Source organism: Rhodococcus sp. IEGM 1406 (assembly GCF_030056745.1).
GTDB classification, from domain to species: domain Bacteria; phylum Actinomycetota; class Actinomycetes; order Mycobacteriales; family Mycobacteriaceae; genus Rhodococcus_F; species Rhodococcus_F erythropolis.
Window position 1 is genome coordinate 56,616 of sequence record NZ_JASHKO010000007.1, and the last position, 230,686, is coordinate 287,301.

A 230,686-nucleotide genomic window follows, 5' to 3' on the forward strand; every position below is an offset into this window, starting at 1 on the left:
AAGCCGCACCTAGCCCGAGGTGTGGGCGCATGGCATGAGCGGCGTCGCCGATCAACGCAACTTTGCCGCGTGTCAACAACTTCGGGGTCCGAATCTCGAGTAACTCGTTCACAATGATGCGAGCTGGGTCAGCGTTCGCGACCAGTTGCGACACCGGTTCGGGCCAGTCAGCAAAATGCTCGAGGCTCTCGACGCCGCGTCGCGCACCCGCGAAGGCATAGGTGCGGTTGTCCGCCAACGGAAGAATCCCGAACTCACCTCGAATCCCCCACACCTGTCCGACAAAATCCGACGGTGGACCATCGATGATCCAGCGCCAAGCGGACACGCCGGTCCGTTCCACGGTTCCCTCGTCGGGCCAGATCTGCTGTCGCACAACACTGTGCACACCGTCCGCGGCAACGACAAGGTCGTATCGAGCGGTATCACCATCGGTGACGATCTCGCCGCGGCCATGATCTCCGCAGCCCACGCCCGTCACCCTGGTTCCGGTGCGTAGGCACTCGGCGGGGATTGCGCGAACCAATACCTCGATCAGATCGGCACGGTGGATTGTCACCAGATCGCGGCCGCCGGCGAGATCACCAATTCTGCGCGTCACCAGATTTTGACCGCGCAGATTCCTGATCGCGCCCGAACTGTACGGAAGCGACTTCGCCCTGATCTGGGGGCCTACACCGATTTCGTCCAGTGCTGCCAGCGCGTTGGGAAACAACACGACGGCGGCGCCCACCTCCGTGAACTCGGATGCACGCTCGTACACGGTGACATCCCAGCCTGCTTTGCGGAGCGCGATGGCAGCCGTCAGCCCACCAATTCCCCCGCCGACGATTCCCGCGCACTGTCCTTCCGGCACAGGTCAGATCCTCTCCGGAACCGTGACAGCCGTCAACCCGCTGGTTTTATCGGTCCAGTGAATGGCACGATCCACGAGCATCACCGGCGTCCACAACCTGTAGGTCTTCACCTGATGGTGATGACGACACAGGCATTGGAGGTTGCTCGCAATGGTCCACCCACCGCGTCTCGGATCGGAAGGATCGAATTCGGTGATGTGGTCGAGTTGGCACCTGCTCGCGGGCACCGAACAACCAGGGAACCGGCAGTGACCGTCGACGGCCCGTACAAGCGCGGCCAGTGCCGCTCCCGGAGCATAGGTCAGCGCGCCGGGAGGTGGATCGGGCTGGGCGCCATGCCCATCCGATCTTCGAACTATGTCCGGGGCCCGCGCGACCAACCGTTGCATCGCCCGAATCCGATCTCCGCAGCCTTTCGGTTCGCGACTCAGGCGATCACGTCGGGTGACAAGCGGCAGGACAGTCGGAGCATGTTGCCGACGCGGTCGATTCCCGGCGGCCTGAGAGCGTAAGTCGACAAACAGTGCCTGCCAAGTGGAATCGGCGGCAAGCTCGCGAGCAAAGTCGGGATCGATTGGCCCGTACCCGTCGATACTCGCGGGATCTGACGTCAACCCGAGGAGCGTCGGCAGATCGCACACGATGTGCAGCAACGGCTTCCGACGCGAGGGCGCAGTTGATCGACTTGCTGGGGATACTGCCTCGCACGTTTCGCTGCCACACTGGCAAGTCAGCCCGTTCTCACCGTGCAGGAGAGCAACCAGCGCGTCGGCCCGGCGCGTCGAGGCATTTCGTGGATCGTGGTTGCAGACGCTTCCGGCGGCCTCGTTGATCAGGCCAAGCGCTTCGACAGCCTCGTTCGCGCTGAGTGTTGCCTGCAACTGGGCGAGTCCGTGACGGTCTGCACGCGTGCGAACATCGCGGTGTTCCAGCATTTTCCGGCGACGTTCGGCGGCAGCGTCCGGATCGTAGGCAAAGAGCTGACGTTCGATGTCGCGCTCGAGTTGCCCGGGCGGAAGACGGTGCGCCGAGGCAAGTACCCGGCGCTCGAGTGCTGCGATCGCCTCGGGGTCGACCCCGGTGAGTCCGTCGACAATCTTGCGCACGCGCGCATAGTCCAGCTCGCCGGCAGCAAATGCAGCCTTGGTGAGCGGAAGGAACTCGCGCAAGGCGTCACCGATCTCGATGTGAACTTCGGCTGTGCGCCGCGAACACGTGAGCATGACCGCGATCTCGTTGCACGCGATCCGCCACGCCTTGTCGACATCACCGGACACGTCGAGTTCCGCATTGAATCTCGACTCCGACAACATGGATGCACCGAGCACCTTCTGTGCGGCCAGCATGTTCTCGCTCTGCGCCGTTGCAAAGAGCATGTCCGGCAGCACGAGTGGATCGGCGACAGGACGGCCGTCATCTACGACTGCCCCCACACCGCCCGTCGATCCATTATCGAACATACATTCGACACTAGACCTGCCCACCGACAAGAAAGCTAGAGTGCCGGTTTGTATCCCTTACCCTGCATCCAGGCGAGCACATCCAGCACCCGGATCGCCGGAATGGCATCGTCCAGTCCGGCCCGAACTCGCAAGTCGAGCAATCGCACGTGTAATTCTCCGTCGTGCAAGGCCTCTCGTACCGGTTCCAGATGGGCAGCCTTCGTTCCCAACTCCCGCCCGATGACGTCGTCGTAGATCGGGTAGAGCCGCGGACGCTTGCGTGCGATCAGTTTGGACGCCATGGTTCGCCCGACGCCGTGAATCTCTCGAAGCGCCGTCTCCAACCGCCACACCGGAGATTCCGGAGTGAAGGGATCGGGTTCGTTCGACAGATCGCGATCGGGGCCCACGTCGGCCAGGAGTCGGTTCAGTTCGGCATTGTTCTCCCCGAGTAGGAAGAAGGCCCCTTGCGCCGGAACCTGAACCGACAGAAGCGTCACCGCAACAAGATCTTCCGCGGTAAAGATGTTCGCATCACGATCGCGGTTGCCACTGGGATCCCAGGAATCCCACAGCGCACCGGTACGGAGATAGCCCGTCTTTCGGAGCGGCCTCGTGAAGTATTCCTGCAGCACGTCGACCGCGCCGGCATCGTCCCCGTCTCGCAGCACACGCGGGAGGCGGATGGGCAACTGATCAACCATGGTCGAGCGACCTTTCCAGTACGTATTTGGCGAATCCGGAGTTGTGATACTGCCGAAATGGGCCCTTGCCCTTGGCAACAAGATGCTCCGCGAGCGGACGAACCGTCGTCATGTCGACGGGCAGTTGAGCAAACTGTTCCAACGCATCCGAGTCCTCGAGACTGCAGTCGATCACGGTCCCGTCGCCGTCGGCGGACGCCAACTCGGTGCGTCTGATGGCGACCAGATCGTGCTTGTCATCGAGTTCTTCGATGCTGCAGCCGGTTCGCGATTCCAGTGCCGAACTGGATACGTACACGGACATGACGTGCTCGATCGGCTTACCGCCGACCAGATGGCACTCGACGCTCAGAATCTCCATCGGACCGATGTTGAGTGTGAACAAGCGATGGCGCTCCGCCGATCGATTTGTCGACGGCAGGCAACTGATCGTCCACTGTTCGATCTCGACGGCGGCCGGAGCGTCGAACGCGTAGGAGAGAACCTCGGCAATCAGCTCGGCAAGATCTTCGAAGAGCGGGTCGCGCTGCAACCGCTCGAAATTCTCGACAGAAGCGGCGGGACGCACAGGCGCCTTGCTCACGCAGGTCCCCTCTCGTCCGGTGCTTTGCTCTCAGACCTCGCGTCCAAGGTACCCAGCCCTACGCGGGTCTCGCGCGTTCGCCCTCACATACACCCTCGCGTTATGGTTCTCGACACGCACCACCGCCTTACCGATCGCTAACTCGAGGAGCACACGAAGTGGAAATCAAGGGAACCGCAGCACTGGTCACCGGAGCGGCATCAGGCCTCGGCGCCGCAACAGCCAAGCGCCTCGCCGACGCCGGTGCTACCGTCTTCGGCCTGGATCTGCCCGCGTCGATCGAGCGCGCAGGCGACAACGTCCCCGCCGGCGTCACTCTCATCCCCACCGACGTGACCAGCGGCGAAGAGGTCGAGGCAGCGATCAACCAGATCGTCGAGTCGGGCTCCCCGCTGCGCATCGTCGTCAACTGTGCCGGTGTCGGCTGGGCGGGACGCATCCTGTCCAAGAAGGGTCCGCACGACCTCGAGCTGTTCCGCACGGTCATCACCGTCAACCTGCTCGGCACCTTCAACGTCATGCGCCTGGCCGCCGACGCCATCTCCAAGACCGAGGCCGTCGACGAGTCCGGCCAGCGTGGCGTCGTCATCAACACCGCTTCCGTTGCTGCCTTCGAAGGACAGATCGGCCAGATCGCGTACTCCGCTTCCAAGGGCGGCGTGCACGGCATGACTGTTCCGGCTGCCCGTGACCTCGCGCAGTTCGGCATCCGCGTCAACACCATCGCCCCCGGCATCATCGACACCCCGATGCTCGCAGGCGTCACCGACGAGTACCGCAAGGGCCTCGAGGCCGGCGTTCCGTTCCCGTCCCGCCTGGGCCAGCCGTCCGAGTACGCGCAGCTCGCGCAGATGATCGTCGAGCACGACTACCTCAACGGCGAGACCATCCGCATGGACGGCGCTCTCCGCATGGCGCCGCGCTAACTTCCCTGCTGTGCGCCTTTATTAACCGCCCGCGGTTAATAAAGGCGCACGGTTGTCAGAACGAATGAAAATACCCACCGCTGGATTGGGCAGTTGCGCTGAGGTACTCGGCCACTTCCGTCGCCGGCATCGGTCGGCTGACGTAGTAACCCTGAACCAATTCGCAACCCGCGGTGAGCAAGAGCCTCAGCTGGTCGGCCGTCTCCACGCCTTCCGCCAATGACTGCATACCGAGCGCCTTCGCCACCTCGACCACCGAAGTGACAACTGCCGAATCACCCTCGCTCAGTTCGGTGATGAACGACCGGTCGATCTTGAGAATGTCCAACGGCAGTTTCTTCAAACTCTCGAAAGACGAATAGCCAGTTCCGAAGTCGTCCAGGGCAATCGCAATTCCGGTGGCACGCAGGCGATCCAGCTCGGCGACGGCAAGCTCCTCTACCGCTCCCGTCTCTGTGATTTCCAGCTGAAGCCGTTTGCTGGACAGACCGGATGCCTCCAGCGCATCGTTGACTGCTGATCCGAAGCCGGACGACATCAGTTGCACCGGAGAGACGTTCACCGTCACATAGGTGTCATCGGGCCAGGTCGTCGCTTCGGCGCAGGCCATGTGTAAAACCTGAAGCCCCAGCGGGACAATCAAACCCGTCTCTTCCGCGACATCGATGAAAATGCGCGGCGCAAGCACTCCCCGCACCGGATGGTTCCAGCGCAGCAGTGCCTCGAAACCCTCGACGCGGCCGGTGTCCGCACGAACCTGCGGTTGGTAGTACAGCTCGAACTGCCGAGACTCGATCGCGAGCCCAAGCTCTTGCAGGGCCGATGCTCGTTCCCTGGCCCGCGCGCGCAGCACCGGCGAGTATCTTCCGACCCGGTTCTTGCCGGCGGATTTTGCGGCATACAGCGCCAGGTCGGCGGACATGACAAGCGTGTCCGCGTCTTCGGAATCTGCCGGTGAGCTGGCATAACCGATCGATGCACGAACCTCGATGCGATTCCCCCGCACGAAAAACGGCTCACGCAGTGCGCCCAGATAGCGAGCAAACACCTCGCCGCCGTCCCCTGTTCCCCGCAGGACGACGCCGAATTCGTCGCCCCCGATTCGCGCACACATGGCGCCACTGACCACTCGATTGAGCCGTGCAGCAACGGAAATCAGCAATTTGTCGCCGACGGGGTGTCCTAACGTGTCGTTCACCGACTTGAAATTGTCCAGGTCGAGGATGCCGACAAGAACCTGCTCGCCGGTCCGGACAGCGCCGAGCGCGTCGGACAGCTCCGTGCCGAACGTCCGGCGATTCGGGAGCCCGGTCAGTCCGTCGGTTGCAGCAAGCCAAAGGATTCGCCGCTCGTAGTTGTACTTCTCGGTGACGTCCGAGCCCACGCCTCGCCAACCCACGAACTCCATGGCCTCGGAAAGCCTGGGATGACCCGACAGAGACCACCATCGGTCGACGCCGCCGACACGAACGGGAATGACGACCTCTCGAAACGGCATGAGGCGGTCGAGGTGATCTCCGATGACGTGGACCGCGGCTCGACCACTCTTCGTCGAACCGACGTCGAGCCGATCCAACAATCCGCGCAGCGACAGGGTTCGCAGGTCGGAGACGGAGACTCCCGAGATCTGCGACAGCCGAGCGGAGGTGTGCGACAACGTCCCGGTGGTGTCGACTTCCCACAGCCAGTCGCGTGACCCGCCCTCGAAATCGTCGAGAAGCAAACTGACCGTCTGGCGCTCGGCAGCAGCCTCGAACTCGGCAAGACAACGACTTCGGAACGACGCCCACAGATAGACAACGCCGACGCACAGAATACTGATGTAGACAACGAGTTGAAACGAAAGGACGAAGTACTCGGCCGTCGCCCCGGCAAGCATGACGAATAACAATCCCAGGCCGTGCACCAGAATCCAGGCCAAACCCAGCGACCGAACAGTCGACAGCGCAACTGCACCGGCACCCACCACGCCGGCGATGGTCGCGATCAGAACCAGCTTTCGTGAACCGTCTATCACCGGAAGCATCTCGGCCGCGAGGATCGTGTACAAAACACCCAGCAGTACCACTTCGAGCATGAGCGCCCAGTAGTCGTACCGGGTCGTGTGCTTGGGCGAATACCTCTCTCCCTGAATGGCCCTCGGCAGCCACACACGCACCGAATTGAGGATGACTGCGAGCGCTGCCGCTCCCCAGATCAGGCGGAACTCTTCGTGTGCCGGCGGCACGACATAGGCCAACAAAGCGCACGCACTGAAGAAATTCGCGACGTTGGCCAGCGGAGCTACCGTTGTCACTTGACGGACCTGGCGTGCGAAGAGGTCGCGCCGCTCGACGTCAGACAGTTCGGCGTCGCTCCCACTCGAAGTCAGCCTGCTCAGCATGCAACACCCTCCATCGTGGAGCCGACCAGATGAAGGTAGCGCGGATGCGGGCTCGGGACACACGATGACGAGAAACTACGAATTGAAACACACTGTTAAATAGGATGTTTCAGACAATAGCGACAGAACGGATCGGCGCTACAACTCGGAAGCCAGCGGAATTTCCTTCTCCGCGCGGTCCGTCATCCACTCACGCAGAACCTTGGTGGCAATGACGTCGTCCTCGTTGTATTGCAGGATGCGTGTCCGCTGCGTCTCGTCCGGCTCACCGTCGTAGCCGACCGCCTCGCGGTACCACGCCATCGACGCTTCACCACCGGCTTCGGCGTCACGCCAGTTGAACCCGGCGACGGGGGCAATCTTCTTGAGTCCCTTGCCGTTCGGGCAGATGAACTGATCACTCACCGCTTGATAGATGTCGACCCACTGCGGACTGTCGATGAACTCGCGGATCTCGTCCTTGCTCGGAATCCCGGGCTCACCGGCAAACCTGCGCGCCGAGTCCAACAACCACTTGTCCTCGGCCGAACGCGAATAGCAGTACGCGGCAAAGGTTTTACCCGAAGCAGCGGCTGCGGCACGCTCCGCCATCAGCCAGCCCCAGAACTCCGCGAACGACCGCGCCTCGTCACGCGTCGGCAGCGGATCCCACGTCGCAAATCCTCGATACATCGAGAAGCCACCGACATTGAGCAGCGTTCCCCACAGGTAGGCCCCGTGCTCCTGATAGCTCTCCATGTCGACGTCGATCTCGATGTCCGCCCGAGTCACCGAGATCTTCTCGAACCGCCGGACCAACGGAGCATCTGCCAACCACGCCTTGGCGATCACTACTGCGTCGTCGAAATTTCCGTGCGGCCAATCTTCGAGCGGCTCGCCGTCCCAGGCGGCCAGCTGATCGATCGTGTTGCAGCCGACGTCGCGCAGAAGCTCGGCCCGCGATCCGACAGCGACGAGGCTGACGTCGCGGTTGCGGACCAACTCCTGCTTGCATTCGGTCCACCACGGGCACGACTTGCACTCGCTCACCTGTGAAGGAGACGTCAGCACCTCACCGCGGGCAACAGCGATACGGTCGGCGAAACGCTCGTCGTAGTCGTCGAGAATCGCACTGAGGTCGTGGACGAGGACGCAGTCTCCGTTGTATCCGATCGCGCCTGCCGTGAGCGACGGGCTCGCCAGCCCACGACGCTCGAGCATCCGATAGACCTGCGCGACGCGCATCTGATCGCGGACCTGACTGCGGACCTTGCGCTTGGGATCGACCGCGGGCTCCCATTCGAAGAGCCCCGAGGTGATCGCGCCCTGGCCGGGATCGGTCACCTTGTGATTGACGACAATGACGGGGATGTACCCGCCGCCCTCGTCGTCACGGATGAGCATTTCGCAGCGGCCCTTGCGTCCGGTGTCGCGCTCGACCGGCAAGACCGCGCCCCAGATCCGGTCCGCGCCGGCCTCACAGGCAGCAAGAGTGTCGCGAGCCTGAGCCGACGCCGATTGATCAGGGTTGATCTTCACCCAACGCTCGGGAGCAGCGCCGATCACGAGTTCGGCGATCTCCGCGCGCTTCGCGATCGCGGCATCCTGGCGCTGCTTGACGCCGGTGTCGACGGGTTCCGAAGCCGATTTCCCGGGAAACAACCCGTCCAGACGCACCCGATGACGGCATCGGGTCAACGCCCCCGAATCGATGATCGGGAGCTGGGGCGCGGGGTTGTTAACGGAACACACGATGACGAAGATTATGTGCTCCCCTAGGCTGAAGCCGAAGCGCAGGTACCTGGCAACACACAAACACCTGGAAACGGGGTCCTTTTCGATGGGGTTGTTCAAGAAGCGAAAGTCTCGTGCCACCCGCAAGGCGGAGGCAAAGGCTCTCAAGCACAAGGCTGAGGTCGAGGCGAAGCTCAACGCCAAGAGCCAGCGTAAGCGCGACAAGGTCGAGACCAAGTCGCTCAAGAAGCTGGAGAAAGCCGAGATCGAGTCACAGCACAAGATCGAAAAGGCGCAGATCGCGACCCTGAAGGCGCAGGAGAAAGCCGCTGCGAATCAGGGCCTGACTGTCGCCAAGGTGCGTAAGTACCTTGGTGTGGCACGTCTGCTTGCCCCCGTTCTCCTGCCGATCGCCTACCGCGCTGCCACGGCTGTGCGCGCCCAGCTCGACACCACGCGCGCGCAGAAGATGGGCATCGCCGTCGACCAGCTCGGTGACTACACCGGTCACGGCGCGAAGTTGAGCGCTCGTATCGCCGGCGCCGAGAGCTCGGTCACCGAGATCCTCAGCCGCAAGCCCGACGATGCGGAGACGCAGCGTTTTGCCGCCGCCATCCGTGAGCGCCTCGGCGATCTCAGCACGGCAGTTCGCGCTGCCGAGCAGATGCCGCAGGCTCGCCGTAAGGCAGCTCACCAGGCCATTTCTACCGAACTCGACGGCGTCGAAGCAGATCTGCTCGCACGTCTCGGCGTGCGCTAGACCTGAGAACGCCAGTGAGAGCAGCCGAGCAGACCGCGACCCTCCGGGGGATATCTGTCGGTTCCGCTTCGGCTGCTCTCGCTGTCGCTGCGCACGGAATCGGTGGAGGTGAGCTGCCACAGTCGTCTTCGCTGACCCTGCTGCTCGCAGTCTGCGCAACCGTCGGCGCCGTGACGGCCACCCTTCCCGCCCTCTCCCGGGGGCCCGGTGCCCTGATCGTGGCTCTTGGCCTGGGTCAGCTTGCCGCCCACACCACCATGACGCTCTCCGAGCACGCTCATTCGCCCGCTCCGGGATTGGTGATGCTCGGTGCTCACGCCGGTGCCACCGTCGCCTGTGCGGTGGCGGTCCTGGCCGCCGAGCGCCTCTACCGCGTTGTCACCCACGCTCTCCACGTCGTCCTGGCGTCCCTGGCTCCCGCCGCCGTCACTTCCCGCGGCCACACCGTCTCGACCGGAATCCATCACGGACCCGTCGACGCCCTTCTTCGCGCCAGCATCTCGCGGCGCGGTCCTCCTGCCCTGGTCTGAAGATTCGTAGAACTCCCCACCCCTTCACCAGACCAAGAGGACACTTCCCGACATGAAGAACACCCTGATTTCGCGTGCGGTTGTCACGACCGTCGCTACCGGCAGCGCTGTGCTGCTGGCCGCCGGAATTGCTTCAGCACACGTCAGCGTCGTCGCACCAGGAGCTACGCAGGGCGGATACTCCGTTCTCACGTTCCGCGTGCCCACCGAATCCGACACCGCTTCGACCACCAAGCTGACGGTGGCCCTCCCCGACCTCAAGTCGGCACGCACCGAACCGATGCCCGGTTGGACCGCCGTCGTCGAGAAGGACCCCACCTCACTGGTCGCGAAGTCCGTGACGTGGACGGCCGACCCCGGCGTCGGAATCGCCCCCGGCCAGTTCCAGCAGTTCGTTCTTTCCGCCGGCCCGCTGCCGGAGCAGGAAGAGGTCGAGTTCAAGGCCGTCCAGACGTACAGCGACGGCAACGTCGTCAACTGGGATCAGGAAGAACTTGCCGACGGCAGCGAGCCGGACAAGCCCGCGCCGACGCTGACTCTCGCCGCATCCACCGGCGATGCTCACGGAGCGCCTGCTGCCGATAACACTGCCGAGACGTCCGCTGCATCCGAATCTTCTTCGTCAGACAACACCGCGCGCTGGCTCGGCGGCGTCGGCCTGGTGCTCGGCGCCTTGGGCGCTGCACTCGGCCTCGGCGCACTGGTCAGGAGCAAGCGCTGATGAGTACCCGGATCAAGGTCATCGCCGTCGGCATGCTCGCGATGCTGGCCACGATGCTCGGAATGGGCACGGCCAGTGCGCACTCCGCGGTTGTCGGCTCCAACCCGGAAAACGGCGCGTCCATTCAGGTTGCGCCTGACAAGGTTTCGGTCACGTTCAACGAGGCTCTGCAGGCACAGTTCGCGGCGCTGACGGTCACCGGCCCGGACGGCAACCTCTGGACCAAGAGCGATCCGTCCGTCGAAGGACCCACTGTCAGTGCAGACCTCGGCGATCTCGGGCCGACCGGCGTCTACACCATCGCGTACCGAGTCACTTCCGCCGACGGCCACCCTGTCAACGGAACCCTGACCTTCACCCTCACCGAGGCGGGGTCAGGCACTCCCGGCGCTGCCGCTGCGTCGAGTACGGGTGAGTCGGAGTCCGGCAGCATGCCGGTGTGGATCTTCATCGTCGCCGGCGTCGTCGTGTTCGGCGGTGCGCTGTTCTTCGTGCTGCGTAAGCCGAAGTCGAGCTGATCGCGTGACGGGTACGGCAAACAGGTGGTGGTTGCTGTTTGCCGTACCCACAGCTCTGCTGGGAGTCCTCATCGCCTGGGGCCTCGCGAGCCCGTCGGGACCCGAATCATCTAGCACTGTCCGCGTTCTCGCGATCGGATGCGGCTCGTTGACGCTCGGCATCGCGACGCTTGCCTGGATGGGCCGCAGTGAACGCCGCCCGGCAACAACCCCCGCCGTCATGTGGACTCAGCTCACCGCGGCGGCAGCGGTTTGGCTAGTCGCCGAGATCACGCTCCTCGTGCTCAATGCCGCAGCGGCAGACGGCGCCCCGGTCACCTCACTGACCATCGGGCACTTCGGCGCATTCGTCTCCGAGGTGAACGTCGGCCGCGTCGGTGTCGCGATCATCGCGTGCGCGTTTGCCGTGGTCTGTTACGGCATCTACGGGTTCACCAATCCCGAGGCGGTGCCCGTCGCACCGGCATTGGTCGTCTCCGCGTTGGCACTCGCTGCCCGCCCGATCACCGGGCACATGGCGCAGCAGAGCTTCGGATCGATCCTCGACGCCGTTCACGTCCTCGCTGCGGCCTTGTGGTTCGGCGTGCTGGCCGCACTCGCGCTTGCCGTACCGTCGCGCGGTGCCTGGGCGATCTGGTTGCCCAGGTACTCCGCCCTCGCCTGGCGATGTGTCCTCGCGTTGGTCGTCACCGGTATCGTCAACGCCGTCGTGCGACTCGACTCGCTCTCCGCCTTCTACGACACCGCTTACGGCCGGGTGATCCTCGCCAAGATCGTGGCGATCGCAATGCTCGTCGCACTGGGATGGTGGTGGCGCCGGACATGGGTGGTCGCAAGTGCTGCACACCGCATGAGTTCGGACGGATCTCTGCGCCGCGCCATCGGTGAAGTTGTCTTCATGGCCATCGCATTCGGGCTCGCCGCGGCCCTTGCGACAACTGCGTAAGACGTGCCTCAGCACAAGATTTCGTGACCCGCACATTTAACGTTTCACGTCGAGATTTAACCTCTACGTGAGTTTATTTTCCCAGCTTGCGGCGGTTTCCGGCCACCCTTAGCGTTGCTCGCATGACGGAGGCCCAACGCTCGTTTCTCGTCTGCGCTTCGCAGCGCAGTGGCAGTACTTTGCTGGTCGAATCCCTGCGAGCAACAGGGGTCGCGGGTGAGCCGGAAGAGTTCTTCCAGTACCTCCCCGAGACCTCGCGTTCGCCGCAACCGAGGCAGTGGTTCGAAGACGTCACGGACGAGTCCGTCTTGGGTCTGCTCGCCCCGTTCCACCCGGGAACGCCGGACACTCGCACCTCCGAGCAGTGGCGCACACAACTTCTCGAACTCGGCCGAACACCCAACGGAGTCTGGGGCGGCAAGCTGATGTGGAATCAGACACCGCTCCTGCTCGATCGCGCAGCCGGATTGCCGTGGCGCAGTGGGACGGATCTACGTTCTGCACTCCACGACACCCTCGACCACGACCTGCAGTTCATCCACGTCTATCGAGAAGATGTTGTCGCTCAGGCTGTATCGATGTGGCGAGCCGTGCAGACGCAGGTCTGGCGCGACGACGCGACCCCACCGAATCTCTCGGACGGTGCGCAGTACAACGCGCTCGGAATCGCACACCTGGTGACGATTCTCGGTGAGCAGGAACGACAGTGGAAGCGCTGGTTCGAGGAAGAGGACATCTCCCCCATCGAGATCGGGTTCCGCGATCTCACCGAAGACCCGCAGTCCGTGGTCGCAAAAACCCTCATTTCCCTCGGTCTCGACGGACAACTGGCCCCACCACCGCCGCTGCGTCGTCAGAGCGACGGACGCTCCCGCGAATGGGTGCAGCGCTACCGCATCGACGCCGAACAGAACGGATACCCCGTCACATGAGCACCGTCACCGATGTCGTCGACGAACTCCGAGTTCTCGAATCCGAAGCGGTTCACATCATTCGAGAGGTGGTGGCAGAACTCGAAAGACCGGTACTGCTCTTCTCGGCCGGCAAGGACTCGATAGTCCTGCTTCGACTCGCCGAAAAGGCGTTTCGACCCTCCCCACTCCCTTTCCCGGTCCTGCACGTCGACACCGGTCACAATTTCGAGGAAGTCATCGAATTTCGCGACCGCCGAATCAAGGAGGGCGGGCACACACTTCTGGTTGCTTCCGTTCAGGATTCGATCGACCAGGGTCGAGTGCAGGAGTCGACCGAGACCAGCGGATCGCGAAACCGCCTGCAGACCAGAACTCTGCTCGACGCTCTCGAAGGCGGGCGATTCGACGCCGCATTCGGCGGCGCCCGCCGGGACGAGGAACGCGCGCGAGCCAAGGAACGGGTCCTGAGCTTCCGTGACGAGTTCGGCCAGTGGGACCCTCGGGCGCAACGGGCCGAACCGTGGTCGCTCTACAACGGTCGGATCAGACGCGGAGAGTCCGTTCGTGTCTTCCCGCTGAGCAACTGGACAGAACTCGACATCTGGCGCTACATAGCCCAGGAGGAACTGGAACTGCCGCCCATCTATTTCGCGCACGAACGGCGGGTATTCGAGCGCGACGGAATGCTCCTCGCTGCTTCGGAATTCAGCACCGACGCCGAGAACGCCGCGGCAACGACCGAGTGGGTGCGATATCGAACCGTCGGCGATCTGACCATCACCGGCGCCGTTCGATCGCACGCCACCACCATCGACGACGTCGTCACCGAGATCTCGGCCGCGACGGTTTCCGAACGAGGCGAGACTCGCGCAGACGACCGAACCTCGGTCGCCGCGATGGAAGACCGAAAGCGTGAGGGCTACTTCTGATGACCACCACCATCACTCGCCAACTCCTGCGGCTGGCCACGGCGGGTAGCGTCGACGACGGCAAGAGCACGCTGATCGGCCGACTGTTGCACGACACCGACAGTCTGCCTACCGATCACCTCGATTCCGTGACCGACGAGCACGGTGTCGCCGACCTGGCTGCACTCTCCGACGGATTGCGCGCCGAGCGTGAACAGGGCATCACGATCGACGTCGCGTACCGATTCTTCTCCACTCCGACCAGAAGTTACGTACTCGCCGACACCCCGGGACACGAGCGCTACACGCGCAACATGTTCACCGGCGCGTCCAACGCCCACGTAGCGGTCCTGCTGGTCGACGCGAGAACCGGCGTGCTGCGTCAGACGCGTCGACACGCCAGAATCGCAGCGCTACTGGGTGTTCCGAACCTTGTGGCCGTGGTGAACAAGATCGATCTGGTGGACTTCGACGAAGCGAGATTCGCGCAGGTACAGGAAGAATTGCGAGTATTGGCACGCCAGCTCGGGCGAGGCGACGTACTTGCCATCCCCGTCTCCGCGAAAGCCGGCGACAATGTCGTGACCCGCTCGGAGAACACCGAGTGGTACAACGGGCCGACACTTCTCGAATATCTCGAAGGCGTCGAACTCCATGCGCCCGCGACCCACATCGAGGAACTTCGGCTTCCCGTGCAGTGGGTTTCGCGCCCCGATCCGCAGAATCGGCGCCGGTACACCGGCCGAATTTCGGCGGGCACACTGAGCGTCGGGGACGAGGTAGTGGTACTGCCGTCCGGATCGAAGAGCACCGTGATCAGTCTGGACACTCTCGACGACAACCGCAGTACTGCCGTTGCACCACTGTCGGTTTCGGTGGAACTGGCCGATGACATCGACGTCGGACGTGGCGACGTTCTGGTCAGTGGCGGTGCGCAGACCCATTTGCCGGTTCTGGCCCGAGAACTCGAAGCCACGATCTGCTGGTTGTCGAACACTCCATTGCGCGCGGGCGATCGGATAGCGCTCAAACACACGTCCCGGACCGTGCGAGCGACCGTTCAAGAACTGCACACCCGACTCGACCCCGAGACGCTCGACGAGCAGGACAGCCCAGTCGAACTGGGGCTCAACGACATCGGAACGGTCACGCTCCGAACCAGTTCCGTGGTGGTCGCCGACACCTACGACCACAATCGGGACTCCGGCGCCTTCATCCTGATCGACGAGCAGAGCAACGACACCGTCGGCGCCGGCACCATTCTCGAGCCACGCGTCGTCGTTCCCGGTGAGCAGACCCGCAACGACATCAAGTGGCATCCGTCTTCACTCGAACGTCAGCGGCGGTGGGCGTCGACGACCCAGAAGGGCGCGACGATCTGGTTGACCGGCCTGCCTGCCTCCGGAAAATCCACCGTCGCCGTGGCTGTCGAACGTGCGCTGGTCGACGCGGGACGCACCGCGTATCTCCTGGACGGTGACAACGTCCGCCACGGTATCTCCGACGATCTCGGGTTCTCGCCGGGAGACCGGGCCGAGAACATCCGGCGCGTCGGGCATCTCACTCGGCTGTTCGCCGATGCCGGCGTCGTGGCCATCGCGTCGATGGTCTCACCGCTGCGTTCGGATCGAGCAATTGCGCGTGCTCTCAACGAAGCTGCCGGGCTCACCTTCCTCGAAGTTGCCGTCACCACTCCCGTCGAAGAATGCGAACGCCGAGATCCCAAGGGCCTGTACGCGCGTGCGCGGGCCGGTGAACTGAAGGGGCTCACCGGAATCGACGCACCGTACGAGACTCCGGAGGACCCGGACCTGGCTTTCGACACGACAGGCGCTGACATCAACGAACTGGTCGGGCGGGTCATCGCATTGTTGGAGGAGCGCGAAACCGCTAGGCCCTAGGGGTTTTCGGTGTCCGACTCGAGGTAACCGCGGTCCGCACTGTAGGCGGACCGCACGTTGGGTCGGACACCGATCTTCTCGAGGTACGCCGCCATGCGATGCACCGCCATCGCGCTTCCCAATGCCTCGTCCGGGAGACGATCATCCGTTTCGGCGCGCCACGTGTGAAGCTGCGAGGACAATTCCGCCTGTATTGCCGAGACTTCCGGTCGATCGATCAGATTGATCTTCTCGTCGGGGTCGGCACGAAGGTCGTACAGCTCCCGGGGCGCGCGTACCGCCAGATGCTCGGTGCCGAGCGCCTTTCCGGAGAGACTGTCCTCGATGTCGAGCGGTAGATCCAGAGCGGGGCGGACGGCGTAGTTCTCGATGTAGCTGTAGTCCTTGGTGCGCACCGCGCGAATGGGATCGAAACTGTCGTGAAAGGTCTTCTCCGTGAACAAGGAGGTTCGGACGGGTTCGGACGGCGCGGTTCCACGATCGACGAGGGCATCGGCGTGCGAGCGCCCTTCCACCTCGGTGGGGACATCGATACCGAGGAGATCGAGAATGGTCGGAACAAGATCCACACCGCTGAACAGTGTCTCGTATTCCTTTCCGCCACTGCGATACCGAGCCGGAGGCCGAGCGATCAACGCAATGCCGGTGCCGGGGGCGTAGAGCGTCGACTTGGCACGTGGGAACGCGGCGCCGTGATCGGTGAGGAAGAAGACCCACGTGTTCTCGTCGAGCCCCTCTTCCTCGAGCGTCCCGAGCAGATCACCCACCGCGGCGTCGGCTACCTCTACGCTGCCGTGGAATTCGGCCAGGTCCTCGCGAACCTGCGGCACGTCGGGAAGATATCCGGGCACCTCCAGCGCTGCGGTGTCCGCCGGGGTATAGCGATCGGCCGGGTACGGCCGATGCGTTTCGAAGAACCCCGTGGTGAGAAGGAAAGGCTCGGGCGGGAAGCGTCGTAGCCAGTTCTGGGCACGCGGAACCACGTAGTCGCAGAACGAGTTCGTGACGTCGTACTCGTGATAGCCGAGTCGCTTCGGGTACGCAGTCTCGTGCTGCATGCCGAAGAGCGAGGTGTACCAACCGTTGTCGGAGAGGATCTGCGGAAGCGTCTGCACCTCAGCGTGGTACTCCCAGCCGTGGTGCGCCAACCCGATCAGACCGTTGTTGTGCGGATACCTGCCCGAGAAGAGAGAACCGCGCGAAGGTGAGCACAGCGGCGCCGTCGCGTGTGCATCGGTGAACCGGATGCCCTCTGCCGCCAGCCGGTCCAGGTTGGGGCTGTTGACCCCGGCGACACCGTAACTCGCGAGGTGTCGGCCCAGGTCGTGCCAATGAATGATCAGGACGTTATCTCGCGCAGCCGACACGTGGGCAAGGCTAGTTGCCCTGCCCACGTGCGGCAACAGCTCGAATCAGCAGGATCTCAACTGTTTCTGCCGAGCTGCCTGATCCAGGCGCGGGTGTCGGCGGGATCGATGACATCGTCCAGTTCGAACGTGGTCGCCGCCATCAGCGCCTTGCCCTGTGCGTAGGCCAGTTCCACGAACTGACCGAACAGAGTTTCCCGAGCCTCCGGGTCTTCGACGGATTCGAGTTCCTTACGGAAACCGAGGCGCACGGCACCTTCCAGACCCATCGGCCCGATCTCGCCGGTCGGCCACGCCACCGTGAACTCGGGTGCGTGGAAGGAACCACCGGCCATCGCCATGGCGCCCAACCCGTAGCCCTTGCGCAGGATGATCGTTCCGAACGGCACCGTGAGGCGAGCACCGGCAACGAAGAATCTGCCGAACCTTCGGACCGTCGCCTCCTCCTCGGAGTCCGGGCCCACCATGAATCCCGGTGTGTCGCAGAGGGTCACCAGAGGGATGCGGTGCGCTTCGAGCAGTTCCAGGAAATCCGAAGCCTTGTCGGAGGCTTCCGCGTCTATCGCTCCGCCGAGATGCTCGCTGCTGTTCGCCAGCACACCGTACGGAACTCCTTCGACACGAACGAGTGCCGTCACTACACCGCGACCGTAATCTCGACGCAGTTCCAGGACGCTGTCGACGTCCGCGATCGCCTCGATCGCTCCACGAACGTCGTACGAGCGCAGGCGATTCTCCGGGACCACGTGCCGGGAGAGCCGCGGATCCGGAGCCGTCCACTCTCCGCTCGCACCCTGGAAATAATCGAGGTACTGCTTGGCCAGCGCCACCGCATGAGCGTCGTCGTCAGCCACCAGGTGTACGACGCCGTTACGGCGCTGCACGTCGATGGGGCCGATGTCCTCGGGGCGGAAGTTTCCGAGCCCGCCGCCCTCGACCATGGCAGGGCCGCCCATGCCGATGTTGGCGTCGGGCGTCGCGATCAGTACGTCGCAGGCGCCGGCCAGGGCCGCGTTGCCCGCGAAGCAGCGGCCGGACACGACAGCGACCATGGGTACGCGGCCGCTCAGCGCCGCCATGGCACGGAAGGTTCCCAGTTCCAGGCCCGCTCCTGCCCCTGCATCGGTGTCACCGGGGCGACCACCGCCGCCTTCCGCGAACAGCACTACCGGAACTCGCTTGCGATCGGCGATCTCGAGCAGGCGGTCGGTCTTGGCGTGATTGCGCATGCCCTGGGTACCGGCGAGCACCGAGTAGTCGTACGAGATCACGACGCTCTCGCCGCCGCTGATGGTCGCTACTCCGCCGATCAGACCGTCAGCAGGAGTGTTGGCGATCAAGTCTTCCTCGCTTCGCCGACTGCGCTGCGCAGCCAGTGCGAGAGCGCCGTACTCGACCAGGCTGTCGTCGTCGACCAGGTCGTAGACGTTCTCGCGAGCAGTCCGCCGCCCCAGCTTGTGGCGCTTGGCCACTGCCGCGGGCCGCGCCGCGTCCAGGGTCACCTCGTGGCGAGCGATGATCTCCGCCAGATCGGGACGTACGTCGTCGAGGTCCACCTCGTCGACCTCGGCGAGCTTCGATCCCGCGCTTGCGCTACGGACGACGAGCAACGGTTCGCCCGCACTCACCGATCTCCCCGGTGACGACAGGATCCGGACCACTTCGAGGTCACCGGGCGCCGAGAGAACATGCTGCATTTTCATCGCTTCGAGGACGGCGACCTGGCCACCCGCATGGACGCCGTCACCGACTGCGGCAAGTTCGACGACGATTCCCGCCATCTGTGCACGGACCACGTCCTCGTCCGGCGCGATGTCCACACTCGCGGAGGGTGTTTGTGGGCCCGCTTCGGGAACGAGGTCCGCCAATCGAGAACCCAACCAGTCGACGTCGACCAGGCCGTTGCGGAAGTCCTTGTCCGACAGTATTGCCTGCAGGAATTCGAGGTTGGTCGCCACGCCGTCGATGGTGAACTCACTCAGAGCAGCAGTCGACTTGCGCACAGCGGCAGGAAAATCCGATCGACGCGTGTGGGTGACGACCTTCGCCAGCAGCGAATCGTAACGCGCACTCGGCGAGAGTCCGACCGTACCGAAGGTGTCCACTCGCACGCCGGGTCCGCCAGGAGGAGTGAAGTTGTCGAGCGTGCCAGAGGACGGTAGCGCATTGCCGTCCGGCGTCATGGTTTCCATGTTGACGCGGGCCTGTATCGCGATCCCCGACGCCGACGCCACGGATCCGACTGTCTCCGATACCTTCTCGACAGCAGTGATTCCGGTTGGCAGGTCCAGGTCCTCGAACTGAACCCCGTCCGCGATAGCGAGTTGCACGGCGACGAGGTCGATTCCGGTGACCTCTTCGGTCACCGTGTGCTCCACCTGAATTCGGGGATTGACTTCGAGGAAGACGAATCCGCGTTCCTCGACCAGGAACTCGACCGTCGCGATGCCTCGGTAGCCGACCTCGGCGCACAGCCTTGCGGCCGCAGCGTGAAGACGCTCGCGCAGGGCCCCCGACAGCCCCTGCGCGGGCGCAACCTCGATCAACTTCTGATGCCGACGTTGGACGCTGCAATCACGGTCACCCAGAGCGATCACGTGGGTTCCGCCTTGCCCCGGCGCCGCCACGATCTGCACTTCGATGTGCCGAGCGTGCTCACTGAGTACCTCGGCGAACAGTGCCGAACTGCCGAATCCCGACTGGGCTTCGGCCGCACACACACGGTACGCGTCGTCGAGCGCTTTCGGGTCGCGCACCGCGCGCATGCCGCGGCCACCGCCGCCGCTGAGCGCCTTGATCATGATGCCGCGGGAGTTGCGCTCGAAGAATTCACGCACCTCGTCGAGGTCGGCGTTCGCCGATGTCGACGGCAGGACCGGTACGCCGGAGTCGACCGCCGCAGTGCGGGCGCTGGCCTTGTCGCCGAAAGTCCGGAGAACCTGGGCGTCCGGGCCGACGAAGACGATGCCCGCCTCGGTACACGCCTGCGCGAATTCGGCATTCTCACTGAGGAATCCGTAGCCCGGGTGCACGTGCGTGGCGCCCGTTTCGGCCGCGATCTTCAGCAGTGCGCTCTGATCGAGATACGCGGATGCGCCCGAGGCTCCGAGCGGCACCGACTCCGTGGCCGCCGCGACGTGCGGACTGGACGCGTCGTCCTCGGCGTACACCGACACCGTCTCGATCCCGAGTTCGCGGGCAGTTCGAATGATCCGCAGCGCAATCTCGCCGCGGTTCGCAATCAGCAGTCTCACTTTTCCCCCTGAGTGCGCTCGAACAGATCGCCCTTGCGCACCTTTCCTGTTGCAGTCATCGGAAGCGCCTCGAGCACTTCCACTTCGGGCACCTTGTACGTAGCCATGTTCTCCTTGGCCCACGAGACGATCTCATCGGCCGCGGTGTCGGAACCCTCGACCAGCTGGACAAACGCAAAAGCCACCTGCCCCTTGTCCGGGTCCGGTTTCGGTACCACCGCAGCCTTTTCGATCGCGGGATGCAGCATCAGCAGCGCTTCCACCTCGGAGGGGAAAACACTCATGCCGTTGGTCTTGATCATTTCCTTGTTTCGCGCCAGGTAGTGCAAACCACCACGCTCACTGAACTTTCCGACATCGCCGGTCTGCAACCAGCCGTCACGGATGGCGTCGGCGGTGGCAGCCTCGTTGCGGTAGTACGCGGAAAGGATCGACGGACTGCGCACGATGATCTGTCCGTGCTCACCGACGGGAACTGGCCTGCCGTCGTGATCGACGATCAGAACGTCGGTACCGGGCACCGGAATTCCGCAGAACACCGGCTCGCTTTTCAGGTCGTAGTCGCCGTCCTGGAAACCGAGAGTGATCGTGTCCGCGGTGTGGGTTTCGGTCATGCCGTAGCTCGCTTCGCGCAGAACACCGCCGGTAGCCTCGCGCCACCGCTGGCGCGTGGCCGGATCGAGTTTGAGAACAAACGAGACTGCCATGGCGTTCTGGAGTGTCGAGAGATTTCGCTCCGAGAACCCTGATGTGTCCATCAGTTCGACGTAATTGTCGACGGTTCCGACCAGCGAGGTCACACCGTAGGTCTCGACCGCGTCGAGCGTGGTCTCCGCATCCCAACGATTCAGCAGGACAACGGTTCCGCCGTTGACGAGCGGAACCAGAATGCCGAAGTCCTCACCCGCGATCCAGAAGATCGGCAGAAACACCAGAGATACCGGCGGATTGGCGCCCACCTGGTCACCACCGGCAAGCGTCGCGGTGGCCGCGGTGTAAACCATGTGGCGCTGAGTGTGCTCACAGCCCTTGGGCATTCCCGTCGTTCCGCCCGTGTAGTTCAGGGCGGCGAGGGAATCGAGTTCGGTGGCAACGGGAGTCGCCCGCTCACTGGTGATGATCGACTGCCAGTCGCTCAGGCGCGGATCGTCGACCTCGAAGGGCAGTTCGACGGTGGGGATCGCAGTCAGCATGTCCGATACTGCGGTCTTCGCGACGTGTTCGAGTGAAGTCTGTGAGCGAACCTTCTTCACCAGCTTCGAGAAAGTGTTCTGCGTCAGTAGGACCTTGACGCCGGCATCGTTGAGTTCGTGAATCAATTCGTGTTCACGGAAGAGCGGATTGATGGGCACGTGAACCGCACCGACCTTGAGAATGCCGAGCATCGCGATGTGGAACTGCGGGCAGTTGACCAGGTGAACGCCGACACGATCACCTCGTTCGACTCCGAGTGAAAGCAGCCATCCGGCAAAACGATCCGAAAGCTCGTCGTACTCGGCGTACGTGATGACGCGGCCGTAAAAGACGATTGCGGGAGTATCCGGCCGCTCGAGCGCCCAATGCCGCAAGTAGTCGACAAGTCCCCCGCCTTCGAGCGGATACTCGACGGAGCGGGGAATCCCGGCGGGCCAATGCGCCTGCTGCAGCGCAGAGATTTCCGCCAGAGCCGCTTCGAGCACGTCTTGTTCTGCCACCGATCACTCCATTCGTAAAAGAAATCTATTTCGACTCTTCGAACCCGATCAACCGTTCGGACATCGTCGTCATATCTGCAATGAACTGGTTCTGCTCTTCGACACTCGCCTTACTCAGTCGTGCTCCACCGGCCATCTGTGCGTCCGAGATCATCTGAACGAGCACCGGGGGCGAAACGCAGGGATCTACATCGTGAACCTGTCGAATACGTTCGACGAAGCGTACGTAGCGGCTCACGAGCTTTTCGCGAACTGCTGACCAACTGCGCTCGACCTCGGAATCCACCCGCGCCCGGTGCTCGATCACCGCGAGCAGGTCCCCGTAGGTGTACACGGCCGTGATGAACGCCGACGTGGTCGTTCTGAGAACTTCGCGTAGATCCTCGGCCGCTGGCCCCTCCATGTGCTGGGCGTCGAGAAACCGTCGGCACATCATTTCGGCGACGGCACGAAAGACCTCGTCCTTCGACGAGAAGTACGCGTAGAAGGTCGCTCGGGACACATCGGCCCTGGTGGTGATGGTCTCGACGGTCACGGCGTCGTATCCGAGTTCGCCGAAACAGAGGGCAGCGGTGTCGAGCAGGCCCGCCCGACGTGGACCGTCCCCGAGCTTGCGGGCTGTCCGCGCTCGCTCCTGCGTTTCGCTGGTGGTCACCGTCACAGTGTGTGTTGACGTTGACGTCAATGTCAAGAATTGCGGCATCCTCGCCGCCGTTCTCGTCGGCTCAGTCGCGAAGATGGGCGAGAAGAAAATCGTCTCCCGGATCACCCGTGGGGCCGGCGACATGGTCGGCCCGGCGATCGTCGTCGTGGTGATCGGTGCGGCAGCGGTATTCGAGTAGTTCAGGCGTGGTGGGCCTCGCGTGCCGCCGTCTCCAGACGGTCGTTGTACTCGGCCCACCACGCCTCATCACCGGGAGCCAGATTGTTGTCGCCCGCCTTCATCCCAGCAGCTCCGTCGATCAGCTCCCGCACGATGTCCGCGTGGCCGGCGTGCCGATGGATCTCGGTGACAACGTGAACGAGTATCCGGTGCAATGTGACGTCGCGACGATCCTCCGGCCAGTGCTTCACGAAGCCGGGGGCGTCCAGATCGTGCTGCTCGATCGTGGCGTCAGCGAAAGCCCAGGTGCGGCGATAGGTTTCGACGATGTCGGCACTGGACTCATCGGCGCGGGCCCACATGTCGACGTTGAGTTCCTCCGAACGCAACCACGCCGGTAGATCGGGAACCCGACGGCCGAACGTCGGACCGAAATACCCGAGCTCGACGCCGATCATGTGTTTGACCAGTCCCAACAAGTTGGTCCCTGTCCGGGTCATCGGACGCCGAATGTCATACTCCGACAGCCCGTCGAGCTTCCAGACGAGCGCGTCACGTGCTGCCTGCAGGTACCGCTGGAGATCTTCCTTTTCCGAGTTGGTGGTCATGAAACCAACCTAAACCGAGTGGAGCAGACATTGACAGCGGTGGAGGATCTGACCGAGGTTGCCTCCCGGGCCGTCGCCGCCGAGCGTGACGCCCGGTCGGTGCGCTGGCACAACCCGGCAGCCGTCCGCAAGGCCGCCGCGTCCGTGCGTGATTCGCTCGACGACGAACGATCAGCGCTGAGCCGACCGTCGTACAGCGGTTTGTCGCCGTCGCCGCACATGGCTCGCCAACTCGAACTGATCACGACGTTGCAGCCGCCGCTGCCCGCCGACGCCGGCATCAGCACCGCCGCGCAGGCCGAGGCCGACGCCGTCGCCGCGGTGACCACCGCGCGGATAGCCTTGCGCGCCGCCCACCTTGCGGTTCTCGAAGCACGCGTCGCCGCGCTCGATGCCGGAGATACCGATACCGTCGCCGCCGCGATCCGCGGTTACGTCCCGCTGAACTCGGGCAACCCCGTCGTCCGGCACGTGCAGGGTCTCGGCTCCCGGATCCGTGAGGAAGCACGGCACGTCGTGAGTGGCAAGCCTCGGTCGATCGCTTTTCGACTGGGGCTGAGCCTCGGAATGGGCTTGGCGTACCTGGCATTCATTCGCCTCTTCCAGTGGGACGCCAAGGAAGATCGACTGCCTTACCTTGCGCTGTACGCACTCTCGGGTGTGGTCGGAAGCGTCGTGTGCACCAATGCGCTCAGCTTCGACGCCGGCCGCGTCCGTGCTGCTTTGTCCGGCGGAACCAGGCTCTGGCACGTCCTCGTCGCGAAGAATACGATGATGCTGCTTCTCGTCGGCAGCGCCGGGTTCCTGCTCAGTGCCATCCTCGCGTGGCGCTCCGGAAGCAGTGCTGATCTGGTGAAGGCGTGCGGTCAGGTACTGACCATGATCCTGCTGTGGCTCGGCGTCGCCAACGTGATGTCCGTGGCCTTGCCGCTGCGGGCCGAACCGATGACGGCGAGGCGCCACGACGGCACATGGAAGCAGTTCCTGCTGTCCTTCGTCATCTCGTACGGTGTCGGACTGATCGTCAATCTGATGCTCTACTGGCGAGTCTGGGCGAAGACGACGCTGCTCGAGCAGATGGGCGGTCCGTGGATTCCGGTCCTGTTGCTCCTCGCGAGCGCGGCCGCGACGTGGCTGTTGCTGACCGTCCTGGCCGTACTCCTGGCCGAGCAACCACGCTTCCGGCGCGCCTTGCAACGGGAGATGGTGGTCTACCGCGAAGAAACCAACCACTTGCAGGCGACCATTCAGCACAATTCCGGCTAATGTAACCGTGCGTGGCTGATCCGGGCACGCCGCGAGTACACGCAGTGTCGAGGAAGGCGTGACCCATGATGTCCGTAAAGCCTGGCGCAGCCGATACGTCGGCCGCCGTAACCACCGCCTCCTGGCTACCACTGATCGTGGTGGTCCTCACGCAGATTCAGGCGTCGTTCGCCGTCAATGCGCTGACCGTCTCGATGGCCGGCATCACCACCGATCTCGACACTCCTGCAACAAGTGTCGGCACCGCGATCACCGCAGGCACCTTTGCCATGGCTGCCTTCATTCTGCTGGGCGCCAAGATCGGCGCCCGCTACGGGACGCGTTTGGTCTTCCAGATTGCCGTCGCGATTCACGGTCTCGCGATGGCTGCGGTCGCTCTGAGCCAGAGCCCGGCAATGCTGTTCGTGGCGCAAGCCGCGTCCGGCGCCGTGATCGCTCTCATCGCCCCCGCGTTGACGGTTTTCATCGCCACGAACTTCAATGGCGATCAGCAGGCAAAGGCCATCGGTTACCTGGCAGCAGCAATCCCCGCAGCCGGTGTGCTGGCACTACTCATCGCCGGTTCCTTCGCGACGACCATCGGGTGGCGCTACTCCTTCGCCCTCGTCGTGGCGCTCGCCGTGGTCAACCTGGTCCTGAGTTTCCGTGTCAAACCTGTTCCCCCGCAGAAGGACATCACCATCGATTGGGCCGGCGCCGCACTGGCTGCCGTTGCCGTCATCCTGCTCAGCTTCGGTTTCAGCGGCCTGAACTCGTGGGGCGTCATCCTGGCCACCGACGCTGCGCCGTTCTCGGTCATCGGTGTTTCACCCGCGGCCATCCTGATCGTCCTCGGCACCATCTGCGCGCAGGGATTCTTCCAGTGGACGCGAAGCCGCAAGGCGCAGAACAAGCCTCAGCTCTTCAACCTCGACGTCCTCAAGACCGGCGCCGAGCGCGCCACCACGATTTGCATGGCGACGATGATGTTCGTGGGAACCGCGGCCAACTTCCTCATTCCGCTGTACATGCAGATCATCCAGGGCCGCAGCAGCTTGCAGACGTCGTTCTCGATCATCCCGTACACACTCTCGATCTTCATCGCGAGCACCGTCGTCGCGCGCCTGTACAAGACGTACTCCCCGCGTCTGATCGCACGAGCCGGGTTCGTCGTTGTTGCCGCTGGACTCATCCTGTTGGCCTTCACCATTCGTGGTGACTGGCATCAGATCTTTGTTGTCATCGGCCTGATCACCCTCGGCCTCGGGCAGGGCGCCATCGTTGCGCTGGTGTTCAACACCCTCCTCACCGCAGCTCCCAAGGAACTGGCCGGTGACGTCGGCGCCTGGCGAGGACTGGTACACAACATGTCCGGGAGCGTCGGCATCGCGGTGGCCAGCGTGTTCGCCGTCGGAATCCTGGGTACCCTCGTCAGCTCGCAGCTGATCGACAACCCCACCATCCCGGCATCGCTCAAGGTCGAGTCAGGGATCAATCTCGACCAGGTCAACTTCGTCCCCAACGATCAACTCGTCGTGACGCTCGAAAACACCTCCGCGACACAGGCACAGATCGACGAAGCCATCCGGATCAACACCGAAGCGCGCCTGCGCGCACTGCGAACCTCGCTGCTCGTACTCGCCGGGCTCTCTCTGCTCGCCATCATTCCGGCCGGGCGCATGCCCAACGAAGTACCTGCTCTGGAAGAACCGCAACCCACGAAGGGCAAGAAGTAACCGATGTCCAACCAAGACCAATTCGGTCCGATCGAATACGTTGCCGTCGAGTTTCCCAGCGGTGCACCGACCTCCGCGGGATTCGAGCAGCTGCTCACTCTCGTCGACTCCGGAGTGATCCGCATCCTCGACCTCGAGTTCGTCGCCAAAGCCGCCGACGGAACGGTATCCGTCGTACCCGCGTCCACCTTCGAACTCGCAGATTTCGATTTGGCGCAGTTCGACGGCGCTGCCTCCGGACTGCTCGACGCCGGCGACATCGCTGCCGTTGGTGAAGAGTTGGCTGCCGGAAGTGTTGCCGCCGTACTCGTCTACGAGGAACTGGCAATACTGCCGGTCATCGAGGCCTGGACCCGCAGCGGCGCAAAGGTTGTCACCGAAGGTCACCTGAGCGTGGACGAACTGGCTGCTGCACTGGACAACACCGCACCGGATACCACGGAGAAGGACGCATGAGTTTCTTGAGGCGAGCCGGCCAGGTAGCCGTCGCAAGCTCCATTCACGGCAATGTTCAGCGCCGTCAGCGGACCCGTTGGGCTGCCGAAGATCAGGCCCGCGCAGCGCAGGTCCAGCCGGTGCCGCCGATTCCCGATCTACCGCCCCTCCCGCCGCAGGCAGCTCCGGCAGAATCGGAAATGTCGATGGACGCGAAGCTCGAACAGCTCACCAAGCTGGGCGAACTCAAGAATGCCGGCGTATTGACGGAGGCCGAGTTCGAGACCCAGAAGGCGCGCATCCTCGCCTGAACTAGCTGGGCCGCCCGAGTGCAAAAGCCATGACGGGAAGCTGCGTCGTCGCGAGATTCAACAGAGATGCCACTCGGGCATCCGTGAATCCTGCGATGGCGCAGCCCACAAGTCCCATCGCCTCGGTCACAAGGTACAGATTCTGAACCAGCACACCGGCATCCACGTGCATCGTGCGGTAGTGCCGCATTGCGTACTTCTCGAGCGGCCCTTCCACGTCGGCGACCACAAACAGAAGAACCGGGAACACGTCGACGAACTCGGGCTGGAGAAGGCTCGCTCGAAGGTTTCCTTTTACGTCACCCGGCCGAACGGCCTCAGCACGGCCTTCCTGGATGTACCGGTACACCCCGGCTCCAAGCGAGTGTCCGGGTTGGCTGACAACAAACGACAGCGTCAGTTCGCGCATCCCACCGGCCGTCGGGCTGCTGACCAGACTGTGGTGCAGCACATTTGAAAGTTCATCGATTCCCAAAGCATCTTGCGCTGGGTTGTAGTGGCTCCGTCGTGCCTGCAAGATATCCGGAAAGTCCTGGGCCGGCAGTTGCGTCGGCGCCGGTAATTCAACGAACTCAGACGTCACCGGGGGCAGTGCGCCCTCGTCGAACGGTAGCTCCGACGGAGCCACCGTCCGGTCAAGCGCAGCATGCAGCGATACGACGGCCTCGACCCGCTCGAGGGCGGTCAAGACCTCACGAACCCGGGTGCAGCAGGCGAGATACCTCGGCAGCTCCGTCGATCGACACCAACTCACCGGCGAACCACGCCTCCGGGACGGCAAAGATCGCATTCGACGTCGCGGCAGGCGTCCCGGCAAATGCGGTGCGAGCAGCGTCGAGTGTGGATTCCCGAGCCGACTCGGTGGAGTAAACGACAAGAATTGCCTGCGGCGACTTCGCGAGTATCGATTCGGTGGCTACCTGGCCGAAGTACTTCCCATCCGGAAGGTCGCTCTCGTAGAGGTTCTTTCCCCCGGCCGCCTCGAGCACGCTGCTGTAGAGGCCCCTCGCCAGAGCGTAGGACTGCCCCTCCGAAACCTGAACCATCACAGTGGGAACCGGCTCCTTCCCGGCCACGGACGCCTCGGTTTCTGCGAGCGACTTCTTGCCATCTGCCAGGAGAGTTGCTGCTTCGTCACTTGTTCCGGTCAGGGCACCGAGACCGTCGATGTCGGACCAGACGTCGTCGATCCGCCCCTCGGTGACCGCCTTGTGGCAGTAGCCGCTGTTCACGAAGATCGGGATGCCAAGGTCACGCAATTCGTCCATGCTCTGCAGTCGGTCACCGTCGAACCAATACTCCCCGTCGGAGACGATCAGATCCGGACGGGCGTCGAGCAATGCTTCTTTCGCGGGAACTCCGGTGCTCAGTACCGGCACGGCCGCGAACTGATCCGCGAGTTCGGGACTGGGAGGAGAGAGGTCGGTATTCGATTGTCCGACAATGCGGTCGGCGGCACCGAGTTGAATCAGAAGCTCCGTCATCGACGGATACAGCGAGACAATCCGCTCCGCCGTCTTGGGCAACGTGACCTCGCGATCACAATTGGTGACGGAAATCTTCTCGGACGACGACGCCGCCGAATCCGCCGTGGAGTTTCCGCATGCGGTCAGTACTGCAGTGGCGGTAACGGCCGAGCACAACAGCGCGGCAGTACGTATCGAGGATTTCAAGACACTGCTTCTTTCGTGTGTAGGAGCGGAGGGGCGAACGAGAGCAAGGGACGCCCGGTCAACGGATGAGTGCCGAGATGCACCTGAACCCCGAATACTTCGGACAGCAGGTCCTCGGTGAGGACCTCGGCCGTTGGTCCTGTCGCGACAACTACCCCGCCGGAGAGCAGACAGACGTAGTCGCAATACGCTGCGGCCAAAGCGAGTTCATGGATCGCGACAATCGTCGTAGTACCGAGTTCGGCGACCAATTCCATCAGTTCGAGTTGAGCTCGGATGTCGAGGTGGTTGGTGGGCTCGTCCAAGACCAGCACCGAAGGTTGTTGAGCGATCGCCCGGGCCAACATCACACGCTGCTTTTCTCCGCCGGACAGTTCGGCGAAGAGTCGTGATCCGAAGCCGTGCATACCGGTTCGCGCCAGTGCGGCACTGACGATGTCCCGGTCGATTTCACCGAGTCGAGAGAATGCGCTGTGATGCGGCGTCCGGCCCGTCGCCACCACCTCGCGGACGCTGAACGAGAAGTCGGATGAATGCTCCTGCCCCACAACACCGATGATGCGTGCTGCGGATCGTGGCGAGAGATCGTCCCACACGTTCACCTCGTCCACCTTCACGATTCCGCTTCGCGGCTTCATCGAGCGATACAACGCGCGAAGGAGCGAGGACTTTCCACTACCGTTCGGCCCGACGAGCCCGACCACGCTTCCCTCGGGCGCTTCGAGGTCTACACCCGAAACCACGAGGCGTCCGCCCCGAACGACGTGAATTCCGCTGGCCGACAATCTCATGACTGCGCACCGCCGTCCCGTCGAAGCAACCAGAGGAAGAACGGTGCACCCAATCCGGCGGTGATGATCCCGAGTGGTAATTCGTTGGGCGCATCCAACATCCGAGCCGCAAGATCGACGATCACCAGGAAGGTGGCACCAACCAACGCGGTCGCGGGGAGTAGCTTGCCGTGATCGGAACCGACCAGAAGTCGTACGGCGTGCGGCACGAGCAGCCCCACGAAACCGATTCCCCCGGCGACGGATACGACAACCGCGGTCAGCAACGACGCGATCACCAGTAGTAGCAACCTGGTACGGCGCACGTCCACGCCGACCGATTGCGCGCTCTCGTCTCCCATGGCCAACGCGTTGAGTTGGCGCGATTGTGTCAACAGAATTGCCGCACAGACGGTGATCACCGCGGCGGGCACACCGAGATCCGACCAACTGGCCCCGCTCACCGAGCCCAGCAACCAGAAGAGCACTCCCGAAAGCTGACTCGGATCGGCGCGCAACTGCACAAAACTTGTTGCAGCCGAGAGCAGATAGCCGATGGCAACTCCGGCCAGGACCATGCGCAGCGGGACGAGCATTCCCTCTCGCCGACCCAGTACGAGAACCGCGATCAGGGAGACCATGGCCCCCAGGAAGGCTGCCACCGGGACACCGATCGACAGGCCGGTGCCGATGCCGGTCGTCATGATCAGTACTGCACCGAAGGATGCTCCGGAACCCACGCCCAGAATGTACGGATCGGCAATCGGGTTGCGCACCAACGCTTGCAGCACGGCGCCGGCCAACGACAATCCGGCGCCCGCCAATGCCGCAATCAGAATGCGCGGTACCCGCAATCCCCACACGATCCGATCGAGCAGCGGGTCGACCGGCGGACCGCCGACGTGCGCGTACAACACCGCGAACACGTCGGCAAAGGACACCGACGCGGCACCCGACCACACCGCGACGGTGGAGACCGCGACAAGCACAACCGCCGTGGCCAACAGAAACGGGACGTACCCGCGCTCGCCGACGGGATGTGGACGCGACGGCACTCGTCGTGCTGCCTCGCTGGTCAGCGTCATCGCACTCCTGAGTAGGTGGGGTTCGCAGTCATGAACAGGTGGATCTAACCATAACGACAGTCGTTTTCATTAATAGTCACATGCTCATCTGTGCGGGTAAGGGTCGGTCCGCAGCGCGCTCGCCCACGCGAAGAGCGCCCCGACCAGCGCAAAGATGCACGCAACGAGGTAGGCAGTGCCGATGTCCCAGCGTCCTGCGATTGCCCCGGCAATCAAGGCGCCGACCGGCGAACCACCCCAGGCGACCATCCTCGCCGTGGTGTTCACGCGCCCCTGCAGACGATCCGGAGTCAGGCGCTGACGTGCACCGATGCCATTGAGGATGGTGACGGTCGCACAGCCGGAGTAGACGACGAGCGCCGTGATCGCGGCGCCGGTATTGCCGGTTGTCGCAACGACGAACAGCACCACCGGGCCGATGGTCAGCGCCCCGACCGTGATCGCCCCGACCGGCCACCGCGCCGGTAGCCGTGGAAGCACGAGTGCGCCGACCACTCCACCCACGGAGACGGCCGTCCACACGGCACCGATCATCGGACTCGACGTCGCAATCCCCAGCCTCTCGGACGCGTACACGACGAGGAGAGCCGTAACCGCACCCTGCGTCAGCGAATTGACGAAGCCGACGCCGGTCAAGGCCCGCAGAAGCGGCGACTGCCAGAGGAAGTTGAGGCCTTCGCGTATGTCACGCGCAATTCCGGTTCCCGACTTCTTCGGCGCCGCAGGAGTAATCGAAAACGAGGCTCCGATCGAGGCCATGGCCAGCCCGGCCAGTACGTAAGCCAGTGCATCAGCACCCAATGCGTAGGCCGGGCCGATCGAGGCCACGAGCACGCCGGCTATCGCCGGAAAGACAACATCGATCAGCGTGCTGGACGTCCACAGCGCGCTGTTGGCCGCCGGTATCCTCTGCCGACCGACCAGAGCAGGCAGCGCTCCGAAAGCAGCGGCGTCGAACCACACGAAACACGTTCCGATGCACATCGATACGCCGACGGCATGCCACGCCGTCAATACGCCGAGTGCCTGCGCTGCCGGAATACTCGCCAAGGCAAGTGCAGCAACGGCCTGCGCACACAGGATGACCGTCCGTCGGTTGACTCGGTCTGCCACGGCGCCGGCGAACAAGCCGAACACGAGATACGGCAGAACCGTCCCCGCAGCCGCGAGCGAGGTGAGAAACGGAGACCGGCTGATGTCGAACACCAGGATCGGCATGGCCACTCCGGTGACCGCCGCACCGGCTACGGCAATCGTACGAGCCGTGAAGAACAATCGAAACGATCTGTCCCGAAAGACATGTGGTTGCGCTTCGACGGATCCCGTCGTCGGGGTCTCGCTCATGTATGCACTCTCTTGTACCTGTTGCTCTCCGTGGCGATCTTTCGTACGGTGGCATCGTAATGGAAATGGTTTCCATTACGGAAGGGATGACAATGAGCAACATTTCGTTCGACAGCGTCTCCAACTCGGCTCCGGCCAATGCACTCCAGGGCGTCGGCACCAACGCTCTCGTCGACAACCCGTTCACCTTCGAGCCGGTTGCCGAGGCAACGTCCGCACACGCCCTGCAGGGTGTGGGCACCAACGCCCTCGTCGACAACCCGTTCAGCTTCCAGAGCTGAAACCTCCCCTGATCCAGACTGTTTCGACAGTCTGATCTGCCGATGACCCCGCCCGCATCCGACTCGTCGGGTGCGGGCACCGACAAGGAGATCCGTGTACGCCCTCGCCGACGGACACCAGCTGTATCCGACCCCGGACGGCACTTGGCATTACCTGACACCGGACGAGAACGCGGTCACGATCGGCGCGCCGGCCGAAGACCTCGCGGAACTCGACAACTTTCTCAGGCGCTCTGGTTCGGTGCTCGGCCCGGGAGCTATCGAGATCGCCGACGCCCTCGTCTCTCGCGGCGTGCTGGTTGTTCCGGGTCAAGCGCCGGAGATTCCGCGCCCACAGCGTGTGCTGATGGACGGGATCGGGCCCGTTGCCGATGCTTGCATCGCCCTGCTCTCCAAGGCTCTTCCGCATCTCGAGGTCGTATCCACTACTGCGCCAATCGAAGACGACGTTGCGTCGTCGGACCTCGTACTGTCGGTTGCCGGGGCTCCTCCTCACGACGAGTGGTCGGAACTCGATACCTGGTGCCGCCGAAACCAAACACCGTGGCAAACCGTCCACGCGGAGCTGGGTGAGATCTGCATCGGACCCTTCTTCGACGGTATCGGCAGCGCAAGCTACCGGGACGTCTGCGGTCGACGGCTTGCCGCGTCGCGCGTCCCGAATCATCTGCAGGCACTGTGGAATCACCTCGCCGGCAGCGAACCTCGCCCGCTCGAACTTGAACCCACCGCAGCCGCAATGGCCAGTGCGCTTGCATGTTCGGACGTCGTGGCTGGTGTACATGGCGCACCGCCATCACACCTTCACCACCAGATCCGGATGAATCCGCGAACCCTCATGATGACTCGCCATCCCGTGCTACCACTGCCCGGCGGCGTTCTCGAACCCGCGCCGACGCTCCGGTGATCTCACTCGGAGTGAAGATCCCGGCGGCAGACGGTTCTTCGTTGGCTACGGATGTGCTTCTCCCACCGGATTCTTCACCGCGGGGACTGATCGTGATCCGCACCCCGTACGGGCGTGGATGGCATCTGGCGGAGGGGCTCGAATGGCGATCACGAGGAATTGCCTTCATCTGTCAGGACGTACGTGGACGGCACGATTCCACCGGATCTTGGGTACCGTACGTCCACGAGCGCGAGGACAGCGCCGCCCTGGCCGAGTGGCTGCAGGATCAGCCGTGGACACCGGAGTGCGTCATCGCAAGCGGGGCTTCGTATGCGGCCGGAACCGCCTGGGCATTTGCTGCCGAGACCAACAGCGCCGATCGGTCATTTCGTGTAGACGGCGTCGTCTCCAAGGTGCCGACCATCGGAAGCGACCGCGTCAAACGTGATCCCTCGGGGATACTTCTCCTCGCCGAGCATCTGGCGTGGTGGGGCGAGCACGGAGATTCGTCTTCCTCTCGTGAGGGTTTCATCCCTGAACTGATGCGTTCGGATTCGTCTTTGCTGGAACATCTCCCGGTGCAGTCGATGATCGAGGAGGTCGGCCTGACCTCCGATTCACCGGGCTGGTTGACGCCGATCCTTCGCGCTTGTAAACGCGAAGACTTCGGTGGCGATGATCTGGTGTCCGCGGACGAACTCTCCGAACTCGACATCGCCGGGCTGCACATCGGCGGTTGGGACGATGCGATGATTCGGGAGACACTGCGGCACTTCACGTCCGTTGGGCGCGGGCCGCAGAGTTTGATCGTGGGCCCCTGGGCGCACGACCTCCGCCCTGGAAGGGTCGGCGAGACAAGTTTCGGCCGCCTTCAGGTCGAGTGGATGGAATCGATATTCTCGGCGCGGCCCGTGACCATCAATCGGGTGTTCGACCGGGGTGCAGGCGATTGGTCGACCGAACCGTATGTCACGGGTGCGAATCGCGTTCGTCTCGAACCAGACCCGAGGACGGCGCCTTTCAACTTCACGCACCACGCAGACGAGGGCCGAAACGACTGTGTTGTCTGGACTTTCGACATGGAGGTCGAGTGTGTGCTGTCGGGAATGCCTTCGGTGGAGCTGAAAGTACATTCACCCCAGGGCGAAGCTGACTGGATCGTCGAGCTGAGCATCGTCGATAGCGCCGGAGTCACCAGATCGATCGCTCGTGGGGCCGGCGTCAGCCTTTGCTCCGGCACGTTGACCATAGATCTCGATCCCGTGTTGCACACTGTGCGCGCGGGTGATGTCTTGACACTGCGGATCGCCGGCTCGGACTTCCCACGGCTCGCACGCAATCTCGGAGACGGTGATCGCTATCGAGGAACACGCAGTACCGCACTGCACCAATCATTTTCCGGGTCGTTGACCCTGCCGATACTCGGAGGAACTGCCGGTGGATGACTTGCTGGTCGACGCCCGAAGCGGCGTGCTGACCTCACTGGAACCACACATTCGCTCGGACATGCCGACGGGCTGGGTCGGTTGGGCCGCGAGGGTGGCCGACACCAGAAACTTCGGCGGCAGCGGTTCACTGTTTCGCGCGGACCCTTACGGATTCGGGGCTTCGATACGCGACGACGCAGCAGCTCGCGGGGCTGCAACCGGTGAGGCAGTCGAAAGATATTGCGGCAACGTGGTCCCCGAAGATCTGATCCGCAGTAGTGCGTCAGCGCTGGAACTGGCAGGCTCACGGGTCGTCGATCCGGCGAAATTTGCGTTGTACAGCGAGGATCAGTACCGCCTTCCCGGATTCCCCTTTGTTCCCTTCACATCGGCTCTGGAAATCCGCTGGGCGCTGGGTCACACCATGGACGAAAAAGTGCCCACCTATGTGCCGGCCGCCCTGACCTATCTCGGGTACTACACCGGCACCCGTCGCGGCGAACCACCGATCGCGTCGTTGCAGTACGCCGGAATCGCCGCGGGACGCTCACGCGACGAGGCCGAGATGTCAGCTCTGCTGGAACTTCTCGAACGCGATGCCACCGCACTGTGGTGGTGCGGGGACCGGTCACAGCCGGCAATCGAACTCGCCGACTGGGAGCGGTTACCTGTGCACCGCCAACTCGGGGATCTGGAGAGCGACACTCGGAGCGTTCGAGTGCTTCTGCTTCCCTCCCCCTTCGGCATTCCCGTTGCCGCAGTGTGGATCCGGGATGACCGACGTGGATTGGTCGCGCTGGGCACAGCTTGTCGACCAACGGTGGAGGCGGCAGTCTCGAAGGCGCTTGTCGAGGCGTACGCCGTACTTGCCATCACGATCGATCTCGCCGACCCCGACGGGCCGACCTGGCGCAGCGTGGCGGACGGAACGCTGCCGGCGCACCTGTACAAACCCTTTCGGGCCGACCGTCGTTACCAAGACGAATTCGATGCGCAGTGGAAGGACGTCGTCGATCTGCCGACCGTCGCCCAGCTGTATCTCGACCCCGTGATGGCGCACCTTGCGGAAGAGCACCTCTTCGACTACACCGAAACACGCTCGGTATCAGAGATTCCCGACGAAGATCCTGTGAATCTTGCTTCTCTGGTAGCCCTTCTGACGTCTCGAGGGCACCAACCGATTTCCGTCGATCTCACCACCCGCGACATCTCGATTGCCGGGTTGCACGTCGTCCGCGTCCTGTCTCCCGGCCTCTACAACAATGCGCCGGCAGCTTTTCCCCTTCTTGGAGGTAGCAGATTGACCAGCGCATCGACCACCCATCTGCATCTGCCGGTCCCTCTCGCATGAGGTCTTTGCTCGTCGACCGCCGAACTGGGATCATTCGAGAGTTGGTCGACGCCGTTGTTCCCCCGCACTTTCCGCCGGAGTTCAAGCTGATTCACTCGTATGTCTGCGATTCGGCACGCTTTTCACCCTGGTCCAGCGACTCGGCGGGTGCCGGATACTGCTTCGATCTAGGTGAGCGTGCGCGGCCTACCGCTGCCGCGATAGGTGAAGCAGTGGAACGATATTGCGGGAACATCGTCGCCAAACCGATCGTCCGCGGGTCGGCCGATGCGTTGATCGGAGCAAGCATCGACCTGTCACAACTCGCGCGTTTCGACGCCGCCCAGTACGCGCAGCCACAGTTCCCGTTCGTCGAACCAACCGACGATCTCGAATTGGACTGGACTCTCGGAGTCGACCTGATCACGGGTTCGGATATCTGGGTACCGGCCGAACTCGTCTGGGGTTCGTATCCTCATTTCGTCGCCCGGACGGGTCCGGCGATCTCTCCAGTAGCTCAGGCGGGTCTCGCCGCCGGTCCCACGACGGAATTCGCGATACGGAATGCAGTGCGCGAGATAGTCGAGCGCGACGCGATGACGCTTTCCTGGACTGGAAGACGCGGCGTTCGGATAGTCACCGGCATCCCCGAGGTGCTTCGCCGCTTGGGCAATCACGGCAGCCTCTCGACCAGGTGGTTGTCATTCGACAGCGATTTCGGCATCCCGGTGCTCGGCGCCCTCGTCCACGACCGACTCACCGGATACTCGACCATGGGTACCGCCTGCCACGAAGAAGCGCAGACGGCTGCTTTCAAGTCGCTCGGCGAAGCGCTTCAGCTGCAACTGCTTTCCGCCGACTACGACGACCCGGAGAGCGGCATCGGTCTAGCCGCTGCCTCCCCGACCAGCCCGCTTGCGCCGTGGCGAGCCGACCGACGCTACGCGGACGTCTACCGATCGGACTTTGCCGACGTCATGGACTACGGATGCCACTTGCAGCTCCACCTGGACCCGGAGATCCAAGCACGATTCGAGAGTGAGCTGGCAGGTGCCGTTGTCGGCGAGGTGGAACTCGACTCTCTGACGTCACCCATCGACACCGAAAGCGCACTGACAGGCTCGGGTTTCAGGCCGGCATGGGTCGACCTCACCACTACTGATGTTCTCCGTACTGGCCTGCATGTCGTCCGCGTCGTCGTACCCGGTTGTCTCACCAATGCGGCCGCCGGATTGCCGTTTCTCGGCTCGCCCCGACTAGTCGACGGTCTTGCCGGACGTCCGCCTCGTACCATCCCATTGCCGCACTGACAGTTCCGGAACTGCCAGTTGTAACGACTCTGCGGTCTCCACCGCGTGAAACCAAGTCGGCTTCGAGATTGCACTGTCTCGAATCACCTGCACGGCACGCGCGGCGATGGTTGCCGTCGCGGCCGACTGGCTACGCCCCGAAACCCACAGCGCCGGGCCGGTATCCGTTCGTGCCATCGCAACCCAACGATCCGAGCCCCACAGCTTCTTCGGCACTACCTTCTGGAGGGCGGGCGCCCACGTCATGGCCGCAAGCCCGAGCGTCGCGGTGGACGTGTCCAATCGCAGGTACGTTCTGACCGGAACACCAAGGTCGCGCGTCAACGCATGTTGGTCCGAAAAGTCTGCCCGCACAGCAGGACCGGATCGGTACCCGGTCGCGTCCGCCGGCATCCGAAACGTCTTCATCCCGGTGTAGTTCCGGATCGATCGCCCGTCGGGATCGGGAAACCTCGTTCCCAACATCCCGTACGTCCACGCCGTCGCGGCCGGTCCGTGTAGTTCTCCGCCGCCGAGGCCGATCACGATGTCCACGGGTCCCCCGCCGAGTCGATGCGCCTCGGCGGCAAGGACACTGGTCAATCCCGGTGCCAATCCGACGCCCATCAGGACGGGTCCGTCGACCGCTTCCAATTCTTCGCAGTAGTTCGAGGTTGCCGTGACGTCGACGAATGCCGCCCCACTGCGTACCGCTTCTTCTGCCAGGCGAACATCCTCGAAACCCGAGGCATTCACCACCACATCGAAGTCTCGAACCGCAGCCGAATACGCGCCTGGTTCTTTAAGATCAACGACGACGTCAGCGCGAGCACGATCACGCCCGGCAGAGTACGCGGAGATTTCGGGGACCTTCGCGAGTTGTTTCATCAAGGGAATCCCGACGGCACCGTAGCCGCCGAGTACAAGAACCTTCGTCATTATTTCGCCTCCCGAGTCGCTAGAGTTCGACTCTAGAGTTAAACTCTAATCATGACTGAGGTTCTTCGGGAAGACACGTCGGCGCGGCGCAAGATCATCGAGGCAGCGCGGGAAGTTTTTGTCGATCCCGGCTACGCGGCCGCCACGATCAAACAGCTTGCCGCGGCGGCGGGCGTGTCGGTGCAGAGTGTCTATTTTGTGTTCGGCAACAAGCCGAGCGTGCTGTCAGCACTGCTCGACGTGGCCGTTGCGGGCGACGAGGAAAAGACGGCAACTCTCGACCGTCCGTGGGTGGCGGCAGCACTGGGCGCCCCACATCCACTCGGGCAACTCCGGATTCAGGTTCACCACGGACGGCTCATTCTGGAGCGCACCGCAGACATCCTGTTGGCACTGCGGGCTGCCGCTTCCGCCGACGAGGACGCCGCCCGCCTGTGGCAAATCAACCGCACTCAGCGACGCACGGTGCAGGAACATCTGATGGTCGGCATCGTCGAAAAAGCGCCAGCCGTCGACCTCGAAACAGCCGTGAACGTCGCACTCACGCTGCTCAGCCCCGAGACGTACACAGACCTCGTGGTCGGCGCGGGTTGGACCGGCCAAAAGTACGAAGAATGGGTGGTCAACACCCTTGCCGCCACCCTGGGCCTGGACCGAACCGTCAAATCCCGGAAGTAGCTGGGACTACTTGGTGGGCTTGTCGTCGATGTGCCGTGGGTTGTTCCACAGGCGTTCCGTCAGATCGTGAAGGACGGCGAGGGTGATCGTGTCGTCGTCTCGTCGGAGCAGAGACTGACTGACCGTCGCGCGCACCAATGTGCTGTCCGAGTGCACGAACTCCTTGACCGAGCCCGGCTCGGAACTCAGTTCACGATGAGCCTGCTCGGCACTCACGTCGTCGGCATCCTTGTCGTAGAGAATGTCCTGCAAACGCAACGCCGAGACGGCCTTCTTGGGATATCCCAGCATGTCAGCGAAGGACGGATTGGCAAAAACGATGCTGCCGTCGCGGTGAACGGCCATGACCGGCACCGGAAGCCTGTCGAGGAGAATCAGAGCAGGCATCTGCTCCAGATCCGCAATCGGCGATTGTGGCGGCTGCGCAACATTGCGGCGGCGTTCCATAACACGTCCTCTCAAGTTGCCCGAGTCGACAACAGTCTAACTGCCCAGCAAATCGCGGGTTGACTTCCCGCCCGGATGCAGTGACGAATGCCCGAATCGTGCCCGCCTGAGTTACGCCGCGAGCGCCTCCTGGTCCTCCGCCAAGGAACCGTCAACAACACGATAGACAGTATCCATCCGAGACAGGTGACTTCGGTCGTGTGTCACGAGAAGGGTTGCCGCCTCGTGTTCCCGCACCACCCCGATGATCAGATCCATGACAGCGGCACCGCGCTCCTGATCGAGCGCGCTGGTGGGCTCGTCGACCACCAGAAGCTGCGGATCGTTCATCAATGCTCGCGCGAGATTGACGCGCTGTCGCTGCCCGCCCGACAGCTGAGACGGCCGTTTTCCGCTCTGATCCGCGAGCCCGACAGCGTCCAGCAAATCCATCGCTTTTGATTTCACGGCCTTGCGACGGGTCCGTGACGTGAAAACGGACTGCCCCAGATGCGCCATCACCTCGAGCTGCTCCAGTGCAGTCAACGACGACACGAGGTTGGACTGTTGGAAGACGATCCCGATCGACGAGCGTCGCAGCTCCGACGCCGCCCGCCGGCTCAGCGCCGCGATGTCGGTGCTGCCTTCCGGCGTCCGGAGATAGACGTGCCCGGAATCCGGACGGATCAGGGTCGACGCCACCGCCAACAGGCTGGACTTGCCTGAACCCGAAGGTCCGGTGATTGCGGCGATCTCGCCGCGGTGCAGTCGCAGAGACACGTCGTCCAGCGCCGTCACCCGCGATTGCCCGTCGGGAAACGTCAGATCGACGTTCTGGATGTCGAGAACTGTGGTGCCGGTTGTCATGGTCATCGTGCGCTCCCCAATGCTGTGAGTGGATCGGTGGTCGAGAGGAATCGAAGTGCAAAGGCCGCGCCGAGCAGGCCGAGTCCGATCAATGCCACGGCAGGTACGACGGTGGTCGATGCGTCCAGGACAAACGGCATGGCGTCACCGATCAGCGAGCCGGCCACGGCCGTCAGCCCGATTCCGACGGTGACGCCGGCAATCAGGACGATGAGGGCCTGACCCAGTGCGTCGCGCACCAGAGAACCGGTGGTTGCGCCGAGCGCTTTCAACGTCGCGATGTCCGGGGTTCGCTGGATCGTCCACACCGTGAAGAACGCACCGATCACCAGGGCCGAGATCGCGAACAACATGAGCGTCATCAGCGTCAACGACCCGTTTTCCGACTTGTACGAACCGATCGCGTCGAGCGAACCGCTGACCGTCGTCGACGTCGTCGCGGCTGACTTGTCCGTTGCGGAAGCGTCAGAGGCTCCGGTGACAGCCAGTACTGTCGCAACTCCGCCGCGTGGATTGGCCGCCTGCCAGTCACCGAGCGTCATCCAGACGACGGGCGAATGGCTGTACCAGTCGTCACCGCGAACGTCGCTGACGGTGAACTGCTGCGTACCGACGCTCACCTGATCGCCGGCGCCCGCCCCCAGATCGCGGGCGGCACCTTCGCTCAACACCACCGTGCCTGACGCCGACGGCGTCACGTCACCGAAACCGCCGTCAGCACCGAACAGGGCCACCGACTTCTGATTTCCGTCGGCCAATCCTGCCTTCCCGCGGCCGATTCCGATGGGATCGACATCCTTCGCGGCCCCGGCCCAGGCGTTGACCTGGTCCTGTGTGAGCGCCGACTCGTCGAACGACGCCCCAGCTCCGGTGTCTGCAAACACCACCGTGTCGGCATTCATGGCCTCGATGGCCGACACGTTCTGATGGCGAAGTCCTGCAGTCAACCCGCTGAGAAAACTGACCAGAAGTGCAACCAACAGAACCACGACGGAGATCAGCGCGAAACGACCTCGCGCTGCCCGTAAGTCCCTCATTGCGACAAACACTGTGAATTCCTTTCCTGTGCTTGCCTCTACGCTCTCGCGGATGCAGACTCTTTCCATCGCACCTCGGATCGACATTCCAGCGCTCGAAAGAACCATCCCGGTTTACAACTTTTGATGGATGAACCAGGCCCGAACCTCGCTAAGCTGGGCGAGATGCACCGATCTCCGCTCACGCCTGTCTTCGCCGGCCTACAACTGGGCCTGCATGTCCTTGTCATGGCGCTGGCCGGTGTGGTGTTTCTTCGAGCGCTGATCGACGAATCCGACCTGACCGCAACAATCATCGCGTTGGCCGTGATCTTTGTTGCCGTCTATCTTTTCGGGGTTGCCAAAAGGCTGCGCGGCAACGCTGCCCGCTGGTGGCTGGCCGTGCTGACCCTCGTCTGGATCGCGACGATGGCGGTATCCGCCGACGCCGCCTACCTCGCGTTCGGACTCTTCTTCCTCTATCTCCATATTCTGCGGCGCCCGTGGAGCCTGCTGGCCGTCACCGCGGCAACGGCTGTCGCCGTGATCGGCACCGGATTGCATCGCGGGTGGACAGTGGCCGGCGCCGTCGGCCCGATCATCGGCGCCGCCGTAGCCGTTGCTATCGGTCTCGGATATCAAGCGCTGTACCGCGAGGCAGCCGAGCGCGGACGTCTCATCGACGAATTGATGAACACCCGTGAAGAATTGGCGTCGACGTCTCGCGATGCCGGAAAATTCGCCGAACGTGAAAGGCTCGCAGCCGAGATCCACGACACCGTGGCCCAAGGACTTTCGAGCATCCAGATGCTCCTTCACGCTGCCGAACGCGCCGATCCGGAGAGCCCGGCCATCCGGCAGATCAGCCTCGCACGGGAAACTGCAGCGGACAGTCTTGCCGAAACCCGCCAACTCATCGCCGAATTGACACCGGCGGCCCTGGACGGTCAGTCGCTCGCCGATGCGCTTCGTCGAATCTGTGAACGCGCGAGCAGTCCTGAACTGGAAGCGCGATCCGTGGTCGAAGGTGAGGCAATCCGGCTGCCGATGCCTCTCGAAGCAACACTGGTGCGCATCGCCCAGGGTGCGGTGTCCAATGTTCTCCGCCACGCGGATGCAACCAGAATGGCTGTGACACTGACGTATTCCGACAACACCGTCAGCCTCGACGTGGTCGACAACGGCCGCGGCTTCGACGTGGCAGTTCTCGAACGTGGACCGGCGGAATCTTTTGGCCTCAATGCAATTCGACGACGCGTCGAACTGCAGGGCGGAACGTTCTCAATCGAGTCGGAGCCGGGACACACGGCCGTCGCGGTGACGTTTCCCCTCGATGTCGGTGAACAGTGATCCGCCTGCTGCTCGCCGACGATCACGCGATCGTGCGCGCCGGGCTGCGAGCGCTGCTCGAAAGCGAATCCGACATCGAGGTGGTCGGCGAAGCAGGGACCGCCGAGGAAGCCATAGCCTTCTGCGCCACCACGCCGGTCGACCTCGTGCTCATGGACCTGCGGTTCGGGCCAGGCAAGACCGGGGTCGACGCCACCCGCGCGGTATGCGCGCTGCCGAATCCGCCGCACGTACTCGTTGTGACCAACTACGACACGGACGCGGATATCTTGAGCGCCGTCGAAGCCGGAGCCAGCGGCTATCTACTCAAGGACACACCCCCGGTCGAGTTGCTGTCGGCCGTCCGCGCCGCTGCAAGCGGGGACAGCGTTCTCTCCCCTGCCATCGCGTCGAAGCTCATGACTCGGGTACGCAAACCCGAAACCAGCCTCAGCCCAAGGGAAATCGAAGTGCTGAAGTTGGTGGCGGCGGGTCGATCCAACCGAGAGATCGGTAAAGAACTTTTCCTGAGCGAGACCACGGTCAAATCGCATCTGGTCCACATCTTCGGCAAGTTGGGCGTGAAGTCGCGGACGTCGGCGGTAGCTCGTGCGCGGGAGCTGGGTTCGATCTGACGTTTGTCCGAATTGTCGAAAGTAGCTGGACAGCAGTAATTTTCGCTTGTAATTCTCTTGTTTTCGAAACTCTGTTCGAATATGATTGCTTCATGAACAGTCGGGATGCGTGGCAACTGGATGGTGAGGACCTCAAGAGTGAGGTTCTCGATCTGGTTCGTGCCCGGCACGAGTTGCAGTCGCGGATGGTGTTGTTGATCGTTGAAATGTTTTCCCGTGAGGTTCTCGGGGGGAAGGGATTTCGGGCGATCGCTCAGTGGTTGCATGGTTCGACGAATTTGGAGATCGGTGAGTGCAGTCTGCTGGTCGGGTTGGCGCGGTTGCTGATGCTCGAACCTGTGGTGGGCGATGCGTTTCACCGTGGTGACGTGGATGCGTTGAAAGCCCGTCAGGTGGCGTCGTTCTGTCAGCATCCACCGAAGAACATGACCCCGGCGGATGTGGACAAGGCCCGCGGGATTCTGTTGGGGTTGGCGTCGAAGAACATCGCGGATTGTGATGCGGTGCGGGCGGCGATCCGGCGGATCGAGAAGCAGTACGGCAAGCGTGAGGACGGTGTTCCGGTCGGCGAGGATTCCGAACGTAACGAGTTCTACGCCTCGAAAGGCCTGTACGGCAGAGTAACTGTGAAGGGTGATCTGGATGCGGTCAACGGGGCCCGTCTGATCACGCTGCTGTCGAGCCTGTCGGCTCCGACACCAGAGAAGGACGGCGTGAAGGACACCCGCACGCCGGCATTACGGCGGGCGGACGGGTTTTGCGAACTACTACGCCGGTACGAGCGGGCGGGGTTGGGTCCGGTCGAGGGCGGGGTGAAACCACACATCACGGTGACCGCATCGGCGAAAGACATGACGGATCTGCAAGCGTTGAAGGACTTGCTGCCGTCGACGGAGGAACTCGGGTTCGCGTGGACGGATTGGGTGGGTCCGATCAGTATCGATACCGCACGGATGTTGGCGTGCGACTGCACCGTCACCCGGATCCTGTTGGACGAGAATGGTGTTCCGCTCGAGTGCGGTAAGGAAGCGAGAACGGCGACGGTGCCGCAGCGGCGGGCGTTGGCGGTTCGTGATGGTGGGTGTGCGTTTCCGGGGTGTGGGACTCCGTCGGGGTGGTGCGATGCTCATCATATTGTTCACTGGAATGATGGTGGCCCAACAGATCTCGACAATCTGATCTTGTTGTGCGGTCATCACCACCGGACGATGCACCACACCGAATGGCGGGTGGAGATCGGGCCGGATCGGAAAACAGTGTTCTATCCACCGATGTCGATCGATCCGTATCAACAGCCGATCGGTGGGAACAGCCCACCGACAGCGGCGTGAACCGACATAACTGAAAAGGCCAGCGTGTGCACCGGGGAAGAATCATGCCCCGGGGCATACGCTGGCCTTTTCGGCTGCGCTCGATGTCCGTCTTGCGACAGCATCTGTCTCCACTTCGACACGCCGGACCCATAGGGTCGAGGCATGTCTTTCTGCGAACCCGCCCGCGTTGTCACCGTCACGTCCCTGACCCCGCACATGCGGCGAATCAGCATCGAGGCAGAAGGCGACTGGCACTGGCCGACCGGCGGACAAGGCGACGAGCGCATCGACCTCGCATTCCCGAAACCCGGTGAAACAGAAGCAGAATACGACTACTTCAACAATCCCGACTACGGCAAGGCCGATCTCGGAACCGAGCCACCGTGGCGGCACTACACCGTGCGCAAGGTGCACGACGGCGGCCGACGTCTGGACATCGACTTCGTCGTGCACCCTGGCGGTATTGCAGCGGATTGGGCCCTGCGGGCCGAACCAGGTCACCTACTAGGCGTCTTCTGGTCGGACAGTTCGCGGTCCCACTACCAAGCACCGGCGGGTCCTCGCTGGCAGCTGCTGGTCGCAGACGCCACGGGTCTCCCCGGACTGGGCAGGATTGTCGAAGAACTTCGAGAGGGCGATGTCGCACAGGCGATCATCGAGGTCGAAACCGAAGAGGATCGACAGGAATTTGTCACTCGCGGCGACGTCACGTACACGTGGCTCGTGGGGAGTGGCCTCGGAAAGGCGCCGAGCGCGCTGTTCGAAGCTGTGGAGAAGGTCGAGTTTCCCGAATCCGAATCGGCCGACGTCTACGCGTGGGTGGCGTGCGAAAGCGCAACCAGCCGTCGTATTCGTAAGCATCTGAGGGAAGTTCGAGGAATTGCTCGCGACAAGCACAATGTTGTCGGGTACTGGCGAGAGGGCGCCGACGGCCACGTTTCCGGCATGAACAGCGAGGAAGTCACCGTCGGCGCCTGAGCGCCGTGATCACTCTGCCGGCAGTGTGTCGGTAGATTCTGCGTGAGCCTGCTGCACGTCAGCCGGCTTTTCCGCCAGCATCTCGAACAGTGCACGGCGCGCCTCGGCAAGAATTGCCTCTGCCTTGGCGACCTGCTCAGCGGTCCCACCTGCGGCTACCGCAACAGCGGCACCTCGGAGTAGACCCATCGCGGGACGGAGCGCTGCGCCGGCTTCACCAAAGCCCGGCCGACCGTGTCCACGCTGGTCGGGACGACCAAATCCGCGCTGGTCAGGACGACCAAATTCGCGCTGACCTTCGCGACCGCGTCGGCCTTCGGGGCGTCCTTCTGCTCGGTCTTCGAAGCGACCCTCGGGGCGCTCGCCCTCGAATCCTCGACGGAAACCGTGTCCACGATGCGGGCCTCGGCGGCCATGCTCGCGACGTTCTTGCATTTCTGGGTTGTTGTGTGGGGCGTACATGTTGTCCTCCTGGACTGTCTGTGTTTGTTTGACGTATCGACGATATATCGACAATAGATCGAACGCAAGGGTCTGGAGAATAATTCCCGCACCCTCGTCCGGATACGCTGAAGCCGTGAACACGGATCTACAAGCCCAGGCCGCAGACGTCCTACGCCGCCTCGCACTCGACGAATCCCTGAAAGAACGCACCATGGCGGACGCTGCGACTGCAGCACTCGCACGGAAAGTCGCCGCTCGCTACATCGGCGGCGAAACCATCGACGACGCTTTCGACCGCCTCCCCTCGATCTTCGCGCGAGGACACAAGGCGAGCATCGAATACACCGGGGAAAGCGTCCGGGATCCCGAGCTCGCGAACGCCGAAACCGATGTTTTCGTGGAACTCGCGGAACGAATCGGCACGTCGGGTGTCGAGAGCACCGTGTCGTTCGACCTCTCGCACATCGGCTTGGTGATCGATCCGGAGCAGTGCTTTCGCAATGTCGTGCGCCTGGCCGAGGCCACGGAACGCGCCGGTGCCGAGCTGATCATCTCCGCCGAAGCGTCCGATCGCACCGACCTGGTCCTCGACATGCACGCGCGACTGGCCGAGCGCTTCACTCACGTGGGGATCACCGTTCAGGCCCGACTGCACCGCACGGCAAAGGATCTCGCCGCTCTGCTGGACCGACCCGGTCGCATCCGTCTCGTGAAGGGCGCCTTCCTCGAAGCCGAGTCCGTCGCCTACCCACGCGGTAGTGCCGAACTGCGCAGCGCGTATCTCGACTACGCAGCCCGGATCGTCGACTCGGGTCACCAGGTCTCCATCGCGACACATGACCGCGACATCCTCGAAGCACTACGCGCCGAGCATGATTCGAAGCTCAGAGGCGAGCACGTCGAGTTCGAGATGCTGCTCGGCCTCGGCACCGAGCAACTGGACGCACTCCGAGGAGCGGGCTTCACCACACGCGAATACGTCATCTTCGGAACACAGTGGTGGCTGTACGTACTCAATCGCATCGCCGAAGAGCCGGAGCGTGTCTACACCGCGCTGATCGACGCGGCTTCTACAGAACCTCGGATGGTCGTCGGATCGATGGAACCTCGATGAGCTCGACAATCGCGCCGACCGAATCCTGAGTGTCGTAGTACGCAAAACCTCCGTCCCCGTTCGCCCCATAGCCGTACCCCGACTGAATCAAATCGAGGTCGTGTTCCGCCATTTCGATCATCGCGTCCTTGATCGACGGGACGACAAAACCCAGATGGTGCAATCCGAAACCGTGACGCGAATGCCATTCGTGGTACGAGCTGGGGCCCTCGAGGAGTTCGATCAGCTCGATTTGGGGACCGACACCGACAAAAGCCAAGCGCATGCCGAACCGTCCTTCCTCACCTCGGTAGCTCAACTCCGGAACGTTGTCGGGCCCATACGTGTAGATCGACCAATCGTCTCGGCCGAGAATGCCGCTCCACAGTGCAACGGCCGATTCCAGATCAGGCACAATCATGGCGATCTGTGCCACCGGGTTTCCCCGCAGGGGCTCAGGGAGCGAGTCTGCCTTGACGCCTATCACTTGCCACTCCTCGTTCGGTTCGGTTATCGGACCAATTCAACAGCAGTCCGTTCACAGATTGATCATGTGTCCGGCAAGCCCGTGGAAAGCCTCCTGCAGCGCCTCACTCAGTGTCGGGTGAGCGTGAACGTTGCGTACGAGGTCTTCAACTGTCAGTTCGAATTTCTGAGCGAGCGTCAACTCTGGCAACAACTCGGTCACTTCCGGTCCGATCAGATGTCCACCGAGCAACTCACCGTACGTATCGTCGCTGATCAGCTTCACGAACCCGACAGCGTCCCCTAGACCATGCGCCTTGCCGTTGGCACTGAACGGAAAGGTAGCCACCTTGACATCCCAGCCCATGGTGCCGGCCTTGTCCCTCGCTTGCTGCTCCGTCCATCCGAAGCTGGCAACTTGGGGTTGGCAGAAAGTTGCGCGGGGAATCATCGGGTAGTCGACAGGGACGGTGTCTACGCAGGCAATCGTCTCAGCCGCGACCACGCCCTGGGCCTCTGCGACGTGAGCGAGCATCAACTGTGCGGTGACGTCGCCGATTGCGAAGATTCCGGGCACTGAAGTACGCATGTACTCGTCGACCATCACGGCTCCTCGCTCGGTCAGTTCGACGCCTGTCGTCTCGAGGCCGTAGCCGTCGGTCCGCGGAACAAATCCGATCGCTTGGATCACCTTGTCCGTGAGCAGCGTTCGCGCCTCGCCACCCTGCCTCACTACTACCTTGACCTGTCCACCCGAATCGACGATCTCCTCCACCGAAGTGGAAACCAGAATCGTGATCCCGGATTTCTTGTATCGCTTCGACAGTTCGGCAGATACATCCGCATCTTCCAGCGGAAGGATCCGCTCTGCGTACTCGACCAGCGTGACGTCAACTCCGAAACTGTTCAGGACATAGGCGAATTCCACACCGATCGCTCCTGCACCGGCGATGACCACGCTCTTCGGCAGCTCGCGAGTGAGAATCTGCTCCTCATACGTGACTACATTGTCGCTGCGAGTCGTGCCTGGAAGTAGCCGTGGCTCTGCTCCACTGGCGATAATCACGTTGTCGAAAGTTATCGTCGCGGAATCGCCACCCGATACCTCGAGGGTATTCGGTCCACGGAATACGCCGCGACCGTTGTACTGCCGAATACCGTTCTTCTTCATCAGGTAATTGACGCCCTTGGTTCGGCCGTCCGCAACAGATCGACTGCGGTCGAACGCAACCCCGAAGTCAACCGAAGTGACACCTTCGATTCCGAACATCGAGGCTCCGTCGGTCACCAGGTGCGCAATCTCCGCGTGCCGTAGCAGTGCCTTCGACGGAATGCATCCGACGTTCAGACATACGCCACCCCAGTACTTTTCCTCGACCACAGCAGTGGAGAGCCCCAGGTGCGCGGCCCTGATGGCCGCAACGTAGCCACCGGGCCCAGCTCCGAGTACGACCACGTCGTAGTGTGAATTCATACCTGTGCCTCCCACTTTCTCGCGATGTCTGCTCAGCCGAAGATCTGGATCGGGTTCTCGAGGACTGTGGTGAAATGCTTCATCCACTTCGCGGCGATCGCCCCGTCGATCGGACGATGATCAACCGAGAGAATCACTCGCAGGACCGTCCCGACCTCCAGCCGTCCCGCCACGACAACGGGCTGCTCGGTCGCTGCTCCAATTGCAAGAATCGACGATTGAGGAGGGTTGATTATGGCCGAAAATTCCTCGACCCCGAACATCCCGAGGTTCGAGATCGTCGTCGACCCACCTTCGAGTTCGTCCTGCCGAATCTTCCCTGCGCCTGCTCTCGCTACTAAATCTTTTGTAGCGCTGGCAATTTCGGAAATGGACATGGCGTCGACCCCGCGCAGAACGGGAGTAAGCAACCCGCGATCGGAATCTATCGCGATCGAAATATCCACCTCGGCAAAGGTTCTCACTGCGTCTTCGACCCAGATCGAGTTCATCTCCGGCACAAGCGTATGCGCCTTCGCCATCGCTTTGATCAACAGATCGTTGACCGACACCTTGGAAGCGCTGACTTCGTTGAGCTGCCTGCGCGCCTCCAGCAACGCATCGACCCGCGCAGAACCAGAGATGTAGAAATGGGGCTGTGTCTGCTTACTCGATGTCAGCCGAGCAGCAATTGCACGACGAAGTCTCGTGTGCGGTGTGTCCGTGAAGGCAGAGCCATGGCCTTTGACACCAGCGCCCTTCACACCAGCATCTTTCACTGCGACGGCCTGTGCCGAAGCGGTCTTTGCTGCTATTGCGGCATCGACATCGTTACGTACGACGCGTCCGTTCGGGCCCGATCCCACGATGTCACCGAGGTTCAGCCCTGCCGATTCCGCTAGGCGTCGCGCCAAGGGACTCGCGAAAATTCGCGGCGCCCCCTCATCGGCCACTTTCTCGCCCAGCACGGTCGGATACGACGAACCGTCGGGTTCGTCTACAGCAGTGGATGTTTCAGGCTTGGCAGAGCGCCCATGGGCATCACGGACCCCGAACTCGGCCAGCAATGCCGCAATATCCTTCACGACTTCGCCCCGATCAGCGAGGACGGCGATCGGTGCACCGACCTCGACGGATGTCCCTGGTTCGACGAATGTGTGTACAAGTACACCCGCGGACTCGGCCTCGATCTCAACCGTCGCTTTGTCCGTTTCGAGAACGGCCAACGGTTCGTCGACATCGAATTCCGAATCGACAGCAAGCGGCCACTCGGAGAGGATTACGGTGGTAGCTCCGGCTGCCACCTCTGGCATGCGCAGTAATGTCGCCATGGCGGTTGATTGCTCCTAGAGAATTTCTGCCGATGAGGGTGAGTGGGTTCGGTTCGGTCGCTTCACGATCGAGTGATCCTCTTCAACGCTTCGACCACTTCATCCGTCTGTGCAATTGCCGCACGTTCGAGCACTTTGCTGATGCTCGGCGATGCCTCAGACCCCGTCACTCGCTGGATGGGCTGATCAAGCCAATCGAAGAATCGGCGCTGGATTTCATCACTGAGCCAGCCGCCGTACGACGTTCCGTATGCTCCTTGCTCAGCGATGACCACGTTGTTGGTCTTTCTGATGCTTTCGCCAATGGTGTCCCAGTCGATACTCGCTTGGTCGAGCCAACGGAGATCGATGACCTCGGCATCGACTGTCCCGATTTCATCCACTGCCTCGAGGCAATGCCCCACCATCGACAGGTAGGAAATGATCGTGAGATCGCTTCCGCGCCGACGCACTGCGGCCTTCCCGACCGGCAGGAAGTAGTCGTAGTCATCGGTCGGCGCCTGGCCGCTCGTGCCATATAGGTCTACGTGCTCGATGACCACCACCGGGTCGTTGCATTGCAAAGCGCTGTTCATCAAGCCGATGTAGTCGTACGGCGTGGACGGTGCGACGATGCGCCATCCCGGGGCAGTTGCAAACACGCCGGCAGGGTCCATGGAATGTTGCGAGCCGTAGCCGGTCCCCATAGCGACCTTGCTGCGCAATACGAAGGGCACGTTGCTGTCCCCTCCGAACATATGTCGCGCCTTGCCGATCTGATTGAAGATCTGGTCGGCTGCCACCCACATGAAATCGGCGTACATGAATTCGACGACTGGTTTGTACCGTCCGTCCAATGCGATTCCGCCACCGAGGCCTGCGAACGCATTCTCACTGATCGGAGTGCCGAGCACTCTGCCCGGGTATCGATCAGCCAATCCTTTTGTAGCGCCGTTCGTTCCGCCCTTCAAGCGATGGATGTCCTCACCCATCACGACGATGGAGCTGTCGGCGTCCATGCGACGGTCCATCACCTCCGCCACGACGTCGATGAACTTCCGATCGGCCATCTCGCCGCCGAACTCCTCTGGCTCGACGAATCGGACACCCTCGAACTCACTGAGATCACCACGTATCCCGACATCGACGAAGTTCACGTCCGGCCATTCCGATGTCTTGATTCTGACCTCGCCAGGCTTGCCCCCTGGCACTGTTTCCAGCAGCTCGCCACCGATCTCCTGCATTACTCGGGAGGCTTGCGCGACCGCCTCGGCTACGTCGGCTTCGGTCAGCAGCTTCCGACGGACCACTTGATCGGTGAGCAGGCGAAGCGGATCGCGCTTTTTCCAGGCCTTTTCTTCGTCCTTCGTGCGATAGCCGAAAGCGCTGCCCGGGAATGGGCCGTTCTGGTGAAAGAAGCGATAGACATCCGCTTCGATGATCGTGGGGCCCTTACCCGAACGCATGTGGGTGAGGGCCTCCTGCATCGCGAGGTGGACCGCAAGCGGGTCCATACCGTCAACCTTCCAACTAGGAATGTTGAACCCGAGCCCGCGTGCCGACAATCGCGGTTCACCGGTCGCTTCCGCGACATGCGTGGAGACCGCATATTGGTTGTTCTCGATGAAGAAGCAGATCGGAAGATCCCATGCTGCTGCCAGATTGAACGATTCGAGTACCGAACCGATGTTGACCGCGCCATCACCGAAGTAGGTAACTGCGACCGCATCGGTTCCAGCCTGACGGTGCGCCCAGGCGAAACCTGCAGCTTGCGGTACCCCGCCTCCGACGATCGCATTCGTACCCATCGCGCCGGCTTCTTTCCACTGCAGGTGCATGGACCCGCCACGACCACGGCAGTAGCCGCGCGACAGACCACAGATCTCTGCGAGGCTGCGGGTCAGTACGGTTCGGACCTCTGGCGAAAGTGCAGCGGTCGGATCCAAACCGTCGACAGCCACGTGGGCCAGCGCCTTGGCAAGGAACTGATGATGTCCGCGGTGGGAACCGTTGATGGAGTCAGCGGATGTGAGGCCGAGGATCGACCCCACAGCCCCACCCTCTTGTCCGATGCTGGAGTGGGCTGGACCGTGAATCAGTCCCTTCCCCGCCAACTCCAGGACGTATTCCTCGAAGGATCGGATCAAGATTGTCTGAGCCAGCATCGTGGCAAGAAGCGACGGAGTGGCGGCATCCCAGTCCTTGTTCGATGTTGCCAGTTCCACCCATGGTGATGCTGCGGTGAGTTTCTTGTGCGTGGTCATAGTCAGTCTCCGGATCAGGCCTTTGGACGGCCAAGCTTTGGCAGCACGTCTGGACAGCGCGGAGGGACTCGCGCAGGGCGGTCCACTTTCCGTGTTGGGCCTCACATTGCCATCGAATGGATCCATTCGCAAACCTGCCCAAGTCTCGATCGACCACAAATGTGGCTTGTCCCACTTGACGAACAGGGCCAACACCCCGCAACATACGTGCTGAGACTTTTGTCCGGCATGAAAAATAGAGTGATTGGATCCAAAACGGTGAAGCATTCAGGCCAGATCGCAACCGCGGTCAACCATGCGAACAGGCACAATTGGATCCAATTCGCGACACGGATCATCCCGAGCACCGTCACGCATGTCCGCAGTGAACAATGAACTCCGGCACCCGCTCGATCCGTGGCCGAGCTGAACTGCGCCCGTCCCCCACCTCGAGGAGCACCGTTGTCCGAAGCCGATTCTGCGAACGGCCCCACCACGGTCGCGAGCCACCGCATCGCTGCCCATATCCGCGAAGACATACTTTCCGGACGCCTACTCCCTGGAGTTCGAATCCGCCAGGAAGAGATAGCCGAACGACTCGGCGCGAGTCGACTACCGGTGCGAGAAGCGCTGCGCATGCTCGAATCCGAAGGCCTGGTCGAATTGAAGGCGAACAGTGGCGCGTGGGTGTCCTCGATGGATATGCAGGAATGCGATTTCGTATATCGCATTCGCGAACGTATCGAGCCCATGGCGCTGGCGGAGAGCATCCCGCATCTGAACAGCAGTGTGCATGATCGACTCTGGAGTATCCAGGACGAGATCGAAGCCAACGAGGACGTAGACCGATTCCTGGTACTGGACCGGGAGTTGCATCTACTCACTTACAGCGGTTGCGAAATTCCTCAGTTGATAACTATGGTGACGCGGTTTTGGAATACGACTCAGCATTACCGTCGGGCATATGCCCGTCTGACGGGTCCCGATCGAACCTGGGTCATCAACTACGAACATCGCTTACTGATCGAAGCCATCGTGCGCAAAGACGAGGTCGATGCCGAACGGTGCCTGACCGGCCACATACGAAGAACCAGAACCGAATTAACAAAGCACCCCGAACTTTTCGACAGCACCAATCCTGATTCTTCGCGGGGAGGTTCGTCGAAAGTGCGCTGATCAAAGGAAAGCGACTTGTACGACTTCACCGATCGCACCATTGCAATATCCGGAGCCGCAGGCGGAATCGCCAGGCAGGTATCGGAGCAGATGTACGCAGCAGGGGCGAATCTGGTACTCGGCGACCTGGATACACAAGCACTCTCCGCGATCAGAGCTTCCCTGGATCCAGACGGAAATCGTATAGCAACAACCGAACTCGATGCTGCTTCACCTGAAAGCAATGATCACTTCATTGCGGTTGCGCAAAGGCATTTCGGGGGGATCGACCACCTGATCGTCGCTGCGGGGATCTATCCCGAACAGTCGGTGGAGTTGATGACCGATCAGCAATGGCGGACGGTCATGTCCATCAACCTCGACGGGGCAATGTATTTGACACGCGCCGCCATTCCGGTGATGCGTGACGGCGGCTCGATCGTCAATCTGACGTCCATGGCAGGCCATCGCGGCAGTCGAAATCACGCTCACTACGCGGCGTCAAAAGGCGGACTACTCGCTTTCACTCGCAGTCTCGCTTGGGAACTGGGCGGATCGATCCGAGTCAATGCAGTATCGCCCGGCATCATCGAAACACCGATGACTGCAAATTTGGTCAACAGCCAAAACGACCACCTCATCCGTTCGACGCCGATGGGTCGATTCGGCCGCGCCGCCGAGGTTGCTTCCGTGGTCGGATTCTTGTGCAGTCCAGCCGCGAGTTTCGTGCACGGCGAAGTGATTCATGTGAACGGCGGACTCCATATGGGCTGAACGCCCATATCCAGCGAACTTGTTGAACGACAAACATACTGACATCTCGAGAAGGCTCACATGAACAGCTCTGCACCTCCTGAACAAACCCCCGAACTAGATCGCGCCCGTTCGCTCCGGGCAGCCGTGTCCGGAAACATCCTCGAATGGTTCGATTGGACTCTGTACGCAATCTTCTCGACATACCTGGCGTCGAACTTCTTCGATGACAGCGATCCCACTTCTGCCCTGCTGTCGACACTGGCGGTGTTCGCAGTCGGATTCGTGGCGCGGCCGTTCGGTGGCCTTGTCTTCGGGCGCCTGGCGGACCGCAAGGGTCGAAAATTCACGATGGTGCTCACGATGTGCCTGATGGCCGTGGCAAGCCTGGCAATTGCATTGATCCCGAGCTACGAGAGCATTGGGGTGTGGGCGTCGTTCGCGCTCTTGATTGCACGACTGACGCAGGGCCTCGCCCATGGAGGGGAGGCCGGCGTGTCCTACACCTACGTCGGTGAGATCTCGCCTCGAGATCGCCGAGGGCTCTGGGGCAGTTCGGTATTCACAGCTGTCACCTTCGGAGTAATGCTGGCGACTCTCGTCGCAGCGTTGCTGACGGGGATCCTCGGAAAAGACGACATGAGCAGATACGGATGGCGAATTGCTTTCGCCATCGGGGCCGTACTCGGCTTGTACGCATTGTTCTTGCGTCGTGCGGCATCGGAATCGCCTCACTTCGAGGAGAATTCGGATTCTGCAGCTTCGGCACCTCCGATCGCACGAAAGGACATTGTCAAGATCGGCGTGCTGATCCTCATGTTGTCTGCTGGGCAGAACGCGGCCTACTACACTTGGGCCACCTTCGCGTCAGCGTACGCAATTTCAGCCAAGGGAATGGATCCCAACGGAGCCTTCATTGCAAGCTTGCTTGCCCAACTCGTTGTGCTGGCACTGCTTCCACTCTCGGGCCATCTCTCGGACAAGTACGGTCGGCGTACCATGGCGGCAGCCTTCGGCATTTCCGGCGCCGTGCTCGTACTACCGATCGCGGCTATCCTGACCGCCCAGCCGTGGACCTTGTTCGTGACGCAGGCGATGGGATTGGCGGTGTGGTGCTGCGCGTCCGCGATGTATCCGGCGCTCATGTCCGAACTCGTCCCGACCCGTGCACGTGCGATGGGAGTCGGCTTCGCCACCTCGCTGTCCGTTGCGATCTTCGGCGGTACGGCGCCATACCTGAACACCTGGTTGACCTCGCGAGATCTCGGATGGGTGTTCTCGGTATACGTAGGAGCGCTGTGCCTGCTCTCCCTCGTTGCCGCACTGATCATGAAGGAGACCAAGGGAATCGACCTCAGTACGGTCGGAATGCCTTTCCGCAATGCCGGCAAGAGCGAGAATCGGGTGTCGACTTCCGACATCGGCGAGCTGTCGAACCGATAGAGACAAAGAAGTGGGGCTGCACTCGAATCGAGTGCAGCCCCACTTGTGTAAGTTTCTAGCTCTCCAGAAACGCCTTGATGCGCGCCAGAGTAGTTTCCATTCCGGTCTGCATCAGCTGATCTCGACCCCGACCGAGTAGGCCGCTACCCGACATCATGCGCACGTAAAGCGCTGGCGTCGCATAGATCTCACGAGTCTCGGTAAGCACGGTGCCTGTTCCCGAAGGCTCGAGCACAAAGGTCCACCGCGCTTTCGGCTCGTCCGATTCGAAGGAGAACCTCCGGCAGTCGACCACGTCGACCACCGTGCAGTGCGTGCTCCACCGAATCAGACCATGCTTGTTGGTGCCCTTGAACTTTGCACCCACAGTGCCCGGAGTTCCGGAAGTCCATGTTCCACCGGTATTTTCAGGACTGAAGCGACCCATACCTTCGATGTCGCTGACAACCTTCCACACCGATACCGGCGTTGCCTCGATGTACGCGCTGGCGGTTTCCACCCGTTACCGGCCCGGAACCCAGGACATGATCTTGATGGCGTGAGGCATGAGCTTTGCCCACACCTTGGCCGGAAGTCCGCGCGGTCCGCCGAGATTCATGACGCGGGTGGTGGCAACGGTCTGCGGCTCGGTGTACTTGATCAGCCCCTCGGCGCCGTGACGACGACCGACGCCCGAGACACCCATGCCGCCCATCGGTGCTGCGGTGCTGCCCCAGGTGGGTGCGTAACCCTCGTCGACGTTGACGGTGCCGGCGTGGATGCGCGCTGCGATGGCTTCGCCGGCAGCCTTGCTTCCCGCCCACACACTGGCGTTGAGGCCGTACTCGGTGTCGTTGGCCGCAGCGATGGCCTCTTCGACGTCCTTGACGGGGTAGATCGAGACGAGCGGCCCGAAGGTCTCGTCGCGGTAGCACTCGGCGTCTTCGGGAACCCCGGTGAGCAGCGTGGGCTCGTAGAACAGCGGTCCGATGTCCGGGCGGGCCTTGCCGCCGGCAATGACGGTGGCGCCCTTGACCACTGCGTCGTCGACATGCGCGGAGATTGCCTTGACCTGGGCCTCGGAGACCAGGCTGCCCATCTCGATTCCGAATTCGTAACCAGCGGCGAGGTTCATCTTCTTGACGCGGTCACCGAACATACGGATGAACTCGGGTGCGATGGACTCTTCGACGTAGATGCGCTCGATGGAGATGCACAGCTGACCGGAGTTGGAGAAGCACGCACGCACAGCGGCGTCGGTGACCTCGCGCAGGTCTGCGCCGGCCGCGACGATCATCGGGTTCTTGCCACCGAGTTCGGCGGAGAAGCCGATCAGTCGACGGCCGGCCTGCTCGGCGAGGAGCTGACCGGTCGCGGTGGAACCGGTGAACATGAGGTAGTCGGTGTTCTCGACCAACGCGGTGCCCACGACGGAGCCCGGTCCGGGAACCACGGCGAAGAGGTCGCGGGGCAGTCCCGCCTTGTAGAGCAGCTCGACGCAGGCGAGCGCGCAGTACGGCGTCTGGCTGTCCGGCTTGAGGACAACGGCATTGCCCGCGAGCAGCGCGGCGATGGCGTCGGACACGGCCAGCGTCATCGGGTAGTTCCACGGCGAGATGACGCCGACGACACCCTTGGGCTGGTAGCGGACGACGGTTTTCGTCAGACCCGGAAGCATGCCGGAGACGCGACGCGGACGCAGCAGCTTCGGAGCCACACGTGCGTAGTGACGCGACGTCATCGAGATGTCGAGGACTTCTTCCTGAGCTGCGGTACGCGACTTTCCGGTCTCGGCCTGAGCCATGTCCATGAGGGCGTCGCGGTTCTCGAGGATGAGGTCGCGGTAGCGGTGGAAGACGGCAGCGCGGTCGAGGACGGAGCGCTTGGCCCATTCCTTCTGGGCGACGCGGGCACGGGCGATGGCCGCAAGTGCGTCGTCGGCGGTGCCAACGGGGATGGTCGCCAGCTCCTTGCCGGTGAACACCTCGGTGATGGACTTCGTCGGGCGATCGGCAACATTGTCGATGGCGATCAGATCGGCGAGCCGCGAGAAGGTCGCAGCGGACGGAGCAGGCATTTCAGTACCCCTACTGGTGAGTAGTTCTTGGAGTTACACACAACTTACCCCGTCGGTGGTACCGATCACAGTGCCGAATCAGACAGAGTCAACCAATACTGCCTCTTTCGGACGTTTTGCGATCAACAACGACATGACTGCAGCGATCGCGCAGAGCGCGCCGGCCACCAAGAATGCAGCGTCGTACGAGCCGATCTGATCACGAACGAGGCCGGCCAAGAATGCCACCAAACCCGCGCCGATCTGATGAGATGCCAGCACCCAACCGAACACGATGGGAGCGTCGGCGCCGAAGTGCTGACGGCACAGCGCGACGGTCGGCGGAACCGTCGCCACCCAGTCGAGCCCGTAGAAGATGACAAACGCGATCATCGGCGGATTCACGGTGTTGGCGAGCAGCAGCGGCAGGAAGAGCAGCGAGATTCCGCGGAAGAGGTAGTAGATGCCGAGAAGTTTTCGCGAGTCCATCCGGTCGGTGAACCAACCCGAAGCAATGGTGCCGACCATGTCGAGGATTCCGATCAACGCCAACAGGGACGCGGCCGTCGTGATCGGCATTCCGTGATCGTGCGACGCCGGGACGAAGTGCGTTCCGATCAGGCCGTTGGTGCTCGCGCCGCAAATCGCGAAGGTACCGGCGAGAAGCCAGAACACCTTGGTCTTCGACGCCATCACCAGCACCGAGATCGCCCGGCCTCCGGCGCCGCCGCGCTGGTAGACAGGCTTGGCGGGTGGGGCGTAACCGGCGGGCGCGCCGTACGGCGTCGTTCCCACGTCTGACGGATAGTTACGCAGGAACAGCAGAACGAACGGTACGACGGCCAGTGCGGCAAACGAAACTGTGAAGGCGACGCTCTTCCAGTCGTACGTTTCCGCGAGCTTCGCCAGGACGGGCAGGAACACCAGCTGACCGGCAGCACCACCGGCCGTCAGGATGCCGGTCACGAGACCACGCTTTTCGACGAACCAGCGATCGACGACGGTGGCGACAAACGCCAGCGCCATCGAACCCGTACCGAGGCCGACGAACACACCCCACAGCAGAATGAGCTGCCAACTCGAGGTCATGAAGATCGTGAGACCACTGCCGAGCGAGATGAGCGCCAACGCCGAAGTGACGACCACCCGGATACCAAACCTTTCCATCAGGGCAGCGGCGAACGGCGAGGTCAGCCCGTACAGGATCAGGTTGACCGAGACGGCGGCCGAGATGCTGGCGCGCGACCACCCGAAATCCTCGTGCAGCGGATCGATCAGCACCGATGGGGCAGCGCGGAAGCTCGCCGCACCGACCAATGCCAGGAATGCCACGATCGCGACGGACCACGCGCGGTGAAAGCGCGGGGGGCTCACCTGCTGCGGGCCCGATTCGGGGAGAGCGGTCTCAGAAGTCACAGAGAGAATTCTGCAGTTCGGATTCGATCGAGAACAGTGGCCAGATTGCCAATATATGAAAGAATCGAGCCATGTCTGGTCCGCATCGCGTCGTTGTACTGGCTCTGAACGGAGTCATTCCCTTCGAACTCGGGATCCCCGCGCGTATCTTCGGGCGTGCCCTCGACGTCGAGGATCGGCCGCTGTACGAGATCCTGACGTGCACAATCGACGGCAATCCCGTGCGGACCGACGCTGACTTCAGCATTTCGGTCGACCATGGGAGCGAGTTGCTCGCCACCGCCGACACCGTCGTCATCCCCGCGTCGTACGAATTGGGCCCGGCCTTCGACGAGGGTTATCTCTCCCCCGAATTGGCCGCAGCATTCGAACACATCCGCCCGGGGACCCGGCTGGTCTCGATCTGCACCGGTTCGTACATCCTCGCCGCGGCCGGTTTGCTCGACGGACTCCGCGCCACGACGCATTGGCGCAACACCGACCATTTCCAGCGTGTCTATCCCAAGGTGAACGTGGATCCCGACGTGCTGTTCGTCGACGAAGGCCACATCCTGACCTCGGCCGGCGTGGCGTCAGGCGTCGATCTCTGTCTGCACATCGTCAGGCGCGACCACGGCATGGAAGTGGCGAACACCGTCGCGAGGCGTTGCGTCGTACCGCCGTGGCGCGACGGTGGCCAAGCGCAGTACATCCGCCGCCCACTGGCCGACAAGCCTTCGGAATCGACTGCCGACGCTCGGCACTGGGCCCTCGAACATCTCGGCGATCCGATCACGCTGGCAGACCTGGCGACGCGTGCCAACATGAGCGTCCGCACCTTCAGCCGTCGATTCCGCGACGAAGTCGGAACCACACCGAACCGCTGGCTGACCAGCAGACGCGTCGATCGGGCACGCGAGCTGCTGGAGGAATCCGATCTGTCGATCGATGCAATTGCAGCTCGAACCGGCTTCGGGACTGCGACATCGATGCGTCAACACATGAACGAAGCGCTCGGCGTTTCACCGAGCGCCTACCGACGCACGTTCAAGGCACCGGCGTAAGCGGCAGTACCAGGCACTATCCTGGAGGCCATGGCCGAACAGACTCGCCCGAACTTTCCCCAGTACTGCGGATACCTCCTGGGGAAGACGCTCCCCGACCGGTACCAGGACTGGGTGCGGAACGATCTGGTCGGACCGGGTGCACAGGCTCGCTACATCATTCGTTTCACCGTGCCGGCGACGCTGATTCTTCTGCTGTTCCTGTTGATTCCGGGACCGATCTGGATTCCCTTGGCCATGATGGCCTTGTTGCTCATCCCGCTCGCGTACTTCGTCGTGGCGCTCGGGACCATCTACCGCCGTCACCGCCTGCTGAGCCACGGACTCGATCCCGAATTGCTCGACGAGAAGGCCCAGCGCCGTGCCGATCGCACTCGCGAGGACTACGAGAAGCGGCACGGTCGCTGAGCACCCCTCAGCGGAACATCGTCACTGCGGCCTTGGCGAGGACCTTCGGATCCTTCTCGTAGTGATGCATCTTGGTGAGCTTGTCTTCCGGAATCCCCAGGAACTTGTAGACGGCCACCTGAGCGCAGCGCACCGAGTACTGCTCGGTGAACACCATGTCGAACGGCAACTCCGCGAACTGACTGATGAAGGCCAGGTTCTTGGAGTGCTTCGGCACCACCAGCGGCCGGTCGCCGACGGCTCGCCGATTGAACAGCGCACTGGCGTAAGGCATGTGGCTGGGAATCGAATTCACGACGCTGTCCATAATCTCTTGTCGGCGCGCGGCGAGCGCACCGCTCTCGTCGAGTGCCTCGAGATGCCCGAGAGTCTCTTCCAGCATTTCCCGGCCGGTCATCTCGATGAACGGCTTCTTCACGTAGTCGCCGTCCTTGCGCGGGAACAGACAGTAACCCCAGAAGACTCCTTCGTTCTCCTTCTGCGCGTGGTAGTGCGGCTGATGGTGAACCACGATCGACAGAAGCACGTTCGAGTCCACGAACGTGTTGAGTGCATTTCCGGGGAGCTGCTTGATGATTCGGGAAATCTCGTTGATGAGCTCGTGTGACGAAGTGGTGACGGTGAAGCTGGTCCACTCACTCTGCGCCCGGTCCCCGAAGAACTTGTCGGGATTCCCAAGATCGTAGAAATGCTCGGTGGCCTGCTTCCACAGCAGCGCACTCGGTGCGTATCTCATGTCTTCGACGATCGGGGTGTCGAGATCGCCGATCGACGAACTGTCGGTGATGCTGCCGTTGGTGTCGAAGACGAAATCGCCTTCCGCCACGTCGATTCGGCCCTTCTCGCCGGTGCGGACGTTCTCGTAATCGAGTCCCGTCACGATGATCTCGTCTCGAAGCGGGGTGTCCTTGAACACGAACTCCGTGATCTTCAGTTCGTTGACGAACTTCACGCCCTTACCTTCGAGGAAGGTCCGCATCGGCAAGATGATGCTCTCGTACTGGTTGTACGGGGACCTGGTGACACCCGCAAGCGTCTGAATGCGGCTGAACTCGAGAATCATTCGGTTCATGTACCGGCGAAGCTCCATCGCCGAACTCACCCGCTTGAAAGCGAAAGTGGTCTCCCACATGTACCAGAAGTTGGTGGTGAAGAAGTGCGGAGTGTCCTCGAACCACTGCTCGATGCTGATGTCGTCGAGTTTTGCCTCGTCCGACTCCGGCATCGTCATCAGCTTCGTCAACAAGTACCGGTCCTTGTTGTCGAATTGCATGTGCTTGTAATCGTTCTCGCCCTTGTTGCGAATACCGTCTCGGTCGATCAACCGTGCGACGTCATGCGTGGGGTGCGCGTGGTCGAAGTCGAGAATGTCATCCGTCACCGACTTTCCCGGGTTGTCCAGCGACGGAACCGCACTCAGTATGTCCCAGAGGTTCTCGTAGGTTTCCTCGTTGAGCATGCGGCCGCCGCGGTTGATGAAACCCGCGTCGTTACCGAGTTCGCGATGGCCGTACTGGTGCTGAAACGTAGCGGCGGATTCGCCGTCGTTCGCTCCGTGCATGTCCAGGCCCATGATGGTGATGTCCTCACCGTTCCACTCACCGTCTCGAATCAGATAGACGGCAGCCGAGAGGTTTCCGATGCCGGCACCGATCATGTAGGCCTTGTGAGACAGATTGGAAGACATTGGGTTTCGTTCCTTACTCGAGTCGCGGTACGGATACCTTCCAAGCATGGACCCGTTTGCCCGCAGGCGCATCACCCGAACCGGATGACGTCCGTCACGGTCGCTGAAGGCGCACCAGATCGAGCGCAAAACGCACGTAGTCACGTGCAATTTCCTCGGGCGTTTGCGGCCCACTCGGCCGATACCATTGCGCGACAGAGACACACATCACGACAATCGCACGTGCGGCCTGTCGCGGCCGATCCGTCTCGAACACACCGGCGGCGATTCCGTCGTCCACTTGCTTCGTCATCAACCATTGCTGGTAGTTGCGTGATTCCGTGATGCGCAACCTGTTTTCGGCTGTGAGACTGCGCATTTCGCTGGCGCCGAGGAATCCTTGATCACGCCGATAGATATGGAACAAGGTCACACATTCGACAAGGAAAGCCAATCTTTCGTCGGGACTTTCGCCCTCTTCGATAGCCGCCAACGATCTCGTGTTGAGTTCAGCCATGGTGAGGTCGAGAATTTCGGCCAACATCTGTTGCTTGCTGGAATAGTGGTGATACAGACCCGGAACACTCATCTGCGCACGTTTGGCGATCTCACGCATCGCAGCGCCGTGATATCCGGTCTTCACCATCTCCGCGAGCGCGGCAGCCAACACCGGATCGAACGAACTCGGACCGAACCTTCGCCACTCGTTCGGGCGAAAATGTGCGTCCGGGTCGGCGTCGTCGCCTCCCCATCGCGGCTGTTCCGGCGGACGCACTATCGCAGCCGGGAGCAGAGCGTCGAAACGCACTCCGAGAATCCCGCCGATTGCCGCCAACCGGTCGACGCTGACTCTGGTCTTTCCGGTCTCGACAGCGCTGAGGGTAGCCGGGCTGACATCGAGACGCCTGGCCAATTCACGCAGCGAGAGCCCGCTGTGACGCCGCGCTTGCCGGATCGACGCCCCGATCAGGACAGCATTCTCAAATTCGGTCACAGTGTTCAGTATTGCCGAACATAGGATTTCCAACAATGCGATGACCACGGAAATCTATGAACGTGTTGACTACTAGTTATCGGCCTGAACATGATGTGGATCACAAAGACCCAGGTCCGCCCGAGCGATCGTTCGGTGTCGGTAGCGAGAGGATCGAATCACCATGACCGAGGCGCCATATCTTGGAGAACTCCTGCGCGACGCACCCAGCAACTGGGGCAAGTGGGGAGAGTCCGACGAGGTCGGTTCACTGAACTACCTCGACGCCGGACAGGTGCTTCGTGGCGTCGGAACCATCAAGCAGGGTTCCGTGTTCACACTCCAACGTCTTATCGGCGATCCCAAGGGTGATCCGGTCTGGCCGGGACGGAGCCCCGCCGAGCGCACACAGATCTTCGACGAGAGCAGCTGGGACGGCGACGACGCCCCCAACTTCCCCGGCGGCCTGCATTACGCGGACGACAAGATCGACGCGTTCCTGCAGGGCTCGACGCAGTACGACGCACTCGGCCACGTCTGGTACGACGGCGCCCTGTGGAACGGATACTCGGCTGATACCACTGTCGGCGGCCTGGAGAAGGCCAGCGTCGAACCGATTGCCGACCGCGGCGTCGTCGGACGCGCAGTACTTCTCGACATGGCGAAGTTCCGCGGCAAGGAAAACCTCGACAAGGCCGAAACCTTCACGCACCATGATCTTTTGGCCTGTGCCGAAGCGCAGGGCGTCACCATCGAGAAGCGTGACATTCTCGTCATCCGCACCAACTTCCTCAAGCTGTTCTTCGACCAGGGCGAAGCCTTCTACGAGGGCTTCTGCGAGCCCGGCTTGATCTACAGCCCCGAACTCGTCCAGTGGTTCCAGGACATGGAGATTCCGAACCTCGTCACCGACACCATTGCCAACGAGGTCACCACCGACCCCGAAAACGGTGTGGCACTGGTGCTTCACAACGCTCTGATGCGCAACCTCGGTGTGGTGTTCACCGAGATCTGCGATCTGGAGAAGCTGGCCGCGGACTGTGCGTCCGACGGCCAGTACACGTTCTTGTACGTCGCCGCACCGCTCAAGGTTGCCAAGGCCAGCGGCTCTCCCGTGAATCCGGTTGCCATCAAATGACATACGAAGATCGCCCTTGGTTGGCGTTGTACCGCAACGACGTTCCCCCCGACATCGACGTCGAACAGCCCACAATGCTCGAAATGTTGGCGGCGACGGTTCGCTCTGATCCGGACGCCACGGCTGTGAAGTACTTCGACGGTCAACTCAGTTTCGCTGAACTGGATCAGCAGAGTGACGCCCTGGCCCGCGCACTACGAGCAGGTGGTCTGGCGAAGGGAGACCGTGTCGCACTCTTCCTGCAGAACGTTCCGCAATTCGTGCTCGCCCTCGCCGGAATCTGGAAAGCCGGCGGCGTCGCAGTCTCGATCAATCCCATGAGCCGTGAACGAGAACTGGGATACCAACTCGAAGATTCCGGAGCAGCGGTTCTGATCGCTCTCGAGGGGCTCTACGAGTCCGTCGGCCGCAACGTCGTCTCCGACTCGCCGGTCAGGCGAGTAATCACCACCTCGGAACTCGAGTACCAAAGCCGCAACGATCCAAGGGTTTTCGACGGAATCGTGAAGAAGGACCTCGGTACCGACGATCTCGCGACGCTGATCGACCAGCATCGTCTCGGCGATCCGATCACTACCGACGCTGCACCGGAAGACATTGCGGTACTGACCTATACGTCGGGAACCACAGGTCCGCCGAAGGGAGCGATGACCTCTCACGCGAACATGACCTTCAACGCCCAGGTCTACCGTGACTGGCTGGGGCTCACCCCGAAAGACACGGTTCTCGGCGTAGCACCGCTCTTCCACATCACGGGGTTGATCGGTCACATCGCGGTGTCCGTCTTGGCGAGAATGCCGCTGGTGCTGGCCTATCGCTTCCAGCCCGAGGTGATGCTCGACGCGATTCGTGAGCACCGCCCGACATTCACAGTCGGCGCCATCACTGCATTCACCGCACTGCTCAACACTCCGGGTTGCGCGCCCGAAGACTTCACCTCCATGCGGTTGCTGTATTCCGGCGGCGCACCCATCTCGCCGACAGCCGCCGAGGCAGTCCGCGCCATGACCGGTGCTGCGCTGCACAATATCTACGGGCTGACCGAGACCACGTCGCCCACTCACGCCGTTCCCGTCGGGGCAGACACGCCCGTCGACCCCACGTCCGGGGCACTGTCCGTCGGCGTTCCAGTACCCAACACCGTGGTCCGCATCGAAGACGAGGGCGGTGCGGTCCTGCCGATCGGAGAGATCGGCGAATTGGTCGTCCGTGGTCCACAGGTGGTGCGCGGTTACTGGAACAAGCCGGAGGAGAGTGCGTCGGCCATTCGCGACGGGTGGTTCCACACCGGCGACGTCGGTTTCATGGACGAAGCCGGCTGGTTCTACGTCGTCGACCGTAAGAAGGACATGATCATCGCGTCCGGCTACAAGGTGTGGCCACGCGAGGTCGAGGACGTTCTTGCCGAGCACCCCGCAGTCCGTGAGGCGGCAGTCGTCGGGATCGCCGACGAATACCGCGGTGAGACGGTGAAGGCGTTTGTCAGCCTCGTCGCGGGGGCGTCCGTCACCCCGGAAGACCTGATCGATCACTGCAAGCAGCGGATGGCGGCGTACAAGTACCCACGCTCCGTGGTGCTGGTGGAGGAACTGCCCAAGACCGTCACGGGCAAGATCTTGCGACGGGAGCTGCGCACGACCTCCTGATCACAGGGCAGCGGGCGGACTTCAGGTCCGCCTGCTGTCTGATCGCGCACAGTTTTAGGTCGACCACGCAATCGGGGTAATGGAACAGTAATATGTGCTGAGTACCCACGGACAAACGGGAGACATCAGTGAGCAAGTTCGGACGTAAGAAGCAGCCCACGCCCAAGAGCTACCAGTGGCTGGCCATGACCCTCATCGCGTTGTCGCTCTCCGTGTCGATCGGGATTGCCGCCAAACCCTCCTGAGCTCCGCGAATCCGAAACTTGTAACCCCGCGTCCATCTGCACATGGGCAAATAGGTGCGATTCGGACGCTTAGCTGTTCTAACTTTCCTTCCGTCGTGTCACCTCGGCACCGACGGAGAGGATCAACTCACCATGCGAAGCTCACGCTTCGGCGTGCTGGCCGCTGCCGGCGCTGTCGGACTCGTGCTTGTCACCAGCAGCGTTCAGTCCATCGCCACGGCGTCACCGTTCGGTTCGCTCGACGCCGGTTCGAGTTCCGGTTCGACAGAGACACCGACCGTCAGCAACGGCGGTTTCACCTCCAAGACGCCCTACACTCCCGGTCAGCGCATCGCCGACTATCAGGCGCCGCCGACCGGATACATCCCGGTGTACACGGAAAGCGTTGCGCGCCATGGCTCCAGAGCACTGTCGAGCCTGAAGTACGACGACCTGAGCCTGCAGCTGTGGGAAATCGCCGAAGCCGAGAACGCATTGACTCCCGTCGGCAAGGAGTTCGGCCCGGCGCTTCGTGATCTCATGGCAGCCAACAAGAAGCTGGGGTACGGCAACCTCAGCGGACTCGGGGTCACCGAACATCGGCAGCTCGGAGCGCGCGTCACCGAGCGCCTCCCGCAATTGTTCGACGCCATCGCAGCGCAACAGGGCACCATCACTTTGACTTCGTCGGGCGTCGACCGTGCCGTGGACAGCGCCGAGAACTTCGCTCAGGGCCTGACCGGTGCGTTTCCGGCCGTCGCCGGCGATGTTGCGCCGGTGACCACGGATGCCGACCTTCTCTACTTCCACGACTCGGATGCAAACGCCGACTACAAGGACTACGAAGAGTCCGATCCTCGACTGAAAGCCGTCGACGACCAGATCGCCGATCTTCCCCGCACCCGCGAGGTCTCGCGGCACATGATGCTCAGGCTCTACTCGGAGGACTTCGTGAACCGGCTGAGTGCGGGCGAGTTCTCACTCGTCGACCGTGGCAAGGGTTCCAGCACGATCGACAACGAGGTCGACGCCGCGTACATGCTGTACAACACGTACATCATCACTCCGGGCATGGCCGAAGAAGGCAAGTGGAATTTCGAGCGGTTCATCGACTCCGACGACGCTCAGTGGCTCGCGTACACGAACGACGCCGAGGACTTCTACGCCAAGGGCCCTGGCTTCACCGGTGAAGACGTCACCTACCGGATGGCAACCGTCCTGCGCGACGAGTTCCTGCGCGGGTTGCAGGAACACACCGGCGACGCCGCCGTGCCGGGAGCGGACTTCCGATTTGCACACGCAGAAACGATCATCCCCTTCGCTGCGCTCCTGAAACTGCCGGGAAGCACCGCCTCGCAGGCCGAGGGCGATCTCTACACCTACGCGAACAACCCCTGGCGCGGAGCGAATGTCAGCCCGATGGCCGCCAACGTGCAGTGGGACGTCTACGCCGGACCGGACGGTGAGCGGCTGGTCCGAATGCTCTACAACGAGCGCGAGACAGCATTTGCTGCCCCGTGCGCTCCGGTGAGCGCCGGGAGTTTCTTCTACACGCCGGCCGAACTGGCCCGCTGCCTACCGGAGATTTCACCGGCGGCCTGAGGTCCGACAACTCGGGATCCAGCCAGCGGTCGACGAGGGCGCGCCCATGCCTGGTGCAACGCCAGCATGCGCGCCTTCTCGTCGTCTTCCATCAACAAGGCGTCGCAGATACGTACGATGACCGGAGCCGAAACACCAACGGACGTACCCTGTTCCAGCCGCTGATAGTGATTGAAACTGATGTCGGCTATCTGCGCGACATCACGCCGACTGAGGCCGTGCATGCGGCGAGCACCCTCGCAGCGCATGCCGACCTTTTCGGGCGCAAGACTGTTTCGTTTCTCGACGAGCATCTGGCTCATCAACTGACGCGCGCTCGACCCGTTCACGTCGCCACCTTTTCCATCCCTGAAATATGCTTTCAACTAACACGTTTCAGAATATGGGATGGGACGGGCACGGCGGTATCTCCGAGATGACAGATAATCACGCGATACCGCCAACCCTGTGCCCGTTCAGGCTGTGACGATCAGGGGCCGAAGATCAGGCTATGAACCTGCCGATCGTCGGATTCGACTGGCAGATGGGACTACTGCCCCAATTGATCGAACCGAACGCCGTCGCAACGACATTGCCGACGCCAGTATTCACCGTCGCAGAGAGATACGGGTACGCCCCTACCAGGTCGACGATTCCGGACTTACCCGTGTCGGTGTTGACCCACGCAACGGTCACCTGACCCGCCGCCGGAATGGGCGCGGCTGCCGGGAACGAATCGAAGCGAATATCACCCTTGGCGATGGGCGGATTGGACTCTGGTCCGGACTGGCCGGTGAGCCCGGTCAACGAGGCCAGTGACCCCTGATTCGGGCACCCGATGGTGACGGCGGCGCCGCCGAAAGGGTGGGGCGGATCAGCCGAGGCGACTCCGGCGAACATGACGCTCGCGGCAATCGGTAATCCGATGGCCGCAAAAACCCCGGCCGTGCGTGTGACGCTCATAGCTGCTCCTCGGGTCGACAACACTTTCCGGATACCCCTGGTACAACGCCCGAAACGATGGAAAGTCGACTATTCACACCCCTAGACAACGCGTGTTGTCAGAACTACAGTCGGTGGTGCAGCTCACACCTACCTCTGCAGCGCGCAGACCAGTCCCAGGGAGTGTTCAGATGAAGCGCTACGACCTCCGCAGTCGCACGGATCGACTCGATCCCGAAACCGATTACGAAGAGATGTCGCGCATTCTCGCGGCGCAAGAGTTTCCCTGGGACATCAATCAGGCGCTCAGCTTCGCCCTTTTTCGCACGTACGCCGTTCCCTCGATCGGCAAACTTCTCTTCTCCACCGGGGAGTTCACCGACAAGGTTCAAAAGCGCTACGACGACACCAGCCTGATCCTCGACGCCATCCTCGAGCACGGCCTCAGCAGCACCGAAGGCCGCAAGAGCGTGCGTCGTATGAATCAGATGCACGGTTCGTACGACATCTCCAACGACGACATGCTCTACGTACTGGCAACCTTCGTCGTCACCCCGGTCAGATGGCTCGACGAGTACGGCTGGCGGAAGATGACCGAGAACGAGATCGTCGGGTCGACGAACTACTACCGCCACTTGGGCAGGTACATGAACATCAAGGACACGCCGGACACCTACGAGGGGTTCGTCAGACTTCTCGACGACTATGAGCGCGAACACTTTTCATTCGACTCCGGAGCGCGTGCCGTCGCCGATTCCACCCTCGACCTGATGTGCACCTTCCCGCCCAACAACCTGGCGCCGAAGGCTCTGGTCAAGGGATTCGCGTTCGCCCTCATGGACGATCACCTACTCGACGCCTTCCACTACAAGCACCCGAGCACCGCGATGCGCGTCGTCTCACGCGGCGCGCTGAAAATCCGTGCGCGTCTGCTGCGGTTCTTCCCGGTGCGCACGAAGCGGAAATTCGCCCGCGAGCTGCCCAACATCCGCAGCTACCCGAACGGTTACAAGGTCGAAGACCTCGGCACCTTTCCCACGGGATGCCCGGTCAAGCACCTGCAGGCAGACCAGCAGGCCCAAGCGTAGGTGCGTTGGGATACATCAGATTCACGGACGAGTTTGTCTGCGGGACGTTCAGGAGGCGATGGTCATGATTCCGATACCGCCGTACGGACTCGGTGACAGTTGGAAGATCTGGACTCCCTGGCTGGTTCCCATCGTGGAGTGGTGGAACTCCTGGCACCCTGCGCTGGGCTGAATCGCCTTTCTCAGGCCTGAATGAGGGAGGAGTCGCGACCAGTACGACGCAGAGTGATCAATTCATGGTTTGTCTCGACGTCGAGTCGACGCCCCTCTTCTTCGAACTCCATCAGCGCATAGAACCTGCGTGCGCGATCGTTGAGTGTGTAAACCTCGAGTGTCACCTCGCCGTGCATGGTTGTGGCGTGTTCGACCAACGCCCGACCGACACCCAACCCTTGCGACGCCGGCGCGACGAACAGTCCCCCGATCTCGGAGCCGATCATTCCCAACAGGCCAACAACTTCGGAGTTGTGCTCAGCCACCCAATTATCGGCCTGGATCAGATAGACCTCTCGCATCTTCTGCTCCCGTTCGCCCGTTCCCTCGCCTGCAAGGAATGGATGGGCTTCGCGGGCAGCGCGCGACCACAGGTCGACGACCACATCCTCATCCGAGGGTATGTAGCGGCGAATGATCAGATCCTGGTTCACAATCCGACCATACCCTCCGGCATCAGAGAGATAGCCGGCGCTGAAAGTGACCAATTCTCGGTTCAACGCACGACGGCCTCGACGTAAACCAGTGGCAACAATTCCATTCGTTGCCACCCCACAATTACTGCCTTGTGCAAGGGTGATCCGATGACTGACGGTGATCCGACAACTGAGCGCGGAGGCCCGGCATCGTGGTGGAAGGTGACAGCGATTGTCATCGCAGTGCTTGTCGCTCTCACATGCGGCGTCATCGTGTGGTCCTTTATGCCGCCGGTTGTGTACTTTCCATTCTTTGCGCTCGCCGCCTCGGTATTACTCGGTTTGGGTGGAGTGTGGTTGATACTCAGCCTGATTGGCTGGATGAAGTACAAAACGCTCCGTTTGAGCACGATCGCGCCGGTGGTAGTCCTCGTCACCGGCGCGCTCGTGACCTTGTCCGTCCCTTCGCGTGTTGCGTTTGCATTGTCGAAAGATTCGCTCGAAGCAGTGGCGGCGGATTGCCAGAAGTCGTTGGACAACCGAACAATTGGCGTCTACCGGGTCCTGCAGGTCTGGCCCGTCGGCAACGGGTGCCGCTTCCACATCGAGGGCGGTCTGATCGATTCGATCGGACTGGCGTACTTACCCGACGGCGCACCATATCTCGGCAAGCCCCGCCGCGACGGCGAGATCGGATACCAGGAGTTCGACGGCGACTGGTACTCGTTCGTTCAAGCGTTTTAGCGGCGCGCAACTAGTCGACGAGCTTGGCCTTCAGAAGTGCGATCGTGTCCGCAGTGAGTCCGAGACCTTCGGTGAGATAACCGTCGACGGTTCCGTAATCGCTGGCTATCTGCGCGAGTCCAGCTTCCAGGTATGACGCATCGACACCGAGGGCTGGCTCGAGATTGGTCGCTACTTGCGGGCTCAGGGCCTGAGAGATCTGCGCAAGGATCTTCTCGTTGGTCGCCTGAAGGTAGGTGTTGCTCAACAGATAGTCGTCCATGATCGTCTGGGCGGGGACACCAGCGATGGTCTGCAGCAACATCGCGGTCCAACCCGTGCGGTCCTTGCCTGAAGTGCAATGGAACAACTGCACCCCGTCACCAGCAGCGATGTCCGAGAGAACCTGCTTGAAGCCGGCGCGGCGCACAGGGTCGGTGACAAAACTGCGGTTGGTGTCGACCAAGAACTGCTTGGCCTCTTCCGGCGACTTGATCGTTGTGGCGAGCTGAGTGAGATCCTTGAACTCGATGGGGATGTTCGTGTACGTCACACCGTCCGGGAGCTTGTCCGCGCCACCGATGAACGGGTTGGAGATCTCGGTTGAACCGCGCAGGTCATAGGCGTCGGCAAGTCCGAGGCCGGTGAGCGTCGCCTTGTCTGCGTCGCTGGTCGCGGTCAGCGCATTGGACCGGTAGATGACGCCGCGCTTGAGGTGCGAGCCGTCGACGGTGGCGTATCCCCTACCGTCATTGCCGGCGACGTCGCGAAAGTTGGCCACGGAGGCCAAGTTCGGTGTCGGCGCGAGCACAGGATCGAGCGAGCCGAGATCGACCGATCCCGTGTTGAGAGAGCCCAAGTCGAGCGGGATGGCCGTGGCGGGAGCGGCAAACAACAGGCCTCCGGTGACAACAAGTGCGGCGGCCTTCGCAGTGCGAGCGAACAACATTCGTGAGCGTGTGGACATGTGGCAGTGTCTCTCTCTGTGGTTTGGGATTTGCGGTTTGGTGAGCTGGAGTTACGGTGCGACGTCACCGATTCCGGTGAACCCGTATCGCTGATGGGGTCCGATGACTGCTACTTCGAACAGGCCTGTCCCGGTGCGAGTTACGCCGTCTTCTACAAGGATGAACCGGGCCAAGTTGTCGACCGGGCACAGCATCTTCTTCCACGGTTCGATGTCCGAAACCTTCTCTCGCAGGCCCTGAACCACCAGTTCTCCCTGCCACATCCCGTGGCGCCAATCCTGCTCGAGTCCGTAGCCCGTACCGACACCGATGTAGTTGGGCAGAATCGGTTCGCAGGTTATCTCCAGGATGTGGTCGGATTCTCCTGGTGCACCGGGACGCCGGAAGTACAGAGTTCCGCTCTTCACCTCGCGGGTGCCGGAAATGAAGGTGAGCTGGTGGTCCGGTCGACCCAACCACTCCGACTCCCGCGAGCGGTCCGCCCAGACGCGCGTCGCATCCTCCAGAATGCGGCGTCCCTGCGGATCTTCTTGAACGACCGTGACGACGGTGAAGTCCCCGAATTGCATGATCGAGTAGATCCAGAAGAAGTTCTGACTGCCGGCGATCGACGGATCTGCCTTGCGTCCAGGAGGTTCCGCCTCGCCGACCGGTCGAACACCCCAGGATCGATCGCGATTACCCCGCCACGTCTCCGGGGTGACCGGGATGACGTCGCCGTCGACGGTCAGGGATCCGGACCATGTTCCGGTCTGCACGAATCGTTGCGTGTCGAAGGTGACTCGTTCGAGCTGGCGATGGAAATGTCTGGCCTCGAGATTGGCGGGGCCGTCGGACTCGAAGGTGAGGTCGAAGCTCAGGTCCGGCGCTTCGGGACTCGGGTCCAACACCACCCGCAGACGGTGCAGACCCTCGATGATCTCGATCCTCAACGGGCCTACTGAAAGGTCCATACGATCGTCACCCAAGGCGCGGGATGCCCGGAAGACGATATGGTCGTCGCCGCGCCGAAGAACCGCAAAGCCGTCGCACACACCAAGATTGGGGTACTGACCGAGACCGATGATGAGAAACAGCGGCTCGCTGTCGCCGTCGACGCCAGCATGGCAGTTGAAGTAGTAACGGTCGTAGAAGTTTCGATCCGAGGTGCCCACGTGGCGGATGGTCTCGGCGATCTGATGTACCGGGTAGTCGTCGAGCGGGGACAGTGTCATCGTGCATCTCCTGTTGCGGCCGACGCTGTTGTGAGCGTGGCTGTAGCGAGCGATTCCCAATAGGTGCCGTCGAGCATGGCTTCGAGTGTCTTGTGGTGCAGGATCATCTCGTCCGGGTTGGCGGGGAATTCCGCCTGACCGAAAGCCACTGCGCGACTTTGGACTCGGAACATGATCACCGCATGCCGCAACGCGGCGTACACGATGTAGAAATCTAGATCCGCAACCTGGTGGCCGGAAAGCGAGCCGTAGGCCTCTGCCACGTCCTCGCGACGAAGGAAATCCGGCATTCCGGGGAGTCCGGCCATGGCAGCGAGATCCTCGAAGAACCTGTGCTGGAAGATCATCCAGCCGAGGTCCAGCTCACGCGGCCCCAGTGTGGCCATCTCCCAGTCGAGGACCGCCGCCGGTTCGAAGTCGCGGTAGATGACGTTTCCGATCCGCGAGTCACCCCAGCAGAGCACTGCGGAACCGGCATCGGCGGGAAAATTCGCTTCGATCCAGTCGAAGCCGCGCTCGATCAACGGAGATCCCGGTCCGTCGGCTGTTGCCCACTCGTAGTAGCGTCGCTGGTCCTCGATGTGCGAGCGAAGTGCTTCTGCCCCAGTCGGTTCGGCACCATCGCGGCACAACTCGGGGAGAGCGAGGTGTGGATCGGCCATAGCGTGCAACTCCGCCAGCACTCGGACCGAGGACTGCTGGAGCCGAGAACAGTCGGCCGCTGAAGCCTCCGAGAGCCAGGATCCGAACGTGTACGGCATGACGTCTGGCGGGATTTCGCCGTCGCGCCGTTCCATCACGAAGAACTCGCCGCCGAGCGCGTCCGGGTTGCTCTCGGACCAGTACACGCGCGGGATCGGCACCGACGTATGAGCTGCGACGGCGCTCATGACCCGAAACTGCTGGTCCAGGTTGTACGACGGGAAGATCGGCACCGCACTGTCTCGCGGGGCGATGCGGGCGACCAGGCGATGCTCGGCTCGAACCCCGTCCTCGATCCACGTCGCATCGAACAGCACGGTCTCGTTGGACATGCCGTTCGCAGCTGGCACCTCGACCGAGGTCACGGAAGGTTTCGAGCCTCGCCACAGCACGCTCGCGAGCCAGCCTTCGAGGCTGCGTCGCATCTCTGCCGGGTCATTGCGGGATTCGCCGGGCCTGGCGAATTCGGCGTAGTCGGGATCTCCGCCTGAGGTTTCTGTTTCGGTTCGAAGGTTCATCACCACTCCTCGTGGTTCGGTGGCGCCGATGCGCACGTGCCGATAGTCGATACAATATGTATCGACTAAAGCCGTGACAGAATGTAACGGCCATCACAGCGATACCGCAAGGGATTTGCCCAAAATGTCCAAAGATTCCGAAACTCAGCACCGCCTGGGCCCTCAGCGAAACCCTGCAATCGACGACGCAGTACTGGACGCGACCAGGCAACTGTTGGAAGAAAAGGGGTACGCCGGCACATCCATCGACGCCATCGCCACGCGTGCCGGAGTGGGGCGTCCAGCCATCTACCGTCGGTGGCCGTCGAAGGCACACATCGTCAACGACGCGATCTATCCGGTACTCGACGTCGAACAGGGCGCGGACATCGACACCGAACTCGGCGCCGAGGGCACGATCGCGGATCAGATTCGCGCGCTTGTGCAGGGCGCGGTGGCACTGTTCGCCGCTCCCGCCACCCGAGCCGCGGCGCCCGGACTGATGAGCGAAGTGCGCACAAACGCGGAATTACGCGACGTTCTCGTGGTGCGGCAACTGGCCGGAGTCCGCGTCGAGCTGAACCGTCGACTGGAAGCGGCGAGGGAGCACGGCGACATCCGAAGTGGCGTCGACGCCGACGCTCTCCTCGACATCATGGCGGGCGCGGCCATCTTCGCGCTGTCGGTTCGTGACGTCTCGGACCCGGGACCGTTTGCCGATTCTCTCGCCGACATAGTGCTGAACGGCATACTTCCCAGCACCTAACCTGCTGGCGCCGTGCGGGTTTGGTCTAACCAGTCGAGGGACTGCCCATGGCCACCAGCTAGCCCGCGGGGTGTGCCGTCAAGAGAGACAACAAATTTGCCACGGCGCGACTCTGGTGATGCCGTCAACTTGGCATCGACTTCGGGCAGAACCCCAAGACCTTCGTTGGCTATCCAGTGGCATGGCAAAGCACGAACAGTTTCTGCGAATTCCTCTCTGGCAGTGAGGGTCAGATAGTTGAGGACTGCACTGTGATAGACCACGACCGTTGTGTTCTGTGGCGCACGCCGGACCAGATCGGCAACAGCCGACGTGAGATCTCCGCGAACCAGATGAGGCGGATCCACACGAGCGAGTGCCGCTGCGTCGCGCAATCGCCGCCGGCGGTGGTCCTGTTCCGGCCACACAAGACTCTCCAACCATCTCATGTCGTCGGTGTCGCCTACATCGAGTGGGTTCAGGTCGATGCCCGCCCGGTACACCACGTCTGGGACTCTCTCCGGAATTGGTGGACTGCCGGTCGTCGCACACTCCAGCAGAACGGTGGACGGACCATCGACTGGATGCAGATACTTTGTGCCGTCGTAGAGAAAGCTGTAGCGGTCAGGGTAAAGGCACAGGCCCGCCGAAGCACCGACTTCGATGAGGGAGAGCGGGCCCTTCAACAACCCGAGAACGGGAAGCAACACAGCAGCGCGGCCTGCTTCATTGGTCTGGGTAGTCCGGATCCGCGCAAGTTGTTCAACCGCAGACCAGTTCTCCCTCAGCCACCGGCGAAACGACGCATACGGCGCGACCGGTGCACCGAGGTGACGGCTCGCCCCGAATATCAGGTTGGGTTGCCTGCGGGGTTCTGGAAGTCGATCGATCAGAGCGAGGACTGCTGGATCCTCCGATACGCCGTTGCCCCATTCCTCGTAGACCTCGGAGTTCCCTCGGGCTTCCACTTCCGCGAACGATCGGTACCAGCGCGATGTGTCCACCGTCGATGTCTACCGGATGCGGCATAGGTCTGGGAACCCGTGGTCAACTCTCTGCCGACTATCCTGTGGGGCATGACCGAGCCTGTAGCGACCGCTGACCTTGCCGACGAGATCGGACCCGACATCCGTAGCTGCGACACGCAGTTCACCCAGTTCGGTGGACGTGAAGTGTTTGCCGGCCCCATCACCACCATCAAGTGCTTCCAGGACAACCTGCTCGTGAAGCAGACCCTCAGCGAACCGGGCAACGGCGGAGTCCTCGTGGTCGACGGTGACGCGAGCATCCACACCGCCCTGGTCGGCGACATCATCGCCGGCCGCGGCGTCGACAACGGCTGGGCCGGAGTCATCGTCAACGGAGCTGTCCGCGACTCGGCGATCCTGCGCACCCTCGACATCGGCGTCAAGGCACTGGGTACCAACCCGCGCAAGAGCACTCAGACCGGTTCGGGCGAGAAGAACGTGCCGATCGAAATCGGCGGAGTCACCTTCAACCCCGGCGAGATCGTCTACAGCGACCAGGACGGCGTCGTCGTTCGCGAAAGCTAGTCAGAAGTCGCGGGATCAGGCGGGGGCTTCCACTTTGGCGGCCATCCCGCCGATCTCGACGACATCGCCGTCACGAAGCTGGCGGCCCCGACGATCTTCGACCTCACCGTTGACCGAAACCATGCCGTCGGCGATCACTTCCTTGGCCTCCGCGCCCGATTCGATGAGGTTCGCGAGCTTGAGAAACTGACCGAGCCGAATCATTTCGTCGCGGATGGGTACTGCTGGAATGTTGTCGGTCATGTCAATCATCTTCCTCCTCCCACAAAACTGGACACGACAGACCACACTTAGCGTGAGGATCTGATCGACCGGTAGGAGAGGAAGCTCGATGGCACCATTGACCGAGGTATCGGACACCACTGCAGAGCTGGTGGAATCGCCACCCGAAAATCCGCGCCAGGCGCGGCGATTCCGCAAAGGGCGGTTCAGCCAGGTTCCCCATATCTCGGGATTGATCCTCGGAGTTTTCTCCGTACTGGTGTTCCTGTGGAGCATCTCGCCGGTTCTGCGGCACATCCTCCGCGTCCCACGCGAATACATCGACAGCTACTACTTCGACGCACCGGATACGAGCCTGTCGTGGGCGCTCGTCGTCGCCCTGCTCGCCGCGGCCCTCGCGAGTCGCAAGCGCATCGCCTGGTGGCTGCTGACGATCTACCTCGCGCTGATCACCCTCACCAACATCGCCTCCACGATCGTCGACAAGAACCCGAACAACGCCGTCGCCGCTGTCGTTCTGCTTGTCGTGATCGGAATCCTCATCGCCGCGAGGCCCGAGTTCTACACACGCGTACGACGCGGCGCCGGTTGGAAAGCGCTCGGCGTACTGATCGGCGGCATGGCTGTCGCGACCGTGATCGGTTGGGGCCTTGTCGAACTCTTCCCGGGCGACCTGCCGCAGAACCAACGATTCCTGTGGGCCCTGAACCGCGTCACCGCGGCGGCTTCGGTCGACAACGAGGTATTCGACGGCCATCCACGCGTCTTCGTCAACACGGTCCTCGGTCTCCTCGGCGCCATCGCACTACTCGCCGCAGTTATGACGCTCTTCCGCGCGCAACGCTCCAACAACGCCCTCACCGGCAACGACGAGTCCGCGATCCGCGGGTTGATCCAGAACTTCGGCGCCGACGACTCCCTCGCTTACTTCGCCACCCGCCGCGACAAGGCCGTCATCTTCGCGCCGAGCGGCAAGGCCGCGATCACGTACCGCGTCGAGATCGGCGTCTGCCTCGCCAGTGGTGATCCCATCGGCGATCCCGAGGCGTGGCCGCACGCCATCGAAGCGTGGCAGGACCTGGCCTCGCAGTACGGCTGGGCGACAGCCGTCATGGGCGCCAGCGAAACCGGGGCGACGGCGTACAAGAAGGCAGGCTTGAGCGTCCTGCAACTCGGCGACGAAGCGATCCTGCGCACCCGCGAGTTCAACCTCAACGGACGCGACATGCGCCCGGTACGCCAGGCCGTCACCCGCGTCAGGCGCCACGGCGTCACCGTGCGGATGCGACGCCATCGCGACATCCCGCCCGAGGACATGGCGGCCGTCATCATCCGCGCGGACGACTGGCGTGACACCGACACCGAGCGCGGCTTCTCCATGGCGCTCGGCCGACTGGGCGATCACCTCGACGGCGACTGCCTCCTCGTCGAAGCCGTCATGGGCGAAGGCACGGAGGACGAAAGCGTCGTCGGCATGCTTTCGCTCGTGCCGTGGGGACCGAACGGCGTTTCGCTCGACCTGATGCGCCGTAAGCCGACGGCGCCCAACGGTGTCGTCGAATTGATGGTCTCGGAGTTGGCCACACGTTCGGACGAGATCGGCGTCGTGCGGGTCTCGCTCAACTTCGCCGTCTTCCGCTCGGTGTTCGAGGAAGGTTCGCGCATCGGCGCCGGCCCGATCCTCCGCATCTGGCGCTCGGTGCTCGTCTTCTTCTCCCGCTGGTGGCAGCTCGAAGCGCTGTACCGCTCGAACGTGAAGTACCAGCCGGATTGGGAGCCGCGTTTTCTCTGCTTCGAGGACAACCGTGAGCTTCCACGCGTCGGATTCGCGTCGGCCATCGCCGAAGGCTTTGTGGTGCTGCCCAGTTTCGGCCGCAAGTCGAGCCAGGTCGTCAAGCACACCGGAACACATGCGGCGGTGCCGGCAGCTCTGGTGACTTCCGAAGGACTGCACGCCGACGGCAGCCCGCCGGACTCGGCGCCGTCGTTCACGACCAACGGTCCGCGTCGACCCGAGCAGGTCCGGGTGCGCATGAACAAACTTGCGCAACTGGCCGACGAAGGAATCGCCGCCTACCCCGTCGCCTATCCGCCGACGCATACGATCGCGGCCGCAGCGAAGTCGCCGGAGGGCACCCGCGTACGCATCGCGGGACGCCTGCTGAGGGTTCGCGACTACGGCGGAGTCGTGTTCACGGACGTGCGCGACTGGTCCGGCGACATCCAGGTTCTGGTCGACCAGGACAACGTCGGCCGCGAGAAGTTGGCGGAGTTCGCTGCCGAATTCGATCTCGGTGACCTGATCGAAGTGAGCGGAACCATCGGGCGCAGCCGCAAGGGCGAGCTGTCGCTCATCGCCGTCGAGTGGCGCATGAACGGCAAGTGCCTGCACCCGCTGCCGGACAAGTGGAAGGGCCTCTCGGATCCCGAGACCCGAGTCCGCCAGCGGTACCTCGACATCGCCCTCAACCCGAAGGCCCGCGAACTGCTCGAGGCCCGAAGCGCCGTCGTGAAGTCGCTGCGCGATTCACTCGGTGGTCGCGGATACCTCGAAGTCGAGACCCCGATCCTGCAGCAGGTGCACGGCGGCGCGAACGCCGCTCCGTTCCTGACGCACATCAACGCGTACAACCTCGACCTCTATCTCCGGATCGCACCCGAGCTGTACCTGAAGCGCTTGTGCGTCGCGGGTATGGAGAAGGTGTTCGAGATCGGCCGTGTGTTCCGTAACGAGGGCGTCGACTTCAAACACAATCCCGAGTTCACGATCCTCGAGGCCTACGAGGCGCACAGCGACTACGAGGGCATGATGCGGATGTGCCGCGAGCTCATCCAGGCGGCGGCCGTCGCAGCCTTCGGGCGCGAAATCATCATGCGACCCGGCCCGGACGGCGAATTGGTCGAGGTCGACATCTCCGGCGAGTGGCCGGTGAAGACGATGCACGGCGCCGTCGCCGAAAAGCTTGGTGTCGACGTCTCCCCCGAGACGAGTCTCGAAGACCTGCAGAAGCTGTGCGACGCCAACGAGATCCCGTACCAGTCCAGCTGGGATACCGGCGCCATCGCGCAGGAGATGTACGAGCACCTGGTCGAGGACTACACGGAGTTCCCGACGTTCTACACCAACTTCCCCACCTCGATGTCTCCGCTCACCCGGCCGCATCGCAGCATCCCCGGCGTTGCCGAGAAGTGGGACCTCGTCGCATGGGGTGTCGAACTGGGAACCGCGTACAGCGAGTTGACCGACCCCGTGGATCAGCGCAACCGGCTCACCGAGCAGTCGATGCTCGCGGCCGGCGGTGATCCAGAAGCGATGGAATTGGACGAGGACTTCCTTCAGGCCCTCGAACACGCGATGCCGCCGACGGGTGGTCTCGGGATGGGCGTCGACCGAATCGTCATGCTGATCACGGGTGGCAGCATCCGCGAGACGCTGGCCTTCCCCCTCGCGAAACCGCGTCAGTAGTCCGGATTCTCGCGTGCCGGAATTGTTCCACGTGAAACCACCGGGCGAGATCTTGCAGGTCGGCGAGGGCCGACTTCATGTTCTTGCCGAGGGCGACGGCCCCGTCGTCGTCCTGTGCGGCGGACTGGCGGGCAACTGGTTCGACTGGGATGACTGCGCGCGTCATCTCCAGTCGGACCACACCGTCGTCCGCTTCGATCGCCCGGGCTTCGGACTCAGCGAGCCGTCTTCCGACGTGCCGACCGTCCGCGGCGAAGCTCAGCGGATCCGCGACGTGCTCGACACTCTGGGACTGACTGGTCCGGCCGTCGTCGTCGGCCACTCCATCGCCGGCTTCTACGCCGAAGGCTTCGCGCGACTGTTCCCCGATCGGGTGGCGGGGATGCTGCTCCTCGATTCCAGTGCCGAGAAAGAACCGAAACGTCTTTTCCCCCGTGACCTGCTGCTGATCGCCTCCCGGGCCGCCGCGGCTTCGTTCAGCACAACCGGGCTCCAACGACTCCTCGGCACCACGACGCGCAAGATCCTCAACCAGTCCGTGCCGCCGAGCGGGTCGTCCGAAGCCACCCTCGAATGGGTCAGGAAGATCTACCGCGAGCCTCATTATCTGGAGGCGGCGATGATCGAATACGTCGCATACACCGATATGGCGCTGGAGCTCACCGCTTTACGACGCTCGAGCAAGCATCCACTGCCCGACATCGACCTCAGCGTCGTCGCCGCACACACTGGCCACACCACTCCCTGGTCCATCGCCTGGATGGCAAAGCAGCAGAAACTCGCCACCTACCTCGGCGGGAGTTTTCACGTCCTGCGCCCGGCGCATCACCACGCGATGATCGATCAGCCCGAGGAGTTGGCGAACTTGATTCGGCGCCTCACGCAGCCGAACCCTCGGGAATGACACTTCAACGTACAACTCGGACAGTAGCCGGATCATTGCTAGGCTCGGACAGCTTCTGCTTTCTACGACAGGCTGACCATGGATCGTTCGACAACCCGGGTGCGCTCGTCGCTGATCTTCGTCGCCATACTCGTTGTCGCACTCGCCGGCATCGCCGCCCGTCCGCCCGGGTTTCTGTCGACCTTCTGGCCCGCCAACGCGATCCTTCTGGGCATTCTCCTTCGTAACCCGCGCTCGTTTGCGCCGATCGGACTCGCTGTCGGCGGCGCTGCGCTGCTGACGGCGGATCTTGCGACCGGAAGTCCCGTGCAGAGGGCCTTCGAACTGAATGCGATCAATCTGGTCGGCGTCACGACAGGATTGATCGCCGCGAACTTGCTCGGCTGTTTTCCGCGGCGGATCTCCGAGACGAAGTACACGACCAGAATCTTCGTCGTCTCGGTTCTGGCGTCGTTCACGGCTGGGTCCGCCAGCGCACTGCGCACTCAACTCCACGAAGGAAGCGGTGCGGGAACGGAATTGGTGGGTTGGTTCTTCGCCGACCTGTGCACCTATCTGATCGTGCTGCCGATCCTTCTTTCCGCACCTCCGTTCGACCACGTCCGTCGTACGTTCGGGCCGTCCGTGCGGCAGAATCTGCGACTTCGACGGGTCGCCCAGATCCTTCTGCCGCTGGCAGCGCTCCTCGCCTGCCTCCCGCTGGCCCTCGAAGTGCAGGGAGCCCTCGCATTGCTGCTTCCGATGCCGGCGCTCTTGTGGTGCGCGATGCGCGTCTCGCTGTTCAGCACTTCGCTCCTCGCGGCTGGGTGGAGCGCGTGGGCGCTGATCATGGCGGGCCAGGGGCGGTTGGCCCTGGCCGATCCGGTTCATCTGCTCAGCGAAGGTGTAACCACCAGAATCTCCGTCATCTTGATGGCGCTCTCCCCCATCGCCGTAGCCGTCGCCACGGGCGCACAGCGACGCGCTGAACGTGAACTCCAACGCATCGCCGAATGCGACGCCCTGACCGGAACGCTGAGCCGACATGCGTTCTGGACCCAGTCGCAGGAACTCCTCGACACCCAACACACAGCGCGAAAATCGATCGCCGTCATGATGCTCGATCTCGACCACTTCAAATCGATCAACGACAACCTCGGCCACCTCACCGGAGATTCGGTCCTCGAACAGTTCGGAAACACCCTCCTCGCCACTACCGAAGGACTGGGACTGTCCGGTCGCCTTGGCGGTGAGGAATTTGCCGTCGCCGCCGCCGACTGCACATTCGAGGAAGCAATTGCCCTGGCAGAACGCATCAGACAGAGGCAGGAGGCGCACTCCCGATCCATCCGCGGCTTCGCCGGAACGGTCAGTATCGGAGTCGCCTGGGTAGATCAGGCAATGGCCGAGATGGACGCTCTGCTCGACATCGCCGACACCGCCATGTACCAGGCGAAACGCGAAGGCCGAAACCTCGTGGTGGCCGTCGATCTGTACATGGCAAGGTGACGTGGGTGCAACTACTCCTGATCCGACACGCGCTCCCCGAACTCGCCGAGGTCACCGAAGGCTTCGCCGATCCCTCACTGACCGACGCCGGTCGCGTGCAGGCACTTCGGCTGCCTGCGGCATTGGCCCCCTACCGGATCACCGGGCTCTTCAGTAGCCCGCAGAAGCGCGCACTCGAGACCGCGGACCCGGTAGCGCAGGCATTGGATCTTCCGGTCACCCAGCTCGAGGGTCTGGCGGAGTACGACTACGAGCAGCCCCACTACATCCCGATGCACGAGGTCTTGGAACGCGCACCGGAAACGTATGCGCGCATCAAGGCCGGATGGCTACCCGAGTCGGTGGACGGCGACGCTTTTCGTGCGCGAGTCCTCGGTGCGATCGACGACGTCGTCGCCGCAACCGACAACAACGCCACCGTGGCGATCTTCTGCCACGGCGGCGTCATCAATATCGTTCTGCAGGAACTACTCGGGCTGGAGCGTCCGTTGACCTTCCCGATCGAGTACGTGTCCGTCACGCGAATTCTTGTTTCCCGGGACGGAAGCCGCAGGGTCGGGTCGATCAACGAAACCGGTCACGTACGCAACATGCTTCGCGTGTAGTCACACGTTGTGGCACGCCACCTGATGACCGCCCTGGACGAGACGAAGTTCGGGAACTTCCTCGGCGCAGAGATCCGTGGCCAGCGGGCACCGAGTACGGAACCGGCAGCCACTGGGCGGATTGAGCGGCGACGGCAGCTCGATGACCTTCTGCTCGACGTTCTGCGCTGCGGTGACGGTGGCATCAGGATCGGGAATCGACGACAGCAGTAGCTGCGTGTACGGGTGCAGCGCGCGGTTCTGCATGTCTTCTGCGGGAACGATTTCGCAGACGCGGCCCAAGTACATGATCATCACGCGGTCGCTGATGTTCTTCACGACGGCCATGTTGTGCGCGATGAACAGCAAAGACAGCCCGTGACGCTTCTTCGCATCCTCGAGCAGGTTCAGAATCTGCGCCTGCACGGAGACGTCGAGGCTCGAGACCGGCTCGTCACAGATCAGGACCTTGGGGTCCAGCATCAACGCGCGGGCGATGCACACACGCTGGCACTGACCACCCGAGAGTTCCCGCGGGGTCCGGTCCCACACCATGTCCGGGTCCAACCCGACCTCGGCAAGAACCTCGCGTGCCCGAGCTTCGATGGCGGCCTTGTCTTTTCCGCCCCAGATCGACGGACCCTCGGTGATGAGAGCCTTGACCTTGCGACGAGGGTTCAGGGAGGAGATCGGGTCCTGGAAGATCATCTGCAACTGAGTGCGACTGCGACGCAGTTCTTCCGCGCCCAGTGCCGTCATTTCCGTCTCTCCGAGGCGAATGGAGCCCGACGTCGGTGAGGGCAACTGCATGATCGCCCGGCCCGCCGTGGACTTGCCACAGCCGGATTCACCGACAACGCCCAAGGTTTCACCCGGAGCGACGGTGAAGCTGATCCCGGACACGGCGTGAACGGTCTGCCCCTTGCCGACGTTGAATTCGACGACCAGATCCTCGACCGTCAGGGCCGCGTCCACCGTCTCGGGCTTCCTGGTATCGGTTGCTGCAGTCATCAGACCATCTCCTTCACCGCGAGCGTCAGGCCCGCTGCGGTAGTGCCGGCCTTCTCGTTGGCGACCAATGCCGTTGTGCCTTCAGGGGTGTCGACCGGGTAGTGGCACGCGAACGTGTGGCTTTCGGTTGTGTTGTCTCCCAGGCCGCCGGGAGCCAGAGCCGGTTCGCCGGTCAGGCAGTCGTCCTGGGCATACCGGCAGCGAGCGGCGAAGCGGCAACCGGTGATCGGCTTCGTCATGTCCGGCAGTCCACCCGGAATTGTCTGCAGCACTGTGTGCGTCGGCGATTCGAGTCGCGGAATCGCGGCCATAAGCGCTTCGGTGTACGGGTGGCGCGGACGAGTGAACAACTCCTCGGTGGCCGACGTTTCCACGACGGACCCGGCGTACATGACGGCGACGCGATCCGATCGTCCCGAGACCACACCGAGGTCGTGGCTGATCAGGATGACGGCCATGTTGAGCTTGTCGTTGAGCGAGGCGAGCAGGTCGAGGATCTGCTTCTGCACGGTCACGTCGAGAGCTGTGGTCGGCTCGTCCGCGATCAGCAGTTTCGGCTCGCAGGCCAGGGCCATCGCGATGACCACACGCTGACGCATACCGCCCGAAAGTTCGTGGGGGTACTGATCGAGCCGACGCTTGGGCTCGGGAATACCCACCATCGACAGGAGTTCCGCAGCGCGATCGCGGGCCGCGTCCTTCTTCAGACCCAGGTGGAACTTCAAGGATTCGGTGATGTGGGTGCCGATGCGCTTGAACGGATTGAGCGAGGTCATCGGATCCTGGAAGACCATGGCGATCTCGGGTCCCCAGAAGTGCTTCATCTCCGACTTCTTCATGGTCGACATGTCGCGGCCGGCAAACGTCACCGTCCCGCTGATGTCCAGAGCCGGACCCTTCTGCAGCAGACCCATGATGGTGCGTCCGAGAACCGACTTGCCGGAACCGGATTCACCCACGATACCGAGAGTTTCACCGGCGGAAACGTGGATCGAGACACCGTCGACTGCTCGCAACTGGCCACGCGGAGTGGCGAATACGGTCCTGATGTTGTCCGCCTGCAGTAGCGGAACGCCGTTCTGAACTGAAGTGGTCACAGCTTACTCCGATACTTCTCGCCGATGAGGTTGAAGGAGAACACCGTCAGGAAGAGGAAGACGCCGGGAACCAGAACGATGAACGGATGCTTCTCCACGATCCCGCCCTGGCCTTCCGCAATCATGTTGCCCCAGGTCGGATCAGGTTGTGCGATACCGAGTCCGAGGAAGCTGAGTGATGCTTCCGCGACAATCAGGCCGGAGACGGCCACCAGGCCGAGCGCGGCGACCGGAACGAGGACGTTGGGAACCAACTCGCGCCAGATGACGCGCCATTTGGTGGCGCCCATGGCCCGCGCGGCAAGCACGAACTCCCGTTGGGCGACGACGATGGTGTTGGCCCTGGCGATTCGAACCATGCTGGGAATGCAGAGAATCGAGAGTGCGAGGGTGATGTTGCGCAGGTTCGACGTGAGCACCGCGGCCAGTGCGATCAACAGCACCAGAGAAGGAATGGCCAGCAGCGAGTTGGTCAGGATTCCGACGACTGCGTCGACCTTGCCGCGGAAGTAACCGGCCATGACGCCGATGGTGCCGCCGATGATCATGCCGATCAGTACGGCGCAGATGGCCACGGTCAAGGATGCCCTGGCACCGAACAAAGCGCGGGCAAGCAGGTCGAGACCGAAGTTGTTGGTACCCAGCGGGTGATCGGAGAGCAGGCTCGGCGAGGCGAAGCCCGGCTCGGCCAAGGTCTTGACCGTGTCCTTGTACTCACCGAGCGGCAGCAGCGGTGCGAAGATCGCGGCCAGGATCAGCGCGGCCAGCCAGATGCACGCCAACCAGTACGAGAGATCGAACTGACTGCCCCACTTGGACGTACCGAGTTTGCCGAGACCCTTGAAGAGGAAAACCAGGGCAACGAGCGCGAGCACGATGCGGACGGTCATCATGATGGCCGAACCGAAGAGTGCGGTGCCGAGCAGCGCAACGCCGATCACCGTGAGAATCGATCCGATCAGGACCAGATTCTTGGGCTGTTCCAACGTCTCGACGGGACCGGGAGCCAGCAGGACTGTCTGCTGCCGGTATGTCATCACCTCGGACGGGGCCGGCGACGGGGCCGCTCCGTCTGGCGTCACTTCAGACATGGACACGACGACTCCTCGGGTCAAGATAGGTGTACAGAACATCGATCGCACTGTTGACGAGGACGTAGATGACCGCGATCACGACCACCGCGCCAAGCAGCATCGGCGAATCACCTTGCTGCGCTGCGCGGACGATGAGCGTGCCCATTCCGGGCAACGAGAACAGCGTCTCGACGATCACGGTGCTGCCGATCATGCCGCCGAGAGCCAGACCCATCATCGTGATGAGCGAGAACGACGACGGTCTGAGCGCGTCACTGAAAAGCACTCGCAGCGTGGGCATTCCCTTCGCCTTCGAAGCGAGGATGTAATCCTCACGGAGCGTCGTCACCAGATCGGATCGGAGAACGCGAGTGAACATCGCCATCTCGAGGAGGCTGATGGTGATAGCCGGGAGTATTGCGTGTGAGAGGTTTCCGGAGAGGCTGTCCCCGATGCGCACCCACTGTGATCGCGGGAACCAGCCGAGCCAATTGACGGTGACCATGATCAGCAACAGACCGGCGAGGAAGCTCGGGACGGAAAGAACACCGAACGTCGCGGCGCTGATGACGCGGTCGATGACGCCGCCTTCGTGGTGCGCCGACCAGAGTGCGAGCGGCACGGCGACGACGAGTGCGATGACCAGACCCATCACGGCCAACTGAACGCTGACGGGCAGTGCCGAGCCGATCGCAGTCAGAACGTCCTGCTGCGGGGGAACAAGCGAATTACCGAGGTCGCCCTGGAGAGCGCTGGTCAGCCAGTCCCAATAGCGAACCAGGAGTGGATCGTTGAGCCCGAGCTGCTGCCGAACTTCCTCGTACTCGGCGGGCGTTCGGCCTTCACCTAGAACGGAGACAGCAGGATCGCCGGGGATCAGTGATGCCAGCACGAAGGTTCCGAAGCTGACGATCAGGATCACAATGACGAGCTGGCCCAATTTCTTACCTATTGCGCCGATGTTCATCGATTTCGTCTCCTTCGGACAGCGAGCTCGCAATACACAGCAGTTCCTCTGATTTCAGGTCTTGGTTCAAGCTCTCCAGGACTTCAGGCTCTCTAGGACTTCCAAGCTCCGTCGAAGAGCACGATTCCGTCGAGACTCTGCTCGAGACCGTGAACGTTCTGGTTCCAGACGTCGAGTGCGGCGACGTTGCCCCACACCTGCCACGGGACGGTCTCGTTGGCGCGTTCCTGAATCTGTGCCAGGACTGCCTTCTTGTCGTCGTCGGTGGTTGCGACGCCCAACTTGTCCAGGAGAGCGTCCATTTCGGCGTCGGAGTAGCCGGTGGCGTTGTTACGGCCGCCGGACTTGATGCCCGTGTACAGACGCTCGTAGGGATCGGCCTCGGCGAGGCTCAGTGCTGCGGTGCTCATGTCGTAGTCGTGATCGGCATACATCCGCTTGACCAGATCACCTGCACCGGTGACGTATTCGATCTGAGCGTCGAATCCGACAGCGTTGAGCATTGCCTGGATGGCCAGAGCCGTTGCCTGGGCGGACGGTTCCTGGATGGAGAGGAAGGTGATCTTTCCGTCGTAGCCGTCGGCCTTGGCCTGATCGAGCAGTTCCTTCGCCTTGGCGGGATCGACGCCGATCGGTGCGACGTCGTTGTGCCAGCGCGAGGTGTCCTGGAAGATCTCCTGGCCGGGCAGTCCCTTGCCGTTGTTGACGCGGGTGTTGAGCGTCTCCGGATCGACGGCAAGCGCCATCGCCTGGCGGACACGAACATCCGAGCCCGGGCGACCCGGGGCCATGTTCACGTTCGCGATGTAACCGAGCGACGGGATGTCGACGAAGCCGGGGTAACCCGACTCGATCAGATCCAGGATCGGGGTGAGCGTACGCATGTACGCGGCGTCGATGCCGCCCGTCTTGAGGGCTTCAGCGGTGGGCTGAGCGCCGACGATGCTGATCAGCTTGAGCTTGTCGATGTTCGGTGCGCCGTCGTAGTAGTCGGGGCGAGCAGCCAAGAGCAGTTCCTCGTTGGGAGCGAACTTCTCGAGAGTGAACGCGCCCGCACCGATCGGGGTGAACTGGTCACCCTGCTGCGCGCTCGGGGCGACGATCATGCCGGGTCCGGTAGCGAGCATCGACTGGATGCCCGTCCACGGATCAACGAGGTTGAAGACGACAGTCGTCGCGTCGGGGGTGTCGATCGAGGCAACCTTGGAAGCCCACAGGCTCGACTGCGGTCCCTTGTTGGTGACGTAGCGGTTGATGCTGTCCGCCACTGCCTTGGAATCGAAAGCTGTTCCGTCGCTGAATTTCACACCGTCGCGGAGCTTCAGCGTCCAGGTCTTGCTGTCCGAACTCGCTTCGAGCGACTGGGCGAGCTTGGGCTCGAACTTCTGCCCGATGGGGTCGTAGCGCATGAGCACGTCGTAGATGGCGCTGAGCTCGCTGCCGCCGGTGGCGCCGGCAACCTGAGCCTTCGCGGGATCGAGAGTCGTGACCGCCGAGTAGCCGCTGAACGTCAGCGTGCCGCCCTTGGTGGGAGTGCCGGGGTCGGCCTGCTCGTTGACCATGCCGATCTTCAGCGAGGAACCGGAATCAGCGGATTCGCCGCCGCCATTGCTCGAGCCGTTGTCGGCGCACGACGCCAGGAACATACTTGCGGTGATCGCCAGCGCAGCCGCAGCCAATCTGCGACTTCCGCGGCGGGAACTACGACTCATTCGAATGCCTCCAAGGCGGGGTAAGACCGTGACGTGATGTTGAACACGAAACAGTCTGTGACGGGAGGCACAGAAAATTGGATCGAGTCTCGCTCAGTGGAATCGGTTAAGTTGCAGGCCTCAACGGCCAGGTAAACCGACCCTGGCCAGCGATTACCCTCACCGACATCAGACCAGCCGGTCTAGTCCCGGTCGAGCGTGGCTTCCTCGAGATCGAGCTCTCGAAGTACCTTGCGGAGAACCTCGTCGTCGATCCGGCCGGCATCGCGCTCGGCGATGAACACACCTCGCTCGGCATCGATCATCTCGAGGCGCAGCGAGCGGAAGGCGTTCGACGGGCTCTCCCCCAGATCCTCGTCGCTGCGTCCCAGTCGCTCCCACGCCGAGTTCGCGCGGTGGGTGTTCCAGCTCCGCAAAATGTCTGCGGCACGATTCCGAACCTGAGGGACGTCGTCGGCGTCTGCTCCGACCAATTCGTCCAGACGCGCTGCAGCGGCGCGCGCAGCCTTGTCCTGAGCCGCCGCCTCGGCGCGTGCGTCGGACTGCTCCTCGTCTCCTTGCACACCGAGGACACGGATGACCCACGGCAACGTCAGGCCGTGCAGCAGCAGCGTGCCGACCACGACGACAAACGTCAGGAACAGGATCAGCGAACGGCCCGGGAAGTCTTCACCACTGTTGACCGTCAACGGAATGGCGAAGGCAGCAGCCAGCGACACGACCCCTCGCATACCGGCCCACGACACGACGAACACTGCCCGCGCCGAAATCTCCGGCTCCCTCGCTCGGATACGGGGCGACAGCCAACGCGGTACGTACGTGAACGGGAACACCCAGGCGATCCGCACCACCACGACGGTCACGAGCACGGCAATCGACGCCCAGACGACGATCGAGGTGCTGTACCCCTGCAATCCGTTGACAACACTGGGCAATTGGAGCCCGATCAACAGGAAGACGAAGGACTCCAGGATCAGGTCGACGGCCTTCCACACTGCCGTGTCCTGCAAGCGCGTCGCATAACTCGCGCGCGTGGAGCGCTGGCCGAGGAACAATCCGGCTACGACGACCGCGATGACGCCCGACGCGTGGACCTCTTCTGCAGCCAGGTAGGTGAAGAACGGCACCACCAATCCGATTCCACTCTCCATCACCGGATCCTGCAGTTTGCCGCGAACCTTCGAGATGACAAAGCCCACCGCGAGGCCGATCACCGTTCCACCGACCGCTGCGACGAGGAAGGTCTCGAAGCCGCCGATCAGTGTCGCACCGGTACCCACCGCCGCGGCGAGAGCAACCTTGTAGGCCGTCAGAGCGGTGGCGTCGTTGAGCAGGCTCTCCCCGCCCAGCAGGGTCATGATTCGGCGCGGCAGACCGAGCTTGCGTCCGATTGCGCTCGCGGACACCGCGTCCGGCGGCGCCACGATGGCGCCGAGAACCAGTGCGGCCGCAATCGAGAACTCCGGGACGATCAGGTAGGCGACAAAGCCCACCGCTGCCGTCGTCGCCAGGGGAAGCCCCACTGCGAGAAATCCGATCGGACGCAGATTGGACCGCAGTGCCAGGTATGAACTGTCCAGCGCCGCCGAGTACAGAAGTGGAGGCAACACGACGAACAGGACGAGGTCCGGATCGAGCTCCAACTCCGGAACACCGGGTATCTGGCAGGCGATCAAACCGACCAGGACAAGGATCAGCGGCGAAGACAATCCGAACCTTCGCGCGACCGCCGCCACCAGCAACGCCGCTACTACAACCCCCAGTAATATGCCGTTCACTCTGGCAGCATGCAGTATGGAAGGCGATGAAGAAAATCCTGAAGCGAGCAGCAGCTCGCACACAGCAGCCCGCACCCGCTCCGACCGGTTGCGAGGAACTAACCAATGCGCCCGAAACGGACCCGGCGGCGCTGACGCCCGGCGTCTGCCAGGAGTGCGCCGAGTTGGGCGAGGATAACTGGTCTCACCTGCGCATGTGCCTGTCCTGCGGCCACGTCGGGTGCTGCGATTCCAGCCCCCATCAGCACGCGACCAACCACTATCGCGACACCGCGCACCCGGTCATGCGCTCGCACGAGCCCGGCGAATCCTGGCGCTGGTGCTACGTTCACGATCTGATGGATTGAACGCGCACGACTCGCAGTGCACTGCGCATAGTGCCCACCTCGCACGGCGCACAGGCCTCGGTGTTGCGCACATTGCTCAATCCACTGGGTAGCTATTGCCCAATCTGTATGCCGATGATGGACTTTGACGCAGAATCTGCACAACAGATCGACAGGTGCGGCTGAACTTTGCCGCACCGAACGGTTCGGCCTCAGGAAGTCCTGCCAAACATCACAACCACATCGTCGGCCCCACGATCTGGGGTACAGGCGGTGCGGTGATCGATGTCCACTACTGAAGGCAGGACCGGCCATGAACAGCCCCAACATCGACCAGAACGCTCCCGAGTCACTGGCGGAGATCGAGAAGCGCGTTCTGTGGTTGTCGACCGCGATGATCCATCACGCCAACCGTGTCCGTCCGAATCCCAGCGGGCTCAAGGTCGGCGGCCATCAGGCCTCATGCGCGTCGATGGTTTCGATCATGACGTCGCTGTGGTTCGGCCAACTTCGTTCCGGCGACCGGGTTTCCGTCAAGCCGCATGCGGCGCCGGTGCTCCACGGCATCAACTATCTGCTCGGTGAACTCGACGAGTCCTACCTGACGACTCTGCGCGAATTCGGGGGCCTGCAGAGCTACCCGAGTCGATCAAAAGATCCTGATCCGGTGGATTATTCGACCGGTTCGGTGGGCATCGGCGCGACGGCTCCCATCTGGGGCGCCATCGCTCGCCGATACGTCGACGCCTCCCTCGGCGGCGCCGGAACCGGGCGTCAGTACTCCCTGGTCGGTGACGCCGAACTCGACGAGGGCGCTGTGTGGGAAGCAGTTCTCGATCATTCGGTTGCCGAACTGGGTGAGATCGTGTGGATAGTCGACCTCAACCGCCAATCACTCGACCGGGTGGTGCCGAACATCGCGGCAACCCGCCTGGAGCGCATGTTCTCGGGTGCGGGCTGGCAGGTCATCACCGTGAAGTTCGGTGCGCTGCTGGAATCACTGTTCACCCGGCCGGGCGGCAGCGCGTTGCGCGAACGAATCCTGGACATGCCGAATCCGGAGTACCAGCGCCTGCTGCGATGCACGGCCGACGAAGTACGTCTGAGACTGCCCGGCAACGCGGCGGACGCCGACGCGATCACGGCGCTGATCAACGACCTCGACGACGCCACGGTGCTCGAGGCCATCCGCAATCTGGGTGGCCACGACCTCGACGCTCTGCGAGAGGCGTACGCGCAGATCGACGACACCCGTCCCACCGTGATCATCGCGTACACGATCAAGGGTCGGGGCCTGCCGACGCAGGGCCATCCGCAGAACCACTCGTCGCTGCTCACCACCGAGCAGTACGAGATTCTGGCGGCGGAACTCGGCATGGATCCGTCGAAGCCCTGGGAACGGTTCGAGGCGGACGGCCCGTCTGGCCGCATCTGCGCCGAAACCGCTGAGCGCCTGGCTCGCCCGAAGGTGGAGCATCTGATGCCCCCGGCAGTTCCGGCGGACATCGGCCGTACCCCCTCCGGCACATCCACCACTCAGGCAGCTCTCGGCCGGGTGCTACTCGACCTCAGCCGAGAGGCGCCGGACGCCGCGAAACGTGTTGTCACACTGAGCCCGGACGTCAGTTCCACCACCAACCTGGCAGGGTGGCTGAACAAGGTCGGGGTCTGGTCCCCCAACGAGCGGCACAACTGGTTTGCCGACGACGCCGAAACGATCATGCACTGGCGTGAGAAGCCCACCGGTCAGCACATGGAACTCGGTATCGCCGAGACCAACCTGGTCGGGCTGATGGGCGAACTCGGTGCAACCTGGAGTCGCTGGGGCCAGCCGCTCTTCCCGATCGGCGTGATGTACGACCCCTTCATCGAGCGGGCTCTCGAACCGTGGTCGTACGGCATCTACGCCGGTGGACAGTCGATCATGGTCGGCACTCCGTCGGGCGTCACCCTGGCAGCCGAAGGCGGTGCGCACCAGTCGATCAAGACCCCGTCCATCGGACTCGAACAGCCGGGATGCGTCAGTTTCGAACCGGCATTCGCCGTCGACGTGGAGTGGACGCTCCTCGACAGCATCGGACGCCTCGGCCGACCAGACGGCAGCTCGTCGTATCTGCGTCTGTCGACCCGTCCGGTCGATCAGGCCTTGGCCGCGGTGCCGACCGATCCGGCTGCGCGAGAACGCCGCCGACGTCAGGTGGTGGCCGGCGCGTACACGCTGCGGCACAACCCTGATCCGGCCATCACCCTGGTCGGCATGGGTGCCACCGTCACCGAAACACTTGTCGCCGCCGAAAGACTGGGCGAGCAAGGCATTTCCGCCGACGTCGTGTGCGTGACCAGCCCCGGATTGCTCTTCGAAGCACTCCAGTCTCGGCGCGGTCTCGCGGACGGTCCGTCGTGGATCCTGGATCAGGTCTTTCCGAGCAGCCGGTCAGCGCCGATGGTGACCGTTCTCGACGGGCACCCGCACACCCTCGCGTTCCTGACGGGAATCAACAATGTCCCGGGTGCTGCGCTCGGAGTGAGCCGGTTCGGTCAGGTCGGTTCACTCGAAGACGTCTACCGGTACCACGGCCTCGACTCCGACAGCATCGTTCGCGCCGCCCTCGATCTCACTTCTTGATCGGCCACACTCTCTGATGCCGAGAAGCGTCCCCGCGGGGACGCTTCTCGGGTCTGATCAGTTCTTTAGTTCTTCAGAGGCCTTCAGTTCTTCCAGGCCTTGTCGAAGAACATGATTCCGTCCAGGCTCTGCTGAATGCCGTGGACGTTCTGCCCCCACACACCGAGCCACGGGGTATTGCCGTAAACCTGCCACGGCACAACCTCATTGGCGCGCTCCTGGATCTTGGCGAGCACCTCGATCTTCGCGTCGTTCGACGTCGCTACACCCAGCTGGTCGAGCAGCGTATCCATCTCGGGGTCGGAGAAACTCGCGGCGTTGTTTCGCCCACCGGTCTTGAGGTTCGAGTACAGACGCTCGAACGGATCGGCTTCCGCGAGGTTGGCGGAACCTGTTGCCATGTCGAAGTCGCGGTCGGCGTACAAACGCTTGACGACGTCGGCAACCGAGTTGACGTACTCGATCTGGAAATCGAAACCGACGGCGTTGGCCATCGACTGCAACGCCAGAGCCATCGCCTGCGCCGAATTCTCCTGCAGCGTCAGGTATGTGATCTTGCCGTCGAAACCGTCGGCCTTGGCCTCGTCGAGAAGCTGCTTCGCCTTGGCGGTGTCTACGCCGATCGGAGCGACGTCGTTGTGCCAGCGAGAGGTGTCCTGGAAGATGACCTGGCCGGGTAGACCCTTACCTTCGTTGAGTCGGTTGTCGAGAGCGACGGGATCGGTCGCGAGCGCCAATGCCTGACGCACCCGCACGTCGGCACCGGGACGACCGGGAGCCGTGTTGACGAGCGAGAGGTACGACAGCGACGGAATGTCGACGAAGCCCGGGTAGCCGGAGTCGATCAGATCCAGGACGTTCGGAAGCGAACGCATGTACGCGACGTCGGTGCCGCCGCTCTTGAGGGATTCGGTGGTGGACTGTGAACCGACGATGCTGATCAACCGCAGCTTGTCCACGTTCGGGGCACCGTCGAAGTAGTCTTCCCGAGCGTCGAGGATCAATTCCTCGTTGGGAGCGAACTTCTCGAGGGTGAACGCGCCCGCGCCGATCGGGGTGAACTGATCGCCCTGCTGGGCGCTCGGCGCGACGATCATGCCGGGTCCGGTGGAGAGCAGTGACTCGATACCGGTCCACGGGTCGACAAGATTGAAGACGACCGTCGACGCGTCCGGGGTGTCGACCGACGCAATCTTCGACGCGTACAGGCTCGACTGCGGCCCCTTGTTGGTGACGTAGCGATTGAGGCTCGCCGAAACGGCCGCCGAATCCACCGGAGTGCCGTCGCTGAACTTCACGCCGTCGCGCAGTTCGAGAGTCCACGTCTTGAAGTCGGAACTCGGTTCCATCGACTCCGCGAGTTTCGGAACAAATTCCTTCGACGCCGGGTCGTAGCGCAGCAGGGTGTCGTAGATGGCGCCCAGCTCCGAACCGGCGACCGAACCGGCGATCTGCGTCTTCGCAGGGTCGAGATTCGTGACAGCGGAGTACCCGCTGAACGTGAGCGTGCCGCCCTTGACCGCGTCACCCTCGCCGGACTGCTCGTTGACCGGGCCGATGGACAACCCTGAACCGGAATCCGGTGCGTCGCCGCTCCCACCTCCGTTCCCGCTGTCAGCGCACGACGAGACGAACAGGCCGGCGGAGACAGCCAGCGCGACGGCGGCAACCTTGCGGTGACCGCGCCGAGAACTGCGACTCATTCAAAACCTCCAGGTCAGAAACTGTGATGTGAAGCATTGTCGAGACAGTTTGTGATGTAAGGCACAGGTATTAGTCGCAGGTCCCGCTCAGTGGAATGCAGCGAGAAGATTGTTCAGTTTTCGAGCGACATTTGCAGGTCAGGCCGTTAGCGAAGGTCAGGAATTCATTCCGATTCGAGTGTCCTCAACGGGTGAATCGCCGGAGCAGCGTCGAGGAGTGGGCAGCCGCTGCCAGTGCAGCCTGCAGATGTGCGGACTCGAACGACTCGTACGACACGAAGCCCCCTCATCGGATACCTTTCGCAGAGGGGAAGTCAGCTAGAGACACACGCCGCAAACGTACACACGAAAAGGGCAACCAATGGGGCTACTGAAGGACGTCACCGGCTGGCGACGCGGCACGAAGTTGCAGCGTCGACTACGCGACCTCACCGGCACGCTCGTAGTTGTCACCGGTGCAGGCAGCGGCATCGGGCGTGAAACGGCCCTCGCCTTCGCGGCCCAGGGAGCTATCGTCGTCGTCTCCGACATCAACCTCGAAAGCGCGCAGGACACTGCGGCACTCATCAACACACCCACTCAGGCCAGCGGAGCCGAAGCGGTTTTCGGTGGCGGTTCGCACGCCTACCAGGTCGACGTGTCCGACGAACAGGCCGTGATCCGATTCGCGGAGACAGTCGCGGCGCATCACGGCGTGCCGGACATCGTCGTCAACAACGCTGGAATCGGGTTCTCCGGCACATTCGCCGACACCGAGCAGCGCCAGTTCGAGCGCGTCATGGACATCAACTTCTGGGGAGTTGTCTACGGCTGCCGGGCATTCACCCCGATGATGATCGACCGGGGAACCGGCGGACACGTCGTCAACCTGTCCTCGGCCGCCGCCTACACACCCCAGAAGGCCCTCACCGCGTATTCGACAAGCAAGGCAGCGGTATTCATGCTCTCGGATTGCCTACGGGCAGAGCTGCTTCCACACGGCATCGGCGTCAGCACCATCTGCCCCGGCCTCGTGCACACGAACATCCTCAAGACCACCGAGTTCGCCGGGACCACCGCCGAGGAACAACTCGAGAATCAGACCAAGGTCGACAACTTCTACCGCAAGCGCAACTTCACCCCCGACCGGGTGGCCAGTGCCATCGTGAAAGCAGTTCGCACGAACAAGGCCGTGGTGCCCGTGACCGTCGAAGCCAAGCTCGGACGCACGATCAGCCGGTTGTCTCCCGGGTCGATGCGCGTCGGAGCTCGGTTCGAGATCTAGGTCAGCTTCCGAAACTCAAGCTGCCCGTGAAACCCTGTTGCACATCGGCTTCCGAACGGGGAAGAACCTCGTAGGTGCTGGCGTACTGGCCGCTGAAGCCGGTGACGGTGATCGGGCGTCCGACGGCGACGGCATCGACGTCGATTCCGGTCTGGGTGTTGACGAAGATGACGGTGTTTCCTTCGACGCCGGACACCAGGATCTTGTGACCGTACGGCAGATCGTCGACGACGGGTCCGCTCACGATCCCGGACACCGTCACGAGACGACCTTCGCTGCCCTCACCGATTGCATTGAGGGGCAATCGCGCCGGGCTGATCTGGGTGGTCGTGCCGATTACCTCGACGGCAGTCGGGCGGACGACGAGCAGGCCTTCCTGATCCGCGAGGACTCCGGTGACCTGAACCTGATCGCCGAGAGCAATCCCGGAGTTGTTCGGATCGCTGATGTAAATGCCCGAATTGCCGCTCTGGAGACCAAAGCCCTTGTCGTAGAAGCTGGATTCGAACACTCCGGACGGCGTAGTCGCGGTTCCCGCGACGGTGACCGTCGTTCCGATGGCCTGCGCACGGGCTGCCGCGATGGAGTCCGCGGACACCTCACCGACAACTGCTGCCGGCTCCGCCGTTGCTGCGGTGCCGACAAACATGGTGGCCGCGGCCGCAACTGCCAGCGCCGTCACACCTCGACGCAGGACCGAACCGGCAAGAACGCTGTCTCGAAACATGTTTGAGGACTCCCCTGTGATTTCGTGGCCGCGCAGGTTCTCCTGATGGAGTGCCGCCTTCGCCCACCCTGAGGCACAGGTTATTACAGGTCGGACACCGCAGCGGTGGTGACATTCCGTCACCACCGCTGCGTCTAGGCATCCGAGTTTCTAGGAACCGGAGCTTCCGGACGAACCGCTCGAGCCACTGGAACCACTGGATCCTGTTCCGCCACCGAGATCGTCGAGAGGATCGCTACCGGTGAGCCCGCCCGGATACAGGTAGGCGTCGGAGATCGTGCTGAGCGAGGTTCCGGAAGTGGCCGGCACCTTTGCTCGCCAGTTGACGATCGGATTCAGCACTCCGAACGGTCCGCAACCACTGGCAGCGGGCAGCGCGAAGCCGGTGGCCTCGTTCCCGACCGGGCTCACCTTCAGCGCAGTCGACGGAAGCACCGTGTAGGTCGGTACCACCGACGGGTCAGGCGCGAGACGAAGATTCACCGGCGCCGCCGCGGAACCCAGGTAGCAGTTGTCACCGAGGAACGCGTTGTTGATCTTCATCCGCACCGGGATGCTCAGATCCATGTCGGTGATGATTCCGTTGAGAGTCGGCGCAGCCGTTGCCTCCACCTCGGCCGTTACTGCGGCCAGGCCGAAGAGATTGCCGAACGGAAGATCGATTCCGAGAACGCCGCCGGGAACCGTCAGCGGCTTGGAGTAGACACCGTTGTGTCCGTCGTCGCGCGGGAGAAGAACGGTGGACTCACCTTCACCGGAGCCGGCCTCGGCGGCAATGATCATGTCGCCTTTTCCGATCGGGAGGTTGAAGCCGTTGTTGTCGAAGGTTCCGCTCTGAACCACTACCGACACACAGGATTCGGCAGTAGCCGGACACACTGCGGCACCGGGTACCGAATTGTCGACCGGGTCCTGAGCCGAGGCCATCGGCGCTGCAAAAGCCAGCACTGCACCTGCGGTACCTGCAATAACGGCCACGCGCGTGCCGAGACGTCTGTTGCCGTTCTTGTGAGATTTCTGCACTGATTTCTCCCTGCCGTTTATGTGATGGGGGACGAAACTCGCAGTCATTGCTTGTGTTTCGACCGCCGCCGACAAGGTCTTGCGGTGTGCTCCTACTCACAAGTAACAACTGAACAGATGTATATCACAGGACTTCGACTTAAAAACAGGGCAAAAGGGAGTTTCCTTAAAACGGACAAACTAAGCGGTACGGTGTGTAACACTCACGGGTGATGAACACGAACAGACTGGTCCTCTGCGTCGCGGCAGCGGGCCTACTCCTCAGCGGCTGCAGCAGCCAATCCGACAGCAACGCAGCGGAATCCACTTCTGCTGCCACCAGCACGTCGATCGCGGCAACGTCGAGTTCAGCTGCCCCCGAGTCCCTGTCGGCGCTGCCGACCAGCCCGCTTGCCGCAACTCCGGAAGCCGCGCCGAGCGTCGTCGAATCGACGCCCCCGCAGGTGTCGCTGCCGGTAGCGCCACAGGTAGCGCCACCGGCAAACTCACCGATCGACGCCCGGTCACCGGACGAGATCGTCGCGAACGCAGGCGAGAAGGGACAGCGGTACATCGCTGCACTACGTCTGGCCGGGATCCCGCCCGCCGGAATGGATTCCGCAGAGATCCTCTACGCCGACGGCACTTGCAAGGCGCTGGCCGACGGCATGCCGCGGTCCGAGGTGCTGGCGGAGTTCAACTCCGTCGGCGAGGTGTACTCACAGATCACGCCGATGTCTTCGCAGCGGATCGCCGAGATCTACGTCGACACCGCGGAGCAGACGTACTGCTGATCAGGCTTTGCCGGCCAACCAGTTGTGCAGCCAGGATGTGGCCGAATTGCCTGCGCCGTCAACGACGTAACGCGTGTAGTCGGTGTGAACCTGCGAGCCGTAGAAGGCGACCAGTTGATCGACGCGCCGCGAGTTCGCGCCTGGATCGAGCTGAGCCATCAGTGCGGGGAGTCCGCCTGCGGTGACCAGATCGTTGACGATCACGGCGGCCTCGTCGCGCAGCGAGAGAGCGTTTGCGGGAGTGGGGTCGGAAACCTGAGCCATGAATCCGGCCAGACGCATCACGAAATCGTCCTTGGGCGTCGAGCAGTACAGATCACCGACGGCGCACAGCGTCACCGTTTTGCCTGACAGCCAACCGAATCCACCGATGCGAGCGCCGCTGGCTCCGTTGCCTCCGACAGCGGGTCCGATCAGGACGTCTGACTCGGAGCGGCGGGGATCGGACAGGAGGCCGACGCCCTCGACGCGAGTCGGGGGAACAACGCCGATGCCGGTTCCGATCTCGGCTGCGAGATCGCCTGCCGCGTCGGCGCCCTGGCTGTATCCGACGATCGCGAAGCGGGTGTCACCGCACGAGGCGGCCATCGCGGCGATCATGCCGCGGGCGTTGTCGACGGCCTGCTGCTTCGACTTGGCGTAGACGTTGGACTCCCACGGGAAGGCCGTTGCCGAGTACGTGACGTAATCGGTGCGTACGGAACCGGGAAGGCCGTTGGTGACCGGGGCAAGCATGCCGGCACCGGGAGAAGTACCAGAAGGCTCCCAGGTTCCCGGAATGGCCACGACGTACAGACCGGGGCAGGGATCAGCCGACGCCACGGGAGAACTGACAACCGGTACCACTACTGCCGCAGCTAGTGCCGACAACACCGCAACGAGACGCCTCGCACGCATGAAACTCCCCTGATTTAACTTAAGCAACCCATACACCACTATCGATGCTCCGGAATCATACTGTCTGGGCGTTGTGTCTGTCCGATGCACGATTGATGAAGGTTTGTTACAGATCGTGCGAACTACTTGCAGAAACAAAGCCGCACCCCACCGAATGCGATGGGGTGCGGCTTTGTAAGAGCCTCTAGCGCTGCGGAGCCGCTGTCGGGTGGATCGGTGACGGAAGGGCGGTGACACCCTCGAGGTAGGTGTCCACAGCGGCTGCTGCGGAACGTCCCTCGGCGATGGCCCAGACGATCAGGGACTGACCGCGGCCCATGTCGCCGGCCACAAACACGCCGTCGACGTTGGTGTTCCACTTCGACGTGCGGGCGACGTTGCCGCGCTCGTTCAAGTCGACACCGAGATCGGTGAGCAGACCCGGCTTCTCGGGACCGACGAAGCCCATTGCCAGGAGCACGAGATCGGCTTCGAGCTCGAAGTCCGAGCCCTCGACCTTCTCGAAACGACCCGACTTCATCTCGACCTCGTGAGCCTTGAGTCCGGTGACCTTGCCGTTTTCACCGACGAAGTTCTCGGTGTTGACGGAGAACAGACGCTCGCCGCCCTCCTCGTGAGCCGAAGCCACGCGGAACATGAGCGGGTACGTCGGCCACGGAGTCTGCTCGGCGCGAGTCTCCGGCGGACGCGGCATGATCTCGAACTGGTGGACGCTGGCTGCGCCCTGACGGTGCGAGGTGCCGAGGCAGTCCGCTCCGGTGTCGCCGCCGCCGATGATGACAACCTTCTTGCCCTCAGCGGTGATGGTGGGAGCGTCGAGGTCACCCAACTGCACGCGGTTGGCGATCGGCAGGAACTCCATCGCCTGGTGGATGCCGTCCAGTTCGCGGCCCGGGATCGGCAGATCGCGAGCTGCGGTGGCGCCGCCGGCCAGAACCACTGCGTCGAACTGCTCGCGCAACTCGTCCGCGGTGATGTCCACGCCGACATTGACGTTGGTCTTGAAGACGGTGCCTTCGGCTTCCATCTGCTCGAGACGGCGGTCGATGTGCCGCTTCTCCATCTTGAACTCGGGGATGCCGTAGCGCAGCAGGCCGCCGATGCGGTCTGCCCGCTCGAAGACCGTCACTGCGTGACCGGCGCGGGTCAGCTGCTGCGCTGCAGCCAGACCGGCCGGACCACTGCCGACAACTGCGACCCTCTTGTTGGTGGCGTGCGCGGCGCGAACCGGCTTTACCCACCCTTCGTCGAAGGCCTTGTCGATGATCTCGACCTCGACCTGCTTGATGGTGACCGGATCCTGGTTGATGCCCAGGACACAGGACGCCTCACAGGGCGCGGGGCACAGACGACCGGTGAACTCCGGGAAGTTGTTGGTCGCGTGCAGACGCTCGATGGCGTCGTGCCAGTGGTCCTTGAAGACCAGGTCGTTCCACTCGGGAATCAAGTTTCCGAGAGGGCAACCGTTGTGGCAGAAAGGAATTCCGCAGTCCATGCAACGGCTGGCCTGGGTCTGGAGGGTTTCCTTCGGGAACTCCTCGTAGACCTCTTTCCAGTCGAGCAGGCGCAACGGCACCGGCCGGCGAACCGGAAGTTCGCGCGACGTGTGCTTCAGGAAGCCGCTTGGATCACCCACGAGCTGCCTCCATAACTGCCTCGTCCACGTTCTTGCCATCCTTCTCTGCGGCCGCGATGGCCAAAAGAACCTTCTTGTAGTCGCGGGGCATCACCTTTGCGAAGTGACCCACCTGCTGCGACCAGTCGCCGAGGATGCGCGTGGCAACCTCGGAGCCGGTTTCGTCGCGATGACGTTCGATGACGCTCTTCAACCAGGTGAAGTCGTCGCCCGAAAGATCCTCGAGGTCCACCAGTTCGGTGTTGAGGTTCTTCTCGAATGCCTTGTCGGGGTTGTAGATGTACGCGACGCCACCGGACATGCCGGCGCCGAAGTTACGTCCGGTGGCTCCGAGGATGACCACCTTTCCACCCGTCATGTACTCGCAACCATGATCGCCCACACCCTCGACGACGGCAGTGGCGCCGGAGTTACGGACTGCGAAGCGTTCGCCGACGACACCGCGAAGCAGAGCCTCGCCGCTGGTGGCGCCGAACAGGATGACGTTGCCACCGATGATGTTGTCCTCGGCGACAAAGCCTTCCGCTGCATCGAGCGGCGGGCGTACGACGATGCGTCCACCCGAGAGGCCCTTGCCGACGAAGTCGTTGGCGTCGCCGTGCAGGCGCAGGGTCATACCGCTGGGCACGAAAGCACCGAAGCTGTTACCGGCGGAACCGGTGAACGTGATGTCGATGGTGCCCTCGGGCAAGCCCTCTCCACCGAACGCCTTGGTGACCTCGTGGCCGAGCATGGTGCCGACCGTGCGGTTGACGTTGGTGATCGCGGACTCGAACGAGACCGCCTCACCCTTGTCGAGTGCGTTGCGGGCCGAGACGATCAACTGCTGATCGAGCGCCTTGTCGAGACCGTGATCCTGCGTACCGGTGCAGTGGACGTCCTGGTCCATGAACGCGGACTCGACCTGGGTCAGGATCGGCGACAGATCGAGATTGCCTGCCTTGCTTCCCTTCCAGTGATCGAGAGCGCGCGTGGTGTCCAGCATGTCGACCTGGCCGACTGCTTCGAGCAGCGTGCGGAAACCGAGTTCCGCGAGAAGCTCGCGAACCTCTTCGGCGATGAACATGAAGAAGTTCTCGACGAATTCCGGCTTGCCACTGAAACGCTGACGCAGCAACGGGTTCTGCGTCGCGACACCGACGGGGCAGGTGTCGAGATGGCAGACGCGCATCATGATGCAGCCCGAGACCACCAGCGGTGCGGTGGCGAAACCGAACTCCTCGCCACCGAGCAGGGCAGCAACGACGACGTCGCGACCCGTCTTGAGCTGGCCGTCGACCTGCACGACGATGCGGTCACGAAGACCGTTGAGCAGCAACGTCTGCTGGGTCTCGGCGAGGCCGAGCTCCCACGGTGCGCCCGCGTGCTTGACGGAGGTCAGCGGGGTGGCACCGGTGCCACCGTCGTGACCGGAGATCAGAACGACGTCGGCATGTGCCTTGGAGACACCGGCCGCGACGGTTCCGACGCCGACCTCGGAGACCAGCTTCACGTGGATGCGGGCCTGCGGGTTGGCGTTCTTCAGGTCGTGGATCAGCTGAGCGAGATCCTCGATCGAGTAGATGTCGTGGTGCGGCGGCGGCGAAATCAGGCCGACGCCAGGCGTGGAGTGCCGAACCTCGGCCACCCACGGGTACACCTTGTGAGCCGGAAGCTGGCCGCCCTCACCGGGCTTGGCTCCCTGCGCCATCTTGATCTGGATGTCGGTGCAGTTGCTCAGGTAGTGCGAGGTGACGCCGAAGCGTCCCGACGCGACCTGCTTGATGGCACTGCGACGCAGATCGCCGTTCTCGTCCGGCGTGAAGCGCGACGGATGTTCGCCGCCCTCACCGGAATTGGAGCGGGCGCCCAGACGGTTCATCGCGATGGCGAGAGTCTCGTGAGCCTCGGCGGAGATGGAGCCGTAGCTCATCGCACCCGTCGAGAAACGCTTGACGATCTCGCTGGCCGGCTCGACCTCGTCGATCGAGATCGACGGCCGCTTGCCGATGTTGAAGTCGAACAGACCACGCAGAGCGGCAAGGCGCTCCGACTGGTCGTTGACCATTGTCGTGTACTCCTTGAACACCTCGTACTGACCTGTGCGAGTTGCGTGCTGGAGCTTGAAGACCGTGTCCGGGTTGAACAGGTGGTACTCGCCTTCACGACGCCACTGGTACTCGCCGCCGACCTCGAGCTCGCGGTGAGCGCGCTCTTCGGGGCGATCGAGGTACGCAATGCGGTGACGCGCTTCGACGTCGGCTGCGATCTGGTCGAGGCCGATGCCACCGAGCTGCGACTGCAGACCGGTGAAGTACTCGTCCGTCAGCTCCTGCGAGAGGCCGATGACCTGGAACAGCTGAGCACCGGTGTACGACGCGAGCGTCGAGATGCCCATCTTGGACATCACCTTCAGGACACCCTTGCCGGCTGCCTTGATGTAGTTCGCGATGCCCTTCTCGAGGGTCAGGCCCTCGAGTTCCTTGTTCTGCAGGAACTCGTCGATGGTCTCGAAAGCCATGTACGGGTTGACCGCTGCGGCACCGAAGCCGATGAGGAGCGCCATGTGGTGCACCTCGCGGGCGTCGCCGGCCTCGACGATGAGGCCGACCTTGGTGCGCGACTTCTCACGAACCAGATGGTGGTGCACCGCCGAGGTGAGGAGCAGCGACGGGATCGGCGCGTAATCCTCGGTGGACTCGCGGTCCGAGAGCACGACGATGCGTGCGCCACCCTCGATTGCCTGCGAGACCTGGTACTTGATGCCCTCGAGCGCACGACGGATACCGTCGCCGCCTTCCTTGACGGGGTACAGGCCGCGGATCACGACGCTGCGGAAGCCCGGGAATTCGCCGTCGTCGTTGACGTGAACGAGCTTCGACAGATCGTCGTTGTGCAGGATCGGCTGCGGGAGCGCAATCTGCTTGCAGGAGTCCGCATTCGGGTGCAGCAGGTCGCCCTCGGGGCCGATGGTCGCGCCGAGGCTGGTGACAACCTCTTCACGAATCGCGTCGAGAGGCGGGTTGGTGACCTGAGCGAAGAGCTGCGAGAAGTAGTCGAACAGCATCCGCGGACGTGACGAGAGCACGGCGATCGGAGTGTCTGTACCCATCGAGCCCAGTGCCTCGGCACCGGAGAGAGCCATCGGCTTGACCAGCAGGTTGACCTCTTCGCTGGTGAAACCGAAGAGCTGCTGACGCAGCACGACGCGCTCGTGCGACATGTACGTGTACGGGCGGTCCGGCAGGTCGTCCATGTGGATCAGACCTTCGTCGATCCACTGCTGGTACGGGTGCTCGGCAGCGAGTTCGGACTTGAGTTCGTCGTCGCTGATGACCCGGCCCTGCGCGGTGTCCACGAGGAACATGCGGCCGGGCTGGAGGCGGACCTTGCGGACCACGGTGGACGGATCGATCGGCAGAACGCCGACCTCCGACGCCATGACGACGAGGCCGTCTTCGGTGATCCACAGACGCGACGGACGCAGACCGTTGCGGTCCAGCACGGCGCCGATGACGGTGCCGTCGGTGAAGCACACCGACGCCGGTCCGTCCCAGGGCTCCATGAGAGCCGAGTGGTACTCGTAGAACGCCCGACGAGCCGGGTCCATGCTCTCGTGCTTCTCCCAGGCTTCCGGGATCATCATGAGAACTGCGTGCGGCAGGCTGCGGCCGGCGAGGTGCAGCATCTCGAGCACCTCGTCGAAACGAGCGGTGTCACTGGCGCCCTGGGTGCAGATCGGGAAGATCTTGTCCAGGTTCTCGCGGCCACCGAAGACTTCACTGTCAATCAGGGACTCGCGAGCGCGCATCCAGTTCTCGTTGCCGGTGACGGTGTTGATCTCACCGTTGTGAGCGACCCGGCGGAACGGGTGCGCCAGCGGCCACGACGGGAACGTGTTGGTGGAGAAGCGCGAGTGGACCAGGCCCAGTGCGCTCTCGACACGATCGTCCTGCAGATCGAGGTAGAAACCCTTGAGCTGCGGGGTGGTGAGCATGCCCTTGTAGACGAACGTCTGGCCGGACAGGCTGGGGAAGTACACGGTCTCGCTACCCGGGCCACCCTTGCCGGCGCCTTCGGAGCCGAGTTCGTGCTCGGTGCGCTTACGCACCACGTATGCACGACGCTCGAGATCCATGCCGGTGTACTTGTCACCCTCAGAGCCGATGAAGATCTGGCGGAACGTCGGCATCGCGTCGCGCGCCAATGCGCCCAGCGAGGAGTCGTCGGTTCCGACCTCGCGCCAGCCGAGAACCTTCAGGCCCTCTTCGACGACGATCTTCTCGACTGCAGCAGCAGCCTCGTGTGCATCGGCATCGCCCTGCGGGAGGAATGCGATACCGGTTGCGTACGCGCCTTCGGCGGGCAGCGCGAAGTCCACGACAGCTCGGAAGAACTTGTCGGGAACCTGCAGCAGAATGCCCGCACCGTCACCCGTGTTGGGTTCTGATCCGGCAGCGCCGCGATGCTCGAGGTTGACCAGAGCGGTGATCGCCTTTTCGACGATGTCCCTGCTGCGGCGACCATGCATGTCGACAACAAATGCGACTCCACAGGAGTCGTGCTCATTGGACGGGTGATAGAGGCCCTGGGGGCCTGGAAGTTGCTTCATACCCAGCCTTCGTATGCCATAAAGATGCACCGACGACCAGCAGCGCTGATGGCCATCAACTTGCAATGCAAGTCCTTCAAAGCACCGACACGACGATGTGTTCGGTACCACCGAAGTAGCCGCCCTGCGCAGACGCGATGGTGTGCGTTCTGGCACCCGGCGACGTGAGTCTTCGGTCGGTTGAAACTTTTGTGAGTCAACCGTGTAACGAAAACGATAATTCAGAACCCCGGCACGGGCGCAACTAAGGTAGCCCTATAATTGCTCTGAACTGCGGCGATGCAGGGAGCCAGAAGGCCCCTCGACAGATTTCGGAGCTGCGTCTGTGCAGAGAAGTTCCGATTCACAGGATACCGAATCCGCAGGAAACAGGCGCGATGGGCGATGAATGCAACAACTGGCCGCAGCGATAAGAATCAGCTGCGGCCAGTGCGCCTCGAACTGTAACAAAAGTTGATCGATCAACCAAGGTCTAGGCCTGAATTGTTTGCTCGCAGAATGCCATCGCTGTAATTTCCGTAGGCTCACACCTGAGAAGACGGGTGGCGAAGAGCAAATGACAACAGCAGTAGTGGTGGGCAGTGGTCCCAACGGTCTCGCGGCGGCGATCGAACTCGCCCGCGCCGGAATCGACGTCCATGTCATCGAGGGTGCGGACAAGATCGGCGGCGGTACCCGCAGTAGCGAATACATAGTCGACGGACTCGTCCACGACGATTGCTCCGCCTTCCATCCCACCGCTTTGGCTTCTCCTTACTTCAAGGAACTCGACCGCGAATTCGGACTCGCCAAGCATGGCCTGACGTGGCGGTGGCCCGAGATCGATCTGGTCCATCCACTCGACGACGGCACCGCCGGGGTTCTCTGGCGCGACATCAACCGGACCGCTGAGGGACTGGGTGTCGACGGTAAGAGGTGGCTCGACGTCTTCGGATACCTCTCCGAGAACTTCGACGAGTTGGTGCAGGACGTCTTCAAGCCGATCGTGCACGTTCCGAAGCACCCGCTGATGCTCGCCCGTTTCGGGACGGGCGCTCTGCTTCCCGCGACGGGTTTCGCGCGGATGTTCAAGACCCCACAAGCGCGGGCGCTGTTCGGTGGCGTCGCGGCGCACATGTTCGGGACGCTCACCCTTCCCCTGTCCAGCGCTGTCGGCTCGATGCTCACTGCTGGAGCCCATGCTCACGGTTGGCCTGTGGCACAAGGTGGTTCGGGCTCAATTGCAGCCGCCCTCGCGTCGATCCTGCGCAGCCTCGGTGGCACTATCGAAACCGGGAACTGGGTCACCAACTACTCCCAGATCGCCGACTACGACATCGTCATGCTCGACATCGCCCCCGATGCGGCCGGTCGTCTGCTCGACGGCCGGCAGCCCGACCGCATTGCCCGGGCCTACCGCAAATTCCGCTACGGCACCGCCGCGTACAAGGTCGATTACGCCGTGCGTGGCGACTCCGACGGAAGCGTCGTGCCGTGGACGAATCCGCATGCCCGCAAGGCCGGCACCCTGCATCTGTCCGGCACGATTTCGGAAACTGCTGCCGTGGAACGCCAGACCGTTCGGGGTCAGATGCCGGACAAGCCCTTCATTCTGTTGGGCCAGCAGTTCTTGGCCGACCCCTCCCGATCCGTCGGAGATATCCATCCCGTGTGGGCGTATGCGCATGTGCCGCACGGCTATCCGGGTGACGCTACCGATGCGGTGACGCGTCAGATCGAGCGCTTTGCGCCGGGGTTCCGGGACCGGATCGTGGGCGTCCACGTGCGCAATGTGCCGCAGATGCAGGCCTACAACCCCAACTATGTGGGCGGCGACATCTCCGCGGGGGCGAACACTGCGCGCCAAATCATCGCGCGCCCCCGGTTCGGGCTGGACCCCTATGCCACCGGGGTTCCGGGCGTCTACCTCTGCTCGTCCGCGACTCCCCCGGGCGGCGGGGTCCACGGGATGGGTGGGTTCAATGCCGCGCGTGCGGCGCTGAAGGCGCGGGGTTGAGGCGTCCCCGATGGGGACGACATTTCGGACAAGGCCTCCGGAGGAGTCCCTGACCCAGCCGGCCAACACGGACGAGGCGGAGATGCCCGGCCCAGTGGCCGAAGCGAACCCGCGACAGAGCAACTATTGGCATGAGACGCAGAACACATGGCGCATCCAGCACCGGCAACAATGGTTGCTATGGACGAGGATCTGCAGAATCTGGCCCGAGATGTGGACCGAAAGTGCCGGCTGACGGGTCAGTTCACTCTTCGCTCCGGCATCACCGCATCCGAGTACTTCGACAAGTACTTATTCGAAACCGACCCGGATCTCCTGCGTCGCATCGCCGACCGCATGGTCCCCTTGGTTCCAGAGGACACCGAAATACTCGGCGGACTGGAAATGGGCGGCATCCCGATCGTCACCATGCTCAGCCAAGCAACCGGTATACCGGCGGTCTTCATCCGTAAGGAACCAAAGCAGTACGGGATGAACAAACTCGCAGAGGGAATCGACGTCGGAGGAAAGGCTGTCACCCTGGTCGAAGACGTCATCACCACTGGCGGCGCGGTCAGGAACGCAGCTCTCGCCCTTCGTGCGCTGGGCGCTGATGTTTCGGTAGTTCTGTGTGCGATCGACAGATCGAGTTCTCAGGGCATTGCACTCGCCGATACCGACGTGAGCATTCGATCGGTATTCACCAAAGAGTTCTTGGACTCAACACTCGCCGGCTAGTGACAGGAAACAGCGGCAGGCGATGAGTTACCTACGCGGCCGATGCGATACTCGGTCCCGGTTGATATGTGGCGTTGTCGCGGAGCATCGCCCACAACACGTTCAGTCTCCGTCTCGCCAACGCGAGAACTGCCTGTGTATGGCGTTTTCCCTCGGCTCGCTTGCGATTGTAGAAGAGCTGCGACTGCGCACTGTGCCGAATACTGAGCTGCGCCGACAGATAGAACGCACGCAACAGCCTGCGGTCGTATCTGCGCGGCCGGCGCAGATTCCCACTGACCCGACCAGAATCACGCGGCACCGGCGCTAGACCGGAGATGCCCGCCAATCTGTCGGCGCTACCGAACGCGGACACATCACCACCCGTGGCGGCGAGAAATTCGGCACCGAGTAAGGGTCCGAAGCCTGGCATAGATTCGATCACCTCCGCGTGCCGGTGACGACGGAACCGCTCCTCGATCAAGGAATCCAACTCCCGCAATTCACCATTCAGACTCAGGATCTGGCGCGCCAGCTTACCGACAGACGCCGCGGCGACATCTTGCCCAGCCACCCGCACCAATTGCCCATGTGCAGCCCCGATCGCAACATCCGCCAGTCGAGAGGCGTTGTATGCCTTCCTTTTCCGCAACCACCTTTCCAACTTCGTCCGGCCGAGCTTCCGAAGTCCGTCAGGCGATTGATATCCGGTCAACAAGATCAACCCACCCGCAGAGTTGCGCACATCCAATGCTCGTTCAAGTGCCGGGAAATATCCGGTGAGCAACGCTCGGAGCCGGTTGATTGCTCGGGTCCGATCTCGCATCAGATCCGTGCGACGCGAGGTCAGGATCTTCAACTCCACGCTGATCTCGTCGTCCACTCGCATCGGATGCAGATCGCGGCGCATCCGGGCCTGATCAGCAATGATCGCCGCGTCCTTCGCATCGGTCTTGCTGTCACCGCGATAACCAGCAGCAGCGTGATAGACGATCCTGCCTGGCAGGTACAACAACATCTGCTCTCGGTCCGCGAGCAACCCACGTCACGACACCACCACCAGACAGTTCGAGAACGGTGTCGACGAGCGTCGTCAGATCTGCTTCGTCGTTGGCGACCCGACGAGACAGCAATCGCGTTCCCTCACTGTCGATCACCACACAGTGATGAGGAGCTTTACCTGCATCTATACCTGCCCATAGCGACTTCACGCGCTCCCCTTCGATCGGTCCTCGAGTCGGCTGAAAACCTGGTGGACGACCTCTCCGACGTGTCCTTACACAGCGATATCGTTCGCGTCTCTCAATGAGCGGTCGAGTCGTCGAGAACACCGGGCGGCCATTCTCCTTCAGCCATGCGCACAGCAGAAACAAAAAGAGCCATACCCGGCGTCCCCAGGCAGCTCCGAACCTACAAATGTTCGGCCAGTACCGCCCGGCAAAAACGGTAAGGAAACAAATAAGACGCTTTTCCGGAACGGAGCGCAGCGGAGTTCTCTTCGGGGGACACCGCAGGTGGCCGGGCCGCCGGGCAGGCGGATGGAGTAGATAGTCCGACCGACCGGGTTGACTGCCAGAAATTCACTCACGGGGAGCGAAAGCGGCAAGCGGCCCGTTTCCGTGTGCACATTCCCCGGCCTGCAACCACCGTTTCACCTAGTCGTAAAGTATGAGCGGCGCAAATGCCGGACTACCAGCCCCTCGACCACGTGACCGAGGTCATCTTGTCGCAAATGTTCGGCTACTCAATTTTGCGATACCGTCAGTTACATCAAAGTGGGTTGCGGCCGATGCAGCCTTCGCGTCGTAGGAGGTTTCCATGTCCCGTTCACGTATGGCCGTAGCTGCGCTGTTGGTCCCGGTCGCTGCCGGTGCTGTCGCCCTCCTCAGCGCGGGTGTCGCATCTGCCGCAACCCCGTACTCCGGCAACGGGTATGTCGGCATTCGATTCGATCCGAACGAAACTCAATTCATTGCCGACACCAATGCCGCGGATTTCCTTGAGGTTGTTCCGAACGACTACTGGAGCATCGCCCTCGGCGAAGGCTCGATCTACAAGGGCGACGGCCAGCATGTCTACGCCAGCATCGATCAGTTGGTCGAGGAAACAGCGTCCCACCGAGGTGAGATCTCCTTCTCGCTCACCGATCCTGCGATCTGGAACAACAACATCTACATCCTCCAGAACTGGTGACATAGGTCGAGTTCGTACGCATGGGGCCGGTGAGCGCATTGCTCACCGGCCCTTTCTATGTGTCCGTTACTGCCCGGCTCAAGTGGTGGCCGGCACTTCGGTGATAGCGTCATCATGGCCGCCGTAGAATTTCTACTCGCAGAGCCTGATGCCTACCTCTACCGGCGTCGCTACCTCGACCTCATCACCCACTCCCTTGGCCCGGACGGCACCACCGTCACCGGCTACACCACCGCCGACAGATGCACAAGGGCAATACAACGTACGACCGACCTCTATGCAGTGCCGACAAGACAACCCGGAAACGACGCATCCAGGTAGGCGCAACGCGCTCCCCCCACCAGGCAGCGAATTGAACAAGCCAACGGTGAGCCCACAAACCTGGAAATGATCTGTGCCCTGACCGTCACCTGCTCCGGACGCTCGATCCGGACTGTTGTCCGGCCCCACGAACCCCAAGCCACGGCGCCGAACCTCATCCAATGCACTCTCCGGAGTATGAGCACCGGGGAGTCGCACCCCGCCGATATAGGCCGCGCAGTCGATCACAGCAGGGCAGCACTCGATGCTGATTGTCGATCCACGTCCGCAGCTCATCGTCCCCGTACCTTGCTGCCCGTGGATCGAGCGGCTGACCGCGCACTTAGCGCGACCCCAGTCGTCTGCAGCGCCAATGCCCAACTCTGTCGGATGGCGCAGATAACGTGTGCACATGGCACACAATCACCAGCACCCACAGGACATCCACATCTTGGCCGACGGCTCGGAAGAGCACCGCGAACCATGGGTGGTTACCGACAACGAAGTGCTCGCCACGGCCCACTCAGGCGGTGTCTGTGTCCACGAGGGCGCAAGGTTTGAACTCGCCGGCCGAGGTCAACTCTCCGGATCACTCAAGCTTCAGTCCGGTAGCTCTGCGCGCATCGTCGGCCAGCACTCGGGTTCGCTGCACGTAGCGTCAGGTTCCGTGGCCGACATTGTAGGCAGCCAGAGCGGGTCCGTGCACGTCGAGCGCGGAGGGTTGGTGAGAGTGCACCCTGGCGGCAAGATGGCAGGGTCTCTACACGTCGCAGGCCTGATCGAGAACCGTGGAAGTCGGGCCGGTTCAGAACACATTAGCGGCGGCACGATTCAGGATCTCGAAGGTGGATCCGTGAAACAGCCGATACGACGGGGCGATAGGAATTACTACAGCTTGTGAATGGGTTATTCGAGCAGAGGCCCGTCAGGCGAGTACCGACGTGCCAGCGCATTCTGCAACTCGAATTACTGCGGTAGCACCAATTCGACCCAGGTCGTCTGATTGCCATCGATTACACCGAACGGGTTCGCGCAACCACCACGGCGCCGTGGATGCCCACTGGCGGATTCCGCACGGCGGAGGCATGGCCGACGCCATCGACAGCGGCGCGATCGACATCATCGGACTGGCCGGCCCCCCTCGCCCTCGAACCCAACCTGCCCGCCCTACTTCTTACCGGCACTGCTAAAGCCAGTACTGCCGATCTAGACGTGCCGGAATCCGAGTCATCGACGGCACCGCTGAAATAAGCTGGTACAGGCAACAACCGCGCCGTATGGGGTCGGACAAAGATCCTGACCCGCACCTTCGTCCACCCGTCTCACTCACCCGCTACGGCACGTCCGTTGGTGCGGACGTCGTGCGCCGCACCCTTCGCCGACACCACAGGCCTCAATGTCGACTCCATTCAATGTCTGCGGCATGACCGATATTGAGACGTGTCCGCCCGCTGCCCTCAGAGCCGCCGAACAACTCCTCGGCGCGTCGACGGGTAAGGAAACGTGCCGACCAGCTGCCACAGTCCATCGGCATATACAGGAGCTTCCGGACCGACCAACCGGAGAAGAACCACGAATGCCTCGTCGTCGTCGATTGCTGCGTGGGCGAGTCCCGAGGCTTACTCGGCGGCGACTGCGCCCGAGATGGCCTGTCGAAATGCGGGAACGCGTCTCAGTGGCTTACTTCGGGCTGTCTCAGTGGCTTACTTCGGGCTAAGGTGTGAATTTCGACCATCATCCATGGAGTCACGAACCTCCTGCGTAAGTCGCTTGAGCCCTTCTTTGAGAGATCCACCTTCTCGGGTTCCATACAACGCAGAGTCACAAATTGTAAGGAAGTGCCCGCGAATGGCAAAAAACCTCAGTTCGATCCTGGCGTCGGCGATCGACGAGACCACGGAGGTGTTGAAGAAGAATCCTCCCATCAAAGATGTAGAGCCCGAGGATTTAGACGCAGACAGCCTCCCCGATGCGAACGCAACTACTTGGTTCAGGCTGAAGAACGTCGTCACCGTCTTTGCGGACCTGAAGAGCTCGACGCAGTTGAGTGTCGGCAAACATCCTGCCAGCACAGCCGCCATCTATCGAGCCGCAACAGGCAATGTGGCCCAAATTATGAATGGTCTCGACGCAGATTTTATTCAGATCCAAGGTGACGGTGTCTTCGGCCTATATTGGGGCGACAAGGCGTACGAACGCGCCGTATGTGCTGGTATCACGGTCAAGACATTCAGCGAAAAGACGTTGCAGCCGAAACTTGAAGGTCGCTGGCCAGATGCACCTCAGACTGGCTTCAAGGTGGGGATTGCATCAGGGCGTGTCCTGGTCAAGAACGTCGGTACGCCGCGAAATGTGAATCAGCAAGAACCCATCTGGGCGGGAAAGCCGGTCAACTATGCAGCGAAGGCCGCCCAGCAAGCCGACCGTAACCAACTCATCGTCACCGGAACCGTGTGGCTCGCGATCGAGAACAACGACTATCTGACTGTCTCTTGCGCCCACGGCGAGGACGATTCGGCCCCGTCACCTGCAACTTTATGGTCAGACGTCGAGATCGAGAAACTGGGGCATGATGTCGACGACTCGGCCGGCAGGCTTCTCGAAGCGTGCTGGTGCGACCAATGCGGACCTGAGTTCATGCAGGCCGTTCTGAACGGGGAGACTACTCGTGACGAGACTAATGAAGTTACTGAGTCGGAGTCGGCGAGTGAGAGTTCGGCACAGTTCGACCTGAAGCGTGCAAACCTCGCTCGACTCGCCCATGAGCGAGGCATGAAAGTCATCCGAAAGTCCCGACGACGGAAGTAGAGGCGTAGATGAGCAACCCTGGTTCTGGCAAGGAAGATGCCGGTCGCACTGCCACCGACGACGCCTGGAAAGTGTTTAGCCTCGTCAATGACTGGATCCGTCACGCAGACAACAAAGTTGGTGTCACACTCGCCGCATCAGCAGCTGTAGGAGTGATGCTGTACAACTTGGTTAGAGCGCTCCCGAGGGGCGTCTCTGGGTGCACCTATATCGCGCCAGCGGTGTGCGGGGTGTTGCTCGTCCTTACTGTCGTTTTTTGCACCTTTGCACTCAATCCTCGGATTAAGGCTGCAGACTCCGTTGATGATCCCCGTACATTGACTACTCCGAACCACCTGTACTTCGGTACAATTGTCACGTGGAGTCGTGAAAAATATGTCGCTGAATTTGTCGAGCTAACAGCCGATCCAGAAGCCCTAGCTCGGGAAATTGCAGGTCAGGTGCACGTGAATGCCAAAATTGCGACCGAAAAGATGACTGCTACAAAGCGGGCTGTATACGCATTAAGCAGTGCAGTCGCTGCCTTGGCTGTTACTGCTGTTGTCGTAATTTTTCACGTGTGACGAAGGAGTCCGCGAGAATGATGAAGGTGTCGACGCCGCGACCGGCAGATGCCTTCCGGCGCACAGATGCGAGCCTGTCCTCAATCGAGCGGTCCCACTTCGACGTCCGGGCTCTCGAGCAGTGGCAATCATGTCTTTGAAGGCGGAACTTTCGTCGGGCGCAGACCCTTTATACGCCTTAGCCATGTTGTGCTCATTGTCAAACGTCGCTATCCAGGAAAACATGTGCTCCACATTTCCGAAGGGGTGAGCGCGACTGAACCAACCAGTTTCGCGCTCGTGCCTTCTTATTTAGAAGACGGGAACTGAAAAGAGTCACTTAGACAGAATCATGCGTGTTCTCGCTGCGCGAGATTCCAACCCCCACTGAAACGAGTGCTCCGACTGCGGCCCCGAAAATGGGTCCGCCAATGATCAGCCCCACTATGAATCGGTAAACCGAGACCTTGTCGATCCGTATCGACCGGAAGTCATTTGGCTGGTAACTGGCCGTATAGATCGTGAACGGTTGAGAGTAGTACCACCACAACACCGCAGCACCTATGAGTCCACATGTTAGGTCGAAACCGGCAAAGACCAGCACCGTCACGGCCACCGACCGGGGTGGCGCTTTCACAACTTCTCTTCCAGAGTCACATACGCACGCTACCCAACCAGAATCTCAACCATCACCTTCTCATCCAAACCCGCTGAGCGCCCTCCTGCGGGTTTGGGTGTGCGTTTTGACCATCGCCAAAACAGACGATTTCAGGCGGTGGTTCGATTCCTCGGCAACTTCCAGTTAGGCCGCGGGAAGTGGCAAGTATAGCCATCCGGGTAATGCTGCAGATAGTCCTGATGCTCGGCTTCCGCCTCCCAGAACGTGCCCGCAGGCGTCAACTCTGTGACTACCTTGCCGGGCCACAGACGTGAGTCCTCGACATCGAGGATGGTGCCCAGCGCGACCCTCTTCTGATCGTCGTCGAGATAGAAGATCGCAGACCTATAACTGGATCCGAAGTCTCGGCCCTGGTAGTTCAGTGTCGTCGGATCGTGAATCTGGAAGAAGAACTCCAATAGCGCCCGAAAGTCCGGTTGCGCGGGGTCGTAGACGATCTCGACGGCCTCAGCGTGACCCGGATGGTTGCGATAGGTCGGCCGATCATTTTGCCCTCCGGTATAGCCAACTCGCGTCGAGAGCACTCCAGGCTGCTGGCGAATCAGGTCCTCCATACCCCAGAAACATCCGCCTGCCAGTATCGCCTTACGGGTGTCAGTCATTCCGCCCCTCACTATCAGTCATATCTTGACGCAGCATTCCCCCTCGACGCTACCTGTCGAGATTCAGACAATCCCCCGGCACTCAACGACTCATTCATGATTTGTACGCGGCCTTCTCTAAGGGTCGCCCTCTCGGAATCGCAAAGCTTGCCGATTCGATTCAAAAACTGGCTGAGCGTCCTCCTGCGGGTTTCGGTGTGCGTTTTGACCTTCGTCATACCGGACGATCACAAACGCGCTTCTGTGTGAAATTGACGTGGGGAAATTCTCGCGATTTCGTCCGGTATATGTGTCCGTTGGATTCGTCCGTTATGCCATAGTTTCTAGCGGACAGTTTGTGTCCGGGACGTCTGAACGGCGAAAATCGGGAGTGCAATGAAGATCGGCTAGGCGCGTGTGAGTACGACGGCTCAGGATTCGTGGATTCAGGTCGGGCTTCTTGCCAAGGAGGGTGTCGATCGCGACCGGGTGTATGTCGATCACGGAATCAGTGGCCGGCAGACTCGGCGGCCCGGACTCGACAATGCGATCAACGCGGCCCGCGAAGGCGACGTGTTCTGTGTGACGAAACTCGACCGGCTCTCTCGGTCAGCGGGGGATCTTCACGAGACGGTGAAGCGACTCGCTGCCAAAGGTGTGGCGTTGTCGATCGACGGGAAGATTTACGATCCGACCGATCCGATGGGCAAGATGTTCATCGGTGTCCTCGGGTTGATGGCCGAATTCGAGTCCGACCTGATCCGGAGTCGGACCAGGGATGCTGTTGGGGCGGCTGCGGCGGCCGGCAAGATGAAGGGCCGTCAGCACAAGCTAACACCGGAAGAGCGCGCGTACCTGCTGCAAACGTACGAGACTGGGCAGTTCAAATTGAAACACTGCGCAGGAAAACAGGTTTGAAGCGGTCGGCGCTGTACGCGAACATCGAGTTGGCCCGCACCGAACGGGAAGCTCGAGCGCTCCCGGCACCCTGAAACTAGCCGGAAGTCAGTCCGTCACGTCAACGCTCGGCAGATGTCGTCGCGTTCTCCGTGCCAAATAATTCGGAGAAAACGTGCCAAATAATTCCGAAAGTCACAGCGAAGTCTTCCCGGAATAGTGGAATAGACCGCCTCCCTGAACAACACATGTTCGCGGCTACTCCGTGAGATCACCGCGCCTACGATGCTCCCGCTTGAACTGGTCGGTCGTGAGCTTGATTCGGTCGGGTCGCGTCACTCGTATCGGCTCGCCGGTCTCAGGATCAACCGGAATGTAGTCGCCGTACACCCCTGAGTCGTGCCCGGACGAGAACGCGCGATTTTCCCGTTCCGCTTTCTGGTCGGCAAGCAGTCTTTCGTTCCTGGCACGGCGCTCGCGAATCATCTTGGACGTAGCCCACTTTTCATAGCCGAAGGCAAAAATCAAGAAAAAACGAGACCGCCGAATACGAGGGCAACTATCCAGAAAAGGTGCACGGCAGAGATTTCACACGTAGCGGTAGTGCGTTGTCAAGATGCTTGGGCTGCAGTAGTTTTCGGATGTGAGAGGGCGCGCCTCGACGTGTCGCACTGAGGATCTCAATGCGGGAAGCAAGGTCCGCTGTGTAGCGACGGATGTGCCAGCATTCGACAACCTGCGATCGCTTCCATGCGTGGCGAATTTGGATTCGCGCCGTTGCGAAGCACATGCCGCTTCCGCGCTTAGTCGCGAGGATCGGTAGTGAGAAGGGTAAAAATTACCGGGTGCGCGACAACTGAACTCCGCTGCGCCAGACAACGAACCCGGTGAGCGCTCCGACCGCAGCGCTGGCCAGTGGCCCGACGATGAGATACAGCGTCGGGCTCTCATCACTGCCAGGGCAGAGGGAGATCGTAGGTAAGTTGGTCGGATCCGTGATCTGCGATGTCAGAGGTGCGTACGAAGAGCAATGGGTCGGTTGTCCGAGCCACCAAAGTACGAAGCCAACGCAGATAAGACCGCCAATCAAGAAGGTTGCAGCCCCCGCTGCGATCAACGTACGCATCTCAGCATCCTTTCATGGTCGCGGCCACGTTCAGTTCGGCGGACAGCGTCGTCACCATAGAATTGCAACGCCGGATTGAATTGAAACGCCGGATTTGACAGAGACCAGGAGAAGTTCAGTGACCATCGTTTCATCGGAGTGGCCTGACGGCGACGCCGTCGGCGAATTCACCTGGCGCATCAGCGTCTTCACGGCAGACAATCGTCCGGTGCCTCTGGCTGGGCGCTCGCAGACCCACGAGGCCGCCCTGCATGACATGGTCGTCAAAGCCCGGGCCTACATGGCCCAAGAGCCGGGCCCGTTCATCGACCGCACCACACTCCACGTGAACCGAAACTATGTCCAGCTCCAGGGAATCATCGACCCGGAACTCAGCGTCGACGATATCGTCGCTCGAATCACTGCCGCCTACGATGCCGAAGCCGCTGCCGATGCGGAACGTGAGCGCCGTCGACGCGAGATCGACGCCATTCCGAGACTGAGCCCGACGCCCGCCGGCTCGGTACGCGAGGCGTGGCACGACATCGAAGCTTGGCTGACAGTCAACACGGACTACGCGGCTGACAATCGTGTGCCGACACAGGAGTTGACGGGCACCGACGGTTGGCCGGATGAGCTCGTCGAGTTTCTGACGCTGTATTCCGGTGCGCCCTATCGGCTACTGCCGCTAAACGCATTGCTGACCGTCGAACAGATCCACGATGCACGCCGATCGATGGTCAAGGTCTGGGCGGGCTTGGCAGCCGAAGATCCTGAGATGGTCGATGCGAATGCGTCAGTGCAACCCGCGGGAACACCTGCCTACTCCTTCATCGACGAGTACATTCCGTTCGCTGGATTGGATGGATACTTCTGGTTCGTCGACACCCGCCCGGGTCCGATGAACGGGTGCGTTACCGAATACCGCCGGGACTCGAGCGACGAGGACGCACCGAAGTGGGTGTCTATCAGTGCCATGCTGACGGACCTCGCCGACAGCCTGGCAGGTGAGACCGTCTTCGATCGCATGTGGCTGTCGTCTGTCACCGATGGCGAAATCGACTGGCGGATAAGACGTTAGCTGCGGCCGCCGAAGACTGTTCGAGTGGTTTCCTAGAGTGGCGGGTGTCGTCGACGAGGAAGGGTCTCTTCCTATTTGCCGACGGTTTCGGTCACTCGAAGCGAGGTTGCAGAAGCCAGTGCCCCGCGAGAACGGTGACCAGCTGACCGAATGCCCAACCTGCACCCACTCATGCGGCTACCAGTGCAGAGCCGGCGGTGGTGTGGACAGGCTGCGGATGTGCCGGTCGCGGTAACGGTCGTTCCCGGCGAGCTAGCCCGTCATCTTAGGATCACGGCGTGAACTTGATGCTGTAGCCGGCCAGGCCATCGATCTTCACGCGGTACTCGACACCTTCAAGCGTTGTCATGGTCCAGCCGTCCTTGACGCTTATCGACTCGCCCACAGGCATCCCCGCGACACCGGCGACCGCGAGTCCCTCGATGTCGCCGTCACTCACAAACTTGATGTCGGTTTCGCCCTGTTCAGCGTTGGTGGCCTGGCCGAAGATCGTGCCCACTGCCAACTCCGGCGATGTGTTCTTGACGGTGACCGGGAAATAGACGCTCACTGGCTCCAACGGCCGGTCATACAGGGTGCTCGCGTCCTCACTCGGCGTGAACTCGACCGGTGCGCCCACGGTGATCTCCAGCTTCACCTCGCCCGACCGCACCGTGTCGCTGTAGATCGCGGTCTGGCCGAACTTGCATGGAATTCCGCCCAGTTTCCCGTCGCAGATCATCGGGTCGGCCGACGAGGAGGGTTCCGCTTCCCTTTCCGGAGCAGACTGCGGGGAGGACTGCTCGGCACTCGAGGCTGCCACGGTGTCTGTCGTGGACGCGTTGCTGTCGTCTTCCAATAGCACTCCGGCGGTGAGGATACCCGCCAGGATGACACTGGCGGCGCCAACTGCGGCCCATAATCGCCAAGGGGGCTTAGGCTTTGGCCGACGGAAGGTCATGGTGGTTCGCAGGCGGCCCTCCTGTTGGGTGACCAACTCCCAGCCTTGCTGCTGCTTGCTTGTGATCGTTTTCGACTCAGTGCCGCGGATCGCCTTTATCTCAGTGAACTCGTACCATGTTTCCTCGCCGGTCATGTCTCTTTCCGTCCTTCGATAGCGGTAATTGCGGGTGAACCCGTAACCAAGGACGGGGAAATAAGGTGCACGATGCAGTGTGCACTATCCGGTGGCATCCATGGACGTCATCCAAAGGAAACTCGTTCGCGAACTGCCTCATCCGACCTTCTGGAATGAGGTAGGTCATTCGTCAGGACTGCCGATACGTGCAAGAAGCATCATCCCCGGTGTTGTCGAACTAGAAACAGGTCGCCACACAGTTGCCGATCCGAGGGTTCCCTACAGATCGGGACCGTCGAGTGATCGTCGGTCTGGCAGGTGTGGCGACCTGCTTCTCGTCGCATCGTGATCCTGTCGGAATATCTCGGTGAGGTCTGGTAGATGCTCGATCTCCGCGAAGGTCAAGTAGATGGGTAGCCCAGGTAGGGGCTCTGTGAGGTGTACTCGCGTGTCGGTCAAGCGCAGATCCTCCAATGATGTCCTGGCAGTCAGTCTTTCAAGTAGAGACGGCTGGCTTCGTCAAGGACGCGCCTGTAGGCGGCGTCGGTTGCCTTGAGCGCGGTGTCAACGAGGTCGAGTTCGCGGAGTACGGCTTCGCAAGTCTCGGACCCTGTGGTGGCGTCGCCGAGGGTGTCTGCTTCGCGGGTTTCAGGGTCGTACAGCTTGTAATCGGCGGCGCTGGCGGCGACTCGGTGAAGCAGATCGTTGATTACTCCGAGCTGGCCGTGCAGTTGCAGATAGAGGTCGCTGGGTGCAATGCGGTCAGGCATGAAGTCTCCCTAAGTGTTTCGCTGTTTCCGGTGCTCAGGGGAAGAGTCTCTGGCTGCTAAGAACGACGAAGCACTTCGTGCCGAACCACCCCGCCATGGGGTGAATGTCCGTTATCTTCCTCGATAGTGGTTGCAATCTCCTGGCTGCTTGGCATCCCACGCACGGATGCTGTCACCACGAAAGGGAGCACATCTGTGAATGGACTCGAAACGCCTACTCGTTTGTCCCGGACCACCGCGGCCCTCGGTGTCGGCGCGCTCGCTGCCGCGATCACCTTGGGCAGTACAGTTGGTACTGCATCAGCCGACACCCCGGTCGCCGACTTCGGCAGTATCTCGTTCGCGGTGACCAACGGTCCCGACAACACCATCTACGACATCAACGCCATCATCAATCTCCCACCCGGCACACTGCCGCCAGGGATGATGAACCCTCAGATCACTGCGCCCGCCGCGGCCACTCAACCCGTCAACGACTCGTTTGCAGGCACCGCACTGGACTTCGTTCTGAGCTTCATTCAGGCTGCGGCCAGATAGCCGACAACAAAAACGAGGCTACGAACTCGCTAGAGTTTGTAGCCTCGTCTTGTGGTGGGCGAAGGGGGACTTGAACCCCCACGTCCCTAAGGACACTGGCACCTGAAGCCAGCGCGTCTGCCATTCCGCCACTCGCCCGAGCAACGCCGAAACATTATCACGACAAACTTTGAAAGTTCTATTCGTGCAGTTCAGGGCACGAATCGATGAACACCGAGCACTCAAAAGCCCAGAACCGATACCATGCTGAAACAGCGGCCAGGTACTGCCGAAGCGACATTTGACAGTACCGTGGAACCTGTACAGCAGTTTGGACGACACGCGACAAGGCGGTGCCGGCGCTACTTGCCGAGCATTTTGCCGTCGTAGATGCGAGGCGAGAGGAGGGCCCGATGGGCATCGTGCAGCGTTTCGAACGAAAGCTCCAAGGAGCTGTCGGCGACGCATTCGCGCGGGTCTTCGGTGGTGGTGTTGTGCCGCAGGAAGTAGAGGCGGCGCTCCAGCAGGAGGCACGTGACCGCGTCGAGCACCTCGGCGGCGGAATCCTTCTCGCCCCCAACAACTACGTGATCACCATCAACAACTCCGATCACGAAGAGTTGGCAGCTGATCGCGAACTGACGACCAAAGCTTTCAGCCGACACCTGCAGGATTTCATCCGCGATCAGGGTTGGCAGACGTACGGCGACATCTCGGTCACCTTCGAGCCTTCGCCTACGCTCCACACCGGTCAGTTCCGCACCCGCGGAACCGTCGACCCGGATGGTGACGCCGAGCAGGCATCGCCGCCGTCGCATGTTCCGCAGGTTTCGTCGCGGCCTCCACAACGGCCGCCTCAGCGACCCGCACCGATTGTTCCCCCTGTTTCCAATCCAGTCCCGTCACAACCAGGAGCCGGCCCCATGACGCAGAACTCAGGCTACGAACCAAGCCGCGAACCGGCGGGTCGCCAGCCCGAACCGCAGCAGCCGGCACGGAACGGGTACTCCCACGACGACGGCGGTTACGCCGCTCCGCAGGGCCAGGAAGCGCCGTACCAGAACGGTTACGACCGCGGCGACGGTTACCGCACGGGCGACGACCAGCAGGGCTACAACCAGCAGCAGGGTGGCTACGACCAGCAGGCGTACCCGAACCAGCAGCAGCCGTACGAGCAGGCCGGCTACGACCAGCAGAGCTATGACCAGCAGGGCGGCGGCTACGACCAGCAGGGTTACCAGCAGCAGCCGTACGACCAGCAGGGCTACGGCCAGCAGGCGTACCAGGGTGGGTACGACCAGCAGGGCTACCAGCAGGGCGGCTACGACCAGCAGGGTTACCAGCAGCCCTACAACGGCCAGTCCTACGATCAGCCGGGCTACGACCAGCAGAGCTACCAGCAGGGTGGCTACGACCAGCAGGCGTACACACAGCAGCCGTACGAGCAGGCCGGCTACGAGCAGGGCGGCAACTTCGAGCAGACGCAGGCCTACCCGCAGCAGGGCTACGCCCAGCCGCAGGGCGGTTACGCACCGACGGCGCAGAGCCTGACGGCAACCCTGCAGCTCGAGGACGGCAGCGGACGCCACTTCCAGCTTCGCGACGGCAGCAATGTCATCGGCCGCGGCCAGGAAGCCCAGTTCCGCCTCCCGGACACCGGCGTCTCACGTCGCCACATCGACATCCGCTGGGACGGCCGCACGGCGATGCTGTCCGATCTGGGATCCACGAACGGCACCACCGTCAACGGAGCACCGGTCCAGGACTGGCAGCTGGCAGACGGCGACATCATTCGTGCAGGTCACTCGGAGATTCTGGTTCGCATTCTCTGAGCTGAGAAACGGACGCCAGGATTTTTCCGATAACAATCGAACATTCGGCGGTCCGTCGGCGCGCCGCCGTCACGCGGCTGTCAGTATCGTGATCTCCGGGGCCCAGAGCCCCCTATGATGCTGCCAGTCGACAATGCTCGAACCCCGCTGCGGCGGGGCTCGAGCCATAGAAGGAGGTGGACAGCCGTGCAGGGCCTGATTCTGCAACTCACACGGGCGGGCTTCCTGCTCCTACTGTGGCTGTTCGTCTGGGCAGTCCTCCGCACTCTCCGCTCCGACATCTATGCCGGCTCCGGGGTCAGGGTTCCGCCGCGGTACACCCGCGCCGGAAAGGTCCTGCCCTCGCTGGGCAAGGCGAAGGTGCCTCGGTACCTGGTGGTCACGCAGGGCGCCCTCGCCGGTACCCGCATCACCCTGGGTTCTCAGCCCGTCATGATCGGCCGCGCCGACGATTCGACGCTTGTTCTCACCGACGATTACGCGTCGACGCGCCATGCGCGGCTCTCGCAGCGTGGCGCCGACTGGTACGTCGAGGATCTCGGTTCGACCAACGGCACCTATCTGGACCGCGCCAAGGTCACCACTGCGGTGCGCGTGCCGCTGGGCACTCCGGTTCGCGTCGGCAAGACGGTAATCGAGCTACGCCCGTGACCCTTGTTCTCCGCTACGCGGCGCGCAGCGACCGCGGTCTCGTGCGCTCCAACAACGAAGATTCCGTGTACGCCGGAGCCCGTCTGCTGGCCTTGGCCGACGGTATGGGCGGACACGCGGCCGGTGAGGTCGCATCGCAGCTGATGATTGCCGCTCTGGCGCATCTCGACGACGACGAGCCCGGCGAGGATCTGCTCGGCAAGCTCGAGGCAGCCACCCGCGAGGGCAACGATTCCATCGCCGATCACGTCGAGGAAGAACCCGAACTCGACGGCATGGGCACCACGCTCACCGCGATCCTCTTCTCCGGCAGCAAGCTCGGCCTCGTGCACATCGGCGACTCGCGCGCCTACCTGCTGCGCGACGACCACCTGACGCAGATCACCCGCGACGACACATTCGTCCAGTCACTGGTTGACGAGGGCAGGATCACCGCCGAACAGGCACACACGCACCCGCAGCGATCCCTGATCATGCGGGCGTTGACCGGCAACGAGATCGAGCCGACGCTCACCGTGCGCGAAGCCCGCGCCGGCGATCGTTACCTGCTCTGCTCCGACGGCCTCTCCGACGTGGTCAGCGACGAGACCATCGAGAACACGATGCGCGAGGGTTCGCAGGAGCAGTGCGCCGACCGTCTCATCGAATTGGCGCTGCGCAGCGGCGGTCCCGACAACGTCACCGTCGTTGTCGCCGATGTCATCGACCTCGACTACGGCCAGTCGCATCCCATCGTCGCGGGCGCCGCGTCGACGGAAGAGGAAGAGGACGCCCCTCCCCCCAACACCGCAGCCGGCCGCGCCGCTGCCATGCGTCCGCCGCGCGCGACGCCCAAGCGAGTTGTCTCACAACCCGAACCGGAACCGAAGAAGAAGCGGAACCGGTTGTGGTGGGTGGTCCTCGCCGTGGTGCTGATCGCACTGGTCGGCGTCGGCGCCGTGATCGGCCGCGCCGTCATCCGCAACAACTACTACGTCGGCGAAGACAACGGCCGCGTGACGGTGTTGCGCGGAATCCCCGGTTCGGTGCTCGGTTACTCGCTGCAAGACGCGGATCTGGTGGGTTGCGTCGGCGACGACGACGTCCTGACCCTCGTCTCCCCCGACGCGATTCCCAGCAACTGCAACATCCTCGAAGTGACGGATCTGCAGCCGTCGGCGCAGGAGCAGGTGCGCGCCGGGCTGCCGTCCGGCAAGCGTGAAGATGCGCAGAGCCAGATGATCCGTCTCATCGGCGGCGATCTGCTTCCTCGTTGTGAGCCGGTTCCGACGACGACGGCCGCGCCCACTCCCCCGCCGGCACCGGAGACCACTCCGGCTCCTGCGCCGCCCGCTGAGCCGGCCACGCCGACGACGGCAGCACCCACGACTACGCCTACGCCGACCGACATTCCCGGTCAGACTTGCAGGACGGTCAACTGATGTCGTCCAACGCAGCTGCGGGGACGGCTTTTCCGAGTCCGCCCGGAGGTTTTGCCCCGGCGCCGGTCCAGTCGACCCGCCGAAACGTGGAGCTGCTGCTCCTGGGCTTTGCCGTCATCATCACGACGGTCTCGCTTCTGCTCGTCGAGGCGAGCCAGGAACAGAAGATCACGCTGGACCTCGCCAAGTACGCGCTCGCGTACACGGGCTTGTTCCTGATCGCGCACTTGGCAATTCGGCGGTATGCGCCGTACGCCGATCCGCTGCTGCTGCCGATCGTCGCCCTGCTCAACGGCCTCGGGTTGGTGCTCATCCACCGACTCGACCTCGCCGACGAACAGACAGCGCTCTACAACGGCGTCGAGGCACCGTCACCGGATGCGAACCAGCAGGTCATGTGGACTGCACTGGCGATCACCGGTTTCGTGCTGCTGCTCGTGTTCTTGAAGGACTACCGCCTGATGGCGCGGTTCAGCTACACGCTCGGCCTCGCAGGCCTGGTGTTCCTGGCGATTCCCGCGATCCTGCCGGCGAAGTTCTCGAGCGTGAACGGCGCGAAGATCTGGATTCGCCTGCCCGGATTCAGCATTCAGCCAGGTGAGTTCGCGAAGATCCTGCTCATCATCTTCTTCGCGTCCGTGCTCGTCGCCAAGCGCGACCTGTTCACCTCGGCCGGTAAACACTTCCTGGGCATGGACTTTCCGCGTGCCCGCGACCTCGGCCCGATTCTGCTCGCCTGGATCGTCTCGGTGGGCGTGCTCGTCTTCGAAACCGACCTCGGTACGTCGCTGCTGCTCTTCAGCACCGTGCTGGTGATGCTCTACATCGCGACCGAACGTGTGGGCTGGCTGGTGATCGGCGGCGGACTGCTCGCCATCGGATTCTTCTTCGCCTACAAGATGTTCGGTCACGTGCGCGTGCGCGTCGACACCTGGCTCGATCCGCTCGGCGACTACGCCAACACTGGCTATCAGATCTCGCAATCGCTGTTCGGCCTGGCCACCGGTGGTATCGCCGGAACGGGTCTGGGCAGCGGCCGCCCCAACCAGGTGCCGTTCGCGAAGACGGACTTCATCATCGCGACCATCGGCGAAGAGCTCGGCCTGATCGGCCTGGCCGCTGTGCTGATGCTGTTCCTGCTTCTCATCGTGCGCGGCCTGCGTACGGCGTTGGCGGTGCGCGACAGCTTCGGCAAACTGCTCGCCGCCGGTCTGTCGTTCACCATTGCGATCCAGATCTTTGTCGTCGTCGGCGGCGTCACCAAGCTGATCCCGCTGACGGGTCTGACAACACCGTTCATGTCGTACGGCGGCTCGTCGCTGCTCGCGAATTATCTACTGCTGGCCATCCTCGTCCGGATCTCGGACGCGGCTCGTGCGCCGGTAGTGACGAAGAAGAAAGGTCCGCCCCCAATCGCTGACGCCAATACCGAGATGATGCCGCGCGTATGAACACTCCACTGCGCCGCGTCGCGATGGCCGTCATGGTGATGGTCGTCGCGCTCCTCGCCAACGCCACGTACGTACAGGTCATCAAAGCTGACGACCTGCGAGCCGACCCGCGCAACTCGCGGGTGCTGCTCGACGAGTACTCACGCCAGCGAGGTCAGATCTCGGCTTCCGGTCAGGTGCTTGCCGCCTCCCGCGCCACCGACGACCGGTACAAGTACCTGCGCGAGTATCCGAATCCGTACCCGTACGCACCGGTCACGGGCTTCTACTCGATGCAGTACGGCAGCGCCGGCCTCGAGCGCACCGAGGATCCGATTCTCAACGGCTCGGACAACCGGCTGTTCAGTCAGCGCTTCTTCGACCTGGTGTCCGGACGCGATCCGCGCGGCGGCAACGTCGTCACGACGCTCAATCCGGCCATGCAGCAGGTGGCGTACGACCAGCTGACCAGCAAGGGTTACACCGGTTCCGTCGTCGCCATCGAGCCGAGCACCGGACGCATCCTGACGATGGTCAGCACTCCGAGCTACGACCCGAATCTGCTTGCCAGCCACGACGGCGCCGAAACCACGAAGGCGTGGGACGAGCTCAATGCCGATCCCAACGATCCGCTGGTCAACCGCGCGATCTCGCAGACCTACCCACCCGGCTCGACGTTCAAGGTGCTCACCACGGCCGCAGCTCTTGGCAACGGTGCGACGCCGGACGACCAGCTGACCGCGGCTCCGCAGATCACGCTGCCCGGCACCAGCACGACCCTCGAGAACTACAACGGCAGCACCTGCGGCCCCAACCCGACGGCGTCGTTGCGCGACGCGTTTGCGCGCTCGTGCAACACGGCTTTCGTCGAACTGGGCATCAAGGACGGCGCCGACGCCATCAAGGACGAGGCCAGCGCTTTCGGCATCGGGCCCAACACTCCGGCGATCCCGCTCCCGGTTGCTGACAGCACCGTCGGCGACATCTCCGACGACGCGGCTCTCGGCCAGACCAGCATTGGCCAGCGCGACGTCGCGGTGACCCCGCTCGAGAATGCAGTGATCGCCGCTACCGTCGCCAACGGCGGTGTGCGGATGCAGCCCAACCTGATCTCGCAGTTGCAGGCACCGGATCTGACCGATCTCAGTACGCCGTCACCGGTGTCGATGGGTCAGGCGATCTCGCCGGCAGTGGCCGCAACGCTGACTGATCTGATGATCGGCTCGGAGAACTTCACCGGCGGCGACGGCAAGATCCCCGGGGTTCAGATCGCGTCCAAGACCGGTACCGCCGAGCACGGCGTGAACCCGCGGGAAACTCCGCCGCACGCCTGGTACATCGCTTTTGCACCGGCGCAGAATCCGACGGTCGCCGTGGCCGTCATCGTCGAGAACGGTGGTGACCGCGGACTTGCCGCTACCGGTGGCTCGGTTGCTGCGCCGATCGGTCGTGCAGTCATCGCAGCCGGAATCCAAGGGGGCTGAACCGTGGCGTTGAACAACGGCGCTTTGATCGCCGATCGTTACCGATTGATCCGTCTCATCGCCACCGGTGGGATGGGTCAGGTGTGGGAAGCCACCGACTCACGGCTCAACCGTCGCGTCGCCGTCAAGGTACTCAAGTCCGAGTTCTCTTCCGATCCGGAGTTCTTGGAGCGCTTCCGCTTCGAGGCCCGCACCACCGCACAGCTCAACCATCCAGGTATCGCCGGAATCTACGACTACGGCGAGACCCGTGACAGCTCGGGCGATTCCACGGCGTACCTGGTGATGGAACTTGTCAACGGTGAGCCGCTCAACGCCGTCCTGGCACGCGTCGGCCGCCTGGCGGTTCCGCATGCCCTCGACATGCTCGAGCAGACCGGCCGCGCCCTGCAGGTCGCACACGACGCCGGTGTCGTGCACCGCGACGTGAAGCCGGGCAACATCCTCATCACGCCGACGGGCCAGGTGAAGATCACGGACTTCGGCATCGCCAAGGCCGTCGAGAACTCACCTGTCACGCGCACGGGAATGGTGATGGGCACTGCCCAGTACATCGCGCCCGAGCAGGCTCTCGGTCAGGACGCGACCGCGGCGAGTGACGTGTACTCGCTGGGAATCGTCGGATACGAAGCACTTTCGGGTCGACGCCCGTTCACCGGTGACGGCGCGCTGACCGTCGCGATGAAGCACGTGCAGGAAACTCCGGCGCCGATGCCGGCCGACCTGCCGCCGAACATCCGCGAGCTCATCGACATCACGTTGACCAAGGATCCGGCCGGCCGCTACGCCAGTGGCGGTGAGTTCGCCGACGCCGTTGCAGCCGTTCGGGCGGGGAGGCGTCCACCGCCGCCCGGTCTGCTCGCCACCGGTGCCGCGAGCGCGTTGCCGGCTACGGGTGCCACGCAGGTCATGCCGCCGACGTACGCGGGCCCGGTGACGGGCGCAGCTGTTGCGGACGACGCGGCAGCCGGCGGAATGACCAGTGGGCAGAAGGCCGTGGCATGGGCCGGCGGCGGATTGATCTTGTTGGCGTTGATCATCGGCGGAGTCTGGATCGCGACCGACGGTCCGAGCGACCCGACGCCGCCCGTCGTCACGTCCACGACGTTGCCGACCACCACGACGACCAAGCCCACCACGACGACGACTCGGCCGACGACGACGACCACCGAGCCGACAACCACCACAACTCGGCCGACGACAACCACGACCGAGCCGACAACCACCACGACAACGCCGACCACGACAACAACAACTCCGACGACCACAACCACCACCACGACGACAACGACGACCACAACGACCACTGAGCCGTTGGCGGATCCCGGAGACGCTGAAGAACCGCTAGGACAAGACCAATGACGACACCCCGCAATCTCTCCTCCCGCTACGAGCTGGGTGAGATTCTCGGCTTCGGCGGAATGTCCGAGGTTCACCTGGCGCGCGACCTCCGACTCAGCCGCGACGTCGCGATCAAGGTGCTGCGTGCAGACCTCGCGCGCGATCCCACGTTCTACTTGCGGTTCCGTCGTGAGGCGCAGAACGCTGCCGCGCTGAACCATCCGGCGATCGTGGCCGTCTACGACACCGGTGAAGCCGAGACCGACGCCGGGCCGCTGCCGTACATCGTCATGGAGTACGTCGACGGCGACACGTTGCGTGACATCGTGCGCAGCACCGGGCCGATGACTCCGCGCAAGGCGATGGAAGTGATCGCGGACGTCTGTGCCGCTTTGGACTTCAGCCACCGCAACGGCATCGTGCACCGCGACGTCAAGCCCGCCAACATCATGATCAACCGTGCCGGCGCCGTGAAGGTGATGGACTTCGGTATCGCCCGTGCCATTTCCGACGCGTCGAGCCCGATGACGCAGACGGCCGCCGTGATCGGCACCGCTCAGTACCTTTCGCCGGAGCAGGCGCGAGGTGAGCAGGTGGACGCACGTTCGGACGTCTACTCGCTCGGTTGTGTGCTGTTCGAGATTCTGACGGGCGAGCCGCCGTTCAAGGGTGATTCACCGGTCGCCGTGGCGTACCAGCATGTTCGTGAGGATCCGCAGACGCCGTCGGAGATCAATCCCGACATTCCGCGCGAGCTGGATTCGATCATTCTCAAGGCGATGAGCAAGAACCCGGCCAACCGCTACCAGAGCGCCGGCGACATGCGCAGCGACTTGGTACGCGTTCTGGGCGGTCAGCGTCCGAGTGCGCCGATGGTGATGAACGACGAGGACCGCACCACCATCCTCGGCGCCGTCGGCTCCGACACCGGGAACTACCGCACTGCTCCCGATCCGGTCGAGCCGGTTCCTGCGAGGACAACTCGCGCCGCCGAGCCGCCTGCCAAGAAGAAGGGCGGACGCTACGCCCTGATGGGCATCGCGGCGCTTCTGGTGATCGGTCTGGTGACGTTCTTCCTCATTCGGGTGAACTCGCCGAAGGTCGAGATGGTGACCGTTCCGGGTGACCTGACCAACCAGCCCGCCGACGTCGCCGAGGCGACGCTGACCAACGCCGGATTCCAGGTGGAGCGTCAGCAGAAGACGGACAAGGTCATCGCTGCGGGAAACGTCATCACGACGCGTCCGGTTGCCGGGGTGCGCATCGAGAAGGGCAGCACCGTCACCATCGACGTGTCCACCGGCCCCGAGCAGGTCGCGATCCCACGCCTGACCGGCCTGAGCCAGGACGACGCCGAGAAGAAGCTCAACTCCGTCGGACTCCGACTTGATCCGACCATCGGCAAGGCCGCATCGACCATTGCCGAGGTCGACAAGATCGTCAATCAGGACCCGGCCGTCGGAGTGTCGGTTGTTCTCGATTCCGCGGTCTCGATCACCGTCGGCACCGGTCCGGAGCAGGTTCGTGTCCCGGATGTGACCGGTCAGCGTGAAGAGGTGGCGAGGCCCAACATCGAAGGTGCCGGGTTCGTCGTCCAGATCACCGAGATCGATTCGGGACTGCCGAAGGGACAGGTCGTTTCGACCGACCCGACCGGCGGCACGTCGGCCACCAAGGGTTCGACCGTGACGCTGCGAGTGTCCAACGGCAACCAGGTCGCGATGCCTGATCTCACCAACAAAACGGTGTCCGAGGCGTTGACCACGCTTCGCGCAGCCGGTTGGGCGGGAACTGCTTCGCAGCTGGTGCAGAACCAGAGCACGACGCTCACCCCGGAAATGGTGGGCAAGATCGTCTCGCAGACGCAGCCTCCGGGCTCGGAGATCTCCAAGGACGCGGTCATCACCGTCAGCGTCGGAGCGCTCGGAATCCCCGGCCGCTAGCAAAGTGAAAAAGTGCCTCCCGGAGATTTCCGGGAGGCACTTTTTTGTGGACAGGTGTCAGAGAATTGCGGGCAATGCGCCACCGAGCGCCGACGCGACCTCGGCCTCGAGGGCTGCGACGAGCCCTTCCGGGGGCGCCTCACCGCAGACTGCGAGCCAGTTCGCGAGCATCCGGTGCCCACCCTGGGTGAGAACGGACTCGGGGTGGAACTGGACGCCGTGAATCGGCAGTTCGCGGTGACGCATCGCCATCACGACGCCGCTCTCGGTGTGTGCGGTCACCTCGAGTTCCTCGGGAATGGTGTCCTCGAGAACCGTCAGCGAGTGGTAGCGGGTAGCGGTGAACGGATCGGGCAGCCCGGCCAGGACGCCGACGTCCTTATGATGAACCAAGCTCGTCTTGCCGTGAAGCAGTTCGGGCGCGCGGTCGACGGTTCCGCCGAAAGCCGCACCGATCGCCTGATGTCCGAGGCAGACGCCGAGCAGCGGGGTCTTGGTGTCGGCGCAGACCTTCACCAGATCCATCGTCGCTCCCGCGCGCTGCGGAGTTCCGGGGCCAGGGCTCAGGAGAATGCCGTCGAACTGCGCTACTGCACCCTCGAGGTCTGCCGTCAGTTGTGGATCGTCGTTGCGCCAGACCACGGCTTCGGTTCCGAGCTGGCCGAGGTACTGCACCAGGTTGAACACAAAGCTGTCGTAGTTGTCGACGACGAGAATCCTCATGAGAGCAGGGTAAACGCCCGTGCTATCCGCCGGTATAGGCGGGGACCGTGATCTGCGACGGCGTCGCCTGCGTGTACCCGAGGCCGAAGCGGGTCGCGTACTGCTTGTAGATCCGAATGCCCGGTTCGGCAGCGAGTGCCGCCTCGAGGCGCGCAACATCGCCGATCGCGCTCATCACGTACGGCGGGCTGTAGGTACGGCCGTGAAGAAGGAGGGTGTTTCCGATGCACCGCGGCGCCGACGTACTGATGATCCGTTGGTCCTGCATGCCCACCGCTTCGGCCCCGCCGGCCCACAGTGCGTTCAGCACGCTCTGGACGTCCTGCTGATGCACGACGAGGTCGTCCGGGGTGGCGTCGACCGGATACTTGCCTTCGGCGTTGCGCGGGGCGTCCGTCATGGTGACCACGACGCCGGGGCCGGTCATCTCCGTCAGTCCCGCGTCGGCGGAGATGTTCTTGATGTCACCGAGAGCGGCGGCCACGCCGGCGTCGGACCGAGCGGCGTCTTCCTGCAACGAATCGAGCTGAGCGGCAAGTTCGTCCCGGTCGGCCGAAACTTTTTCGGCATTGGCCTGTGCACTGCGGACCAGATCGGAGAGCCTGGTGCTTTCGGTGACCTGAAGCTGGTTTTCCTCGGCGGATCTTTGCGCCGTGGCAACCATCAGACCGGCTACCAGGCAGACGGCAAGTACACCGATGTGCCAGACGGTTCGTGAAGATTCACCCGAAGACACGTGGCTCCTCCCGGATTGTGCAGGTCGGCCGGTGACCAACTGGACACAGCTACGTTAGCGTGTAGGTAACACATGCAGGTCACACCGTAGAGCGAGGACGCCATGCCCAAGTCGAAGGTCCGTAAGAAGAACGACTACACAGTCAACCCAGCAAACCGCACTCCGGTGAAGGTGAAGATGGGTCCGTCGAGCACGCTGTACGTCTCCGTGATGCTCGGATTCATGCTTCTCGGCCTGGCGTGGTTGATTGTGTACTACTTGGCCGCGGATTCGATCACGTGGATGAACGACTTGGGAAACTATAACTTCCTCGTCGGCTTCGGCTTCATGGTTGTGGGCCTTGTGATGACCATGAGATGGCGCTGACCAGCGATTATCTGATTCGGCTCGAATCGTGACCGTCTCTCAATTACATGGGTGTCATTCATCCCCATTGTGGATAACTCCTGTGGACAACCTAGGAAGTTATCCACATGCTCGAGGATGAATTTCATCCACAGCCTCGTGACAACGCCACCGAGGTCGTCTCGTGGGCCACTCCGATGGGTGTTGTCTACGCGATGTTCGGCGGCGGAATTGCCCTCGCGATCGCCTCGATAATCGCGCCCACGGAGCCTGCCGGACGCTTCCTGCTCGCCCTCGCGGTGATCGGGCTGTTCGTGATGGGCGGCCTCGCCCTGCGTCAGCGCCCCCGCCTGGCGGTGATCGACAACGCAGGAACCAAGTCGATCGCGGTGCAGCGATTGCGCGCCCGCCACACGTTCACCCGCGAACAGATCGACCGCGTGCGTCTCGTCCGCTACCCGCGTCTGGGTCGACGCGTGCCGATGCTCGAGATCGACATCGTCGACCGGCCCACCGACACGGAGAAGCTGTTGATCTTCGGACGCTGGGATCTCGGTACGACGCCGGAGGACGTCCTGGACGTGCTTACCGTCCACGGTTTGGTACCGCCCGAGAAGTAAGCCGGGTTACATGGCCAGTGCCGCGAGGTCCGGCTGCACGATGTCGAGTGCCTGCTGCGGCACCGCGACGGCGTCGCTCGACCATCCCCAGATCGAGTACAGCTCGCGGCCGGGGTCGGTGTACCCGTCGCGGCCGTGAAGCACCCGGTAGTTGTCGATGCAGATCATCTCGCCGGCTTCGGCACGGAACATCGGCCCGCTGTCGCGCACGTGAATCACGGCCTCACTCCACTGCTTCACCAGCGGCCACTGCGCTTCTTCCGATTCACCGGCGATCGGCGCGAGGTACGGGTGATAGCGAACCTGGTTGCGTCCACTCGGCACCGTCCGGCCGATCGGCGCAAATGTGTTCTGCGGGAAGTTCGGTTCCGAATGGTCGATGTCTGTGCTCCAACAGAATTCGGCCAGCTCCGCTGTTGCGGGATCGAAGGCGAGCAATCGCGTCAGTTTGACCGCGTCGATGAGAAACGAGTCGCCGCCACTCGGGTACGCCGGGCGCTTGCACCACAGAAACAGGTAATCGGGAGCGTAATCGCCGAAAGCAAAACCGTCGTTGTGGGCAGTCATCCGCTCGCCGGAGATACCGAACGAGCGCTTGCGCCCGCGTTCGTCCACCGGTTGGGTGTCGACGACAGCGGCTTCGGCATCCTGACTTCTGGCGCTCGCCTCGAACTGGCGGCCGACGCGAATGCACTTCTCACCGAGCAACTTCGACGCGAAAGCAATGGCATCTTCCTCGGTGTGCAGCCCACCGAAGACCGCGGCGCCGTCCAGAGCGATTGCCGCCCGGACGGCCTCGAACGTGTCCACGCGCCGCGGAACAACACTTGCCAGCGTCAAATCGGAAGAGAACATTCATCACTCCATACGTCGAGTTCGCCAAACGGTTCAACTCGAGCGTAGGAACTCGTCATTTCGACGGCGTAACCCCGGAAACCGATTCGGTTACGGAGCCAGCCTTAAGATCACCCAGCCTTTCAAATCACCTTGCCCGGGTTCATGATTCCGTGAGGGTCGAGTGCGCCCTTGATTGCATGATGCATCGCGACGACGGCCGGTGACAGTTCCTGTGCCAGGCCACCCATCTTCAGTAGGCCGACGCCGTGTTCACCGGTGACGGTTCCGCCCAACTCGAGGGCGTTGTCGATGATCTCGGCAAAAGCCGCCTGAGCACGCCTCCGCGCCGCTTCGTCGTCGTGTGGCGTGATCAGCAGCGGATGCAGGTTGCCGTCACCCGCGTGCGCGATGTTCGCGATGTGCGTGTCGTGCCGGGCCGAGATGGCCTCGATCCGTGCCAGCATCTCCGGGACCGCTGCCTTGGGGACACAGATGTCCTCGGTGAGCACCGGGCCGAGCCGCTCGAGGGCGGGGTACGCCAGACGCCGGGCGGAGAACAGGGCGTCGGCTTCCTCCTGGTCGGTGGATCTGGCGCTCCAGGTTGCCCCGGAACGGTTGAAACAGGCCAACATTCGCTCGGCTTCGGCGTCGCCGATCCCACCAGGTGTGTCGATGCGGCCGAGCAGGACCACCTCGGCGTCGGCCGAGAGGCCCATGTTCTTCCAGGCGTCGACGGCAAGCAGACACTGTCGATCGATCAGCTCGAGGGCAGACGGCGTGAGCCCGTCTGCGGCGACGGCCTCGACGGCCTTGCCCGCAGCAACGATGGAGTCGAAGTATCCGACGATGGTGCGCTCGGGATCGCGCTGAGGACGTAGCTTGACGGTCACCTCGGTGATCACCCCGAGAGTGCCTTCGGAGCCGACCATGAGCGCGGAGAGATCAAACCCAGCCACTCCCTTGGCAGTTCGACGCCCGAGCCGAACCAGCTCACCGGTTCCGGTAACCACCTGCATGCCCAGCACGTAGTCCTTGGTGACGCCGTACTTGACGCAACACAGGCCCCCGGCATTGGTCGCGACGTTGCCGCCGATCGTCGACCAGGGTGCGCTCGCCGGATCGGGCGGATACCAGAGGCCGTGCTCGGCGCACGCGTCGCGGAGGTGATCGTTGACCACTCCGGGTTCGACCACGGCCAAACGCTCGAGGGTGTTGATCTCCTTGATGGCGTCCATCGCGTCGAAGGCGATCACGACGCCGCCGGCGACTGCGTTGGCTCCACCCGACAGACCGGTGCCTGCGCCGCGCGTGACGACGGGCGCACCGTGGGCGATGCACGCCTGCACAACTGTCTGTACCTGCTCGGCTGTACGCGGGCGGACCACGGCGACGGGCATCTCGTAGGGAGCCCACTCGGCGTCGTCGTGGATGTAGCTCGCCATGATGTCGGGGTCGGTGATCAGTCGATCCGCATCGATCTGCGAGCCGAGCGCCTCGAGGAGTGTCATGCCTCCACGATAGTGACGGCGGCTACACCACCCCATGTAGATTTACTCCGAGAAACCGGAAACCGTATGGACATTCTCTCCATACTCATCGTTGGCCTGACAATTTGGCCTGACAAGGGAGTGCCGATGCACGAGAACTGGCTACAGCTTCTCCTGGCCGAGGCATCCACCGAGGAACTGATCGAACACCGCGATCAGTTGGCCGCCGGGTCAGGCCCCGAGGTCGCAGCCGAGATCGAGCGAGAAGCCCGATCCGCACTCCAACTGCGTAGTCTCCTGGCTCAGCGCCGACAACGCGCCACCGAGCTGGGCGCACTCAACGACATCGCGTCGCTGCTGACCACGATGCACGATCATCACGCCCTTCTGCAGGAGATCGTGGATCAGGCCAAACGGCTACTCGGCGTAGACCTTTCGTACCTTGCTCTCATTCACGACGACATCTTGATCATCGAAGTCACGAGCGGGGCGTATACGTCGCAACTGCTCGGCCTGACGGTTCCGTTCCGAGAAGGCCTCATCGGTCGCGTGGTCGAGAACTCCTCTCCTGCTTGGTCTCCCGATTACCGCAACGATCCCTCGTTTGCACACATCGGGCCCGCCGACGACGCAGCACGAGCCGAGAACATGCGCGGCCTGTTGGCCGTTCCGCTGACTTTGAACGGCAAGATCCTGGGTGCCCTCTGCGCGTGCAAGCGTCAGGAGCGTCGATTCGGCAACGAGGAAGTTGCGTTGCTGTCCGCCCTCGCAGCTCATGCCTCGGTAGCCATCGAGAATGCCCGCTCTCTCGAACGCTATCGCGCGACGGTTGCAGAAGTGAATGCAGCGAACACCGAACTTGCCGAGCGCACAGCACTTCTCGAACAGACCCTGACCTGGGACCGATCGCTCACACAAGTTGTCCTGCGCGGCGGCGGTGTTCGCGAACTCGTGGAAGAAACCTCCGCGTCGACGGGTTCACCGGTGTTTTTCGTGACCGGAACGTCGGAGATCCCACCGGGACTGCAACGGGTAAGCGAGAGCGTGCATCGGGTCTTCGACATCTTTGCCGCTGACCGACGCGAGCAGGAGGTGACGCTCATCGTCGGTGAGCAGTTCCTGTTCGCCACCGAAGTACGCAGTGCCGGTGACCAACTCGGAGTTCTGTTCCTACTCTCGCGTCATGAACCCACCGCCGCCATGAGGTTGGCACTCGAAAGGTCAGCCCCGGCCATTGCGCTTGCCCTGGTAGGCGAACGGGCGGCCAGGGAAGCCACTCGCCGAGCACGCGACGCATTTCTGGTCGATCTGATCACCAGGCCAGCGCCGACGCCGGCCGAAGTCACCGGTCAGTTCCGCCTGGCCGGACTCAACCCCGACCGCTCGTACACCGTCGTGGTGGCCCGCCCGGCCGACGCCGTAGACCGTACGCGTCGCAGTATCGAGGAAATTGCATTTCCCTCGGGAACTGTTGTTGCCGAACATGGTTCACGGGTCATCGCTTTGATTCCGGGAATGTCACCGGCAGAGGTTGCGGCGGCGTGGGTGCAGCCGGCGGAGAACCCGACAGTGGGAATCGCCGATCCCGCGGTGGGAGCGGAAGGTCTGGCGCGAGCCTATGTCGAGGCACAGCACACCGTCGACGTCCTCGAGACTCTCGGTCGGGCTTCCCACGTGGAACCGGCAAGTTCCCTCGGCATCTACCGAATTCTCCTCAGCCGCACCGGCCGCGAAGAACTCGAATCGCTGACGCAGCGGTCCCTCGGCCCTCTCCTCGAGGAGGAGCAACGACGCGGCGTTCCGCTCTTGGACACCCTGGCGTCGTACCTGTCGCACAATTGCAAACATTCTGCGACCGCCGCCGCGCTCGCGATTCACGCCAACACTCTGTATCAACGCCTCGAATCGATCGACCGATTGATCGGTACGCAGTGGCGTCAGCCGGACCAGGCGCTCGATCTCGCGCTCCTGATCCGGCTGCGTGCCAGTGCGGGGAAACTCGGTCAGATCTGAGCGGGCTTGCTCGATCGCTTGGCCAGTGCCACCACAAGAATTGCGGCACAGAGCATCACGGCGCCCACCACCCACAGGCCTGCCTTGGCATTTCCGGTCACATCGGTGAGCCAGCCGGTGATGTACGGAGCACCGAAGCCCGACGCATTGCCGATCGAGTTGATCATGGCGATACCCGCGGCCGCGCTGGCACCCGTCAGGAACGTGGTGGGCAGGTACCAGAAGACGGGGAGCGCACAGAGGACACCGACAGCGGTGAGCGAGACCGCGATCATGACGGTGAACGGCGAATCCAGATACAGCGCAATCGGAATGGATACCGCACCCAGGAGCGTCGGGGCAGCAACGTGCCACATTCGTTCACCGGTCTTGTCGGAATGGCGGCTCCACAGCACCATCGCGACAGCGCCGATCGCGTAGGGGACGGCCACGATCAGGCCGGTCTCGACGAGCGAGAAATCGGTGTTGAACGTCTGCTTGAATCCTGCGACGATGCTGGGCAGGAAGAAGCTCAAAGCGTAAAGGCCGTACGTGATTCCGAAGTAGACCAGACCAAAACCGATGACGCGGGGATCGCGCAGGGTCTTGCCGGCGGACTGGTGACCGGCGTCGCCGAGTTCTTTCTCCTCGTCGGCCATGGACTTCATCAGCCAGGTGCGCTCCTCGAGGGTCAACCACTTCGCGTCGGCGGGACGGTCGGTGAGGTAGAACCAGACGACAAACGCCAAGATCACGGCGGGCAGACCCTCGATCAGGTACATCACGCGCCATCCGGCCAACCCGAACAGGCCGTCGCCGTACTGGATGATGGCAGCCGAGAGCGGGGCACCGAGCGCCGACGAGAGCGGAAGTGTCAGCAGGAACAAGCCCATCAGGCGTACGCGGTACTTCTTCGGGAACCAGAAGGTCAGGTAGAGAAGAACTCCGGGGAAAAAGCCTGCCTCGGCGATTCCCAGCAGAATGCGGAGGAAATAGAGGCTTCCCACGTTGGGCACGAATGCCAGCGCAGCGGCGAGGATGCCCCAGGTGAGCATGATGCGCGCGATCCACAGCCGGGCGCCGAAGCGGTGCAGGGCCAGGTTGCTCGGCACCTCGAACAACAGATAGCCGACGAAGAAGAGACCGGAGGCAAGGCCGAACATCGTCTCGGTCATCCCGAGGTCGGCGCTCATGGTGAGCTTCGCGAAGGCGATGTTCGTACGATCCAGATAGTTCACGAAATAGAGCAGGATCAGGAAGGGAATCAGCCGGCGCGCTACCTTCTTCACCACGCGAGATTCGATCTCGCTCGGTGCAACCCCACCATCAGTGGTGGTGCTATCGGTGGAGGTCATGGCAGGGGTACTCCTCGGAAAAGGTCAGCGTTGCTATCTACGAAGTGACTCAAGCCACAGTAGAAGCACCACCGAGCCCAACCTATGTGGACAATCTCTACAGAAGCCGTCCCTGCATGTGCGTTTACTCCCGACGATCCGGCGAATGACCCGCACCAGTCTGACGAACGTCCCTGAACAGTCGAAGGCGACAAACCCGCCTGAGCTGGGGGTTTAGCGCTACGAGCACCGAGTCACTGGCTAGTGTTATCGGCGAAATAGCCAGAGCAAGTGCGGACGCACCGCGTGACTTGAAGGACAGAACATGACGAAGATGGTTCGGACCACGATGACCCGCCGGTCCTCCACCGCAGTCGCTGCCACCATCGCGGCGGTCGCTCTATTCGCCTCCGCCTGCGGCAGCGACTCCGACAAGACCGACTCCGACAAGAGTGCTGCCGGCGCCTCGTCCGCTACTTCCTCGGCCATCGTCGGCGGGAAGACGCTCGACGCCAAATTCGAGACGAAGTGCGCAAAGGACGGCGGCACGACAGTTATGACACTGCTCGACGCGGAAAATGCCACCTACGGCATGTTGACCGTCTCAGCCATCATCGATGAATCCGGCACGGTTCAGACTGCTGGAATCGCCGGAAGCGAGGGTGGATCGAACGGTCTGCCGTACACCGCCGGATTCGCGCCGGGTCTGCCTGGCGGATCTGCCAGTGCCAAGCAGGACGGCAATACCTTCGTGGTGACGGGCGAGGGAATCGGCGCCCGGGACAAGGGCAACCCGATGGAGACGTCGAGCTTCGAGATCACGTTCGCCTGCGAGTCCATGATCGGCGGCTGATTCTTGCTAACTGATTCCCAGCTGTTCGCGCAGTTGGACGACGCGGAGCACGATGACTCCGATTGTCACCACAGTGACGGCACCAAAAGCGATCCAGCCGATCCGCACTGCTTTCACGCGGTTCTCACCGGCGCCCAACCACTGTGGGGCGTACAGGAATGCAGCGGCCGTTGCGGCACCTGCCACCAGACCTCCCGCGTGACCCCAGAACGAGATCCCGGGCAGCGAAATGCTGATGATCACATTGATCGCGATCACCGAGATGATCGGGACCGGGCTTCGACGCAAACGCAGTAGAAGGACGGCCTGTGCGCCCATGATGCCGAAGATTGCACCCGACGCTCCAGCGGTCCAGGACAGGGCCGTGAGCGAGGAGAACACCGGCTGGAACGCCATCACGGAGGCAGATCCGCCGAGGAGCGAAACCAGATAGATGCCGATGTACCGGGAGCGGCCCATCACGATTTCGGTGTCACGCCCCAGGATGTAGAGGGCGTACATGTTGACCGCGAGGTGCAAGATGCCGAAGTGCAGGAACCCGGAGCCAATGAGCCGGAACCAGTCACCGCTGGCGACCAGACCTGGATTGAGTGCCCAGTTCGCGAAGATCGACGAACCGACCTGATTGTTCATGATGCTTCGCGACTGCGCGAAGGTGGCGAGGAACGCCAGGACGTTGAGCCCCATCAAGGTGTACGTCACGACCGGGACCGCGCGGGTGGGGCTCACGGTGTTTCCGGCGACGCCCCGAACGGGGCGGACATCGCGTTGGCCGGCAGCTACACAGTCAACACATTGGTATCCCACCGCCGCCTCGCGGAGGCAGTCCGGGCACGCCGGACGTCCACAACGATTGCAGGAAAGTGCGGTGGGTCGATCTGGATGGCGGACGCACCGCGGTTGGGGCGGGATGCCCTCACTCGCACCGCCGCCCCAACCGGGGTTCGTCATCTGCTTGTTTTACCTGTTCAGGAGATGGTGATGCTGTTGATCACGACGGGCTCGACCGGACGATCGCCACGATCGACGGCGGTGGAGGAGATAGCGTCGACAACCTTCTTGGAATCGTCGTCGAGAACCTCACCGAAGATGGTGTGGCGACGGTTCAGGTGCGGCGTCGGGCCGGTGGTGATGAAGAACTGCGAGCCGTTGGTTCCCGGGCCTGCGTTGGCCATGGCCAGCAGGTAGGAGCGGTCGAACTGCAGTTCCGGGTGGAACTCGTCACCGAACTTGTAGCCCGGGCCGCCGGTGCCGGTTCCGGTGGGGTCGCCACCCTGGATCATGAAGCCGTCGATGACGCGGTGGAAGATGGCACCGTCGTAGAACGGGCCGGTCTTGGTGCCGGCGGCGTTTGCGGTGGTGTACTCCTTCGAGCCGTCGGCGAGGCCGACGAAGTTCTCGACGGTCTTCGGCGCATGGTTGCCGAACAGAGCGATCTTGATGTCGCCGCGGTTCGTGTGCAGCGTTGCGGTTGCGGTCTGATGAGTTGAAGTCACACCACCATCGTGCCATTGCCGGCGTTCTCGCGGATGCCGCCCCGTAAAACTCTCCCTGTCCCCGCCTCACTGTTATGGCACAGTGAAGTCATGACACGAGTGACCGAGTCCCTCAGCACGCAGTTGCCCGACACCTTCGATCACGCGCGCGCCCGCGTCGAGGACACCTTCGACGAGACTGCCGCCTACCTCGAAGAGACAGCGGCTCGTATCAAGGAGTCCGAGGCAGCCGACAACGCTCGCCGCATCGCCGCGGTGGTCGCGACGTCGGTCGCTCGCGGCGCCGGGCAGGTCGGGTTGTTCCTGGGTCGCCAGGGCAAAGTCCTCGCCAAGAAGGGCGTCGAGCGCGCAAAGGCTATCCCCACGAAGTCCGCGGAACGCACCGAGAAGCCTCGTGGCCGCAAGCGCGTCGCCGTGTTCGTCATCGCCGGTGTCGCGGTGATCGGTGGCGCGGTGTTCTTCAAGAGCCGCCGACGCGAGCATCCGCCGGTCGCTTCCGCACCCCCTCGGCTCGAAGAGAACTCGGCCGAGAAGACCGCTTAGTCGACACACGAAAAGCCCCGGAACAGATTGTGTTCCGGGGCTTTTCGATGTTCACGTTCAGCAGTTGGACGGTGCCGGGACGTTGTTGAAGCGATCGATCATGTACCCGACGGATTCGGGTGTACCCACCAGGTACGGCGTCGCATGATTGATTGCCATGCCCGGAATGATCGGGGGCAGTTCGTTGACGGAGAACTGCACCGTCGCGCCCTTGCCGCACCAGTCACGGGCCAGTTGCTGTCCCTGGCCGAACGGAACGATGTCATCGGAGCGGCCATGCTGAATGAGTACGGGCGACTCCGGCGTCAGCTTGCCGATCTTCTGCTCGTCGAGGATCGCCTGCGCCATGGGTAGACGCGCCAGAACTGCGGAGAGTGATTCACCGGAATTGGTGAAGCTCGACGACTGCTGGAAGCCGAACTGCAATCCACTTTCGGCGACGCACTGGTTCTTGGTGGCGGCCAACATCTGTCGGCCGCGATCGTTGATCTCGGCGTCGAGCAGCGGCTGAACCTCGGGGTACTGCGCAAGGATCCCGTTGAGCGCGTAGCCGATCACTCCGGTGAGGAACGTGCCGTCGACCTGCTGCAGCGTCGCCGCCAGATCGGCGGGCGGTGCACCTGCGTACGTGCCCTTGAGATCAAGCTCGGGAGCATACGACGGCTTCAATTCCGTTGCGGCAGCGGCAGCTCCACCACCTTGCGAGTAACCCCACAGTCCGACGGGGCCGTCGGCGAGAATGCCCGTGTTCGGGAGCTGCTGAGCGGCACGCACCGAGTCCAGAACCGCGTGCGCTTCGGCTTCGCGGTTGACGTAGGTGTGATCGCCAGGAGTTCCGAGGCCTTCGTAATCGGTGACTACGACGGCGATGCCGTTGAGCAGCAACGTGTTCACCCAGATGGACTCGTAGCCGACCATGACGTCCGTCGGGAACTGGTACTCGATACCGGTGTTGAACAGTTTGGACGGAGCGCATTGATCGCCCTGCCCATGCGTTCCTACCGCTGCGGCAACCAGTGGACGCGCCCCCTGCCCGGTCCACGGGTTCGACGGTTCGAGGTAGGTCCCCGTCACGGCAACGGGAGCACCCTTGGCGTCCTCGCTTCGGTACATGATCTTGGTGGCGGTTGCCGGCCACGCACCGTTCGATCCGGGCACGCTCAGCAGCAGTGGTGACGGCTCACTCTTGATGAGATCTCCGTTGGCACCTGCCGGAAGCTCCGACGGCGGCGTGTAGAAATCCGCCGGCTCCGCCATTGCGGCAGGGGCCGTCACAGCACCCATGACCAGTGCCGCGACGGAAACCCCGGCCGCCCACCATGCTCTGCTCTTCACGTTTCGATCTCCCCACGCTCGCTTGCGCTGTGGCTTGGCACACAGCGAACGCAGAGTAACACATACCTCACGTAACACTTTTTCGTGAGGTTTTCGCCTTAACAGGCTGACTTACAACCCTTTACGACTACTTCGTGGGCTCCAGATTGGAGGTCAGCAGCGAACGAAGCTTGTCGGTATCAGCCGAGGTCCACGCCTCGGGGTGCAGGATCTTGGCCCACATGTCCGCTGCATCCTCGCCGTAATTGTGACCGTGCCCGGACGGGACGTCAGCCGAGAAGACCATGTCGAGGGTTACCTGCCAGAAGGTCACGAGAGGTACCCACGTCATTCCCGGATCCACGTCGCGACCCAGCGGTTCCTTGAGCCAATCCGGCTTGTTGAGCAGCAGGTCGAAGGACCACCATGTGATCGGGTCGCTGGCGTGCTGCCAGTACACGATGCGATCGTCGTCCCAGTCGGACTTCAGCTCCAGATCTTCCGGATCACCGGCAAACCGAATTGCCTGGCCACCGTCGATCACCGGCAGGATCTCCGGTGAGCCCGAGTCGCGGCTGTCCGTGATTTCCTGCCACTGAGCAGTGAAGTTGGGGGTTCCGACCCACAGTGCGCCGTCGACGCGCGTCATCATGTCCTGAGCGCCGGCAAATGCGGCCTGGCCACCGTAGGAGCCGAGGCTCTCACCGAAGACAACCAGCTCGGGCCGCGTCTCCACGGGCAGGTCGATCCACTTGGCGTACACCGCGTTGAAGAGTGCGCGACCGGCAATCATCGGCGTCTCACGGTCGGCGATGAAGGCCAACGGACTCGGAAGGAACGAGTACTGCATCGACGCGATCGCCGTGTCCCCGCCCTCGACGTACTCGAACGCCGACGCGACGTCCTCGTTCACCCAACCGCGGCCGGTGGTCGTGACAACCGCGAGGGTTCCGCGGTCGAATCCGCCGGTGCGCTCCAACTCGTCGACGACCCGCTGTGCGACACCGTTGATCGAGTCCGAGGATTCGCGTCCGGCGTACACCCGGATCGGTTGCTTCGCTTCACGTCCGGTCAATGCAGTGATCTCGGCCGCGGTGGGACCGCTGCCCATGAAGGTGCGCCCCTCCTGGCCGAGCGAATCCCAGGCCTCCGCGGACATCGGTGAACCACTGCGCTCAGCGATCAAGGGTTGTTCGATGCCGTCCGGTGTTTCGTGATCCGCACCGGAGAAACTCCAGTTCGCGAAGGCAATCAACCCGTTGTACAGCGCACCGTTCACAATGAAGATGCCGAGGGCGAAGATGACGATCAAGCTGCCGACCTTCGCCGCTTCGAGGGGAACGAACCGAAGTGCGACGGCGGTGAGCTTGTTGGTGGTGAAACGAAGACCACGGCCTGCCTCGAGCAGGATGAACCAGATTCCGAGCGAAATCAGCAGCACCAGAAGGTAATTCGCCTGATTGGTGCGAGGAGCTTCGACAAGATCGCGAACGATCTGCTGCCACCACGAACCGAGGACCAAGAACGTCGGAACCAGAATGACGGCCGCGGCCAACAAGACTCGCCAGCCGATCTTCTTGGTGCGATCCGACCACTGCGGTTCGACGCCGCACTTGCGGATCATCCAGGCAACCGTCACGCCGACGCCGTATCCCATCGCGAGCGAGATGCCCGTCGCAACGCCCTGCAAGTACCACGCGCGCGGCAACAGGGAAGGACTCATCGACCAGGTGAAGAAGACCAGAGCAAAGGCAAGCCCGACCGGGTGCAGCGTCTTGCAGTAGAGGCGCAGCCGTTCCCACACACGTTTCATGCCGGAATCGTATGCGCCCCGTGCCCGAATCAGGTCACGAAGCGCACACGCGTCCAGTCTGTTTACGGGGCGAAGCGCAAAATCGCGGCAACTGCGCCGCCGCCCGGAATGTCCTCGGCGCGAACAGCGAGGACCCGAGCACCCGTCAGGAGCGCACGACGAGCGATCTCGTCGACGACCCCGTATGTACTTCCGTTGGTCGACTCACCGGTCGTGAGAGCGCCCGTCTGGGGATCGAGACTTCCGGGTACAACGGAATCGATGTCGATGAAAACGGTGTCGACCTGTCCGTACGTCGCGGCCGTTGCCACGTCGGCGACGTCGGTTTGAGTGCGACCTTGTTCCGTGCGCACATTGAAGGTGTCCCGCACCGCCGCCAACTGCTCGGCGTGGAAATCGTCGAGCGCCGGTCGCGATCCGTCCGCCACCTCCTGCGTCGACAAGGCTTCCGGATTTCCCTCGACGGTTTTGTCGACCAGGTGACGGTACGAATTCACGGAGCGATACACCGACGCGATGGGTTCCGCAGCGGCCAGGATCAAGGGGACGTCGCGGCCGGCGAGGACACCACGGACCTCGTGATCGACTGCGCGGGCGTACTGATTGACGCGCAGCTTTCGGCTGTCCGAACCCGAGAGCCGACCGGCTTCCGTTCGGCTGTTGATCGAGGACTTACCCGCGTGATCCGCAGCGTTCTTCGGCATTCCCTGAACACGAACCTCGTCGGCCGGTTGGTCGGCGGCGATCTCGATCAATCGCACCGAACCTTCGGCGAGAGCGAGAACAAACGCCGTCTGGGGGAAGGTCACCGAACGGAGCAGTGGCTTGAGATGAAACCGATCGCTGACCGTTTCGAGCGCCTGCAGACGGTTGGGGAGGCGGAAGGTCACCAGACGCTCCGGCGTCGCGTACGTGACCAATGAGCGCGACTGGAAGCGCCAGAAATCGTCGTCGTCGTCGAGCTCTGCGTATTCGGCCTCGAACAGCTTGCGCTCGGCCGGATCCTCCACCGATGCGAGCGCCGAGCGGACCTGGTCCTTGAAGGCGATGCGCGCTTTGTCATGATCCTGCGGCGCATCTTCAGTCGGAGTCACGATGGTGATGCAGGTGGGCCCTTCCACCTCCGCGAGTGCGGCAATTTCACCGTGGCTGGGAATGTCGTTGTGAAGCACTACGAACCTCCTGAAATTGGGTTCTCCTCACGCTACGCCCGGCTGGTTATGACCACTAGACTTTCCGGAGAATTCGGGACGAACGGTCCATAGTGGGCGCTGTTCTGGCCACCCCACTCCGAGCGAACGGCATGTTCATCGCCTTCAGTGCGCCGAAAGTGCCGTTCGCTCAAAAGGGGAGGGCCACGAGTCGGGCACCGGCTGGCCGGACATCGGCACATCGGCATACAAAAACACCCTCCCGGATCCCGGGAGGGTGTTTTCTTACTGTGGAGCCTAGGAGATTCGAACTCCTGACATCTGCCTTGCAAAGGCAGCGCTCTACCAACTGAGCTAAGGCCCCGTTCGGTTTTCTGACCGGAGTCAGAGTACCTAGGTTCTATCCTGTTTCCAAATCGTGCCAAACCTTGTCTCCGCGCTGACTTTTGATCAGCTTGGTGACCCCGAGAGCTACCAGAATTCCGGCCCCGACAAGCAGGAAAACCTTCATTCCAGCAACCCTTCTTCGGCACATGGGAGTGGGCCTAGGAGGACTTGAACCTCCGACCTCTTCATTATCAGTAAAGCGCTCTAACCACCTGAGCTATAGGCCCCTGAACCGATTCCAAAGATTACCCCACCGGGCCGCTGACACCAAAACGGGCCCGGCGGAGCAATGTTTTCGCAGGTCAGTCGCGGTCGGCGAGAGTTACCTCGACGCCGCCAACCAGGTCGCTGCAGAGGTTGTAGATGAACGATCCGATCGTGACGAGTGCCGTGAAAAGCACCATGTTCGCGATACCGATCAGCGCGGCGTAGCCGAACACCTGGCCGGCCGTCACCAGACCGTCGGAGCCGCCGTCGGCAACGATGTCGGTGAACGCGTTGTTCAGGCGATCCCAGACGCCCATGCCGTCGAGAACGACGTAGAGCAGTCCGACGGCCACCATCCACACGAAGAACAGCGACACCGAGATCACGGACGTGATCTTGAGCGTGGACCACGGGTCGATACGACGGATCTGGACCGTTGCGCGCAGTGGCGCACCGTCCACGACCGAAGCCGATACGGCGTGAGTTTTCTCACCCTTCACCGCAGCAGGCAACGGATGCTTGGCCTCGGAGAGGTCAGGCATGTCCTTCGGCAGATCCTTGCGATCGATGTGCCGAGTCGGCCCGTCGATCGCGGCGGCTTTTGCTTTCGGATTAGCGACGGTGGGATTGGCGGCCGTGGCATTTGCAGCCTTGGGATTTGCGCCCGAGGGTGCAACAGCCTTGGCTGCCGCTGCGCCGGCGACGCCACCAGTAGCTGCGGCAGCTGCCGTTCCTGTCACGACAGGACGCGCCGACGGGTTGCCGGCAGGACGACCTGTCTGTGCACCGGCAGCAGGGCGACCCGCCTGCGGCTGTCCCTTCGGCGCACCACCCTGTGCGGGGGTTTTGGCCGGACCACCCTGTGCCGGACCACCCTGCGCCGGGCCTGCCGCAGCAGGACGCTGCGGACCCGCAGGCGGCTTACCCCCAGCAGGAGCTGCCTGTCGACCTGCAGGAGCACCAGCGCCGGCCGGGCGCGTGATGTTGGTCTGCGGCTGACTTTGCGGAGCCTGATTCTGCGGTGGCTGAGCCTTCGACGCCGGGGCCTTGGACCCCGGATTCTGAGCAGGAGCCTTCGGCGCCTGAGATGGCTGCCCCTGAGGCTGGCCTGACGGCTGGGGTCCCCGTTGCCACGGCGGTGCCTGGCTGCCACGAGCCTGATTGGCGACCGGTTGCGGCGGAGCCTGACCATCACCCTTCGCCGGAGTTACCGGCGCAACCGGAGCCACAGAAGGAACGGAAGGAGCCTGACCCTTGGCCGCACCCGCGGCGTCGGGAGCCGCAGCCGCCGGTTTCTGGGCCGAATCCGACGGGCCGCGAGGCGGCTCCGGTGCCTTAGGCGCCGGAGCTGCCTCGGAAGCTTTGGGTCCGCCGTCCGCTGGAGCTGCAGGTTTCGAGGTCTGCGGCCCCGCCGGAGCAGTTGCCTGCTCCGGCTTCGGTGGCGTCGAACCTGAAGTGCTTTCACTCTTCTGGTCACTGCCCGGCTGGTTGGGAGTGCTCACTAGGACTCCTTAGCTCCATCGGCATTGTCTGCGTTGTCGGTGGTCTCTGCAGCGAGCTCTTCGGGCTCGTCGGCGTTGCGCGCAATCGCGAGCAATGTGTCGCCTTCGCCGAGGTTCATCAGACGCACGCCCTTGGTCTGGCGTCCCGCCTTACGAACCTGCTTGGCAGCCGTCCTGATGACGCCGCCGCCCGAGGTGATCGCGTACAGCTCGTCGTCGTCGTCGACGATGAGCGCACCGACCAGAGTGCCACGTTTCTTGTCGTACTGAATCGTGAGCACGCCCTTGCCGCCGCGACCCTGCACCGGGTAATCCTCCATGCCGGTTCGCTTGGAGTAACCGCCCGAGGTGGCGACCAGGAGGAACGTTCCTTCACGAACGACGTTGAGCGAGAGCAGCTCGTCGTCACCGTTGAAACGCATGCCCTGGACACCGGAAGTGGCGCGGCCCATCGGACGCAGTGCCTCGTCGGTGGCCGAGAAGCGGATCGACTGGCCCTGTGCCGAGACCAGGAGCAGGTCGTCGTCGGCGGAGCAGAGAACAGCGCCGACCAGTTCGTCTTCACCGCGCAGGTTGATGGCGACGATGCCACCGCTGCGGTTGGAGTCGAAGTCGGTGAGCTTGGACTTCTTGACCAGACCGTTGCGAGTGGCGAGCACCAGGTAAGGCGCGTCTTCGTACGTCTTGATCTGGATGACGGACTGGATGCGCTCGTCCGGCTGGAAGGCCAGGAGGTTGGCAACGTGCTGACCGCGAGCGGTACGGCTCGCCTCGGGCAGCTCGTAAGCCTTCGCGCGGTAGACGCGGCCCTTCGTGGTGAAGAACAGCAGCCAGTCGTGCGTCGAGGTGACGAAGAAGTGCGAGACGATGTCGTCCTGCTTGAGGCCGGCACCCTGAACACCCTTGCCGCCGCGCTTCTGCGATCGGTAGAGATCAGTCTTGGTGCGCTTGGCGTAACCGGTCTCGGTGATCGTGACGACGACGTCTTCGCGGGCGATCAGATCCTCGTCGTTGACGTCTCCGTCGGCGGCGATGATGCGGGTACGACGGTCGTCGCCGTACTTGTCGACGATTTCCTTGAGCTCGTCACGAACGATCGCGCGCTGACGCTCCGGGCGAGCCAGAATGTCTTCGAGGTCCGCGATTTCGAGTTCGATCTCGGCCAACTCGTCGACGATCTTCTGACGCTCGAGGGCGGCCAGACGACGCAGCTGCATGCCGAGGATGGCGTCGGCCTGGATCTCGTCGACGTCGAGGAGTTCCATCAATCCGGCGCGAGCGATGTCGACGGTCTGCGACGCACGGATCAAGGCGATGACCTCGTCCAGAGCGTCGAGCGCCTTGACCAGACCGCGCAGGATGTGGGCGCGCTCCTGTGCCTTGCGAAGCAGGTACCTGGTACGACGAACGATGACCTCGAGCTGATGCGTCGTGTACAGACGGATCATCTGGTCGAGGCGCAGCGTGCGCGGCACTCCGTCGACGATGGAGAGCATGTTGCAGCCGAAGCTGGTCTGCAGCTGGGTGTGCTTGTAAAGGTTGTTCAGCACGACCTTGGCAACGGCGTCACGCTTGACGGTGACGACGATGCGCATGCCGACGCGGTCCGAGGACTCGTCGTGGATGTCGGAGATGCCACCGATCTTCGCGTCACGAACCTGCTCCGCGATGGAGGTGATCAGGTTGTCCGGGTTGACCTGGTAGGGCAGCTCGGTGATGACGATCGTGGTGCGGCCCTTGGCATCTTCTTCGATCTCGACGACGCCGCGCATACGAACGGAGCCACGACCGGTGGTGTAGGCATCCTGGATGCCCTGTCCACCGACGATGAGCCCGTGCGTCGGGAAGTCGGGTCCCTTGATGCGCTCCATGACGGCCGCGAGGGTGGCTTCCTCGTCCGCCTCGAAGTTCTCGAGCGCCCAGTAGATGGCCTCGGCAACTTCACGCAGGTTGTGCGGCGGAATGTTGGTGGCCATACCGACGGCGATGCCGTTGGAACCGTTGATCAGAAGGTTCGGGATACGGCTGGGCAGAACCGTCGGTTCCTGCGTCTTGCCGTCGTAGTTCGGGGTGAAATCGACTGTCTCGTGGTCGATTTCGCGCAGCATTTCCATCGCGAGCGGCGTGAGCCTGCACTCGGTGTAACGCATGGCGGCTGCGCCGTCGTTGCCGCGGGATCCGAAGTTTCCCTGACCGTCGACGAGCGGGTAACGCAGTGACCACGGCTGGGCCATACGGACCAACGTGTCGTAGATCGAGGAGTCGCCGTGGGGGTGGTAGTTACCCATGGTCTCGGCGACCGGTCGGGCAGACTTCACGTATCCGCGGTCTGGGCGATATCCGTTGTCGTACATCGCGTAGAGCACGCGGCGGTGCACCGGCTTGAGTCCGTCGCGGACATCCGGCAGAGCGCGACCGACGATGACGCTCATGGCGTAGTCGATGTAGCTGTTCTGCATTTCCTGCTGGATGTCGACCGGTTCGATCCGGTCGTGTTGCGGACCGTCCGGTGGCAACGTGGTGTCGGTCATGAGCTCACTTTCTTAAAAGAGGGGGCAAGCCCCTGTGCGCGGAAAAGGAGTCCGGGGACTCCGAAACCGCTCACAGGGCCGCAGGCCTACACGTCGAGGAAACGAACGTCCCGGGCATTGCGGGTGATGAAGCTGCGTCGTGCTTCGACGTCTTCGCCCATCAGCACGCTGAACAGCTCGTCGGCAGCAGCCGCGTCGTCGAGCGTGACGAGACGCAGAACGCGCACCGTCGGGTCCATCGTGGTTTCCCACAGCTCCTTGGCGTTCATCTCGCCGAGGCCTTTGTAGCGCTGGATGCCGTCGTCCTTGTTGATCTTCTTGCCGGACTCGAGGCCGGCCTTGACCATCGCGTCGCGCTCGCGGTCGGAGTACGCGAATTCCGGCTGCGCACCCTTCTGCCACTTGAGCTTGTACAGCGGCGGCTGCGCGAGGTAGACCTTGCCGTGCTCGACGAGCGGCCGCATGAAGCGGAACAGCAGCGTGAGCAGCAGCGTTGCGATGTGCTGACCGTCGACGTCGGCGTCGGCCATGAGCACGATCTTGTGATAGCGCAACTTGGCGATGTCGAACTCGTCGTGGATGCCCGTGCCGAACGCGGTGATGATCGACTGGACTTCGGTGTTCTTGAGGACGCGATCGATACGCGCCTTCTCCACGTTGATGATCTTTCCGCGAAGCGGGAGGATCGCCTGGTACATCGAGTCTCGGCCGGACTTGGCCGAGCCGCCTGCGGAGTCGCCCTCCACGATGTAGATCTCGGACTTCTCCGGATCGTTGGAGCGGCAATCGGCGAGCTTGCCTGGCAGGCCACCGAGGTCGGTCGCACTCTTACGACGGACCAGCTCACGCGCCTTACGTGCGGCAACGCGGGCCTGCGCCGACGAAACAGCCTTGTTCACAATGGTTTTCGCGTCGGCGGGGTTCGCCTCGAACCAGTGCGCGAGGTGCTCGTTGCACGCCTTCTGTACGAACGACTTGACCTCGGTGTTGCCGAGCTTGGTCTTGGTCTGACCCTCGAACTGGGGTTCACCGACCTTCACCGAGATGATGGCCGCGAGTCCTTCACGGATGTCGTCACCGGTGAGCTTGGGATCCTTGTCCTTGAGCAGCTTCTTTTCGAGCGCGTACTTGTTGACCGTTGCGGTCAGTGCGGCGCGGAAGCCCTCTTCGTGGGTACCACCCTCGTGGGTGTTGATCGTGTTGGCGAAGGTGTGCACGGACTCCGAGTAGCCGGAGTTCCACTGCATTGCGACCTCGAGCTCGTGGCCGGTGCCCTTGGCGGTGAATCCCACGACCGAGTTGTGGATCGGGGTCTTGCTCTTGTTGATGTGCCGGACGTAGTCCTCGAGTCCACCGGGGTAGTGGTAGATACGGGTCTTGGACTTACGCGGCGCTGCCTGGGCAGCTTCTTCGGCTTCTTCGGCAGCAGACTTGGGAGCCTCGGCCACCTCGGCGGCTTCGTCGTCGATGACCTCGGCGCGCTCGTCGGTCAGCGTGATGGTCAGGCCCTTGTTGAGGAAGGCCATTTCCTGTAGACGACGCGCAACGGTCTCGAAGTTGTAGCGGGTGGTCTCGAAGATCTCGGGATCAGCCCAGAAACTGACGGTGGTGCCGGTCTCCTTCGTCGGGTCGCCCTGTACGAGCTCTCCCGGCTTGGAATCGGTGTACGTCTGCTGCCACCGGTAGCCGTCGACCTTGATGTCGACGTCGAGCCGAGTGGAGAGCGCGTTGACCACCGAGATACCGACGCCGTGCAGACCACCTGAGACGGCGTAGGAGTCGGAGTCGAACTTGCCGCCGGCGTGCAGCTGGGTCAGCACGACCTCGACGGTGGGTACTCCGGAGGCGTGCATGCCGACCGGGATGCCACGGCCGTCGTCGATGACGCGGATTCCGCCGTCTTCGAGGAGGGTGACCTCGACCTTGGTGGCGTGTCCGGCCATCGCCTCGTCGACCGAGTTGTCGACGACCTCCCAAATGAGGTGGTGCAAGCCGCGTTCACCGGTGGAACCGATGTACATGCCTGGACGCTTACGTACCGCCTCGAGTCCTTCGAGGACGGTGATGGACGACGCGTTGTAGTCCTTGCTGGAAGTGCTTGTATCTGACTTCTGGGCAGCCACGGGTGGGTAGCTCTCCTTCTCCGTCAATACTCGAGCGCAGCCGTCAGCAAGCCCTTGCGGGTGTCGTCGGAGCGGGTTCGAGAATGTTGCCGCTAGTTACCGTTGACCATCTTACTGGTAAGCACCGACTAGAAGCGGCCAATGACACCCCTGGCTGCGCCGCAGACGAATTTTTACGATCCCCTGAAGGTGAAACGCTAGGAACTTTGCTTCTCCGAGCGACGCTCTCTCAGGCTCGCGATAAATGCCCGCGCATGTTCGGCAACCTCGCCCGGATGTGAAAACGGCGACCAGTGTCCCGCGGCAATTTCACGTCGCTGCAGGTCGGAGACCCATTTTTCGGTGTCTTCGTATCCCACCGGACGAACGGCTTTGTCGTACTTGTTCAGAATGAGCTGAACAGGCACGTCCGTGTACCGATCCCGCGGCTTGCCGAGAGACGGCCGGATGTTCGCGCGATAAAGCTTGAGTCCGTTCACCATGTCGTCGGCGATGGTGGGCGCGGTGTTGACCACACGAGGGTCCAGACCGTCGAAGAAGCCCAGAAATGCCGGCCAGTGCTTGGAGAACCACAGACGCAACGGGAGGGTGCACAGCCCGGGAATCTGGAACAGAACGGTGTAGGCCGACGCAATTCCCTGCGCCGCCGGGCCGAGGAAACGACGCTTGGACACGCTCGCCCGGATCCACTTGCCGAGATGATCGAGATTGGGGCCCGAGATGGACGAGAACGACGCGATCTTCTCTTCGGCACCCGGCTCGCAGACCGCTTCCCACGTTTCCACGGATCCCCAGTCATGTGCCAGGACGTGCACCGGCTTGCCCGGGCTGACCGCGTCGATGACGGCAAAAAGATCGCCGGCCAGTGCGCTCAGTTGGTAGTCCTGCACCCTCGAGGGGATCGTGCTCTCACCGGCCCCGCGGCTGTCGTAGCTGACGACGCGGAAGTCGTCTGCCAGCAAAGGCACGATGCGGTTCCACAATTCATGGGTGTCGGGCCAACCATGCACCAGGACGATGGTCTCGCCGTCTGCCTTGCCCTGCTCGAACACTGCCAGGCTGACGGAACCGTTGGTCACGCGACGCGCGGTCACGGCATGGACAGGAGAGTGCTTCGACATTGTCGAACCCTTCGGAGTCGGGAAATATCTAGAGATCGAGAACGAGACGTCCACCGTCGGAACGGGATACGCAGATGAGCATCTCCGTTTCCTGTTCGGTGTCGGTCAGACGCCTTTCGCGGTGATCGGGCTTGCCCGCGAGTACCTTCACACGACAGGTTCCGCAGAAACCCTGCTGACACGAGTACCCGACACCGGGCAATGTCTTCTTGATGACGTCGAGCGCGGACTCGTCGGCGGGCACGGTGAGCACCTGACCCGAATTGACAAGCTGCACTTCGAATTCCTTGCCGTCGATCACCGGCGGAGCCCCGAACCGCTCGAAATGCAAAGCGGTGGAGGGTGTATCGCGGAATCCGCGGCGGACGGCGTCGAGCATCGGCGTCGGGCCGCAGCAGTACACGGCGCCGCCGACTGGTGCTCGCCCGAGAAGGTCTGCGGTGGTGGGCAATCCGAACTCGTCGTCCGGACGCACGAAGACACGCTCGGGTTCCCAGCTCGCGATCTCGTCGAGGAACGGCATGGATTCACGAGAGCGGCCCGAGTACACGAAGTACCAGTCCATTCCCAATTCTCTTGCCGCACGGACCATTGCGATGATCGGCGTGATACCGATGCCGCCGGCAACAAACAGTGCACTGCCTTCACCCACGAAGGGAAATCCGTTGCGAGGGCCGCGTACCGTGACGTGCTCACCCGGCTGGAGAGCGTGCATCTCGATGGAACCGCCACCGCCGTCGGGGATCCGACGAACCGCGACGCTGTATCCCGTGCGATCGGCCGGGTCGCCGCACAGCGAATACTGACGCCGCAGACCCGAAGGTAGATGGAAGTCCAGGTGCGAACCCGGATGCCACGGCGGAATCGGTGAACCGTCGGCGGATTCGAAGCGCAGGCGAACGACGTTCTCGTCGGTCGCCACCACCTCACGCGTACTGACCACCATGTTCATGGCCGTGTCGGGGTTGTGGCCAGCGATCTCGGGGTTGTAGTCGTAGGCCGTCAACACCCGAAGGTACTTGTCCGCCAATAACTCCGTGATGCGCATGGCACGGTCGGGACGGTTCTTTCCGGACAAATCGGGTGGCGCCGGAAAACGCGGCAACCCGTCGTGCCCGGAGATGACGTCCTTGACCCTCGAGAGTGAAATCACCGTGCAGCCGCCTGAGCTGCGGGTGACGACGCCAGGTACTGCACCGCCTGGGCGGTCGAGCCCTCGTTACTGGGGTGATAGGACTTGCTGAAGTACGTCGACATCCGCTTGACCAGCTCGAACGACGTGGGAACTGTGCCACGCTTTCCGGCCGCGATGAAATCGGACAGGTGGGGTCGTCGACGGCTGGGAGCCTGAGCGGCAAGCTCGGGATCGTTGCGCATCAAGAACCGGGTACCGCGAATCCACAGCCACACGATTGCGGGCGTGACGAGGATCTGGGTACGGATCCGGCGGGTCTCACGCTTGTCGAAGTAGCGCATCACGTCGTACGCGACGGCGCGGTGTTCGACTTCTTCGGCGCCGTGCCAGCGAAGAAGATCAAGCATGGTCGGGTGCATGCCGGCTTTGTCGAGCCCCTTGGCGTTGAGCACCCAGTCGCCGAGGAAAGCAGTGATGTGTTCGATGGCCGCGATGATCGCCAAGCGCTCCACCAGGTGATTCTCGGCGCGCAGACCTGTCATCGGGCGCGGTCCGAGCAGTTTCGAGAATGCCCACTCCATCTGCTGGGTGTACGGCGTCGGATCCAGGCCGTTTTCCTTCAGATGGACGAGGACACCCGAGTGCGCGTTGGAGTGCATCGCCTCTTGGCCGATGAATCCGACGACGTCTTCACGGAGTTTCTCGTCCTCGATCAGAGGAAGAGCTTCTTTGAAAGTCTCGACAAACCACTCCTCACCGGCGGGGAGGAGAAGGTGAAGCACGTTGAGAACGTGTGTGCTGAACGGATCGCCCGGAATCCAGTGCATGGGCAGATCGGACCAGTCGAACTCGACATTGCGAGCCTGCAACAGGATGTGATCCGGCTCGGCGAACGACGAAGCGGGTGTCGATATCTTCTGCGACATCTAGCTACTCCTTCATGCCTGCCGATCGGTAGGGAACGACAGCCTTGTGACACAGTTCACTCACTAGCGAGTTTTAACTGTAACACGAAGTAATAGGTAGAACCAGGTCCTGGTTGAGTTTTCCTCAGCCGTACGTATCGCGAGGTCCGCGGCCTTTCACATGCCTTTCACCCTTGCGCCAGCTAGGCGCACTCGGACCGGTGATGCGCAGTGTCTTCACTACGCCGTCACCGACGGCAGCAGCGATCTTGGCCAGAATCTGGGACTGCATCATGCGCAACTGGGTAGCCCAAGCCGTCGACTCGGCGGAGATGCTGAGAACACCTTCTTTCAGAGAGATCGGCTCGGCGTGCGCGGAGATGTCTTCTCCGACGACCTGCGGCCACCGACCGAGGACCGTGCCCTCGGACACCTTGGGGGACCACCCACGCGACTTGGAGATAGCGCTGGTGAGAGCACCGAACGGCTGAGGGTCCCGCGCATCCGGGCCGGGGCCGGACCAACCGCTGCGTCGACGCGGGCGGCCACTTCCGTATTTGGGCGACGAGCGCCCCTGCCCGACGGCCTTGCCGTTGGCTTTGGCTGTCGCGCGTGCCTCCTCGAGGGCACGGCGCGCCAGATCGATCCCCTTGAGCTCGGGCTCCGGGGCCGCGCTGCTGTCTTCAGTCATCGAACTCGACCTCCTGATCCGTCGAGCCTACGGGCACTATCCGGGATATCCGACCGTCTCCGGTATCGGAGGCTTCGACGCCGAACTTGGCCGCCTCGAGTTCGTCCGGTACGTCCTCGGGAACGGCGGCCGTGATCAGCACCTGTTCTGCGGTTGCCGCAACGGTGGCGAGCGCACGACGCCGACGACGGTCCAATTCCGCGAACACGTCGTCGAGCATCAGGACCGGGTCGCTGCCGTCCGCGCGCAACAGGGCAAAACCTGCCAGTCTCAGCGAAAGCGCGAACGACCACGATTCACCATGACTGGCAAAGCCTTTCGCCGGACTGTCGCCGAGAACCAGCTCCAGGTCGTCCCGATGCGGACCGACCAGACACACTCCGCGATCGATTTCCTTCGACCTCATCTGTGCCAACTCGAGATGGAATCTCTCCTCGAGGTATGCAACGTCGTCGATGCCGGAAATCCTTGCAGGATCAGTGAATTCGGGATCCAACGACGAACCCAGGCTGCTCTTGTATCGAATCGACGCCGGCCGGGATTCGGGTGCGATGGAACGATATGACTCCGCCAGGTGGGGCGCCAGATCATGGACCAACTCGAGGCGCCCGGCCAACAATTGTGCGCCGTGAGCGGCCAGATGCCCGTCCCACACCTCGAGGGTTGAGAGGACGTTGTCGGACTCGCCACCACGAGAACCGCGACGCAAAGCCGCACCAGCAGTTTTGAGTAGGGCTGAGCGCTGACGCAGCACTTTGTCGTAATCCGCACGGACAGCAGCCATTCGGGGTATCCGCGACGTCAACAACTCGTCGAGATAGCGTCGACGATCGCCAGGATCTCCGCGAACCAACGACAGGTCTTCCGGCGCGAACATCACCGACTGCAGAATTCCCAGTACTTCCCGCGGACGACGCGTCGGCGACTGATTTATCCTGGCGCGGTTGGACTTTCCCTCGATAAGTTCGACGTCGATGGTCAGTTCGCGCCCATTGTTGACCACAGTTGCACCCGCAAAAGCACTGGCGGAACCGCTGCGGATCATCGGTGCATCCGTGGACACTCGATGAGAGGACAGCGTGGACAGATACCCCAGTGACTCGAGGACGTTGGTTTTACCGTGCCCGTTCGAACCGAGGAAGACAGTTGTTCCCGGCGTGAGGTCCAGCGTCAGCGAATCCCAGGATCGGAAGTCCCGCAGCGAAAATCTACGAACGAACACTTAGCTTCCAGAAGCCGAATTCTTGGGCGAAGCGCTCTTGACCGCGTGACCACCGAACTGATTACGCAAGGCCGACACCGCCTTCATGGCCGGTGAATCATCCTGTCGTGAAGCAAATCTCGCGAACAGAGCAGCGGAGATGACGGGAGCGGGGACAGCGTGCTTGATGGCTTCCTCTACCGTCCAACGGCCCTCACCGGAATCCTCGGTATAGCCCGTGATCTGCGCAAGCTCCGGATCCTCCTCGAGGGCGTCGACAAGCAGATCGAGCAACCACGAGCGTACGACGGTTCCCTTCGACCAGGCTCGAAGCACACCGGGAACGTCCGCGATCAGGCTTTCCGCCTCGAGGAGCTCGTACCCCTCGGCATACGCCTGCATCAGGCCGTATTCGATGCCGTTGTGCACCATCTTCGCGTAATGACCAGCACCGACGGGGCCGGCGTGGACAAAGCCGTCTGCAGCGTCGCCGTCGGGGCGAAGGGCGTCGAAGATCGGCATTGCCTTTGCCACGTCGGGCTCGGATCCGCCCACCATCAGGCCGTAGCCGTTCTCACGGCCCCAGATGCCACCGGAGACACCGCAGTCGAGGAAACCGATCCCACGGGCGCCCAGAAGCTCGGCATGGACAGCGTCGTCGGTGTAACGGGAGTTCCCGCCGTCGATGACCAGATCGCCGCCCTCGAGGGCATCAGCCAGTTCAGCAATGGTGCTCTGGGTGATTTCACCGGCCGGAACCATGACCCAGACGACTCGAGGTCCCTCGAGGGATGCAGCGAGTTCGGCAAGTGACCCGACATCGGTGACTTCCGGTCGAGGGTCGTATCCGATCACCTCGAGGCCATGCGCGCGTAAGCGCTCACGCATGTTGAAACCCATCTTGCCGAGACCTACGAGTCCGATCTTCATACTGTTCTCCCTGGTCAGGCGCGAACTGAAGTGCGGGGTACCACTCAGCCCGGGAGGCGAACCGGCATCAGCAGGTACGTGTACTCGCTCGAGGGCGCAGCGAAGTTACCGGACTCGTCTGCCGTGGGCTCTTCCTCGGCCGCGGGGCGAAGAACAGCCGGACGGCTGGGAGTGGTGAAGCCGAACAGAACGTTTTCGCTGTGAAGCGAGTTCAACCCGTCGATCAGGTAACCGGGGTTGAACGCAATGGTGAGTGCTTCGCCCTGGAACGACGCGTTGAGTGTCTCTTCTGCGCGGCCGGCGTCGTCGCCACCCGCAGAGAGGAGCAGACCGTCAGCGGAGAACTGCATGCGAACCTGTGCGCCACGCTCGGCGACGAGTGCTACACGCTTGATGGCCTCGATGAGAGGCGTGACCTCGACCGTTGCCATCGCGGTGTGCTGAGCAGGCAGCAACTGACGGAACTTCGGGAACTCGGCGTCGAGGAGGCGCGTCGTGGTGCGGCGTCCGTCGTTGACGATGCCGAGGAGTCCGTCGTTTCCGATGGTCGTACCGGAACCGAGAGCCAACTCGACCGGCGAATTTGCATTGCCGGCAAGCGTTTTCGCGGACTCGGACAGAGTCTTGGCCGGGATGAGAACAGCAGCCTGGACGTCAGGGTTTGCCGGAGTCCACTCGAGTTCACGAACAGCGAGACGGAAGCGGTCGGTAGCGGCGAGGACGATCGAATTCTGTTCGATCTCGACACGGATACCCGTGAGCATCGGAAGGGTGTCGTCCTTGCCGGCTGCAACGGCTACCTGGCTGATGGCTTCGGAGAACAGGTCGACGGGAATGGACCCGGACTGCTGCGGAAGTGTCGGAAGCTGGGGGTAGTCCTCGACCGGCATCGTGGGCAGGGAGAACTTGGCGCTTCCGCACGAGATGAGCACGCGAGTGCCCTCGAGGGTCACATCGACCGGCTTGTTGGGAAGCGATTTGGTGATATCGGCAAGGAGGCGTCCGGAGACGAGTGCCTGACCTGCAGTGGTGACATCTGCCGAGACGCGGACCTGCGCAGATACCTCGTAGTCGAACCCGGAAACGGTGAGGCCGGCTTCGGTTGCGTCGAGAAGAACTCCGCCGAGAACCGGCACAGGCGGCCTCGAGGGCAGGCTACGAGCAACCCACGCTACTGAATCAGCGAACTCTTCCCGGGAAACGCGAAACTTCAGGCTTCCAAGCTCCATCGCCGGGTTATTCCTCTCGGTAGGCATGTTCGTCTGCTGCGGATCTGCATCAGCTCACTTGAAGTCTGACACAGACCAAGCGATGCCCACCGTATGCCCTCGAGGGCGCAAGTGGAAAGCCGAAGCCGGGACGAGCGCAGCCTGAGGCGAGGTTCTCAACAGGAGTTGTCCCCAGAACTATTTTCAAAGAGCTTTTCCTAGGAAATTCTCAGTAGTAGTAATAAGTCCTGTGCAATCTGTGGAGCAACGGTTGTCGACGCTGGTAGGTCCCCTCGAGGGCCTGTGCACTTCTCGAGGACAGACTCGAGGACCAATCGACCCCCTCTGTGCACTCTCTGAAAGTTTTCGGATTCCTCCTCGAGAACTCCACAGACTTTCGGAGTTATCAACACAGTTATCCACAGATGTGAATACTTTTCACAAGAAACGAAGAGTTTGTTCTCATCGGCGTGTCCGACTCCGGCGTGTCGTCCCTCGAGGTGGACAACCGCCCTCGAGGGGACCGCACGTGGAACCCCTTCGAATACACCGATGCCGCTCGAGGGAAACCTCTGCCTCGAGCGGCATCGATCGAAATAAGTGCAGGTCAGCGCTTGGAGCGCTGCTTGATCCTTGCGGTCAACTCCTGAACCTGGTCGTACACCTTGCGGCGTTCCGTCATTTCCTTACGGATCTTCTTGTCGGCGTACATGACCGTCGTGTGGTCGCGGCCGAACGTCTGACCGATCTTCGGCAATGACAAATCAGTGAGCTCACGGCACAGATACATCGAGATCTGGCGGGCCTGAGCGAGTGGCCGGGCCTTACCCGGCCCACACAGGTCGTCGATCGACATGTTGAAGTATTCGGCCGTCACCGCCATGATCGTCGCCGCGTTGATCTCGAGGCTCGACGAATCGGGCATCAGATCGCGCAGGACCACCTCGGCCAACGTCAGATCCAACGGCTGGCGGTTGAGCGAGGCAAAAGCGGTGACGCGGATCAACGCGCCCTCGAGTTCACGAATGTTGCGCTCGATACGGCTGGCGATCAGCTCGAGGACGTCGTGCGGGACCTCGAGGCGATCCATCCTCGCCTTCTTGCTCAGAATCGCGATACGCGTCTCGAGCTCAGGCGGCTGAACGTCGGTGATCAGACCCCATTCGAAGCGCGTCCGCAGACGCTCCTCGAGGGTTGCCAACTGCTTGGGCGGACGGTCCGAGGAGACGACGATCTGCTTGTTCGCGTTGTGCAAGGTGTTGAAGGTATGGAAGAACTCCTCCTGGATACCTTCCTTGCCTTCGATGAACTGGATGTCGTCCACCAGCAGGACGTCCGTTTCCCGGTATCGACGTTTGAACGCGACCTTGCGGTCGTCACGAAGACTGTTGATGAAGTCGTTGGTGAATTCTTCGGTCGAGACGTACTTGACCCGCATGCCGGGGAACAGTCGCTGTGCGTAGTGGCCGGCGGCGTGAAGAAGGTGCGTCTTGCCCAGGCCCGAAGCTCCCCAGATGAACAAGGGGTTGTACGCACGCGCCGGCGCCTCCGCGATCGCGACGGCAGCGGCATGAGCGAATCGGTTGGACGATCCGATCACAAAAGTGTCGAAGGTGTACTTCGCGTTGAGACTGTTCGCGCCGGACCCAGAAGCAGAAGGAGTAGCGGGCGGCTTCGTGAAGTACGACGGCCACGATTCGTGAACGCTCGCGAGTGCTTCGCGGTCGTCGTCGACTTCTTCGGTCTCGGCAGTCTCGGAGTCCGAAGGTTCGCCGTCACCTTCGGTGAATCTGCGCCGACGGTATGCGCCCGATGAGTTGACCGACTCGAACTGACGGCTGCCCGTGCGCTCCTCGACCGGTTCGGCGGGTGCGTCGGCATCGTCTTCGAGTGCGATGCGGACACCGAGTCCCTCGACCTGGCCGCCGAGGTGGCGTCCGAGTGCCTGCAGGATCGGCTCGCGTAGATCGCGCTCGATCGTCTCTTGAGCAAATGGCGATGGAACCGAGAGGAGTGCAAAACCCTGAGCAAGTGTGAGAGGCCTCACCAGACGGACAAATGCCTTCTGCTTGCTGCTCAAAGCCGGAAGATTACTTCCGGGGTCATCACTCGTGAGTTCTGCAACCACGTCGACCCAGACCCGTGCGAGCGCGTTGGGATCGTCGTTCACGTGGTTCCTTCCCGTGTTTCGCCGACAGTGGGTGTGCTGCAGCTGCCGAGCGTATGGCTGCGGCGTCGAATGATTCGGTGGATTACCACCCGGGGTGAGAACCCCGTAACAGGCTACGAATATGCCACCTGGGCTGTGTTTCCACACAATTATCCACAGATGTGGACAAACCTGCACTGAGTCGGTTTTTTCGTCAACCAAATTCGTCAAAGTGATCGAGAAATTGATCTACCTGCAACTTTGTCGGAACTCGAGGCGTTCGCCACTTGGTGTCGGGGATGCGTCAACACTCACAGCCCTGTGGATGAATGTGGAAACTCGGGATTCGGGGTCGCGTCCGGCGCTCGTGCCCGTATGTGCTGATGAGGCCTTGTCGGGAGCATGCGCCGGTGGAACTGTCCGGGTTGCCTTCAGGTCACCTGCAGTCCGTAGCGGAACTGTTGCCAAGGTCACACTTGCCGCCTCGCTCGAGGTCACGGCCGTATGCACACCGCGAATGGAATCTGCGGAATGATGGAAGTATCGGCGTGTCGTCGCGGTTGCCGCGAGAGGGCTCCGAATCGGGCTGGTTTGACCTTGGCAACGGTGGTAAGTAACCTCGAACGGTCACCCGCTGGTGGTGATCGCTTCGTGCTGGCTACATATGTCAGGTCGGATCGGTCTTCCAAGCCACAACGAGTGAAGTTGATTGTTCTGTACCTGTTGGATCCAAAGGCGCCGTAAGGCGTCGATCACTGAATGACGCCGGGAGGCGTCAATGAACTTCGAGGAGTGTTGACCGTGGCCAAGGGCAAGCGGACGTTCCAGCCGAATAATCGCCGCCGCGCGCGTGTTCACGGCTTCCGTCTTCGTATGCGTACCCGTGCGGGTCGTGCAATCGTTTCGGCGCGTCGCCGTAAGGGCCGCGATTCCCTCACCGCCTGATCTGATTTCGAGTTCAGGAGCTCGGGGTGTTGCCTGAGCCGTCTCGGTTGCGTCGCCACGCGGATTTCTCCGTGGCGGTGCGACGCGGGCGTCGTATGGGAAGACGCGACCTTGTCGTGCACGCGTTCGATCGCGAGCAAGTAGAGGCGCTGGTAGTAACAAATCACGGTCCCCGTTTCGGGCTGATCGTGAGCAAGGCTGTCGGGCCGGCGGTGATTCGACATCGAGTCGCACGCCGGCTTCGTCATATCTGTGCAGATTTCGTCGGGCAGGTTTCGCCGGAGACGGACGTGGTTATCCGCGCACTTCCGGGCGCAGCTACCGCCAGTTCAGCCGAACTGGCCAAGCAGTTGCGTGGGGGCCTGACCAAAATGAACCTATTGGTGTCGGTAAGTGAAGAGCCATGAGTACTCCGCTCTCTGAGCAGATCGAGACTCCCAGAGCCTCCCGTGTCATCACGGTGTTGAAGGCTGTGCGTCGCGCTCCCGCCACTGTTCTCATCTTCTGTATCGAGTTGTACCGGACGTATGTGTCGCCCTTGAGGATGCCGACCTGCCGGTTCACCCCCACCTGCAGTGAATACGCGGTCGAAGCGCTGCGCACTCACGGGGCGATCAAAGGCCTTTTCTTGACTGTGGTGCGGTTGGCGAAGTGTGCCCCCTGGCATTCTGGAGGGTGGGACCCTGTCCCTGCCCGTCGTGACCGTGATGCGGGTAGCCGCCATAGCTGTCCGGAAGCACGCGCAGCGTGTCACAGTCCGACGGACGAACAGAGGAGTACTTAGAGCCGTGCTCAATTTCATTTACTATCCGGTATCCGCGATTCTGTGGGTCTGGCACAAGGTCTTCGGGTTCATTCTCGGCCCGGACAACGGAATAGCCTGGGCGCTCTCCGTGGTGTTCCTGGTGTTCACCTTGCGTGCGGTTCTGTACAAGCCGTTCGTGAAGCAGGTCCGCACGACCCGCCAGATGCAGGAACTGCAGCCGCAGATCAAGGCATTGCAGAAGAAGTATTCGGGCGACCGTCAGCGCCAGGCCGTCGAGATGCAGAAGCTCCAGAAGGAGCACGGATTCAACCCGATCATGGGCTGTCTCCCGGTCTTGGCTCAGGCTCCGGTGTTCATCGGTCTGTTCCACGTCCTGCGCTCGTTCAACCGCACCGGCACCGGCATGGGCCAGCTGGGCATGAGCGCCGAGGACAACCTCAACACCCCGAACTACGTCTTCTCGGCCACTGACGTCCAGTCGTTCCTGGATGCTCGTCTGTTCGGCGCGCCCATCTCGGCCGCGATCACGACGCCGGTGGCGCAGCTTCAGGCTTATGTCACCGAGAACGTTCCCGAGCTTCCGTCACGCTTGAACATCATTCTCGTGGCCGCTCCGCTGATGATCATCGCCAGCATCGCGACCCACTTCAACTCACGCGCTTCGGTTGCCCGTCAGAGCGAAGCAGCTGCCGCGAACCCGCAGTCCGCGATCATGAACAAGCTCGCGCTGTACGTCTTCCCGCTCGGTGTTCTGGTCGGTGGACCGTTCCTTCCGATCGCGATCCTCCTGTACTGGGTGTCGAACAACATCTGGACCTACGGTCAGCAGCACCTCGTCTTCCGCAAGATCGATGCCGAAGAAGAAGCGAAGAAGCAGGAAGCGATCACTCGCCGCAACGACAATGCGCCCAAGCCCGGTGCCCGTCCCGATCCCGGTAAGAAGAAGGGATCCCCGGCTGCGCTGAAGACCGCGGATTCAGCCGACGACGACGGTGACGCCCCGGAAGTTTCGCTCAAGAAGCCACAGCCGAAGCCCTCGGGTTCCAGTGGTGGTTCTACCTCGAAACCGAAACAGAACCGGCCACAGAGCAACCGCGGCAACTCCCCCAAGCGCAATAAACGGCGCTGATCCAGGAAAGAGAACGACCAATGTCCAGTGAAGCTGACATCGTTGTGGATGGAGAGAACGCAGACGTGAGCACCGAGACCACTGCGCCGGTTACCGATGTGGATGTAGACATCGACGATTCCGATGACGATTTGATCGAAGAGGGCGAGATCGCCGGCGACTACCTCGAGCAGTTGCTCGACGTGCTCGATTTCGACGGAGACATCGACCTTGACGTCGAGGGCGATCGGGCGATCGTCAGCATCGACGGCGGCGACGACCTGACCAAGCTTGTGGGACGTAAGGGTGAGGTTCTGGATGCTCTCCAGGAGCTGACTCGTCTGGCTGTTCAACAGTCGACCGGCGAGCGCAGCCGCTTGATGCTCGACATCGCCGGCTGGCGGGCGGGCCGCCGCGAGGCACTCAGTGCTCTCGGTGCGGAAGCTGCACAGCGTGTTCTCGAGACCGGCGAACGCGAAGAGCTTGCTCCGATGACGCCGTTCGAACGCAAGATCGTGCACGACGCTGTCGCCAAGGTCGCCGGTGTTTCCAGCGAGAGCGAAGGCGCTGAGCCGTCTCGTCGAGTGGTTGTCCTCAAGGACTGACACTCCCCCCTGATCGAATGCGGGCCCCGGATTTTCCGGGGCCCGCTTTTGTGTCCGAGAGGTGTTTCACGTGAAACCGAATCCGGCGGCACGGTGAAGGTCCGGTGCCTATCGTTGTCGACATGTCCTATCTCTATTTCGGAACCTGTCGTCAATGAAGCGTCGTGAAGGGAAGCAATGGTGCTGATACGACCCGCGACGCGGGCCGAGTTGGAAGAGCCCGTGGGGTTCGCGATGAACGATCCGGTCGGGTTCGTCGACGCTGGCTCGCTCCGGGAAGAGGTGGCGGCCGGACGGCTTCGTCCGGAATGGAGTTGGTTCGCCGTTGACGGCTCCAGGATCGTCGCGCGTGCGCTGTGGTGGGGGCGTGAGGACAGCGAGCGTCCGCTCGCCCTTGATTTCCTACACGTGCTGGCAGACGTGCCGGATCGTGCTGCGCTTGCCGCCGAACTCATGTCGCGGGCGCACACCGAGTTCCACGCGAAACCTGAGTATGTGCTGGTCGTGCCGACCACCGGGCAGGACGCGGATTCCGCCGTCGCAGACGCCGTGTCCTGGCGTCGCGAGGCGGCCCAGGCGGCCGGACTGACCGAGATCATCGAGCGGCTGCGTTTCGAGTGGACGCCTGCGGCTGGTGTGCCCGCCCCTTCCGAGCGTCTGATGTTCCGTCCCGCCTCCGATGATGAGTTCCTCGCGGTGTTCCAGCGGGTAGCTGTCGGCAGCCTGGACGTCGCCACACAACGAGGCATTGCGGCCACGGACATTGTCAGCCAGGCCCGGGACGATCTCGAGTTCTACCGGTCGTGCCCCGGCGAACGATCGTGGTGGCGGCTGGCGGAGGCCATGGACGGGACGCTGGTCGGCTTCGCGATCCCGTCCGCGACGCCCTACCACCGCAACGTCGGATACCTCGGAGTAGTGCCCGAGCTGCGCGGGTGCCGCTACGTGGACGATATCCTCTGCGAGATCACCCGCGTTCACGCAGCCGATGGCGCCAATCGCATCACCGCGACCACGGACGTACCCAACACGCCCATGGCCGCCGCGTTCAAGCGGGCGAACTACCAGGTGACCGAGGTGAGGATGGTGTTCGAGGCCCCGGCGGGCTGAGCCGGGCGTCAACCGGAGGCTCGTTGCCGTCGCCGAATCGCGCCGGCGTGGGCCTTTCTGTCCAGCTTGTCCGACGGTGTATGGGTGACGCGGAGACCGCTGAGTACCAGGGATAGGGGTGGCCAGGTTCCAACTCGGCCCACATACCCTGCTGCAACGGTGTCGTACGAATATGGGTAGAGACCGAGACTTCGATCCCGAACATCTCTCGGAGGCGGGCGGCGATCTTGAGTGCTTTGAGCGGGATGCTCGTGTGCGGCCTGAGTTGTTGGCCCGTGGTCTTCGAACCGCAGCAGAGAATGGAAGTCCAGTCTTTCCCGCCCGGGCGGTGAGGAGTATTGGCTCTGCTGGTTGTTGCCGCTGGGAGTAGTCGCCGTCGTATTCATTCCACTTGCACTGGCATGGGGATCCGGGAGAGCAGTCATGCTCAGCTTCATCATTGCCTTATTGGCTGTCGGCGGCGCACTGTGCACGTTCGGATATTCGATCGACAACACGGCGTACTACATGTGAGCCCCTCCCCTCCCCCAGCCGGAATAGTCAGCCCTTCGTTTCACGTGAAACAGGATCGATGATTGTTGCCCCGAGCTCTCGATCTCCATCCCAGATTGGTAGTGGACGCCTATTGGATGGCGATCACGAGTTCAATGGCTTCTGGTGTGCCGTCGTCAGCGAGTACTCCAACCTGGCGGATGCTGCCGTGAACTAACTCCAGTCCGTCATCGTTTGCTTGCTCGATCATCGCGATCTGTGCGGCTTCTGCGCCTAGATCGCCGAGATCGGAATCGTCGTCGGATGTTTCGAGTGTCACAAACAGTTCGTCGCGCCCTGGGAGTGTGCCAGATTCGACGATCGTTCCGGAGATGCCAACTGGCTCGGCGGGGATCTGGGTAGTCGGCCAGCAGAACAGAACTTCGACGACCTCAGCTTCTGCAGTTTGGCGCAGTGTTGTCCACCAGGGACCGGAGATCGTGTGGCCGGCTTCTGTCAGGGCCATTCGCAGGGTCGCCAGGGGCGACTCAACCTGCTCGAGTTCGAGGTTACGGATTTCGTGTTGCAGTCCAACCCAGTGTTGAGCCGGCATGGAACGACGGCGCACGGTGTAGTCGAGTTCAAGTGAGTCGATCAACGCGGACCCTTGCGCCGCGTCAGCATCTTGTCGTGCGCGTTCGTCAGCGACATGTGCTCGGTGCCGTTCGATGAAGGAATTTATGTAGTGCGGGTTGCTCAATGCTTCTGCGACGGTGTCGAGCGCGAGGCCGATGTTGCGGAGTGCCCGGATCGTCGCTGCCTCTCGCAGTTGTCTGGGTGAGTAGGTGCGGTAACCGTTCGCGGTCACTCGTGCGGGTTTGAGTAGATCGATGGCGTCGTAGTGGTGGAGTGCTTTCACTGTGAGTCCAGAGGCGAGGGCGAACTCTCCGATGCGCATCATGTGGTGCCAAGCTCCTTGGATTGATTTCGGTTTCTGGTGCCAAGTCTCCGGTCTCCCGCAACAGGAGAGTCAAGTCGAAGGTTGGGTAGCTCGTGGCAATCGGCGGCGAGACACCGAAACTGTCCGAAGCCGGCCCTTTTCCGAAACTCGCTTTTCGTCGACAATTACCCCTTTTTGGCCATGAATTCCATCCATGTAACTACCCATGGCAGTTTCGTCACTGTGATGATATTGAAAACCGACCTACTATCTGCATGTGACCTTCGGGCTATGTTTCACGTGAAACGGGTCAGAATTGGAAGATTTAACAGCGCAATGTTTCACGTGGAACGTGAATCCCTCCCTCCCCCACTTGAATTTTGGGCCGAATACTTCCCAAAGAATGAACGAGTCGGCAGACTCACAGCGAGTCGGTGTGCAGAAGCGAACACATGTCGGCTCCAGAGCGGATAATGATTTCGGTCTTGATTGTTGATTTCGCGGTTTACGCGGGAGGATGTTTCACGTGGAACAGAATGGTGCGGCGTCGGTTGACCGGGACGAACAAGAGACTGCGCGCGCAGTGTTCGGTGACAGATATGAAATCGCGGAACGGTACTACCAATCCCTTGCAACGGATGGTGTCGAGCGCGGGCTCATTGGTCCCCGTGAGGTTCCCCGACTGTGGGAGCGTCACCTTCTCAATTGCGCAGTGATCGGTGAACTGATCGCCGAAGGTGAGTCGGTTGTGGACGTAGGAAGCGGTGCCGGCCTACCCGGAATCCCTCTCGCGATCGCCCGCCCGGACTTGAAGGTGACTCTCGTCGAACCGTTGCTTCGACGCTCTGTGTACCTCGCGGAGTTCATCGAGTCCAACGGATTGGACGTATTGGTTGTCCGAGGGCGAGCCGAGGAATCGGGTGTTGTGAAGGAAGCGGGCGGTGCGGACGTGGTCACTTCGCGGGCCGTGGCGCCTCTGGAGAAGCTCGCACGTTGGTCCCTCCCACTCATTCACGAGCACGGCCGGATGTTGGCACTCAAAGGTTCGAGCGCCGCCGAGGAGATCGAGCGGGACCGTACGGCGCTCACCAAATTGGGCGCAGGTAAGTTGGAAATACTCGAATGTGGAGCCAAGATTCTCCGCACCCCCACCGTGGTGGTGAAGGCCGAACGTCTCCCGAAGCGTCGCCAGCGTTGATGATTTACACGCATGCAATCGAGAGCAATGTACAGATGATGAGAGCACCTAGTGATCGATTCCCAATCGAAGGAGCAGTCAATGTCGGGTCGATCTGAATCCGCCGTTTCACGTGAAACACCGAAGCAGCACACGGGCGCGGGTGCGGATCAGATCGTCAACGACGACGACGACAATTTCACCGCCCCCTACGCGGCGATCTCCTCGGAGGAGACTCCCATCGGGGCGGCCGCGCATCGAGCGAGCCAGGTGCTTCACCCCCATTCGGTGACGCTGCCGAAGCCGGCGTTCCGCCGCGTGATCACCATCGCGAACCAGAAGGGCGGCGTCGGTAAGACAACGACCACGGTGAACCTTGCGTCGGCGCTCGCTCTTCAAGGGCTCACTGTCCTCGTGGTCGATTTGGACCCTCAGGGCAACGCCAGCACGGCTCTGGGCGTCGTCCATACCTCGGGCACCCCCTCCAGTTACGAGTTGCTCATAGGCGAAGTGAAGGCTCCGGAGGCGATCCAGACCAGCCCGCACAGTGAGCGCCTTCTCTGCATCCCGGCAACGATCGATTTGGCGGGCGCCGAGATCGAATTGGTCTCCATGGTTGCCCGCGAGAATCGACTCAAAGGCGCGCTCAACGACAAGGTGCTCGCAGAGCTCGACGTCGACTTCGTCCTCATCGACTGCCCGCCCTCGCTGGGGCTGCTGACCGTCAACGCGATGGTCGCTGCCAAGGAAGTCCTGATCCCGATCCAGTGCGAGTACTACGCCCTCGAGGGGGTCGGTCAGTTGCTCCGCAACATCGAACTCGTCCAGGCTCATCTGAATCCGGATCTGCATGTCTCCACCGTCCTTCTGACGATGTACGACGGGCGCACCAAGCTGGCCGACCAGGTCGCCGAAGAAGTACGCAAGCACTTCGGCGAGGCCGTACTGCGCGCTGTGATTCCCCGCAGTGTGAAGGTTTCCGAGGCTCCCGGATACGGAATGACAGTTCTCGATTACGACCCCGGTTCACGCGGCGCCATGAGTTACCTCGACGCCGGACGCGAACTTGCCGCCCGCTCTGCCACCACGACGACCCAGGAGCAGTGAGATGAGTCAAGCACGCAAAGGTGGATTGGGCCGCGGCTTGGCTGCTCTCATCCCCACTGGGCCGGCCACGGCACCGGGTCTGGGTTCGGCTGCAGCGGACGTCGTAATCGGCGTCGACAAGCGCAACCCCTCCCCTCCCCCACCGACGAAGGCGGCTCCGAAAACACCGAAAGCCGCTAAGGCGACGGCGGCGAAGGCTCCGGTGGAAGCTGAGCCGGAGACCGAACTCGAGCCGACCGGCGCGGTCTATCTCGAGATCGAACCGAGCCTGATCGAGACGAACCCGAAGCAGCCTCGCAGCGTTTTCGACGAGGAAGCGCTCGCGGAGTTGGTTCACTCGATCCGTGAATTCGGTTTGATGCAGCCGATCGTGGTCCGTCGTCACGGTGACAAGTACCAACTTGTCATGGGTGAGCGTCGCTGGCGCGCGAGCCAGGAAGCCGGGCTGGAGAAGATTCCGGCGATCATTCGTGAAACCGATGACGACTCGATGTTGCGCGACGCGCTCCTCGAGAACATCCATCGAGTGCAGTTGAACCCCCTCGAGGAGGCAGCGGCGTATCAGCAGTTGCTCGAGGAGTTCGAAGTAACCCACGAAGAATTGGCCAATCGGATCGGACGTTCGCGTCCCGTCGTGACCAACATGATTCGTCTGCTGAAGCTGCCGGTGGCGGTTCAGCGCCGCGTTGCGGCTGGAGTACTTTCGGCCGGCCATGCTCGCGCACTGCTGTCCCTCGAGGCGGGTGCCGACGCTCAGGAAGTCATGGCGGCACGCATCGTCGCCGAAGGAATGTCGGTTCGCGCGACGGAGGAAGCCGTCACTCTTGCCAACCGGGCGGACAACGAGATCGCTCCCCAGCAGAAGCGTAAGCCCATCGTGATGCCGGGTCTGCAGGATGTGGCCGAGCGGTTGTCGGACTCGTTCGACACCCGGGTGACTGTCAGTCTGGGCAAGCGGAAGGGAAAGATTGTGGTCGAATTCGGCTCGGTCGACGACCTACAACGCATCGTCGGAATGATGGAAGCGCAGAAATCGACGTAGTGAACTCGGATGCCCGTTTGGTGACGTAATGACGATGAGCGGGCACACCACCTATTTTCGTCACTGTGACGAATTTAGGTGGTCCGAGCTTCTCGAAATCTTGAACCGGGACGAAAGATGTTGAACAGCAATACATTAGAGCGATCAACTCTCGCGCCACTGCCGACTCGGTACAGCTGGCCTATCCTGGAGAAGAAAAAAGCGGCGGGCGAACATCAAAACCGCTTCGGGGACCTACGGAGAGTGAGTTAGTCAGTGTCGACTCACGTCATCACCTCTCTCACGCTCGACAGCCTCGATCAGCTTTCCGCCCATGCGCGTCGATGCGTGTTCTGGGAGATGGACCCGGGCGCGCTTCACGACGCCCGAGGATTCTGCGATCAGGAATTCGAGAAGGAAGCCTGGCTGTCGATGGTCATGCTCGAGTGGGGTTCGTGCGGACAGGTCGCCGTCCGCGACGGAAAGCCGCTTGGAAGTGCGTTGTACGCCCCTCCCCGCATGATCCCGCGCGCGCAACTGTTTCCGACCAGCCCGGTCAGCTCGGACGCAGTGCTTCTGACAAGCCTTCGCCTCGAGCCCTCGGGCATAGAGGAAGAACTAGGGCCAAGCCTGCTGGCCGCTGTCGTGACAGATCTGGTTCGACGCGGAGTTCGTGCGCTCGAGGCATTCGGTATCCGCAGCGACGACTTGGGACCTGCTTCCGACGTGGCCAGCGCAACTGCCGCTCTGGAATGCTCACCCGCAGAATGCATGATCAGTGCCGAGTTCCTCGAGGATTACGGTTTCGAGGTCGTGGCACCGCACCATCGCTATCCGCGGCTTCGTCTCGAACTCAATCGAGATCACGAATGGAAAGTCGACGTCGAAGAAGCCCTCGACCGTCTACTGAAGGCCGCAGCTCTCGAAATGGTGGAGATCAGCGAGCTCGCCAGAGTGTGAGCAGGTGCCGACCGCAGGACCTACGAAATGCGGTCGGCTACCGAAAGTTCTTCAGCGAGAAGCTCGGCGAAGGTGAAGGTGCCGGTCGGCTGATCGTCTTGACCCAGCAGATACAGCCGTTTGACCGAGATCAAGATGGCTTCGGCGATGGTGTCACGCATCCGCGGATTCGTCAGTACCGCAACGTCGGACGCGTTGGACAGGTAGCCGAGATCGATCTGCACCGTCGGCATGTTGGTGAGGCGCAACAACTCCCACGTCCGACCGTGAGTTCTGCAGTCCCGCAACGGAGTTCGCGCAACGATCTCGCGCTGAACGAATCCGGTCAACACCTGCCCGATCATCGAGACCGAACCGTGCGAATTTCCGAAGTGGAAGCTCGCGACGCCGTTTGCCGACGGGCTCGAGTTGCTGTCGCAACGCAGGGAGATCATCAGATCCGCGTCGAACGCATTGGATGTCAGTGCGCGCTCGGCCTCGGTGGGATCGGCGTTGTGCGGGCGGGAGAGGAAAGTTTCCATCCCGGTTGCGGCCATCCGCCCCTCGAGGCGCATGGCCAGATCCCAGAGGATGTCAGCTTCGGAGATGCCGTTGACGATGTTGCCCGTCGACGGCCCGCCGAGGCCGGGATCGATGACGATGCGCTTACCGCCAAGTTGCGGGCCCTTGCGCCGCACCAGTTCCTCTTCGCTGATCGCATGTGGGGAACCACCGGTGACGCGGGTTCCCAGAAGTTCCAGCGAACGGAGTGTCTGCGGTCCGCAGATACCGTCGGCGGCGATCCCGATTTCACGCTGGAAAGACGAGAGAGATTCGTGGGTTTGCGGACCGAAGAAACCGTCGACCCGGCCTGCGTAGAAGCCTAGATCTTGCAGTTTTGCCTGCAGCGCTGCGACGTCGTCGCCGTACAGCGGCGCGGACAACTGGTAGATCAACGTACGGGCACCCAGGCGGTACGAGGCCTCACGAAGTGACCGATAGGTTGCCGGGCCCACAATGCCGTCGACAAGAAGCCCACGCTGCTGCTGGAAGGCACGAACGGCGCTGTCGAGTTGATGATCGAAGATGGCGTCGGGTGCAACCCAGTGGGCACCGTCGGCGCTTTCACGTCGAATGCCGGAAGTTCCGTGATGGAGGTATCCCAGCTTCGTCAATGTGCCCCGAATCTCGGCGACGGCCGGGCCGTGATCGCCGTGTCGGAGTCTGTGCATGCGTGAAAGCCTCTCGGATCGGTTAACGAATTCGATCGATGTGCCTGGTCGTAGACCCGATCAGGCACATCGATCGATTATCTCAGAAATTCTGTGGATTGCGAGAATCCACGATGCTCACCCAGCCGTCAGAGAACGTCTGCGAGGTCCTTGAGCAGCGCGGCCTTGCCCTTGGCGCCGACGATCGTCTTGATCGGCTTGCCGTCCTTGAACAGGATCATCGTCGGGATCGACATGACCTGGAAATCGCGCGCGGCCGCGGGGTTGGCATCGATGTCGAGCTTGGCGACGGTCAGCTTCTCGCTGTTCTCGCCGGCGATCTCCTCGAGGACCGGGGCGACCATCTTGCACGGGCCGCACCAGGTTGCCCAGAAATCGACCAGAACGGGCTTGTCGCTGCCCAGGACGTCCTGCTTGAAGGAATCGTCGGTGATGGTGACGGTATTCGACACTGTTACTCCTCGAGGGTTGGGTACGACAGCTTGGTGAATCAGGGAGCGCCGACGACGTCGACCGTGTGGCCGGCTGCGTCGAGCGTGTTGGCGGTGATGTCGCCGCGGTCGGCCAGCCAGCGTTCGGCGTCGATTGCTGCGGAGCATCCGGTGCCGGCAGCGGTGATCGCCTGACGGTACGTGTGATCGACCAGGTCACCGGCAGCGAAGACGCCGTCGACGGAGGTCGCGGTGGAACCGGGAGCGACGCGCACGTATCCGGCGTCGTCGAGATCGACCTGGCCCTTGACGAGCTCACTGCGCGGGTCGTGGCCGATGGCGACGAACATGCCGGTGATCTCGAGTGTGGAAGTTTCACCGGTGACGGTGTCGCGCACGACGAGGCCGGTGACGCTGTTCTCACCGAGCACCTCGACGGGCTCGGCGTTGGTCAGGAAGCGGATCTTCTCGTTGGCCTTGGCGCGCTCGAGCATGATCCGTGAGGCGCGGAACTCCTCGCGGCGGTGCACCAGGGTGACCGAGCGAGCGAAGCGGGTGAGGAAGGTTGCTTCTTCCATCGCGGAATCGCCGCCGCCGACCACGACGATGTCCTGGTCACGGAAGAAGAAGCCGTCGCAGGTGGCGCAGGCGCTGACGCCGCGGCCGAGGAGGCGTTCTTCACCGGGAATGCCCAGGTAGCGGGCTGCTGCGCCCATGGCGAGGATGATCGCGTGCGCGGCGTAGGTTTCGCCGTTCGCGACGACGGTCTTGATCGGGCCGCTGAGGTCGATCTCTTCGACGTCCTCGGTGCGGATGTCGGTGTCGAAGCGCAGTGCCTGCTCGCGCATCTGTTCCATCAGATCGGGGCCCATGATTCCTTCGCGGAATCCGGGGAAGTTCTCGACCTCGGTGGTGGTCATGAGGGCGCCACCGAACTGGGTTCCCTCGAAGAGCAGGGGCTGGAGCTCAGCGCGCGCGGTGTAGACACCAGCGGTGTAGCCGGCCGGTCCGGAACCGACAATGATGACGTCATGGACCGCGGGCGTGGTTTCCAGCTGGGTGGTCATGCGAGCCTTCCAATAGTGAGTGCAGACCCTCCGCTTCTTGGAGAGCCGTACCGATCAACACCAGGATAAGGGGTGTTGTTCCCGCACTCCGCTGGAAAGTGGCTCACAGCCGGCAGCTCACAGCGCGGGACTCACTGGGCGGGGCGCGGTGCCTCCCGAACCACCAGCGCGTCCCGAACCACACAGCGCGTGCCGGTGTAGATGGTGGGCATGCACTTGTTGCAGTGGATACACAGACCCTCGTCGACGCTCTCGGCCTGAAATTTGTTGACCAGTTGTGGGTCCCTGAGCAGTGCGCGCGCCATGGCGACGAACTCGAATCCTTCATCCAGTGCGTGCTCGATGGTGTCGACGCGGTTGATGCCGCCGAGCAGGATCAGTGGCATCCTCAGCGCCTGTCGGAACTGACGGGCGAAGGGCAGGAAGAAACCCTCCTCGAACGGGTACGTCGGAAAGATTTTGGGACCGTAGAACTTCAGCCCGTACCCGACGAGTTTGGGTTGGGAGGCGACAAACTCAGCCAGTGGGACCTCGCCGCGGAAGAAGTACATTCCGTTGAGAAGTGAACTGCCACCGGTCAATTGCATCGCGTCCAGGTGGCCGTCGGCTTCGAGAATCTGGGCTATCGGCAGGCTCTGGTCGAGCCACAGACCTTTCGGCACCCCATCGGACATGTTGAATTTCGCGGTGACCGCCACGCTGGATCCAGCGGCCACTCGCACCGCTTCGATGACTCGACGCGGATACTCGGCGCGCTTGGCGACGCTGCCACCGTATCGGTCGTGGCGTTTGTTCAGATTGGGGCTCATGAACGAACTGAGTAGATAGTTGTGACCGAGATGGACCTCGATGGCGTCGAATCCTGCGTCCACTGCGACGCGGGCGGCCCGTTCGAAGTCGGAGACAACACCGTCGAGTTCGGCAAGTGTCGCGCCTTTGACGAGGCCCATTGCGGGCGGACTCAGCCGGGTCGACGGCGCCAGGGTCTTCGTCTTGTTGGAAAGCGTGTTGGCAACCAGTCCCGCGTGGCCGATCTGCGCCGCGGCAAGCGCGCCTTCTGAGTGGACGGCGTCGGTCAGTCTGCGTAGTCCCGGCAGCGCGCGCTCGTCCATGACAAGGGTGTCGCGGTGGACTCGTCCACCTGGTGAGACCGCGCAGTAGGCGACGGTGGTCATCGCGGCCCCGCCCCGAGCCACTTCGGCGTGGAAGTTGATCAGATCGTCCGAGACCGCTCCCCGGGGCATGACGCCCTCGAACGTTGCAGCTTTGACGATGCGGTTGCGCAAGGTCAGAGGGCCGAGACGTGCGGGTTCGAATATCGACGGTGTGGGCGCTGTGGTCATTTTCAACTTCCTGCGGCGGCCTGATCTTTACGATGCCAGTGGACTCGTAACTACGACGATATAGCGCCTACTCCCAATCTGTCCGACAATTCGACACGATGAACGCCACAGGATCAGGTCGCCCACGAGACCCACGCATCGACGACACAGTCCTCGAGGTCACCCGAGCGATGCTCCTCGAGGTCGGATGGGAGCAACTCAGTCTCCGTGCGATCGCGGCACGGGCAGGGGTCAGCCGAGCCTCGATGTCACGACGATGGCCGTCGAAGGCACATCTAGTTCTCGGATCGATCCTGGGTGCGACACCTGACCTGACACCGTTCGAGGGCACCGATCGCGACGGCTGGATCCGTTGGGTGGTGGAGGGAAGTGCTCAGCTATTCTCGCGGCCCGAGGTTCGCGCCGCGTCACCGGGACTGCTGGCTGCGCTGCGCGACCATGACGATTTACGCAACGAATTGTGGCGCGGTTTCAGTGGGCCGAGCACGCAACTCTTCCTTCAAAATGCTGACGATCCCGAATCGGCACTGCTCGATGCCAAGGCCGTGCTGGTATTGGCGGCCGGAGCAGCGATGTTTTCAAGTCTGATAGCGGTCGAGGACGATACGGATGCGTTGCGCGGGAGAATCCTCGAGCTCCTGCTACCCGCAGCAACACCGCGCTGACCGTCGACGTCAGCCGATATTCTTGACCGACAACGTATTCGGATTCCCGTCGCTGCAGTTGATCCCAACGGTGAGTGCAGTGATCTGACGCGGCTGCGATCCCGTCAAGAGTAGGACTATCGCCGGTGCACCGTCGATGCGAACCTCACCCGAGCCGAGCACCGGCCTGCCCTCGTCGATGCCATTGGCGCTCAGGCAGCCGGCAAGCTTGAACGGATCATCCAGCGGTCCAAGGTTTTTGGATCCGATGAGTGAAAGCAGAGACGCCGAATCCGGATCGTCGACAGCAGATGTCACCGGTATGCTTGGTTGAGCAACAACGCTTTCGGCAGGTTCGGAATCTCGGGTTCCGATCACAACGATCACGAAGGCCACCAACACGGCTGCTGCGGCACCGAGCAGCCACGCTTGTGGGCGTCGCCGGAACGGCACGACGGTTGTCTCTGCTGACAGCTCGTCCTGACCGGACTGTAAATCCAGTGCCGAATTGATTCGCTCGGCAAGCGAATTCGGAATCCGTTCGTGAGAGGCCTCGCGCGAGTTCAGTGTCGCGAGTGATGCTGTGACGCTGTCGAGAGTAGTGACAAATGCCTGGGCGTCGGCGTCTGCGTGTACCAGCGGCCACAGAGCTGCACTGGTTTCGGGATCGAGAACCCCGGCGTGAAGATCCGCCAAGAGGTCCTCCGAAAACGGAGGCGACGGAACGCGAACAGACGGATCTGTCATGAACCCTCCCTCGGCAGTCGGTGTGGACGCTTACAAGATAGGACGCGGCCGGTTCACGAATGGTTCCCGCCTTCGCGAAAGTCCTCCAACTGGGCGGCGAGGCGCTTGCGCGCGCGGGCGCAGCGACTCTTCACGGTCCCTACGGGCACGCCCAACCTCTCGGCGGCCTCGGCCACCGGATACCCCTCGACATCGACGGCGACGACGGCAGCGCGCTGCTCAGGGGGCAGCGATGCCAGCGCTTGTTCGACGGTCAGGCTCATGTCCACTCCCGCCGCGTAATCGCGGTGATCACGGGGTTCCTCCGCATTCTCGGAAGACAGAGAGAACGCGGCCCGCGATTTGTTGCGTCGGATCCGGTCAAGGCAGGCATTGACCACGATGGTGTGGAGCCAACTACGCACCGCCGCATCGCCGCGGAACTTCGCCGCCTTGCGGTGCGCGGAGAGCAGACCCTCCTGGAGTGCGTCTGCCGCGTCCTCGTCCGAGTAACTCGTACGCCGGGCAACGTGCCACAGATGATCCTGATGCCGGACCAGTAGTTCACGGAACGCGTGTCGATCGCCCGCGACATGAGCGGTCAACAATTCGAAATCCGTCGGCTCGAGATTCTTGTTCTCGAAACTTCTGGATTCGAAATTTCCGGCTCCGCCCCCGGTGCCCCCCCGATAACTGTGCACGGGCGGATATTAGCCCAGTCGGTAGGTTTCAGAAGGGCCAAGGGCGATCACTTTGCAGCAGTGAATGCAATCTCCGAGATGGATGTCTGGTTTTGTCCGGATTCGGTGCTGAGCTGCGTAATCCAAACCAGGACATACTGACCCGAGCCGTCCGACGAGAGCGGAATGTCGGTCACACCGTTCTTCAGTACACCGGATCCGATTTCCTTGGTCTGATCCAGCGAAGTATTCGCAGATGGGGCAGAACGGATTTCAACGACGGTTCCGGGCGAATCGGACGTGATCGCAATGTTTTTCAGGTTGGCCGCATCGGCGAGCGTCACCATCAGGCCGACGCCGTTCTTCAGGGACGGGAAGGGCTGGAAGTACGAGTCCGACGACCATGCGGTGGCCGGATTGCCGTCGATGGCGTTCTTCGCCGTTGCCGGCTGATCCGGCGTGCCCTGGGGCGAGAACACCGTTACGGCCGAGGTGGCTACCGGCACGGTTGCGGCCGCCGGTGCGGGGGCAGGTGAATTGTTCTCGGGCGCAGTAGCTTCGGTGGTCAAGCCGAAACTCTGCTCGCTGAGCGGGGTGTCGTTACTGCCGCCCGAGAGGAAGCTCGCTACCCACACCACAAGGAGAATCAGGACGATCACGGTGAAGACACCGAGCGCCGTCAGTGCCGCGAGCATCCGCGTCGACTTCTTCTTCTCGGCCTCGATGGCTTCGGGGTCGTTCAGTGCATGACCCGACGCACCCTGTTCGCGGTGGCCGAGACGAAGTGCCGGAATCATTTCCGTCTTGTCGTTGACGACGGACGCCTGATCGAGAATGTGCTGCACGGTGGCAGCAGTGCGGATTCCACTCTCCGACTGCAACGCTCGAACTGCCACGGCTGAGATGTCGAACGGAACCTCCGGACGGACGACCCGAGGTTCGACGATGTTGCCGTCGGCGCCGCGGCCGGCGGGAAGCAAACCACCGACGGGACCGGCGGACGGATCGGCGAGCGGCCAGCGCGCCGTGATGAGCGAGTACAGCATGGCGCCGAGACCGCGGACGTCGCTGGTGGAATCGGCGTCGGCAAGCGTCGCCGGGAACGCCAGTACGGCGTCACCGTTGATGCTGATGCGAACGCGGTCTGGGTGATCGATGGACAGCGCACCGCCGGTGCGGTGAGCAGCTTCGGCAGCGGCCGCCAGGGCACGGATGGCGCGGGCTGCACCGATCGGTGACGGCGTGGTCTCGGCCATCTCACGCAGCGAGCGACCGGGAGTCCATTCGGCGACGACGATGCCGCCCGAACTTCCGCGGACGACGTCGAGGACGCGAGCCAGACCGGGCGAGTTGATCCTTCCCAGGCGCAGAGTGCGTGAGAGAACTGCCTGCGGTCCGGACTGGCTGTCGTCGTCACCGCGTTGATCGGCGTCGACGAACGTCAGGGCTACTTCACGGTCGAGCTTGACGTCGAGAGCTTCCCAGAACTGCAGTCCGCGGCTTCCGCCGTGCGGCGCGAGCAGACGGTAGCGTCCGCCGGCGACAGAGGCGCCGGGGATGAGCTTCGGTCCACGTGGCATCGGTCGCTGGGCCGGTCGTGATGCGGATCCGACGGAAGGTGTGCGAGGTGCAGCGGGCGGTGGTGTCTGAGCGGCAGCCGTCTTTTGAGATTCGGGTGCCTTCTTGTCCGGAGCAGGCGTCTTCGGCGCGGGTGTCTTCGAGACAGGTGCTGAAGGTGTCTTCGACACGGGCGCCGAAGGTGTCTTGGACACACTGACCGGAGGTACCGGCGGAGCGGCCTTCTGCACCGGCGGCTGCGGCTTCTGACCCTGCGGGCTTTGGCCCTGCCGCGGTCGCTGTGCGGGCTGCTGTGGCTTCTGGCCGGCAGATGCGGAGGAACTCGTGGATGCAGGTGTGCCCGACGATGCCGTTGACTTCTGTTCGGACGCTTTCACGGCAGAAGTCCCGGCACTCTTGTTGCCGGAAACGTTGTCGTCGCTCACCCTCGCTCCTTCTCCATCGATAGCCCGTCCCCGAATACGCGCGGGTTGCGATCCTGTACGCCCATGACCAGGGTACGGGAGCGCACCCGGTCGTTCTTGCTCGTTTGATTCCGTTCTGATTGCAGGAATCAGCTCGGTGACGTCGTCGTCGGTGTTGTTACGTGTGTCCGGTTCGGCGCGACCTGTCAGTGAACGAATCTTGCGGGAGACCGCAACCGTTACCGACAGAACCTCCGGAACCTTCTTGAAGTAGAGAATCGTGAAGGTGATCGCGAGCATCAAGATGCCGCCGACGGCGACGCGAACCATCGAGCCGGGTCCGCCGAAACGCTCGGTGAGTTGATCGAATCCGAGGACGCGGTCGACCGCGAGCATGGTCAGCGAACCGGCCAGCGAGGCGAGTACGACGGACCAGACTGTCTTGCCCACGTTGGCCATCTGCAGGTTTCCGAGGCTGCGGTGCAGGAGGTATCCGCCGATGACGGCGCCGGTGATGTATCCGAGACCGTTGGCCGCACCGAGCAGGATCACGACCTGATCGCTGTTGGAGGCGAAGACCGGAGCGAGCGCCGAGAATGCGATCTTCACTGCAGTGATGCCGAGAACGATCCACGTCGGCGTCCAGGCCTGTTCGCGGGCGTAGAACACACGAAGTTGGATCAGGACCAGCGCGTACGGAATCAACGTGAATGCCGACCAGCTCACGGCGGTGCCGAGACGTTCGGCCTGTTCGGGCCCGAAGCGACCGTAACCGTAAAGCGCTTCACCGACCTGCGGACCCATGAAGGTCAGGAACATGATGATCGGAACCAGCGTGATCATGGTCAGACGCGTCGCGACCGACAGATCGTCCACGACGGCCGGGGTGTCGTCGGCCGCAGCGTTGCGGCTCAGGCGCGGCATGATCGCGGTCAGAACCGTCACTCCGAGCACGCCGTACGGGAGTTGCAGGAGCAACCAGGCCTGGCTGTAGATGGCAGGGCCGGCTTCGTCGGCGTGGGAGGAGATCTTGGTCGCGAAGATCATGCCCATCTGGCTGATCAGGACGTACAAGACGATGGCGACGGCCATGCCGCCGAACTGGCGCAGGCGATCGTCGAGACCCCACAGCGGCTTGAGCGAGATCTTCTCGCGGCGAAGTGCGGGGATCAGGCTGGCTGCCTGCACGATGACGCCGATGGTGATGCCGATGCCGAGGGTGAGCAGCTTGGCGTCGCCCATCGAGACCGGATCAAGCGAGATCTCGCCCGGAGTCAGGCGGTAGACCACGAGCACCACGAGGACGACGACGTTGTTGAGTACGGGAGCCCAGGCTCCGGGCTTGAAGATCTGCCTGGTGTTCAGAAACGCCGTGAACAGTGCCGACAGCCCGTAGAACAGGATCGCCGGCAGAAGTAGATACGACAGCGCCGTGGTCAGGTCGGTGCTGACCTTGCCGTCTTCGGACAGGAAGACGTATTTGGTGAGTACGGGTGCTGCCAGGGTCGCGAGCAGCGCGGCCATGCCCAGTAGGACGAGCGACGCCGTGAAGAGGCGTCGGACAAACGCTTCGCCGTGATCGGCGTCCTCCCGCTCGGCGCGGACCAGCACTGGGACGACGATCGCGGTCAGAACGGCGCCCAAGACGAGCTCCGCGATCATGTTCGGGATCTGGCTGGCCACGGTGAACGAACTGGCGATGGCCGGGCCGAGGACCATCAGGATCATCAACTGCTTGGCGAATCCCGTGATGCGGCTCGTCAGCGTCGCGATCGCGATGGAACCCGTCGCCGCGAGGAGGCGGGAGTTCGTCTCCTTACGATCACCGACCAGGGCGTGCGCGTCGGTATCGAACTCGTCCGACTTTGTCGCCTGCCGATCGGCGAATTCCATCTCGGCTTCGCGATATCTGGGATAGTCGCGGATCACCGGGATGGTCATGGTGGGTGCGTCGTCGAAACGTGCGTCGGGGTTGACCGGCTGAATCGGGTAGCCGCGCTCCCACGGTGGCATCCGAGGATGCGAACGGGTCGTGGCACTCTTGCGGGTGATCGCCGAGCGGCGACCCTCCTCGGGTGGATTCCCGGTCATGAGCGTTCGTACCCTTCATCTGCTGGGTCCGGCTGACCCTTGAATCGATGCCACAGCCGTCGCCCTGCCAGGAACAGCAGCAACCCTCCCGCTGTCGCCGTCACGGCGGCCAGGGGACGACCGTACGCATTCGACCGTACGGTCACGCTGGTCGGCGTACCCAATTGGCGGCCATCTGTCGTGGTCAGCGAGAAGTTGACTTCCAGCTTGCGAGAATCGTTCATTTCTGCGGGCACAGTCAACTGTCGGCTACCTCGCGGCGGAAGCTGTTTGGGACCGATGTCACTGATCTGCATCTCGGGTGGGGCTTCCACACGCAGGTCGACGTTGATGGCGATGGGCAGTTCGTTGCGCGCCACCAGCAGGAGCGGACTCTGCCCCGACGCGAGGGTGTAGACGCCGCCCGGCGACACCACACTGACGGCCCGGTACATCCCGTCGACGGCTTCGGTGACGTTTTCGGCGCGGATGGTCGCAGCTCGCTCCGCCCGATTGACCGATGCGGAGTCGACGTTGCGGCGATCCGCCAAGGTCATCGAGCGAAGTAGATCTTCGCGGAGCGGTGCCGTGAATCCCCGGGGGGTGAGCGAAGCCGCCGGATCGTCCACGAACGATGCTTCGAGCCCGTCGATACGCGGAAGTTGGGTGGTTGCGGTCTCGACGACGGACGTCTGCGGACCGTCCTGGGTGGCTCGGTCCGGGTAGTCGAGCGTGGCGGCGTCAGTGGCCCCCGGTTGTCTGCCGAGTAGTGCGGGCAGGGCCTGAGGTGAGGCGAGACCGGAGCGAATGAGGGTCGCGAGCATCGAGAGCACGGCGGTGGCGTCGTTGCTGTCCGCGGTCCACAGTTGCGGCGGCGCGAAGATCTGATTGCGCGGCAGAGAGGTCGGCGTCAGCGCGGCCCAGGCCATCGCTCCCAGCGCGTCCTGGCGCCGGGCGCTGCGCGATTCGATGTCGATGGTCGGCGCGGTGTCGTCGGGAATGTACGACGGGACCTGCGGCTCCGAGCCGGTGGCGGCCAAGGCTGCGGCTGCCGAAGTGTCGAACGCAAGGGCGTCGAGTGAGCCGGTTATCCGCGACGACAGTTGCGGGGCTGCCGAGTCGACGGAGGTGTCAGCCACCATCGCTGTGGTGGGATTCACGCTCAGCACCTCTGCGGTGGCCGAGTCGAGGACACCCGAATCCGGCCAGACGAAATCCCGCAGTGACGTCACGCCGAGGATGTTGTCGACGATGTCTGCCGGGCGTGCGAGCGCGGTAGCCGTCAACTCCGGATTGGCCACCGAGGTGACTGCGGCGAGATCGGCCTGGGCGAACGGAACCGCCGTAGTGCACATCGAGGAGGCGAGGGTCTTCACCCGGCCGAGCCATTGGTTGGCGGCGTCGCTGCCACGGCCTTCGTGCGACGGTCCGGTGGGATCTGACGAGTTGTCGGCCACGAGGTATCCGCGAGTCATGTTCTCGACGGTGATCAGAAGGTCGGGGTCGATTGCCAGGCAGAGCGCATCCGTGACGCGGCGATCGGTATCGCTCTCGGGCTTGGTGGCGTTCTCCACCGCATCGACCAACGCGTCCAGGCGCCCGCCGTCGGAAAGTTCGGTGGCAAGTTCGTCGTCGATCAGGCGCACGGGCTCGTTGACCGCGCCCGGGATTCCGCCGACGAGTCGTGGCGCGTCGGCCAGCGGCCACATGAGCGTGACGCCGATCGGGGCGGACGTGTCGGGGGGAACGACGGCCGTCGCGGACGAACTGGGTGTTCCGGATGTGGCGTTCGATTCGGCCGCGGCCGGCACACCGAGCACTGGGAGCAGGAAGCGTGCGTCGTCGAGTCGGGCGGCCCCGCCGTATTCCGGGGTGCCGTTCACGTTGACGAGCATCGGGTAGACGCCCGGTTCGGTGATGTCGAGAGACAACCCGTTTGTGCTCCGGAGCGGCAAGGTGAGTGTGAACTGCTTGGACTGGCCGGTGTCGAGGGTGGTGGCAACGGTGTCGAATTCGCCGACCGTGTCGAAAACAGCCTGGTCGAAATCGAGTGCTGCGCGCACGTCCGAACTGGAGTCGATCGCGGGAGCGCGTTGCAGCCTCACTCCGACGTCCTCGACGGGACGGTCACCGACGTTCTTCACCGTGCCCTTGACCACGACGTTGCGGTCGCTGGTTGTCGTCACGGTGGTCGGTGCGGTGGAGTCGATGGTCAGCTGCAGAAATTTGGCATCGTTGGTGTTTCGCGCCGGTGCACGCTCACTGGGCTGGCTGGACGGAGCGGCCCAGGAGACGGCCGTCGTCGCGGGCCCGAAACCGACAGCGGCCATCACCAAAGCGGCCACACCGGCCCGCCGCAGAGCCATTCTCATCCGGCGTCCGGTTCCTTCGGGTGCTGTACTCGCGGGATTTCAGGTCGGTGCATTTCAGGTCGCGGCATTTCAGCGATCATCTGCGATGCAAGTTCGGCCAGCTTGCGCTCGTCGGCGTATGCGAGTCGCTTGTGCAGTTCCGTCAGCGGCACCCAGGCGACTTCGGTGACCTCGATGTCCTCGTCGGAGAGTTCACCGCCGAGAAAGCGGAGGAGATAGTGGTGCACGGTCTTGTGGACGCGTCGACCTTCGGTCACGAACCAGTAGTCGATGCTGCCCAGCGGTGCCAGGACGGTTCCCTGGATACCGGTTTCTTCTTCGACCTCACGCATTGCGGTCTGTTCGGCCGTCTCACCTTGCTCGATATGGCCCTTGGGTAGCGACCAGAGCAGGCGTCCGCGGCGGTCGGTTCGGCCGATCAGTGCAGCGCAGAGGCGTTCGGGAGGTCCGCCCCAGCCATCGACGACCAAGCCGCCCGCAGAAGTTTCACGGACGGTTCGCATCAAAGGTTTATCGGGGTTGCCGACGGCAGGTCGACGCCGCGGGTTGCGGCGACTCCTGTTTGTTCGTTCGGCACCAGACACCTCATCGATACTAGTTGGCCTTGCAGCGTTGCCCGGTAACCCGCGCAAAGCGGTCTATCGCGTTCGTATGCGCGTTCTGCTATTTGCGCACCTTAAGTAAGCTCCTTTCACGTGACTGTCCCTACCTCCGACGCTGATCGCCGCCTACGACTGCTTGCCGACGCCACTGCAACGCTCGGCACGTTGTCCGACGTGTTGAACCCGCTCGGTGAGCGTTTTGCCGAGGCCGGTCACGAGCTGTTCCTGGTGGGTGGCAGTGTTCGCGACGCGATCCTGGGCCGCTTCAGTGGCGATCTGGACTTCACGACGGACGCCAGGCCGGAGAAGGTTCAGGCTCTGCTCAAGGGCTGGGTGGACAAGCAGTGGGACACCGGCATCGAGTTCGGGACCATCAGCGCCATCAAACACGGCCAGGAGATCGAGATCACGACCTTCCGGGCCGACGCTTACGACCGTGTCTCACGTAATCCGATAGTCGAGTACGGAACGACGTTGGCCGACGACCTGGTGCGCCGCGATTTCACCGTCAACGCGATGGCGATGAAGATCGGCGCGGACGGTTCCTACACGTTTGTCGATCCGCTGAACGGCATGGACGCCCTGCTGGCCGGGGAACTCGATACGCCGTCGGCGCCGGAGAACTCGTTCAACGACGATCCGCTGCGGATGCTGCGCGCAGCCAGGTTCGTCTCGCAGCTTGGTTTCACGTTGAACAATCGCGTTTTCGAGGCCATCAAGGAGATGGCGTCGCAGATCGAGCGGATCACCGCCGAGCGTGTGCAGGTGGAGCTGAACAAAATGATGCTGGGCATGTACCCGGTGGACGGCATCAACATGATGGTCGACTCCGGACTGGCTGCATACGTGCTGCCCGAGGTTCCGCAGATGAAGCTCGAGATCGACGAGCATCACCAACACAAGGACGTCTACCAGCACTCCCTCACCGTGCTCCAGCAGGCGATCGATCTCGAAGAAGGCGATCCCGACCTCGTATTGCGTTGGGCTGCACTGCTTCACGACATCGGCAAGCCGGACACCAAGCGCAACGAACCGGGCGGCGGCGTCAGCTTCCACCACCACGAGGTGGTTGGCGCCAAGCTGGTGCGCAAGCGCATGCGTGCCTTGAAGTTCTCGAAGCAGATGGTCGACGACGTTTCGCAGCTCGTGTTCCTGCACTTGCGTTTTCACGGCTACGGCAAGGGACAGTGGACCGACTCCGCGGTGCGGCGGTACGTCACCGACGCGGGCGAGCTGCTCCCCCGGCTGCACAAGCTCGTCCGGGCCGACTGCACCACGCGTAACAAGCGCCGCGCCGCGCAGTTGCAGGCCACATACGACGACATCGAAGAGCGGATTGCGCGCATCGCGGAGCAGGAAGACCTCGCTCGCGTGCGTCCGGACCTCGACGGCAACGCCATCATGGAACTGCTCAACATCCCGGCCGGCCCGCAGGTGGGCAAGGCATGGACGTTCCTCAAGGAACTACGTCTGGATCGCGGCCCGCTCGAGCGTGACGAGGCCGAAGCCGAACTGCTGAAGTGGTGGGCTACCCAGCAGGGCTAGTTTCTCGTTTCTTGCGGTTGAGCAGCACCGCTGACAAACCGGCGGCATAGACACCCGCGCCGGCAAGGGCCAGGCCGACGCTCTTGCCGTCGGGTGCGATCACCGTCGACGCTGCCGCGATTGCACCGATGAACGCGACGTTGAACACGGTGTCCTGCAAGGCGAATACCTGGCCACGACGGTCGTCGTCGATGTCGATCTGCATGGCCGCGTCGCCGCTGAGTTTCACGGACTGCCCGGCGATGCCGAGCAGGAAGGCGGCGATCAGCAGCGATCCCTGCGTCAGGGTGGTTACGAAGACGAGCTGGACGGCCACCGCGCACACCAGGGCGTACGTGATCGTCCTTGAGCGACCGATCCGCGGGATGAGGAACGGTGTGATCAATGCCGCGATCAGCATTCCGATGGCCGTTGCACCGACGGCGACGCCGAATCCGGCCATCCCTCCAGGTAATTGGGAGCCGTTCGAGGTGTCGCGTAGGACCAGCACCATGATGAGGGTGTTGATGCCGAAGCAGATGCGGTGCGCTCCGATCCCGATCATTGCCGTGGTGACGCCAGGCGCCTCCCAGACAGCGGTTGCCCCGGTGCGCAGTCCGGCCGTTACCGAACGGACGGCGCTGGCACGAATCACTTCGTCGGCCACTGGACCAAGTGAGCGGGCGGTGAACCTGGCCGCGGCGAGGGCTGCGATCACCGATCCCAGTGCTGCGATGGCCACGGCGGCGCCTGACGCTCGATCCCCCGCGCCGATCACGCCGATGATCGCCACCGCTGCCGAAGCACCAAGAGCGGCTACCACCGAACCAGCCGTTGTGAGAACGGAATTGGTTGCCACCAGCCACGATTGTCGGACGACCTTCGGCAGGGCTGCGGATACGCCTGCCCCGACAAAGCGGCTGACCCCGATCGCAGCAAGCGCACACGTCAACAACAGAGTGTCACCGCCGCCGGCGACCAGCAGCACCGCGGTGGTCAGGATGAAGAGCCCGCGGAGCACGCTCGCCCACAGGAGCACCAGGCGGCGGTCCCAACGATCCAGCAGAGCGCCGGCAAAGGGGCCGATCACCGAATAGGGAAGGAGCAGTACGGCAAAGCCGGCCGCTATCGCCACCGGATCGGTTTCACGTTCCGGGTTGAAGAGGATTGCGCCGCCGAGCGCGGCCTGGAACATTCCGTCGCCGAACTGGCTGGAAAAGCGGACGAGCGCCAGCCTTCCCAGGCCGGGTGATTCACGCAGGGTGTGCAGTACGCGCTGCCAGGCCTCGCGGCGGTTCGAGGCTCGGTTCATAAGCGGAAACTGTAGTGGGTGGGTCAGGCGCCGATCTTGACGGTGGCCCGCTCGAGGATCGGCGCGATGTCGATCCCCCTCGGCAGGGTTCCGAACACGCTCCCCCAGCTATTTCCGAGCCGACTCGCGCAGAATGCGTCGGCCACCGCGGGGTGCCCGTAGCGGAGCAGCAGCGAGGCTTGCAGTGCGAGTGCCATGTCACCGACGATCTTTCGTGCCCGGTATTCGATGTCGTCGAAATCGTCGAATGCCACCTCGAGATCCCGCACGGTCTGATCGAAGCGGGCGTCCACGCCACTCGCTTGTTTCAGTTCGTCGAAGAACACCTGCAGCGTTTCGGGTTGCTTCGCCATCGCCCGCAGAGTGTCGAGCGCCGCGACGTTGCCCGACCCTTCCCACACCGAGAGCAGCGGAGCCTCGCGATAGAGGCGCGGCATCCGGGATTCCTCCACGTATCCGTTTCCGCCCAGACACTCGAGTGCCTCGGCAGCGTGGATCGGTCCGCGCTTGCAGACGAAGTACTTGCTCACGGCCAATGAAATGCGTCGTAGTGCGCTCGCGTGGGCATCGCCCGACGTTGCGCGGTCGGTCAGAGCGGCCAGCCACATCGCGACGGTAGTCGACGCTTCCGATTCCACCGCCAGATCTGCGAGAACATTGCGCATCAAAGGTCGGTCGATCAGGTTGGCGCCGAACGCACTTCGATGATTCGCATGGTGAACTGCCTGCAGCGTGCCGACGCGCATGCCAGTGGCCGTTCCGATCGTGCAGTCCAACCTGGTCATGTTGACCATCTCGATGATGGTGCGCACGCCCCGGCCTTCCTCGCCCACCATCCACGCGAGAGCGTCGCGGTACTCGACCTCGCTGCTCGCGTTGGAATGATTTCCCAACTTGTCCTTCAGACGCTGCAGGTACATGTTGTTGAGCGAGCCGTCCGGCAGGACCCGAGGAAGGAAGAAGCACGACAGACCGCCCGGCGCCTGAGCGAGGACGAGGAACACGTCCGACATCGGTGCGGAGGTGAACCACTTGTGGCCTGTCAGGAGATAGCTACCGTCGGATTGTGGCACTGCCCTTGTGGTTCCGGCACGCACGTCCGAACCGCCCTGTTTTTCCGTCATCGACATTCCGGCGATCAATCCGGGTTTGGTGAGGGGAGCTTTCAGCGCCGAATCGTAGTGGCGGGTGGTCAGGAGGGGTTCGTACTGAGCGGCAAGATCCGCGTTGTGCCGCAGCGCTGGGATCACGGCGTACGTCATGGAGATGGGGCAGCCGTGGCCGGCGTCGGTTTGACCCCACACGGCCATCTTCGCGGCGCGGACGAGGTGTGCGTGTGGATTCGGGTCAACCCACGGAGCGCCGTGCAGTCCCAATTCCACTGCGGTGCTCATGAGTTGGTGATAGGCGGGGTTGTAGCGGACCTCGTCGATGCGGTTGCCGTAGCGGTCGTGGGTTCTCAGGACAGGTGGGTGCTCCTCGGCCAGGTCGCCCCACCCCTGGGCTTGCGCGCTGCCGGCGCGGACCCCGACGCGATGAACCTCTTCGGCTGCGTCCGAAGCTCCCTCGCGGTGTAGTGCCTCGAGGATCGGCGCGTATTCGGCTGCGTCGTAATCGATCAGGGGCGGTACCTGATTGGTGACTTCATGCGTGGGTGTCATCGAAACTCCCTAACGATCGAAGGGTGAAGGCGAGGATGGCATCGATCGCAGTGGGATCCGTGGTGCCGCCGCGCAGCGGAAGGATCAGGGCCTCGCCGATTGCCCCGACGATGCACGCTGCCGTCAGAGTGGCGTCCTGCGAAGGTATCTCACCGGTGTCGACGGCCGAGCGGATTGCGGTGGCCAGGCAATCGCGGAACGATTCGCGAAACATGAGTCGCTGTTCGTCGACGAGTGGATCCACCGGCTCCACCAGCAGTGCATAGGCGAGAACCGGTGCACGCATGGCACGTTCGGCGAAGGTGTGAACCGACGCCGATACCGCGGAGCGGTGGTTGCCTTCCAGACTTCGGGCATTGTCTCCGGCGTCGCGGGCCGCGGATACCTCACGGCTGCAGACAGATTGGAACACTTCGGCGAACAATTCGCCCTTGCCGTCGAAATGTCGATACAGCGTCCCGGTGGCGACGCCGGCGTTCTTGGCCACCGCGGCGATGGAACACCCCGCATAACCGTGGGTTGCCACTGCCGTCGTGGCCGCGTCGAGCAGTCGGGCGCGTTGGGCGTCCAGTCTTTCTTGTACTGCCGGAGTGCGGCGATAGGCCATGTGAAGAAGTGAACACCCGTTCCGTTCTTGGGTCAAGAGTTGACTGCTGGAGAATGACGACATGGCTACCACGGCGAAAGTCGATTTCGAAGTTCCGGTTCTGGTTCTCGGTCCGCGACCTCGTGAGCCGTATGTCCACACTTACGGCAAGGTCATCGGTTTGAGTCCCGTTGTCGCTCGCTTGGCGTTGAGTTCGACCGAAGGCCCGGTCCGGATCACCGTCGACACGCTGGATGTGGACCCGGGAATTCCCGCTCTCGATGATTGGGAGACGATCGAAGAAGGCACGCTCGAGAGCGTTGTTGCTGGTCTGCCACCACTTCGATTGACAGGCGAACGGGTCCACGAGTTCGGATTCCTCGAGCGCCTACCGATTGGCCTCTACCGCATCCGAGCCTCGGTGCGCGGCCGGGACTTTGATCAAGCCGACCCTGAAGCTTTCATCCAGATCTGGCCCGTCGCGGAATTCGAGCCGATTCATCTCTTCAAGTCAGGCGACAAGGTCGAAGTACGGGACGTCTACAGCGATGACAGGCACCTCACGATCCCCCCACGACCAGGAGGCGTGCAACAGAAAGCGACTGAGGGTATCCACGCTCACAGCGTGACCGAACCAACATCAGTGCGCCGGCAATGGGAACGGATCGCCGCCTGGTTTTCCGAGAACGGATTTCCGCAAGCACTGGATGCGTTCGCGCCCGGCGCCGCGCAATCGGAAATCGACCGGGTCGAGGCACTGAGCGGAATCGCGTGGCCAACCGAATTGAAAGACCTCTACTCGGTCCAGAACGGCTTCGCCCCCGGCGCCTGGATGCAGTTCCTTCCCCAACACGACATGCTCAATCTGGACGAGCTGTTGGCCAATCACCGCAGAGCCCCGGCGGTGTACGAGCTGCCAGATGTCCCGGAGAGTGTTCCCTCATTGTCGGACCGTACTCAGCCGGCAGGAACCTCGATCGGAAAGTTTCTTCCGGACTACATAACCTTCGCCTGCCGCGACGGATACGAATTATTCTGCGACACAAGGCAAGGGGAGCTGACAGGCTGTGTGACCGAGTATGCCCGTGAGAACGCGGACGCCGCCGAACCTCAGTGGACTTCGATCAGCGCGTTGCTCGCCGATCTCGTAGATTCCCTGGAAACGGGTCGGCCTTTCGGTGGTGGCTGGGTAGCGGGACTCGGTGATGGCGGACTTTCCTGGCGGTACGCACCCGCGTAGCGTGTGCGGCCACTTCAGGCAGCAGCGGTGCGAGCCTGTTCCGCGCGCCACCACGCTACGGTCTCTTCGGCGGCCTGATCGAGCGGCGTCGGCGAGAGTCCGAGCAGCACTTCGCTGGCGCTCGAGTCCATGACAAACGGCTTGGTGAACTGGTAGTTCATCTCCGCGAGTTCGCGGCTGTCGGTGTTGATCTTGCCGACGGCGTCGAGCACCCAGGCGGGCAGGACACCCACCTTGGCGGGGGTCGCCCCGGCGGCTCGAGCGAAGGCCTCGGCGATCTTGCGCTGAGTGAGCGCGGGGCCGGTGGGTGCGTGGATGACGGAGTTCCAGAGTTCGGGGTTGTGTGCTGCTGCGATCATCGCCGCCGCGAGATCGGGGATGTAGGTGAAGGAGTGCGGCTGGTCTGTGGAACCGATGACACGAATCTTCTTACCTGCCATGACCTTCGGAACCATGCGCTCGCCGGCGTGGGCGGTGCGGACGCGGGGGCCGAAGAAGTCCGAGGCCACGACGCTGACGGTGGGTGTTGCGGAGGCCTCGCGGGCACGCAGCAGCGCGGTGCGCACTCCGCGCTTGCCGCCGGTGGCGTTGCGTGGATCGGATTCGGTCATCAGGGTGTCGGAGTTGTAGGCGTAGAGGCTTTCGGGGAAGACCACGACGGCTCCGATGGATGCGGCTGCGTCGAGCACAACCTTCTCGGCCGCCGGGAGTTCCCGCTCCCAATCGGCTGCGTTGTAGGCGGCGTGGATGCAGTGGTAGATGGCCGTGGCGCCCTCGCTGACCGAGCGCAGGGCCTCGGAATCCGAGACGTCGACGCGTCGGCGGTCGATCAGCGGGTGCTCGGGCCCGCTGCCGGACCTGGTCAGGAGCCGGACGTTGATTCCCTGCTCGGCGAGCTGTAGCGCGACGGCGGATCCGACGGGTCCTGCTCCGGTGACGATTTCGAGGTTCGACATGGTGTGCTCCTTCTCGTTTCGGGTGAACTGAGAGCACTGCTCTCGTTTTCAAGAATGCACCCGCGCCTCAGCGCTGTCAAGAGCAGTGCTCTCTTTTGTTGATACTGCTCTCGGTCATGGGGCAAGATGGACTCATGGTTGGGACTCCCCGAGAGCGGGCGCGCGAACAGACGCTGCAGGACATCACCCGGATCGGGCGCGAGCATCTTGCTGCCGTCGGCGCCGCCGCGTTGTCCTTGAGGGCCGTCGCGCGTGATCTGGGAGTCGTGTCCTCAGCGGTGTACCGCTACGTCGCCAGTCGCGACGAACTGCTGACCTTGCTGGTGGTGGACGGGTACACGGAACTGGGCGCGGAAGTGGACTCCGCCGTGAATGCCGTTGCAGCAGAAGATTTTCGCGGACAGTTCATTGCTCTCGGACGTGCCGTCCGGAGTTGGGCGATCCGGGAGCCGGCTCGATACGGTCTGCTGTTCGGCAGCCCCGTCCCCGGTTACGACGCTCCAGGCGAGCAGACCACCGGCCCTGGCACCCTCGTCGTGACCCGGCTGATCGGGATCATCGACGCCGCCCATCGCGCGGGTGCACTCACGGTGCGAGAGGGCCCGGACCTGAGTGACACGCTGGCAACGGACCTCGAGGGAGTGCGGAAAGAACTGGGTACCGACCTGCCGCCGGATGCCGCGGTACGCGCAACTCTCGTCTGGGTATCGCTGTTCGGTTCGGTGAACTTCGAGGTGTTCGGGCAGTACGGAAGCGATACCTTCACCGATGCGAGTGAGATTTTCGAGCGGCATCTGGCACTACTTGCCGATGTGGCGGGTCTGACCTGAACACGCCTGTGTCTCGTTCCCCCGCACGCAGTTGTCGGTGAGATGATGTCTTTGTGGCGCACGCAGAAGAACCCGAGGATCGAATGGCCTGGATAGAACCGGAGGTTCGTCCGGGCAGTTTGTTGGTGTCGTCGACCGACCTCACGGAACCTGCATTTCGCCGCACCGTCATCTACATGATCGAGCACAACGACGCCGGGAGCCTGGGCGTCATCGTCAATCGGCCGAGTGAGACGGCCGTGCAGAACGTGTTGCCGCAGTGGTCGCCGCTGACCGCGCATCCTTCGGCCCTGTACATCGGTGGACCCGTCAAGCGTGACTCGGCGCTCTGCCTGGGTATCGCTCGCAACGGTGCACGAATCGACGGCGTCGCCGGCCTGCGGCGGGTGGACGGCAAAGTTGTCATGGTGGATCTGGACTCGGACCCGGAGGTCATCGCTCCTCTGGTCGAAGGGATCCGCATTTTTGCCGGTTACTCGGGTTGGACTCTGGGGCAGCTGGATTCGGAACTCGAGCGTGAAGACTGGATGGTGATCAGCTCACTGCCGTCCGATGTGCTGACGCCGCCCCGAGTCGATGTCTGGGCACGGGTGCTACGACGCCAACCGCTCCCCGTGGCAATGCTGGCCAGCCATCCCATCGAAGTGGAACGAAACTGATCTGTCGGAGGTCGATGATATTCCTGTGTCATCGTTTTCGAGAGAGGTGGCAGCAATGATCGCTGAGCGTCAGATCCAGTGCGCGGATTGTGTTTCGGATGTCGATCACTGCCACGATTCTGTGCTGCGACATGCGGACGGATCACTCGAATGCACCGGCGTGAACTGCGTCGACCTGGCATCGAGTCGCCATGCGTTGTCCATCGATTGTGCTGAACTGCAGGGCGGTTGTGGCTGCGTCGACGGGACCCGAGACGAGTTGCTCGCTAGCTGACGCTCACCGGATCCCGATTCGCGAAGCGTTGCGCCATCGCAGCACAGACGATCAGTTGGATCTGATGGAAGATCATCAGCGGCAACACGATCAGGCCGACGGGCTGGCCCGCGAACAGTACAGCCGCCATCGGTAGGCCTGTCGCCAAGGACTTCTTCGACCCGCAGAAGATGATGACGATCTGATCGGGAAGGTCGAACCCGAGCTTGCGCCCCGCGAGAGTGGTCACGCCGAGAACCAGCGCGAGGATCAGGCAGCACACGATTGTGAGGATCACGATCTGCCAGATCGTGATGGTGCTCCAGATCCCCTCTTTCATGCTCTCGCTGAAGGCGGCGAAGACAACGAGGAGGATCGATCCGCGATCGACGTACTTGGTGGGCTCGGCATACTTCTGCAGCCATCCGATCACCAGCGGGCGGATCAGCTGGCCCACGATGAACGGGATCAGCAGCTGCACGACGATGTCGAGGATCGACGAGAAGTCGACCGTCGCCTGGCCCGTTGTATTCATCAGCAGAACCACCAGCAACGGGGTGACGAAGACGCCGATCAGGTTGGAGAACGACGCACTGACAATCGCGCCGGCGACGTTTCCCTTTGCGATCGAAGTGAATGCGATCGACGACTGAACCGTCGACGGAACGAGGCACATGTAGAGGATGCCGGTGTAGAGCTCGTCGCTGATCAGGGTCGGCGACAGGAATCGCAGCGCAAGGCCGATGAGCGGGAAGAGCACAAACGTCGCGGCAAGGACGACAGTGTGCAGTCGCCAGTGCTTGACGCCCTTCCACGCTTCCTGCGGCGAGAGCCGTGCGCCGTAGAGCAGGAACAGGAAGCCGATGGCGATCTTGGTGGCCCAGTTCAGAATGCTCTCCGCGGTACCCGATACCGGGAACACACTTCCGAGCACGCCGGCGATGATGATGCCGAGGATGAACCCGTCGATGTAGAACCTACTGAGAAACTTCACCTGGCTAAGGATAACGGCGTGCGTCGACGGGCTCTCGAGCCCCACGAAGGTTGAAGCCCATCACGGCCAGGCACAGCAGCGTCCCGACGATCGACAGTTCGATGATGGCCGTCTGCATTCCCTGGATGGTGATGGCGATACCCGCGATGATCGACGGGATCGCCAGTCCCGCGTAGCTGACGGTGAAGAATGCCGCCAGGACTCCGCCGTGGCTCTCGCGGGCGTGGATTCGGGCGGCGGCGTTGACGCGTTTCATGCCGCCGGCAAACGCCAGACCGTGCCCGGCGCCGACCACCACGGTGATGACGCCCAGCAGCGCAAGGCTGGGGACGAGGTCGACCACGAGTAGGCCGATCATTCCTAGAGCGAGGATTCCCAGGCCGGCGGTGACGGACGTCCGCGGGTCCATACGACTCCCGCCGAGCTGCGCGATCACCGAGCAGATCATGACCAGTGCAGCTGCTCCGCCGCCGAGTAGGAGGTTGTCGATGTTCAGCAGGCTGGTCATCCACGACGGGACCACCGACTGGAAGAGTCCGACTGCGCCCCACGACAGCGCGACGGCGAGCGAGCTGAGCCAGAACGTCTCTCGAATGGTGGCGGGAACATGTGGCATCTGGAAGAACCGCTTCGGGCGTGTGATGTCCCCGATCCGCGGCAGTAGTAGCAACACGATCAGTGCCGGGATGAACGCGACGAGGAAGATCAGATACGGCAACCGCAGCGGTTGCGGAAGGTACTGGGCGATCGCACCGGACACGAGTGGTCCGAGTGCACCGCCCAACGCGCCCGTCACCGTCGATACGAGCGCTGCCCGTCGATGATCGAACTTCGGTTCCTGCTCCACCAACGCGGCGCTGCCCGCCGCACTGGCCGCGCCCACCGCGATTCCCTGAGCAACGCGTCCGACGAACAACCACACCGTCGCGTCGGCGAATGCCAGAACGAGTGTGCCGACGACGCTCAGCGCGAGTGCAGTCAGAAGCACGGTGCGTCGGCCGAGGGCGTCGGACAGCGGTCCGAAGAACAGCAACGCCGGAACGAGGCCGGCGACGTAGACGCCGTAGATGAGCGTCTGGATGGTTGGCGTGAATCCGAACTCGGTCCGGTACAGCCCGTAGACGGAGGTGGGCATGTTCGCGCCCAAGAGGATCACGGTGAGGACGTAGCCCACGCCGTAGAAGTGTCGATTGGTGCGGCGTGTGCGTTCTTCGGTGGCGACAGCTGTGGCGGACGTGGGAAGCCCCTCCTGATGACAGAGTTCGAAAATACATGGGTCGTCCTACGTATCGTAGGTGAGTGGAATGATCGTCGCGAATGCTGTGAGGATGAGTAGATGACCGTTGTTCGCAAGGAGTCCGCGTACGAGCAATCCCTCGATTGGATGCGCGCGCAGATCTCCGACGGCGCCTGGACCGTCGGGAACCGTGTTCCCACCGAGCCGGAACTGATGAGTGTTCTCGGCGTCGGCCGGAACACCGTGCGCGAAGCGATCAAGACACTGACGTCGACGGGAGTCCTGGAGATCCGTCGCGGATCAGGGACCTTCGTGCGCGCTCGGACCGACATCGGCGGACTGCTCGGCAAACACGCGTCCGTGGACGAGATGAAATACGTCTTCGAAGTGCGTCGTGCGCTCGAGATGGAAGCGGTCCGGTTGGCGTGTGAGCGTCGTAGCGACGACGACGTTCGGATACTTCGTGAGCTGGCCGCCAAGCGTGACGTGCCGGCCGAGAACTTCGTCGACGTCGATCTGGCGTTTCACATTGCCGTCGTCGATGCCGCTCACAATCCGGTTCTGACCGATCTGTTTGCCGGAATCCTCGAAACGGTCCGCGCCACCTACGAGGTGACCGAAGGCGTTCATCCGCCGTCGCTGACGTCTTCGCATCATCAGGGAGTTGCCGAAGCCATTGCCGAACGCGATGTCACCAAAGCCAGGGCGGCGGCATGCGGGTATCTCGAGAAGACTCAGGAAGCGATCGGTTCAGGTTCGGCGGTTACCGAGTCCGGGCGTCGGCCAATCGGTTGAGGGACCCGGCGATGTCTTCGGCCTTCGGTGTCGTGATCGTGAGGCGGTCGCCACCGGCGAACGTGATGACCACCGCTGGCCCGGTGCGGGTGACGACGCCGTAGTTACGACGACCCTTGGTCTTGAGTCCCCAGCCGCCGAAGTCCGCGAACGGTTTGATCTCCGCGACGTCGGCTCCGACAACTTCGTCGATGCCGTAGGTCATCGCAGCCATCCCCATGTTGATCACCCGGATTTCCGGTTCGTCGACGATCACCCGGAAGCGAACCAGGCTGACGACGAGCAGTCCGAGTGCACCGAAGATGAACAGCGGCCAGAGTGACCGCATCGCCAACGCCATGATGACTCCGGGCGCCAGAGTGATCGCAGTGAGGATCACCGAGCCTTTGGTGCTGAATCCGACGTCGTCGGAGATAGGTAGAGGGCAGCTGCTTCGCGGCAACCCGGCCGAGGGTTCGATCGTGGCAAGAGTGCGGACGCGGTAGTCACGCAGGAACGAGGCGCCGATCCACCCCAGCACCCCGCCGACTGCAAAGCCGACACCGATAGACCACAGCGGGAGTGACGTCGTGGACGGATCGGCGACATCGAGTTGGGTGTAGAGCAAAGCGAAGTTCACTGTCGTGATGAGCCCGACCACGCTCAGCCCGACAACCAACATGAAGCGACGCATCATCAACATCGCGGGAGCAAGAGCAGCAATCGCGCTGAGACCGCCACCGAAGAGCAGTGTCAAAAGTGCAATGGTCCATGCGTTGGCCGACGGGGTGGAGAAGCCGTCCGGCGAGGTGGTGGTCCAGTGAGTCGCGATCTGTTCCGGGAGGCGAGGCTCCCAAATTTTTGTCAGGACGAAGCCGAAGACCGCACACAACAGCGGAACCACTAGTCCGAATACGACCCCGGCCGGGTCGACCACGCGATGTTTCACGTGAATCAATGAGCCGGCTGGCAAGCATCCTTGAGCGCGCAGGCACCGCAGGAAGCGGTACCGCAAGCGGCAGCGTTCGCCTTGGCCTCGGGGGTCTCCGCCGCCGGCTCGTCTGCGGCAGGCTCGGAGTGGCCGCCGCAGTTGCAGTCGTTACCGCATCCGCTCTGCTGTGGGAGCGCGGCGGCCGCGCGGGTGCCGATGCCTCCACCGAAACCGGCAGTGAGGACGGCGACGACGACGGCGATGATCGCGACCGCGACGCCGAAGACTCCGCCGATGGTCAGTGCTGCGACTCCGCCGATGACCAACATTCCAGCGGCCGCGAGCATGGTCGGACCGGCCACCTTGTTGGCGAGGGCGAACGACTCCTCGCTCCGCAGGGAATCCTCGGTGCGGACACCGGCCCAGCGGTTGCGCGGGAGTTTGCCGATCAGACCGGCGACACCAACTCCACCGACGGCGACAGCGAGCACGAATAGCACCACAGCGACAACGATCACCCATACAGGATAGGCGCGAGTGGAGTTGATGGTATGCCCGGGTCGCACAGGCTCTACCCTGGTTATCGGTATTTCCGTCAGCCAAGTAGATAGCGACCACAGTGACCGAGTCTCCGCAGTCCCCCGATTCACCAGCCGACGCAACTCCGCAGCACCGCTACACCGCGGAGCTCGCCGGCCAGATCGAGCAGCACTGGCAGGACCGCTGGAGTGAGGACGGCACGTTCAACGCGCCCAATCCGGTCGGTCCGCTCTCCTCGCCCGACGGTGTTCCCGCCGACAAGCTCTTCGTTCAGGACATGTTCCCGTACCCCTCGGGTTCGGGCCTGCACGTCGGTCACCCGCTCGGATACATCGCTACGGACGTCTTCGCGCGCTTCCATCGCATGCAGGGGCGCAATGTCCTGCACACCCTCGGCTACGACGCCTTCGGTCTCCCGGCCGAGCAGTACGCCGTGCAGACGGGTACCCACCCGCGGACGACCACCGAGTCCAACATCGCCAACATGAAGCGCCAGCTGCGACGTCTGGGTCTGGGTCACGACGAGCGTCGTAGCCTCGCCACGACGGACGTCGACTTCTACCACTGGACGCAGTGGATCTTCCTGCAGATCCACGGCGCCTGGTACGACAAGGCTGCCGGCAAGGCCCGTCGTATCTCCGAGCTGGAAGCCGAGTTCGATTCCGGTGAGCGCGCTCTGGAAGACGGACGCGAGTGGGCGTCGCTGACAGTCACCGAGAAGGCAAAGGTCGTCGACTCGTACCGCCTTGTCTACCAGTCGGATTCGATGGTCAACTGGTGCCCCGGTTTGGGCACCGTGCTGGCCAACGAGGAAGTCACCGCCGACGGTCGTAGTGACCGCGGAAACTTCCCCGTGTTCCGTAAGCACCTCCAGCAGTGGATGATGCGCATCACCGCGTACTCCGATCGCCTGGTCGACGATCTCGAGTACCTGGATTGGCCGGACAAGGTCAAGGCCATGCAGCGCAACTGGATCGGACGCTCCTATGGCGCCGAAGTTACCTTTGCCGCAGGCCAGTACGGCGTCGATGTGTTCACGACGCGCCCCGACACGCTGTTCGGCGCCACCTATGTGACGCTGGCTCCTGAGCACGACTTGGTGGACAAGCTCGTCGCGGACGAGTGGCCCGACGGTGTCGACGCACGCTGGACTGGCGGTGCCACGACGCCGGCGGAAGCTGTTGCTGCATACCGTAAGTCGATTGCCGCCAAGACCGACTTGGAGCGTCAGGAAAACAAGGAGAAGACGGGCGTCTTCCTCGGTTCCTACGCCGTCAATCCGGTCAACGGCCACAAGGTCCCGATCTTCATCGCCGATTACGTTCTGACGGGCTACGGCACCGGCGCGATCATGGCAGTTCCGGGACACGATCACCGTGACTGGGAGTTCGCGAACGCGTTCGGACTGGAAATTCTCGAAGTTATTGCCGGTGGCGATGTTTCGGAGGCTGCGTACTCCGGTGACGGCCCGCTGGTGAACTCCGACTACCTCGACGGTCTGGACGTGGCCGAGGCCAAGGCGACCGTCATCAGCCGCCTCGAGGAGAGCGGCCAGGGCAAGGGCACTATCCAGTACAAGCTGCGCGACTGGCTCTTCGCGCGTCAGCGTTACTGGGGCGAGCCTTTCCCGATCGTCTACGACGCGGACGGCAACGCACACGCCCTGCCGGATTCGGCTCTGCCCGTTGTGCTTCCGGAGGTCGAGGACTACGCACCCGTGTCCTTCGATCCGGACGACGCCAACTCCGAGCCCTCTCCCCCCCTGAACAAGGCGACCGACTGGGTCAACGTCGAGCTCGATCTCGGCGACGGTCTGCAGACCTACCACCGCGACACCAACGTCATGCCGCAGTGGGCAGGTAGCTCGTGGTACCAGCTACGCTACATCGACCCCACCAACCAGGACGCCTTCTGCGACCCGCAGAACGAGGCGTACTGGACGGGTCCGCGTCCGGAACTGCACGGCCCCAACGATCCCGGTGGAGTCGACCTGTACGTCGGCGGCGTCGAGCATGCGGTGCTGCACCTGCTGTACTCGCGCTTCTGGCACAAGGTTCTGTTCGACCTGGGCTACGTGTCCTCGAGCGAGCCGTACCGTCGCCTCTACAACCAGGGCTACATCCAGGCATTCGCGTACACCGATGCCCGCGGCGTCTACGTGCCCGCGGAAGAGGTCGTCGAGCATGACGGCAAGTTCTTCTTCGAGGGCGCCGAGGTCAACCGCGAGTACGGCAAGATGGGCAAGAGCCTCAAGAATGCCGTTGCGCCGGACGAGATCTGCGCCGAGTTCGGTGCAGACACCTTGCGTGTGTACGAGATGTCGATGGGCCCGCTGGACACCTCGCGTCCGTGGGCGACCAAGGACGTCGTCGGTGCTGCTCGATTCCTGCAGCGAGTGTGGCGCGTCGTCATCGACGAGGAGACCGGCAAGCCCCGTGTCACCGACGAAGCGCCCGGTGAGGAGACGCTGCGTGCGCTCAACAAGGCGATTTCCGGTGTCATCGAGGATTACACCGCGCTGCGCGACAACACGGCCGCTGCGAAGCTGATCGAGTACAACAACCACCTCACCAAGGCGTTCCCGGGTGGCGCGCCTCGTGCTGCCGTCGAGCCGTTGGTGCTGATGCTCGCTCCCCTGGCGCCGCACCTCGCGGAAGAGCTGTGGTCGCGTCTTGGCCACACGGAATCTCTTGCGCACGGCCCCTTCCCCGCTGTCGAGGAGAAGTGGCTTGTCGAGGACACCGTCGAGTACCCGATCCAAGTCAACGGCAAGGTTCGTAGCCGCATCAGCGTGCCGGCGGATGCCGATCGCAAGGCTGTCGAGGAGATCGCCCTGGCCGACGAGAAGATCGTCGCTCTGCTCGAGGGCAACGCACCGCGCAAGGTGATCGTTGTGCCGGGCAAGATGGTGAACATAGTTCTGTAGGCGCTTCGCGCACGTGCGCCGTTTTGGTAGTTACCGCTACCGAAACGGCGCACAGTCGTATGTCAAAGGTCCCGGCCTGACTTCCAAAGTGCATGGTCGACCTCCCAAGCAGTCAGTTTCCGTGCAGGAACTTCGCTGTTGATTCGATCGACGACTACCGCGATCGTTTCAGCGGCTTCGGCGGGGTTGAACGTATGACCGTGGTGCTTGAACCAGCGCAGAACCATCCGGTCAGGTTTCACACGATCGTGATCACCTACGAGCATCCAAAAGTAGCTTCGTCTGATGCCATGGGCGCCCTCGCCTTTAATGTGTCGTAGGTCTGCATTGACAGCTCGAAAGTGCCCCGGATTTTCGAACATCAGTTGCGCCTGATCGATCGTCTCCACACCGTGTTTTTGAAGAGCCTGCCCGTGCTCGAGAACCGCTTGAGCCTTCGTGATTCCCCCTCTTGTGGAGGTTCGCTGCTTGTTTGTAGTCTCGAGCAGCCTGATGATGTCGAACTCTTCGAGGAATCTGTTGATCGGGAGCGGATCGATGCAGACGGTTGAAGCAGCGACAGACGGGTTTGAGATGTCAAGGGTCGCAGCGACTCGTTCGACGAGTGGTACTACCGTCGTCTTGTAGTTCGCTTGAATGCTCCAGACTGCGTCGAGGATGCAGAACGTCAAGCTGGTCCATCGGCGCTCACGAGGTTGTGGATCGAGCTCCTTGATGGCAGTCGTCAGTCGGGTCAGATCGCCTGTGGCCAGTTGCATCGTCATAGCGATATCTTGCACGAGACTGCCGACCTACCGATTGGAAATCGTTGCCTCGGCTCATAATCCAGGGACTTCGGCTTCGTGTGGCCAATCAGTCGTTGTCCTGATTGTCCCGCTCCGCGGAACATTCTGTAGCGCGCGTTCGACGCGAGGGCTGTGATGCAGGTAACACGTTGCCGAGAACGGTAGCTGTCGTTCCACTGCACTTCCCTGCAAGGCCCCGGCCGACGGTATTCGGCAGGGGGTCAATCGAATTCGCAGGTGTCCCGAAAGGATTCTTCAGCCATGGCGTCTCATGTCCACAGCGACGGTTCGTCTCCCAGTCTGCCCGAATCAACATCGATACCGGAGCGGTGGACTCCGCGACTGGTGTTCTCGCTGGCGTCGATCGTTCTTCTTCTCGAAATGCTCGCGGTGAGCTACATGATGATTTCCACGGCGCTGCCCGCCATCTCGGTGCATTATCAAACGACGCAGGGAGCTTGGCTGCTCACGTCGTTCCTGCTGCTCGGGGCGGTCGCGTCTCCGCTGCTCGGCAAGCTCGCGGACATGTACGGCAAGCGAAAAGTCCTGCTCTTTGCGGTCGCCGGCGCAGCGGTCGGATCCTTCATTTCGGCGATTGCGCCGAGCTATGCCGTCTTGATTCTGGGCCGGTCCCTGACTGGTCTGCTCGTTCCCTGCCTCTTCCTGAGCTACTCCCTCATTCGAGATGTCTTTCCGCCGAAAACCGTTGCGCTGGCTGTCAGTATTGCAACCTCCGGCATGGGCCTGATCGCTATTCCGGCGCCGTTCCTCACCGGTTGGTTGATCGACAACCACGGGTTCCGGAGCATCTTCTGGTTCTTTGTCATCGGTTTGGTTCTGCTCGGCGTCATGATCTTCGCTTCGACGTCGGAATCAGCTGTGCGACTGCGCTCTTCGCTGGATCTGATCGGTGCAGTACTGCTCGGATCGGGCATCGCCGGAATTCTGATCGGCGTCAGCTTCGGACCGACCTGGGGCTGGAAGAACGGCTCGACACTGGCCTATCTGATCGGTGGCGTCGCACTGCTGGCGGCTTGGGTTGCCTCTGCCCGAGCCATCCGTGAGCCCTTGATCGACCTGCGCTACTTCGGTAAGCGTTCGGTGATGCTCACCGCCGTCGGTGCCGGGTTCTGCTACGGCGCGTCGGGAGTCTTCACGATTTTGCTGCCGATGATGGTGATGACGCCAGCGGTTCTCGGCCTGGGATACGGATTCGGCGTGACAGCAGAGGGATTCGCGATCTTCCAGGCGCCCCTTGGCGGCATGGTGGTGGTCGGCGGCTTGATCGTGGGCTTCCTGGTCGGCCGCAACATTCGACCCCGCCTGCTGATGATCATCGGAATGATCCTCATGGCAGTCGGATTCACCTTGACGGCCACCATTCACGACAACAAGCCGCTGCTCATCATCTTTGCCGGAATCTTCGGTGTCGGTATGGGTATGGGTTACGCCTCCATTCCGAACCTGCTCATCGAGGCAGTGCCGCCGCAGTTGCAGGCAACCACGGCGAGCATGGTCGCGGTCTTCCAGAGCATCTTCCCCGCAGTGCTTCCCGTCATCGCCTTCACGGTGTTGAACTCGCACATCGCGATGGCGATGGAGGGCGCTGTGTTCTACACCGACGAGGGCATGCGTATCGCGTTCCTGATCGGTGCTGCTGCAGCAGTTCTCGGTGCGATCGCAGCCGTGTTCCTGCCGCGAAACATCATCCAGATCGGCGCAGAAGACGGCGCGGCGCAGGAGACGTCCCTCCTACCGGCTCACTGATCACGCGATGATGTGCGGCTACGGGCCAACGCCCGTAGCCGCACATCTCCGTGGTGGCACGTCGACGTCATGCAAGATGAATCTTCTGCAGCGAGATCTCACCCCGCAGTGGACGCTCTGCAACCTGCGCCAGATCAGAGACGAATGTGTCCGCGTTCGATCGGGTAGTGGTGAGTTGAACCGACAGAACGTTGTTCGCCTGACTGCACACGGTTGCGCCGTGCCGGTAGGCGACCAGCGCGACTGGATCGACGCGTTGGAAAGTCGCGGTGACGTGTAGGCCGACCTGTGGGGTCACCGGAACAAACGGGCCGTGGTCCGTCTTGATGCGGACTATCCCGACGATCCTGTTGAGACGCTTGATCAGCATGGCGTCCGAAATCGTTGTCGGGCAACGGTACGCAATTGACATACCGCTGACTCCCGGCGATGTCACGGACATCCACGTGGACAGACTGACGACCTCTACGCCAAGCTTCCACCCCAGCGAAGAAATGCGGGCGAGAACTGCTGCGGTGTCATGGCATTCGACGACCATGGTGCCAACCCGTGTCGTTTCACCCATTCCCACGACCTCTTTCGGCTTAGAGAGGCAGTCCGGGCGCATCGACACCGACGATTCGCGATCCCCGGAAGAAGTCGAGAAGCTCTTTGTCGCCGTGTGCGCCGATACCGCTTCCGCCCCAGAAACTCTGGGTCGAGTGGTCGTCGAGGTCCAGGAGGCTGGTGCTGTTGATCTTGTTCTCACCGCACTCGATTCGGGTCGCAAGTTCACGAGCGGCGTCGACGTCGGCGCCGAACACGTATCCGGCCAGGCCGGTATCGAGAGCGTTGGCCTCGAGCAGCGCCTGCTCGTCGGTAGATGCTCGGTGCACGGTCAGGATCGGCCCGAAGGTCTCCGTCTTGGTGTGTTCCGACGAGATCCCGTGCACCACAGTCGGAGGGAAGAACCATCCGGAAAGGTCCGGCACAGGGGTGCTCGAGACGGCCGTGCCGCCGACGCCGCGGAGAAACTCGACGGTCGCCCGCATCCTTTGGAGTTGAGGCTCGTTCGCCTGCGGACCCATCGTGATGTTGTCGTCATCGGTTCGGCCGAGCGCGATTTCAGCCGTGCGGTCGAGTATTGCGTCGACAAGACGGTCGTGAAGGTGCGGCGGCACGAAGACGCTTCCCGGACTCTCACACCATTGCCCGTTGAGTTTGGTGAACCCGTCGACGAGCGCGGTGGCAGTCAGATCGATGTCGGCGTCGGCGCGGACGATCACGGGGTTGTTGCTGCCGAGCTCGAGTTGAAGCGCCTTGAAATCGGTTGAAGCCGCAGCGGCGATTGAACTGCCGGCTGCTCGACCGCCGGTGAAGGCCAGTGCTCGGATTCGTCGATCGGTGGCCAGTAGGTCCCCGACGTCCCCGTCTCCGTGAATGAGCTGAAACAGAGCTTTCGGCGCGTCGACTTCGGCGATGGCACGTGAGATCGCCTCGGCAAGCACGTTGGGACCCGACGGTGCCCAGTTGGAGGGCTTGGCGATGACCGGAGCACCTGCGGCCAAAGCGAATGCGGTCTTCTTGGCGGTGATGAAGCTCGGTGCGTTCCACGGTGCGATCACAGCGGTCGGGCCCCAAGCCAGCCGATGTAATTGTGCACCTGACGCCAGCTGCTCGAACCCGGAGGAGTTCTCCAGATGCCTTGCAGCACTGCGGAATAGATCGGGAAGCCCGCCGGCGAAAAGTGTGCTGATCAAAAGCGGAAGACCGTTGTTCTTGGAGTCCTCACGGGCGATCGCCGCAGTTCGTTCCTCGACAAGTTCAGCCGTTCTCTCGAGTAGGCGCACCCGGTCGGCTACCGATCGACGGGTCCAGACACCCGATCGATGGAGTTCTGTCGCGGCGGTGATTGCCCTCTCTACCTGTTCGGTGGAGGACGAGAGTTGGGCTTGCAGTTTCTCTCCGGTGTCGGGATCGGTGAGAAATTCGCCGAGTTCGATAGCCGGTGTTTCGACGTTTCCGTCGATCGTGTTGTTCTGGGGCACGAGTGAGCATGAAGTGGTCATGACTGTCCTTCGTGGCGAAATCGTTTGTAGGTCAGATGTTGTCGAGGTAGCGTTCGCGTTCCCAGTCGGTGACCGCGGACATGAAGGAATCCCATTCGTCCTTGGCGACTGCCGCATAGTGCGACACGACCTCGGCGCCGAACGCCGCGAGTGCGAACTCACTGGCCTCGAGCGCACGCGCCGCCTCGTCGAGTGTGCCGGGCAGCGGTTGTTGCTTCACCTTCTCGAGTGTGTCTGTGTCGCTGTACCCGTCGCGTCGTACCGGTGCGCCGGGATCGAGCTTTCGTGTCAGACCGTCGTTCATCGATGCCAAGACTGCGGCCAGTGCGAGATATGGATTTGCGTCCGCCCCTGGCAGTCTCATTTCGAGACGGTTGGCGGACGGCGCTCCGGTGATGAGTCGGCAGGTGGTCGTCCTGTTATCGAAACCCCAGGTCAAGCCGTTCCCCGAGAAATCGTGACTGGCTCGGGTCCGGCGCATCGAGTTGATGGTCGGCGTGTAGAACAGCATGAGTTCCGGGCAGTGCTCGAGAACTCCGCCGACGGCGTGCAGTAGTTCGGCGCTCGCCGTGTTTTCAGCGCTCGCATCGTGGAACGGGAAAGTGTCGTCGCTACGCATGGACGCGTGAATATGACACGACGAGCCCATGCCGTCGGTGCTCGGACGTGCCATGAAGGTCGCCGTGAGCCCTTCTGCCGCGGCGACGTCGTGAACCACCTGCTTGAAGAGCACATGGCGGTCGGCCATCTCGAGAGCGGTTCCGTATTCGAGGTTGATCTCCCACTGGCCCAGGCCGTATTCGACCTGTGAAACCTCGACGGGAATTGCGCTCTCCTCCAACGCGGTTCGTACCTTGCGGAAGAAGGGTTCCATCGCGTTGCCGGCGGTGATGGTGTAATCAGAGGGCACCAGGGTGGTGGGTTCGAGATCTCGGTATCCGCTGCGCCTCAACGCGTCGGGGGTACCCCGGTAGAGGTGGAACTCGAGTTCCGTTGCCGCGTAGACGGTGTGGCCGTCTGATTCGAGCTTGTCGATCTGCTTGCGCAGGATCGTGCGCGGTGCGATCGGGACGAGCTCGCCGGTATGTTCGTCGACCGAGTCTGCGATGACGATGGCAGTGGACTCGAGCCACGACGCACGTCGAAGTGTCCCCAGATCGGGTCGCAGACGGAAGTCGTGCCAGCCGGTGTGCCCGCCGGCGTAGTCGACTACCAGTTTGTCCATACGCTGGTTGGCATCCCAGGCGTACACACAGGTGCACACGTGCAGGCCCTCGTCGATGTTGCCGAGGAAAATTCGCGTCGGGACCCGTTTGCCGATTAATCGCCCGTAGAGGTCGATACCGGCGATGAGGACGGTGTCGATGTCGGACTCGGCGAGCTCGGCCGTGGTGAGCCGGCCTTTCATCGGGCGAGCCATCCGCCGTCGACGGGCAGCTGGACCCCACTGATGTAGGAGGCGTCGTCGGACAGCAGGAAGGAGACTGCAGCACCCATGTCTTCGGGGCGTCCGACGCGCGGCACCAGGAGCCTGGACTTCATGAAGTCGAGAACTTCGCCGGAGGAGACGTCGATGCCAGGCAGGAATGCGGTCGGTACCGGCCCGGGGGCGATTGCGTTGACTCGTACGTTGTACCGCGAGAGTTCGACGGCCAGAGCCTTCGTCAGCATCTTCACTCCACCCTTCGACGCGTTGTAGTGGACCTGGGCGAAGCCCTGGGAGGACACAACCACGTCCGCTTCCACCGTCGACAAGTTCACCACAGCGCCGCTGTTGCCGTCGCGGAAGTACGGGGTGGCGATCTGCGTGACGATGAACATGCCCTTGAGATTGACGTCGAGGACGAGGTCCCACTCTTCGTCGGTGAGGTTCTCGAGAGAACTCATCGTGATCAGACCGGCGTTGTTGACGAGGTAGTCGAAGCGTCCCCATTCGGCGACGGTCGCTTCGAAGGCGGCGCTCACTGCGGCGCGGTCGCGCACATCGGCTTCGAGGGCGAGCGCAGGTGTGCCGTACTGTGATTCGATCAGTGCGACGGTCTCCTTTGCACTTTCGATGTGAAGGTCCACGACCGCAACGCGGGCACCGTCGGAGGCGAGACGCAGCGCGATGCCGCGGCCGATTCCGGAACCTGCACCGGTGATGAGGGCGACCTTGTTCTCATGCGTACGTGACATTGTTGTCTTCCATTCTGTGATGATCGGTCTGGTGAGAAGAATCGGTCCGACGGGAGGTTGCAGCGTCGACGAGCCACGAGAAGAGCGGGTCGATTTCGACGAAGAATTCGGGGTGCCACTGCACGCCCACCACGGGGCGATCGGCGGCCTGGATGGCTTCGGCGACGCCGTCGAGCGCGCGTCCGACGATCCGAAGCCCGCTCCCCGGGGTGTCCACGGCTTGGTGGTGAAGGCTGTTCACGTGAATGCTGTTGCCGAACAGACTGTGTGGGACGGAACCGGATTCCAGAGCGACCTGTTGCGGTCGGTACGACCGCGGATAACCGAAGAAGCTGTGTGCCTCACCGGCGTCGGTCGGAAGGTCGGCAATCAGAGTGCCCCCGCGGGCGACGTTGACGACCTGGTGTCCTCGACATACACCCAGGATCGGCAGTCCGATTTCCCAGGCTGCATCGACCAGGGCGAACTCGAATTCGTCCCGAGCGGGGTCGATCATCGAGGAGTTTGGTCCGGGGGTGCGGCCGTATCGCCTGGGGTCCACGTCGGAACCACCGCTGAGGACGAGGGCGTCTAGATGCTCGACGATTCGGCGCGGATCACTGTGGATGCTCAGCAGGATCGGTTGACCACCGGCAGCGCGGATTTTCGAGGGAAAATCGGTGAAGAACATTTCCATCAACGCGTCGCCGACGACGTTGGGTAGTGACGGCCCGCCGCGGTCGACGCGGCCGGTGACTCCGATCAGGGGCATGGCGGGGAGTACCTCCGCCGTCATCGTGAATTGGGTCATAGGAGCGAGCATAGAACCATTGAATGGCTTTTCGCTAGAGTTTGGCTTGTAAAGTTGAGGTAACGGGTTCGAAGTGCCGCGCGCTGCTGTATCTATTCAAGGACAGTTGCGAATGGGAGCGTTCGATTTCGTAGGTCAAGACGAAGCGTAAGTGTCGGTCCAGGCACCGAGTAGGGGGTACGAGACGTGCAGATCGACAAGCTGCCGGCCATCGAATTCATGGTCAGTGCACCGACGTTGGGGGAGGATATCGCTCGACGCTTGCGACTGCTCATTCACAGCGGCGCGCTCAGCCCCGGTGATCGCTTGCCGTCCGAGCGTGAACTGTCTCAGCAACTCGAAGTCGGTCGAGTCAGTGTGCGAGAAGCGGTCCGAATCCTTCAGGCGATGGGATACATAGAGGTGCGGCGAGGAGCCACGGGCGGATCGTTCGTTTCGGAGTTGACCAGGCCTTATGAAGACTGGGTTGGCCAGTTGAAAGCGCGAGAAGCAGACATCGACGAGATCGTCGACCTCCGTATCGGGTTGGAAATGCGCACGGCAAGCCTCGCGGCGGTCCGGCGAACCGATCGTCATCTTCTCGAGTTGCTCGAATCCATTGAGCAATTGGGGGTTTCCGGAAGTCGGGGATCGTTCCGGGCTTGTGACGCCAGGTTCCACGGCGGTATCGCCAGAGCGGCGGGAAACAGCAGGTTGGAGGCCGCTGTGGTCGAGGCTCGCGGCGAAATGTTCGTCCCCGTCGATCATCTCGTGTTCGAAGACCAGGTCGAGGCTTCGAGGGTGGAGCACAAGGAAATCTTCGAGGCGATCAAGCGGGGCGACAGCGCTCGCGCGGCGGAGGCAATGGAACGTCACATTCTGCACGCAAAAGACGAGCTCAAACGCTTGGCGCTGCAGGAAGAAGGCTGACGGGAGCGCGACGAACGGACGGTTCGTCCCGTTTTTCGCAAGTAAAAGTTTTGTGAATTGGGTCCCGAATCGACTTCAATGGTTCTAACATCGCCGGTATGACCCATACTTCCGTCAATGCTTCACATGATGCATCCGGCGATGACCGAACTCTACGAGGCTCGCTGGGTACCGGTTCGATAGTCCTCATGGTCGTTGCCGCGGCCGCTCCGCTGACTGTGATCAGTGGGCTTGTGCCGCTGGGCATTTCCGGTGGCAACGGTGCGGGCTTCCCCATGACCTTCGCCGTGACCACCGGTGTACTTCTGCTCTTCGCCGTCGGATTCACCGCGATGTCGCGTTACATCCCGGGAACCGGCGCGTTCTATCTCTACGTCGGACATGGTCTCGGCCGTGGTGCCGGTGTCGGCAGTGCGATGTTGGCGCTTGTCAGTTACAGCACAGTGCAATTGGCGGTGTACGGCTACCTCGGCCCGGCAATGAGTTCGTTGATCACCTCCTACGGTGGTCCGGATGTGCCGTGGTGGATCTTCTCGCTCGCCTCGTTGGCTCTGGTAGCCGTCCTGGGATTTCGTCATATCGAATTGTCGGGCAAGGTGCTCGGCATCCTGTTGATCGCAGAGGTCGGGATCGTTGTCGTACTCGACGCTTTCATCATCGCCGACGGTGGTCCGGAAGGTCCGTCGACGGCAATGTTCTCTCCGTCGGAAATTTTCTCCGGATCCCCCGGTGTCGCATTGGTATTCGCGCTTGCCGGCTACATCGGGTTCGAGTCGACGGCGATCTTCCGCGATGAGGCGAAGGATCCCGCGCGGACTATCCCGCGAGCGACATACGCCGCCTTGATCCTCATCGGCGGCTTCTATGCTCTCTCCAGTTGGGCGGTCGTGACGGCGTGGGGCGACAAGGGTGCAGTGGACATTGCGAGCACCGATCCCGACGGCATGTTGATCACCACTGCCACTGGCTTTGCCGGAACGGTGACAGCCCATCTGATTCAAATTCTGTTGGTGTCCAGTCTCTTTGCCGCAGTTCTGTCTCTCCACAATGTCTTGGCCAGATACATCTTTGTTCTGTCGAACACCGGCGTTCTGCCGGGTGCAGGTGGGCGGACGCACCGCGTGCATGGTTCGCCGCACATCGCGTCGGTGGTGCAATCCTGCTGTGCTCTAGTGCTTCTCGGAGCTTGCATCGTCATCGGTCTGGATCCGGTGACACAGATCTTCGCGTGGTTCGCCGGCGTCGCGACGGTGGGGATCGTGGCTCTCATGTTGCTCACGTGCCTCGCCGTTCTCGTATTCTTTCATCGTACGAAGGTCGATCAGCGCCTCTGGCACACCAAACTTGCCCCGAGCCTGGGGCTCGTCGGCCTCATCGGATTCGCGATCGCCATTGCCGGAAACCTCCCGCTTCTTCTGGGCGGCAACGTTCTGGCCGTGGTGATGACCGGAGTGCTGGTGCTCGCGTTTGTCGGTGGATTCCTCTATGCGCGTCGACGCAAGCAAGTGAGCTTCGAACTCCCGTCATGAGAGGGCCTTCGGTGAAATGATGGGTGCACCCGCACTCGAGAAAGCAGGACTCCCATGACATTCGCGGATCTGGACGGCGATGAACTGTGGAGTTATCTGCAGGAGCGTTCAGGATTGCCCGGCCCGCGCGCGAACCTCGCGCTCATGCTCGAGTTCGCGCGCGGCGCCGATGACGACGACATCCTGCAGGCGGTGGAGTCCGAAGACGAATACATCCGCTGTTGTGGGATCGTCGGGCTCGGATTCATTCTCGTTCGTTCGCGCGACGAGGCTGTTCTGGACAGCCTGACGGAGGCAACCACCAGTGCGTCGTGGCGTGCACGTGAAGCTGCCGCGATGGCCGTTCAAGCGATAGGCGACACGGATCCGGAATTGTTCCGGGCGATCATCGAGCAGTGGGCACGCTCGGCCCATCCTTTGACGCTGCGCGCAGCGGCTGCCGGGATCTGCGAGCCACGGTTGCTGAAGGACAGGACCAACGCTGCGCTGGCCGTCCAGGTGTGCCGAGACGCTACCGAGTGGATCGTCTCGCAACCAGCTGATGCCCGTCGTGACGCCGACACACGTACTCTCCGGCAGGCGCTCGGATACTGCTGGAGCGTCGCGGTCGCGGCTGATCCGGAGAATGCCCTGCCGGCATTCGTCTCCCTGGAGGCGTCGGATGACGCCGATGTCGTCGGGATCGTCCGGGAGAACCGGAAGAAGGCTCGCCTGCGCAAGGTGCTCGAAACCTGACCCGTGGACCAGAGACGTAGGTTATCCTCAGAATTAGAACCTGTTCTAACTACGAGGGGTAGACCATGGCACCGTCCGCAGAGGTAATCCGCAAGACCGTCGACGCCTACATCGAGACAGTTGCCACGGGCACTGCCGCCCAGGTTGTGGCCCTGTATGCCGAGGGTGCAACCGTTGAAGACCCGGTTGGTACCGACGTGCGCACCACCCGCGAGTCCATTCTCGAGTTCTACTCCGTGATCGAGAATTTCGACCAGGAAGCTCACCTTCAGACCCTCCGCATCGCCGGAAACGAAGCGGCATTCCACTTCTCGCTGATCACCAAGCTCGGCGAGCAGACCCTGACCATCGCACCCATCGACGTCATGACCTTCGACGACGAGGGAAAGATCCTGTCGATGCGTGCATTCTGGAACCAGGAAGACATGATCACCGCCTGACATGACGGTCAAGACGATCGATGTCGACGGATTCCGTTGGCAGATTGACGATTCCGGTTCTGGGACAGCTGTGGTTATGTGTCACGGCTTTCCCGGCCTCGGGTACAGCTATCGGCATCAGTCGGCAGCGTTGACGGAAGCGGGTTTTCGGGCGATCGCACTCGACATGCCCGGTTACGGCGGCACTACCCGCCCCGAAGCGGTCGAGGACTACACCAACGATGCCGTCGCGAACCGGCTGATCGATCTACTCGACGCTCTCGGAATCGACAAAGCGGTGTTCGTCGGCCACGATTTCGGCGCGCCCGTCGCGTGGACCACCGCTCTGCGCCATCCCGATCGTGTTGCGGGGCTTGTCTCGTTGGCGGTCCCCTATGCGCCCGACAGGTTCCCCGCAAAACCCTCGACCATCTACGCCGCGATGGCGCGCAAGCATTTTCTGCACATTCACTATTTCCAGGAACCGGGTGTCGCGGAGCGCGAACTCGACGCCCGTCCACGTGAGTTTCTTCAGCGGCTTTTCCATGCCCTCTCCGGGGCTTACCGGTACCTCGACGTCTGGAAGAACCCGGCCGAAGGAAACGGCTACCTCGACGTACTGCCTGAGGCGCCTGCATTGCCGTGGTCGTGGCTCACCGAGGACGATCTGGATGTTTATGTAAAGGCCTTTACTGCAACGGGTTTCACCGGCGGCTTGAACTGGTACCGAGCGTACGACGCCAATTGGGAACGCAGTGCGGATTTGGACGGCGCGCACATCGACGTCCCGACGCTCTTCGTCGCGGGAGCCGAAGATCCGGTCATAGCGATGAGCGGCCCCAAGGCATTGGACCGCATGAAGGACACCGTCCCCGACCTGCGGGGTGTGCACCTTCTCGGCGGCGCGGGGCACTTCGTACAGCAGGAACGTGCTTCCGAGGTCAATGAACTTTTGATCTCTTTCCTTCGGTCGCTCTAGGCGAAATCGGGCCGAAGGTCTAGCGTTGCGCAGATGCGCACCAGGATCTTCGATCGCGGTATTCGGGTAGGTATCACCGGTGCTCTTGTTGCCGGTTCGCTTCTGGCTCTGGGTGTGTCCGGTGCCGGTGCCGCGGCCGCGCCGCCCTGCCCTGGATCGTCCCCCGCAATCCTCAGCGCCCAGATTCCGGGCGCAGCCCTCGAGGGTGTCACCGTGGACGGGCAGGGTCGCCTGTACACGACAGACCTGGTGAGTGGTCGAATCTTCCGCGTCGACGCGCCTGGTCAGGCCGCAGTTCCGATCGCGACGGTTCCCGGCGGTGCGGGCGCACTCGCGTGGAGCCCGGACGGTTCACTGCTGGTGGGAACCGGAGCAAACGCCGGCGTGCTGATCGGCGATCTGACGCGTGCTGCGTCGGTCGCGCGGGTGGACGTGAACTCGGGTGCCGTGACGCCGATCGCCGGTGGTCTGAGCGCTGCAAACGGCCTCGCCGTCGCGCACGACGGAACGATCTATGCCACCAACGATTTCGGTTCGTTGATCGGTAAGGTCAGTCCAGGCGGTGCCGTCGACCCGGCGTGGGCGACCTTCCCGAGTGCAAACGGCGCAGCCCTGAGCGCCGATAATCGCTGGCTCTACGTCTCGCGCACGTTCGCAAACCCGGGTGTCAGCCGCATCTCCGTCGACAATCCAGGGTATTCGGAATCGTTGGTCGATCTCGGCGGTCTCGAAACCTTCTCTGCTCCAGATGGTTTGACCCTGGACTCGCGAGATCGCGCAATCGTTCCCACGGACATCAGTGGTGAGGTGTGGCGGATCGACGGACCCGGCCAGTACTGCTCGCTCACCAGCGGACTGCAGGCGTCGAGTGTGCTGACCTACGGGCGTGGCACTTCCGGATTCGCGGCCGGGCATCTCTACCGCGCTGGGTTCGACGGAAAGATCTTCGAGATTCCGACTGGCTTCGACGCGGGCGCCCAGGCCGCGACACCGTAACGCGACACCTTCACTCGTCTTACCCACTACTGATGCCGGGACTGCCGGAATCGTCCATACTGGTCTGCATGGCGGAAACGAGTGAGATCGACGAGGCCGAAGTGGCCCTTCCCGCGATACCGCAGCCGTTGCTGACCCCGCTCACCGAAGCTGCGATCTTCCTGGTTTTCACCATCGACGAGGGTGGTGAGCAGGCAGTTCACGACGTTCTGGCGGATATTTCCGGGCTGCAACGCTCGATCGGATTCCGGGTTCCCGCCGGTGGCTTGGCCGCCGTCGTCGGCATCGGTTCGGATGCGTGGGACCGTCTGTTCGAGGGTCCACGGCCGGCAGAATTGCATCCTTTTGTCGAGTTGACCGGTGACAAACACCACGCTCCCCGCACACCGGGCGATCTGTTGTTCCACATCCGGGCCCGTCAGATGGACCTGTGCTTCGAGTTCGCCACGGTTGTGACCAACAGGTTGGCCGGCGCCGCGTCGGTGATCGACGAGGTCCACGGGTTCAAGTACTTCGAACAACGCGACCTCATGGGTTTTGTCGACGGCACCGAGAACCCGTCCGGGCAGGCCGCATACGTCGCGGTCACCGTCGGTGACGAGGATCCGGACTTCGCAGGCAGCAGTTACGTCATCGTCCAGAAGTACCTCCACGACATGTCGGAGTGGAACTCACTGCCCGTCGAGGAGCAGGAGAACGTCATCGGACGCTCCAAGCTCGAAGATCTCGAGATGGACGACGACACGAAACCGGCCAACTCGCACACCGCACTCACCGTCATCGAAGACGAATCCGGTGAGCAGATCCAGATTCTGCGCGACAACATGCCGTTCGGCCACGTCGGCTCCGCTGAGATGGGTACCTATTTCATCGGTTACTCGGCGTCGCCGACGGTCACCGAGCAGATGCTGACCAACATGTTCATCGGGAATCCCGTCGGCAATTACGACCGCATTCTCGATTTCTCCACCGCCGTCACCGGAATCAATTTCTTCGTTCCGACGGCGGACTTTCTCGACGATCCCCCGGACGCGCCGACCAGGCTCGTTCCCGAAGCGACGTTCACAGCGCCCATCTCTGACGGTTCTCTCGGAATCGGCAGCCTCAAAAGGAGTGCCCAGCAATGACAAACCTGCACCGCGACCTAGCACCCATTTCGGCAGCAGCCTGGGCCGAGATCGAAGAAGAGGCGAGCCGTACCTTCAAGCGCCACGTCGCCGGTCGTCGTGTCGTGGACGTGGAGGGCCCGTCAGGTGACGATCTTGCGGCCATCCCGCTCGGACATCAGGTGCCGATCAATCCCTTGGCCGACGGCGTCATCGCACACGCTCGTCAGTCGCAGCCGGTCATCGAACTGCGGGTCCCGTTCACCGTCAGCCGTCAGGCCATCGACGACGTCGAACGCGGCGCCAAGGACTCCGACTGGCAGCCGGTCAAGGATGCCGCCAAGCAGATCGCGTTCGCCGAGGACCGCGCCATCTTCGAGGGATACCCCGCAGCCAGCATTACCGGCGTGCGGGCGAGCGGTTCCAACCCGGAATTGAAGCTCCCCATCGACGCCAAGGACTACCCGGAAGCCATCAGCCAGGCGATCACGTCACTGCGCCTGGCCGGTGTCAACGGACCGTACTCATTGCTCCTGAACGCCGACGCGTTCACCGCGATCAACGAGACCTCCGATCACGGCTACCCCATCCGCGAGCACCTGCGACGCGTTCTCGACGGCGAGATCATCTGGGCCCCGGCCATCGACGGCGCTTTCCTGCTGTCGACGCGTGGTGGTGACTACGAACTGCATCTGGGCCAGGACCTGTCCATCGGTTACCTCTCGCACGATGCGAACTCCGTCGAGCTGTACTTCCAGGAATCGATGACGTTCCTCATGTACACCAGCGAAGCCGTTGTCTCACTTGCGTAAGAGCCTTCGAAACCTCTGATGCCAGGGCGAGCGAGGCAGTTCGCCGATGTCCTGGAGGTGGGCGACAAAAGCCTGGGCGTCCGCGTGCGAAGACGTCTTCGGCCGTCCGTCCGCCCACGCTGTGAACAACCGAAGATAGCGATCGCCGAGAGTGTGGCGCACGACCGGAAGGTGGTGCGCCACTTCTCCGGCGCGCTTTCGGAGCAGTGCCGTCGAGACAACGGCAGCATCGTCTTTGTCGAAGCCTTCGGGTAGTTCGCCGCCTGCCACCAGTGCGCGAATCAGTGCCTCTTGACGCTCACCGAGCGCGCTCATGTGCGTGACCAATCGGTGCCCGCGGTGATGCGATCAAGCCCCGCTGCGTCGGCGATGGCATCGAGCTCGTCGAGCAATTCCAGTGCCGGCGGATAGTTTCCGTCACGCTCGAGCATTATTGCGGGATGGTGACCGGCGGCGGTGAACTGCGCAAGGAGTTCCAGCACGGCTTCGGGCACAGGATCGGTATGCGTGTCGTGGTATTTGCCGTCGCTGATGCTGCCACCGGCGATGTGGCAGTATGCGATTCGCTCGAGTGGTAGCCGGATCAGCTCGGCCCAGGGATCACGCCCTCGGTTGAGGGCATTGGCATAGACGTTCGCGATGTCGAGAACCAGCAGAGCCCCGGTGCGTTCGACGATCTCCGAGAGAAACTCCCCTTCGGTCAACTCGTCGTCGGGCCAGTCGAAAAGGGCGGCAACGTTTTCGACGGCAAACGGCACCGGTAGACCGTCCTGAGTGCGGGTGATGTTGCGTACCAAGACATCGATCGCTTCGTAGGTGCGTGGCAGTGGGAGCAGGTGCCCGGCCTCTATGCCGCCCGCCCGCACGAATGCAATGTGCTCACTCGCCAAGGGGGCGTCCAGTAGCTGGGCTGCATGCGCAAGGTGATCGATCCGTGCCTGATCTACCGCCTCGGCCCCGCCAAGGGAGAGCGAGATTCCGTGCGGGACCACCGGAACTCCCAGCGAACCGAGGTGCGGCGGTATCTCGTTTCCGATGGATTCGGCAATGACTTCGCAGAATGCCAGGCTGTCTAGCTGCGCGATGATTCCGGATACCTCGGGACGCCAACCGATTCCCAGGCCGTACAGGGTCATTCGAGTCACCTCCCGTGTGCAACTGCTAACGGCGACTATAGACGGATCAGCCGGGCAACCAGTTGGGTCCCGGACCGTTGCCTTCTTCGAAGATCAGCCACGTTCTGGTCGAGAGAACCCCGTCGAGTCCCTGGAGTTCTTCGAGAACGGTGTGGCGTAGTTCCTGGTTGTCCGGGGCTCGAACCAGCACCAGAACGTCGAAGTCGCCGCCGAGGAGGGAGAAGTGCTCGACAAACGGCAGGGCCTTCAACGACGCAGCCAGACCTCGCCACGAGTGCTGCCTGATCGAGAGCGCCACGTACGCCGAGGAGCCGAGTCCGGCCTTCTCATGGGCGATCCGCGTCGTGAATCCGGTGATGATTCCGGCGTCCTCGAGCCTTTCGATGCGGACGTAGGCGTGAGCGCGAGATATGTGCGCCTTCTCGGCCAGTGCACGCATGGAGATGCGACTGTCTGCGACCAGTTCGGCGATGATGCGGCGGTCGATCGCATCGAGAGCGTGCGGTTCGGTGGCCATCTGTCCATTCCTGCTTCGGTAGTCGAGTCGGTTGATGGACATATTGCTGCCCGAATCCTCATGATAGGCCGTTTGTCTTGAATCTTCGACGCCTTCTGCCATTACGTCGCCAAAGTGCGAATACTGATGGACACAACGTCTTCTGGAGGTAGAAGTGACCCTTGTCGAGCCCTTGGGGGAACTGCGGTATCAAAAGTTCCTGCCGGCCGATTCCGCAGTGCAGTACCTCGACCCTGCGGGAGAACTGACGCGCAGCGAAGCGCGCTACGCAAAACCGAGCGACGATCGCCTGATCGAGATGTATCGAAAGATGTTCCTGGGCAGACGCTTCGACCAGCAGGCGACGGCGCTGACCAAACAGGGGCGCCTGGCCGTGTATCCGTCCTCGCGAGGGCAGGAGGCATGCCAGATCGCGGCAGCGATGAGTCTGGAGCCGAGTGACTGGCTCTTCCCCACCTATCGGGATTCGATGGCGTTGGCTGCTCGGGGTGTCGATCCGGTGCAGATTCTGAGCATGCTTGCCGGCGACTGGCACTGCGGGTACGACCCGGTAGCGCTGCGCAGTGCGCCGCAGTGCACCCCGCTGGCAACGCAATTGCTGCATGCAGCGGGGGTGGCCTACGGGGAGTCCCGACGGGGCCTGAACACCGTCGCGCTGGCGCTCTGCGGTGACGGGGCCACCAGTGAGGGTGATTTCCACGAAGCGCTGAACTTCGCCGCCGTCTTCAAGGCACCGGTCGTCTTTCTGGTGCAGAACAACGGATTTGCGATCAGCGTGCCGTTGTCACGTCAAAGCGCAGCACCGACGTTGGCGCACAAGGGCGTCGGCTACGGGATCGGCAGCGAGCAGGTCGACGGCAACGATCCTGTTGCGATGATGGCCGTCATGGACGAGGCGGCGCGCTTCGTCCGCAGCGGAAACGGACCGGTGATCGTCGAGGCACACACCTATCGCATCGACGCACACACCAACGCCGACGACGCCACCCGCTACCGCGACAGCGCCGAGGTGGAAAGCTGGCTCGGGCGAGATCCGTTGCCGCGTCTCGAAAAGTATCTGCGCGCACACGATCTGATCGACGACGCGTTCGTGGAATCACTGACCGCAGAGGCAGAAGCCGAGGCCGCCACACTGCGCGCCGGCATGAACGTCGACCGCCCGCACGATCCGCTCGATCTGTTCCGGTACGTCTTCGCCGAGCAGACACCGCAATTGCGTGAGCAACAAGCCCAACTCGAAACCGAACTTGCTGCCGAAGCCGCTGACACAGGGGGACACTGACCATGCCCATGCTCACGATGGCTCAGGCCCTCAACACCGCGCTACGTGACTCTCTGGCTGCGGACGACAACGTTGTCGTCTTCGGTGAGGACGTCGGCACCCTGGGCGGCGTTTTCCGCGTCACCGACGGCCTCACCCGCGACTTCGGCGACGACCGATGCTTCGACACTCCCCTCGCCGAGTCCGGCATCATCGGATTCGCAATCGGCATGGCCATGGCCGGTTTTCGTCCGGTCGTGGAAATGCAGTTCGACGCGTTTGCCTATCCGGCATTCGAGCAGATCGCCTCGCACGTCGCAAAGATCCGCAACCGCACCAAGGGTGCACTGTCGATTCCGATAGTCATCCGTGTTCCTTTTGCCGGCGGTATCGGCGGGGTGGAGCATCACTGTGATTCCAGCGAGGGCTACTACGCACACACGCCCGGCCTGAAGGTCGTGGCGCCATCCACGGTGGAAGATGCGTACTCACTGCTACGTTCGGCGATCGAGGACCCCGACCCGGTGATCTTCCTCGAACCCAAGAAGCTGTACTTCTCGCGAGCCGATGTCGAACTGACCGCACGGGAGCCGATCGGGCGCGCCGTCGTCCGGCGCCCCGGTCGTGACGCGACGCTCATTGCCTACGGTCCGTCCGTGGAGGTTGCACTGAAGTCCGCCGAGGCTGCTGCGGCCGAGGGCCGCGACATCGAGGTGATCGACATCCGGTCGATAGTGCCGTTCGACGACGAGACGGTCACCGCGTCGGTGCGAAAGACCGGACGCTGCATCGTCATCCAGGAAGCGCAGGGCTTTGCCGGTGTTAGTGCGGAAATTGCTGCTCGCGTGCAGGAGCGATGCTTCCACCATCTCCACGCTCCGGTGCTCAGGGTCAGCGGATTCGACATCCCCTACCCCGCGCCGAAGCTCGAGCGTCACCACCTGCCCAGCGTCGACCGTGTCCTGGACGCCGTCGACCGTCTGCAGTGGAACGACGCCCCGGACACCCGTTGGGCGGTGACGGCATGAGCAATCAGGTATTCATGCTCCCCGACCTGGGTGAAGGTCTGGCCGAGGCCGATATTGCGGAGTGGCACGTCAAGGTCGGCGACGTGGTCACCATCGATCAGATCGTCGTCGAGGTCGAGACCGCGAAAGCTGCTGTGGACGTGCCTATCCCGTTCGCCGGGACCGTCGTCGAATTACATGGCAAGGACGGCGACACCTTGAAGGTGGGCACGCCGTTGATCACTGTGAGTGGTGGCGGCAGTGTCGACGCGGTCGTTTCGGCCAACCACGAGCGTTACCGTGAAGAGGAACGCGCGGGTTCGGGCAACGTCCTGATCGGCTACGGCACCAGTGAGGATGCACCGAGACGCCGTCGCAAAGCTGCTCCGTCGGTACGCGTGATCTCACCAATCGTTCGTAAGCTGGCTGTCGACAACGATATCGACCTCTCCTTGCTCTCCCGATCCGGTGCCGGCGGGGTGATAACGCGCGCTGACGTCGAGGCCGGGTCGAACACCGGCCCGGAGACGGAAACGTCGCACGTGAGCGACCAACGCATCCCGATCAAGGGGCTTCGCAAGGTGGTGGCCGACAAGCTGTCCACCAGCCGCCGTGAGATCCCTGACGCGACAACCTGGGTCGACGTCGACGCCACCGAACTGTTGGCGGCGCGAGCCGAGATCAACAAGTCACTGCCCGATTCCGACAAGATAAGCCTGATGGCGCTGCTGGCTCGGCTGACCACCGCGGCGTTGGCGCAGTACCCCGAACTGAACTCGTCGGTCGATACTGCTCGAGGCGAGATCGTTCGACACGCCCGCACGCACCTGGGAATCGCCGCACAGACACCGAAGGGATTGATGGTGCCGGTCATTCGCAATGCCGACACCCTGAGCACTGTCGAACTCGCACAAGCACTTCGGGTAACCACCGACCTTGCCCGCGACGGCAAACTCGAACCCGCCCGCCTGACCGGCGGCACGTTCACGCTCAACAACTACGGGGTATTCGGGGTTGACGGATCGACTCCGATCATCAATCACCCCGAGGCGGCAATTCTGGGGATCGGGCGCATCATCGACAAGCCGTGGGTGGTGAACGGCGAGTTGACCGTCCGTAAGGTCACTCAGATCTCGTTGAGCTTCGACCACCGCGTCTGTGACGGAGGCGAAGCCGGCGGATTCCTGAGGCTGTTCGGTGACTACATCGAGAACCCGATCCGCGTCCTGGGAAGGCTCTGATGACCAAGGCTCTGATGACCAAGGCTCCGATGACAACTGCAGAACCCCACAGCGACGTCGTGATCCTCGGTGGAGGATCGGGCGGCTATGCCTGCGCCATCCGCGCCGCCCAACTCGGATTGTCGGTCACGCTGATCGAGGCGGACAAGGTCGGCGGAACGTGTCTGCACCGCGGATGCATCCCGACCAAGGCGCTGCTGCATTCCGCCGAGGTCGCCGACTCGGCACGCACCAGTGAGCAATTCGGAGTCCGGGCATCTTTTGACGGCATCGACATCGCGCAGGTGCACGACTACAAGAACGGAACAGTCGAGCGGCTGTACAGCGGTCTGCAAGGTTTGTTGGCGCAACACAAGATCACTATTGTCAACGGTTACGGAACGTACGTCGGTGGGCGAAGCATCGACGTCGACGGAACCCGCTATACCGGAACATCACTCGTTCTGGCCACCGGTTCGTATCCGCGGGAACTGCCCGGCATAGAACTCGGCCGCCGGATCCTCACCAGTGACCAGGCGCTCGAACTCGACCGGGTGCCCACCAGCGCGACAGTGCTCGGTGGCGGTGTCATCGGCGTCGAGTTCGCGAGCCTCTGGCGCTCGTTCGGCGCCGAAGTCACGATCGTCGAGGCACTCCCGCGACTGATCGCCGCGGAGGACCCGTGGTCGTCGAAGCAGCTGGAGCGGGCTTACCGGAAACGCGGAATCGTCTGTAAGACAGACACAAAGATCGTTTCCGCGAAAGAAGCAGCCGATTCGGTCCGCGTCGAACTAGGCGACGGAACGATATCCGATACCGAACTACTGTTGGTCGCCGTCGGCCGCGGACCCCGCACGGACGGTAACGGTTTCGAAGAAAACGGAATCAGCCTCGACAAGGGTTTTGTCGTTACCGACGAACGCCTCCGTACGTCCGTGGACGGTGTGTACGCGGTCGGCGACATCGTGCCCGGTCTTGCGTTGGCGCACCGAGGTTTCCAACAAGGAAACTTTGTGGCTGAACAGATCGCCGGGAAGGATCCGATACCGGTCGCCGAACACTTGATTCCTCGCGTGACGTACTCACATCCCGAAGTTGCATCAGTCGGACTCGGCGAAGAGGCGGCGCGCACGCAGTACGGCGACATCTCCACCGTCGTCTACGACCTGGCGGGTAATGGCAAGAGTCAGATCCTGCGAACCACCGGGGGAATCAAAGTGATTCGCAGCGGAACCAGAGGTCCCGTCGTCGGCGTCCACCTGGTAGGCGACCGGGTTGGTGAACTGATCGGTGAGGCGCAGTTGGCCGTCGCCTGGGAAGCACTTCCCGATGAGGTGGGGCGTTTCATCCACGCACACCCCAGCCAGAACGAGGCGTTGGGCGAGGCCATGCTCGCACTCGCGGGAACACCACTGCACGCGCACAGCTGAACCATGACCAGAAGAGGATCTGCAATGAGCATCGACGACGAACTGCGCTGGGACGGTGAACTGACCGTCACCCGACATGATCGGGAGACCGGCACGACCTTTGTGATCCGAATCGACTCCACCCGTTTGGGACCGGCGTCGGGTGGCACGCGGGCGGCGCATTACCCCTCGATCGGTCACGCGCTGGCGGACGCCGGGAAGTTGTCCGGCGCAATGACTTTGAAGATGGCGGTCTCCGACCTGCCGATGGGTGGCGGGAAGTCGGTGATAGCACTGCCCGCACCGCGCAATCGGATCGACTCGGCGACTTGGTCTCGTATCCTCGACATTCACGCGGAGAACATCGACAAGCTCGAGGGAAACTACTGGACCGGTCCTGACGTCAACACCAACTCTTCCGACATGGATCAGCTCAGTCGCACCACCAAGTACGTCTTCGGGCGTTCGGTCGACAACGGTGGCGCCGGTTCCAGCGCGCACGCCACGGCTCTGGGCGTGTTCGAAGCGATGAAGGCCACGGCGCGTCGTCGTGGACTCGGAACACTCGACGGCCGAAAGGTGCTGGTTCAGGGGCTCGGCGCCGTCGGCGGAGATGTTGTGCGTCTCGCGGCGCAGGCTGGGGCACGCCTGCTTGTTGCCGATACGGACCCGCAGCGCCTCGAGGCGGCTTCTCTTGCGGGGCACACGATCGTTCCTGCGGACGAGGTACTTCGAACGTCGTGTGACCTCTTTGCTCCCTGTGCGATGGGAGGCATCATCGATTCCGCTGCTGCTGCGTCGATTCCGACTCTGGCCGTGGCGGGCGCAGCAAACAACATCTTGACCGATGCCGCTGCGGGCGAGGTTCTGCGAAGCCGCGGGGTTCTCTGTGCCCCTGATTTCGTGGCGAACGCAGGCGGAGCCTTTCACCTCGTGGGGCGAGAAGTCCTGGGGTGGAACGAAGACGACGTCGTCGAACGGACCCGAGGGATCGGTCGCACTCTGGACGAGGTGTATTCGTTGAGCGAGGAACGTGGCATCACTACCGAGGCCGCAGCGCTTCTGCTCGCCCGGACGCGGCTATCCCCCGCATCCACCACCGCCGCCGCCACATCCGCCACCCCCGCTGCAGCTGCCTCCTCCCCCGTCTGAACCGCCACCGTCCGAACCCCCGCTACTTCCGCTGCCGTCGGCACCGATTCCGGCGGCGGAGGCCAAGGCGGGATTGATCATCAGCATCGCCGAACCGGCGAAGAGAGCGGCGGCCATCCCCGCCAAGCGTGGGCCGTAGGCGGAGAAGGCAGGCTTGTTGCGCGGGGACAGGTAGGCGTGTGCCGTGGTCAGTTCCGAACGTGCCGCATTGCCCGAGGTGGTGCGATCGAAGTTGAGCCCGAGCAGCGGGATGCTGAACCCGGTGGCGAGTACGGCGAGAATCAGAAACTCGACGGGCTTGTCGTTGTGCAGTCCGAAAGCAATGCGGACGATACCCACGGCCACCAGGATCTTCAGCGGTACTGTGGAGAGAAAGATTGAACGCCTGGTGCTGTCGGAGGTCAGGTATCCCCGGTCCGCCAAAGAGTTTCGTAGGCGAGCTGTTTCCACCGTCATGCGCTCGGCGAGTTGCCGCCGACGATGGGGTAGAGCCTGCTGGGCCAGGCGCTGGTACACGGTGAGGGTGTACCAGTCCAGGGTTTCGTCGCCAGGGCCCAACGGGCGCAGGACAGCGCCGTCGGTGGTGATCAGATCAGCGCTACGCAGGATTGCCAACGATGCTGCGATGGCGCGTGACTCGCCGGTGAGCATTCCGACTTCCGGAGGCGTCAGTTGCTCGGCGGAATACCCGTGCTCGGTTGAGTACCCGTGCCGGCGTGCCCGGATCATCAGACGCCACACCAGAGTGAGAACCATGAGCGTGGCCGATACGGCTATGTAGCCGTAGAGGAAATCCTCGCTGGGGATCCCCCACGTGTCGGCTGCATGCGTGCTCATCCCCCACACCCCCCGCCGCCGCAACTGCTACCGCTGCCGCCACCGCCGTCCGAGCCGGACGATCCGGATGAGGAGCCACAACTGTAGTAGCTCGAACCCCCGCCACCCGGGCTGTACGCGGCGCCCGCAGCCACTGCTCCCGCCAGCGCGGGATCGATCAGAACCAGAGCTCCCGAACCGAAGAGCGCCGCCGAGAGCCCGGCGAGCGAGGGACCGTAGCTCGTGTACGCGGGCCGCAGTTTCGGTGAGAGGTACGAGTTTTCGTGCTTGAGGCGTCGAAGCTCGCTGTCGCCCAAAGCTGTCCGACGACGCTTGATGCGGAGAAGTGGAATCATCAGCGCGAGAACGATGATGGTGAGGAGCAGAAACCCGACCGGCTTACCGCCGGCGATGCCGGCGACGAGACGGACTACGCCGAGACCAATTACCGCCAGGATCGGAACGGTCCGAAAGGCAGCAGTCAGCCCGTCCTGCGGGCGTTGCAAGTATCCCTCGTCGATCAGCGTCGTACGTAGTTGTGCGAGTGCGACGTTCAGCCGTCCCATCAGACGCACCTGCCGCAGCGGGACCTTTCCGTTTCCGAGCCGCTTGTGCACCGTACGGGTGAACCAGTCGAGACGACTCTTGTCCTCCGCAGTGAGTGCCAGCTTGGTCTTTCCTTCGGTGCTGATCAGTTCGGCGCTGCGCAGAATAGCCATCGACGCCAGAACCGCCTGGTAGTCACTGGTCAAGGCGCCGATCTCGGGAGGAGTGAGCGGCCGACGGACCGAGTCGACGACCACGGGCGACCGGCGCGCAGTCATTCGGCTGTACAGCGAGAGTCCGATCGCGACGGCAGCCGCCACCAGGTACCACTGAAGGAAAGTCTGGCTGGGGATCCCCCACGTGTCGGCTGAGTAGTAGTTGTTCACCGCACTCACCCCCCACAGCTCACGGTGCTCGAGAAGGTCGAGCAACTGGACGGTGAAGATCCGCCGCCGCATCCGGGTGCCCAACCGCCGTCGCGACCCGGACCGAAGAGTGCCGCGGCAATACCCGCAGACGTCGCCCCGTAGGTGGCAAACGACGGTTGGAAATTCGGTGTGAGGTAGGAGTACTCGTCCTTCAAGCGACTCAATTCGACCTGGCCGAAACGAGTGCGTCGGCTCAGGCGGAGAAGGGTTACGACAATCAGGGCGAGGCAGACGACAACGAGCGGAAGGTATCCCTCCGGGTTCTCGTTCACGACAGTGAATCCGGTCCTGATCGTGCCGACCACGGCGACGATAACGACCGGTACCACAGACAATCGCGTCAAAGTGTGTTCACGATTGCCGTTCAGGTAGCCGGCCTGCACCAGGTCGCTACGAAGCTCCAACAGGGGCAGCGGAAGTGTCGGCACGAGCCGGGAGGGCACGGCAGTTCCACCGGCGTCGTCGATCCGCTGGCGGACGATGCGGGTGAAGCGGTCATGCTGACCCTGGCCGGCAGAATATGCAACACTCTCGAGTTCTGCCACGGCAGCGCGTACCGCACGCTCGTCGCTGGTCAGTACACCCATCTCCGGTGGTGTGAGTGTGCGCAATGCAGGTGTGGGCTTGCGCATGGCGACGCCTCTGATCACAAGTGCGATCACCACCGCTCCGGTGGCAGCGGCGACGTACCACCCGAGGAAAGCCTCGGTGGAAATTCCCCACGTATTCGTATGATCATGCATCGCACACCACCTCTCGATGAACTCCTGAGAACCAGTCCAGTCTCTTTGTCCGACAACTGATGTCAGTATCGGGCCAGTACCGGGAAAAGCGATATCCGGGTGGCCATCGTCATCATTCCGTTACCGGCGAACTGGGGATTTACCGGCCGGTAGGTCGAAGCACGATCTCCGTGGGGTGTGCGTCGGACGGTGTTTCGACGGCAGTGAGTACGGCACGCGCCACAGTGGAGGCCTTCAGGTAGCGCTCCGGGTCGTACTCGTCGCCCTCGCCGGCGACGATGTTGCGCTGCATATCGGTGTCGATCCGTCCGGGGTGAATGGAGGTGACCCGCAAGGACGGCTCTTCCAGGCGCAGTGCGTCTCCGAAAGCGCGCAGGGCGAACTTGCTGGCCGCGTACGAGCCCCAGCCGGCGTTGGCGCGCAGTCCGGCACCCGAATTGATCAGTACGACGTGGCCACCGGCTGCCCTGAGGGCAGGAAGGAGGACACGAGTGAGTTCGGCGACGGCGATGACGTTTGCCTCGAGGGTGCGTCGCCACTGATCGACCGAGGATTCCTCGATGGTTCCGATGTCGGCCACGCCGGCGTTGTGTACCAGCACGTCGAGCGTCGTGATGGACGAGGCAGCGACCGCGACGGCGTCGTAGTCCGTGAGGTCGAGGGGTAGGGGCGTCGATCCGGGTAGTTCCGCGCAGATCGGTTCGAGGGCCTGCGCGGATCGTGCACCGAGCAGCAGGTCGTGTGTCGGCGCCAGTTCGCGTGCGATGGCAGCTCCGAGGCCGCGACTGGAACCGGTGATCAAGGCAGTAGGACGCATGGGCCGAGCCTATCGAGTGTGAATTGTTTGGTTATACGAACTTGTGTATTTGTTTACCCACATATTAGAGTTCGACCATGACGACTCGCGACGCGAAGAACTTCCGCCGCCTGGGAATTGCCGCCCTCGCCGCCCTGCTTCTCTCCAGCTGTTCTGCGGTGAATTCCGGCTCCGATGACGACCGCCCGGTGGTGCTCACCACGTTCACCGTGCTGTCGAACATCGCCCAGAACGTTGCCGGCGATCACCTTCGCGTCGAGTCGATCACCAAGGCGGGGGCGGAAATTCACGGCTACGAGCCGACGCCCGGGGACATTCGGCGGGCGAGCGAAGCCGATCTGATCCTCGACAACGGCATGAACCTCGAGGCGTGGTTCGCGAAATTCGTCAACGGTCTGGACGTGCCACACGTCGTGGTCAGCGACGGTGTCGAAGGCATTCCGATCGCCGGTGACGCGTATGCGGGCAAGCCCAATCCGCATGCATGGATGTCTCCGTTGAATACGCAGATTTACGTCGACAACATGGTGACTGCTTTCAGCGACCTCGACCCGGACAACGCCTCGGCATTTGCGGAGAACGGCGCGAAGTACAAGGCGGAACTGCAAGCAGTTCAGGACGGCCTGGTCAGTGGCCTGGCGGCATTGCCCTCAGGTCAGCGTGCACTCGTCAGTTGCGAGGGTGCGTTCTCCTATCTGGCCAGGGACGCGGGACTCAGCGAGGCCTACATCTGGCCGGTCAATGCCGAGCAGCAGGCGACGCCGCAGCAGATCATCGCCGCGATCGACTTCGTCCGGGCCAATTCCGTTCCCGCCGTCTTCTGCGAGTCGACGGTCTCGGATGCCCCCATGCAGCAGGTTGTCGGGGCGACCGGTGCGAAATTCGGTGGGACGCTGTACGTCGACTCGCTGTCCGAAGCCGACGGTCCCGTGCCCACCTACCTGGACATGATTCGCCACGACACCGACGTCATCCTCGGCGGTCTGACCGGTGGTAAATCATGAACGAAGCCATTCGCGTCGAAAACGTCAGTGTTCACTACGGCGAGGTCCACGCACTGGACCATGTCGATCTGACGTTGAATTCCGGAAGCGTCTGCGGACTGATCGGTATGAACGGTTCAGGAAAGTCGACCCTGTTCAAGGTGATCATGGGAATGATCAAGCCGGACAACGGCTCTGTGAGAATCGCCGGTCT

206 protein-coding genes, 3 tRNA genes and 1 pseudogene (2 of these 210 only partly in view) are annotated in these 230,686 nt (G+C 62.6%); 100 read left to right on the plus strand and 110 right to left on the minus strand.

Annotated features, from left to right (window positions below; translation table 11 throughout):
* The 4 genes in view from QM596_RS26970 to QM596_RS26985 are tightly spaced (at most 35 nt apart) and all read right to left on the minus strand, a layout consistent with a single transcriptional unit that may run on beyond the window.
* On the minus strand, window positions 1-856 hold the 5' portion of the coding sequence (locus QM596_RS26970; RefSeq protein ID WP_283310330.1) for an FAD-dependent monooxygenase. Its footprint begins 248 nt before the window's first position; 856 of the gene's 1,104 nt are visible here — the first part of the coding sequence; its start codon is at window positions 854-856; its stop codon lies beyond the left edge, outside the window.
* 3 nt (window positions 857-859) lie between these two features.
* The gene (locus tag QM596_RS26975) at window positions 860-2,317 is read right to left on the minus strand and encodes an HNH endonuclease signature motif containing protein (protein WP_283310331.1); all 1,458 of its coding nucleotides are present in this window, start codon (window positions 2,315-2,317) and stop codon (window positions 860-862) included.
* A 35-nt stretch (window positions 2,318-2,352) separates the two neighbouring features.
* The gene (locus QM596_RS26980) at window positions 2,353-3,003 is read right to left on the minus strand and encodes a DUF6308 family protein (protein WP_020968069.1); all 651 of its coding nucleotides are present in this window, start codon (window positions 3,001-3,003) and stop codon (window positions 2,353-2,355) included.
* A complete protein-coding gene (locus QM596_RS26985; RefSeq protein ID WP_070796739.1) occupies window positions 2,996-3,586 on the minus strand; it encodes a hypothetical protein in 591 nt (196 codons plus the stop codon). The genes QM596_RS26980 and QM596_RS26985 overlap by 8 nt, the downstream gene beginning before the upstream one ends.
* A 158-nt stretch (window positions 3,587-3,744) precedes the next feature.
* Between QM596_RS26985 and QM596_RS26990 the strand changes: the two genes are divergently transcribed.
* On the plus strand, window positions 3,745-4,512 hold the full coding sequence (locus tag QM596_RS26990) for an SDR family NAD(P)-dependent oxidoreductase (protein WP_019746337.1): 768 nt from the start codon (window positions 3,745-3,747) through the stop codon (window positions 4,510-4,512).
* Between the two features lie 55 nt (window positions 4,513-4,567).
* Here QM596_RS26990 and QM596_RS26995 read toward each other — a convergent pair whose 3' ends face one another.
* On the minus strand, window positions 4,568-6,895 hold the full coding sequence (locus QM596_RS26995) for a putative bifunctional diguanylate cyclase/phosphodiesterase (protein WP_283310332.1): 2,328 nt from the start codon (window positions 6,893-6,895) through the stop codon (window positions 4,568-4,570).
* Window positions 6,896-7,033: 138 nt separating this feature from the next.
* A complete protein-coding gene (locus QM596_RS27000) occupies window positions 7,034-8,590 on the minus strand; it encodes a TM0106 family RecB-like putative nuclease (protein ID WP_029537352.1) in 1,557 nt (518 codons plus the stop codon).
* 124 nt (window positions 8,591-8,714) lie between these two features.
* Between QM596_RS27000 and QM596_RS27005 the strand changes: the two genes are divergently transcribed.
* The 8 genes from QM596_RS27005 to cysC all read left to right on the plus strand — a co-directional run bounded on the left by QM596_RS27005 (window position 8,715) and on the right by cysC (window position 15,806).
* Complete coding sequence (locus tag QM596_RS27005) at window positions 8,715-9,368, plus strand: DUF6474 family protein (RefSeq protein ID WP_283310333.1); 654 nt, start codon at window positions 8,715-8,717, stop codon at window positions 9,366-9,368.
* Window positions 9,369-9,382: 14 nt separating this feature from the next.
* On the plus strand, window positions 9,383-9,898 hold the full coding sequence (locus QM596_RS27010) for a hypothetical protein (RefSeq protein WP_283310334.1): 516 nt from the start codon (window positions 9,383-9,385) through the stop codon (window positions 9,896-9,898).
* A gap of 52 nt (window positions 9,899-9,950) precedes the next feature.
* Window positions 9,951-10,619, plus strand: coding sequence for a YcnI family copper-binding membrane protein (locus tag QM596_RS27015; protein WP_020905708.1), 669 nt, complete (start codon window positions 9,951-9,953; stop codon window positions 10,617-10,619).
* Window positions 10,619-11,137, plus strand: coding sequence for a copper resistance CopC family protein (locus QM596_RS27020; RefSeq protein WP_020905707.1), 519 nt, complete (start codon window positions 10,619-10,621; stop codon window positions 11,135-11,137). The genes QM596_RS27015 and QM596_RS27020 overlap by 1 nt, the downstream gene beginning before the upstream one ends.
* Window positions 11,138-11,141: 4 nt before the next feature.
* Window positions 11,142-12,083, plus strand: a complete 942-nt coding sequence (locus tag QM596_RS27025; RefSeq protein ID WP_060938712.1) for a CopD family protein — start codon at window positions 11,142-11,144, stop codon at window positions 12,081-12,083.
* A gap of 122 nt (window positions 12,084-12,205) precedes the next feature.
* Entirely contained in the window at window positions 12,206-13,015 is an 810-nt protein-coding gene (gene stf0, locus QM596_RS27030; protein WP_019746329.1) for a trehalose 2-sulfotransferase, read from the plus strand.
* Complete coding sequence (cysD, locus tag QM596_RS27035; protein WP_019746328.1) at window positions 13,012-13,926, plus strand: sulfate adenylyltransferase subunit CysD; 915 nt, start codon at window positions 13,012-13,014, stop codon at window positions 13,924-13,926. Before stf0 ends, cysD begins: the two co-directional genes overlap by 4 nt.
* Window positions 13,926-15,806 (plus strand): adenylyl-sulfate kinase, encoded by a 1,881-nt coding sequence (gene cysC / locus QM596_RS27040; protein ID WP_283310336.1) that lies wholly within the window; start codon window positions 13,926-13,928, stop codon window positions 15,804-15,806. The genes cysD and cysC overlap by 1 nt, the downstream gene beginning before the upstream one ends.
* Here the strand turns inward: cysC and QM596_RS27045 are convergent.
* From QM596_RS27045 to QM596_RS27060, 4 genes are read right to left on the minus strand one after another with little or no spacing between them, the layout of a single operon-like run.
* Window positions 15,803-17,173, minus strand: a complete 1,371-nt coding sequence (locus QM596_RS27045; protein WP_283310337.1) for a sulfatase family protein — start codon at window positions 17,171-17,173, stop codon at window positions 15,803-15,805. The two genes, cysC and QM596_RS27045, sit on opposite strands and share 4 nt — an antisense overlap.
* A gap of 56 nt (window positions 17,174-17,229) precedes the next feature.
* Window positions 17,230-20,427: a carboxyl transferase domain-containing protein gene (locus QM596_RS27050; protein WP_283310338.1), complete on the minus strand. Its 3,198-nt coding sequence runs from the start codon at window positions 20,425-20,427 to the stop codon at window positions 17,230-17,232.
* Complete coding sequence (locus QM596_RS27055; RefSeq protein WP_283310339.1) at window positions 20,424-22,121, minus strand: AMP-binding protein; 1,698 nt, start codon at window positions 22,119-22,121, stop codon at window positions 20,424-20,426. Before QM596_RS27055 ends, QM596_RS27050 begins: the two co-directional genes overlap by 4 nt.
* Window positions 22,122-22,146: 25 nt before the next feature.
* Entirely contained in the window at window positions 22,147-22,782 is a 636-nt protein-coding gene (locus QM596_RS27060) for a TetR/AcrR family transcriptional regulator (RefSeq protein ID WP_019746323.1), read from the minus strand.
* Between the two features lies 1 nt (window position 22,783).
* Between QM596_RS27060 and QM596_RS27065 the strand changes: the two genes are divergently transcribed.
* Window positions 22,784-22,963: a hypothetical protein gene (locus QM596_RS27065; RefSeq protein ID WP_060938715.1), complete on the plus strand. Its 180-nt coding sequence runs from the start codon at window positions 22,784-22,786 to the stop codon at window positions 22,961-22,963.
* Between the two features lies 1 nt (window position 22,964).
* Here QM596_RS27065 and QM596_RS27070 read toward each other — a convergent pair whose 3' ends face one another.
* Window positions 22,965-23,552: a DinB family protein gene (locus tag QM596_RS27070; protein ID WP_019746321.1), complete on the minus strand. Its 588-nt coding sequence runs from the start codon at window positions 23,550-23,552 to the stop codon at window positions 22,965-22,967.
* Between the two features lie 18 nt (window positions 23,553-23,570).
* On the opposite strand from QM596_RS27070, the gene QM596_RS27075 reads away from it, so the two are divergent.
* The 4 genes from QM596_RS27075 to QM596_RS27090 all read left to right on the plus strand — a co-directional run bounded on the left by QM596_RS27075 (window position 23,571) and on the right by QM596_RS27090 (window position 27,279).
* Window positions 23,571-24,818 carry a hypothetical protein gene (locus QM596_RS27075; RefSeq protein ID WP_283310340.1) on the plus strand — a complete coding sequence of 416 codons (1,248 nt, stop codon included), beginning with the start codon at window positions 23,571-23,573 and terminating at the stop codon, window positions 24,816-24,818.
* Window positions 24,819-24,883: 65 nt separating this feature from the next.
* Window positions 24,884-26,533, plus strand: coding sequence for an MFS transporter (locus tag QM596_RS27080; RefSeq protein WP_021332682.1), 1,650 nt, complete (start codon window positions 24,884-24,886; stop codon window positions 26,531-26,533).
* A gap of 3 nt (window positions 26,534-26,536) precedes the next feature.
* Window positions 26,537-26,989, plus strand: a complete 453-nt coding sequence (locus tag QM596_RS27085; RefSeq protein ID WP_283310342.1) for a DUF6325 family protein — start codon at window positions 26,537-26,539, stop codon at window positions 26,987-26,989.
* Window positions 26,986-27,279 (plus strand): SHOCT domain-containing protein, encoded by a 294-nt coding sequence (locus QM596_RS27090; protein WP_283310343.1) that lies wholly within the window; start codon window positions 26,986-26,988, stop codon window positions 27,277-27,279. The genes QM596_RS27085 and QM596_RS27090 overlap by 4 nt, the downstream gene beginning before the upstream one ends.
* Window position 27,280: 1 nt before the next feature.
* Here the strand turns inward: QM596_RS27090 and QM596_RS27095 are convergent, their stop codons facing one another.
* The 5 genes from QM596_RS27095 to QM596_RS27115 all read right to left on the minus strand — a co-directional run bounded on the left by QM596_RS27095 (window position 27,281) and on the right by QM596_RS27115 (window position 32,151).
* Complete coding sequence (locus QM596_RS27095) at window positions 27,281-27,967, minus strand: SagB family peptide dehydrogenase (RefSeq protein WP_283310344.1); 687 nt, start codon at window positions 27,965-27,967, stop codon at window positions 27,281-27,283.
* Window positions 27,968-27,971: 4 nt separating this feature from the next.
* On the minus strand, window positions 27,972-28,952 hold the full coding sequence (locus QM596_RS27100) for an ABC transporter substrate-binding protein (protein WP_283310345.1): 981 nt from the start codon (window positions 28,950-28,952) through the stop codon (window positions 27,972-27,974).
* Window positions 28,949-29,743 (minus strand): ABC transporter ATP-binding protein, encoded by a 795-nt coding sequence (locus tag QM596_RS27105; protein WP_020968054.1) that lies wholly within the window; start codon window positions 29,741-29,743, stop codon window positions 28,949-28,951. The genes QM596_RS27100 and QM596_RS27105 overlap by 4 nt, the downstream gene beginning before the upstream one ends.
* Window positions 29,740-30,807, minus strand: a complete 1,068-nt coding sequence (locus QM596_RS27110; RefSeq protein WP_209910777.1) for a FecCD family ABC transporter permease — start codon at window positions 30,805-30,807, stop codon at window positions 29,740-29,742. Before QM596_RS27110 ends, QM596_RS27105 begins: the two co-directional genes overlap by 4 nt.
* Before the next feature lie 84 nt (window positions 30,808-30,891).
* Window positions 30,892-32,151, minus strand: coding sequence for an MFS transporter (locus QM596_RS27115; RefSeq protein ID WP_209910774.1), 1,260 nt, complete (start codon window positions 32,149-32,151; stop codon window positions 30,892-30,894).
* Between the two features lie 92 nt (window positions 32,152-32,243).
* Between QM596_RS27115 and QM596_RS27120 the strand changes: the two genes are divergently transcribed.
* The 5 genes from QM596_RS27120 (at window position 32,244) to QM596_RS27140 (ending at window position 37,388) form a co-directional block, all read left to right on the plus strand.
* Window positions 32,244-32,432 carry a streptamidine-related RiPP repeat protein gene (locus tag QM596_RS27120; protein ID WP_003943543.1) on the plus strand — a complete coding sequence of 63 codons (189 nt, stop codon included), beginning with the start codon at window positions 32,244-32,246 and terminating at the stop codon, window positions 32,430-32,432.
* 94 nt (window positions 32,433-32,526) lie between these two features.
* Entirely contained in the window at window positions 32,527-33,339 is an 813-nt protein-coding gene (locus QM596_RS27125) for a hypothetical protein (protein ID WP_209910768.1), read from the plus strand.
* Complete coding sequence (locus QM596_RS27130; protein ID WP_283310348.1) at window positions 33,336-34,766, plus strand: CocE/NonD family hydrolase; 1,431 nt, start codon at window positions 33,336-33,338, stop codon at window positions 34,764-34,766. Before QM596_RS27125 ends, QM596_RS27130 begins: the two co-directional genes overlap by 4 nt.
* Window positions 34,759-36,099 (plus strand): YcaO-like family protein, encoded by a 1,341-nt coding sequence (locus QM596_RS27135; RefSeq protein WP_283310350.1) that lies wholly within the window; start codon window positions 34,759-34,761, stop codon window positions 36,097-36,099. Before QM596_RS27130 ends, QM596_RS27135 begins: the two co-directional genes overlap by 8 nt.
* On the plus strand, window positions 36,096-37,388 hold the full coding sequence (locus QM596_RS27140; protein ID WP_283310351.1) for a YcaO-like family protein: 1,293 nt from the start codon (window positions 36,096-36,098) through the stop codon (window positions 37,386-37,388). The genes QM596_RS27135 and QM596_RS27140 overlap by 4 nt, the downstream gene beginning before the upstream one ends.
* Here QM596_RS27140 and QM596_RS27145 read toward each other — a convergent pair.
* Window positions 37,335-38,306 (minus strand): saccharopine dehydrogenase family protein, encoded by a 972-nt coding sequence (locus QM596_RS27145; RefSeq protein WP_283310353.1) that lies wholly within the window; start codon window positions 38,304-38,306, stop codon window positions 37,335-37,337. The genes QM596_RS27140 and QM596_RS27145 overlap by 54 nt on opposite strands.
* Before the next feature lie 51 nt (window positions 38,307-38,357).
* Here QM596_RS27145 and QM596_RS27150 point away from each other — a divergent pair, with 51 nt between their 5' ends.
* Entirely contained in the window at window positions 38,358-38,984 is a 627-nt protein-coding gene (locus QM596_RS27150) for a TetR/AcrR family transcriptional regulator (RefSeq protein WP_029254140.1), read from the plus strand.
* Window positions 38,985-38,990: 6 nt separating this feature from the next.
* Here QM596_RS27150 and QM596_RS27155 read toward each other — a convergent pair whose 3' ends face one another.
* From QM596_RS27155 to QM596_RS27165, 3 genes are all read right to left on the minus strand, one after another.
* Window positions 38,991-39,431 carry a PAS domain S-box protein gene (locus QM596_RS27155; RefSeq protein ID WP_003943598.1) on the minus strand — a complete coding sequence of 147 codons (441 nt, stop codon included), beginning with the start codon at window positions 39,429-39,431 and terminating at the stop codon, window positions 38,991-38,993.
* 111 nt (window positions 39,432-39,542) lie between these two features.
* Complete coding sequence (locus QM596_RS27160; RefSeq protein ID WP_020968047.1) at window positions 39,543-40,283, minus strand: ABC transporter ATP-binding protein; 741 nt, start codon at window positions 40,281-40,283, stop codon at window positions 39,543-39,545.
* A complete protein-coding gene (locus QM596_RS27165; RefSeq protein WP_060938783.1) occupies window positions 40,280-41,326 on the minus strand; it encodes an ABC transporter permease in 1,047 nt (348 codons plus the stop codon). The genes QM596_RS27160 and QM596_RS27165 overlap by 4 nt, the downstream gene beginning before the upstream one ends.
* A 114-nt stretch (window positions 41,327-41,440) precedes the next feature.
* Between QM596_RS27165 and QM596_RS27170 the strand changes: the two genes are divergently transcribed.
* The 4 genes from QM596_RS27170 to QM596_RS27185 all read left to right on the plus strand — a co-directional run bounded on the left by QM596_RS27170 (window position 41,441) and on the right by QM596_RS27185 (window position 45,548).
* Window positions 41,441-42,643, plus strand: coding sequence for a sensor histidine kinase (locus tag QM596_RS27170; RefSeq protein WP_029254138.1), 1,203 nt, complete (start codon window positions 41,441-41,443; stop codon window positions 42,641-42,643).
* The gene (locus QM596_RS27175) at window positions 42,640-43,257 is read left to right on the plus strand and encodes a response regulator (RefSeq protein ID WP_019746299.1); all 618 of its coding nucleotides are present in this window, start codon (window positions 42,640-42,642) and stop codon (window positions 43,255-43,257) included. Before QM596_RS27170 ends, QM596_RS27175 begins: the two co-directional genes overlap by 4 nt.
* A gap of 92 nt (window positions 43,258-43,349) precedes the next feature.
* Complete coding sequence (locus QM596_RS27180; protein WP_283310356.1) at window positions 43,350-44,588, plus strand: HNH endonuclease signature motif containing protein; 1,239 nt, start codon at window positions 43,350-43,352, stop codon at window positions 44,586-44,588.
* A 144-nt stretch (window positions 44,589-44,732) separates the two neighbouring features.
* Window positions 44,733-45,548 carry a siderophore-interacting protein gene (locus QM596_RS27185; protein ID WP_064113849.1) on the plus strand — a complete coding sequence of 272 codons (816 nt, stop codon included), beginning with the start codon at window positions 44,733-44,735 and terminating at the stop codon, window positions 45,546-45,548.
* A 9-nt stretch (window positions 45,549-45,557) separates the two neighbouring features.
* On the opposite strand, the gene QM596_RS27190 is transcribed toward QM596_RS27185, so the two are convergent.
* Together QM596_RS27190 and QM596_RS27195 are read right to left on the minus strand one after the other, a co-directional pair.
* Window positions 45,558-45,737: a hypothetical protein gene (locus QM596_RS27190; protein ID WP_019746296.1), complete on the minus strand. Its 180-nt coding sequence runs from the start codon at window positions 45,735-45,737 to the stop codon at window positions 45,558-45,560.
* A complete protein-coding gene (locus QM596_RS27195; RefSeq protein WP_065351738.1) occupies window positions 45,704-45,964 on the minus strand; it encodes a hypothetical protein in 261 nt (86 codons plus the stop codon). The genes QM596_RS27190 and QM596_RS27195 overlap by 34 nt, the downstream gene beginning before the upstream one ends.
* A 161-nt stretch (window positions 45,965-46,125) precedes the next feature.
* On the opposite strand from QM596_RS27195, the gene QM596_RS27200 reads away from it, so the two are divergent.
* On the plus strand, window positions 46,126-47,106 hold the full coding sequence (locus tag QM596_RS27200; RefSeq protein ID WP_283310358.1) for a proline dehydrogenase family protein: 981 nt from the start codon (window positions 46,126-46,128) through the stop codon (window positions 47,104-47,106).
* Here the strand turns inward: QM596_RS27200 and QM596_RS27205 are convergent.
* From QM596_RS27205 to QM596_RS27220, 4 genes are all read right to left on the minus strand, one after another.
* Window positions 47,063-47,521 carry a VOC family protein gene (locus tag QM596_RS27205; RefSeq protein WP_003943572.1) on the minus strand — a complete coding sequence of 153 codons (459 nt, stop codon included), beginning with the start codon at window positions 47,519-47,521 and terminating at the stop codon, window positions 47,063-47,065. The two genes, QM596_RS27200 and QM596_RS27205, sit on opposite strands and share 44 nt — an antisense overlap.
* A 102-nt stretch (window positions 47,522-47,623) precedes the next feature.
* Window positions 47,624-49,024 carry a dihydrolipoyl dehydrogenase gene (lpdA, locus tag QM596_RS27210; RefSeq protein ID WP_054188705.1) on the minus strand — a complete coding sequence of 467 codons (1,401 nt, stop codon included), beginning with the start codon at window positions 49,022-49,024 and terminating at the stop codon, window positions 47,624-47,626.
* Between the two features lie 32 nt (window positions 49,025-49,056).
* Window positions 49,057-50,334: a dihydrolipoamide acetyltransferase family protein gene (locus tag QM596_RS27215; RefSeq protein WP_283310359.1), complete on the minus strand. Its 1,278-nt coding sequence runs from the start codon at window positions 50,332-50,334 to the stop codon at window positions 49,057-49,059.
* A 62-nt stretch (window positions 50,335-50,396) separates the two neighbouring features.
* Complete coding sequence (locus tag QM596_RS27220) at window positions 50,397-52,577, minus strand: alpha-ketoacid dehydrogenase subunit alpha/beta (RefSeq protein WP_069146718.1); 2,181 nt, start codon at window positions 52,575-52,577, stop codon at window positions 50,397-50,399.
* A 441-nt stretch (window positions 52,578-53,018) separates the two neighbouring features.
* On the opposite strand from QM596_RS27220, the gene QM596_RS27225 reads away from it, so the two are divergent.
* From QM596_RS27225 to QM596_RS27235, 3 genes are read left to right on the plus strand one after another with little or no spacing between them, the layout of a single operon-like run.
* Window positions 53,019-53,732, plus strand: coding sequence for a GntR family transcriptional regulator (locus QM596_RS27225; protein ID WP_069146780.1), 714 nt, complete (start codon window positions 53,019-53,021; stop codon window positions 53,730-53,732).
* A 15-nt stretch (window positions 53,733-53,747) separates the two neighbouring features.
* On the plus strand, window positions 53,748-54,485 hold the full coding sequence (locus QM596_RS27230; RefSeq protein ID WP_003943612.1) for an SDR family NAD(P)-dependent oxidoreductase: 738 nt from the start codon (window positions 53,748-53,750) through the stop codon (window positions 54,483-54,485).
* 60 nt (window positions 54,486-54,545) lie between these two features.
* Complete coding sequence (locus tag QM596_RS27235; RefSeq protein ID WP_007735867.1) at window positions 54,546-55,907, plus strand: MFS transporter; 1,362 nt, start codon at window positions 54,546-54,548, stop codon at window positions 55,905-55,907.
* 55 nt (window positions 55,908-55,962) lie between these two features.
* Here QM596_RS27235 and QM596_RS27240 read toward each other — a convergent pair whose 3' ends face one another.
* The 3 genes from QM596_RS27240 to QM596_RS27250 all read right to left on the minus strand — a co-directional run bounded on the left by QM596_RS27240 (window position 55,963) and on the right by QM596_RS27250 (window position 59,358).
* On the minus strand, window positions 55,963-56,406 hold the full coding sequence (locus QM596_RS27240) for an SRPBCC family protein (protein WP_003943564.1): 444 nt from the start codon (window positions 56,404-56,406) through the stop codon (window positions 55,963-55,965).
* A gap of 3 nt (window positions 56,407-56,409) precedes the next feature.
* Window positions 56,410-57,963 (minus strand): succinic semialdehyde dehydrogenase, encoded by a 1,554-nt coding sequence (locus tag QM596_RS27245; protein ID WP_003943578.1) that lies wholly within the window; start codon window positions 57,961-57,963, stop codon window positions 56,410-56,412.
* A 78-nt stretch (window positions 57,964-58,041) separates the two neighbouring features.
* Window positions 58,042-59,358, minus strand: coding sequence for an MFS transporter (locus QM596_RS27250; protein WP_283310360.1), 1,317 nt, complete (start codon window positions 59,356-59,358; stop codon window positions 58,042-58,044).
* A 71-nt stretch (window positions 59,359-59,429) separates the two neighbouring features.
* Between QM596_RS27250 and QM596_RS27255 the strand changes: the two genes are divergently transcribed.
* Window positions 59,430-60,401 (plus strand): GlxA family transcriptional regulator, encoded by a 972-nt coding sequence (locus tag QM596_RS27255; RefSeq protein WP_020905675.1) that lies wholly within the window; start codon window positions 59,430-59,432, stop codon window positions 60,399-60,401.
* Window positions 60,402-60,431: 30 nt separating this feature from the next.
* Complete coding sequence (locus tag QM596_RS27260) at window positions 60,432-60,809, plus strand: DUF5313 family protein (RefSeq protein ID WP_003943558.1); 378 nt, start codon at window positions 60,432-60,434, stop codon at window positions 60,807-60,809.
* A 7-nt stretch (window positions 60,810-60,816) separates the two neighbouring features.
* On the opposite strand, the gene QM596_RS27265 is transcribed toward QM596_RS27260, so the two are convergent.
* Both QM596_RS27265 and QM596_RS27270 read right to left on the minus strand, forming a co-directional pair.
* Complete coding sequence (locus QM596_RS27265; protein ID WP_349307331.1) at window positions 60,817-62,568, minus strand: oleate hydratase; 1,752 nt, start codon at window positions 62,566-62,568, stop codon at window positions 60,817-60,819.
* Between the two features lie 22 nt (window positions 62,569-62,590).
* The gene (locus QM596_RS27270) at window positions 62,591-63,469 is read right to left on the minus strand and encodes a TetR-type transcription factor C-terminal domain-containing protein (protein WP_387403808.1); all 879 of its coding nucleotides are present in this window, start codon (window positions 63,467-63,469) and stop codon (window positions 62,591-62,593) included.
* A 163-nt stretch (window positions 63,470-63,632) separates the two neighbouring features.
* Here QM596_RS27270 and QM596_RS27275 point away from each other — a divergent pair, with 163 nt between their 5' ends.
* The 3 genes from QM596_RS27275 to QM596_RS27285 all read left to right on the plus strand — a co-directional run bounded on the left by QM596_RS27275 (window position 63,633) and on the right by QM596_RS27285 (window position 68,058).
* Window positions 63,633-64,586 carry a cyclase family protein gene (locus QM596_RS27275; RefSeq protein ID WP_003943547.1) on the plus strand — a complete coding sequence of 318 codons (954 nt, stop codon included), beginning with the start codon at window positions 63,633-63,635 and terminating at the stop codon, window positions 64,584-64,586.
* Window positions 64,583-66,232 (plus strand): class I adenylate-forming enzyme family protein, encoded by a 1,650-nt coding sequence (locus QM596_RS27280; RefSeq protein WP_283310362.1) that lies wholly within the window; start codon window positions 64,583-64,585, stop codon window positions 66,230-66,232. The genes QM596_RS27275 and QM596_RS27280 overlap by 4 nt, the downstream gene beginning before the upstream one ends.
* Window positions 66,233-66,609: 377 nt before the next feature.
* A complete protein-coding gene (locus QM596_RS27285; RefSeq protein ID WP_283310363.1) occupies window positions 66,610-68,058 on the plus strand; it encodes a histidine-type phosphatase in 1,449 nt (482 codons plus the stop codon).
* Here QM596_RS27285 and QM596_RS27290 read toward each other — a convergent pair.
* Both QM596_RS27290 and QM596_RS27295 read right to left on the minus strand, forming a co-directional pair.
* On the minus strand, window positions 68,004-68,387 hold the full coding sequence (locus tag QM596_RS27290) for a helix-turn-helix domain-containing protein (protein ID WP_070384744.1): 384 nt from the start codon (window positions 68,385-68,387) through the stop codon (window positions 68,004-68,006). The genes QM596_RS27285 and QM596_RS27290 overlap by 55 nt on opposite strands.
* A gap of 154 nt (window positions 68,388-68,541) precedes the next feature.
* On the minus strand, window positions 68,542-69,000 hold the full coding sequence (locus tag QM596_RS27295; protein WP_019746277.1) for a hypothetical protein: 459 nt from the start codon (window positions 68,998-69,000) through the stop codon (window positions 68,542-68,544).
* A 170-nt stretch (window positions 69,001-69,170) separates the two neighbouring features.
* Between QM596_RS27295 and QM596_RS27300 the strand changes: the two genes are divergently transcribed.
* Entirely contained in the window at window positions 69,171-70,067 is an 897-nt protein-coding gene (locus QM596_RS27300; protein ID WP_283310365.1) for an oxygenase MpaB family protein, read from the plus strand.
* A 182-nt stretch (window positions 70,068-70,249) separates the two neighbouring features.
* Here the strand turns inward: QM596_RS27300 and QM596_RS27305 are convergent, their stop codons facing one another.
* Window positions 70,250-70,714: a GNAT family N-acetyltransferase gene (locus QM596_RS27305; RefSeq protein WP_283310366.1), complete on the minus strand. Its 465-nt coding sequence runs from the start codon at window positions 70,712-70,714 to the stop codon at window positions 70,250-70,252.
* 150 nt (window positions 70,715-70,864) lie between these two features.
* Between QM596_RS27305 and QM596_RS27310 the strand changes: the two genes are divergently transcribed.
* A complete protein-coding gene (locus QM596_RS27310) occupies window positions 70,865-71,440 on the plus strand; it encodes a hypothetical protein (protein ID WP_283310368.1) in 576 nt (191 codons plus the stop codon).
* Between the two features lie 10 nt (window positions 71,441-71,450).
* Here QM596_RS27310 and QM596_RS27315 read toward each other — a convergent pair whose 3' ends face one another.
* Genes QM596_RS27315 through QM596_RS27325 form a run of 3 tightly spaced genes read right to left on the minus strand, consistent with a single transcriptional unit; the run spans window position 71,451 to window position 74,821 of the window.
* A complete protein-coding gene (locus QM596_RS27315; RefSeq protein ID WP_019746272.1) occupies window positions 71,451-72,386 on the minus strand; it encodes a tyrosine-protein phosphatase in 936 nt (311 codons plus the stop codon).
* A gap of 51 nt (window positions 72,387-72,437) precedes the next feature.
* Complete coding sequence (locus QM596_RS27320) at window positions 72,438-73,601, minus strand: Rv3169 family protein (protein ID WP_283310369.1); 1,164 nt, start codon at window positions 73,599-73,601, stop codon at window positions 72,438-72,440.
* Window positions 73,598-74,821, minus strand: a complete 1,224-nt coding sequence (locus QM596_RS27325) for a phosphotransferase family protein (protein WP_283310370.1) — start codon at window positions 74,819-74,821, stop codon at window positions 73,598-73,600. The genes QM596_RS27320 and QM596_RS27325 overlap by 4 nt, the downstream gene beginning before the upstream one ends.
* Window positions 74,822-74,945: 124 nt before the next feature.
* Here QM596_RS27325 and QM596_RS27330 point away from each other — a divergent pair, with 124 nt between their 5' ends.
* Entirely contained in the window at window positions 74,946-75,566 is a 621-nt protein-coding gene (locus QM596_RS27330; RefSeq protein ID WP_283310371.1) for a TetR/AcrR family transcriptional regulator, read from the plus strand.
* On the opposite strand, the gene QM596_RS27335 is transcribed toward QM596_RS27330, so the two are convergent.
* Window positions 75,563-76,549: a DUF2332 domain-containing protein gene (locus QM596_RS27335; protein ID WP_097388085.1), complete on the minus strand. Its 987-nt coding sequence runs from the start codon at window positions 76,547-76,549 to the stop codon at window positions 75,563-75,565. The two genes, QM596_RS27330 and QM596_RS27335, sit on opposite strands and share 4 nt — an antisense overlap.
* Window positions 76,550-76,621: 72 nt before the next feature.
* Between QM596_RS27335 and rraA the strand changes: the two genes are divergently transcribed.
* On the plus strand, window positions 76,622-77,098 hold the full coding sequence (rraA, locus tag QM596_RS27340; RefSeq protein WP_003943552.1) for a ribonuclease E activity regulator RraA: 477 nt from the start codon (window positions 76,622-76,624) through the stop codon (window positions 77,096-77,098).
* A gap of 15 nt (window positions 77,099-77,113) precedes the next feature.
* Here rraA and QM596_RS27345 read toward each other — a convergent pair whose 3' ends face one another.
* The gene (locus tag QM596_RS27345; RefSeq protein ID WP_003943569.1) at window positions 77,114-77,341 is read right to left on the minus strand and encodes an RNA-binding S4 domain-containing protein; all 228 of its coding nucleotides are present in this window, start codon (window positions 77,339-77,341) and stop codon (window positions 77,114-77,116) included.
* 88 nt (window positions 77,342-77,429) lie between these two features.
* On the opposite strand from QM596_RS27345, the gene lysX reads away from it, so the two are divergent.
* The 4 genes from lysX to QM596_RS27365 all read left to right on the plus strand — a co-directional run bounded on the left by lysX (window position 77,430) and on the right by QM596_RS27365 (window position 83,783).
* A complete protein-coding gene (gene lysX / locus QM596_RS27350) occupies window positions 77,430-80,786 on the plus strand; it encodes a bifunctional lysylphosphatidylglycerol synthetase/lysine--tRNA ligase LysX (RefSeq protein ID WP_019746266.1) in 3,357 nt (1,118 codons plus the stop codon).
* A gap of 13 nt (window positions 80,787-80,799) precedes the next feature.
* Window positions 80,800-81,690 carry an alpha/beta fold hydrolase gene (locus QM596_RS27355; protein ID WP_283310372.1) on the plus strand — a complete coding sequence of 297 codons (891 nt, stop codon included), beginning with the start codon at window positions 80,800-80,802 and terminating at the stop codon, window positions 81,688-81,690.
* Window positions 81,691-81,768: 78 nt separating this feature from the next.
* Window positions 81,769-83,178 carry a GGDEF domain-containing protein gene (locus QM596_RS27360; RefSeq protein WP_020905658.1) on the plus strand — a complete coding sequence of 470 codons (1,410 nt, stop codon included), beginning with the start codon at window positions 81,769-81,771 and terminating at the stop codon, window positions 83,176-83,178.
* A 5-nt stretch (window positions 83,179-83,183) separates the two neighbouring features.
* Entirely contained in the window at window positions 83,184-83,783 is a 600-nt protein-coding gene (locus QM596_RS27365; protein WP_020968024.1) for a histidine phosphatase family protein, read from the plus strand.
* Here QM596_RS27365 and QM596_RS27370 read toward each other — a convergent pair whose 3' ends face one another.
* From QM596_RS27370 to QM596_RS27395, 6 genes are all read right to left on the minus strand, one after another.
* Window positions 83,784-84,773, minus strand: a complete 990-nt coding sequence (locus QM596_RS27370) for an ABC transporter ATP-binding protein (RefSeq protein WP_020905656.1) — start codon at window positions 84,771-84,773, stop codon at window positions 83,784-83,786.
* Window positions 84,773-85,870, minus strand: coding sequence for an ABC transporter ATP-binding protein (locus QM596_RS27375; protein ID WP_019746261.1), 1,098 nt, complete (start codon window positions 85,868-85,870; stop codon window positions 84,773-84,775). The genes QM596_RS27370 and QM596_RS27375 overlap by 1 nt, the downstream gene beginning before the upstream one ends.
* A complete protein-coding gene (locus QM596_RS27380; RefSeq protein WP_020968023.1) occupies window positions 85,867-86,961 on the minus strand; it encodes an ABC transporter permease in 1,095 nt (364 codons plus the stop codon). Before QM596_RS27380 ends, QM596_RS27375 begins: the two co-directional genes overlap by 4 nt.
* Window positions 86,954-87,910, minus strand: coding sequence for an ABC transporter permease (locus tag QM596_RS27385; RefSeq protein WP_019746259.1), 957 nt, complete (start codon window positions 87,908-87,910; stop codon window positions 86,954-86,956). Before QM596_RS27385 ends, QM596_RS27380 begins: the two co-directional genes overlap by 8 nt.
* A 92-nt stretch (window positions 87,911-88,002) precedes the next feature.
* Window positions 88,003-89,622, minus strand: coding sequence for an ABC transporter substrate-binding protein (locus QM596_RS27390; protein ID WP_020968021.1), 1,620 nt, complete (start codon window positions 89,620-89,622; stop codon window positions 88,003-88,005).
* Between the two features lie 182 nt (window positions 89,623-89,804).
* Entirely contained in the window at window positions 89,805-91,400 is a 1,596-nt protein-coding gene (locus QM596_RS27395; protein ID WP_020905652.1) for a Na+/H+ antiporter, read from the minus strand.
* A gap of 26 nt (window positions 91,401-91,426) precedes the next feature.
* Between QM596_RS27395 and QM596_RS27400 the strand changes: the two genes are divergently transcribed.
* The gene (locus QM596_RS27400) at window positions 91,427-91,747 is read left to right on the plus strand and encodes a UBP-type zinc finger domain-containing protein (RefSeq protein WP_019746256.1); all 321 of its coding nucleotides are present in this window, start codon (window positions 91,427-91,429) and stop codon (window positions 91,745-91,747) included.
* A 292-nt stretch (window positions 91,748-92,039) separates the two neighbouring features.
* A complete protein-coding gene (locus QM596_RS27405) occupies window positions 92,040-94,352 on the plus strand; it encodes a thiamine pyrophosphate-binding protein (RefSeq protein WP_283310374.1) in 2,313 nt (770 codons plus the stop codon).
* A gap of 83 nt (window positions 94,353-94,435) precedes the next feature.
* Here the strand turns inward: QM596_RS27405 and QM596_RS27410 are convergent, their stop codons facing one another.
* Entirely contained in the window at window positions 94,436-96,055 is a 1,620-nt protein-coding gene (locus QM596_RS27410) for an ABC transporter substrate-binding protein (protein ID WP_195791692.1), read from the minus strand.
* A gap of 361 nt (window positions 96,056-96,416) precedes the next feature.
* Here QM596_RS27410 and QM596_RS27415 point away from each other — a divergent pair, with 361 nt between their 5' ends.
* Window positions 96,417-97,319, plus strand: a complete 903-nt coding sequence (locus QM596_RS27415) for an SDR family NAD(P)-dependent oxidoreductase (RefSeq protein ID WP_020968018.1) — start codon at window positions 96,417-96,419, stop codon at window positions 97,317-97,319.
* A gap of 1 nt (window position 97,320) precedes the next feature.
* On the opposite strand, the gene QM596_RS27420 is transcribed toward QM596_RS27415, so the two are convergent.
* Window positions 97,321-98,046, minus strand: a complete 726-nt coding sequence (locus tag QM596_RS27420; RefSeq protein WP_283310376.1) for a single stranded DNA-binding domain-containing protein — start codon at window positions 98,044-98,046, stop codon at window positions 97,321-97,323.
* A 150-nt stretch (window positions 98,047-98,196) separates the two neighbouring features.
* Window positions 98,197-99,069, minus strand: coding sequence for a hypothetical protein (locus QM596_RS27425; protein WP_020968016.1), 873 nt, complete (start codon window positions 99,067-99,069; stop codon window positions 98,197-98,199).
* Between the two features lie 212 nt (window positions 99,070-99,281).
* Here QM596_RS27425 and QM596_RS27430 point away from each other — a divergent pair, with 212 nt between their 5' ends.
* Window positions 99,282-99,842 (plus strand): DUF732 domain-containing protein, encoded by a 561-nt coding sequence (locus QM596_RS27430; RefSeq protein ID WP_264613702.1) that lies wholly within the window; start codon window positions 99,282-99,284, stop codon window positions 99,840-99,842.
* Here QM596_RS27430 and QM596_RS27435 read toward each other — a convergent pair whose 3' ends face one another.
* The 3 genes from QM596_RS27435 to gltB form a co-directional block, all read right to left on the minus strand.
* Window positions 99,843-100,739: a cutinase family protein gene (locus tag QM596_RS27435; protein WP_020905644.1), complete on the minus strand. Its 897-nt coding sequence runs from the start codon at window positions 100,737-100,739 to the stop codon at window positions 99,843-99,845.
* A 184-nt stretch (window positions 100,740-100,923) separates the two neighbouring features.
* On the minus strand, window positions 100,924-102,375 hold the full coding sequence (locus QM596_RS27440; protein ID WP_020968013.1) for a glutamate synthase subunit beta: 1,452 nt from the start codon (window positions 102,373-102,375) through the stop codon (window positions 100,924-100,926).
* On the minus strand, window positions 102,368-106,966 hold the full coding sequence (gene gltB, locus QM596_RS27445) for a glutamate synthase large subunit (RefSeq protein WP_283310378.1): 4,599 nt from the start codon (window positions 106,964-106,966) through the stop codon (window positions 102,368-102,370). The genes QM596_RS27440 and gltB overlap by 8 nt, the downstream gene beginning before the upstream one ends.
* A gap of 556 nt (window positions 106,967-107,522) precedes the next feature.
* Between gltB and QM596_RS27450 the strand changes: the two genes are divergently transcribed.
* Together QM596_RS27450 and QM596_RS27455 are read left to right on the plus strand one after the other, a co-directional pair.
* Complete coding sequence (locus tag QM596_RS27450; protein ID WP_283310379.1) at window positions 107,523-108,962, plus strand: phytoene desaturase family protein; 1,440 nt, start codon at window positions 107,523-107,525, stop codon at window positions 108,960-108,962.
* A gap of 180 nt (window positions 108,963-109,142) precedes the next feature.
* Window positions 109,143-109,679, plus strand: a complete 537-nt coding sequence (locus QM596_RS27455) for an orotate phosphoribosyltransferase (RefSeq protein ID WP_283310380.1) — start codon at window positions 109,143-109,145, stop codon at window positions 109,677-109,679.
* Window positions 109,680-109,710: 31 nt separating this feature from the next.
* Here the strand turns inward: QM596_RS27455 and QM596_RS27460 are convergent.
* Window positions 109,711-110,869, minus strand: a pseudogene (locus QM596_RS27460) (IS110 family RNA-guided transposase).
* Window positions 110,870-111,476: 607 nt separating this feature from the next.
* On the opposite strand from QM596_RS27460, the gene QM596_RS27465 reads away from it, so the two are divergent.
* The 5 genes from QM596_RS27465 to QM596_RS27485 all read left to right on the plus strand — a co-directional run bounded on the left by QM596_RS27465 (window position 111,477) and on the right by QM596_RS27485 (window position 115,522).
* Window positions 111,477-111,851: a hypothetical protein gene (locus tag QM596_RS27465; RefSeq protein ID WP_283310381.1), complete on the plus strand. Its 375-nt coding sequence runs from the start codon at window positions 111,477-111,479 to the stop codon at window positions 111,849-111,851.
* A gap of 114 nt (window positions 111,852-111,965) precedes the next feature.
* On the plus strand, window positions 111,966-112,172 hold the full coding sequence (locus QM596_RS27470) for a hypothetical protein (RefSeq protein ID WP_283310382.1): 207 nt from the start codon (window positions 111,966-111,968) through the stop codon (window positions 112,170-112,172).
* Window positions 112,173-112,563: 391 nt separating this feature from the next.
* Entirely contained in the window at window positions 112,564-113,052 is a 489-nt protein-coding gene (locus tag QM596_RS27475; RefSeq protein ID WP_283310383.1) for a hypothetical protein, read from the plus strand.
* Between the two features lie 947 nt (window positions 113,053-113,999).
* Complete coding sequence (locus tag QM596_RS27480) at window positions 114,000-114,959, plus strand: nucleotidyl cyclase domain-containing protein (RefSeq protein ID WP_283310384.1); 960 nt, start codon at window positions 114,000-114,002, stop codon at window positions 114,957-114,959.
* Between the two features lie 8 nt (window positions 114,960-114,967).
* Entirely contained in the window at window positions 114,968-115,522 is a 555-nt protein-coding gene (locus tag QM596_RS27485; protein ID WP_283310385.1) for a Pycsar system effector family protein, read from the plus strand.
* 747 nt (window positions 115,523-116,269) lie between these two features.
* Here the strand turns inward: QM596_RS27485 and msrA are convergent.
* Window positions 116,270-116,782: a peptide-methionine (S)-S-oxide reductase MsrA gene (msrA, locus tag QM596_RS27490; RefSeq protein WP_283310386.1), complete on the minus strand. Its 513-nt coding sequence runs from the start codon at window positions 116,780-116,782 to the stop codon at window positions 116,270-116,272.
* A 396-nt stretch (window positions 116,783-117,178) separates the two neighbouring features.
* Between msrA and QM596_RS27495 the strand changes: the two genes are divergently transcribed.
* Both QM596_RS27495 and QM596_RS27500 read left to right on the plus strand, forming a co-directional pair.
* Window positions 117,179-117,679: a recombinase family protein gene (locus tag QM596_RS27495; RefSeq protein ID WP_283310387.1), complete on the plus strand. Its 501-nt coding sequence runs from the start codon at window positions 117,179-117,181 to the stop codon at window positions 117,677-117,679.
* A 1,223-nt stretch (window positions 117,680-118,902) separates the two neighbouring features.
* The gene (locus QM596_RS27500) at window positions 118,903-119,844 is read left to right on the plus strand and encodes an SMI1/KNR4 family protein (protein WP_283310388.1); all 942 of its coding nucleotides are present in this window, start codon (window positions 118,903-118,905) and stop codon (window positions 119,842-119,844) included.
* A gap of 271 nt (window positions 119,845-120,115) precedes the next feature.
* Here the strand turns inward: QM596_RS27500 and QM596_RS27505 are convergent, their stop codons facing one another.
* Complete coding sequence (locus tag QM596_RS27505) at window positions 120,116-120,919, minus strand: hypothetical protein (protein WP_283310390.1); 804 nt, start codon at window positions 120,917-120,919, stop codon at window positions 120,116-120,118.
* Between the two features lie 470 nt (window positions 120,920-121,389).
* Window positions 121,390-121,671 carry a hypothetical protein gene (locus tag QM596_RS27510; protein ID WP_283310391.1) on the minus strand — a complete coding sequence of 94 codons (282 nt, stop codon included), beginning with the start codon at window positions 121,669-121,671 and terminating at the stop codon, window positions 121,390-121,392.
* Window positions 121,672-121,866: 195 nt separating this feature from the next.
* Between QM596_RS27510 and QM596_RS27515 the strand changes: the two genes are divergently transcribed.
* Window positions 121,867-122,208 carry a hypothetical protein gene (locus QM596_RS27515; RefSeq protein WP_283310392.1) on the plus strand — a complete coding sequence of 114 codons (342 nt, stop codon included), beginning with the start codon at window positions 121,867-121,869 and terminating at the stop codon, window positions 122,206-122,208.
* A 52-nt stretch (window positions 122,209-122,260) separates the two neighbouring features.
* Here QM596_RS27515 and QM596_RS27520 read toward each other — a convergent pair.
* Window positions 122,261-122,346: transfer RNA gene (locus QM596_RS27520), tRNA-Leu, on the minus strand.
* Window positions 122,347-122,600: 254 nt separating this feature from the next.
* Between QM596_RS27520 and QM596_RS27525 the strand changes: the two genes are divergently transcribed.
* The 7 genes from QM596_RS27525 (at window position 122,601) to pknB (ending at window position 132,289) form a co-directional block, all read left to right on the plus strand.
* The gene (locus QM596_RS27525; RefSeq protein WP_021332622.1) at window positions 122,601-124,019 is read left to right on the plus strand and encodes an FHA domain-containing protein; all 1,419 of its coding nucleotides are present in this window, start codon (window positions 122,601-122,603) and stop codon (window positions 124,017-124,019) included.
* A gap of 186 nt (window positions 124,020-124,205) precedes the next feature.
* A complete protein-coding gene (locus tag QM596_RS27530) occupies window positions 124,206-124,670 on the plus strand; it encodes an FHA domain-containing protein FhaB/FipA (protein ID WP_003943418.1) in 465 nt (154 codons plus the stop codon).
* On the plus strand, window positions 124,667-126,091 hold the full coding sequence (locus QM596_RS27535) for a PP2C family protein-serine/threonine phosphatase (RefSeq protein WP_003943416.1): 1,425 nt from the start codon (window positions 124,667-124,669) through the stop codon (window positions 126,089-126,091). Before QM596_RS27530 ends, QM596_RS27535 begins: the two co-directional genes overlap by 4 nt.
* Window positions 126,091-127,542 (plus strand): FtsW/RodA/SpoVE family cell cycle protein, encoded by a 1,452-nt coding sequence (locus tag QM596_RS27540; RefSeq protein WP_003943414.1) that lies wholly within the window; start codon window positions 126,091-126,093, stop codon window positions 127,540-127,542. The genes QM596_RS27535 and QM596_RS27540 overlap by 1 nt, the downstream gene beginning before the upstream one ends.
* Window positions 127,539-129,005, plus strand: coding sequence for a peptidoglycan D,D-transpeptidase FtsI family protein (locus QM596_RS27545; protein WP_007735774.1), 1,467 nt, complete (start codon window positions 127,539-127,541; stop codon window positions 129,003-129,005). Before QM596_RS27540 ends, QM596_RS27545 begins: the two co-directional genes overlap by 4 nt.
* Before the next feature lie 3 nt (window positions 129,006-129,008).
* The gene (locus QM596_RS27550; protein WP_019746232.1) at window positions 129,009-130,367 is read left to right on the plus strand and encodes a protein kinase domain-containing protein; all 1,359 of its coding nucleotides are present in this window, start codon (window positions 129,009-129,011) and stop codon (window positions 130,365-130,367) included.
* Window positions 130,364-132,289, plus strand: a complete 1,926-nt coding sequence (gene pknB / locus QM596_RS27555) for a Stk1 family PASTA domain-containing Ser/Thr kinase (protein ID WP_019746231.1) — start codon at window positions 130,364-130,366, stop codon at window positions 132,287-132,289. Before QM596_RS27550 ends, pknB begins: the two co-directional genes overlap by 4 nt.
* 57 nt (window positions 132,290-132,346) lie before the next feature.
* On the opposite strand, the gene QM596_RS27560 is transcribed toward pknB, so the two are convergent.
* Entirely contained in the window at window positions 132,347-133,012 is a 666-nt protein-coding gene (locus QM596_RS27560; protein ID WP_003942537.1) for an aminodeoxychorismate/anthranilate synthase component II, read from the minus strand.
* Between the two features lie 22 nt (window positions 133,013-133,034).
* Entirely contained in the window at window positions 133,035-133,748 is a 714-nt protein-coding gene (locus QM596_RS27565; RefSeq protein WP_020905624.1) for a DUF881 domain-containing protein, read from the minus strand.
* A 102-nt stretch (window positions 133,749-133,850) separates the two neighbouring features.
* Here QM596_RS27565 and crgA point away from each other — a divergent pair, with 102 nt between their 5' ends.
* Both crgA and QM596_RS27575 read left to right on the plus strand, forming a co-directional pair.
* On the plus strand, window positions 133,851-134,114 hold the full coding sequence (gene crgA, locus QM596_RS27570; protein WP_019746229.1) for a cell division protein CrgA: 264 nt from the start codon (window positions 133,851-133,853) through the stop codon (window positions 134,112-134,114).
* A 107-nt stretch (window positions 134,115-134,221) separates the two neighbouring features.
* Window positions 134,222-134,713 carry a PH domain-containing protein gene (locus QM596_RS27575; RefSeq protein WP_020905623.1) on the plus strand — a complete coding sequence of 164 codons (492 nt, stop codon included), beginning with the start codon at window positions 134,222-134,224 and terminating at the stop codon, window positions 134,711-134,713.
* A gap of 6 nt (window positions 134,714-134,719) precedes the next feature.
* Here QM596_RS27575 and QM596_RS27580 read toward each other — a convergent pair whose 3' ends face one another.
* The gene (locus tag QM596_RS27580) at window positions 134,720-135,568 is read right to left on the minus strand and encodes a TauD/TfdA family dioxygenase (protein ID WP_283310394.1); all 849 of its coding nucleotides are present in this window, start codon (window positions 135,566-135,568) and stop codon (window positions 134,720-134,722) included.
* A 122-nt stretch (window positions 135,569-135,690) separates the two neighbouring features.
* Window positions 135,691-137,058 (minus strand): FAD-binding oxidoreductase, encoded by a 1,368-nt coding sequence (locus tag QM596_RS27585; protein WP_283310395.1) that lies wholly within the window; start codon window positions 137,056-137,058, stop codon window positions 135,691-135,693.
* Between the two features lie 126 nt (window positions 137,059-137,184).
* On the opposite strand from QM596_RS27585, the gene QM596_RS27590 reads away from it, so the two are divergent.
* Complete coding sequence (locus tag QM596_RS27590; protein WP_283310396.1) at window positions 137,185-139,050, plus strand: helix-turn-helix domain-containing protein; 1,866 nt, start codon at window positions 137,185-137,187, stop codon at window positions 139,048-139,050.
* Here QM596_RS27590 and QM596_RS27595 read toward each other — a convergent pair.
* Window positions 139,041-140,384: an MFS transporter gene (locus QM596_RS27595; RefSeq protein WP_003942551.1), complete on the minus strand. Its 1,344-nt coding sequence runs from the start codon at window positions 140,382-140,384 to the stop codon at window positions 139,041-139,043. The two genes, QM596_RS27590 and QM596_RS27595, sit on opposite strands and share 10 nt — an antisense overlap.
* 304 nt (window positions 140,385-140,688) lie before the next feature.
* Here QM596_RS27595 and QM596_RS27600 point away from each other — a divergent pair, with 304 nt between their 5' ends.
* Window positions 140,689-141,216, plus strand: a complete 528-nt coding sequence (locus QM596_RS27600) for a lipoprotein LpqH (RefSeq protein WP_283310397.1) — start codon at window positions 140,689-140,691, stop codon at window positions 141,214-141,216.
* 6 nt (window positions 141,217-141,222) lie between these two features.
* Here the strand turns inward: QM596_RS27600 and QM596_RS27605 are convergent, their stop codons facing one another.
* Both QM596_RS27605 and QM596_RS27610 read right to left on the minus strand, forming a co-directional pair.
* Window positions 141,223-142,167 (minus strand): rhomboid family intramembrane serine protease, encoded by a 945-nt coding sequence (locus QM596_RS27605; RefSeq protein WP_042453365.1) that lies wholly within the window; start codon window positions 142,165-142,167, stop codon window positions 141,223-141,225.
* Window positions 142,168-142,184: 17 nt separating this feature from the next.
* On the minus strand, window positions 142,185-142,712 hold the full coding sequence (locus tag QM596_RS27610) for a peptidylprolyl isomerase (RefSeq protein WP_007729190.1): 528 nt from the start codon (window positions 142,710-142,712) through the stop codon (window positions 142,185-142,187).
* A gap of 90 nt (window positions 142,713-142,802) precedes the next feature.
* On the opposite strand from QM596_RS27610, the gene QM596_RS27615 reads away from it, so the two are divergent.
* On the plus strand, window positions 142,803-143,255 hold the full coding sequence (locus tag QM596_RS27615) for a hypothetical protein (RefSeq protein WP_019746221.1): 453 nt from the start codon (window positions 142,803-142,805) through the stop codon (window positions 143,253-143,255).
* Between the two features lie 57 nt (window positions 143,256-143,312).
* Here the strand turns inward: QM596_RS27615 and QM596_RS27620 are convergent, their stop codons facing one another.
* The 16 genes from QM596_RS27620 to dnaA all read right to left on the minus strand — a co-directional run bounded on the left by QM596_RS27620 (window position 143,313) and on the right by dnaA (window position 163,644).
* On the minus strand, window positions 143,313-144,590 hold the full coding sequence (locus QM596_RS27620; RefSeq protein ID WP_279164435.1) for a lipase family protein: 1,278 nt from the start codon (window positions 144,588-144,590) through the stop codon (window positions 143,313-143,315).
* A 127-nt stretch (window positions 144,591-144,717) separates the two neighbouring features.
* Window positions 144,718-146,382: an alpha/beta hydrolase gene (locus tag QM596_RS27625; protein WP_020967982.1), complete on the minus strand. Its 1,665-nt coding sequence runs from the start codon at window positions 146,380-146,382 to the stop codon at window positions 144,718-144,720.
* A 62-nt stretch (window positions 146,383-146,444) separates the two neighbouring features.
* The gene (locus tag QM596_RS27630) at window positions 146,445-147,554 is read right to left on the minus strand and encodes a baeRF11 domain-containing protein (RefSeq protein WP_003942559.1); all 1,110 of its coding nucleotides are present in this window, start codon (window positions 147,552-147,554) and stop codon (window positions 146,445-146,447) included.
* A gap of 270 nt (window positions 147,555-147,824) precedes the next feature.
* A tRNA-Ala gene (locus QM596_RS27635) sits at window positions 147,825-147,897 on the minus strand.
* Between the two features lie 176 nt (window positions 147,898-148,073).
* Window positions 148,074-148,147, minus strand: a tRNA-Ile gene (locus QM596_RS27640).
* A gap of 75 nt (window positions 148,148-148,222) precedes the next feature.
* The gene (locus QM596_RS27645; protein ID WP_113683380.1) at window positions 148,223-149,629 is read right to left on the minus strand and encodes a DUF3566 domain-containing protein; all 1,407 of its coding nucleotides are present in this window, start codon (window positions 149,627-149,629) and stop codon (window positions 148,223-148,225) included.
* Entirely contained in the window at window positions 149,629-152,160 is a 2,532-nt protein-coding gene (gyrA, locus tag QM596_RS27650; protein ID WP_019746215.1) for a DNA gyrase subunit A, read from the minus strand. Before gyrA ends, QM596_RS27645 begins: the two co-directional genes overlap by 1 nt.
* An 86-nt stretch (window positions 152,161-152,246) precedes the next feature.
* Window positions 152,247-154,283 (minus strand): DNA topoisomerase (ATP-hydrolyzing) subunit B, encoded by a 2,037-nt coding sequence (gene gyrB / locus QM596_RS27655; protein WP_003942515.1) that lies wholly within the window; start codon window positions 154,281-154,283, stop codon window positions 152,247-152,249.
* 197 nt (window positions 154,284-154,480) lie between these two features.
* A complete protein-coding gene (locus QM596_RS27660; RefSeq protein ID WP_003942581.1) occupies window positions 154,481-155,404 on the minus strand; it encodes an alpha/beta fold hydrolase in 924 nt (307 codons plus the stop codon).
* 28 nt (window positions 155,405-155,432) lie between these two features.
* Entirely contained in the window at window positions 155,433-156,554 is a 1,122-nt protein-coding gene (locus tag QM596_RS27665) for a PDR/VanB family oxidoreductase (RefSeq protein WP_024487650.1), read from the minus strand.
* Entirely contained in the window at window positions 156,554-157,465 is a 912-nt protein-coding gene (locus QM596_RS27670) for a metal-dependent hydrolase (RefSeq protein WP_007729174.1), read from the minus strand. The genes QM596_RS27665 and QM596_RS27670 overlap by 1 nt, the downstream gene beginning before the upstream one ends.
* Before the next feature lie 124 nt (window positions 157,466-157,589).
* Complete coding sequence (locus tag QM596_RS27675; protein ID WP_003942471.1) at window positions 157,590-158,135, minus strand: DUF721 family protein; 546 nt, start codon at window positions 158,133-158,135, stop codon at window positions 157,590-157,592.
* The gene (gene recF, locus QM596_RS27680) at window positions 158,128-159,357 is read right to left on the minus strand and encodes a DNA replication/repair protein RecF (protein ID WP_020905610.1); all 1,230 of its coding nucleotides are present in this window, start codon (window positions 159,355-159,357) and stop codon (window positions 158,128-158,130) included. Before recF ends, QM596_RS27675 begins: the two co-directional genes overlap by 8 nt.
* The gene (gene gnd, locus QM596_RS27685) at window positions 159,358-160,266 is read right to left on the minus strand and encodes a phosphogluconate dehydrogenase (NAD(+)-dependent, decarboxylating) (RefSeq protein WP_019746211.1); all 909 of its coding nucleotides are present in this window, start codon (window positions 160,264-160,266) and stop codon (window positions 159,358-159,360) included. It abuts the gene before it with no gap.
* Between the two features lie 44 nt (window positions 160,267-160,310).
* Window positions 160,311-161,495, minus strand: a complete 1,185-nt coding sequence (dnaN, locus tag QM596_RS27690) for a DNA polymerase III subunit beta (protein ID WP_007729165.1) — start codon at window positions 161,493-161,495, stop codon at window positions 160,311-160,313.
* A 586-nt stretch (window positions 161,496-162,081) separates the two neighbouring features.
* A complete protein-coding gene (dnaA, locus tag QM596_RS27695) occupies window positions 162,082-163,644 on the minus strand; it encodes a chromosomal replication initiator protein DnaA (protein WP_003942491.1) in 1,563 nt (520 codons plus the stop codon).
* 780 nt (window positions 163,645-164,424) lie between these two features.
* Between dnaA and rpmH the strand changes: the two genes are divergently transcribed.
* The 6 genes from rpmH to QM596_RS27725 all read left to right on the plus strand — a co-directional run bounded on the left by rpmH (window position 164,425) and on the right by QM596_RS27725 (window position 168,157).
* Window positions 164,425-164,568, plus strand: a complete 144-nt coding sequence (gene rpmH, locus QM596_RS27700) for a 50S ribosomal protein L34 (RefSeq protein WP_003942540.1) — start codon at window positions 164,425-164,427, stop codon at window positions 164,566-164,568.
* A gap of 26 nt (window positions 164,569-164,594) precedes the next feature.
* Complete coding sequence (rnpA, locus tag QM596_RS27705; RefSeq protein WP_019746209.1) at window positions 164,595-164,975, plus strand: ribonuclease P protein component; 381 nt, start codon at window positions 164,595-164,597, stop codon at window positions 164,973-164,975.
* The gene (gene yidD, locus QM596_RS27710; protein ID WP_007729147.1) at window positions 164,972-165,352 is read left to right on the plus strand and encodes a membrane protein insertion efficiency factor YidD; all 381 of its coding nucleotides are present in this window, start codon (window positions 164,972-164,974) and stop codon (window positions 165,350-165,352) included. The genes rnpA and yidD overlap by 4 nt, the downstream gene beginning before the upstream one ends.
* Window positions 165,353-165,356: 4 nt before the next feature.
* Window positions 165,357-166,463 (plus strand): membrane protein insertase YidC, encoded by a 1,107-nt coding sequence (gene yidC / locus QM596_RS27715; protein WP_019746208.1) that lies wholly within the window; start codon window positions 165,357-165,359, stop codon window positions 166,461-166,463.
* A 20-nt stretch (window positions 166,464-166,483) separates the two neighbouring features.
* Window positions 166,484-167,047 (plus strand): Jag family protein, encoded by a 564-nt coding sequence (locus QM596_RS27720; protein WP_003942504.1) that lies wholly within the window; start codon window positions 166,484-166,486, stop codon window positions 167,045-167,047.
* A 177-nt stretch (window positions 167,048-167,224) separates the two neighbouring features.
* Window positions 167,225-168,157, plus strand: coding sequence for a GNAT family N-acetyltransferase (locus tag QM596_RS27725; protein WP_283310399.1), 933 nt, complete (start codon window positions 167,225-167,227; stop codon window positions 168,155-168,157).
* A gap of 622 nt (window positions 168,158-168,779) precedes the next feature.
* Here the strand turns inward: QM596_RS27725 and QM596_RS27730 are convergent.
* The gene (locus QM596_RS27730; protein WP_283310401.1) at window positions 168,780-169,589 is read right to left on the minus strand and encodes a MerR family transcriptional regulator; all 810 of its coding nucleotides are present in this window, start codon (window positions 169,587-169,589) and stop codon (window positions 168,780-168,782) included.
* 496 nt (window positions 169,590-170,085) lie between these two features.
* Here QM596_RS27730 and rsmG point away from each other — a divergent pair, with 496 nt between their 5' ends.
* The 4 genes from rsmG (at window position 170,086) to QM596_RS27750 (ending at window position 173,833) form a co-directional block, all read left to right on the plus strand.
* A complete protein-coding gene (gene rsmG, locus QM596_RS27735) occupies window positions 170,086-170,766 on the plus strand; it encodes a 16S rRNA (guanine(527)-N(7))-methyltransferase RsmG (RefSeq protein WP_283310403.1) in 681 nt (226 codons plus the stop codon).
* Window positions 170,767-170,847: 81 nt separating this feature from the next.
* Window positions 170,848-171,852: a ParA family protein gene (locus tag QM596_RS27740; protein ID WP_020909862.1), complete on the plus strand. Its 1,005-nt coding sequence runs from the start codon at window positions 170,848-170,850 to the stop codon at window positions 171,850-171,852.
* Window position 171,853: 1 nt separating this feature from the next.
* Window positions 171,854-172,894, plus strand: coding sequence for a ParB/RepB/Spo0J family partition protein (locus QM596_RS27745; RefSeq protein WP_264613690.1), 1,041 nt, complete (start codon window positions 171,854-171,856; stop codon window positions 172,892-172,894).
* 255 nt (window positions 172,895-173,149) lie between these two features.
* The gene (locus tag QM596_RS27750; protein WP_007729135.1) at window positions 173,150-173,833 is read left to right on the plus strand and encodes a hypothetical protein; all 684 of its coding nucleotides are present in this window, start codon (window positions 173,150-173,152) and stop codon (window positions 173,831-173,833) included.
* A gap of 20 nt (window positions 173,834-173,853) precedes the next feature.
* Here the strand turns inward: QM596_RS27750 and QM596_RS27755 are convergent, their stop codons facing one another.
* From QM596_RS27755 to nox, 4 genes are all read right to left on the minus strand, one after another.
* Window positions 173,854-175,044: an N-acetylmuramoyl-L-alanine amidase gene (locus tag QM596_RS27755; protein WP_020909860.1), complete on the minus strand. Its 1,191-nt coding sequence runs from the start codon at window positions 175,042-175,044 to the stop codon at window positions 173,854-173,856.
* Between the two features lie 128 nt (window positions 175,045-175,172).
* Window positions 175,173-175,496, minus strand: a complete 324-nt coding sequence (trxA, locus tag QM596_RS27760; protein WP_003942530.1) for a thioredoxin — start codon at window positions 175,494-175,496, stop codon at window positions 175,173-175,175.
* A 38-nt stretch (window positions 175,497-175,534) separates the two neighbouring features.
* Window positions 175,535-176,542, minus strand: a complete 1,008-nt coding sequence (gene trxB, locus QM596_RS27765; protein ID WP_019746199.1) for a thioredoxin-disulfide reductase — start codon at window positions 176,540-176,542, stop codon at window positions 175,535-175,537.
* Window positions 176,543-176,673: 131 nt separating this feature from the next.
* Window positions 176,674-177,885 (minus strand): 4,4'-dithiodibutanoate disulfide reductase, encoded by a 1,212-nt coding sequence (nox, locus tag QM596_RS27770; protein ID WP_019746198.1) that lies wholly within the window; start codon window positions 177,883-177,885, stop codon window positions 176,674-176,676.
* Window positions 177,886-177,983: 98 nt separating this feature from the next.
* Here nox and QM596_RS27775 point away from each other — a divergent pair, with 98 nt between their 5' ends.
* The gene (locus QM596_RS27775) at window positions 177,984-178,550 is read left to right on the plus strand and encodes a helix-turn-helix domain-containing protein (protein ID WP_020971485.1); all 567 of its coding nucleotides are present in this window, start codon (window positions 177,984-177,986) and stop codon (window positions 178,548-178,550) included.
* A gap of 9 nt (window positions 178,551-178,559) precedes the next feature.
* Here QM596_RS27775 and QM596_RS27780 read toward each other — a convergent pair whose 3' ends face one another.
* Genes QM596_RS27780 through QM596_RS27800 form a run of 5 tightly spaced genes read right to left on the minus strand, consistent with a single transcriptional unit; the run spans window position 178,560 to window position 186,943 of the window.
* The gene (locus tag QM596_RS27780) at window positions 178,560-179,276 is read right to left on the minus strand and encodes an RsmA family anti-sigma factor (protein ID WP_172932916.1); all 717 of its coding nucleotides are present in this window, start codon (window positions 179,274-179,276) and stop codon (window positions 178,560-178,562) included.
* A gap of 53 nt (window positions 179,277-179,329) precedes the next feature.
* Window positions 179,330-179,956: an RNA polymerase sigma factor SigM gene (gene sigM / locus QM596_RS27785; protein WP_019746195.1), complete on the minus strand. Its 627-nt coding sequence runs from the start codon at window positions 179,954-179,956 to the stop codon at window positions 179,330-179,332.
* Window positions 179,957-180,003: 47 nt separating this feature from the next.
* A complete protein-coding gene (locus QM596_RS27790; RefSeq protein ID WP_283310405.1) occupies window positions 180,004-184,008 on the minus strand; it encodes a lipid II flippase MurJ in 4,005 nt (1,334 codons plus the stop codon).
* Window positions 184,005-186,359: a DUF6049 family protein gene (locus QM596_RS27795; protein ID WP_283310406.1), complete on the minus strand. Its 2,355-nt coding sequence runs from the start codon at window positions 186,357-186,359 to the stop codon at window positions 184,005-184,007. The genes QM596_RS27790 and QM596_RS27795 overlap by 4 nt, the downstream gene beginning before the upstream one ends.
* Window positions 186,356-186,943, minus strand: a complete 588-nt coding sequence (locus QM596_RS27800; protein ID WP_019746192.1) for an NUDIX hydrolase — start codon at window positions 186,941-186,943, stop codon at window positions 186,356-186,358. The genes QM596_RS27795 and QM596_RS27800 overlap by 4 nt, the downstream gene beginning before the upstream one ends.
* Window positions 186,944-187,054: 111 nt before the next feature.
* Between QM596_RS27800 and QM596_RS27805 the strand changes: the two genes are divergently transcribed.
* Window positions 187,055-188,506, plus strand: coding sequence for a CCA tRNA nucleotidyltransferase (locus tag QM596_RS27805; protein ID WP_019746191.1), 1,452 nt, complete (start codon window positions 187,055-187,057; stop codon window positions 188,504-188,506).
* On the opposite strand, the gene QM596_RS27810 is transcribed toward QM596_RS27805, so the two are convergent.
* From QM596_RS27810 to QM596_RS27820, 3 genes are read right to left on the minus strand one after another with little or no spacing between them, the layout of a single operon-like run.
* Complete coding sequence (locus tag QM596_RS27810) at window positions 188,490-189,797, minus strand: MFS transporter (RefSeq protein ID WP_021332609.1); 1,308 nt, start codon at window positions 189,795-189,797, stop codon at window positions 188,490-188,492. The two genes, QM596_RS27805 and QM596_RS27810, sit on opposite strands and share 17 nt — an antisense overlap.
* A gap of 23 nt (window positions 189,798-189,820) precedes the next feature.
* The gene (locus QM596_RS27815; RefSeq protein WP_283310407.1) at window positions 189,821-191,458 is read right to left on the minus strand and encodes an acyl-CoA dehydrogenase family protein; all 1,638 of its coding nucleotides are present in this window, start codon (window positions 191,456-191,458) and stop codon (window positions 189,821-189,823) included.
* Window positions 191,442-192,065, minus strand: a complete 624-nt coding sequence (locus QM596_RS27820; RefSeq protein WP_283310408.1) for a TetR/AcrR family transcriptional regulator — start codon at window positions 192,063-192,065, stop codon at window positions 191,442-191,444. Before QM596_RS27820 ends, QM596_RS27815 begins: the two co-directional genes overlap by 17 nt.
* Before the next feature lie 61 nt (window positions 192,066-192,126).
* Here QM596_RS27820 and QM596_RS27825 point away from each other — a divergent pair, with 61 nt between their 5' ends.
* Complete coding sequence (locus tag QM596_RS27825) at window positions 192,127-193,284, plus strand: SMI1/KNR4 family protein (protein ID WP_060938759.1); 1,158 nt, start codon at window positions 192,127-192,129, stop codon at window positions 193,282-193,284.
* A 14-nt stretch (window positions 193,285-193,298) separates the two neighbouring features.
* Here the strand turns inward: QM596_RS27825 and QM596_RS27830 are convergent, their stop codons facing one another.
* Entirely contained in the window at window positions 193,299-194,240 is a 942-nt protein-coding gene (locus tag QM596_RS27830) for an NAD-dependent epimerase/dehydratase family protein (protein WP_283310409.1), read from the minus strand.
* Window positions 194,241-194,374: 134 nt separating this feature from the next.
* On the opposite strand from QM596_RS27830, the gene QM596_RS27835 reads away from it, so the two are divergent.
* Together QM596_RS27835 and QM596_RS27840 are read left to right on the plus strand one after the other, a co-directional pair.
* Entirely contained in the window at window positions 194,375-195,070 is a 696-nt protein-coding gene (locus QM596_RS27835) for a TetR/AcrR family transcriptional regulator (protein WP_020971476.1), read from the plus strand.
* 53 nt (window positions 195,071-195,123) lie between these two features.
* On the plus strand, window positions 195,124-195,729 hold the full coding sequence (locus QM596_RS27840; RefSeq protein WP_020909845.1) for a YqgE/AlgH family protein: 606 nt from the start codon (window positions 195,124-195,126) through the stop codon (window positions 195,727-195,729).
* Between the two features lie 266 nt (window positions 195,730-195,995).
* On the opposite strand, the gene QM596_RS27845 is transcribed toward QM596_RS27840, so the two are convergent.
* Both QM596_RS27845 and QM596_RS27850 read right to left on the minus strand, forming a co-directional pair.
* On the minus strand, window positions 195,996-196,976 hold the full coding sequence (locus QM596_RS27845) for a bile acid:sodium symporter family protein (protein WP_003942582.1): 981 nt from the start codon (window positions 196,974-196,976) through the stop codon (window positions 195,996-195,998).
* Window positions 196,977-196,980: 4 nt separating this feature from the next.
* Window positions 196,981-198,150, minus strand: a complete 1,170-nt coding sequence (locus QM596_RS27850) for an MFS transporter (RefSeq protein ID WP_029256802.1) — start codon at window positions 198,148-198,150, stop codon at window positions 196,981-196,983.
* 162 nt (window positions 198,151-198,312) lie between these two features.
* Between QM596_RS27850 and QM596_RS27855 the strand changes: the two genes are divergently transcribed.
* Window positions 198,313-199,008: a FadR/GntR family transcriptional regulator gene (locus QM596_RS27855; protein WP_020909842.1), complete on the plus strand. Its 696-nt coding sequence runs from the start codon at window positions 198,313-198,315 to the stop codon at window positions 199,006-199,008.
* Here QM596_RS27855 and QM596_RS27860 read toward each other — a convergent pair.
* Window positions 198,977-199,936 (minus strand): hypothetical protein, encoded by a 960-nt coding sequence (locus QM596_RS27860; RefSeq protein WP_020909841.1) that lies wholly within the window; start codon window positions 199,934-199,936, stop codon window positions 198,977-198,979. The two genes, QM596_RS27855 and QM596_RS27860, sit on opposite strands and share 32 nt — an antisense overlap.
* 5 nt (window positions 199,937-199,941) lie before the next feature.
* On the minus strand, window positions 199,942-200,436 hold the full coding sequence (locus QM596_RS27865) for an SdpI family protein (RefSeq protein WP_029256800.1): 495 nt from the start codon (window positions 200,434-200,436) through the stop codon (window positions 199,942-199,944).
* Between the two features lie 101 nt (window positions 200,437-200,537).
* On the opposite strand from QM596_RS27865, the gene leuS reads away from it, so the two are divergent.
* A complete protein-coding gene (leuS, locus tag QM596_RS27870) occupies window positions 200,538-203,384 on the plus strand; it encodes a leucine--tRNA ligase (protein ID WP_283310411.1) in 2,847 nt (948 codons plus the stop codon).
* A 62-nt stretch (window positions 203,385-203,446) separates the two neighbouring features.
* Here leuS and QM596_RS27875 read toward each other — a convergent pair whose 3' ends face one another.
* Window positions 203,447-204,148 carry a DUF8548 family protein gene (locus QM596_RS27875; protein WP_283310412.1) on the minus strand — a complete coding sequence of 234 codons (702 nt, stop codon included), beginning with the start codon at window positions 204,146-204,148 and terminating at the stop codon, window positions 203,447-203,449.
* A gap of 282 nt (window positions 204,149-204,430) precedes the next feature.
* Between QM596_RS27875 and QM596_RS27880 the strand changes: the two genes are divergently transcribed.
* A complete protein-coding gene (locus tag QM596_RS27880) occupies window positions 204,431-205,936 on the plus strand; it encodes an MFS transporter (protein ID WP_021342276.1) in 1,506 nt (501 codons plus the stop codon).
* A gap of 67 nt (window positions 205,937-206,003) precedes the next feature.
* On the opposite strand, the gene QM596_RS27885 is transcribed toward QM596_RS27880, so the two are convergent.
* Genes QM596_RS27885 through QM596_RS27905 form a run of 5 tightly spaced genes read right to left on the minus strand, consistent with a single transcriptional unit; the run spans window position 206,004 to window position 210,952 of the window.
* The gene (locus tag QM596_RS27885) at window positions 206,004-206,501 is read right to left on the minus strand and encodes a hypothetical protein (protein ID WP_047889406.1); all 498 of its coding nucleotides are present in this window, start codon (window positions 206,499-206,501) and stop codon (window positions 206,004-206,006) included.
* Between the two features lie 19 nt (window positions 206,502-206,520).
* Window positions 206,521-207,984 carry an aldehyde dehydrogenase family protein gene (locus tag QM596_RS27890; RefSeq protein WP_047889407.1) on the minus strand — a complete coding sequence of 488 codons (1,464 nt, stop codon included), beginning with the start codon at window positions 207,982-207,984 and terminating at the stop codon, window positions 206,521-206,523.
* 31 nt (window positions 207,985-208,015) lie between these two features.
* Complete coding sequence (locus QM596_RS27895; protein ID WP_021342274.1) at window positions 208,016-209,392, minus strand: glutamine synthetase family protein; 1,377 nt, start codon at window positions 209,390-209,392, stop codon at window positions 208,016-208,018.
* Window positions 209,389-210,162: an SDR family NAD(P)-dependent oxidoreductase gene (locus QM596_RS27900; protein ID WP_021332597.1), complete on the minus strand. Its 774-nt coding sequence runs from the start codon at window positions 210,160-210,162 to the stop codon at window positions 209,389-209,391. The genes QM596_RS27895 and QM596_RS27900 overlap by 4 nt, the downstream gene beginning before the upstream one ends.
* Window positions 210,146-210,952 carry a gamma-glutamyl-gamma-aminobutyrate hydrolase family protein gene (locus tag QM596_RS27905; protein WP_283310413.1) on the minus strand — a complete coding sequence of 269 codons (807 nt, stop codon included), beginning with the start codon at window positions 210,950-210,952 and terminating at the stop codon, window positions 210,146-210,148. The genes QM596_RS27900 and QM596_RS27905 overlap by 17 nt, the downstream gene beginning before the upstream one ends.
* A gap of 186 nt (window positions 210,953-211,138) precedes the next feature.
* On the opposite strand from QM596_RS27905, the gene QM596_RS27910 reads away from it, so the two are divergent.
* From QM596_RS27910 to QM596_RS27945, 8 genes are all read left to right on the plus strand, one after another.
* On the plus strand, window positions 211,139-211,861 hold the full coding sequence (locus QM596_RS27910) for a FadR/GntR family transcriptional regulator (RefSeq protein ID WP_021332595.1): 723 nt from the start codon (window positions 211,139-211,141) through the stop codon (window positions 211,859-211,861).
* A gap of 98 nt (window positions 211,862-211,959) precedes the next feature.
* A complete protein-coding gene (locus QM596_RS27915) occupies window positions 211,960-213,390 on the plus strand; it encodes an APC family permease (protein WP_283310415.1) in 1,431 nt (476 codons plus the stop codon).
* Window positions 213,391-213,444: 54 nt separating this feature from the next.
* The gene (locus QM596_RS27920) at window positions 213,445-214,125 is read left to right on the plus strand and encodes a hypothetical protein (RefSeq protein ID WP_283310416.1); all 681 of its coding nucleotides are present in this window, start codon (window positions 213,445-213,447) and stop codon (window positions 214,123-214,125) included.
* A gap of 65 nt (window positions 214,126-214,190) precedes the next feature.
* A complete protein-coding gene (locus tag QM596_RS27925) occupies window positions 214,191-214,565 on the plus strand; it encodes a nuclear transport factor 2 family protein (RefSeq protein WP_021332592.1) in 375 nt (124 codons plus the stop codon).
* A 1-nt stretch (window position 214,566) separates the two neighbouring features.
* Window positions 214,567-215,523, plus strand: a complete 957-nt coding sequence (locus tag QM596_RS27930) for an alpha/beta fold hydrolase (protein WP_283310417.1) — start codon at window positions 214,567-214,569, stop codon at window positions 215,521-215,523.
* Window positions 215,524-215,556: 33 nt separating this feature from the next.
* Entirely contained in the window at window positions 215,557-216,519 is a 963-nt protein-coding gene (locus tag QM596_RS27935) for an SMP-30/gluconolactonase/LRE family protein (protein WP_283310418.1), read from the plus strand.
* A 68-nt stretch (window positions 216,520-216,587) separates the two neighbouring features.
* Window positions 216,588-217,646 carry a Dyp-type peroxidase gene (locus tag QM596_RS27940; RefSeq protein WP_044480584.1) on the plus strand — a complete coding sequence of 353 codons (1,059 nt, stop codon included), beginning with the start codon at window positions 216,588-216,590 and terminating at the stop codon, window positions 217,644-217,646.
* Window positions 217,643-218,437 carry a family 1 encapsulin nanocompartment shell protein gene (locus QM596_RS27945; RefSeq protein ID WP_020909834.1) on the plus strand — a complete coding sequence of 265 codons (795 nt, stop codon included), beginning with the start codon at window positions 217,643-217,645 and terminating at the stop codon, window positions 218,435-218,437. Before QM596_RS27940 ends, QM596_RS27945 begins: the two co-directional genes overlap by 4 nt.
* Here the strand turns inward: QM596_RS27945 and QM596_RS27950 are convergent.
* From QM596_RS27950 to QM596_RS27960, 3 genes are read right to left on the minus strand one after another with little or no spacing between them, the layout of a single operon-like run.
* A complete protein-coding gene (locus QM596_RS27950; RefSeq protein WP_020971456.1) occupies window positions 218,426-218,752 on the minus strand; it encodes an SCO6045 C-terminal-like domain-containing protein in 327 nt (108 codons plus the stop codon). The genes QM596_RS27945 and QM596_RS27950 overlap by 12 nt on opposite strands.
* Window positions 218,749-219,573 carry an MbnB/TglH/ChrH family RiPP precursor modification enzyme gene (locus tag QM596_RS27955; RefSeq protein ID WP_283310421.1) on the minus strand — a complete coding sequence of 275 codons (825 nt, stop codon included), beginning with the start codon at window positions 219,571-219,573 and terminating at the stop codon, window positions 218,749-218,751. The genes QM596_RS27950 and QM596_RS27955 overlap by 4 nt, the downstream gene beginning before the upstream one ends.
* A 46-nt stretch (window positions 219,574-219,619) precedes the next feature.
* A complete protein-coding gene (locus QM596_RS27960; protein ID WP_041815456.1) occupies window positions 219,620-220,090 on the minus strand; it encodes an Lrp/AsnC family transcriptional regulator in 471 nt (156 codons plus the stop codon).
* Between the two features lie 154 nt (window positions 220,091-220,244).
* Here QM596_RS27960 and pdhA point away from each other — a divergent pair, with 154 nt between their 5' ends.
* From pdhA to QM596_RS27985, 5 genes are read left to right on the plus strand one after another with little or no spacing between them, the layout of a single operon-like run.
* Entirely contained in the window at window positions 220,245-221,372 is a 1,128-nt protein-coding gene (pdhA, locus tag QM596_RS27965; RefSeq protein ID WP_019746167.1) for a pyruvate dehydrogenase (acetyl-transferring) E1 component subunit alpha, read from the plus strand.
* A gap of 2 nt (window positions 221,373-221,374) precedes the next feature.
* A complete protein-coding gene (locus QM596_RS27970) occupies window positions 221,375-222,379 on the plus strand; it encodes an alpha-ketoacid dehydrogenase subunit beta (protein ID WP_283310423.1) in 1,005 nt (334 codons plus the stop codon).
* A complete protein-coding gene (locus QM596_RS27975; protein WP_283310424.1) occupies window positions 222,376-223,599 on the plus strand; it encodes a dihydrolipoamide acetyltransferase family protein in 1,224 nt (407 codons plus the stop codon). The genes QM596_RS27970 and QM596_RS27975 overlap by 4 nt, the downstream gene beginning before the upstream one ends.
* Window positions 223,599-225,008, plus strand: coding sequence for a dihydrolipoyl dehydrogenase (gene lpdA / locus QM596_RS27980; protein ID WP_283310425.1), 1,410 nt, complete (start codon window positions 223,599-223,601; stop codon window positions 225,006-225,008). The genes QM596_RS27975 and lpdA (QM596_RS27980) overlap by 1 nt, the downstream gene beginning before the upstream one ends.
* A 24-nt stretch (window positions 225,009-225,032) precedes the next feature.
* Window positions 225,033-226,139, plus strand: coding sequence for a Glu/Leu/Phe/Val dehydrogenase family protein (locus tag QM596_RS27985; RefSeq protein WP_283310427.1), 1,107 nt, complete (start codon window positions 225,033-225,035; stop codon window positions 226,137-226,139).
* On the opposite strand, the gene QM596_RS27990 is transcribed toward QM596_RS27985, so the two are convergent.
* The 4 genes from QM596_RS27990 to QM596_RS28005 form a co-directional block, all read right to left on the minus strand.
* Window positions 226,068-226,976, minus strand: coding sequence for a TIGR04222 domain-containing membrane protein (locus tag QM596_RS27990; RefSeq protein WP_283310429.1), 909 nt, complete (start codon window positions 226,974-226,976; stop codon window positions 226,068-226,070). The two genes, QM596_RS27985 and QM596_RS27990, sit on opposite strands and share 72 nt — an antisense overlap.
* Window positions 226,973-227,959, minus strand: coding sequence for a TIGR04222 domain-containing membrane protein (locus tag QM596_RS27995; protein ID WP_232816824.1), 987 nt, complete (start codon window positions 227,957-227,959; stop codon window positions 226,973-226,975). The genes QM596_RS27990 and QM596_RS27995 overlap by 4 nt, the downstream gene beginning before the upstream one ends.
* Window positions 227,893-228,672, minus strand: coding sequence for a TIGR04222 domain-containing membrane protein (locus tag QM596_RS28000; protein WP_283310430.1), 780 nt, complete (start codon window positions 228,670-228,672; stop codon window positions 227,893-227,895). Before QM596_RS28000 ends, QM596_RS27995 begins: the two co-directional genes overlap by 67 nt.
* Before the next feature lie 139 nt (window positions 228,673-228,811).
* Window positions 228,812-229,489 (minus strand): SDR family oxidoreductase, encoded by a 678-nt coding sequence (locus QM596_RS28005; protein ID WP_283310432.1) that lies wholly within the window; start codon window positions 229,487-229,489, stop codon window positions 228,812-228,814.
* A gap of 77 nt (window positions 229,490-229,566) precedes the next feature.
* Here QM596_RS28005 and QM596_RS28010 point away from each other — a divergent pair, with 77 nt between their 5' ends.
* Both QM596_RS28010 and QM596_RS28015 read left to right on the plus strand, forming a co-directional pair.
* Window positions 229,567-230,493, plus strand: coding sequence for a metal ABC transporter substrate-binding protein (locus tag QM596_RS28010; RefSeq protein WP_283310433.1), 927 nt, complete (start codon window positions 229,567-229,569; stop codon window positions 230,491-230,493).
* A protein-coding gene (locus tag QM596_RS28015) for a metal ABC transporter ATP-binding protein (protein WP_019746157.1) crosses the window boundary here: on the plus strand, window positions 230,490-230,686 show its 5' end (the start). Its footprint extends 535 nt past the window's final position; only the first 197 of its 732 coding nucleotides appear in the window; the start codon lies at window positions 230,490-230,492; its stop codon lies beyond the right edge, outside the window. Before QM596_RS28010 ends, QM596_RS28015 begins: the two co-directional genes overlap by 4 nt.

What these genes read in the sequence shown, in the direction of transcription:
- QM596_RS27730 (WP_283310401.1), bottom strand. Translation starts at nt 169,589, where the DNA reads ATGATGCGCATCGGAGAGTTCGCCCTCGCCTCTGGACTCACAGTGAAA.
- QM596_RS27585 (WP_283310395.1), bottom strand. Translation starts at nt 137,058, where the DNA reads ATGACACTCCTCGAGGCGCTCGGCTCGCAGATCGATGCGGATCGACTG.
- QM596_RS27110 (WP_209910777.1), bottom strand. Translation starts at nt 30,807, where the DNA reads ATGACGCTGACCAGCGAGGCAGCACGACGAGTGCCGTCGCGTCCACAT.
- QM596_RS27725 (WP_283310399.1), top strand. Translation starts at nt 167,225, where the DNA reads ATGGTGCTGATACGACCCGCGACGCGGGCCGAGTTGGAAGAGCCCGTG.
- QM596_RS27310 (WP_283310368.1), top strand. Translation starts at nt 70,865, where the DNA reads ATGACTGACGGTGATCCGACAACTGAGCGCGGAGGCCCGGCATCGTGG.
- QM596_RS27595 (WP_003942551.1), bottom strand. Translation starts at nt 140,384, where the DNA reads ATGACCTCCACCGATAGCACCACCACTGATGGTGGGGTTGCACCGAGC.
- QM596_RS27170 (WP_029254138.1), top strand. Translation starts at nt 41,441, where the DNA reads ATGGATGAACCAGGCCCGAACCTCGCTAAGCTGGGCGAGATGCACCGA.
- QM596_RS27985 (WP_283310427.1), top strand. Translation starts at nt 225,033, where the DNA reads ATGAGCATCGACGACGAACTGCGCTGGGACGGTGAACTGACCGTCACC.
- QM596_RS27345 (WP_003943569.1), bottom strand. Translation starts at nt 77,341, where the DNA reads ATGACCGACAACATTCCAGCAGTACCCATCCGCGACGAAATGATTCGG.
- QM596_RS27780 (WP_172932916.1), bottom strand. Translation starts at nt 179,276, where the DNA reads ATGACAGATCCGTCTGTTCGCGTTCCGTCGCCTCCGTTTTCGGAGGAC.
- QM596_RS27275 (WP_003943547.1), top strand. Translation starts at nt 63,633, where the DNA reads ATGACCGAGGCGCCATATCTTGGAGAACTCCTGCGCGACGCACCCAGC.
- QM596_RS27890 (WP_047889407.1), bottom strand. Translation starts at nt 207,984, where the DNA reads ATGACCACTTCATGCTCACTCGTGCCCCAGAACAACACGATCGACGGA.
- QM596_RS27070 (WP_019746321.1), bottom strand. Translation starts at nt 23,552, where the DNA reads ATGACCACCAACTCGGAAAAGGAAGATCTCCAGCGGTACCTGCAGGCA.
- QM596_RS26980 (WP_020968069.1), bottom strand. Translation starts at nt 3,003, where the DNA reads ATGGTTGATCAGTTGCCCATCCGCCTCCCGCGTGTGCTGCGAGACGGG.
- QM596_RS27510 (WP_283310391.1), bottom strand. Translation starts at nt 121,671, where the DNA reads ATGCCTGACCGCATTGCACCCAGCGACCTCTATCTGCAACTGCACGGC.
- msrA (WP_283310386.1), bottom strand. Translation starts at nt 116,782, where the DNA reads ATGACTGACACCCGTAAGGCGATACTGGCAGGCGGATGTTTCTGGGGT.
- QM596_RS27960 (WP_041815456.1), bottom strand. Translation starts at nt 220,090, where the DNA reads ATGGCCACCGAACCGCACGCTCTCGATGCGATCGACCGCCGCATCATC.
- QM596_RS28010 (WP_283310433.1), top strand. Translation starts at nt 229,567, where the DNA reads ATGACGACTCGCGACGCGAAGAACTTCCGCCGCCTGGGAATTGCCGCC.
- QM596_RS27265 (WP_349307331.1), bottom strand. Translation starts at nt 62,568, where the DNA reads ATGCGCCTGCGGGCAAACGGGTCCATGCTTGGAAGGTATCCGTACCGC.
- QM596_RS27895 (WP_021342274.1), bottom strand. Translation starts at nt 209,392, where the DNA reads ATGAAAGGCCGGCTCACCACGGCCGAGCTCGCCGAGTCCGACATCGAC.
- QM596_RS27625 (WP_020967982.1), bottom strand. Translation starts at nt 146,382, where the DNA reads ATGAAACGTGTGTGGGAACGGCTGCGCCTCTACTGCAAGACGCTGCAC.
- QM596_RS27020 (WP_020905707.1), top strand. Translation starts at nt 10,619, where the DNA reads ATGAGTACCCGGATCAAGGTCATCGCCGTCGGCATGCTCGCGATGCTG.
- QM596_RS27855 (WP_020909842.1), top strand. Translation starts at nt 198,313, where the DNA reads ATGACCGTTGTTCGCAAGGAGTCCGCGTACGAGCAATCCCTCGATTGG.
- QM596_RS27815 (WP_283310407.1), bottom strand. Translation starts at nt 191,458, where the DNA reads ATGACACCCACGCATGAAGTCACCAATCAGGTACCGCCCCTGATCGAT.
- QM596_RS27260 (WP_003943558.1), top strand. Translation starts at nt 60,432, where the DNA reads ATGGCCGAACAGACTCGCCCGAACTTTCCCCAGTACTGCGGATACCTC.
- QM596_RS27105 (WP_020968054.1), bottom strand. Translation starts at nt 29,743, where the DNA reads ATGAGATTGTCGGCCAGCGGAATTCACGTCGTTCGGGGCGGACGCCTC.
- QM596_RS27160 (WP_020968047.1), bottom strand. Translation starts at nt 40,283, where the DNA reads ATGACCATGACAACCGGCACCACAGTTCTCGACATCCAGAACGTCGAT.
- QM596_RS27955 (WP_283310421.1), bottom strand. Translation starts at nt 219,573, where the DNA reads ATGACCCTGTACGGCCTGGGAATCGGTTGGCGTCCCGAGGTATCCGGA.
- QM596_RS27925 (WP_021332592.1), top strand. Translation starts at nt 214,191, where the DNA reads ATGGCACCGTCCGCAGAGGTAATCCGCAAGACCGTCGACGCCTACATC.
- QM596_RS27255 (WP_020905675.1), top strand. Translation starts at nt 59,430, where the DNA reads ATGTCTGGTCCGCATCGCGTCGTTGTACTGGCTCTGAACGGAGTCATT.
- QM596_RS27950 (WP_020971456.1), bottom strand. Translation starts at nt 218,752, where the DNA reads ATGAGCGCGCTCGGTGAGCGTCAAGAGGCACTGATTCGCGCACTGGTG.
- QM596_RS27975 (WP_283310424.1), top strand. Translation starts at nt 222,376, where the DNA reads ATGAGCAATCAGGTATTCATGCTCCCCGACCTGGGTGAAGGTCTGGCC.
- QM596_RS27015 (WP_020905708.1), top strand. Translation starts at nt 9,951, where the DNA reads ATGAAGAACACCCTGATTTCGCGTGCGGTTGTCACGACCGTCGCTACC.
- QM596_RS27145 (WP_283310353.1), bottom strand. Translation starts at nt 38,306, where the DNA reads ATGACGAAGGTTCTTGTACTCGGCGGCTACGGTGCCGTCGGGATTCCC.
- QM596_RS27220 (WP_069146718.1), bottom strand. Translation starts at nt 52,577, where the DNA reads ATGACCACGCACAAGAAACTCACCGCAGCATCACCATGGGTGGAACTG.
- gnd (WP_019746211.1), bottom strand. Translation starts at nt 160,266, where the DNA reads ATGAAGATCGGACTCGTAGGTCTCGGCAAGATGGGTTTCAACATGCGT.
- QM596_RS27215 (WP_283310359.1), bottom strand. Translation starts at nt 50,334, where the DNA reads ATGGCGACATTACTGCGCATGCCAGAGGTGGCAGCCGGAGCTACCACC.
- lpdA (WP_054188705.1), bottom strand. Translation starts at nt 49,024, where the DNA reads ATGAATTCACACTACGACGTGGTCGTACTCGGAGCTGGGCCCGGTGGC.
- QM596_RS27605 (WP_042453365.1), bottom strand. Translation starts at nt 142,167, where the DNA reads ATGACGAACCCCGGTTGGGGCGGCGGTGCGAGTGAGGGCATCCCGCCC.
- QM596_RS27380 (WP_020968023.1), bottom strand. Translation starts at nt 86,961, where the DNA reads ATGTCTGAAGTGACGCCAGACGGAGCGGCCCCGTCGCCGGCCCCGTCC.
- QM596_RS26975 (WP_283310331.1), bottom strand. Translation starts at nt 2,317, where the DNA reads ATGTTCGATAATGGATCGACGGGCGGTGTGGGGGCAGTCGTAGATGAC.
- QM596_RS27360 (WP_020905658.1), top strand. Translation starts at nt 81,769, where the DNA reads ATGGATCGTTCGACAACCCGGGTGCGCTCGTCGCTGATCTTCGTCGCC.
- QM596_RS27790 (WP_283310405.1), bottom strand. Translation starts at nt 184,008, where the DNA reads ATGACCGGGAATCCACCCGAGGAGGGTCGCCGCTCGGCGATCACCCGC.
- QM596_RS27820 (WP_283310408.1), bottom strand. Translation starts at nt 192,065, where the DNA reads ATGGCCTATCGCCGCACTCCGGCAGTACAAGAAAGACTGGACGCCCAA.
- QM596_RS27480 (WP_283310384.1), top strand. Translation starts at nt 114,000, where the DNA reads ATGGCAAAAAACCTCAGTTCGATCCTGGCGTCGGCGATCGACGAGACC.
- lysX (WP_019746266.1), top strand. Translation starts at nt 77,430, where the DNA reads ATGGCACCATTGACCGAGGTATCGGACACCACTGCAGAGCTGGTGGAA.
- QM596_RS27390 (WP_020968021.1), bottom strand. Translation starts at nt 89,622, where the DNA reads ATGAGTCGTAGTTCCCGCCGCGGAAGTCGCAGATTGGCTGCGGCTGCG.
- QM596_RS27185 (WP_064113849.1), top strand. Translation starts at nt 44,733, where the DNA reads ATGTCTTTCTGCGAACCCGCCCGCGTTGTCACCGTCACGTCCCTGACC.
- QM596_RS27525 (WP_021332622.1), top strand. Translation starts at nt 122,601, where the DNA reads ATGGGCATCGTGCAGCGTTTCGAACGAAAGCTCCAAGGAGCTGTCGGC.
- QM596_RS27405 (WP_283310374.1), top strand. Translation starts at nt 92,040, where the DNA reads ATGAACAGCCCCAACATCGACCAGAACGCTCCCGAGTCACTGGCGGAG.
- QM596_RS27400 (WP_019746256.1), top strand. Translation starts at nt 91,427, where the DNA reads ATGAAGAAAATCCTGAAGCGAGCAGCAGCTCGCACACAGCAGCCCGCA.
- lpdA (WP_283310425.1), top strand. Translation starts at nt 223,599, where the DNA reads ATGACCAAGGCTCTGATGACCAAGGCTCCGATGACAACTGCAGAACCC.
- QM596_RS27995 (WP_232816824.1), bottom strand. Translation starts at nt 227,959, where the DNA reads ATGCGGCGGCGGATCTTCACCGTCCAGTTGCTCGACCTTCTCGAGCAC.
- QM596_RS27370 (WP_020905656.1), bottom strand. Translation starts at nt 84,773, where the DNA reads ATGACTGCAGCAACCGATACCAGGAAGCCCGAGACGGTGGACGCGGCC.
- QM596_RS27905 (WP_283310413.1), bottom strand. Translation starts at nt 210,952, where the DNA reads ATGACCCAATTCACGATGACGGCGGAGGTACTCCCCGCCATGCCCCTG.
- QM596_RS27150 (WP_029254140.1), top strand. Translation starts at nt 38,358, where the DNA reads ATGACTGAGGTTCTTCGGGAAGACACGTCGGCGCGGCGCAAGATCATC.
- QM596_RS27670 (WP_007729174.1), bottom strand. Translation starts at nt 157,465, where the DNA reads ATGTCGCAGAAGATATCGACACCCGCTTCGTCGTTCGCCGAGCCGGAT.
- QM596_RS27190 (WP_019746296.1), bottom strand. Translation starts at nt 45,737, where the DNA reads ATGGGTCTACTCCGAGGTGCCGCTGTTGCGGTAGCCGCAGGTGGGACC.
- QM596_RS27970 (WP_283310423.1), top strand. Translation starts at nt 221,375, where the DNA reads ATGCCCATGCTCACGATGGCTCAGGCCCTCAACACCGCGCTACGTGAC.
- QM596_RS27140 (WP_283310351.1), top strand. Translation starts at nt 36,096, where the DNA reads ATGAGGTCTTTGCTCGTCGACCGCCGAACTGGGATCATTCGAGAGTTG.
- QM596_RS27755 (WP_020909860.1), bottom strand. Translation starts at nt 175,044, where the DNA reads ATGCACAGACTCCGACACGGCGATCACGGCCCGGCCGTCGCCGAGATT.
- gltB (WP_283310378.1), bottom strand. Translation starts at nt 106,966, where the DNA reads ATGAAGCAACTTCCAGGCCCCCAGGGCCTCTATCACCCGTCCAATGAG.
- QM596_RS27795 (WP_283310406.1), bottom strand. Translation starts at nt 186,359, where the DNA reads ATGAGAATGGCTCTGCGGCGGGCCGGTGTGGCCGCTTTGGTGATGGCC.
- QM596_RS27235 (WP_007735867.1), top strand. Translation starts at nt 54,546, where the DNA reads ATGAACAGCTCTGCACCTCCTGAACAAACCCCCGAACTAGATCGCGCC.
- QM596_RS27385 (WP_019746259.1), bottom strand. Translation starts at nt 87,910, where the DNA reads ATGAACATCGGCGCAATAGGTAAGAAATTGGGCCAGCTCGTCATTGTG.
- QM596_RS27545 (WP_007735774.1), top strand. Translation starts at nt 127,539, where the DNA reads ATGAACACTCCACTGCGCCGCGTCGCGATGGCCGTCATGGTGATGGTC.
- QM596_RS27915 (WP_283310415.1), top strand. Translation starts at nt 211,960, where the DNA reads ATGACCCATACTTCCGTCAATGCTTCACATGATGCATCCGGCGATGAC.
- pknB (WP_019746231.1), top strand. Translation starts at nt 130,364, where the DNA reads ATGACGACACCCCGCAATCTCTCCTCCCGCTACGAGCTGGGTGAGATT.
- cysC (WP_283310336.1), top strand. Translation starts at nt 13,926, where the DNA reads ATGACCACCACCATCACTCGCCAACTCCTGCGGCTGGCCACGGCGGGT.
- QM596_RS27450 (WP_283310379.1), top strand. Translation starts at nt 107,523, where the DNA reads ATGACAACAGCAGTAGTGGTGGGCAGTGGTCCCAACGGTCTCGCGGCG.
- QM596_RS27990 (WP_283310429.1), bottom strand. Translation starts at nt 226,976, where the DNA reads ATGAGCACGCATGCAGCCGACACGTGGGGGATCCCCAGCGAGGATTTC.
- QM596_RS27415 (WP_020968018.1), top strand. Translation starts at nt 96,417, where the DNA reads ATGGGGCTACTGAAGGACGTCACCGGCTGGCGACGCGGCACGAAGTTG.
- QM596_RS27810 (WP_021332609.1), bottom strand. Translation starts at nt 189,797, where the DNA reads ATGAACCGAGCCTCGAACCGCCGCGAGGCCTGGCAGCGCGTACTGCAC.
- QM596_RS27455 (WP_283310380.1), top strand. Translation starts at nt 109,143, where the DNA reads ATGGACGAGGATCTGCAGAATCTGGCCCGAGATGTGGACCGAAAGTGC.
- QM596_RS27835 (WP_020971476.1), top strand. Translation starts at nt 194,375, where the DNA reads ATGGTTGGGACTCCCCGAGAGCGGGCGCGCGAACAGACGCTGCAGGAC.
- yidD (WP_007729147.1), top strand. Translation starts at nt 164,972, where the DNA reads ATGAGTACTCCGCTCTCTGAGCAGATCGAGACTCCCAGAGCCTCCCGT.
- QM596_RS27195 (WP_065351738.1), bottom strand. Translation starts at nt 45,964, where the DNA reads ATGGCCGCCGAGGCCCGCATCGTGGACACGGTTTCCGTCGAGGATTCG.
- QM596_RS27315 (WP_019746272.1), bottom strand. Translation starts at nt 72,386, where the DNA reads ATGTCCACACGCTCACGAATGTTGTTCGCTCGCACTGCGAAGGCCGCC.
- QM596_RS27245 (WP_003943578.1), bottom strand. Translation starts at nt 57,963, where the DNA reads ATGCCTGCTCCGTCCGCTGCGACCTTCTCGCGGCTCGCCGATCTGATC.
- rraA (WP_003943552.1), top strand. Translation starts at nt 76,622, where the DNA reads ATGACCGAGCCTGTAGCGACCGCTGACCTTGCCGACGAGATCGGACCC.
- cysD (WP_019746328.1), top strand. Translation starts at nt 13,012, where the DNA reads ATGAGCACCGTCACCGATGTCGTCGACGAACTCCGAGTTCTCGAATCC.
- QM596_RS27090 (WP_283310343.1), top strand. Translation starts at nt 26,986, where the DNA reads ATGAGTTTCTTGAGGCGAGCCGGCCAGGTAGCCGTCGCAAGCTCCATT.
- QM596_RS27330 (WP_283310371.1), top strand. Translation starts at nt 74,946, where the DNA reads ATGTCCAAAGATTCCGAAACTCAGCACCGCCTGGGCCCTCAGCGAAAC.
- QM596_RS27180 (WP_283310356.1), top strand. Translation starts at nt 43,350, where the DNA reads ATGAACAGTCGGGATGCGTGGCAACTGGATGGTGAGGACCTCAAGAGT.
- QM596_RS27580 (WP_283310394.1), bottom strand. Translation starts at nt 135,568, where the DNA reads ATGTTCTCTTCCGATTTGACGCTGGCAAGTGTTGTTCCGCGGCGCGTG.
- QM596_RS27475 (WP_283310383.1), top strand. Translation starts at nt 112,564, where the DNA reads ATGGCACACAATCACCAGCACCCACAGGACATCCACATCTTGGCCGAC.
- QM596_RS27285 (WP_283310363.1), top strand. Translation starts at nt 66,610, where the DNA reads ATGCGAAGCTCACGCTTCGGCGTGCTGGCCGCTGCCGGCGCTGTCGGA.
- QM596_RS27325 (WP_283310370.1), bottom strand. Translation starts at nt 74,821, where the DNA reads ATGAACCTTCGAACCGAAACAGAAACCTCAGGCGGAGATCCCGACTAC.
- QM596_RS27470 (WP_283310382.1), top strand. Translation starts at nt 111,966, where the DNA reads ATGGCCGCCGTAGAATTTCTACTCGCAGAGCCTGATGCCTACCTCTAC.
- QM596_RS27115 (WP_209910774.1), bottom strand. Translation starts at nt 32,151, where the DNA reads ATGAGCGAGACCCCGACGACGGGATCCGTCGAAGCGCAACCACATGTC.
- QM596_RS27155 (WP_003943598.1), bottom strand. Translation starts at nt 39,431, where the DNA reads ATGGAACGCCGCCGCAATGTTGCGCAGCCGCCACAATCGCCGATTGCG.
- QM596_RS28005 (WP_283310432.1), bottom strand. Translation starts at nt 229,489, where the DNA reads ATGCGTCCTACTGCCTTGATCACCGGTTCCAGTCGCGGCCTCGGAGCT.
- QM596_RS26995 (WP_283310332.1), bottom strand. Translation starts at nt 6,895, where the DNA reads ATGCTGAGCAGGCTGACTTCGAGTGGGAGCGACGCCGAACTGTCTGAC.
- QM596_RS27675 (WP_003942471.1), bottom strand. Translation starts at nt 158,135, where the DNA reads ATGACTGAAGACAGCAGCGCGGCCCCGGAGCCCGAGCTCAAGGGGATC.
- QM596_RS27880 (WP_021342276.1), top strand. Translation starts at nt 204,431, where the DNA reads ATGGCGTCTCATGTCCACAGCGACGGTTCGTCTCCCAGTCTGCCCGAA.
- QM596_RS27085 (WP_283310342.1), top strand. Translation starts at nt 26,537, where the DNA reads ATGTCCAACCAAGACCAATTCGGTCCGATCGAATACGTTGCCGTCGAG.
- nox (WP_019746198.1), bottom strand. Translation starts at nt 177,885, where the DNA reads ATGACCACAGCGCCCACACCGTCGATATTCGAACCCGCACGTCTCGGC.
- QM596_RS27120 (WP_003943543.1), top strand. Translation starts at nt 32,244, where the DNA reads ATGAGCAACATTTCGTTCGACAGCGTCTCCAACTCGGCTCCGGCCAAT.
- QM596_RS27435 (WP_020905644.1), bottom strand. Translation starts at nt 100,739, where the DNA reads ATGCGTGCGAGGCGTCTCGTTGCGGTGTTGTCGGCACTAGCTGCGGCA.
- QM596_RS27900 (WP_021332597.1), bottom strand. Translation starts at nt 210,162, where the DNA reads ATGTCACGTACGCATGAGAACAAGGTCGCCCTCATCACCGGTGCAGGT.
- QM596_RS27320 (WP_283310369.1), bottom strand. Translation starts at nt 73,601, where the DNA reads ATGACACTGTCCCCGCTCGACGACTACCCGGTACATCAGATCGCCGAG.
- QM596_RS28000 (WP_283310430.1), bottom strand. Translation starts at nt 228,672, where the DNA reads ATGCATGATCATACGAATACGTGGGGAATTTCCACCGAGGCTTTCCTC.
- crgA (WP_019746229.1), top strand. Translation starts at nt 133,851, where the DNA reads ATGCCCAAGTCGAAGGTCCGTAAGAAGAACGACTACACAGTCAACCCA.
- QM596_RS27080 (WP_021332682.1), top strand. Translation starts at nt 24,884, where the DNA reads ATGATGTCCGTAAAGCCTGGCGCAGCCGATACGTCGGCCGCCGTAACC.
- QM596_RS27005 (WP_283310333.1), top strand. Translation starts at nt 8,715, where the DNA reads ATGGGGTTGTTCAAGAAGCGAAAGTCTCGTGCCACCCGCAAGGCGGAG.
- QM596_RS27540 (WP_003943414.1), top strand. Translation starts at nt 126,091, where the DNA reads ATGTCGTCCAACGCAGCTGCGGGGACGGCTTTTCCGAGTCCGCCCGGA.
- QM596_RS27945 (WP_020909834.1), top strand. Translation starts at nt 217,643, where the DNA reads ATGACAAACCTGCACCGCGACCTAGCACCCATTTCGGCAGCAGCCTGG.
- QM596_RS27575 (WP_020905623.1), top strand. Translation starts at nt 134,222, where the DNA reads ATGCTCGAGGATGAATTTCATCCACAGCCTCGTGACAACGCCACCGAG.
- QM596_RS27410 (WP_195791692.1), bottom strand. Translation starts at nt 96,055, where the DNA reads ATGAGTCGCAGTTCTCGGCGCGGTCACCGCAAGGTTGCCGCCGTCGCG.
- trxB (WP_019746199.1), bottom strand. Translation starts at nt 176,542, where the DNA reads ATGACCACCCAGCTGGAAACCACGCCCGCGGTCCATGACGTCATCATT.
- QM596_RS27885 (WP_047889406.1), bottom strand. Translation starts at nt 206,501, where the DNA reads ATGGGTGAAACGACACGGGTTGGCACCATGGTCGTCGAATGCCATGAC.
- rsmG (WP_283310403.1), top strand. Translation starts at nt 170,086, where the DNA reads ATGTTTCACGTGGAACAGAATGGTGCGGCGTCGGTTGACCGGGACGAA.
- QM596_RS27485 (WP_283310385.1), top strand. Translation starts at nt 114,968, where the DNA reads ATGAGCAACCCTGGTTCTGGCAAGGAAGATGCCGGTCGCACTGCCACC.
- QM596_RS27920 (WP_283310416.1), top strand. Translation starts at nt 213,445, where the DNA reads ATGACATTCGCGGATCTGGACGGCGATGAACTGTGGAGTTATCTGCAG.
- QM596_RS27830 (WP_283310409.1), bottom strand. Translation starts at nt 194,240, where the DNA reads ATGTCGAACCTCGAAATCGTCACCGGAGCAGGACCCGTCGGATCCGCC.
- QM596_RS27505 (WP_283310390.1), bottom strand. Translation starts at nt 120,919, where the DNA reads ATGACCGGCGAGGAAACATGGTACGAGTTCACTGAGATAAAGGCGATC.
- QM596_RS27745 (WP_264613690.1), top strand. Translation starts at nt 171,854, where the DNA reads ATGAGTCAAGCACGCAAAGGTGGATTGGGCCGCGGCTTGGCTGCTCTC.
- QM596_RS27430 (WP_264613702.1), top strand. Translation starts at nt 99,282, where the DNA reads ATGAACACGAACAGACTGGTCCTCTGCGTCGCGGCAGCGGGCCTACTC.
- QM596_RS27465 (WP_283310381.1), top strand. Translation starts at nt 111,477, where the DNA reads ATGTCCCGTTCACGTATGGCCGTAGCTGCGCTGTTGGTCCCGGTCGCT.
- QM596_RS27720 (WP_003942504.1), top strand. Translation starts at nt 166,484, where the DNA reads ATGTCCAGTGAAGCTGACATCGTTGTGGATGGAGAGAACGCAGACGTG.
- QM596_RS27875 (WP_283310412.1), bottom strand. Translation starts at nt 204,148, where the DNA reads ATGACGATGCAACTGGCCACAGGCGATCTGACCCGACTGACGACTGCC.
- QM596_RS27295 (WP_019746277.1), bottom strand. Translation starts at nt 69,000, where the DNA reads ATGAGCGTCACACGCACGGCCGGGGTTTTTGCGGCCATCGGATTACCG.
- QM596_RS27420 (WP_283310376.1), bottom strand. Translation starts at nt 98,046, where the DNA reads ATGTTTCGAGACAGCGTTCTTGCCGGTTCGGTCCTGCGTCGAGGTGTG.
- QM596_RS27825 (WP_060938759.1), top strand. Translation starts at nt 192,127, where the DNA reads ATGGCTACCACGGCGAAAGTCGATTTCGAAGTTCCGGTTCTGGTTCTC.
- QM596_RS27280 (WP_283310362.1), top strand. Translation starts at nt 64,583, where the DNA reads ATGACATACGAAGATCGCCCTTGGTTGGCGTTGTACCGCAACGACGTT.
- QM596_RS27600 (WP_283310397.1), top strand. Translation starts at nt 140,689, where the DNA reads ATGACGAAGATGGTTCGGACCACGATGACCCGCCGGTCCTCCACCGCA.
- dnaN (WP_007729165.1), bottom strand. Translation starts at nt 161,495, where the DNA reads ATGGAGCTTGGAAGCCTGAAGTTTCGCGTTTCCCGGGAAGAGTTCGCT.
- QM596_RS27930 (WP_283310417.1), top strand. Translation starts at nt 214,567, where the DNA reads ATGACGGTCAAGACGATCGATGTCGACGGATTCCGTTGGCAGATTGAC.
- QM596_RS27615 (WP_019746221.1), top strand. Translation starts at nt 142,803, where the DNA reads ATGACACGAGTGACCGAGTCCCTCAGCACGCAGTTGCCCGACACCTTC.
- QM596_RS27590 (WP_283310396.1), top strand. Translation starts at nt 137,185, where the DNA reads ATGCACGAGAACTGGCTACAGCTTCTCCTGGCCGAGGCATCCACCGAG.
- gyrA (WP_019746215.1), bottom strand. Translation starts at nt 152,160, where the DNA reads ATGACCGACACCACGTTGCCACCGGACGGTCCGCAACACGACCGGATC.
- QM596_RS27660 (WP_003942581.1), bottom strand. Translation starts at nt 155,404, where the DNA reads ATGTCGAAGCACTCTCCTGTCCATGCCGTGACCGCGCGTCGCGTGACC.
- QM596_RS27740 (WP_020909862.1), top strand. Translation starts at nt 170,848, where the DNA reads ATGTCGGGTCGATCTGAATCCGCCGTTTCACGTGAAACACCGAAGCAG.
- QM596_RS27940 (WP_044480584.1), top strand. Translation starts at nt 216,588, where the DNA reads ATGGCGGAAACGAGTGAGATCGACGAGGCCGAAGTGGCCCTTCCCGCG.
- QM596_RS27935 (WP_283310418.1), top strand. Translation starts at nt 215,557, where the DNA reads ATGCGCACCAGGATCTTCGATCGCGGTATTCGGGTAGGTATCACCGGT.
- QM596_RS27300 (WP_283310365.1), top strand. Translation starts at nt 69,171, where the DNA reads ATGAAGCGCTACGACCTCCGCAGTCGCACGGATCGACTCGATCCCGAA.
- stf0 (WP_019746329.1), top strand. Translation starts at nt 12,206, where the DNA reads ATGACGGAGGCCCAACGCTCGTTTCTCGTCTGCGCTTCGCAGCGCAGT.
- QM596_RS27775 (WP_020971485.1), top strand. Translation starts at nt 177,984, where the DNA reads ATGAACGCCACAGGATCAGGTCGCCCACGAGACCCACGCATCGACGAC.
- QM596_RS27560 (WP_003942537.1), bottom strand. Translation starts at nt 133,012, where the DNA reads ATGAGGATTCTCGTCGTCGACAACTACGACAGCTTTGTGTTCAACCTG.